Source organism: Novosphingobium sp. ST904 (genome assembly GCF_001298105.1).
Taxonomy (GTDB): Bacteria; Pseudomonadota; Alphaproteobacteria; order Sphingomonadales; family Sphingomonadaceae; genus Novosphingobium.
Window position 1 is genome coordinate 1 of the sequence record NZ_LGJH01000158.1, and the last position, 162,405, is coordinate 162,405.

Genomic DNA, 162,405 nt, shown 5'->3' on the forward strand with positions numbered 1-162,405 from the left:
TACGCTCGTGCTGAGCGATCCCCAGGCGCTGGCTGCTGTCGGCCGCCTGCTTCCCGAACGTCACCGCCCGCTCTGGGCCATTGGCGTCGGCCTGCTGACCTGGGCTGCCCCGGTCATCCTCACCCAAATCCGGCAGCCCAAGCTCGAAAGGAAGCGCAATGGCTCGTAAGACGCTGATCAGACGCGGCGGCACTGCCGCCAGCGCGCTCGCTCTCATTCTCGGCGGTGTCTATGCCGTTGAGGGTGGCTATGTGAACCACAAGGAAGATCGCGGCGGCCCAACGCATTCCGGCGTCACCCAGGTTGTGGCGCGGCAGAACGGCTACCTCGGAGACATGCGGAATTTCCCGCGGAACTGCAACGCGACGGCGACCGTCTGCGCGGACAAGATCTACACTGAGATGTACGTCAGCAGGCCGGGGTTCTACCCCTTGCTCACGTTGGACCCGGGCGTTGCGGCAGAGGTGATCGATACCGGCATCAACATGGGGCCCGCCATCGCCTCGCGGTACCTTCAGACCGCCATCAACGCGAACTGTGCCCCGGCCCGCCTCACGGTGGACGGGAAAGTGGGGCGCGCGACGATTGCCGCCTATTCAGCGTGCCAGCGCAGCATCGGCGCCGTGACGTTCTGCACCCGCGTCCTCGGCTCGCTCGATGCGCAGCAGGAGCAACGCTATCGCCGCATTGTCCAGAACCAACCTTCGCAGGCCGTATTCCTGAGGGGCTGGATCGCGCACCGGATCGGCAACGTCGACCGGGCGAGCTGCCAATGATTCCCGCTTCATGGCTTGCCGGCGGAGGGTTGATCCTTGCTGCCTGCGGTTTCGGCGCCGGGTGGACGGCTCAGGGCTGGAAGCGTGACAGCGGCGAGCTGACCGAACTTCAGAAGGTGACGAAAGATCTTCACGATCAGGGCGAGCGGCAAGCCGTGATCGCCAAGGCATACGAGGAGAGCAGCGATGCGTGAGCGCACCGAAGCCGACGATATCTGTCAGGGCGCATACAACCGCGCCTTACTCGACTTAATCCTACCCGCCATGCGTAGGGCCGCGAAGGAAGCTGGGTATGCGCTCACGGTTCACGGCTCGCTGAACCGCGATATCGATCTGGTGGCGGTCCCTTGGACCGAATTCAACGTATGGTCCAAGGAAGCGTTGCTGGATGCCCTCGTCGGAGCCGTACGCGCGGTAACCGGGCGTTGTGGATCTTCCGGCGGTTGGGCGTCCAAGCCACATGGCCGGTTCGCACACATTCTCATGGCCTGGTGTGGAGAATCGACCGCCAACCTCGACCTGAGTGTCGTGCCTGCCCAAGAGGAGGACCGGCCATGAAGTGGCTGAGTAATCTACTCACCCCCATCAAATCCGAACTGTTCGCGATGGTCGGCGTACTTGCCGTCTGCGGCGTCGGCGCCACCATCGCCGGCTATCTGCACATCCAGCGACAAGATGACCAGATCGAGACGAAGGACCGCCAGATCTCGGACTTGGCCACCGCGAACAAAAGTTGGGCAGCGCGTGCAGCAGAACAAGATCGGATTCGGGCGCTTGAGCAGAAAAACGTCCTACTGCTTCAGGAGAAGCTAGCCCTTATCGAACAGCAGAACACGGACGCTGCCGCGCAGCTCAAAAAACTGGAGGCCACCAATGCCGAGGTCAAAGAGTATCTTTCTCGCCCTATCCCTGCTGACCTGCGCAGGCTGCTCCAGAAGCAGTGACATCGCGTCCGTCCCAGCGGAGCCGGTCTATCGCGGCATTGACGCCGGCCTGATGGAGCGTTGCATGGTGAAGGACGTGCCGCTGGAGACGACGGCGGACGTCTTCACAAGTCGCGGGATCTACAAGGAAGGGTTCGAAAAATGCGCAGCGAAGATCGATGCCATTCGCGAGCACGACGCTAAAGCCCGTGCAAATTCGGCGCTTGAACCTTCGGTCAAATGACGATGTCGGGAGTTGCTACCACGCGTCTGAGCGGAGACAGTCTTCGCATTCAGCGTTGTTGCAACCGGGGTTATTGAAATGACAGGGTACTGGAGTTTTGAAGTCCAGGCACCAACGATAAAGACCGACCAAACTCGCAAGAACGAGGGCCGCGAGCACAAGATTTTGAAGCATCTTCGCCTCCTTCTCTCGTTAAGCCTTGAATCCAGATTTAGTCAGGACTCGCTAATACGCGCCCAAGCTATTGAGCGCAACATTATGAGTCGGCATCACACCTTCAAGTGGGCTCTGCGCGGAAGCCCGGCCAGCAGCGATAGCCATGATAGGTTGCAAATGGCCATTCTGGCGAACCACATTGTGGCGATCGTGAACACCAGTGCGAAGAGTCCAGCTATAGCTTCTGGCATTAAATGATATGTCGCTTTTTTCAGCACAATCAGAATGAAGGGGTGCCAAAGATAGAAATACAGGGACTCGCGCCCGATCTCGGTAACGATTGGCACTTTCCAATGCAGTCGGAAGAGCCATGGCATGCCAGCGATCATGCTAAAATTTAGGGCCAGATAAGGAAAGATCTCGGCCGCGTTTGCCGGATAGAAGTAACATGCTTCGTAAGCGGAGAAGGCAGCGGCAACGAGCAATGCAATCCATGCGTTAGGTGGAGACGCGCCTCGCTGGCGGAGCCAAAATCCGAAGAAGAAAAATGGCATCATGGTCAAATAGCGATAATCGATCGGGAAGCCATGCCGCCAAGGTCCGGTGTAATGCCCGACACCCAAGGCGAGCAGGCCAAAAACTCCCAGAAAGATACCTATCAATGAAGTCAGGACAAAGTGATAGCGCCCAGCCCAAGCGATCACAATGAAGAAAAAGAACACTGGAATATACCAAGTGTGATATGGTGGTTCACGAAGAGCTTCGATAAAATACGAAATGTTAATTTCGTGAGTTATGACGCTGTCGAGCGAAATCCAAAGCAAGAATGCAAATGCCCAAGGTAGTAGCATTCGAGTGTCGTACTTTTTCCACAACGAGCGAAAACTCAACCGACGCAGACTTTCTACTGTTAGGAGAAAGCCACCTAGGCCAAGAAACAAGGGCATGTGGAAGGCATAAATTCCCCATTTTACCGGGTTTCCATCGACTTTCGCCGTAAAGAGGTGCCCGACCATTACTAGCAGGATCAAGGCCCCTTTCAGGGTATCAATAGTCGGATTATAGGCCTTATCAGAATATACGGCGGGTCTTGTTGCCGTTGCGCTCATCCGCCCACCCTCACTCATTCAGCTTCGTCCTGGTTTGTGTTGGTCAACCAGTCTCGCTTCCAAACACCATGCTTCTGGCGCCGAATTTTCAGGCCGCAACTCACACAATGGCTGTGATAGTGGGTTCCATCCCATAGGACTTTATCACGTGCAACGGCATGCCTGTTAAACAGGCAGCGTATCGGCTGTGGTAGTAGCGACATGACGCGGCCCCCCGGCCATCTCTTAGGGAGAGGCCCGTATTAAAACACGTTAATCCATGAAGTTCAAATGAACGGGAACCAAGCATGCCCGGCTCTGTTCAAGGCGTATACGCACGGAGAGGCGTTCACAGGGCCTATTCACCCCACCCCCCGCAAAGGCCCTTCACTCCCGAAAGGCCGCCACCCTGGCATGGATGGCGGCCCTTTTTCGTGATGCTAATCGTTTTCAAACTTTTGCACTGCGGACCGGGCTCGATACCGGCTGGCAAGCCCCCCGGCTCAGCCCCGACTGCAATGGCATGAAATCGGACACGTCCTTCCGCGCTGCCGCAGCGAGAGCCTCGGTATCATGGGCAAAGGAATTGGCAATAAGGGTGAGGCATAATGTTTCCAAAAGTGGATTGATAGGCATCTGGTAATCGGATGCCTGCCATGGCGGCGTTTTCCAGTAGTTGGCTTGCGCACCTAAATTGGCTGAGATCGTGCCAGCGTCATGTTGCGTTCCTAGGCTCGCATGCCGCGCCCGCCCTTTTTCGTGCGAGCAGCGGGCGGAGTTCGCTCGCTCATACCTGCGGATTGTCGGAGGAGTTCAATGGCCAGTGATACATGACAGGCAGGTATAGCCTCCTGAGCTTTATCCAGGTTGGCTAGGACCGCTTCGAGCTCAGCTATGAGCTCTCTGGTTTTCTCGATCGAAATTGGCAAGACCATGGTGTCACCTCTCCGGTGCTTTTGAGCAAAATAACCGAAATCTGCGCAAAAGATTCATAGCATTCCAAAGGCCGGCATTGGTAACCAGAATGGCTATTGATTAAACTTACGCGTTAGCTAATATTTTGCTCATCCAAGGGGGGATGCTGAACGAATACGACCCACGTTCAGTGCTGGCATAGTTAAATTTCTGCTATGTGGGCCCGCAGTGCGGCGTTTGCCAAAAAGGGGCATATCGCATGATTACATGCGATAGAGGGGAACGGCTCATTTTTGCCAGACATCACACAATCGAACTTGGCCCCGTTTCGGCGGGGCCTTTTTCGTATAGCCATCAAGGAACTTAAGTGCCTGGGTACCGTTAATTTCCCAGACGACCCGCGAGGCAAGTCGCCAAGGCCGATTGTTCGTATCGACTAGGCCGAACGTTGGTCCAAAACTTTTAGGGCCGCCCTCTCGCCTGCGGGGCGGCCTTTTTATGTGCGTTCAGGCTGCGCGCCGATCTTCTTCAGCTTTACCGGTCGCCAGATCCACCGGCACTGCAAGGAACCATTCCTGGCGGCTTTCATCCCAAGACGCGAGCTTGAGCTTGATTGCATCCGCCATGGCCTCGTCGATGCTTGGGCGCCATGGCGAACGGGGCTGGCCGAAGACCGCGATACGATACCGCGCGGCCATCGTCAGAAACTCGCCCAGTCGAGTTCGGCGTCGTCCACGGCATCAAACATCTCAGGGTCGGCGCCGGTGTCCCCCAGCCGCTTGCGTACCGCATCCGGCCCGCCGTCTTTGGGGAAGCCGCGATCGGTCTTGGCGATCGTGGCAAGCTGGCCGAGGAAGCCGCTCCGGCCGGTCTGCTCCAGCACCCAGCGCCCGAAGGGGATCGGTTTCTCCGGGGCTTCGCTCACATTGATGCGGAAGCCGGCGGCGTCATGTCGTTCGAGACTGCCCATCGTCAAAATCCTCTATGCGAATCGATTTCGGTCTGATTATTTTGTTCCCGTTGCGTTCTCATGTGAAGGGACAAAATGGGCTGGAACGATTTCAGCTTGCCGGCGATCGGCGAGCGGCACGACAACGAAGACGGCACCAGCCGCCAAGCCGAGCTTGCGCTATGCCGCCCAGGCGAGGAGGTGCGGCTAGTCCGCGAGCCGGGGAACCCGCACGATCGGATGGCCGTCGCCGTGGTAAGCTGTCGCGGGGTCAAGGTGGGATACTTGAAGCGGGACCGTGCCGTCTGGGTCGGCAGCAAGATTGATCGCGGTTATGACGTGCGAGCGATCGTCCAGCGCGTGAAGGGCTCCCATCTACCCGACGCTACCCTCGGACTGGTCATGCGGGTGAACATGGATGGGGAGGAGCCAGAGCTTCCGGAGCATGGTATCAAACCGCAGGTTCGAATCCCTCTCACGACTTCGAACGGGGGCAAATTTTCAATTCATGGTATCAGGCATGGTATCGCATAAATAGCGGCCAAAAATATGCAGCTATATCAACTTACTAAACGATTGATGTAGCTGCCTCCCGCTCCGCCATTTCCCTCGAACAAATGTATTCCAGCCCGCAAGGGCCTGATCGCTGTGCTCGGGGCTCGGTGATTTCCGAGGTGCGCTTTGCGTGTGGCCTGGGTGATGCGATGAAGGGCGCTGCTGCTTCCGCCTGGAATTACTCGTTCAGAGTTTTCCGGTGGAATTTGCGTTTTACCCACCCGGCATTTTTCCGCGCTGCTTGGGATTTCCGAAGGCCATGAAGAGGTGGCTGCCAGCCCGGACGGGAGCGCTGGATAAATCCGAGGTGGGCTTCGGGGATATGCCGCGCAAAACTGGCGGAAACAGCCACTTTATCCGGCGCCATTAGACGCCTTTGGAAAGGCTGTAGATGGAGGCCCGAGCCGGAATCGAACCGGCGTGCAAGGATTTGCAGTCCTCTGCGTCACCACTCCGCCATCGGGCCATCCGTGTGGAGAGAGGCGCCCCTAACAACGGATCGTGCGATGTGCAACGCAGATTCTCGATCAAGGTGAAATTAGTCGACAGGTTCGAACGTGAGGCTCCCGTTTATCGTGTCGGCGTGAGTCAGGCGGATGCGAACCAGATCGCCGGGGAAGGCTCCCGGGACACGGGCGCTGGCCATAACGGGGAGGTCCTGGAGTTGGAGTTGGACCTTCTCTTCACGAACGTCCGTCACTCTTGCGGTGAAGCAGGTGCCTTCCATATGCGCGAGCATGGTGGCCTCGGCGAGGTCGACTACCGCTTTTTCGATTCGGGAATCGCGTGAGGCGGCGCGGGCCATGATCCGGGGAAGGGTAGTGAAAGCTTCCGACACTTCCTGAGGCACCGTCCGGCCTTGCGTGAGAGCGAGGACGGTGCGTAGGACGTAGCGGTCGGCGAGGCGCCGCAGCGGGGCTGTCGCGTGCGCATAGGGGGCAGCTATGGCGGCGTGCCATGGCAGTTCCTCGGGAACGAAAGGACGGTAACTGGCGCCTTGGCCGGAACGGCGGATCGCCAGCATGAACGCAGCCTCTGCGGGCCGCGAAGGGTTCAGGCGGCGTTGGAACTGGGCGAGGGGCATGGCGCGGGCCAGTCCAGGTGAAGTGCCAGTGCCGTTGTGCGCAGCTTTTCCTCGCCCTTGGTGTCCGGCATGGCCATGATGCGGAAGAGGCCGGTCTTCGCATCCAGCATCGTTTGGGCGACCGCGAGATTGGCGGCAAGTGACAGCGCGGCGTTACGGCGCTCCGAGGGTAACTGGGGCCGAAATGCCAGGGTGAAGGCGCCCGATCCGTCAACTTCGACGACCTGCTCCGGCGGGTCCACCCTTTCGGCGCCGCGCCTGTCCTCGGCGCGATCGATCCGTCTGGCGATGTCGAGGAAACCGTCCGGCAGTTCGTCGTCGCGGACGGTTTCATAGGCCAGCTTGGCGCGGCTGCGGATCATGGCCCGTTCGGCGCCGTCCAGCTTCGCTTCGCCCGTGGGATCGATCCGCACGGTCAGTATCACAGCAGGGCGGTCTACCTGCGGTAGAAGGCTGGCCGCTCCTTCGCTGAGAATCGGTGGATAGAGGCTGGCCTTTCCATCGGGAAGATAGGTCGTCGTGCCGCGATTCCAGGCTTCACGGTCGATCGGGTCACCATCGTTCACGAACCAGGCTACATCGGCGATGGCATAATGGAGCAGCCAGTCGGCGCCCGATGCCTCGATTGCGAATGCCTGGTCCAGATCCGTGGAGCTTGCCGGGTCGAGCGTGACGAAAGGGAGAGAAGTCCGGTCCGCATGATCTTGCGGCGTGCGAGCGGCTGCCGCTTGTGCGGCTTCCAGCGTTTCGGGTGGGAATATCTCCGGGACGGAGAACTGGGTCCGAATTCGCTCCAGCCCTGCACGAAGCAGGCAACCGGGATCGCGCAATGTCTTCATGGCGGTATTGGAGCGCAATATCGGGGGTGTGGCAAGCAGAGGCGGGCGCCTTGGGGGCGAGAGGATGCGGAACCAAACCGCCTGAGGGCACTTCCTGAACTGTTCACTCAGGCGCTAGGGTGCAGTCCCGGCATTCCCATTTCTTCACGGAGTTCGACCATGATCCTCGGTGCAGTCCTTGCGGGCGGCAAGTCCAGTCGCTTCGGTAGCGACAAGGCACTGGCCGAACTCGGCGGCCATACATTGATTGCCCTTGCCGTCGATGCGCTTTCGGGCTGGTGCGAGCATGTCGTGGTGGTCGGCCGCGAAACCGCGCCGGCGCCCACGCTTCCGGATTGGCCGAGGAGCGGCATGGGGCCGCTGGGCGGCCTGGCCGCGGCGCTCCACCATGCGCGCGACGAAGGCTACGAGGCGGTTTTGAGCTGCGGGGTGGATGCTGCCGTCCTGCCGGACAACCTGCTCGAGCTATTGGGAAGAGGTCCTGCCTGCCTCGCAGGGCAGCCGGTCATCGGCCTATGGCCTGCCGCTACCTTGGAAGTGCTGGAAGCCCTGCTCCATAGCGAGGAGCGTCATTCCATGCGGCGGTTTGCCGAACTGGTCGGTGCGCGGCCGATCGAAACGGCGGTTCCGGTATCGAATATCAACACACCGCAGGATCTTGCGAGGCTGGCTCAAAGGCCTGACGCATGTCCGGCGTCAGGCCTTTCGGCATCAGTGCGCGACTGCGCGAACCTTCACGGACTTCGGCGCCCCTTCGGTTTGCGCCGACGCTTCGTCGACGGGGCAACCATCTGGAACCCTCAGGCGGTAACCGCCGGAAGGCGAGGTTTCGATAACTCCGGCCAGCCCCACGAAAGCGAGCTTGCGGCGCAGGCGCGACATGTGGACAGCCACGCTGTTGGTTTCGGGCACGAAGCCCATGCGCCACACATCGTAGATGAGTTCCTGCTTGCTGACGAACTGGTCGAGCGAATCGGCCAGGCGCCAGATCAGAGCAAACTCACGTGGATTGAGATTGAGCGGCTTGCCGTCCCCGAATGCTTCGCGAGCGAGCAGGTCAAGGGTCAGTCGGCCGATCCGCCGGCTGCGGGGCAGCCATTGGGTGAACTGCACGAGTCGGTTGGCGCGGGCGCCAAGCTCTTCGATGCAGATGCGATCGGTCACCACATCGCCAAAGCCGATTTCGAGCAGTGACGTGCGTTCCCGCGCTTCCTGGACGCCCACGATCAGGACGCATCTGCGAACTTCCTGATGAAGCGACGATAGCAGGCGCATCCACTCGACACTGTCGAGTTCGGCGGCGTCTATCAGCCCGACGCAGTCGGACGATGGTTGCCCGTCTGGATCGAGTATCCAGCCGCAGCGTTGCAGGTCGAGTCTTTCAGGCATTGTCTCAGGCGCCAGCCATCGAAATCTTGGCGCGTGGCATTCGCTCTTTCCCAGATAGGTCATTCCCCCCCCAATCTGATCAGCCCCAGTGGTGTTAAAAGAAGTCTATATACTGGGCTATGTGCCCTAGGGAACAACACCTAAATTCTTACAGGCAGGCCATTGAACGTCTGTCATGGCCTGCCTGTAGTCCAAATCAGCCTGCCGGTGTGTTCACGCCCTTCGAGGCGAGGAAGCGCTTGATGTTGCGCGCGGCCTGACGGAGGCGCTGTTCGTTCTCGACCATGGCGATGCGGACGAAGCCTTCGCCGTCCTCGCCGTAACCGACGCCCGGCGCGACTGCGACCTCGGCCTCGGTGAGAAGCTGCTTCGAGAATTCCAGGCTCCCCATTTCCTTCAGCGCAGGCGGGAGGGGCGCCCAGGCGAACATCGAAGCCTTGGGGCTCGGGATGTCCCAGCCGGCACGGCCGAACGCCTCGACCATCACGTCGCGGCGCTTCTGGTAGAGCGCGCGGTTCTTTTCCACGATGTCCTGCGGGCCATTGAGCGCGGCGCAGGCGGCAGCCTGGATCGGCGTGAATGCGCCATAGTCGAGATAGGACTTCACCCGCTTGAGCGCGGCGATCAGCTTGGCGTTACCCACCGCGAATCCGACGCGCCAGCCTGCCATCGAGAACGTTTTCGACATCGAGGTGAATTCCACCGCGACGTCCTTGGCGCCGGGCACCTCGAGGATCGAGCGGGTCGGGTTGCCGTCGAAATAGAGTTCCGAATAGGCAAGGTCGGACAGGATCCAGACCTTGTTCTCCTTGGCCCAGGCGACCAGGCGTTCGTAGAAGGCGAGGTCCACCGTCTCGGCCGTCGGGTTCGACGGGTAGTTCACGATCAGGATCGAGGGACGCGGCACCGTAAAGGCCATCGCGCGGTCAAGCGATTCCCAGTAGCGTTCGTCCGGCGTGGTCGGCACCGAGCGGATCGTCGCCCCGGCGATGATGAAGCCGAACGTGTGAATCGGGTAGCTGGGGTTGGGCGCCAGCACGACGTCGCCCGGGGCGGTGATCGCCGTGGCGAGGCTGGCGAGGCCTTCCTTCGAACCCATCGTCATTACCACTTCGGTCTCGGGGTCGAGATCGACGTTGAAGCGGCGGCCGTAGTAGTTCGCCTGGGCGCGGCGAATGCCCGGAATGCCCGAGGATGCCGAATAGCCGTGCGCGTCTTCCTTGCGGGCGACTTCGCAGAGCTTGTCGATCACGTGGGCGGGCGGGGGCAGGTCGGGGTTGCCCATGCCGAGGTCGATGATGTCCTTACCCGCCTGGCGTGCCGCATGACGCATCGCGTTGACTTCGGCGATAACGTAGGGTGGCAGGCGCTTGATGCGGTAGAACTCGTCTTCCATGACCTCGGTGAATCCATAAAACACGCGGCGAGAAGTGCCGCGCGGGTTCCTGTAGGGGAATAAGGCCCCGGCGCAAATGGCCGATACGCAATTGTGCGACGTGCAAATGATGTCCCGCGCAACTTTTGTCCGGTTGGCGGCGGGCGGTGCAGTCGATAGGTATCGAAGCGAGGGGATTCGCCCGGGATCGCCCGCTGCAATTGGAGTTCGACCGCATATGGCGACCGACGCCACCGACCTGTTCACCGAGATGTTCCGGGGCCAGGCCCAGCAGGTCACGGGCCTGTTCGGGCAGCTTGTCCCGGCCGAAGGTACGCCCGAGGCCGAGACTGCCGTCCAGTGGGCCGAGATTGCCAGCCGCATGCATTCGATCTGGACCGAGTTCCAGGTGGAGCAACTCGGCAAGGCGAAGGGCACGCCGCATTATGCCGATCCCATGAAGTGGATTGCCACGGCCGAGGCGGTAGTGCGCCAGTTGCCGTTTTCCGATCCGCAGATCCAGCAGCGGCTGTGGGGCGAAGCCGTGGATCTCGTCAACGGGGTGCTTGGTCAGTACGGTCTCGGCCGCGGCGGGTTGAAGCAGGACAATGGAGAGGCGCAGCCCGAACTGCCTCGTAGCGATCGCCGTTTTGCCGATCCGGAATGGCGCCGCCAGCCGTTCTTCGCGGTGCTTCACCAACTCTATCTGCTGTTCGCGGACGAGGTGACGCGCATGGCCGGGGCGGTCGAGGGGCTGGAGCCGGCGAAGAAGGCGCAGCTCATGTTCGCGGCGCGTGCGGTCGTCGATGCGCTGAGCCCGGCAAACTTCCCCCTGACCAATCCGGTCGCTCTGGAAGCCGCGAGCCGCACCAAGGGTGAGAGCTTGGTGCGCGGCTTCGAGAACATGCTCGATGATATGCGCAAGGGACAACTCACCCACACGCGGCCCGGTGCCTTCGTGTTGGGGGAGAACATCGCGGTAACGCCGGGCAAGGTCGTGTTCGAGACTCCGCTCTACCAGCTGATCCAGTATACGCCGACAACGGACAAGGTACTCAAGACCCCGCTGCTGATCTTCCCGCCCTGGATCAACCGGTTTTACATCCTCGACCTCAATGCGAAGAAAAGCTTCGTGCGCTGGGCCGTTGGGCAGGGCGTGACCGTGTTCATGGTTTCGTGGAAGTCGGCGGATGCGGGCATGGCCGGTGTCGTGTGGGACGACTATATCGCCGCGCAGGTCGAAGCGATCGACCATGTGCGCGAAAGGCTCGGCGTACCTTCCGTCCATACCATCGGTTACTGCGTCGCCGGAACCACGCTTGCCGCAACCTTGGCCGTGCTGGCGCGCAAGGGCGAGGCTGACAAGGTGGCCAGTGCCACCTTCTTCACCGCACAAGTCGATTTCGAGGAAGCGGGAGACCTGAAGAACTTCGTGGACGACCAGCAGATCGAGACGCTCGGCAAGCTTTCGCCCGAAGGTTATCTCGATGGGCGCTACCTTGCCGCCACGTTCAACATCCTGCGCGGCAACGACCTGATCTGGAGCTACGTCGAGAAGAACTACCTCAAGGGCGAGGAATATCCGGCGTTCGACCTGCTCCACTGGAACGGCGATGTGACGAACCTGCCGGCGGGATGGCACCGGGACTATCTGCGGGACCTCTATCGCGATAACCGGCTGGTGGTCGCCGATTCGATGCAGGCTTGCGGTGTCCCGATCGACCTTCACCGGATCGCTACGCCGGTCTATATTCAGGCGGGAAGCGAAGATCACATCGCGCCCCCGCAGAGCGTGTGGAAGCTCACCCACTATCTGGCAGGTCCCTGGACCTTCCTGCTTGCAGGGTCAGGTCATATTGCCGGCGTGGTCAATCCGCCCAGTTCGAACAAGTACCAGTACTGGGTCAACGATGCGCGGCCGGACACTCTCGGTGCTTTCATCGAAGGGGCTCATGAGCATCCCGGAAGTTGGTGGCCGCACTGGGCCGAATGGCTACGGGAGCTGGATTCGGCTGAGATTCCCGCCCGTGGAAAGCGGCGCCCCGGCGGCCGGGGGGATAAGGTGATCGAGGATGCGCCGGGCCGTTACGTGGCCACGCGCTGATTTTGCCCCATTGCGGAGACGGTCCGGAACTTTCGCATCCGGACGGCGGTATCAATAGTGCCAGTCCGGCGCAGGAGTAGTCCCTTCGCCTCAGATTGGCGTGATAGAGCGCTTCGCAATTGCCGCGCGAAAATGGTGGCATCCAAGGATTTGTCCGTATTTTACTGAAACTTCGTTGCCGTTAAGCCGTTGCTTACGGGACGATGCGTCGCCCATCCGCCGTTCGAAAACCCCGCGGGAGCCACAGTTCGCCGCGGATGCTGCATTGCAACATTTGCGCTGCAGCGCAGCATAAGGGCATTGACTTCGCTCCTGCGAAATCATATTGTGCATTGCAACAAAGATATTTCCGAATCGCAATCTTTCAGCTTCGGGGCCCCATGGCGGAAAATTATCCGCCGCCTCATGATTGATCGCGATCCGCCCGAGACCCGTTTGCCAGCAGGAACGCAGGAACAGTCATATGGCCGGCCAGGAAGAGACAAAGGATGAGGTGCTTGCTGAAAAGGCCTATGAGGCTGCCGCTGCAAAAGCGCCGGTAGAGGTGCCCAAGCCAGTGCCTCCTGCTCCGAAGACGGAATCGGCAAAGCCCATCTCCGAGATCGCGGAAGCGGCCGTTGAGCCGAAATCGGTTGTTGCCGCTCCTGCTCCCAAGGCCGAGCCGGCTCCAGCTGTTTCCAAGGCCAGCCCGCCTGATGCTCCGAAAGCTGCCAAGGCGAAGGTTGTAAAGGCAAAGCCTGCGAAGGCGCCGAAACCGGCCGTGAAGGTCCTGGCTGCGGCGAAGCCGGCAAAGGCGCCCGTGGCCAAGGTCAAGGCTGCGCCTGCGGCAAAGATCGCTGCGGTGGCCAAGCCCGCCGCGCCGAAGAAAGTTGTTCCGGCCAAGCCCGTAGCGGCAAAGCCGGTCATCAAGGCCGCCAAGGCGAAGCCGGTCCTCGTGGCCGCGACGAAGCCTTTGGCGCCAAAAGCCAACGCGGCAAAAAAGACCGCTGAGACCAAGACAGTCAAGTTCGCAGGACTTTTCACACCATTCATGCTCGAGGAAAAAACGATGGACATGAGCGCTAACTTCGCCGGCTTCCAGGATGCCATTACCGAAGCTCAGACCAAGGCGAAGGCCGCATTCGAAAAGAGCGCTGTCGCGTTCGGCGAAGTGGGCGATTTCACCAAGGGCAATGTCGAAGCCGTGCTCGAATCGGGCAAGATCTTCGCTGAAGGCCTCCAGGGCTTCGGTTCCGAGTTCGTCGCTGAAGGTCGCAGTGCTTTCGAGACGCTGACCGGTGACATCAAGGAACTTGCCGCTGCCAAGTCTCCCAACGACTTCTTCAAGCTCCAGGGTGATCTGGCCCGCAAGAACTTCGACAGCGCCGTTGCCTACGGTTCGAAGAACAGCGAAGCCGTTCTCAAGCTGATGAGCGACGTGTTCGCGCCGCTTTCGGGCCGCGTTAGCCTCGCAGTGGAAAAGGCCCGCCAGACGGCTGCCTAAGCCGCTTCGGGTTATCTCGCAGTCATCATTTGACGGTCGGACGAGGCAACTCGTCGACGTTCTGCCGTCAATCGGCGCAATCTTGGCGGGACATCTTGTTTCCCGGCGCTCCGATACGATATTCTGCCATCATGCTTTCCCCTGTCGTCGATTCCCAGCTGCCCCTTTCCGTGCCTGCGCACATCATGCGCGCGCGCGCCGAACGTGTGCTTTCCGCACCAGTGGGAGCGGGAGACGATCAGGATCCCGATCGGGGGGGCGGTGACGACGATCAGCTCGGCGTCGCGACCAAGACGCGGGCCAAGCCGAAAAAACCGAGCCAGTTCAAAGTGCTGATGCTCAATGACGATTACACCCCGATGGAATTCGTGGTGCTGGTCCTCAAGCGTTTCTTTCACATGGACCTGGAGCAGGCGACGCGGGTCATGCTTCATGTCCATCAGAAGGGCGTCGGCGTCTGCGGGATTTTTCCTTACGAGATCGCCGAAACCAAGGTGAACCAGGTGATGGATTTCGCCAGGCAGAACCAGCATCCTCTCCAGTGCACGCTGGAAAAGGCCTGAACGGCTGATTCGCCTGATCCGGTCAGGGCGTGGTGGCCTTGCCGGGCGGGACCTCATACTTTTCGGCCAGAGCGCGGAAGAGAGCGGCGATGATCGCTGCTGCGGATGATTGTGCCGTGGCCTCTGCGGACGGTCCGCCATTCGGTAACGTCACTTCCGCCCAGTCGTGCAACGGGTTGAGCGATTCGATGCGCAAGAGCGCGCCGACAGGCAGCAACGCTATCGCAGCGCCGGCACAGTCGTTCCTGCCCAGAAGCCTCGCTGCTTCCCGTTCCTGAACATTCCAGCTTTCCGGGTTCGCAGGCCGCCGCCAGCGACCCAGGACCAGCATCGCTTCGCGGACGATTATCGGAGTGTCCGATCGTGTTGCGGCTTGCGCTCTGGCGGCAAAGTGCCGAAACCCGTCGGTAAGGCCTGGTATGGCGGCTTCAGGCGGGCTTTGGGGGATGGGAGGCTGGGGGATGGCTTCAGGATTGTCGGACGGCATGGCGGCTTTCGTCGGGGGGCGATGCGAGTGCAGGTGAGGCCGCTCGCGGGGATCGCCCCATTCGGCGGAAGGTTGACGCTGGCAACGTGAAACGGGCTGATTTAACCGTGAAATGGCGCAAGGTCGGGCGCGCCCGGGCGGCGAAGCTTTTGGGGGCTCCGTCCGCCGCATCCGAATGCCCGTTTGTCGCTCGACAACGGCCTGCGCGAATGTTCCCTCCGCTTGCAAAGACAATTCGCTTTGCCCACTCGCGCCAAGCCGTTAAGGGCTGGGAGCACGATTTTCTCACGACGCCCCGGTGAACCTCTCAGCGTGAAATTCTTCAGCGCCATCGATCGCTATATCTTCCGCCTCGTGCTGATGCCGATGCTCGGCATTTTTCTGCTCGCGGCATCCTTGCTCGTGCTCGACAAGATGCTGCGGCTGTTCGACTTCGTGGCGACCGAAGGCGGGCCGATCGGCGTCGTTTTCAAGATGCTGGCAAACCTGCTGCCGGAATATGCGAGCCTTGCAATTCCGCTGGGGCTCATGCTCGGTATCCTGCTTGCATTCCGCAAGCTCGCCACTTCGAGCGAACTCGACGTCATGCGTGCCGTGGGCCTCAGCTACACCCGCCTTCTGCGCGTGCCCTATATCATCGCTCTGGTTCTGGCAGCGTTGAACTTCGCGATCGTCGGATATCTGCAGCCGCTGGCGCGATATTACTACGAAGAGCTGAACTACGAGCTGAAATCGGGTGCGCTGGGAGCCTCGATCAAGGTCGGTGAATTCACTTCGCTCAAGGACCGGATCGCGCTGCGCATCGACGAAAGCCGTGACAACGGGCGTCGTCTCATCGGTATTTTCGCCCGCGTCGCGAACGAGAAGGGCCAGGTGCTTTCGATTTCTGCGCGGGAGGGGCAATTCCTGGCACTCAAGGGGGCACCTGATACGATCATCCTGCGGCTCGATCAGGGGCAGATCATTCAGGACATGCCCGGCAAGGAGCCGCGCGTCCTGTCGTTCACGCGTCATGACCTGCCGATCGAACTTCCCCAGATCGAGAAATTCCGCCAGCGCGGCGGGCAGGACCGTGAATATCTGCTGCCCGAACTTGCCAAGCTCGGCTGGAATGACAGCCTTCCCAAGGAGGAGCGGGTCTCGAGCCAGGCGAATTTCAACTATCGCATGGTTGAGGTCGTGATGATGTTGCTGCTTCCGCTTCTGGCGGTGGCTCTGGCGATTCCGCCGAAACGCTCTACGTCCGCGCTGGGCCTGTTCGTCTCTATCGTCATGGTCGTCGCCTATCACAAGGTGAACCAGTACGCGGCCGACGTTGCCTCCCTGGGCAAGATCAATCCGATTTTCGGGCTTTGGGGACCGTTCCTCATGCTCTCCGCGCTGATCCTCTGGATGTACTGGCGGGTTGCCTACGTCCCCGGCGGTCAGGCCATCGGTTGGCTGGAGAAGGGCGTCGAGATTGTCGTGAAACGCCTCAAGTCCCTATTGAAGCGCCGCCAGAGCGGACCGCTCCTGCCTGAACCCGCGGACCCTTCCTGAGATGCAGTTCGAATTCTTTCCCTCGCGCACCCTGACCTGGTATCTCGCGCGGCTGTTCATCACCCGCATCCTGGCGGTGCTGCTGATGCTGGTTCTCGTGCTTCAGGTCCTCGATCTGCTGGGCGAAAGCGGAGACATCCTGGCTTATCCCGGTAACGGCGAAGCCCAGCTGTTCTACTATGTGACCTTGCGGATACCGCAGCTTGTCGCGCGGTTCCTGCCGTACTCGGTGCTGCTGGCGACGATCATCACGCTCGCCACGCTGAACCAGAACAGCGAGGTCATCTCGATGAAGGCGGCGGGCCTTTCGGCGCATCAGGTGCTGGCACCCCTGATTCTCGCCGCGATGGTGATTTCCGTGGGTAGCCTTGCCTTCAACGAGCGCGTGGTCACACGTGCCTCGGCGGCGCTCGACGCCTGGCAGGCCGTGAAGTACGGGCCTGTTCCCAAGGACACCAAGGCGAAGGTGAATCTCTATCTGGCCGACGGGCAGGACTTGCTGATGGCGGCGAGTCTATCCGGGAACGGCAGCCAGATGACGCTCAACGGCGTGACGTTCTATCGCCGCGATGCGAACGACATGGTTGTCGAGCAGCTGCGTGCGGACCGCGCGACATACCAGAACCCGGGCTGGCGTTTCGAGAATCCCACCCGTTTCGAAGTGGCGACGACCACGACGACGAAGCTCGCCTCCGCCACTGTCGCCCCGGGCATTACGCCGGCGAAGATCATGATCACCAATGTCGATGCCGATTCGGAAAACCTGTTCGAACTCTCCGCTTCGATCGAAGCCATGAAGGTCGCCGGACGGCGGACGAGCGAGCTAGAAGCCGCGTGGTGGCACAAGCTTTCCGGGCCGTTCTCCTCGGTGCTGATGCCGCTGCTCGGCGCGGTTGCCGCGTTCGGCCTGGCGCGGTCGGGCCAGCTTCTGATCCGCGCGGTCATCGGCATGGCTCTGGGCTTTGCCTATTTCGTGCTCGACAATGCAGCGCTGGCGATGGGTAACTTCGGCGGCTATCCGCCGTTGATCGCGGCCTGGGCGCCGTTCGTGCTCTTCGCCCTGATCGGCGAGACGGTGCTGATCCGAACCGAGGAATAGCCCGTCTTCTTCCAACATCACCGGATATGAAAAAGGGGCCTCGCGCGGATTGCCGCGAGGCCCCTTTTTCTTTCTCGTCCCAACGGACGATCAGCGCGTTCGCATGGTGCTTTGGATCAGGCGTCCGACCAGCGGCATCAGGCCGGGGTAGTTCGCCTTAGCGTAAGTGGAATCGGTTCCCAGTTGCCGGGCAAGGCGGCGATGGGCTTCGGCCAGCGAGTGATACGGCATCGAGGGCAGGAGATGATGCAGCGCATGGTAGCGCAGGCCCACCGGCGCCCAAAGTTCGGAGAACTTCGCGGGGGGCGGAACGTTCACCGAATCGAGGTACTGCGCGGTCACTGTCATGGCGTCGCCGTCGTTCTCCCAGAGGTGAGCGACAAGGGTGCGGACCTGGTTGAGGAATGCGGTGAGCGAAACCACGCAGAGCGCGATCAGCAGCGGGCGCCAGCCATATGCGGCGCTTGCGGCAAGCACGGCGATGGCCCAGGCCGAACAGCCAACTTCCTGCCAGAAGACCATGCGAGCGAACTTGCCTTCGGCGGGCCGCCGGCGGAACTGCGGGTTGATGGCGAGCGCGGACGCACGCTCCCACACGAGCTTGCGCAGCGGCGGTATCACGGCGCCCAGCGGCACCAGCACAGCCGAGCGGATCAGCAGCGCCACCGGCAGCAGGATGGCGGTCAGCGCGAAGACCGGCAGGCTCCAGGGCTTCATCAGCGCCAGCGGCAGGTACTCAGGGTCCTCCACCGTGCCATAGCGCGTGCGGGTATGGTGGATGGTGTGCACGTTCTCGTACATCAGAGACGGCGTGAGCAGCGGTATGCCGACCAGCAGGTTCCAGCCGAAGCGGAAGCCGGGCAGGGCATCGCGGTGAATATGGCTCAGTTCGTGAATGAACAGCAGCGCCCGGTAGAGTCCCAGCGCCGCCAGCAGGCCACAGCCGAGCGCCGCCCAGGGGCTGTCCACCAGGATTGCACCGGCCAGCGCACCATAGCCGACCGCGGCCGAGGCCAGCATGTCGGGCCAGTAGATTTCGGGCCGCGCGGCCGAGATGTCGCGGGTCAGTTCGACTGCCGCGCGCAGCATCGCCTTGTCGTCGGGAATCTCCGACGAACGCGGGCGAGCAGCAGCTTCGCGCGGTGCGGTGGGTGACAGGTCGATGGCTTCCTGGGCAATCATACAATCGGGTCCAAAGTTCAGGGCGGGCCCGAAAGATCGGTGCAAGCCCAAAGTCTCGGGGCAAAATTGGCCCCGGTGCGTGTTTTGCAGCGGCACTGCCGTGCGGTCCTGCTTGACAAGGTGACGGGACCGACCGCAGGTCGCGATCCAAGCATTCCCCATATAGCGGAACAAAGGCAGGATCGTGGCCAACGCCGAACTAGTCATCACACCCGTTTCCAGCAAGGCCGACCGCATCGCCTTTGTCGATTACGCTTATCGGCACAATGCGGCAGATCAAAACTGGGTGCCCAACCTGCGCTCGGAAGAGATTTCCAAGTTCACGCCGGGCAAGAACCCCTTCTGGGACCATGCGCGCGGCCAGCTTTTCCTGGCAAAGCGCGGTGGTGCCGTCGTCGGGCGCATTTCGGCGCATATCGATGAACTGGCGCTGAAACAGCCGCCTGAGCAGGGCATGGGGCCGGGAACCGGCAACTGGGGCGCCATCGAGGCGGACGATGAGGCGGTTGCGAGACTGCTGATCGAAACGGCCGAGAACTGGCTGCGCGAGCAGGGCATGACCCGGGTTCTGGCGCCGATGAACCTTTCGGTCTGGGAAGAGCCCGGCCTTCAGGTGCGCGGGTTCGATCATCCGCCGATGGTGATGATGGCGCACCACGATTCGGCCTATCAGCCATGGATCGAGGGTGCGGGCTATGACCGGGTGAAGACCCTGTTCACCTACGATCTGGACGTGACGAAGAATTTCCCCCCGCTGATCCAGCGCATCGTCTCCTCGGGCGAGAAGAACGCCAAGATCCGCATCCGCGAAGTGGATCCCAGTCGATTCGACGAGGAAGCGGCGCTGATCTGCGACATCCTCAACGATGCCTGGTCGGACAACTGGGGCTTCGTGCCCTTCACTGACCGCGAGATCGCCTACACCGGAAAGGCGCTCAAGCCGCTGGTTCATCCCGAACTGATTCGGATCGCCGAATACGAAGGCGAGCCGTGGCGTTCATGATGACCTGGCCCGATCTCAACCAGGCACAGAAGCGGCTGAACGGCACCAAGGGCAAGCCGTCGATCCTCGGGCTCATCAAGTTGCTGCTCTGGCTGCGCAAGCCGAAGCCGGCCGACATGCGCGTGCCGCTGATGGGCGTGCGCAAGAAGCTGCAATCCTCGCGTCTGGCCAGCCAGCTCGCCTTTATGATGATCGAGTACATCCGTCGGTCGGCCACGGCGAAGTTCGGCGCCAGGCGCGGCGAGATCGGCTGGGTTCTAGAAGACAACCAGGGGATGGTCGCCATTGCAGGGGCCATCGACAGCAAGGTGAACCGCGAATACGCGATCTACGAAAAGGCGCTCTGAAACGGGCGGCGCGGTTGTCCCGCAGTGCGCCGGGCAACCGCCGCCGGGGCTTATTGCTGCGGCGCAGGCTCGGCGGCGGCGGCTTCCACTTCGGCGGCGGCAGCGGCTGCGGCATTGGCCGTATCGTCCTCGGGCAGGGCTGCTTCCGTGGCGCTGCTGCGCGGGGATACCGAGCCGGAGCTCGAGTAGGTCGGCGCCGCCAGCGGCGATTGCGAACGCACGGTATCGTAAGGCAGCATGTCGTCGCTGACGGAGCGGGGCAGGAGCTTCGCGCCGCTGGCGGCCTTTTCGCTTGGCGCGTCCTGCTGATTGCAGCCGCCCAGGGCGGTGCCAGCGGTCAGGGCGAGTGTCAGTGCGGCCTTGGGCAGCATCCGGAAAAGACGGGTCATGCTGGCTGCTCCGGTGGGCATGGGCGGTCTAGCGCGGCGAGGAAGGCGGGCGCGCGGGCGATCAGGGCTTCGTCCCAGGTCGCGAACTCCACCGTGCGTCCAAGGCGCGCAAGGCTGGTGACGCCGAACTCGTCGATCCCGCAAGGAACGATGCCGGTGAAGTGCGACAGGTCGGGCCGGATGTTCACCGCGAAGCCGTGCATCGTCACCCATTTGCGGATGCGCACGCCGATCGCGCCGATCTTGGCCTCGCGCCCGTCCACGTCCTGGGTCCAGATGCCGATCCGGCCTTCGCTGCGGAAGCTTTCGACTCCGAAATCCTTCAGCGTTGCGATCACCCAGCCTTCGAGCCCATGGACGAAGCCGCGTGCGTCGCGGGCGCGTTTGCGCAGGTCCAGCAGGACATAAGCCACGCGCTGGCCCGGCCCATGATAGGTATAGCGCCCGCCGCGACCGGCCTCCACGACCTCGAAGCGCGGATCGAGCAGTTCGGTCAGGTCGGCGCTGGTGCCGGCCGTGTAGACGGGAGGGTGTTCGAGCAGCCATACCAGTTCGCGCGCCTCGCCGGCGGCGATCCGGGCGTTGCGCTCGGTCATTTCGTCAAGCGCGGCGCGGTAGGGCACGGGTTCGGCGCTGATCCGCAGTTCGATATCACCGGGAAGCGTGTCGGGAAAAGTCATGCCGCGTTGCGTGGCGTCATTCCCTGCGGTTATCAAGTCACTTTGAGGCGCCGCGCTAACATGGCGCCCTCGAACGGCGTATCAGGAGCATCTATGAGGTTCGACAGCAACAAGGCCTGGAGCCAGGCGTCCCTGGCGGTTTCCGCCAATCGGGAGGTGGTTCTGGCACTGGCGGGCGTCTTCTTCCTGCTGCCGCAACTCGTTTTCGCGATCTTCTTCCCGCAGCCGGAAATGGGCTCGGGGCTGAGCGAGACGCAGGTCGTCGAGGCGGTGAGGGCCTATTGGAACTCGGTGCTGCCGGTGATGATCCCGGTCGCCCTGCTTCAGGCGCTGGGCACGCTTTCGCTGCTCTGCCTGCTTGACACCGATCGCCGCCCGACGGTGGGAGAGGCGATTCGCTCCGGGCTGAAGGGCCTGCTGCCCTACCTGCTGGCGCAGATCGTGGCCGGACTGGCACTGGCCATGGTCGCCATGGTTGTCGGCGGCGTTCTGGGCGTGGCGGGTGGGAAGGCCGGTGCGGCCATCGGCCTTGGCCTTGCGCTGATTCTCGCCATCGCGATCGGCGTGCGCCTGTCGGTGACGGCGCCGGTCGTCGCCGTCGAGAAGACGCTCAACCCGATCGCGGCGCTGGCCCGATCCTGGGCCCTGACCAAGGGGAACACGGGCAGGTTGCTGGGCTTCTACGCCCTGCTGATGCTGGCGATGATGGTGCTGATGATCTTCGCCAATGTGCTGACGCTGCCGATCGCCTTGCTGGCTCCGGCCGAAGTGGCGCGCGTTGCGGGAGCAGTGCTCGAATCGATCCTGGCAACGATCATGGCGCTCTATTTCGTTGCGGTGATCGGGCAGGTGCATCGCCAGCTTGCCGGCCCTTCGCCCGAGCGGATAGCGGGCACGTTCGAATAAGCCGAAAACGAAAAAGGCCGGCGCCATGGCGCCGGCCTTTTTGTGTGAGGAGGCAGGAAGCGCGCCGCAGGGCGCTGCCTCAATCCTCGTCCTTCCAGCCCCAGAACAGGAAGCAGGGGGGTACGTTGATCGGCTCCATGCCGTTGTCGATCCGCGTGAAGTGGCGAGCCATGAATTCGCGCGCCTTGGGCGTGAACTGATAGACCAGGAACGCGCCGCCCTTGCGGATGACGCGGTAGGTTGCCGAAGCGATCGCCGGACCGACACCGTCGGGCAGGGTCGAGAACGGCAGGCCTGACAGCACGTAGTCCGCCTTTTCGTGGCCATGGGCGCGCACGATATCTTCCACGTCGGCGGCCGATCCGAGCACCGCGATGAAGCGGCTGTCCGTGATCGTGCGGCGCAGATAGTCGATGAACAGCGGGTTCGTGTCGATCACGATCAGCTGCCCGTCGCGACCGAGGCGGTCCAGCACCGGGCGGCAGAACGTGCCGACGCCGGGGCCGTATTCGACGAAGAGCTTGCAGTTGGCCCAGTCGACTGGACCCAGCATGCGGTTGATCGTGAAACGCGAGGACGGGACGATCGAGCCGACCATCACGGGATTGCGCAGGAAGCCTTCAATGAACACGCCCCATGGTCCGAGGCTGTGTTTGATCTTCCGCTTGATCCGCTGGGGCAGCGCCTCTCGGGCAAGCTCGGTACTGGTCATGCTGGCGGAAGCTCTCGCTTAGTTGTCGTCCGGCGAAGGGCGATTCGGTGACAGATCGGGGCCGATATTGCAAGCAAGCGTCGGCCCAATGTTACGGGGGAGTTACAGAATCTCGTGGACCTTTTCCTGCGGACGGCACAGCCGCACGCCCTTGTCGGTCTCCACCAAAGGACGCTCGATCAGGACGGGCTCCGCAGCCATGGCGGCCAGAACGGTGCCGTCGTCGGCATCGGGGAGGCCGCGCTCCGCTGCATCGGTGCCGCGCATGCGCAGGCCCTGCTGCGGCGAAATCCCGGCGTCCCTGTAGAGCTGGCCAAGCTTTTCCGCCGAGGGCGGGTTCTTCAGATACTCGATCACTTCCACTTCGGCGCCGGGCGTTTCCTGAAGGATCGCCAGCGTCTTGCGCGAGGTGCCGCAATTGGGGTTGTGCCAGATGGTCGCCTTCACGGGCGTGTCTCCTGTTGTCCTTGGGAAGTCGTTTGCAGCGGCGCCATGGCCGGGACGGCGCGCGCGGCGTCCTGCGGCGAGATGCCGGGCGCGGGCGCAGCGCTCAGCGTTTCCTCGCGGCGCATGGCCCGGCCGGCGCGCTGGACGGCGGCAATCAGGCGCGGATAGACGCCGCAGCGGCAGAGGTTGGGGATCGCTTCGCGGATTTCGGCATCGCTGGGATCGGCATTGCGGGCGAGTAGCGCCGCACCGCCGATGACGATGCCGGGCGTGCAGAAGCCGCACTGGATCGCCTGTTCGGCGACCATCGCCTGCTGCATCGGGTGCGAGCGATCCGCGGACAGGCCTTCGATGGTGGTAACGAAGCGCCCTTCGCATTCGCCCAGCGAGACGAGGCAGGAACGCAGCGCCGCGCCATCGACCAGGACCGTGCAGGCGCCGCAATCTCCCACGCCGCAGCCGTACTTGGTGCCGGTGAGGTTCGCGCCGTCACGCAGGCCCCAAAGCAGGGGCGTCTGCGGGTCCATGGCGATTTCGACCGGGTGATCGTTGACGGTCAGGCGCGGCATCGGCCCTCCTTATGCGCGCACGCGGCAATGCGCCAGTGCGGCATGTGCGGCGGAACGGTGCTCATGCACGGCCTGTCGCCAGTGCCCGCGCCCAATCGCCGCGCCCGGCCGCCAGCGCATCCTCCGCTGCCGACTGCCAGTCGTAGGCCACGGCAACCAGCTCGGCGCGCCATTCCCCCTCCGCGCGCTCGATCACGGCATAGCGCGCATGGGGCGATCCGCTTTCCATCACGTGCGGATAGGGATGGTCATCGTCGTAGGCGGGCAGGCCCACGGAGCCGGGATTGACCACCTGACGTCCGTCGGCAAGGCGGACGCTGCGCGGCAGGTGCGTGTGCCCGCAAAGGATCATGGCGGCATCGAGGCCGGCAACGCGGGCTTCCACTTCCGCTATCGTGGCCTGACGGCAGCCGTCCGGCTCCACGGTTTCCAGCAGATATTGCAGGTCGCTGCCGGGCGATCCGTGGCAGGCGTAGAGGTCTTCCTCCAGCCAGAGCGTATCCGGCAGCGCAGCCAGCCATGCACGGTGGTGGTCTTCCAGCCTTGCATCGGCGTGCGCGTCCGACAGGCCCATGCGTTCGCGCGGCAGTTCGAGCAATTGCCGTTCGTGATTGCCGCGAATCGTCTCGAGGCCGAGCGCCATCAGGCGTTCGGCGGTCCGGGCGGGCTGGAGCGGGCCGCTCAGGATGTCGCCCAGATTGACGATGCGCGTGATGCCGCGTGCCGTCACGTCCTCCAGCACGGCATCGAGCGCGCGCAGGTTGCCGTGGATGTCCGAGAGGACCGCCAGGCGCATCAGCGCAGGGCCACCCGCACGCCTGCCCAGAATGTGCGCGGCGTGCCAAGGTCGATGGAGCCGTCCTGATTGCGGGTCACGATGTCCTCGTCGGTCAGGTTCTCGGCGCGCAGCACCAGCGAGACCGGGCCTGTGACAGGTACTTGCACATAACCGTCAAGCGTGGTCGCGGCGGGGAGGACATAGCTCTGGAGGTCGTCCTCGTATTGCGCGCCGACATGGCGCAGCGTGGCCGCGAAGCGCCAGCCATCGGCCGGCAGCCAGGCCAGCGTCGCGCTGGCGGCGAACCTGGGGACTTGCGCCGGGCGCTTTCCGTCAAGGTCGGGATCCTGCGCCCTGACCTTGGCGTCGGTCCATGCCAGCGAACCGTCGAACCGGACCTTGCCGAGATCGAGCGCGGCCGCCGCTTCCAGTCCGCGTGCATGGACGGAATCGACATTTTGCCGCTCGCGCTGGTTGGTGGCCACGGTGACGTTGGCGATGGCATCCTTCACCTTGTTGTCGAAGGCCGTGAGCGAAAGCGTCAGCGCTTCGAACGGATGGATGTCCACGCCCGCCTCGTAACCGCGCAGGCGTTCGGGCTTGAGGTCGGGATTGGCCTGGGTCGTTACCGGGAAGACCACGAAGGGGCGGTAGAGTTCGTTGAGCGTGGGCAGGCGCATGCCGGTATAGGCCGCGGCGCGAAGGCTGACGGCCTTGCCCGCGTTCCAGACGAGCCCGCCCCGCGCATTGCCCATCCAGCCGGAGCGATCGGCATAGGCGCTGTCCTGCGTCACCGCGCCTGCGGGGCTGACCGAACGGTAGAAGCCGTTCCGGATCGTCCAGCGGTCCGCCCGTCCCCCGGCGGTGATGACGAGGTCGCCCAGCGTCCAGTCATCCTCGATGTAGAACCCGAGGTCGGACTGGTTGCCGCCCGCACGGCGCACGGCCGTGAAGGCGCCGGTTGCGTTGTACGGCAGTTCGAGCAGGTGCCCCTCGGTCAGCCTCAGGTCGGTGCCGATGCGCAGGACGTGATCCTTGCCCACCGGCGGGCGCAGTTCGGCCTTGCCGCCTATCGCCGTGGTCGGCGTGCGGCGCTGGTCGAGCGTTTTCCTGAAGGTGCTGGAACTGATGACGACGTTCGAGAAATCCTGCGCCTGGACGTAGCCCAGCACATCGAACTGCCAGTCTCCCCGGCCGACCAGACGGAGCGAGGCCTGCTGCCCGTCGGAGGTGGAATCGGCGCCCTTGAAGCGCAGGCTGCGGGTATCGCCATAGGCGAGGGCGGATGCCTGAAGCTCGACGTCCGCGTTCAGCGGCGCCACGGCCCGCAGCGATGCCGACCAGCTGTCATAGGCGGCGCGCGACGATGCGGGCACGCGCTGGCTGGCGGGGGTCGTCCAGAAACCTTCGCCCCGGTCCCACTGCACGCTGGCCACGAGGTAGCCCGCGCCAAGTTTCGGTGCGGCACTGGCCGACGCCTGTGTCTCGCCCCGGTCGTTGACGAGCGCGATGCCCTGAAGCGCGCCGATCTGGTCCGGCCCGGCGCTGGTCATCTCGATGGTTCCGGCGACGCGCCGGCTCCGAACGCTCCGGAACCGCCGCCGCGCGTCACCCGGATCGAGGAAAGTCGTTCGGGGGCGATGGCGCTGAAGGGGATGTAGCCGAAGAACGGGTTCGCCACGGGCACGCCGTCGAGCAATACCAGCGTCCGGCTCGACGCATTGCCGCCGAGCGCGCGCAAGGTTGCGCCTTGCGACGAGGGGTTGGCCGAGCGGCTGTCCGAGCGGCGGAATTGCGCGAAGCCCGCCACCGAGTTGAGTACGTCCTCGATCCGTCCCGAGGCGCTGGCGATCACCGCGTCGCGCTCGATCGTTTCCACGTCGTAGGCAGGTGTCGCCGGGCCGGATTCCAGGCCGTGGCCGGTGACGATTATCGGCCCGGCAGGCTCCGCGTTTTCATCGGCAAGAGCAGGCGCGGCAAGCAGCAGCAGCGGACAGCCGGCAAGCAGGCCGCCCACGAGCCGGAAGGAGCGTTGATACGTCATCTATCGGTCAGGCCGGTTCGATCGCCAGAACGACGGGCTCCAGCCCTTCCACGCGGCCTTCGAGCCGATCTCCCGGCGCCACCGGACCGACGCCGGCGGGTGTGCCGGTGTAGATGAGGTCGCCGGGCGCGAGGTGATAGAGGCGTGAAAGGTCGGCGATGAGTTCCGGCAGGCTCCAGATCATTTCGGAGAGCGGCGCATTCTGCTTCGTCACGCCGTTCCGGGCGAGGGTGATGCGTTGTTCGCCGGGCGCGCCGAATGCGGCAGCCGGGGTGATCGGGGCAATCACCGCACCGTTTTCGAAGTCCTTGCCGGTGTCCCAGGGGTAGCCCTTGGCCTTGGCGGCGTTCTGAAGGTCGCGCCGGGTCATGTCGAGGCCGCAGGCATAGCCGTAGACGAGCGCCATGGCCTGTTCGGCGGGAATCTCGAAGCCGTGGCCGCCGATGGCGACGACGAGTTCCATCTCGTAGTGGCAGTCCTGCGTTCCCGGCGGATAGGCGATCGCGCTGCCCGAGGCGCAGATGGCGGCGGGCGCCTTGGTGAACCAGATCGGCGCCTCGCGGTCCACCGCGTTGCCCAGTTCGCGCGCATGGGCGGCGTAGTTGCGGCCGACGCAGAACACGCGGCGCACCGGATAACGCGCTTCCTCACCGACGACGGGGACGCTGGGCACTTCGGGCAGTTCGAACAGCAGGCTCACTCGCGATTTCCTCCCTGGTTGCGGCGGAGGCATAGAGCGCGATGGCGTGCGGGGAAAGCGCAACCGGCTTGCCGTCCCCTGCGAAGCGCTTACATTTGCCGGTGTGACAGAGAAACAATACTTATCCGGGCGACTCCTTCTCGCGATGCCGGGCATGTTCGACCCCCGCTTCGATCACACTGTAAGCGTGCTTTGCGTGCACGACGAAAGTGGCGCTCTGGGCATCGGCGTCGGCAGGCTGCGCGAAGGCGTGCGCTTCCATGAAATCCTGGAGGAACTGGGCATCGATCCCGGCGTCGCCCCCGATTGCGAGGTTCACGACGGCGGCCCTGTGGAGCCGGGCCGGGGCTTCGTGCTGCACTCGACCGATTGGGGCGGGAGCGACACCGTGGAAGTGCAGCCGCTTTGCGCGCTTTCGGCCTCGATGGACGTGCTGCGCGCGATTGCCGAAGGCCGTGGACCGAGCCGGTGGCTCATGGCGCTCGGCTATGCGGGGTGGGCGCCCGGTCAGCTTGAAGGCGAGATGCGGCAGCACGGATGGCATGCGGCCGATCCGCATCCGGAGATCCTGTTCGATACGCCGGTCGATTCCCGCTGGACCGCGACCTGGCGGGCGGAAGGGATCGATCCGGCGCTGCTGTCGAGTCAGACCGGCCGCGCCTGATCGCCTGTCTTGCGGCTGTCCCGGATCAGGTCCGGGCGGGCGAAGGGGGCGTGCTTTCCGAGAGGGCGGAGAGATCCTCCGGGCGATCGATGTCGAGATGGATGGAGGGATCGTCGCATTCCACGAAGATTACGTCGTCGCGGCCGCGCAGCAGCCGTCCGGCGCCTTCGTCTCCGGTCAGCCCGGCAAGCTCCGGCAGAAGCCGCGCGGACAGCAGGACCGGATGGCCTGGATGGCCCTGGCGGCAAGGCATCGCAGCGGCGCCACTTCCCAGCGCATCGGCAAGACGGGCGGCCTCGCCGTGAGGCAGGCGGGGCATGTCGCCCAGGAACACGAAGACATCGCAGGGTTCGCCGAGAGCCGCGATGCCGGCCTTGAGGGAATCGGAAAGGGCATCGCTCTCAACGCGCAGCACCTCTACCGCCGGCGCGCCGTCCCACGTTCCGCAATCGAGGTCGGGGCGGGCGACGATCAGAATGCGCGACACCGGCGCCGCGCGCGCGGCGTGGACCGCGTGAAACAGCAGCGGCTCGCCCTCGAAGGGGGCAGACAGCTTGTCGCCCCCGAAGCGGCGCGACGATCCGGCGGCAAGGACGATCGCCGCCCGGTTCATGCGCGTTCCCGCGCCGGGTTCAGGGCCTGCATGATCTCTGCCATGATCCCCGTCGCGACTTCCCAGGGCGATTTTCCCAGACCGGGTACACCCGGCGAGAGGTGAAGCCGGTCCAGTTCCTCCGGCGTGGCGCCCGCGGCGCGCAAGGCGCCGAGCCTTGTCTCCGCGCGCGATCTGGCGCCGATCATGGCGACGTAACCGGCGCGCCCCGCAGCGCGGCAAGGCAGCCGCCGAGGTCGTGGTGATCCTCATGCGTGGCGCCGAGGTAGGCTGTCCAGCGATCGATGCCGAGTTCATCGAGCGCGGTGGCGGGGTCGGCGCGCAAGTAGCGCGAAACCGGGAAGGGCGGCGGCTGGTGCGGCCCGTCCGGCCGGAGCAGGATCGTCTCGAACTGGGCGAGCGCGCCGAGTTGTGCTGCGGCCAGAGCGCCGGGATCGCCGCCGGAAACGACGAGGCGGCGGGGCGGATCGTAGCGGCGCGAAAGCAGGAAGGGCTCCTCCTCCACGGCCAGCAGGGGGCCTTCGTCCACCGTGACCCATTGCCGCGTGCCGTCGCTGTGCCAGCGGCAGCTCCGACGTTCGGCGGCATGGCGCAGCAATTCGGTGGCCGCCGGACTATCCGGGGCGATGCGTTCGACCATGACGTGGAGCGCGCCGCCGCAGCGCAGGCGGATGTCGATCCACGGGCTTCCGGCGCCGTAATGGAGGTGCCGGGGCTCACCATCGGCCAGGACCTGCGCGGCGTGACTGGCCACGTCGCCTTCGATGCAGTCTCCCGAAAAGTAGCCGCTCGCGGCAATGTCGCTCCCGCCGCCGGCATTCTCCGGCGCGACGAACAGCATTTGCGCACCGGGGCCGCGCGGGGCGCTGCCGCCGACCCGATAGAGCGTGGCAAGGGCGACGGGATGCCCCGCACCGAAAGCCTCCGCCAGTGGCCGCCGAATGTCGTCGATCCAGCCGAACAGCGGCCAGTCCGCACTGTCGATGCTACCGCTCACGTCATCCTGCCGCGGCGCGTGCCTCTACGCGGTCGCCGACCAGCGGTGCGATCACCAGCCGGTGGAGGATACGGGCCGTGGCTTCCGGGGTCTGGTCCTCTCCATGCGTGAGCCACCAGGCGAGGATGTCGATCGTCGAACCGGTGCCATGAACGACGCCCAGGTCCTGCGGCAGCCAGTCCGCCGGATTGGCGACGCCTTCGATGAGGCGGCGGGCTTGCCGGATGAACTCATCGCGCACGATGCCTGCGGCGCCGCCTGCCAGAAGCGCGGACCACAAGGCCTTGTGCTGGCCGACGTGGCTGCAGAGCGCCAGAGTGGATTCGTAGCTGTTCGAGGCGTGGAGGATCGGGATCGACAGCGCCAGCAGTCCGGCGATTTCCTCGGACGCGACATCGCCCAGCAGCGCTTCCTTGGTCGGGTAGTGACGGAAGAAGGTGGCATAGCCGGTGCCGGCACGGGCCGAGATTTCGCGGATGGTGATCTGGTCGAAGGCCTTTTCCTCAAGCAGCGAAAGCATGGCCGCGTTGAGCGCCTTGCGCGAGCGTACCTGCCGCGCGTCGGTAGGCGCGTCTTTCCTGAATCCCGCGAGATTTCCGTTCATGATCGATCCGTAACACCCTGCTGCAAGGGTGTCTAACCCGCCTGCGCAGACTTCGACATGGCGGATTTCGGCATGAAGCCATGAATGGGGTTCAATATTCCCCGATGCGATCCGCGAAGAGCAGGCGCCCGCCCGAGAGGTGCCACAACGCCTCGTTGAAGTCTGCATTGCTCATGGCGAAGCAGCCTTCGCTGCGGCCGAGCTTGCCCCATTTCTCGATCATCGCGGCATCGACGTACCACGCCGGATGCATCACGATGGCGCGTTCGAGCGCCATGGAGTTATCCGGGTCGAGCCCCTTGAGACGGATCGAGGTGCCGTATTTGCCGGTGTACCATTCGCAGGTGAGGAAGGCCCCGCGCGAAGTGGCTTCCGAGCCGGGCATGTTCGAGAAGCTCTGCAACCAGCCGCTGTGCGCCGGGTCCGATCCGCGCCCGTGGGCCAGCAGGAAAGAGCGCACCGTCCCGTTCTCGATATTGACGAAGTGCAGGCGCGGTTTCCACGAAGGCTGGGCGAAATCGGCGATGCCGACGAGATCGGTGCGCCAGATATGGCCCTGCGTCCGCTGGACCTGCTGCGTGGCGACATCGAGGACGCGGCGCTGATACGGCGTGAGGGCGCTCGGCACCGCGGCAACCGGGCCAATCTGTCCCGAAGCTGTTCCTGCCAAATTTTCCGCTGCCAGCACACGCGAAGGTATTGCCAGGCTTGCGCCCGCAACCAATCCGCCCATGAGGACAGCACGCCGACCCAACGTCTGTTCCATCGCAGTAAGTTAACTCAATTGGATCGGAAGCGCCAGTTACTCCGACAGGAAGAGTTCCCGGCGCGAAGGCGGGCCATCGTATCGTTCCCACGATTCGCCGATTGCGGCGAGTCGCCGGGTGGGCAGATGCCGTGCGAACCCGCCCGGCACCTGCCAGCGATTCGTCAGGCCACGACCTTGAGCGGCTTGCGGGAATGCTGGTGGATCCAGTCCTCCAGCACCGGCGCGATCCGGGTGCGCCACTTGCTGCCGTTGAAGATACCGTAATGTCCGACATTTTCGGCCAGCAGGTACTTCTTGCGGCTCTCGGAAAGATGCGTCGCCAGCGTGAGCGCTGCCCTGGTCTGGCCAATGCCCGAGATGTCGTCCCGCTCCCCCTCGACTGCCAGCAGCGCGGTATCGCGGATGGCCGAGGGATCGATTCGCTCACCGCGATGGACGAATTCGCCCTTGGGCAGCGAATGCTTCTGGAACACGTGCTCGATGGTCTGGAGATAATAGTCCGCGGTCATGTCGCAGACCGAGCGATACTCGTCGTAGAATGCCTTGGTCGACGCCGCACCCTCGCCGTCGCCTTCGACGAGGTGCTTGAACATGCCGTAGTGGCTCATCATGTGGCTGCCGAGATTCATCGCCATGAAGCCGGCCAGTTGCAGGAAGCCGGGATAGACCCTGCGGCCGGCACCCGGATAGGCCAGCGGCACGGTGGCGATGACGTTGTTCTCGAACCAGGAAAGCGGCTGGTCCATGGCGACGTCGTTGACGCTGGTGGGTGCCTCGCGGGTGTCGACCGGGCCGCCCATCATGGTGAGCGTTGCCGGGCGGCAGGGATGCTCCTGCTTGCCCATGATCGCCGCGGCGGCGAACGCCGGGACCGACGGCTGGCAAACTGCGAGCATGTGCGTGCCGGGGCCGATATGTTCGAGGAAACCGATCAGGTAATCGATATAATCGTCAAGGTCGAAGTGACCGGCGGCGGCGGGGACCATCTTCGCGTCGGCCCAGTCGGTGATGTAGACCTCGCAGCTTTCCACCATCCGCGCCACGGTGCCGCGCAGGAGAGTGGCGAAGTGGCCGCTCATCGGGGCGACGATCAGCAGCTTGGGCGCATCCTTGGGCAGGCCGGGATGATCGAAGCGCAGCAGGTTCCCGAATGGGCGGTGCAGCACGATCGATTCGGTGACGGGCCAGGTCTGGCCACCGGTGGTCACGTCCTCGATGTCGAAAGCGGGCTTGCCGCGCGGGGCGGCGGCATGGGCGAAGACGTCCAGTGCGGAGGCCATCACCGGGCCGAATCCGAAGTAACCCATCGGCAGGGCGGGGTTGGCAAGCAGTTCAGCGCCGACCGAGGCCCATGCGGCGGCGCCGCTCAGCATCGTGCGCTGCAATTCGTAGGCATTATAGAGCAAGGTGCGTCTCCCGGACGGTGAAGCGACCCTTCCGTCCTGCAAAGGTTATGAACGCCATTTGGGGCCGAATCGTTACCGGCGCAATGCGGCGCACCCGATTTCGGCATTCGAGCCGCCCGATCACTCTGATCGTAAAGGCGCTTTTCATATATCTTTTCCTGAAGCCATGGACAGGATAAGGCCGCGCGCATGGACGCCAACGCGGGGCAGGCAGGATTGCCTGAGAACGAGAACGCCACCACCGATGCCAAGGCTCCGCGCCGAAGGAGCCTTGGGGCGCTGCGCATGGTCTGGCGGGAACTGTTCCACTATCCCGGCCGCATGGCGATTGCGGGGCTCGCGCTGCTGACCACGGCAACTTCGACCCTCGCGATTCCCTATGGGTTCCGCCAGATCGTCGACCAGGGCTTTGCGCAGGGCGCCGACCCTTCGGCAATCCGCTGGTGGTTCATCATGCTGCTGGGCGTGGTGATCGTGCTTTCGGTGGCCACGGCGGTGCGTTTCTACAGCGTTTCCTGGCTTGGCGAGCGTGTGGTGGCGGACGTTCGCCTGCGTGTGCAGAGGCACCTGCTCACGCTGTCGCCCAGCTTCTTCGAGGAAAACAGTCCCAAGGAAATCGCGTCCCGGATGACGGCGGACACCGCGATCATCGAAACGGTCGTCGGCACCACGGTCTCTGTCGCGCTGCGCAATGCCATCATGGCGGTGGGCGGGGTGATCTACCTCTTCATGCTGGCGCCGCACCTGACGCTGGGGCTCGTCGTCGCCATCCCGGTGGTGATCCTGCCGATCGCCGCCTTCGGCCGCCGCCTGCGCACCGTGGCGCGGGCGAGCCAGGATCGCGTGGCCGATATCGGCGCTACCACCAGCGAAGTCTTCGGTGCACTGCGGGTCGTGCAGGCCTTCAACCAGGAAGGCCGCGAGATGGAACGCTTCGCCGGCGCAGTGGAGCGCACGTTCGAGACCGGAAAGCATCGCATCACCATTCGCGCCGCGATGACGGCGGTTATCATGTTCCTGATCTTCGGCTCCATCACCGTCATCATGTGGCGCGGTGCCATCGGCGTTGCCGAAGGTTCCATCACGGGCGGTACGATCGCCGCTTTCGTGGTGACGGCCGGCATCGTGGCGGGCGCCTTCGGCTCGCTCACCGAAGTCTACGGCGATCTCGTGCGCGGCGCCGGTGCGGCCAGCCGCCTTGCCGAACTGCTGGGCGAGATGCCTGCGATCACCGCTCCCGCCCGCCCGCAGGCGCTTCCTCTGCCGGCGCGCGGCAAGCTGGCCTTCGAGCGCGTGACCTTCCGCTACCCTTCGCGCCCGGAAATGGCGGCGCTGCACGATTTCAGCCTGTCGATCGAACCGGGCGAGACGGTGGCGATCGTCGGCCCTTCGGGGGCCGGCAAGTCCACGCTGTTCCAGCTCGCCGAGCGGTTCTACGATCCGCAGGGCGGGGCGATCAAGATCGACGGCGTCCCGCTGACTTCCGCCGATCCCGGAGAGATCCGCCAGCGCATCGCACTGGTGCCGCAGGAGGGTGTACTGTTCGCCGCCTCCGCGCGCGACAACTTGCGCTACGGCAACTGGAACGCGGACGACGAGGCCATCTGGGCCGCCGCGCGCGCCGCCAATGCCGAGCGTTTCCTGCGCGAATTGCCGCAGGGGCTCGATACTTTCCTTGGCGAGGACGGCGCCCGCCTGTCCGGCGGCCAGCGTCAGCGCGTGGCGATTGCCCGCGCGCTGCTGCGCGACGCGCCGATCCTGCTGCTGGACGAGGCCACGAGTGCGCTTGATGCCGAAAGCGAGCGGCTGGTGCAGGACGCTCTCGAACACCTGATGGAGAACCGCACGACTCTCGTCATTGCGCACCGCCTCGCCACCGTGCGCAAGGCGGATCGCATCGTCGTGATGGACGGAGGGCGGATCGTGGAACAGGGCACGCACGAAAGCCTTGGCCAGGCCGGCGGGCTCTATGCGCGGCTGGCTTCGCTGCAATTCGATATGGATACCGCATCGGCCTTCGCGCGTTCGACGAACGCCTGACCTGCGACGACGAACGACATTTCAGGGCTGGCGTTGCCGAATATGGCAATTATGTTGCGCCGCTATCGACGGGCCGTTCCGGTCCGTCGCCAGACCGTTCGTGTCATTGCAATTCAGAAAGGTGGGACCATGACCCGCATTCTCGGCCGGGTGCTCGCTTCGACAGCGCTCGTTTCCGCATTGAGCTTTTCCGCTGTTCCGGCTCTTGCCGACGCTCCGGCGCCGGCGTCGGCAGGCGCGTCCTCCGATGCGATGCAGTTCGATCCCGGCAAGATGGATTGGGGCAAGTCCGGCATCCAGACCCAGTGGCAGGAAAAGACCGCCAGGCCCGGCGCGGACTTCGACAAGTTCGTGAACGGCAAGTGGGAAGCCGCTGTCGTGCTCCCGGCCGACCGCACCAACTGGGGGTCGTTCACCGCCCTGCGTGACCTTTCGGAACAGCGCGTTCACGGAATCATGGATGGCCTGATCGCCTCGAAGCCCGCCGCCGGTACTGACGCTGCCCGCGTCGAGGCGGCCTATGCGGCCTTCATGGACGTTGATGCGATCAACAAGGCCGGGCTCGCTCCGGCGCAGCCTTACCTCGAACGCATCTTCGCGGCCAAGACGCCCGACGACCTGATGAAGATCTTCGCGGCCCCGGGCTTCGCCTCGCCGCTCGGCGCTTATGTGACGGCCGATGCCAAGCAGAGCGATGTGAATGCCTTCGAAGTCGGCGTCGGCGGTCTCGGCCTGCCTGACCGTGACTATTACCTGAAGATCGACAAGCGTTCGCAGGACATCCGCGCCAAGTATGTCGAGTATCTGACCTTCGTCCTCGGCAAGGCCGGTTATGCCGACCCGTCGAGTGCCGCCAAGGCCGTGCTCTCGCTGGAAACCCGGCTGGCGCAGGCAGACTGGGACCGCGCAGCCAGCCGCGATCCGGACCTGACCTACAACAAGCTTTCCGTCGCCGAGTTCGAGGGCCTTGCCGCACCCGGCCTGATGCGTACTTTCATCGAGACGATGGGCGCCGGGAAGGCCGCCTATATCCTCGTCGATCAGATGCCGCCCACGGCCGAGGAACTGAAGGTCGCCCGCATCGATCCCGCCAAGGCGCAGACGCTGTTCGGCGGTGGTGTGCCGGAAGTCGCCCGGCTGGTTTCCGAGGTTCCGGTCTCGACATGGCAGGCCTGGCTTGCCGCGCACTTCCTGCGCGGCCATGCCTCGGTTCTTCCCACCGACATCGATGACGCCACCTTCGCCTTCTACGGCAAGACCATGAGCGGCCAGCCGGAGCAGCGCGCCCGCTGGAAGCGCGGCGTCGCCGCAGTCGAAGGCATGGCCGGTGAACTGGTCGGCAAGATCTACGCCGAGAAGTACTATCCGCCCGAAGCGCAGGCGGCGATGACCGACCTCGTCTCGAACTTGCGCAAGGCCATGGCGGTGAACCTGCAGAGCCTCGCCTGGATGGGCCCGGAAACCCGCAAGGAAGCCGAAGCCAAGCTCAATGCCTTCACTCCCAAGATCGGCGCGCTGCGAAGTTCAAGGAATACGAGGGCCTGACCTTCTCGGCCACCGATCCGCTCGGCAATGCCATTGCCGCGGGTTCGTGGGAGAACGACGACCAGATGAAGCGCATCGGCCAGCCGGTCGACAAGACCGAATGGTTCATGCTGCCCGAGACGGTCAACGCCTACTACAACCCGCCCTACAACGAGATCGTGTTCCCCGCAGCCATCCTCCAGCCGCCGTTCTTCAACGTTTCGGCGGACCCCGCGGTCAATTATGGCGGCATCGGCGCGGTGATCGGCCACGAGATGGGCCATGGCTTCGACGACCAGGGCGCCAAGTCGGACGGCACCGGCAACCTGCGCGACTGGTGGACCCCGGCCGACAAGGCCAACTTCCAGAAGCTGCAGGACAAGCTGGAAGCCCAGTACAACAGCTTCTGCCCGTTCGACGACGGCAAGACCTGCGTCAACGGCAAGCTGACCATGGGCGAGAACATCGGCGATCTCGGCGTCTCAGCCTCGCCTACCGCGCCTACAAGCTCTCGCTGAACGGCAAGGAAGCCCCGGTGATCGACGGCCTGACCGGCGACCAGCGCTTCTTCATGGCCTGGGCGCAAGTGTGGCGCAGCAAGTACCGCGAGGAATCGGTGCGCCAGCAGCTCATCACCGACCCGCACTCGCCGGCGCATTACCGCATCAACGGCATCGTCCGTAACTTCGACGAATGGTACAAGGCGTTCGACGTGAAGCCGGGGGATGCTCTCTATCTTCCGCCTGCCGAGCGCGTGCGTATCTGGTGATTTTTATCGCCTAAATGCCTCATGCCGCACGCTTCGGGTTGACTTGCCCGGTGTGTGCGGCATGACCTCTCGCCGATGAGCTTGACCCTAACCGCGATCCTCCTCGGCATTGTCGAGGGCCTCACCGAGTTCCTGCCAGTCTCTTCGACCGGGCACCTCATTCTTGCCACGCAGCTGTTCGGGTACGACGCTTCGCAGTGGGCAACCTTCAACATCGTGATCCAGCTCGGCGCGATCCTGGCTGTCATCGTGCAGTTCTGGCGCACGTTCTGGGCGGTGGGCGTGGGTCTGCTGCGGCTTGACCCGGTATCGATCCGCTTCGTGCGCAACGTGTTGCTGGCCTTCATCCCCTCGGCGGTGCTGGGCCTGATCCTCAAGGACCATATCGAGGGCCTGCTGGGCGAGCCTTCGGTCGTCGCCTGGGCGCTGATCGTGGGCGGCATCGCCATCCTCGCCATCGAGAAGGTGGCAAAGCCCGGTCCGCTCACCGGCGTTGCCGAGCTGCCGATGGTGAAGTGCATCGGCGTGGGCATCGCGCAGTGCCTTGCCATGGTGCCGGGTGTCAGCCGTTCCGGCGCGACGATCATGGGCGCGCTGGCGATGGGCGTCGAACGCCGTACTGCGGCGGAATTCAGCTTCTTCCTTGCCGTTCCCACGATGATGGGTGCCTCCACGCTCGAACTGCTGGGCGCGCGCGAACAGCTCATGGCGGGCACGGGCCCGGTCGGCTGGGGCGAGATCGGCATCGGCTTCGCCGTTTCGTTCGTGGTGGCGCTGGTCGTCATCAAGGCCTTCATGGCCTTCGTCAGCCGCTCGGGCTTTGCACCGTTCGCCTGGTATCGTATCGTCGCCGGCGCACTCGCGCTCTTCCTGCTTTCGCGGGTCTGATCAGGGGTTTGAACCATGGCCGAGAACGATCACAGGAAGCTCGGCCGCAAGGAATACGAAAAGCTGCTGGAGCCGATGCAGGAGGAGCTTGTGGGGATGGCCCGCTGGGCTTCCTCCACCGGCGCCCGCATCGTGGTCCTGTTCGAGGGGCGCGATACGGCGGGCAAGGGCGGGGCGATCAAGGCCGTAGGCGGCCAGCTCAATCCGCGCCAGTGCCGCACCGTCGCCCTCACCGCACCGGGCGAGCGGGAGCAGGGCCAGTGGTACTTCCAGCGCTATGCCGAACATTTGCCGACGCGGGGCGAAATCGTCCTCTTCGACCGCAGCTGGTACAACCGTGCCGGCGTGGAGAAAGTCATGGGTTTCGCCACCGGCTCGGAAGTGAAGCGCTTTCTCCAGCAGGCCCCCGTGTTCGAGCGGATGCTCGTCGATGACGGTATCCTGCTGTTCAAGTACTGGCTCTCCTGCGATCAGGAGAAGCAGGAGGAGCGCCTTCACGAACGGCTCGACGATCCGCTCAAGCGCTGGAAGCTGTCGCCGATCGACGTGGCGGCGCGTGAGAAGTACGAAGAATATACCAAGGCGCGCGAGGTCATGCTCAAGGCCACGCACAAGAAGCACGCGCCGTGGACGGTGGTGGACTTCAACGACCAGCGAATCGGTCGACTCACGCTGGTACGCGACCTGCTGGACCGGCTGCCCGATACCAAGGTCGAGCCGCAGACGATCAAAATGCCGAAACTGAATCACTCGCCCTACAATGAGAAATTCGGCGTTCTGAAGCCGATCACGCCTTTCGACACGGAGTAAGTCGGGCCTCTTCCGCTTGACTTTGGGCTGTCACTATCGCATGGGCCGCAACCTTGAGGGGCGGCGCTCGATTGCCGCCCTGAAATTTTTCAACGGAACATGCCGGCCGGCCAGGGCGGCTGAAACGAGAGATACAGGAAACCGCCATGGCGAAGCCCGCAACCGTCAAGATCCGTCTTGTCTCGACCGCCGACACCGGCTTCTTCTACGTCACGAAGAAGAACCCGCGCAACACGACCGAGAAGATGAACTTCCGCAAGTACGATCCCGTCGTGCGCAAGCACGTCGAGTTCAAGGAAGCCAAGATCAAGTAAGGTTTTTCGGAACCTTACAATTCAGGGGCGGTTCAAGCCTGCAAACCCAATGGGAGCATCATGAACCGCACCTTCAAGATCTTTCGCTCTTGCGTAGGCGCGGCCAGTTTGGCCGCGCTTTCCGTTCCTGCCCTCCTTCCGGCGACGCCCGCACTGGCCGCGCCATCCGATGATTCGGCGCAGTTGAGCCAAGCCGTCGAGGCGCTGCGCGCGATCTCGACGATGAAGGCCGATTTCGTCCAGACTGACCGCAACGGCCAGAGCCTGACCGGCCAGTTGACGCTGATGCGTCCCGGCAAGATCCGCTTCCAATACGAGAAGAGCGCCCAGTTGCTGATCGTCAGCGACGGCAAGGCGCTGACCATGATCGACTACTCGGTGAAGCAGGTACAGCGCTGGCCGATCAGCAATACTCCGCTGGGACCGATCATCGACCCCCGGCGCGACATGACGAAATACGGCACGGTCAAGCAGACCGGCAATCCCAATGTCGTCAGCATCGAGGTCCGCGATCGTTCGCACCCGGAATACGGCGTCATCACCCTGATCTTCACCCGCAAGGCTTCGGCGCCGGGTGGGTTGGAGCTGAGCTACTGGGTCGCGCTCGATTCGCAGAACAAGCGCACCACGATCTCGCTTTCGAACCAGCGCTATGGCGTGCCGGTTGGCGATGCGGATTTCCGTTGGAACGACCCGCGCCCCCGCAACCGTCGATAGAGCGCAACGGTTTGTCGCGAGCTGAGTGCTCCGTGCGACGGAATGCGACACTTTTCTGAATTCCGTTCACTTGGCAGCAAGCCAACAGCGCCTAGATTGAAATGGTCAGAGCGGTTCGAGGCGGGTTTCCCCCCTGTTGCCCACGCCTCCCACAGGGCCCTCTGATTTAGCGTGACGAACGCTTACATGAACCCTCGGTCCTCTGCCCCCGGACCGAGGGTTTTTGTTTTTCTGGCTGCTTTTTCCGCCCAGCGGGGCTGCGAACGCTACCGCTCTGCGCTTCCGGTGCTCACGGCCATCAAGGCCGCTCCGCTCCGGTTCTCAATCGGCAGCATTCTCGCTCCCGCCGGACGAAAAAATCGGCCAGAAAAACGCGCTCGTGATTTGGGTCATATGTTGCCCGCGAAGGCAGGGGGCCCGCTTTCTTGCGGCGTGGCTCTGGAAATTCGCCAAGGGCATGCCTAAAGCCTGCGGCATGAAGATCGCCACCTGGAACATCAATTCTGTCCGCCTTCGCATCGACCAGGTCGAGCGTTTCCTGACCGAACAGTCGCCCGACGTTCTTTGCCTTCAGGAGATCAAGGTCGCCGAGCCGCTTTTTCCGCACGAGATGTTCGAGCGACTCGGCTACACGCACCGGGCGATCCACGGGCAGAAGGGCTACCATGGTGTCGCCACCGTCAGCCGCGTGCCTTTCACCGAGTTCAGCCGGCATGACTGGCAGGACAATGGTGAAGCCCGCCATGTCGGCGTGGAGCTTCAGGGCGCCGGGCAGGGGATGATCCTCGAAAACGTCTACATCCCCGCAGGCGGCGACGTGGCCGACCGTGAGGTGAATTTGAAGTTCGGTCAGAAGCTGGACTTCCTCGAACGGATGACGCGCTGGGCCGACAAGGTCGACCGGCCGACCCTGATCGTCGGCGATTTCAACATCGCCCCGCTGGAATCGGACGTCTACAATCACAAGGCGCTGCTCAAGGTCGTCAGTCACACGCCGGTCGAGGTTGAGACGCTGACCCGTTTCAAGGATGCGCACGGCTGGGTCGATCTCGGCCGGGAGTTCATTCCCGCGCCCGAACGCAACTATTCCTGGTGGTCCTACCGCAGCTATTGGCGCCAGAAGGACCAGGGGCGCCGGCTCGACCACATGTGGGCCTCTCCCGATCTCGCGAAGCAGGCGCGTGCACACAGCTTCGTGGAGGAAACCCGCCGCTGGGAGCAGCCCAGCGATCACATCCCGCTTATTACGGAGTTCGCGCTCTGAGCGCGGCGCAACCTTCGGCCGGGGCTCGCCGTGTCGCACTGGCGCTCGATGCGCTGCGTCACGGCTGGGCGATTCGAATCGGTGACGGCCAAGGCGGGGGCGCCATCCTGTTGCCGGCCGAAACCGGCTTCGCGCCGGGGGTAACCGCGCCGCGGATGCTGATCTCGGCCGCCCGCGCGGTGACGCTCAAGCTGGCCAACCAGCGCGAGGCCGCCGTGCCCGAGGCACCGGTGCTGATTCGTGCTGCCGAGCCTTTCGATCTGGAAACCGCCCGCGCGGTGGCCGATCCCGCGCTGGACCTCGCCCATCCGATGAAGGGGCCGTTCGCGGCCGAGCACATCGGCGACATGGACATGGCCCGCGCCGCAATGGAGCTGGCACGCCTTGCGGGCATCCTGCCCGCATTCCTGATCGCACCCGAACTGGGCGGTGAGGTGCAGCCCGTTTCGCCGGCCGATCTGGCCGAATGGAAGGATACCGACCGGCTTGCGATCGCTTCGCGTGCGCGCCTGCCGGTTGCCGCGTGCGAGGAGGCCGAGATCGTTGCCTTCCGCGCGCTCGATGATCTTCGCGAGCATGTGGCCCTTGTGATCGGCACGCAGGACGGCGATCGCGCCCCACTGGTGCGGCTTCATTCGGAATGCCTGACCGGCGATATCCTGGGCAGCCTCAAGTGCGATTGCGGGCCTCAGCTCGATGCCGCCCTGCGCGCCATGGCCGATGAGGCGAAGAACGGCGGCTGGGGCGTGCTGCTCTATTTGCGTCAGGAAGGGCGCGGGATCGGCCTCGTCAACAAACTGCGGGCCTATCGTCTGCAGGATCTCGGTTATGACACCGTAGATGCCAACAACCGGCTGGGCCTGCCGACCGAGGCGCGCGATTTTCCCGTGGCGGCGCGGATGCTGGACCTGCTCGGCGTATCGTCGATCCGGCTGATGACCAACAACCCCGCCAAGGTCTCCGCGCTAGAGGGTGTCGGCGTGGACGTGGTCGAGCGGGTTCCGCATCAATTGCCGGCCAACCCGCACAATGCGCGCTACCTGGAAACCAAGCGCGATCGCACGGGGCATATCCTCTGATTCGTCCGCCCGGGTGCGATCCGGGCGAACATACCGTCAATGCGGCGGTGCATCCGAAAAAAGGCCGGGGCGCGAACGAGGGGTGAGGGGGATGCCGCGCCCCGGCACCGTCGTCAGGGGATCATGAGTACGATCGATCCGACCACGGCTGCGACCGCGCCTATGAACAGGGCTGCCTTGCCGATGTCGCTCGGCTTGAAGCGGTCCTGATGCTGGGCGCGGTAGTCCTGGTATTGCTGTGAGATTTCCGGCGTTCCGGCGAGAATGCCGAGGTCCAGAGAACTGGCCCTGCGCTTGAACCAGATGTCGATTTCCTGAAGTTCCGCTTCGGTCAGCGCCGGATAGCGGGATAGCAGCGCGGAGATGCGCTCTCGATCTTCAACGCGCGCGGCGTCGCTGATTTCTGGTGACATGGTATGACCCTTGATCTGCATTCGTGTGCGGCGCGCGTCTGGGCGCGCCGGGCGAGGAGCGGATCAGGCCAGCGGCGGTGCGGTGCTGTCGGGAACCCGTGCGGGGTGGTGGCGCGGCGGGGGGCCGCGCACATCGGGTTGCAGGTGCCTGGGCGATGCCGGAACCAGCGTTGTCAGCCGGACGACGGCAATCTCGCGGATGGCTCTTGGCGGCGCGGGCGGCATCGGGACCGCCTGTACATGGCCTGCTTCGACACGGCGGCCGGAAGTCAGCGCAAGATCAAGCGTGGCCGCGCTGAACGCCGATCCTTGCGTGCGTTCCAGGGGTGCGCGAATCGGATCGCCGGCCTGAAGGCCGATCGCGGCCAGCAGGAGAAGCGCCCAGAAGTGAAAGCGCGGGAACGAGGCGAAGCCCAGGGGCATGTGATTTAGCTAGGGGTTCGCGGCGCGCGTGACAAGCCGGCGGCACGGCATCCATCGGCCCGGGCGATGCAGGGGCTCAGCGTTTCTCGTAACGGACCAGTCCGGTGCCGAGCGTGTTGGCACCCAGTTTCACCGCATCGCCCGACCAGTCGGCCACGAAGGCGCTCTTGCGGTCGATACCGGGTGCGAAGCGGGCGTTGTTGCCGTCCACGACCAGCCCTTGCGAGGTGTGGTTGCGGTGTTCGGCGGCGACGGCGATGAAGGCGGAGTAGTTCTCCTTGTCGCGCCCCTGGACGAACCAGTTGTCCACGACGCGCCCGGTTGCACCGTCTGCCAGGTCGATCATGTAGTTGGTGGAGCGACCGGCCGCATCGTCGAAGCTGGAATCGAGCACTTCGATGCGGGCGGCGCGGCTTTTGAGGTAATGGCCGCCGGTGCCTGCCTCGAACCGGCTGCGGGTGACGGACAGCGCGCCGTAGTTGCCGACATAGATCGAGTGCGCGCAGCCCGACCCCTCGCAAGTGCCGAGGCGCGAAAAGGTCGACTTGTCGATCGCGATGGAGCCTTGCGGATCGTCGCCGGTCAGCAGGCCCTGTTCGCTGTCGCGGAACCAGGCCTGCGTTATCGAGAGGTTGCCGTGTTCGAGGCGCACGCCGGCGCCATTCTTGTCCGAAACGCGAATATTGGCAAAGACCATGCCTTCTATCCGGGCGTTGCGCCCGCGCAGGACCAGTGCGGCCTTGTCCTCGCAGGCGACCCCATCAAGCACCGACTGGCCGGGAACCTGCGCCTGGTAAGTCACGTCGCCCTTACCCTGCACCGCGCAGTCGGCAAACCGCATGGAGGCGAACCGAATGGTTCCGCGGCCTTCGCCGATGGCGTCCACCGCATCCTGAAGGCGGGTGTAGCTGCGTCCGGTTTCGACCACGGTGTACGGCGCGCCTTGCCCGAAAGACAGGGTGGCGGGAAGGGTGGTCAGCAGCAGGGCGCCGGAGGCGAGAGCGAGTCGAACGAGGCGGTTCATGCCCCTGCCTAGCGCGGCGGAAGCGCCTCTGTGTTAACGGCTTTTGCTGCGTCCCGGAACAGGACGGTCAGTCGCGCTTGCCGGAGCGCCACTTCCATCCGCCGCGTGTGCGCTTTGCCGCGATGACGACGAACAGTCCCGTCACGAGCAGGAACAGAGCCAGGGCGGCCATGCGCGCGCCTGTGGTGCCGGCACGGTTGAGCAGCGCGATTCCGGCGACCGAGGCCACATAGAGCAGCATTAGCGCCCAGCCTTGCCATGCGATCGGCAGGCCCGCGCCGTAGCCGAAGCGCTTGGGCGCGAACCAGGCGCCGTCTTTCGTCGATTCGTGCATCATGCTTCGTCCTCCCGAGCCGGTGGCCGGCCGCGCCGGGCCGGCTCGCTGGCCTCGACCTTGATCCCGCGCCGGGCAAGCGCTTCGCGCAGCAGCACCTCGACCTGGGCGTTGACCGAACGGAAATCGGCTGCGGCGCAGCGCTCCAGCGCGGTGTGAAGCACCGGGTCAAGCCGCAGCGCGAACGCCTTCTTGCCGGGACTGGCCATTCGCCCGAAAGCCTTACTGGTAGAGCGTGCCGGTATTGACCACCGGCTGCGTGTCACGTTCGCCGCAGAGCACCACCATCAGGTTGGACACCATCGCTGCCCGGCGTTCGTCGTCGAGTTCGACCACGTTCTTTTCCGAGAGCTGTGCCAGCGCCATCTCCACCATCGAGACCGCGCCTTCCACCAGCTTGCGGCGCGCCCCGATCACCGCCTCGGCCTGCTGGCGGCGCAGCATGGCGCCGGCAATCTCGGGTGCGTAGGCCAAGTGGGTGAGGCCGCATTCGTCCACGGTGAGGCCGGCGACGTGCAGGCGCTCGATCAGTTCGGCCCGCAATTCGGCGTTCACTTCGGCATGGCTCCCGCGCAGGGTGATCTCGGCATCCTCGACATCGTCATAGGCATAGCGCGAACCGATCGAGCGGACCGCCGCCTCGATCTGCACGTTCACGAAAGCCTTGTAGTCGTCCACGTCGTAAAGTGCCTGAGCGGTGTCCGCGACGCGCCAGACGACATTGGTGGCGATTTCGATCGGATTGCCGCGCAAGTCGTTCACCTTGAGCTTCTCCGAAACCACATTGTTGGCGCGAACCGAAATCCGGCGCTTTGCCATCCACGGCCAGACCCAGCGCAGTCCGGCGGCGCGGTCGGTACCGCGGTATGAGCCGAACAGGGTGATCGCGGCCGCCATGTTGGGCTGGATCATGTAGAAGCCGGAGGCGATCAGAATTGCCACCACAACGAGCGGGACGATCAGGGCGAGGGTTGCGAACACCGTGCCCGCCGCGGGATCGTTGCTGCCCGCGAGCATGGCGATGCTTGCCACCGCCAGCACCAGAAGCGCGACGAGAACCGCCAGCATCAGATATCCGCTTATGCTCGAGGCCACCGATTCCCGGCTGGAATTGATGGGCAAATGCGACTCGGACATCGAAAACGCTCCCTTGAAAGTGATATCACTTTAATATCAAATGTGCACATTCGGTCAAGCGGGGTTGAAAAACAGACGATTCGCCGCTATCTGGGCGTTGCGGGCCGGGCCCCTCTGGCGCGGCGTCGGTCGTGGTTTCATCCACGCGGGCGCCTCGTGATGTCGGACCGCATCGGGTGAAACCGATGCAGGTTCCGGGGGTCTTCCAAGCCCAAAATAGCTCCGGCACAGGAACCTTGCTTCGGGTCATCCGATCGAACCAACTCAAGTTCGATAGGGTTTTGACAATGACCGATCATATGTTCCGACTGCTCGAGCGCCATCAGAAGCTCGATGCCCTGCTGCGTTTCGCGCAGGGCAGGCCCATCGCCGATCCTCTCGAGATCGCGAAGCTGAAGAGAAGGAAACAGGAGTTCAGGGGCAGGCTGGCACGGTTGCTACTCCCCCCCAGCGCCGTTGCGCACAGCCTGTAACCCTTGCGCCGGCGCGATCCCCCCCCCCTTTTCGCGCCGCGCTTCCTTCTTCTCCTGCTTCAGGTGATCGCCGTGGATTTTCTTTTCTATGACTGGCTGGGTACGCCCGCCTGGTTCTGGCTGGCGTTTGCCGGCCTCGTTTTCGTACTGACCGCGTTCGATCTCGGCTTCCTGCACAAGGAAGACCGGGAAATGGGCATTGCCGAATCGCTGCGGCTCTCGGTCTTCTACATTGCCATCGCCTCGGTTTTCGGGGCGTGGGTCTGGTGGGCCAAGGGCTCGGAAGACGGCATTGCCTATTTCACCGGCTACTTCATCGAGAAGGCGCTCTCGATCGACAACGTCTTCGTGATCTCGATGATCTTCGGCTTCTTCGCGATTGCGCCCAAGTACCAGTACCGCGCGCTTCTCTGGGGCATCATGGCGGTGATCGTGCTGCGCGGACTGATGATCGCGGGCGGCGTGGCGCTCGTGTCGCAGGCGCACTGGGTGATGTACATCTTCGCCGCGTTCCTCGTGTTTACCGGCGTGAAGATGCTGTTCGCGAAAGAGCAGGATCCCGATATCGGCAACAACCCCGTGATCCGCTGGATTTCACGCCACATGCGCGTGACCAAGGCGCATCACGAGGAGCACTTCTTCGTGCGCGAGAGGAATGAGGCAGGCAGGCTCGTCTGGGCGGCCACGCCGCTGTTCCTGGCGCTGGTCATCATCAACCTGGCCGACCTGGTGTTCGCAGTGGATTCGGTGCCGGCGATCTTCTCGATCACGACCGACACTTTCATCGTCTATACCTCGAACATCATGGCGATCCTCGGCCTGCGCGCGCTCTACTTCGCGCTGGCGGCGATGGTGCACCGTTTCCATTACCTGAAGTATGCCCTCGCACTCGTGCTGGTGTTCATCGGCGCCAAGATTCTCGTTGCGGACTTCGTGATGGGCGGAGCGAAGTTCCCGCCGTTGATCAGCCTGGGCGTCACGCTGGCGCTGATCGCGGGCGGCGTGGGCTGGTCCTTGTGGAAGACGCGCGGGGAGGAGCCCCGGATCGGACACTGACGCGTGGCTATGAACGGATGAGGCGCCCTGCTAGGGCATAGGCCATGGCGCGCCTCATCCTGTTCAACAAGCCCTACGATGTCCTCTCGCAGTTTACGGATGTGCGCTCGCCCACGCCGCGCGCAACGCTGTCGGACTATATCGACGTGCCCGGAGTCTACCCGGCAGGCCGGCTTGACCGTGACAGTGAGGGATTGCTGCTGCTGACCGATGATGGGCGGCTCCAGTCACGGATCGCCGATCCGAAATTCAAGATCGCCAAGACTTACTTCGCACAAGTGGAGGGAGAGCCCGACGAGCCGGCGCTGGAGGCGCTGCGCAAGGGGGTGATGCTCAACGATGGGCCGACCCGCCCGGCAAGGGCAGAGCGTCTGGACGATCCGCAGCTCTGGCCGCGCAATCCGCCGGTGCGTTTCCGCAAGACGGTGCCGGACTGCTGGATAGAGCTGTCCATCACGGAAGGTCGCAACCGGCAGGTGCGCCGCATGACTGCGGCGATCGGCCATCCCACCCTGCGCCTCGTGCGCCAGCGGGTGGGCGAGTGGGCGCTGGATGGCCTCGCGCCGGGTGAATGGCGCGAGGTTTCTGTCTGACGACCTGAGCGCGCGTGGACGCTCAGCGGGTGCCGAGATCGCCCTTGCCCACCGTGCCGCTGGCCATTTCCAGCATTCGGTCGAGGCTGCGCTTGGCATCGAGGCGGAGCTGTTCCTCGATCTCGATGCGCGGCTCCAGATCGCGCAGGGCGACGTAGAGCTTCTCCATCGTGTTGAGCGCCATGTAAGGGCAGATGTTGCAGTTGCAGTTGCCGTCCGCACCCGGCGCGCCGATGAAGGTCTTGTTCGGGATCGCGAGCTGCATCTGGTGAATGATGTGCGGCTCGGTGGCGACGATCAGCGTATCACCGGGAATCGTCTTCGCATACTGAAGGATGCCGCTGGTCGAGCCGACGTAATCGGCATGGTCGACGATGTGCGGCGGGCATTCCGGATGCGCGGCGATCGGCGCCGTGGGATGTTGCGCCTTGAGCTTGAGCAGTTCGGTTTCCGAAAATGCCTCATGCACGATGCAGACGCCGGGCCAGAGCAGCATTTCGCGGTCGAACTTGCGGCTGAGGTAGCCGCCGAGGTGGCGGTCCGGGCCGAAGATGATCTTCTGGTCGGCGGGAATCTGCTGGAGGATCGTCTCGGCGCTGGAACTGGTGACAATGATGTCGGACAGCGCCTTCACCTCGGTCGAGCAGTTGATGTAGGTGAGCGCGATGTGATCCGGATGCGCTTCGCGGAAGGCCTTGAACTTCTCCGGCGGGCAGGAATCCTCAAGGCTGCAACCGGCTTCGAGATCGGGCAGGACCACGATCTTGTTCGGCGAGAGGATCTTGGCGGTTTCGGCCATGAACTTCACGCCGCAGAAGGCGATCACTTCGGCGTCGGTTTCGGCGGCCTTGCGGCTGAGTTCGAGACTGTCGCCCACGAAGTCGGCAATGTCCTGAAGTTCGGGGCGCTGGTAGTAATGCGCGAGGATGACCGCGTTGCGTTCCTTGCGCAGCCGTTCGATTTCGGCGCGCACGTCGATACCGGAAAGGTCGGCGGGCATTACGGTCATGGTATCCCTCTGTCTGGTCGCTCCGGTCACCTGCCGGAATCCGGCTGCCGGGATTTGCGGCCTATCTAGGGATGCTTGCCGCAATGCCCAAGGGAAATATGCGCTTCCCCGGTCAATCGCGGGCGAGGGCTATCCGGCCGACGAAATCGACCCACCACGGCATGACCGCCAGCAGTTCCACCAGAACGTGCGTGAGGACTGCGCAGATCGCGACGGCCAGCGTTGCCGGATGTGTGCGGCCCGTCGTTTCGCGGTCATGGCGCGCGACGATCGCCACGACGCCAAGCTGGATCGCCAGCGAGAGCCATTCGCCCCAAGGCATGATGAAGGGCATCGGCAGTACCCGGCCCAATGCGGGGTCCAGCAGGATCACGGTAGATCCCAGCATGAGTCGCCGGTGCCAGTCCGGCTGGCCGCGCCGGGATACGGCCATCGTCACGAGCAATGCGAACATCGTCACGCTGACGATGCCGAGCGCGAGGAAGTAGGCCGGGCTGAAGAACGGCGGTTGGATGCCGAGCCTGATCGCCGTCACGTTGAGCGTTATGACCAGCACGAAGATCAGCGGCACCATCACCGCGCTGGCCCAGCCGAGTCGGCGGTGGAGGGCTATCCCGCCATGTCCGGCGAGTAGCGATTGGGTCACCAGCAGGCCGAGCCACGCCAGCATCGCCGCGCCGTGCAGGTGCATGACAAGTGGAGCATGACGATAATCGGCCATGCCTCTAAGTGCGAACTGCGCGAAAGCCAGGACGATGAAGGCCGACAGGCCGATCGCCATTTTCTGCCAGAACGACAAGGTGCCAAGGCGCACGCGATGCAAAGTTGCCATGAAGATTTCCCCGCCATCCCAAGAGTGGCGGAGTTTTAATGGATGTTCTCAAGTAAAATTACAGTAATTCTACAGATTACTGTAATTTATCCATCAGAGACCATGACTCTTCATGGCGCTTTACGAGGTTTCGTTTTTCCAGGTCAAGGAGATGCGCCAGTACTGAGCGCCCTGCGGCAGGCCAGAGCCTTTCGTCCACGCCCTTGTACATGAGCGGTACCATCTCGGCGATGGTCTCTCGGCCGGCCTCGATCTGCCTGAGTATCTGCCGTTCGCGCTGGCGGCGATGGCCGATCATGCCGCGCACGAGCTGGCGCGGCTTTTCCACGGCGGGTCCGTGGGCGGGGAAGTAGATCGCGTCCTGCTCCCGCTCGTAGAGCTTCTGGAGGCTGGCGAGATAAGCGGTCATGTCGCCATCCGGCGGGGATACGACGCTGGTGGACCAGCCCATGACGTGATCCCCGGTGAACATGGCCCCGGTTTCGGGCAGTGCGAAGCACAAGTGGTTCGAGGTGTGCCCGGGTGTCGCCACGGCTTCGAGCGTCCAGCCCTCTCCCGAAATCGTTTCGCCGTCCGCCAGAACACGGTCGGGGCGATAGTCGGGGTCGAAGGCGGCGTCGGCGCGGGGGCCGTCGTCATCGAGCGTCAGCGGTGCGCAGCCGACGATCGGGGCGCCGGTGAGTGCTTTCAACGGCACGGTGGCCGGCGAATGGTCGCGGTGCGTATGCGTGCAGCAGATCGCGGCGATCCGCGCCTTGCCCACGGCTTCGAGGATCGCTTCGATATGCTCGGGATCGGCGGGACCGGGATCGATCACCGCTACGTCCGCGCCGTCGCCGACGAGATAGGTCTGGGTGCCGGTATAAGTGAACGGCGAAGGGTTGCGCGCCAGCACGCGGCGCACCAGCGGGGCGATCCGCTCGGATACGGCATAGGGCTTGTCGATGTCTTTCAGCGCGTTCATGTGGCCGATATGGTCATTCGCCGGGCATGTGTCGAGACGCCCGGGTGGGGAGAGAAGCAGGCATGGCGTCCGAAGCCGAGTTGATTCTGGTCATCGATGCGGGGACGACCTCGAACCGGGCCATGGTCTTCGCGCCTGACGGAGCCTTGCGGGCGCTGACCCAGCGGCAATTGACGCAGCACTATCCGCGCGCGGGCTGGGTCGAACATGATGCCGAGGAAATCTGGCAGGGGGTGCTTGCCTGCGCCCGGCAGGCCGTGGCGCAAGTGGGCGGCGCGGCCCGGATCGCGGCGGTCGGCGTGACGAACCAGCGCGAAACGGTGGTTGCCTGGGACAAGAAGAGCGGCACCCCGCTCGCCCGCGCTCTCGTCTGGCAGGACCGGCGCACCGAACCGGCCTGTGCGCAGCTGCGCCGGGACGGGCACGAGGCGGTGGTCCAGGCCCGCACCGGCCTGCTGCTCGATCCTTATTTTTCCGCCACGAAGATGCGCTGGCTGCTGGATGAAGTGCCTGAAGTCCGTGACGCGGCAGATGCCGGAAGGCTGGCTTTCGGAACCGTCGATTCATGGCTGTTGTTCCGCCTTACCGGCGGCGCGCACCTGACTGATGCCACCAATGCCAGCCGTACCGCGCTTTTGCCGCTTGAGGGCGCTTGCTGGGACGAGGCGCTATGCGACTTGTTCGGGGTGCCGCGCGCGGCCCTTCCCGAAGTCTGCGACAGCGCGGGAGACTTGGCCATGGTTGAGGCGCAGTGGTTCGGCGCGGTGGTACCGGTCACCGGGATCGCGGGCGATCAGCAGGCGGCAACGCTGGGGCAGGGCTGCCTTGCCCCCGGCGCGACCAAGGCGACTTACGGCACCGGTGCTTTCGTGCTGGCGAACATGGGCGACAAAGTGCCTGCCTCGCGTCACCGCCTCCTGGCGACAGTGCTGTGCCAGCTTGGCGGCGTGCGGACTTATGCGCTCGAAGGTTCGGTCTTCGTGGCGGGTAGCCTTGTGCAATGGCTGCGCGACAGTCTCGGCCTGGTCGATGCTGCGGCCGAAACCGAAGTTCTCGCCCGCTCGGTGCCGGATTGTGGCGGCGTGGTCATCGTACCGGCGCTGTCGGGATTGGGGGCGCCGCACTGGCGGGCGGAGGCGCGGGCTTCTATCACCGGGCTTTCCTTCGCCAGTTCGCGCGCGCACCTGGCCCGTGCGGCGCTGGAGGCCATGGCGATGCAGACCCGCGACCTTGCCGAAGCGTTCGCCGCAGACGGTGCGCGCTGGACTTCGCTCAGGATCGATGGCGGCATGAGCGCAAACGACTGGATGGCGCAGGATATCGCCGATGTGCTGGACCTCACGGTGGAGCGTCCGGAATTCGTCGAAACCACTGCGCTTGGTGCTGCGGTGCTGGCTGCGCACGGCGCGGGGCTGTTCCCGTCGTTGGTGGCAGCGGTAGAGGCCATGGGCGGAAAGCGCCGGGCATTTTCGCCCGATATGGCGGGAGCGGTGCGCGACGAGCGCGTCAGGTTGTGGGAAAAGGCGCTGGCTTCGGTTTGAGCGTATCGGCGAGCCGGCGTTCGATCCGTTCGCGCAGGCGCTCGATCCCGCTGGGCTCGGCCTCTTCGGTGAGCCGCCAGCGCTGGTCCAGCCTCATGAGCCGGTCGTAGAACCGGCGGGTCGTTTCCACCAGTTCGGCAACCTGCGGTTCGAGCAGGGCGAGCTGGGCGGGTTCGGAGTTGCGCAGCATGGACGAAAGCCGGCCATGGCGGCGAAGCTGGAATTCGGTAAGTTCGCCCATGAAGTACGCCCGGTGGTTCAGCAGCCAGGCAATCGCGTGCATCATGCGGGTGGTGGTGCGCAGGCCCTCGCTCGAGAGCGCGACACGGGCGAGATCCTCTTCCGCCATCGAGCCTTCAAGGCGGCGCGCCAGCGTGAAGGCGTGGCGCACCTCGTCCGAAAGCACCAACGCCTCGCAATAGAGCGCCTCGACGATGCGCGGGTTTATGGTCGCGGAATTGGGCATCGGCATTCATATTTCGGAACAGCGAGTCCCGGGCAACTGGCCGAATGCCATTTTCCGAAGCAAATCGGGCGTTGTCCCCGTTCGGCACGCTTTTCCGAACCTAGCGTCCGGTTCGCCTTGTCGTGATTGTGCCAGTCAGGCGATGATGTCGGGGATCAGATAATCTTCGATCACCGAAATCTGGTCCTTGAGCCTGAGCTTGCGCTTCTTGAGGCGGGCGATTTGCATCTGGTCGCCGGCACCGGCGGCATTCAGCGCGTCGATCGCGGCATCGAGATCGCGGTGTTCAATCCTGAGAATTTCCAGGCGCTTGCGCATTTCCTCTTCGGTCACGCCGGAATTCCCTGTCATCGAATGGCTGTCATCATTGCGTCTTTCGCCGCCTCCCGCTTGACGCAGCAGGCGTGCGATTCACCGATATGTAGCATTAGCGGTCTTCGCAAGATGGGCAGGATGTGGTTCCATCCTTTTTGCGCCGCATCGATGATGCCGAGTCGCCAACAATGGTCGCCGGCAAGGATACGGCCCACCCCCCGGAAAAGAGGAGAACCGTCCATGGATAGTTCGCACGTCAGCGCCTTGCAGCTCAAACATGCCGGAATCGAAAGACAGATTCATGACGAGTTGAGCCGACCCATGCCTGACGCCGTCATGATCCAGGCCCTCAAGAAGCGAAAGCTGAAGCTGAAGGAAGAACTCTTGCGTCATTGAGCCGGCGCGTCCCCCACGGGTCTGCCTGAAGGGACCGGGCGCCGCTCCAGAGGTGCCCCCCGGTGCGTCGACGCATCGGGGGTGCGTGCGCAATGGGGGGTGAGGCTGCGCAAATGGGGGGATGCTGCGCAAATGATCGCCGGAGCGCGGGCTTGATCGCTGTGCGCGCCAAGGCGAACTAACTGATCTTTTAACCGCACGCTGCGTTCCCAAAGCGGACTCTTTGGGTTACTCGGGTTGCCATGACCAGCGGAGCCGTAGAAGCAGCACGAAACATCCTCACCCGCCTCCATGAGGTCATGGCGTCGCGCAACCACGCGCAAGCCAAGCTGAATACCGTGGTGGAAGTGATCGGCGAATGCCTCAACAGCGAGGTCTGTTCGATCTATCTCCTGCGCGAGGGGATGCTGGAACTTTTCGCCACGCGCGGCCTGGCCCAGGAAGCCGTCCACGTTACCCGCATGGCCATAGGCGAAGGCCTTGTTGGCATGATCGGGGAACGGATCGAGACGCTCAACCTCGCCGAAGCCGCCACTCATCCGGACTTTTCCTATCGCCCGGAAACCGGGGAAGACCGTTTCCACTCCTTCGCAGGCGTGCCGATCGTGCGGCGCGAACGCGCCGTGGGCGTGCTCTGCGTCCAGCACGTCGAGCCGCGCCGCTACGAGGAAGTGGAGATCGAGGCGCTTCAGACCGTCGCCATGGTCCTGTCCGAAGTCATCACCAATGCCGACCTCATCGACGAGGTGGATGTTCATGCCCTCGGCTCCGCGCAGACGGGGCCGGAGCAATTGCGCGGGCTTACGCTGGTGAAGGGTCTTGCCTCGGGACAGGCCGTCTATCATCAGCCGCGCGTCAATATCGAGCATGTCGTTGCCGAGGATACCGAGGCGGAGCGGCAGCGCGTTATCCATGCCTTCGACAAGATGCGCGAACAGATCGACCGGATGGCCAGCCAGGCCGAATTCGGCATGGGGGGCGAGCATGAGGAAGTGCTCGAAACCTACCGCATGTTCGCTTACGATGAAGGCTGGACCCGGCGGATCAACGAAGCCATCGATTCCGGCCTCACCGCAGAAGCCGCGATCGAGCGCGTGCAGCAGCGCACCCGCATGCGCATGCGCCAGATCGACGATCCGCTGCTGGCGGACCGCATGCACGATCTGGAGGATCTGGCAAACCGCCTGTTGCGGATCGTGTCCGGCCAGATGGGCACGGCAGCATCGATGGGCCTGCGGAACGACGCGATCCTGATCGCGCGCAATCTCGGCCCGGCCGAACTGCTCGAATACGACAAGCGCCGCCTCAAGGGCGTGATCCTGGAGGAAGGCTCGCTCACCAGCCATGTGGTGATCGTCGCGCGGGCCATGGGCATCCCGGTACTCGGCCGTGTACGGGGCCTGCGCGGCGTGGTCCGGGAGGGCGACCAGCTCCTGCTCGATGCCGACCAGGCCAGCGCCATGGTGCGCCCCCCGGCCGGCGTGGTCGAGGCGTTCGAGGCCCGCTTCGCCAAGAGCCGGCAGCGCCAGGCGGCCTATGCCGCCCTGCGCGAAGTCCAGCCCACCACGCTGGACGGCACGCGCATCCAGGTGATGATAAACGCGGGGCTGCGCGACGATATCGCCAATCTCGCCATGACCGGTGCCGACGGCATCGGCCTGTTCCGCACCGAGTTCCAGTTCCTGGTATCGGCCACGCTACCCTCTCGCGAACGCCAGACCCGCCTGTACCGCGATGTCATGGAAGCGGCGGGTGACAAGCCGGTGAAGTTCCGCACGGTCGACATCGGCGGTGACAAGACGCTGCCCTACCTGCGCCACGACGACGGCGAGGGGGAAGAGAACCCGGCGATGGGCTGGCGCGCGCTGCGCGTTGCCCTCGAACGCGAGGGATTGCTCAAGGTGCAGGCCCGCGCGCTGCTTGAGGCGGCTGCCGGTCGCACGCTTCATGTCATGTTCCCGCTGGTGGCCGAACCCTGGGAATTCGACCAGGCCAAGGCCGTATTCGAAAAGCAGCTCGCCTACTTGCGCGGCCAGAAGAAGCTGCTGCCCGAGGCGATCCACTACGGCATCATGCTGGAAGTGCCTGCGCTGGCCGAGCAACTCGATCTTTTGGCGCCGAAGATCTCGTTCCTGTCGATCGGGACCAACGATCTCACGCAGTTCCTCTTCGCGGCCGACCGGTCGAACCCCAAGCTGGCCGAGCGCTACGACTGGCTGAGCCCGGCGATCCTGCGCTTCCTGCGGCGCGTTGTGCGCAGCCTTGAAGGGCATGACGTGGAAATTGCGGTCTGCGGCGAAATGGGCGGGCGCCGGCTGGAAGCTCTCGCGCTGCTGGGGCTGGGAATCAGGCGCCTTTCGATCACGCCGGCCTCGGTCGGGCCCACCAAGGACCTCGTCGCAAAGGTCAATCTTGCGGAGATCAGCGCGGCGATGGAGCAATGGCTTGCCGCGCCGCCAGCGGACATGCGCGCGACGCTCACGGCCTGGGCTGTGGAGCGGGATATCCCGGTTGACTGAACGGAGCCGTGGATCGAACGGGGCAGCAGGCTGATCCCACGGGATTTTGCACCGTGGTACGATTGACACGAAGGAGTCTTGCGGGAATGCTACTCGCCGTACACGGGGTCGCATCCACCGCAAAAAATTCGAACAATCGCCCGCGTCGTGATTGACTTTGGATTCTCGCGCGGTTTGGTAGATTCCGTTCATCATCAGATTTACCAGTCCCTTCGGGAGCGGAATGGAACACGTTGAAAATCAGGGCCCGTCCGAAGGTTTGGCCAGTGTCTCGGCCGGCGGTTCGGCGTCCACCGTCGGTGCGACCTTGCGCAAGGCGCGCGAAGCCAAGGGCCTGAGCCTTCCTGACATCGCCGCGCAGACTCGCATCGCCGAGCGTCATCTTTCCGCGATCGAGGAAGATCGGCTGGGTGACCTTGCCGCACGGACTTATGCGGTGGGCTTCTCCCGCACATATGCCCGCGCGCTCGGGCTCGATGACAAAGCCATTGCGGAGCAGGTGCGCCGGCAGCTCGATGCTGAAGGACATAGCCGCGAACCGGTCATGGTTCCGCATTTCGAGCCGGGCGATCCCGCGCGTGTGCCTTCGGTGCGCCTCGCCTGGGTGGCCGCCGCCGGGGCGCTGGTGGTCATCGTGCTGCTGCTGGTGTTCTGGAGCAGCTATCTCGCGCCTGAGGGCAAGTTGCCCGACCTGATCTCCGATGCGCCCAAGCCTGCTCCGAGCGCAGTCGTGGCCGCGAAACCCGCTGCGCCTGCGGTGCAGCCCACCAACGGTCCGGTGGTGCTTGCTGCCACGGTCGAGGGCGTCTGGCTGCGTGTCACCGATGCCAAGGGCAAGCTGGTGGAGAAGGTTCTGAAGCAGGGTGAAACCTGGACCGTGCCCGAGGGCGCGCAGGCTCCGCAGCTTCGTACCGGCCGTCCCGATGGGCTGGCGATCACGGTCGGCGGAAAGGCCATTCCGGCGCTCGCGGCCAAGCCGATGACGATGTCGGGTGTTTCGCTGGTTCCTGCCGACCTGCTGGCGCGTGGACAGGCCGGGGCGCCGGCAGGCGCAACCGGAATCGCCGCTCCAACGGCTGCGGTTCCCACTGCTGGGCCTACTGTCGGGCCGAATGCGGGACAGACTGCCGCGCCGCTTTCCACGACTTCCCAATAGGCCCGCCTCGACAAGGGGGCGGGGCTTGCGGCACATCGGTCGCAAGACAATTCTGGTTAACGAGCGGTTCTGTCGCGCCCCTGCATGGCGTGACGGAACGCGATGGGCGCGGGGCGCCCCGATACGGAGTAGACCTGGCGATGAATCGTTCCCTTGTGGCAATCCGCTCGATGCGCCTGGCCGCGACGAGTGCCGTTGCTTTGGCGCTGGTCGGCATGAGCCTGCCTGCCCAGGCCCAGGAATCCACGGATTCCCGCCTCAAGAAGGTGGAGTCCGAGGTTCGCGCACTTCAGCGCAAGGTGTTCCCGGGCGGAGACGGCAAGTTCTTCCAGCCTGAAATCACGCCCGGCACGCCGGTGCCTGCCCCGGCACCGGGCCAGCCCGCGACCACGCCGGTCAGCGATATTCTCCTGCGCATGGATTCGATCGAGGCGCAGATCCGCGGTCTGACCTCGCAGGTCGAACAGAACACCAACCGCATCAACCAGATTGAGGCGCGCCTTGCCGCAGGTGTGCCGGCTCAGGCGCCTCTGTCGGGCGGCCCTGCCGCGCAGTCCAATCTCAACGCGATGAGCGGCGGGGCCAGCCCCGCGCCGACTTCGACGACTCCTGCCGCGCAGCCCTCCACGCCGCGCCCGGCTGCACCATCGAACTCGCGGATCGAGGCGGTGAAGGCTATCGTGAAGCCGCAGTCCGCCGATCCGGGCGATGACGAGTACAGCTACGGCTTCCGTCTCTGGGAAGCGAAGTTCTATCCCGAAGCACAGCAGCAGCTGAAGCTCTACCTTGAAAAGTACCCGCGTCATGCCCGCGCGAGCTGGGGCCGCAACCTGCTGGGCCGTGCCTATCTCGATGACGGCAACCCTCTGGAGGCCGCCAAGTGGTTCGTCCAGAACTACCAGACCGACAAGCGGGGCGATCGTGCGCCTGACAGCCTGCTCTATCTCGCCGTGTCCATGAAGCAGCTCAAGGACAACAAGCGCGCCTGCATCGCTCTCGCCGAGTTCAGCGAGACTTACGCCAGCGAGGCCGCCGGTCGCCTGAAGGGCACGTACGATTCCACGCGCAATGGACTTGGCTGCGCCTGACCCGATGCTGATGCCGACGCCCGAAGCCGTTGCACGGTTTCGGGCGGGGCTGGCTGCGATCTGGGGCGAAGCGATCGATGAGCCGGGGGCGCGGCTTGCGGTTGCGGTTTCCGGCGGGCCGGACAGTACGGCCTTGCTGCTGCTGGCGCAGGCCGCCTTGCCCGGCCGGATCGAGGCCGCAACCGTCGACCATCAGCTTCGCGCTGCGAGCGCGGCGGAAGCTGCGGCGGTCGCAGCGCTCTGCGCCCGGCTCGGCGTGGCTCATGCAACGTTGCAGGTTGAGGTATCGCCCGGCAACGTACAGGCCGAGGCCCGCGCCGCCCGCTATGCGGCCATGGCGGAATGGATCGCGGAGCGCGGTCTCGCCGCGCTCACGACCGCGCATCATGCCGACGATCAGGCCGAGACCCTGCTTATGCGCCTCAACCGGGCGAGCGGGGTCAGCGGCCTTGCCGGAACGCGCGGGCGGGGGCAGCTGCCGGGAACCGCCATTCCCCTGCTGCGCCCGGTACTGGGCTGGCGGCGGGAGGAACTGGCCGAGGTGGTAGCGGCCACGGGCGTCGTTCCGGCGGAAGATCCCAGCAATGCCAACGACCGGTTCGACCGCGTGCGCATCCGCAAGGCGCTTGCTTCGGCCGACTGGCTGGACGTTGCCGCCATTGCCCAGAGCGCGGAACATCTTGCCGAGGCCGATGCTGCGCTGGATTGGATGGCGGCACTGGAATGGCGGTCCTGCATCACCCGGGAGCCCATGGGACTGCGCTACCGCCCGCAGGCGCCGCGCGCGGTGGTCCTGCGCGTGCTGGCGCGCTGCGTGGTCGAACTTGGCGGTGAGGAGCCGCGCGGAAGCGCGGTGGCGCGCTTGCTGGCAAGCTTGCAGGAAGGGCGGCCCGCCTCGATCGGAGAACTGGTCGTGCGGCCCAATGCCGGCGGCTGGAGTTTTGCGAAGGCGCCCGTTCGGGCAGCGAAGAGAACCCGGCCGGTGAAGAGCGAGGGTTAGGTTTCCGGTCAGCGAGTGCCGGGGACGCGAAGGATGCCTTAGCCGCCGACCAGGTTGTCTCCAAGCCCGACCTGCTTTCCACGGGTGATGTAGACCTTGTCGCCGATCTTCGTCGTCGCGAAAAGCTTGGCGGCGAAATCCTCGGGCATTCCCACGCAGCCATGGCTGGCATAGCCCAGTTCGACCTTGGAGCCGTGAAGGGTGATGCCGTCGTCGGTCAGGCGCTGCATGTAAGGCATCGGCGCGCCGGTATAGATATTGGAGACGTGGTCCTTGTCCTTCTGGGTGATCGGGAACACGCCGAGCGGGGTGGGCTTGTCCTCCGTGCCGAGCAGGACCGCGGTTGTGCCGATCTCGTAGCCGCCTCGGAAAACCGAGAGGACGCGTGCTTCGAGATCGACGGTGACGACGATGGGCCCGGCGGGAACTTTCGCCTCGTCCCAGTGCCATTCGCCATACTTGATCGGCCCTTCGATCGGCAGGATGTGCTTTATGACGAAGGGTTCGTCTCTGGCGGCAGGCGATGGGGACGGTACCGGTGGCGGCGTTACCGGTGCGGGCCGGGCAACGACAGGGGCAGGCGTGTGGTCACGGGCTGTCTGGCGCGAGGTGATGATGAACACGCCCACGATCACGGCGATGGCCAGCAGGCCCGAGGTGAGCAAAAGGCGGGGTGTCACCTGGCGGGAAATCCTGTGGTTGAGGGGCTTTTTTTCACGCTGTTATCATCGCGCAGGAGGTGGGCGAGCGCCAGTGCGGCTTCAGCGGTGTCCCGCAAGGGGACTTGGCCGGGGTGAAAGTTAACGCGGGGAAGGCGTCATTCCCAGCCGGGCGCGGCGATCCCGGAGCGGAGGATCGAATTCGCCAGATCGGCCAGTTCCTCGGGCGTACCGTCGTTCGACCATACGGCATAGCGCAGACCGAGAAACACATTCATGCCCATGATCGCCCAGGCATGGGCTTCCCCCAGACCTTCGCGCAATTCCCCCTTGCTTGCACCGTCGGCGAGTCGTTCGCGGATGCGGCGGGCGGTCGATTCGTAGTGGATGCGGAAACTGGCGGGATCGACGAATTCGCTCTCGTCGATGATCCGGTAGATTTCCTTGTGTTCGCGGGCAAAGCGCAGGAACGCGGTCAGCGCCGCCTTTTCCGCTTCCAGCGCAGGCATCGGCTCGGCAAGCGCTTCGCGCGCGGCCTGCCGGACCTTGCTGCTGAGGTCGTCCACCAGCGCGCGGAAGATTTCATCCTTTGAATCGAAGTACGTATAGAAACTGCCGAGCGCCGTGCCCGCCCGTTTGGTGATCCCGGTTATCGAGGCTTCGTGAAAGCCGCGTTCGCCGAACTCCACGGCGGCTGCATCCAGCAGCTTGCGCAAGGTTCGCCGGCCCCGTTCGGTACGCGGCACTTTGGCCGAGATCGCCGGTTCGCGCCCCGCATCCTGCCGGCGGGATTCTTCCCTGGGTTCGGGCAGAGGGGGCTGGGTGTCATCTGTGATCACAAGAGCACAGCTAGACCCTGATCGGCAGCTTGGCAAACCTTCAATGTTGAAACTCGGTTCAACTTTCAATATCAGGGGCGGACAACAACAAGGTTTATTGGGAGTAACGGGGATGCAGCAGGTGCGATTCCGCAGCATGGGTTCGAGTTGTCTGGCGCTGGCCGCCGCGATCGGCGTTGCCGTTCCCGCCCTGGCTCAGGAGCAGGGGCGTCAGTCGGCCGAGGCATCCCGTTCCGGCGAGGAAGTGAGCGTGGGCGAGATCGTCGTCACCGCGCGCCGCCGTGAGGAGCGCCTCGTCGATGTGCCGATCGCCGTGACCAGCTTCAGCGGGGAGCAGCTTGCGAAGTCCGGCGCGATCGACATCACCGACATTGCCCAGTCCACCCCGAACGTGACACTGGAAGTTTCGCGCGGCACCAATTCCACGCTTTCCGCCTTCATTCGCGGCATCGGCCAGCAGGACCCCGTCTCGGGCTTCGAGCAGGGCGTGGGCATCTATCTCGACGATGTATACCTGAACCGTCCCCAGGCCGCCGTGCTCGACATCTACGACGTGGAACGGATCGAGGTGCTGCGCGGACCGCAGGGCACGCTTTACGGCCGCAACACCATCGGCGGCGCAGTGAAGTATGTGACGAAGTCGCTCCCGGACCGGTTCTCGCTCAAGCTTCGCGGCACTTACGGAACGTATGACCAGGCGGACGGCGTGCTGACCGTTTCCGCTCCGATCACGGATATCCTGCGGGTCGGTGGATCGGTGGCGCGCCTGTCGCGCGGCGGTTTCGGCAAGAACCTGACCACTGGCGAGGACAACTACAACAAGGATATCTGGGCCGGACGCGGCACTGTGGAGATCGGCGGCAACGGCCAGCCGGTCCTGATCCGTATTTCTGGCGACTACACGCGCGACAAGTCCAATTCACGGGGCGGTCACCGGTTGATCCCTGCCCTGGTCTCGGGCACGCCGGTGCTTGACGATGTGTTCGACAGCCAGGGCGGCCTCGACGATCCTCGGCAGGACGTGAAAGCCTATGGCCTTGCCGTCAACGCCAGTGCCGAACTGACCGATGCCCTGACGTTCCGCTCGATCAGCGCCTGGCGCAAGGACAAGAGCGCTTCGCCGATCGATTTCGATGCGCTGCCCGCCGTCGATGTCGATGTGCCTGCGTTCTACAACAACGAGCAGATCAGCCAGGAATTCCAGCTGCTTTACGATAACGGCGGCTGGCTCCAGGGCATGATCGGCGGCTATTATCTCGCGGCCAAGGCCGATACCGCCTTCGATGTGCGACTTTTCACCACGCTGAACGGGCTTACCGCCTATACCCAGGCCGATGTCGATACCGATACCTGGGCGGTCTTCGGTGACTTCACGTTCGACTTCACCGACCAGCTGAGCCTCGCGGTGGGTGGGCGCTACACCTGGGACCAGCGCAAGGCGCAGATACTGCGTCAGAACTATCTCGGCGGCGGATCGCCCGTGTTCGGCGGGCTTGGCGTGCCGTTCGGGGCGCCGAGCACGGACTTTTCGGGCAAGGCGACCTTCAAGAAGTTCACGCCGCGCGCCTCGCTCAGCTTCAAGCCGACGCCCGACCACAACCTCTACGCCAGCTTTTCGCAAGGCTTCAAGGGCGGCGGCTTCGATCCGCGCGGGGTCGGCGTGAACGCGCCGACCACCAACCCCAGCGGCATTCCGAGCGATGCTGAGATCGCCAGCTACCTCAGCTTCAAGCCGGAATCGGTCGATAGCTACGAGCTTGGCTACAAGGGCAACCTGTTCGGCGGCGGCCTCTATATTGCGCTGGCGGCGTTCCACATGGACTACAAGGACGTTCAGGTTCCCGGATCGGCGGGCTGCACGGTGGGCGGGATCGCAACGTTCTGCGGTGTCATCACCAATGCCGGCAAGGCCAAGATCGACGGTATCGAACTGGAGGCGAATGCCCGTCTCGGCGAAAATCTGGTAAGTTCGGGCGACAGGGTGAACCTGTCGGGCTCGCTGGGTTACATCAATGCGCGCTACAAGGAATATATCACGCAGGTTCCCGGTGTCGGCCCGGTGGACGTTGCCGATGCCCGCAAGGTGCAGAACACCCCCAAGTGGAACGGCAGCGCGACGCTGGCCTATACCTCCCCGGTGGGCGATGGCGACGTTTCGCTGAACACCACGCTGTCTTACCGCAGCAAGACCTACCAGTTCGAGATTCCCAATCCCTATATCGACCAGAAGGGCTATGTCCTGCTCGACGCCAGCCTCGTCTATACCGCTCCGGGCGGTCGCTGGAGCCTTGGCGTTCACGGCAAGAACATTCTGGACAAGGAATACAAGACCTCGGGCTATACTTTCGTCGGCACCGGCGCGGACGGCAGCCTGATCCCGACCCTGGGCAAGGAAGGAACCCTGACCGCGTTCTACGGCAACCCCCGGCAGGTCTTCGTGACCGGTACGCTGGAATTCTGATCGCACCCGGAGGCCCGGGATTTCCCCGGTCTTGCGGGGAGACCGAGGCCACCCGTTCGGCCCGGCAGCGGTGAAAGGACTAGCTTTCGATGGAATATCGCCTCCACCGCTACCGCAGCGCCTGCGGGAGGCTCGATCTTGCCGCGCGCGACTATCCGGCGGCGGAGGCCGGGGCGCCGGTTCTGCTGATGATGCACGGCCTGACCCGCAACAGCGCGGATTTCGAGCCCTTGGCGAGGCATCTCGCTGGGCGCTACCGGCTGGTCGTGCCGGACCAGCGGGGCCGCGGGCTTTCGCAGTGGGACCCCGATCCCGCGCAGTACCGGCCCGACGTCTATGCACAGGACATGCTGGCGCTGCTCGGCGGGCTCGGCATCGCGCGGGCCTGTCTTGTCGGCACTTCGATGGGCGGGCTCATGGCCATGGTGATGAACGCGCTGAGGCCCGGGCTCGCCAGCGGATTCGTGTTCAACGATATCGGTCCGGTCCTGGATCCTGCGGGACTTGCGCGGATACAGGGCTATGTCGGGCCGGGCGGGGCGATGGCTTCGTGGAAAGAGGCGGCGGCACGGTGCCGGGCGATCAATGCGGTTGCCTTCCCCGATTTCGGCGGCGGGGACTGGCTGGCCTTCGCCCGGCGCACTTGTCGGGAGAATCCCGAGGGGACCGTCTCGTTCGACTATGATCCCGCCATTTCCAGAAGCATGGACGGTGACGCCCTGCCAACCGTGCCGCCGGACCTCTGGCCCTTGTGGGACCTGCTGGGCGCCGCGCCGGTGCTGGTGGTGCGAGGGGCGCTGTCTGACCTGCTCGGAATGGAAACCGTCCGCGAGATGGCGCGCCGTCACTCCGGCCCTTATGCCCATGTCGAGGTGCCGCGCGTCGGCCATGCCCCGATCCTCGACGAGTTGCCCGCACTGGCGGCAATCTCGGCGTTTCTCAAGGAATACGTAAGCTGACATGAGCGGCACAGAACACGGCCAGAACGGCACCGAGACGCTACACAAGTCAACCTCGCCCCGGCTGGTGCTGGCGATGCTGCTTCTGGTCTACATCTTCAACTTCGTGGACCGCCAGATCCTCGCCATCCTTGCCGCGCCGATCCAGAAGGAGCTTGCGCTCGACGATGCGCAGATGGGCATGCTGGGAGGTCTCGCCTTCGCCATGCTCTATTCCACGCTGGGGGTTCCGCTTGCCTGGCTTGCCGATCGGACCAGCCGGTCGTGGGTCATCACCGGTTCGCTGGTGATCTGGAGCCTGTTCACTGCGCTGTGCGGCGCGGCCACCGGGTTCTGGCATATCTTCCTTGCCCGGCTGGGCGTGGGCGTGGGCGAGGCTGGCGGCGTTGCGCCGTCCTATGCGGTGATCGGCGATCATTTCCCGAGCGAGCGGCGGGCTTTCGCGCTTTCGGTCTATTCGCTGGGCATTCCGCTGGGATCGGCGGCGGGCGTGCTGGCGGGCGGCTATGTTGCCGCGCGTGTGGACTGGCGGGCCGCCTTCGTCGCCGTCGGGCTGGCCGGACTGCTGATCGCGCCGCTGTTCAGGCTGGTGGTCAGGGACAAGCCCCGTCCCGCCCGCGCCGCGCCCGCCGTTCGCTTCGGCGAAGTGGCCGCGCTGCTCGTGCGCAAGCGGGCGTTCTGGTTGCTGAGCTTCGGCGCCGCGTCCAGTTCGATGCTGGGCTACGGCCTAGCCTTCTGGCTGCCGAGCCTGCTCCAGCGCAGTTTCGGGCTCGATCTCGTGCAGACATCGTGGTTCATCGGCGCGGTCCTGCTGATCGGCGGGACGGTGGGCGTGCTTGCGGGCGGCCTGCTGGCGGATCGTCTCGGCAAGGCCGACCGCGCCTGGTACGGCCGGGTTCCGGCCCTGGCCTATGTCGTTGCGGTGCCGCTTTTCGCGGGCGGAATCTGGACATCCAGCGTGGCGCTTGCCTTCGCATTGTTCATCGTCCCGCAGGCGCTCGCTTATGTCTGGCTCGGCCCGGTGACGAGCGCGGTCCAGCATCTTGTCGAGCCGCCCGCCCGGGCGACTGCCTCGGCGCTGTTCCTGCTGATCAACAACCTGATCGGCCTTGGCGGCGGCATCTACGCGCTGGGTGCGCTGTCGAAGACGCTGGCACCGGTTTATGGAGCGGAATCGCTGCGTTATTCCATGCTGCTGGGGCTTGGCCTCTACCTGCTGGCGGCGGTGCTCATGAGCCTGGCCGGACCGGCGCTGCGGCGGGAATGGGTCGCCGAGAACTAGGGTGCCGGGCGGGATCGCCCGCAGGTTCCCGCGCAAGCCGGAGGCGGCGGTTTGCAGGCCGCTCTAATTTTTGCAACGATCCATCCCGATCATAGCGTTTGATCGAACACCGGCCAACGGGCAGAGCCTTGGTCATGTCGCGTGTCCTCCCGTTCCGAAACCCGGAAAACCTCCCGAACCCGCTTGTCCGTCCCAGGCCCGCCGGGCATGATCGCGCGGTGTCCGAGGTCCGTGCCCGTCGGCGCGGCGGGGCGCTGCTGAGGAGGCCGTTTTTCGTGTCCGACCGTCCCGCGATTCCCCTGACCCTCGAAGAAGTGGCGCGCGCTGCCGACCAGCGCGGGCTCGTCGTCGCGCCGGCCTGCATGGCGGGCGTCATGACCAATCTCGCGCTGCTGGCGCGCCATGCCGAGACCCTGCGCGGGACGACCAAGTGAAATCCGTCCGCGAGATTGCCGAGGCCGTTCGCAGCGGCCGGACAAGCGCCGTGCAGGTGGTGGAGCAGTGCCTTGCCGCGCTGCCCGCCCCCGGCGCCGATCCGCTGGTGGCGATCACGCGGCTGCTGCCCGCGCGTGCCCTTGCCGAGGCGGCGGCGGTCGACGCCGCGATCGCGGCGGGCAAGGACCCCGGACCGCTCGCCGGTGTGCCTTACGGGGTGAAGGACCTGTTCGACGTGGCCGGGCTGCCGACCACGGCGGGCTCCTCGATCTATGCCGAGGCGCCGGCCGCGCTTGCCGATGCCGAGGCTGTTGCGCGGCTGCGCTCTGCCGGCGCGGTGATGGTGGCCACGCTCAACATGGACGAGTTCGCCTACGGCTTCGCCACGATCAACGCGCGCCACGGCACCACCCGCAATCCTCACGATCCCTCCCGCCTTGCCGGCGGTTCCTCGGGCGGCTCGGCGGCGATGGTCGCGGCCGGGCTGCTCGCGTTTTCGCTGGGATCGGACACCAACGGCTCGGTGCGCGTGCCCGCCAGCCTCACCGGGATCTACGGGCTGAAGCCTTCGCATGGCGACCTTCCGCTGGCAGGCGTGTTTCCCTTCGCCGAGAGTTTCGACGACGTGGGGCCGTTCACCGCCACAGCGGCGGACATGGCGCTCGTGTGGGAAGTGCTATCGGGCCGCAGCGCGCAAGACGGGGATCGGCCGCTGCGCCTCGGCCGTCTGGGCGGCCGCTTCCGCGAGAATGCCGATGCCGGCCAGCTCGCCGCGATCGACGCCATCGCGCCCGATGCCCCGCAGGTCGAACTGCCGGACATCGCCCGCGCCCGTTCGGCGGCGTTCCTCATTACCGCCTTCGAAGGCGGCAACCTCCATCGCCATGCCCTGATCGAACAGGCCATGGCCTTCGATCCCGCAACGCGGGACCGTCTCCTCGCAGGTGCGTTGCTGCCCCGCGCGCTCTACGAGGAGGCGGTAGCTTTCCGCCATGCCTTCCGGGAACGGATCGCCTTGATGATGGCCGATTTCGATGTGCTGCTGGCGCCCGCGACACCTTGCGCGGCCCCGCTCATCGCAGATCCGCGCATCGAGATCGACGGCGCGCTTTCGCCCGCAAGGGCGGATCTGGGCATTCACACGCAGCCGATCAGCTTCACCAGCCTGCCCTCGCTTGCCGTGCCGCTGCACCGGCCGGGGCGATTGCCGCTGGGCCTGCAACTGATCGGCGCGCCGGACGGGGAACCGGCCCTGCTGCGCTTCGCCGCGCAGCTTGAACGACAGGGAATTATCGGGGTGAGCGAGCCCATCCGCTCGCTGCAAGGGGCAGACAGGTGACACAAGTGGACATGACGGCGGACGACGAACCGGGCACGCCGCCCGCAGGACCCGGCGCGGGCGCGCTGGAGCGCTGGTTTTCGCTGAAGGAGCGCGGCACCACCGCCCGTACCGAGGTTCTGGCGGGCGTGACCACGTTCCTGACCATGGCCTATATCGTGCTGGTCAATCCGGCGATCCTGGGCACGGCGGGAATGCCGGTGGCCTCGGTGGCGGCCGCAACCTGCTTTGCCGCCGCCTTCGCCTCGATCCTGATGGGCTTCGTTGCCAATACGCCGCTGGCGCTGGCGCCGGGCATGGGGCTCAACGCCTATTTCAGCTTCACCGTCGTCCAGCAGATGGGCGTGCCCTGGCCGGTGGCGCTGGGCTGCGTGTTCATATCGGGCGTGGCGTTCCTCGTCCTGACCGTTACCGGCGTCCGCCAGCTGATCGTCGCCTCGATCCCGCAATATCTCTTCGCGGCGGTGGCGGGCGGCATCGGCCTGTTCATCGGCTTCATCGGCTTCAAGGACGCCGGCATCGTCGTTGCCAATCCCGCCACTTTCGTGGCGCTCGGCGATCTCAAGGCGCCCGGCGCGGCGCTGGCGCTGATGGGGCTGGCGGTGATCGGCGCGCTCAGCGTGTGGAACGTGCGCGGGGCGATGCTGATCGGCATCCTGGCGACCAGCGTGGTCGGCTGGCTCTGCGGCATGGTCTCGGTCTCGCCGGAACCCTATTCGCTCGAAGCCCTGACCGGCACGGCCTTCAAGCTGGACCTTGCGGGCGTGTTCGGCCTTTCCGGCAGCCATGGCCTGGGTCTGCTGGAGATCCTTTTCGTGTTCCTCTTCGTCGACCTGTTCGACAATATCGGAACCCTCGTGGCGGTGACCAAGCGCGCCGGGCTGATGGACGAGAACGGCCGCATCCCGCGCCTCAACCGCATCCTCATCACCGATGCCACCGCCACCATCGTCGGCTCGATGGCGGGCACCAGCACGGTGACCTCCTATGTGGAAAGCGCGGCGGGCGTGCAGGAAGGCGGGCGCACCGGCCTGACCGCCGTGGTCACCGGGCTGCTGTTCCTGGCCACCATGTTCGTGGCGCCTTACGCCCAGCTCATTCCCCTGGCGGCAACCGCGCCCGCGCTCATCATCGTCGGCGGGCTGATGCTGCTGCCGTTGACCGAGGTGGAATGGGAAGATCCGCTGGCGGCGATCCCCGCCTTCCTCACGGTGGCGATGATCCCGCTCACCTTCTCGATCGCCAACGGCCTCGCCTTCGGCATCACCGCCCATGCCGGGCTCAAGATCGTGCGCGGCACCATCGAGAAGAAGGACTGGTTCCTGCTGGTGCTGGCCCTGCTGTTCATCGCCCGCTTCGTCTGGATGGGAGCCGCCTGATGCGCGCCATTGCAATGTTCCTCGCCCTTGCCGCCGTCTGCGGCGCGGTTCCCGCCGAAGCGAAGCGGCTCGACGATACGCCGCGCACCGTGGTGATGACCGCGTTTTCGCCCGAATGGGACGCACTCGCCCCGGCCATCAGCAAGCCGCGCGAATACAAGGTCAACGGGCTTACCTTCCTCACCGGCAAGCTGGAGGGCAAGCCGGTGGTGCTGATGGCCAGCGGCGTGTCGATGGTGAACGCGGCGATGAACACGCAGCTCGTGCTGGATCGCTTCAACGTGCGCCGGATCGTCTTTTCCGGGATCGCCGGCGGCGTCGATCCCGAACTGTCCATCGGCGACGTGGTGGTGGCGCAGGACTGGGCCCAGTATCTTGAGGTTTCCTTCGCGCGCCAGACCGAACAGGGCTGGTCGTGCCCGAGGAAGTCGATGCCAGGGGCGACCGAAGAACTGGAACATGATGTTCCGCGCGGCGTGCGGCTGGGCAATGCGGCGGAACCGATGCAGCGGCATTACACGATCGCGGTCGATCCCGGCCTCGTCGATCTTGCCCGCAAGGTCACGTCCGAAGTCACGCTGCGCCGCTGCGCCAAGGACGGTCCGCCCGAGCAGGCCGGGCCGTGCCTGCCGCAGACGCCGCGCATCGTCGTGGGCGGAACCGGGGTGAGCGCGGGCGTCTTTGCCGACAATGCCGAGTTTCGCGGCTATCTCCAGCAGGCCTGGCACGCCCGCGTGCTCGACATGGAAAGCGCGGCGGTGGCGCAGGTCGCTTATGCCAACCGGGTGCCGGCCATCGTGTTCCGCAGCCTTTCCGATCTCGCCGGGGGGGATGCCGGGGCGAACCAGATGAATGCCTTCATGGCGCTGGCCTCGGTCAATTCCGCCCATGTCGTGCGCGCCTTCGTCGCCGCGCTGCCGGACTGAGGCGATGGAACTGACGACGGTTACCGGAACGCGCGGCATCGTCACGGCGCCGCATCGCCTTGCGGCCGAAGCGGGGCTGGCGGTGCTGATGGACGGCGGCAATGCGGTGGAGGCTACCGTTGCGGTGGCCGCCACGCTGGCGGTGGTCTATCCGCACATGACCGCGATCGGCGGAGACGGTTTCTGGCTGATCCGCGAACCGGACGGCGCCGTGCATTCGGTACACGGCTGCGGCGGCGCGTCAGGCAGCGCCGACCTTGCGCTCTATGCCGGACTGGACGCGGTGCCCACGCGCGGGCCGCTGGCGGCCAACACGGTGGCGGGGACGATTTCAGGCTGGGCGGCGGCGCTGGAATCCTCGGGAGGGACACTGCCGCTCGAACGCCTGCTGCGCGATGCGATCCGGCATGCCGGGGAAGGTGTGACCGTGACCGCCGGGGGCGCTGTCATCGCCGCTGCCAAGGGCGCCGAACTGCGCGCCGCGCCGGGAGCCTATGCCGCGGTGTTCGAGCCGGAAGGCCGCCCGCTTGCCGAGGGTGACGTGCTGCGCAATCCCGCGCTTGCCGAAACCTTCCGCACGCTGGCGAGAGAGGGGCTGGACAGTTTCTACCGGGGCGAAGTGGCCGCCGCGATCGCCGAGGATCTTGCCGCGCTGGGCAGCCCCGTTTCGGCGGCGGACCTTGCCGCGCATCGCGCCACCCGGCTGCAGCCGCTTTCCGTCCCCATCCGCGGCGCGCGCCTCTACAACAGCGCCCCGCCGACGCAGGGCTTCGCCTCGCTGGTGATCCTTGCGCTGTTCGACCGGCTCGCCGCCGATGGGCCGGGCGGTTTCGCCCATGTCCACGGGCTGGTCGAGGCGACCAAGCAGGCCTTCCTGCTGCGCGACGCGCACGTGGGCGATCCGGCCTATTCCGATTACGATTTTCAGGCCCTGCTTGACGATCCGCAGGCGCTTGATGCCATGGCGGCGCGGATCAATCCGGCCCGCGCGCTGCCCTGGCCGCAGCCGCCGCAGTGGGGCGATACCTGCTGGTTCGGCGCGGCGGACGGGGAAGGCTGCGTGGTCTCCTCCATCCAGTCCACCTATTTCGAGTTCGGTTCCGGCCTGGTGCTGCCGCGCAGCGGGATCGTCTGGCAGAACCGGGGCAGCTCGTTCCGTCTGGCCGAAACGGGGTGGAATGCGCTCAAGCCCGGTCGCAAGCCGTTTCACACGCTCAACCCCGCGCTCGCCGTGTTCGAGGACGGGCGCGTCATGGCCTATGGCACCATGGGGGGCGAGGGGCAGCCACAGACGCAGGCGGCGCTGTTCAGCCGCTATGCCCGCTACGGCGCCGACCTCCAGGCCGCGATCAGCGCGCCGCGCTGGCTGCTGGGCCGGACATGGGGCGAGGCGACGACCTCGCTCAAGCTGGAGGACGGTTTCGACGAGGCGCTCTACGCCGCGCTGGCGCAGGCCGGGCACGACGTCGAGCGGGTCGGCCCGCTGACCGCGACGATGGGCCATGCGGGCGCCGTGGTGCGACTGCCCGGCGGCACGTTCGAAGGCGCCACCGACCCTCGCAGCGATGGCGGCGTGGCCGCATGGTAGAGACCGGCGGAGCCCGCGCCGTCGCCCGCTGCGATGCCCTTGGCGCGGCGCCTTACAGCGAGCTGGAGCAGGGCCTCTATCGCGGCTACCTGACCCCGGCCTACCATGCCACGGTGGACCTCGTAGGCGCGTGGATGGTCGATGCGGGGATGGATGTCGATCTCGATGCCGCCGCCAATCTCCATGGTCGCTACGAAGGCGAGGCGGCCGGCGCCCCGGCGCTGGTGATCGGCAGCCACCTCGATTCCGTGCGGGACGGCGGCTGCTACGATGGCCCGCTGGGGGTCATGCTCGGCATCGAATGCGTCGCCGCGCTCAACGAGCAGGGCCGCCGCCTGCCTTTCGCCATCGAGGTTTACGGTTTCGGGGACGAGGAAGGCTCGCGCTTTCCCGCCGCCATGCTGACGAGCCGCGCCGTGGCCGGAACGCTGGACGTCGATCTCGGCGCGATTGCCGATGCCGAGGGGGTGTCGATGGAAGTGGCGCTCGGCTCGTTCAAGACCGATTATGACGTGGTGACGGCCAAGACGCCGACGAACACCTTCTCGACACGGACCTACCGCGCCGCGCGCCGCGCGCCGGAAGACATCGTGGCCTATCTCGAAGCCCATATCGAACAGGGTCCGGCGCTGGAGGCGGAAGGGCTGGCGCTTGGCACCGTCACCGGGATCGCCGCGCAATTGCGCTATGCCGCCACCGTGCGTGGCATGGCGGGCCACGCGGGCACGAGTTCGATGCCGCTGCGCCGCGATGCGCTGGCAGGGGCGGCCGAAATGGTGCTCGCGATCGAGGAGATCGCCCGCGCGGATGGATCGGATCTCGTCGCCACCGTCGGCAGGCTGGAGGCCATGCCCGGCGCTGCCAACGTGATCCCCGGCGAAGTGCGCTTCACCATCGATGTGCGCTCGGGCGAGGCGGCCCGGCGGGACCGTGCGGCGCGGGAAATTCTCTCGCGGCTGGAGCAGATCGCCTCGAAGCGCGGCCTCGTGCTCGATCTGGCGCGGGTCCACGACCTGCCGGCCAGCCCTTGTGATCCCGTGCTGATGGACCTTCTGGACGCGGCCATGGTCGAGGCTGGCCAGCCGGTGCGCCGTCTCGTCTCGGGTGCGGGGCACGATGCCATGGTCATGGCATCGCTCTGCCCCACGGCGATGCTGTTCATCCGCTGCAAGGACGGCGTGAGCCACAATCCCGCCGAGCATGTCGAACCCGCCGACGCCGATGCGGCGCTGCGGGTCATGCGGGGCTTCATCGAGAAACTGGGCCAGAAACACTTGGGAGACAGCTTTGCCGACCGAACTTGATCCGCTGCTCTTCGGCGAGATCGACCCGCCCCAGCGCCTGCTCATGGGGCCGGGGCCGATCAACGCGCACCCCCGCGTGCTGCGGGCGATGAGCGCGGACCTGCTGGGCCAGTTCGACCCGGAAATGACCGGCTACATGAACCAGGTCATGGCGCTCTACCGTCCGATCTTCGGCACGCGGAACCAGTGGACCATGCTGGTGGACGGCACCGCGCGTGCGGGGATCGAGGCGGCGCTGGTCAGCCTCGTGGCGCCGGGCGACGTGGTGCTGGTGGTGAACTTCGGGCGCTTCGGCCTGCTGCTGGCCGAAATCCTCACCCGCATCGGCGCGGTGATCGAGACGGTGGACGCGCCCTGGGGCGAGGTCGTGCCGCTGGAACGCGTGGCCGAGGCCATCGCCCGCTGCCATCCCAAGGTCGTGGCCACCATTCACGGCGACACTTCGACGACGATGGCGCAGCCGCTCGACGGCTTCGGCGAACTCTGCCGCCAGGCGGGCGCGCTCAGTTATGTCGATGCCACGGCGACCATCGGCGGCATGGAACTGGCGGCGGAGCGCTGGGGCGTGGATGTCGTCACCGGCGGTTTGCAGAAGTGCATGGGCGGCCCCTCCGGCTCGGCGCCGATCACGATTTCGGACAAGGCGGCCGAGCACATCGGACGCCGCCGCCACGTGGAACAGGGCATCCGCCGCGACGACATCGTGGACGGGCAGGGGCCGCGCATCGGTTCCAACTATTTCGACCTTGCCATGGTGATGGACTACTGGTCGGACAAGCGGCTCAACCACCATACCGAGGCGACCTCGATGCTCTATGCCGCCCGCGAATGCGCGCGCATCGCATTGGGGGAAGGGCTGGAGGCCCGCTATGCCCGCCATGCGGCTGCGGGCCGGGCGATGGCGGCGGGGCTGCGCGCCATGGGGCTCACGCTGTTCGGCGACGATGCCCACCGGATGACCAACGTCACCGGCGTGTTCATTCCCGAAGGCGTGGACGGCGAAGCGGTGCGCATGGCGATGCGGCAGCAGTTCGAGATCGAGATCGGCACCGCCTTCGGCCCCCTGCAGGGCCGGATCTGGCGGATCGGCGCGATGGGGTACAATGCCATGAAGCACAAGGTGCTGCTGACCTTGGCGGCGCTGGAAGCGTGCCTCGGCATGGGAGGCTTCAGGCTGCGCCGGGCGAGGCGGTTCCGGCGGCCATGGCTGCATGGGACTTTCCGCAAGTTCGGGAGCAGCGGGCATGAGCAAGGGCGCGGACATGGCCCGCGATCTCGTCGGCTATGGCCGCACGCCTCCCGATCCGCAGTGGCCCGGCGGGGCGCGCGTGGCGGTGCAGTTCGTCATCAACTACGAGGAAGGCGCGGAGAATTCCGTCCTCAACGGCGACGAACGCTCCGAGGCCTTCCTCAGCGAGATGGTCGGCGCGGCCAGCCATGCCGACCGGGCGATGGCGATGGAGAGCCTTTACGAATATGGCAGCCGCGCCGGGTTCTGGCGGCTCCACCGGCTGTTCACCGGGCGCGGGTTGCCGGTGACGGTGTTCGGCGTGGCCAGGGCCATGGAGATGAACCCCGAAGCCGTCGCCGCGATGCTGGAGGCCGGCTGGGAAATCGCCAGCCATGGCCTGCGCTGGATCGATTACCAGAACGTGCCCGAAGCGGTGGAACGCGCTCACATCGCCGAAGCCATCGCGCTTCACGAAAGGCTCACCGGCAGCCGCCCGCTCGGCTGGTATCAGGGCCGCACCTCGCCCAACACCGCGCGGCTCGTCGCCGAGGAGGGTGGCTTCCTCTACGATGCGGACAGTTATGCCGACGACCTGCCCTATTGGGACAGGCGGCACGGCAAACCGCAGCTCGTGGTGCCCTATACGCTCGACGTGAACGACATGAAGATCGTGGCGCTCAACGGCTTTACCGAGGGGGAGCAGTTCTTCCGCCACATGCGCGACACTTACGATCAGCTTCGCGAGGAAGGCGGGCGGATGATGTCGGTGGGCCTGCACGGCCGCATCGCCGGCAAGCCCGGCCGCGCCCGCGCCGTTGCCCGGTTCCTCGATCATGTCGTCGCCAGCGGAGACGGATGGGTTGCCCGGCGCATCGATATCGCGCGCCACTGGCAGGAGCGTTTCCCGGCATGAAGATCGACGATCCCGTGCTTCACGCCGAAGTGGCCGCTGCCTTTCGCGCCTACGAGCGCGCGCTGATGGCGGACGATGTTCCGGCGATGGACGCCCTGTTCCATCAGGCGCCCACCACCAACCGCTACGGCGTGGGCGAAGTGCTTTACGGGATCGAGGAAATCCGCGCATTCCGCAAGGGACGCGGAGGCTCGCCGCAGCGCCGGCTCGGGCGTGTCGCCATCACCGTCTATGGTGACAGCTTCGCCACCGCCGATGCCGAATTCTTCCGCGAGGGTTCCGACCGTCGCGGCCGCCAGACGCAGAGCTGGGTGCGTTTCGATGACGGCTGGAAGGTCGTTTCCGCTCATGTCAGCCTCGAAGGGAGCACGTCGTGACCGCGCTTTTCGAACATAGCCCCTGGGTGGAGGAGCGTGCCGATGCGCGGCCTTCCTCGGGGGATCGCCATGCCGATCTCCTGGCGGTTATGCATGAGGCCAGCGTCGGGGAACAGCTCGCCCTGATCCGCGCGCATCCCGAACTGGCGGGCAAGGCGGCGATCGACCGGACCCTGACCGAGGCTTCGGCCGCCGAACAGGCCAGCGCCGGTCTCGACCGCCTGACGCCGGGGGAATACGAACGCTTCCACGCGCTGAACGCCGCCTACCGCGCCCGGTTCGGCTTCCCCTTCATCATCTGCGTGCGGTTGACCGACAAGGCGGGCATCCTTGCCGCGATGGAGCGCCGCCTCGGCAACGAACGCGACGCCGAAGTGGCGACGGCGCTGGAACAGATCGGCGAGATCGTGCGCCTGCGGCTGGAGGATGCGGCATGAGCGGGGTCGGACTGGCCGCGCTCGAAGAGCGGCTGGCGCGCGAGCTGGAGCTGATCGGTCATGACCGGCCCGAATGGGTGCGGCCGCGCACGTTCGAGGGTGCGGACGTGCTTGACGTCGCGGTGATCGGCGGCGGGCAGTGCGGGCTTTCGGCCGCCTTCGGGCTGCGTTCGCAAGGCGTGCGCAATGTCATGGTGTTCGACGAAAACGAGCCCGGGTTCGAAGGGCCGTGGGAAACCTATGCGCGCATGGTCACGCTGCGCACGCCCAAGCATCTCAACCCGATCGATTTCGGCATTCCCTCGCTCACTTATCGCGCATGGTGGGAAGCGCAGCACGGCGCCGAAGGCTGGGCGGCGGTGGACAAGATCGCCCGTGGCGACTGGATGGAATACTTGCGCTGGTATCGCCGCGCGCTCGCCCTGCCGGTGACGAACGGCGCGAAGCTGCTGCGGATCGAGCCTTTGCCCGAAGCCGGGCTGCACCGCCTGCACTTCGCGGACGGCAAAGTGGAACAGGCGCGCAAGGTCGTGCTCGCCACCGGCATCCAGGGCGGGGGGGAATGGCACACGCCCGCCATGGTGCGCGACAATCTGCCGGGATCGCTCTGGGCGCATACCAGTGAGCCTATCGATTTCGCCGCGCTGCACGGCAAGCGCATCGGCATCCTGGGCGGCGGGGCTTCGGCTTTCGACAATGCCAACTTCGCGCTTTCGCAAGGCGTGGCGGCGGCGGAAGTCTTCATTCGCCGCAAGGCGCTGCCGCGCGTCAATCCGATCCGCTTCATGGAACGGGTGGGATTCACCGCGCGCTATCCCGCGCTGGACGATGCCACCAAGTATGCGGCGATGGACTGCTTCCTGGGCCACAACCAGCCGCCGACCAACGACACTTTCGAACGTGCCGCCGCATGGCCCGGCTTTGCGCTGCACCTTGGCGCACCGTGGCTCGGCGTGGCGGAGCACGAGGGCCGCGTGCGGGTGACGACGCCGCTGGGCTTCCACGAATTCGACTTCGTGGTGGTTTCCACCGGGCTCGTCAGCGATCCGGGCCTGCGCCCCGAACTGGCGCAAGTGGCCGGGCTTATCCAGCGCTGGGGCGAGCGAGTGGTGCCGACCGGGCCGCGCAATGCCCTGATCGACGCACATCCCTACCTTGGCCCCGCATTCGAGTTCACCGCGCGGCAGGGCGTGGACCCCGCGCCGCTGCACGGGCTGTTCGCGTTCAACTATTCCGCGCTCGTCAGCCTCGGCCTTTCCGCATCGGCGCTTTCGGGCCTGCAGAACGCCCTGCCGCGCTTGTCAGGGGCGTGGCGGACCAGTTGTTCCTCGATGACCGGGAGGTGCTGGTGGCCGAGTTCCTGACTTATGACGAGCACGAGTTCCTGGGCGCATGGCCGGTGCTGCCGGAGTTTGCCGCATGAGCACGCTTTCCACGCACGTTCTCGACACGGCCCATGGCTGCCCGGCCGAGGGAATCGCGCTGGAACTCGCGGCGCCGGCGGGGCGGTGCTGTTCACCGGCACGACCAATGCCGATGGCCGCTGTCCGGGCATTCCCGCGCTCGATCCGGGGGCCTACCGCCTGACTTTCGCGGTGGCCGCCTATTTTCGCGGCAGGGGCATGACCCTGCCGGAACCGCCGTTCCTTGACCGTGTGTCCATCGACTTCGGCGTGGCGGACGGGCAGGGGCACTATCACGTTCCGCTGCTCGTCTCTCCCTTCGGCTATTCGACTTACCGGGGAAGCTGACATGGCGCCGCGTCCGATCCTGAAGAGGCCTGCTGCATGATCCGCGCCTTTCGCGGCGAATTCCTGTCCGTTTCCCGAGACCCGCGCAGCGATCCCCAGGCGTCCGCCACGAAGCGGACGGCCTGCTGGTGGTCGAGGACGGCGTGGTCGCGGCGCGCGGCCCCCATGCCGAACTGGCGGAGCGATATGCCGGTGTCCCGGTGGAAGCGTTGCCGGGCCTCGTCGTGCCGGGCTTCGTCGATTCCCATGTCCATTATCCGCAGACGGACCGCATCGCCTCTCATGGCGAACAATTGCTCGACTGGCTGGAGCGCCACATCTTTCCGGCGGAAAAGGCCTTCGCGGACAAGGCTCATGCCGATGCCGTCGCCGCCTTCTTCCTGGGCGAACTGCTGAGGAACGGCACCACCAGCGCGCTGGTCTTCCCGACCGTGCACGAGCAGTCCGTCGATGCCCTGTTCGAGGCCGCGCTTGACCGGGACATGCGGCTGATCTCGGGCAAGGTGCTGATGGACCTCGGGCCCGACCGCCTGAACGACACCGTGGCCTCGGGCCGGGCGGGCAGCGAGGCGCTGATCCGCCGCTGGCGCGGACGCGGGCGGCTGGGCTACGCGGTGACGCCGCGTTTCGCGCTGGCTTCGTCCGATGCCCAGCTTGCCGATGCGGGCGCCCTGCTGGCCGAGCATCCGGACGTGCTGATGCACACCCACCTTGCGGAGAACCGCCGCGAATGCGCCGAAGTGGCCGCGCGTTTCAGCGCGGCGGCGGACTATCTGGACGCTTACGACCGGTTCGGCCTCGTCACCGGCCGATCGGTGTTCGCGCATGGCATTCACCTGCCGGATCGCGCCTGCCGGCGGCTGCACGAAAGCGGCGCGGGGATCGCGGTCTGCCCCAGTTCCAACCTGTTCCTCGGTTCGGGCTTCTTCGATTTCGCACAGGCCGACCGGCACGGGATACGCCTCGGCCTCGGCTCGGACGTGGGGGCGGGGACGACCTTCTCGCTGCTGCACACCCAGGGGATCGCCTATCAGGCCGCGCTGATGAAGGGCACCGCGCTCGATCCGTTCAGGGCGCTGTGGCTGGCGACGGCGGGCAGTGCCGCCCTGCTTCATATCGCTGACCGGGTGGGCAGCCTCGAAGTGGGGCAGGAGGCCGATTTCGTGGTACTCGATACGCAGGCGACACCGCTGCTCGCCCGCCGCACCCGCCACGCCGACCTTGCCGAACGGCTCTTCGCGTTGCAGGTGCTGGGCGACGACCGCGCCGTCGCGCGCACTTATCTGCTGGGCCGCTGCGCCTGGGACAGGGATACCGAATGACCGACCTCGACACTTTCATCGCCGGCCTGCCGAAGGCCGAGCTTCACCTCCACATCGAAGGCAGCCTCGAACCCGAACAGATGTTCGCGCTGGCGACACGCAACGGCGTGTCGATCCCCTTCGCCACCGTGGAGGAAGTTCGCGCCGCCTATGAATTCTCCAACCTGCAGGACTTCCTCGACATCTATTACGCGGGCGCGAACGTGCTGCTGAACCGGCAGGATTTCCATGATCTGGCGATGGCCTACTTCGCGCGGGCGGCGGCGGACGGCGTGGTCCATGCCGAATTGATGTTTGATCCGCAGACCCATACCGACCGGGGCGTGCCCTTCGCCGAAGTGATCGAGGGGCTGCTTTCCGCCATGGCCGCCGCCGAAGCGGCGTTCGGCATGTCCAGCAGCCTGATCCTCTCGTTCCTGCGGCACCTTTCGGAAGAGGCGGCCTTCGCCACCCTGGCCCAGGCGGAGCCGTGGCTCGACCGGATCGGGGCGGTGGGGCTCGATTCCTCGGAAGTCGGCCATCCGCCCGAGAAGTTCGCCCGCGTCTTCGCCGCCGCGCGCGCGAAGGGCCTCAGGATCACCGCGCATGCGGGCGAGGAAGGTCCGCCCGAATATGTCCACCAGGCGCTGGACCTGCTGGGCGTCCACCGCATCGACCATGGCAATCGCGCGCTGGAAGACCCGGCCCTGATCGAGCGGCTGGTGCGCGAGGAGATGACGCTGACGGTCTGCCCGCTTTCCAACCACAAGCTCTGCGTGGTGGACGACCTGGCCGATCACCCGATCGACGCGATGCTGGCTCACGGGCTCAAGGCTACCATCAATTCCGACGATCCGGCCTACTTCGGCGGCTATGTCGCGGACAATTACCGCGCCGTCGCGGCGGCTCGCGGGCTTGGCAAGGAAGCGCTGGCCACGCTGGCGCGCAACAGCTTCACCGGCTCGTTCCTGCCCGAAAGCGCGGTAGCGGCGCATCTCGGCGCGCTTGACGCCTACATGGCGGATCATCGCCGATGAAGGCCCTGCTTCGCGCCGTACTGCTGGCGGTGCTTGCGGCTCTGCTGCCGGTTGCCGCCCATGCCGACGGCGCGAGGCGCAAGGTCATCATCGATGACGAGGGCTTCGCGCTCATGCACCTGATGTTGCTGGAAAGCGATCGGGTCGATGTGCTTGGCATCACCACCGTCTCCGGCAATACCTGGGCCAATCGGGCAACCGCGATGGCCTTGCGCGGGCTGGAGATCGCCCATCGCGGCGATGTGCCGGTGGTCCAGGGCGCGACTTATCCGCTGCTCAATTCCGAAGCGCTGACGGAGCGCTGGGAAGCGCTCTACGGCAAGCTGACGTGGAAGGGCGCGTGGATGAAGCAGTGGGTCGAGCCTACCCGGCAATCGACGCCTGCCTACCATGGACCGACCGATCCGGTGGACCTGCCCTGGGGCAATCCAGGACTGAAGGCTTCGCCCGAAATCGCGGCGAACTTCCTGATCCGCATGGTCCACAAGTATCCGGGGCAGATCACCATCGTCGCCTGCGGCCCGTTGACGAACCTTGCGCTGGCGCAGCGGCTCGATCCCGAGTTCGCCGCGCTGGCGGGAGAGCTGGTCTACATGGGCGGGAGCCTCAATCCGCAGCAGCAACTGGACAACGTTTCGGCCGCGCAGTTCGCGCGCGAATATGCCAATTCGCCGCGCCGCGAATTCAACGCCCGTTTCGATCCCGAGGCGGCGAGCATCGTTTCGCGCAGTCCCTGGCGCAAGATCACGGTGGTGCCCGCCGATCCCGCCACCGGCACGCAGCTGACCCCGGAACTGGTCAAGGCGATGAGCGCGGCGGCCGCGCCGGAACTGGGCCGGTTCATCGGCGGCATGGAGGCAGGCTTCCCGATGTGGGACGAGATCGCCGCCGGTGTCCTGCTCGACCCGGGCATGGTGACCGAGGCGGAAGAGCTTTACGTGGACTACAACGCGCAGTTCGGCGCCGGCTATGGCGACATGCTGAGCTGGCGCGAAGGATATCAGCCCGGCCTTGGCGAACGCAAGGCAACCGTGGTGCGCAAGATCGACGCGGCGCGGCTGGACGCGCTGATGGTGCAGGTGATGGCTGCCAGCCATCGGTAAGCTGGGCCACCGGCAAGCTGGGCGCTCGGCCCGGCTCACCGGTGCTTGAAGGAAGCGTTCAGGCCAGCCGTTCGGGGACCGAAAGCGCTTCTTCCACGATGCTGTCGCGGGTGCCCACAGATTCCCAGGGGAACACGAACCAGCGCTTGTCGTCGGCGCGGTCGATCACTTCGGACCAGAGGTCGACTTCGACCTTCGAGCTCTTGTTGTTGATGACGACGGCGAAGCGCAAGTTGTCATGATCGCCGCCGCCCTGCGTGAGCTGGCCGCGGATATATTCGATGGTGCCGCCGGTATCGTTGATATCGTCCACGAACAGCAGGCGGGTGCCCTGTGCGCTCATCGCCGCGACCTTGGCGATCAGTTCGTCGGCAAAGCCGGGGATCTTGGCCGAATGGTCGATCGAGAGCATCGGCAGGCCGAGCTGGTGCGAGATATAGACGGCCGGCACCAGCCCGCCGCGCCCGACGCCGATCACGAACTCGGGTTGCCACTCGTTCTGCTGGATCTGCCGCGAAAGCTGGCGGACCTTGGCGAGGAAATCTTCGTAGTATTCGAGGAAATGGAGCTGGGGCTCGGCGGCTTCACTCATGCGGGGCGAATCCTGAAACGATCATGTCGGGAAAGTAGCCCGGTTATCGATTTCATGCGGAATTCGCAATCACGGCAATTTTCCGCACGTCGCGTAATCGAATATGTCGCACCTAAGTCTTTGATGCGGCGTGTCCAAGCTGTGCAAAGCCGTTCTCGAATTCGCCCAGAACCATCGTCGCGGCATAGGACGGGGTGCGTGCCGTGGCGGTGCAGAGGGCCAGAGTCATGGGTCTGAGCAGCGAATCGGAGATGCGCGTGAAGTTCAGCAGTCCTCGCTGGACCTCGGTGCGCACGTCCAGCGAAGTGAGCACGCCGATGCCGGTGCCCTGGAGCACCAGCGAGGTGATCATCTGGATATTGTCCGAACTGGCCTTGCGGTCGAGGGTGATGCCGGTGGCGCCTTCGAGCACCGCGATCTGCTGGTAGACCGCAAGCGGGTCCGCCGGGACGATCATCGGTTCGCCCGCGCAGGCCGAGAAACGCGCTTCGGGAAGGGTGGCCAGCCGGTGCTCGGGCGGGGTGATGAACCCCAGCACGACTTCGGTGAAGGCGCGGACGGAAAGGTCGCGATAGGAATGCGGTTCGAACAGGATGCCGCAATCGACGGTGCCGTCGCTCACCGCGCGCCGCACCGCGTCGTTGCCCAGCACTTTCACGCCGATGGTGATGCCGGGATAGCGCTGCTGGATCGCGTGGATGGTGGCGGGAACGTGCCCCTTGGCCAGCGCGTCGATCACCGCGATCTCGACGTGGCCGCGCTTCAGCCCGCGCAAGTCCTCGATCCGCGTGCGCAGGCTGACCATGCCCTGCTGCCACTGCGATCCCGATGCCATCATCATCTCGCCCGCCGCCGTCAGCCGGAGGCCGGTGGGCAGGCGTTCGAACAGCGGCAGGCCCAGTTCGGCCTCGACGTTGAGGATCTGCCTGTCGATCGCCGAGGCGGAAACGTTCAGTTCGTCGGCGGCCTTGCGGATCGAGCCGAGGCGGCCCACCGCCATGAAGTACCGCAGGAAGCGCGAAAATGCCGGCATGGTGGTGTTTCTGGACCCGCTCTAATTTTTGCAATGATGTGTCGAATTCATTGCGTTTGCTCGCACCGTGTCAAGCCCTTACGCAATGGGCAACACCGAAACGTGCGACGGCACCGGCAGCGATTTCTCCTCTCCCAACAGAGGTGGCGGCCGGTGCACGAGCGCATGACGGTAGGGGGCGCATCTTCCGCGAAGGGTTGTAAAAGGGACACCCGACGCGGAGGCGCCCCCGCTTGCGGGGTTCAGGGCAATGATGAGGGTTTGCGAAAAACGTCCCCGGTGGGGGCGGCTTCTGGCTGCGCTGGCGATGGCCGGTTCGGTTCCATGCGCTGCTGCATCGGCTGCCGAGCCGCCGGTGCCGCAGCTTCCGAAAATCGCGCCGATTCCGGTGAAGGTCGTGGTCGTCGCCAATTTCGAACCGGGCGAGGACAAGGGCGATGCCCCCGGCGAATTCCAGCTCTGGGCCGAGCGCGAACATCTGGACGAGAAGATCGCCGTGCGCGGCGTGCTTCATCCACTGCTGCGTAACAAGGATGGGCTCTACGGCATCGTCTGGGGCAATGCCGGTTCGCTTCTAAGCGGCGTGGGCGAACAGCTTACCGCGCTGCTGCTCGACCCCCGTTTCGACTTTTCGAAGACCTACTGGCTGTTCACCGGCATCTCCGGGGTCGATCCGCAAGTGGCCTCGGTCGGCAGTGCGGCCTGGTCGCGCTGGGTGGTCTCGGGCGATACCCTGCGCGAGTTCGACGACCGCGAGGTGGCCAAGAACTGGCCTTACGGGCTCTTCGCCATCGGCGCCAAGGCTCCAAACCAGCTTCCCGACAATCCCGACAGTTTCGCCGGCATGACCGATGCGGGCGCGCTGTCGATGGCGGTCACGCTCGACCAGGGGCTTGCGCAGTGGGCCTTCGACATGACGAAAGCCGTGCCGATCCCCGACAACGCCGATCTCGCCAGGGCGCGCGCTGCGTGGACCGGATATCCCAATGCCCAGAAGCCGCCATTCGTGCTCATGGGGGAGACGCTGGGCTCGGTGCGCTACTGGCACGGCCCGGCCCGCACGCAATGGGCGCGCGACTGGGTCAGGCTGTGGACCGGCGGCAAGGGCCGCTTCGTCATGACCAACATGGAGAGCCAGTCGATGGCGGGCGCCATGCTGAACGGCGCGGCGCAGGGGCTCGTCGATCCCCGGCGCGTGCTGGTGCTGCGCACGGCCAGCAACCCTTCCATGCCGCCGCCGGGCGTCGATGCGCTGAACAGCGTGGGTGACGAAGGCCCCGGCCAGCTTGTCGCCTATGAGGCCAATTATCGCGTCGGCGCGCCGGTGGTGCATGAACTGCTGGCGGGCTGGGCGAAGTATCGCGATACCGTTCCCGGAGCGCCACGGCCGTGAAGCCGGGCCTGAGACGCGCGCTTGCCCGGGGGCTTGCCGCGGCGGCCGTGCTGGCGGCGATGCTGGCGTCGGTGTCGGTCGCTCATGCCGATGCGGCGGGCGAGGCGAAAGCCTCGGCGCTGTTCGACGAACTGTCCGGCAACGCGGCGATGCTGCGCCTGTTCCTTCAGGCGATGCCCAAGGGCGGCGACCTGCACAACCACCTTGGCGGCACCCCTTCGGCGGAGGACTGGCTGGACTGGGCGGGCAAGGCGGGCTTCTGCGCCGGAAGCGATCTCAAGCTGCTGCCGCCGCCCTGCGCCGATGCCGACAGGATCACCCGCATCGCCGCCGAACGGCCCTTCGACTATGCGCGGCTGGTCGATCACCTCGGCACGCGCGGCTGGCAGAAGGGGATCGGCCGGGACGAGGTTTCCGGGCACACCCAGTTCTTCATCAGTTTCGAGCGCTTCGGCCCAGTTGCGCCGGGGCATACGGTTCCGGCGATGGAAGTCGCGCTGCGCACGTCCGCGGGCGACAGCGCGACGTACCTCGAACTGATGCACAATCCGGATGCGATGATGGCCTATATCCTCGCCGCGCTGATGTGCCGCTGGACGAGACGGGGCTTGAGGCGCGCTATGCGCAGGAACTGGCCGGTCTTGCCCCGGCGATCGCCAAGGCCCGCGCCGAACTGGACCGGGACGAGAAGCAGGTACGGGCCGACATGGGCTGCGGCACGTCCTCGGCCGAGGCAGCCTGCGGCCTTGCGGTCCACTATCTTGCCAGCGCCTTCCGCGCGCTGCCGCCCGCGCAGGTGTTCCGCTCGCTGATCGCCTCGTTCGCGCTGGCCGATGCCGATCCGCGCTATGTCGGCGTCAACATCGTCCAGCCCGAAGACTGGCCGGTCTCGATGCGCGACTACGACCTGCACATGGCGATGTTCCGCTTCCTCGAAGGCAAGTATCCGCGCGTCCACCGCACGATGCATGCGGGCGAGCTTGCCTTCGGGCTGGTGCCGCCTGCCGGTATCCGCAATCACATGCGCAAGGCGCTCGATGCCGGGGCGGAGCGCATCGGCCACGGGGTGGCCATCGCTTACGAGGACGATGCCGCCGGCACGCTGCGCCGCATGGCGCGCGATCACGTCGCAGTGGAGATAAACCTCTCCAGCAACGACGTGATCCTGGGCGTTCGCGGGGGCGAGCATCCGATCCAGCTCTACCGCCGCTTCGGCGTGCCGGTGACGCTTTCCACCGATGACCAGGGCATCCTGCGCACCGATCTTACCCAGGAATACATGCGCGCCGCGCGCGAGCAGGGGCTGCATTATGCGGACCTCAAGCAGGTGACGCGCGCCAGCCTCGAATTCGCCTTCGTGCCCGGTGAGAGCCTCTGGCGCGGGCGCGTGCCCGGTGAGCCGGTCGCCGCCTGCACCGCCGGGTTCGATGCCGCGCCATGCCGCGCGCTGTTGGCGCGCAGCGAGAAGGCTCGGCTTCAGGTCACGCTGGAACAGCGGCTCGACGCGTTCGAGCAGGGCCTTGACCGGCTCATGCCCGCACCGGGCGGCAAGGGATAGTTTCGAGTACCCGGCGCGCCCGGTCACGGTGCGCCGCAACAATCACAACCTCACGGGAGACGGGGTTCAACAACAGGCCGGCGGAACCGCGAGGGGCGCGATTATCCGTACGGTTTCAGGGGGCTGGCACGATGGCCGCATCGATTGATACGCACATGGAATCCCGTACCGCGCCGCGGCGTCATGCCTTGCGCAGATCCGCCTTGAGTTTCGCCGCCACGCTGCTGTGCTGCACGGCGATCCAGGCTCCCGCCTTCGCGGCGGAAGCGGCAGCAGAAGAACCCGCGCCTGAAGAGGGCAAGGAAATCGTCGTCACCGGTTCGCTGGGCGCCTTGCCGGTTGCCGATGTCGGATCGGTCTTCGGCTTCGACAAGACGCTGACCGAGACGCCGCGCTCGGCATCGACGATCAGCAGCGAGCAGATCGAACGCTTCGGCATCAGCGACATCTACGATCTCGTCGCGCAGGCGCCGGGCACGTTCACCAACTCGTTCTTCGGTGTCGGCGGCGCGCTCGACATTCGCGGCACGCCGGGCGAAGTCTACTTCCGCGGCATGCGCCGTCTCGACAATCCGGGCAACTACCCGACCCCGATCGGCGCTTCCGACCGCATCGACATCGTGCGCGGCCCGGCCTCGCCGATCTATGGCCCGTCGAAGACCGGCGGCTACATGAACTTCGTTCCCAAGACCGCGCGCGTGAAGGGCGGTTCCTATCTCAGCCACCCGGAAGGCGAAGTGAGCTTTACCGGCGGTTCGTGGGACAAGGCCGACCTCAAGGCCGAAATGCGCGGCCCCGGCAAGATCGGCTCGCAGGAATTCGGCTACAGCCTGTTTGCCGAGGTGGAGGATTCGGGCAGCTACTACCGCAACATCTCCACCAAGAACACCGTGCTCCAGGCCGCGTTCGATACCGACTTCACGCCCAACCTGCGGCTTGAATTCGGCGGCATGTACCAGAACTTCAAGGGCGTGCAGAACGGCGGCTGGAACCGCCTGACGCAGGATCTCGTCGATAACGGCACCTACATCACCGGTTCCGCGCAATCGATCGACGACAACGGCGACGGCCAGATATCGGCGGGCGAATTCATCGCGCACGGCAACAACTTCGGGCCGTTCGGCGTCCCTGCCTCCTCCTTCACCGACAGTTCCTTCAACCCGCTCATGGCGCTTACCGATACCGGCACCGCCAAGCTCAGCCGCCGCGATGTGCTGGCAGGCAAGAACGACCGCCTCGATACTCGCGCCACCACGCTCTATGCCGACCTGATCTGGGAAGCGACGATGACTGGAGCGTCAAGAACCAGGCGTTCTACGACAGCTACGAGAACATCAACGAGAACAGCTACGGCTTCGCGCAGTTCCACGATTCCTGGGTGTTCGAGGACAAGATCGTCGTCGCCAAGAAGTTCGAGAACGACCTCGGCAAGTTCGCCTTCCAGCTCTCGCCGTCGATCCGCTACACCGATTTCAAGCACGGTGACGATTTCGACTACGAATACTTCCACCGCGTGGACCTGACCAAGGGCTACACCGCCGCCTCCGACCGCCTGCTGGCCACCGAATGCCCGCTCAGCGACGAGCCCGGCTATACGGCGGCGGACTGCGGCTACAACAATTACGTCAGCGGCCATTATACCGACTATGCGATGGCCGGCCTTGCCGACATCGACTTCGCGTTCGGCCTCGGGATTACCGTGGGCGCGCGCTACGATTACGTGAAGGCCAAGTCCACTTACGACATCACGAAGATGCTCCCGGCGGACGTCGCCGACCTTGGCGGGCTCTACAGCGCCAGCGGCAGCAAGGGTGCCTGGTCATGGTCGGCCAGCGCCAACTACAAGCTGCCCTTCGGCCTGATCCCCTATGCCACGATCGCCCGCCAGTCCACGGTGATCGCGGGGCAGGGTGCCGAGCTTTACGCCGGGGACATCGCGGGCAAGACCTTCATCTCGGCGTCGAAGCTCTATGAAGGCGGCATCAAGGGCAGCTTCCTCGACGACCGTCTCTACGCTGCGCTGTCGGTCTACAAGCAGAAGCGCACCGACTACAACATCCAGTCGATCACGGTGAACCAGTCGGTGGAGACCAAGGGCCTCGAAGCCGAGGCGCGCTGGTCGGTCAACGACCACCTGCTCATCACCGGCGGCTATACCCGCACCAAGGTCTACAACCTGACCGCGCTGGAGAACGGCACGCTGTTCAGCTTCTTCGGCATCGAGGATCTGGTCAACGTCACCGACCCCACGCTCTATCTCGGCGGGCAGCCGATCGGCCTGGTGCTGATCCCCGACAAGAACGCCTCGCGCCGCGCGGGCATTCCGACCAACCTCTACTCGCTGACGGCCACTTACGCCTTCGACAACGGCATCGCGCTCAGCGCCAGCGCCGTGAAGGTGGATTCGGTCTATTCGGGCCAGTCGCAGGTCGTGAAGCTGCCCGCCTATACCAAGGTGGACGTCTCGGCATCTTACGAGACCGGGCCGTGGCTGTTCCGCGTGGTGGTGAAGAACGCCACCAACGAACGCTACTTCCGCGCGAACTTCACCGAACTGTTCGGCTCGACCATCGTGCTGCCGGAAACCCCGCGCAGTTGGCAGGGCTCGATCGTCTACAAGTTCTGACCTCAAAGCGGCGGGGGCGCCTCCCTACCGGCGTCCCCGCCGCCATCGACGAAAAGATGAATCCTGCGATGACATTCCTGACCCGCGCCGTGCTGCTTGCCGGTGCTTCCGCTTCGCTGGCCTTCGGCGTCTCCGCCCAGGCCGCCGCGCCGGTTCCCGATATTTCCGCCTGCGAGCCCGGCAAGCCCTGCGCCGCGCCGCTGCCGGTCAAGGTCGTGGTCGTCTCCCTGTTCGAGATCGGCAAGGACGAGGGCGACACTGCCGGAGAGTTCCAGCTCTGGAAGGAACGGCGGGGGCTGACGATGCGGATTCCCTTCCCGCAATCGTTCCACGATCTCTACTACAACCCCGAGACGCAAGTGCTGGGGATCGTCACCGGCGTCGGCACCGCACGATCGACCGCGGCGACCATGGCGCTCGGCCTCGATCCGCGTTTCGACCTGTCGAAGTCCTATTGGCTTGTCGCGGGCATTGCCGGGATCGATCCCCAGGATGCCTCGATCGGTTCGGCCGCCTGGGCGCGCTGGGTGGTGGACGGCGACCTTGCGCATGAGATCGATGCGCGCGAAATCCCGAAGGACTGGAAGAGCGGTTTCTTCCCCAGACACCTCAAGGGGCCGAACGACAAGACCACCCCGATCGATACCACGGGCGGCGAAGTCTACCAGATCAACCCCCGGCTGGAGCGCTGGGCCTTCAACCTGACCAAGGATGTGAAGATCCCCGACAGCCCGGAAATCCGGGCCGAGCGCATGCGCTTCACCGGATATCCCAATGCACAGAAGCCGCCGTTCGTCCTGGAAGGGGAGCAGCTTTCCGCGATGACCTTCTGGCACGGCAAGCTGCTGACCGATTGGGCCAACGACTGGGTCCATTACTGGACACAGGGCAAGGGCGAGTTCGTGACTTCCGCGATGGAGGACACCGGCGTGCTTCAGGCGATGACGTATCTCGACCGGATTGGCCGGGCCGACAAGGACCGCGTGCTCGTGCTGCGTGCGGGCTCGAACTACACGATGCCGCCGCCCGGCGTGGATGCGGCCTCCTATCTGCTGCGGGAAAACGAAGGCTACGCCGGGCTCCAGGCCTCGGTCGAGAGCCTCTATCTCGTCGGCTCGAAGGTGGTCGATGCGTGGCTGGCGGACTGGGATCGCTACAAGGACGAACTGCCGGAATAAGCGGCGGGATCACGAGCCAGGGAGGGAAGACTGGCGGCGGCGATCTCCAGCGCTGCCGTCAGTCGTTCTCCCGCCTCGGCCGGGAGGCCGGGGCCGCGCAGGAAACCAAGCCGGCGGCGCAGCCCATAGCCTGTGATGGCGGCCGTGACGGTGCCTTGCCCCGCCAGCGAGCGCGGCGCCACCGTCACCCCGAGCCCCGCTGCGACCATCCTCATGCAGCGGTCCTCGTTCTCGCTGCGCAAGGCGAAGCGGGGGCGGACGCCGGCATCGGTGAAGAAGCGGCTGGTCCGCTGCAGCACCTCGCAGGAGCGGCGCGCGATCATGATATCGCCGGCAAGTTCCTGCGGAGCGACCTCCCCTCGCCCGGCAAAGCGGTGCGCGGCGGGCATGACCAGCAGGTAAGGCTCCTCCAGCACCTCGCCCGGCGCTCCCTCGTCTTCTGCCATGAGCGTGAGCGCGAGGTGGATCTTGCCGCTGGCAAGTTGCCCGCGCAGATCCCGGTCGTCCCCCTCGACCAGTTCGATCCCGAATTCGCGGGCCAGTTCGCGGGCGACCCGTTCCAGGATCGCGCCGGATACGGTGGGAATGACGCCCAGCTTCAGTCCCGGCCATTGTTCCTGGACCGGCCGGGCGAACTGGTCGGCGCGGCGGAAACCCGCTTCGAGGTCGCGGGCGATCGGCAGGAAGGCCCCGCCGGATTCCGTCAGCCGGACATGGCGCCGGTCGCGCACGAACAGCGGCGTGCCGACCAGTCGTTCCAGTTCGGCGATGCTGGTCGAGACGGTGGGCTGGGTGACATGCAGCCGCGCCGATGCCTGCTTGAAGCTGCCGGAATCGGCAACGGCAAGGAAATGGCGGATATGCGCGCGCTTTATCATTGGAAAAATCTATTCAAATGCCATGCAAGTTTCAATTTGTTTGCGTGAGGGGGTTTCGATAGCTTGCCGGCAACGATGGCCCGCATCTCCGGCGGGCCTTGAAAGTTTGGGAAGAGAGATGAAAGCCACCCCCGATTTCGATTTCGGCCTGAGCGAAAGCGCCGTGATGATCCGCGAAAGCGTTGCCCGCTTCGCCGACGAACAGATCGCCCCGCTTGCCGTCAGGGTCGACGCCGAGGACTGGTTCCCGCGTGAGCTCTGGCCTGCTATGGGCGAGCTTGGGCTGCACGGCATCACCGTGGAGGAGGAATGGGGCGGAACCGGCCTCGGCTATCTGGAACATGTGATCGCGGTGGAGGAAGTCAGCCGCGCTTCGGCTTCGGTGGGGCTGTCCTATGGGGCGCACTCCAACCTCTGCGTCAACCAGATCCGCCGCTGGGGCAACGATGCGCAGAAGGCGAAGTACCTGCCGGGTCTGATCTCGGGCGAGCACGTGGGAAGCTTGGCCATGTCCGAAGCGGGCGCCGGGTCCGATGTCGTAGGGATGAAGCTGCGGGCGGACGCGGTGGAAGGCGGCTACCGCCTCAACGGCACCAAGTTCTGGATCACCAACGGCACATATGCCGATGTGCTGGTCGTCTATGCCCGGACCGATGCCGAAGCGGGATCGAAGGGTATCACCGCCTTCCTGATCGAGAAGGACATGGCCGGATTCTCCATCGGCCAGAAGATCGACAAGATGGGCATGCGCGGTTCGCCGACCTGCGAACTGGTGTTCGACGATTGCTTCGTGCCCGCAGGGAACGTCATGGGCCCGCTGAACGGCGGCGTGAAGGTTCTCATGAGCGGCCTCGATTACGAGCGCGTGGTGCTTGCGGGCTTGCAGATCGGGATCATGCAGGCCTGCCTCGACACGGTGATTCCCTATGTGCGCGAACGCCGCCAGTTCGGCGCGGCCATCGGCACGTTCCAGCTCATGCAGGCCAAAGTGGCGGACATGTACGTCGCGCTGCAATCGGCGCGGGCCTATGTCTATGCGGTGGCGCGGGCCTGCGATGCCGGGCAGACCACCCGCTTCGACGCGGCCGGCGCGATCCTGCTGGCGAGCGAGAACGCCTTCCGCGTCTCGGGCGAGGCGGTGCAGGCGCTGGGCGGTGCAGGCTATACCAAGGACTGGCCGGTCGAACGCTATCTGCGCGATGCCAAGCTGCTGGATATCGGTGCGGGCACCAACGAGATCCGGCGGATGCTGATCGGGCGGGAACTGATCGGGGCTTGAGAACAACAGCGTTTCCGGGGGGCGATCCCCTGGAACTCGCGGAATCTCTGTCCCGCCTCTGAATTGCGCGCCGCCGAATCGCGGCGCGCTTTCGTGTTCGTCCTACCCTTGCTTCACCCGCAGCAATCCCTCCTGCGCCACGCTTGCCACCAGCATCCCGCCGCGCGAGTAGATCGCCCCGCGTGCGAAGCCACGCGCGTGGCCGGACCAGGGGCTGTCCATCGTATAGAGCAGCCAGTCGTCCATCGGCGGGGTCTGGTGGAACCACACCGCGTGGTCGAGGCTCGCGCCCGAGACGCCGGGCGAGAAGAAGCCGAGCCCGTGCGGCATAAGCGCGGTGGAGACCAGCGCGAAGTCGCTCGCATAGGCAAGGATCACGCGCTGCATCGCCGGCTCGGCATCCAGCGGGTGCGCCAGGCGGAACCACTGGTGGCGCTGCGGCAGCTCGCCGCCGCGAACCGGCGGGCAGGGCCGGATGTCGAAAGAGGCGAGGCGGTGCACCAGGAACGGCGGCAATTTCTGTCCGGCGGCGGCCAGCGCATCGCGGAAATCCGGGCACTGCTCGGGCTCGGGTACGTCCGGCATGGCCACGGCGTGGGAAAGCCCTTCCTCGTGCCGGTGGAACGAGGCGGCAAGGTTCAGGATCGGCTTGCCGCCCTGCATGGCGACGACGCGGCGGTTGGAGAAGCTGCCGCCATCGAAATCGGGCAGGACGCGGTAGATGATCGGGCGGCCGGAATCGCCCGCACGCAGAAAATAGGCGTGGAGCGAATGGGCCTGCCGCTCGGGATCGATCCCGCGCGCGGCGGCGTCCAGCGCCTGGGCCACGACCTGCCCGCCATAGACCCGGCCGGGCTGCTCGGCGGAAGCGGCGCCCCGGAAGATGCCGGTGTCGATTTCCTCGACGGAGAGCAGGCCGCGCAGTTCCGCCACGGCAAGGCGGGCGTCATCAGTCATCGGCATGGTTTTCCCTGAGCGCGGCCTCGATCGGTTCGACCGGCGTGCCTTTCAGCCAGGCGAGCGACTGGCGCTCGATCGAGAGCAATTCTTCCAGTGTCTGTTCGATCGCGGTTTTCTGCTGGCGCAGCTCGTTTACCCGATCCGTGACCTTGACCAGAAGCGCGCGCACTTGCTCGTGATGTTCGGGGTCGACGTCATAGAGGTCGAGGAATTCCTTGATCTCCCGGATGGAGAAGCCGAGCCGCTTGCCGCGCAGGATCAGCTGCATCCGGCCCATCTCGCGGCGGGAGTAGATCCGCGTGGTGCCGACGCGCTGCGGCGCGATCAGGCCCTTGTCCTCGTAGAAGCGCAAGGTGCGCATGGTAGCGCCCAGCTCGGTGGCCGCTTCCTGGATGCCGAGCATATCGGGGTTCACGCCGCCCGCCTCGGCGGCCGGCGTGTTCTCTTCAGGTGTCAAGGCTGCCCCGGTTCCGGTCACGCAGCGGACCCTTGGGCCGATCCTGCGGCCCGGCGCGCGGCTTCTTCCTCGACCAGTTCCTTCTTGGAAAGCTTGCCGACGAGCGTCTTGGGCAGGCTGTCGCGAAACTCGATGCTGCTGGGCATCTCGATCTTGTTGAGCCGCTCCTTGAGGAAGGCCATCAATGTATCCTGGTCCAAGACGTCCCCCGGGTGCAGCGCCACGAATGCCTTGGGGGCTTGCCCGCGATAGGCGTCAGGCACGCCGATCACGATCGCCTCGTGAACCATCGGATGCTCGTAAAGCGCATCCTCGATCGTTCGCGGATAAACGTTGTATCCCCCACACAGGATCATGTCCTTGATCCTGTCCACGAGGAAAAGATAGCCGTCTTCGTCGAGATAGCCAACGTCTCCGGTGCGCAAGGCGCCGAAGATGAAGGTCTTTTCCGATTCCTCGGGACGGTTCCAGTAGCCGGACATGACCTGCGGCCCGCGCGCGCAGACTTCGCCGCGCTCGCCCTGGGGCATGATCCGGTGCGGATTGTCGGGATCGCGGATCTCCAGCGCGGTGCCGGGGAAGGCCGGTCCGCAGGAGTTGTCCTTCACATCGCCTTCCAGCGGATTGCAGGCGATGATCGGCGAGGCTTCGGACAGGCCGTAGCCCTCCACCACGCGCACGCCGGTGCGCTGCTCGAACTTCTGGCGCACTTCCAGCGGCAGCGGCGCGCCGCCGGAGATGCAGACGCGCACCTGGTCGAATTCGCCGTGGAGCTGCTGGTTGTTGAGCGCGGTGTAGAGCGTGGGCACGCCGAAGAACTGCGTGGGCTTCGTGCGCTTGGCGGTCGCGAGGAACGACTTCATCTCGAAGCGCGGCAGGAGGATCATCTCCGCCGCGGTGTCCACCGAGTAGTTGAGCACGGTGGTCAGCGCAAAGACGTGGAACAGCGGCAGCACGCCGAGCGTGCGCTCCTGCTGTTCGGGCATGTGGCCGACGTGCGCGATCATCTGCGCCGAATTGGCGGCGAGATTGGCGTGGCTCAGCATCGCGCCCTTGGGCACGCCGGTAGTGCCGCCGGTGTACTGGAGCACGGCAAGGTCGGAAGGCGAACGCTCTACCGGATCGGGATCGGCATCGCGTGCGATGAGGTCCGCGAAGCGCAGGAAGCGCAGGTCATGCGGCTCATGCGCGATGTCCTTGCGCTTGAGCAGGCGATAGGCGCGGCCCTTGAGCCGGGGCAGGGCATCGGCGATCGGGCAGACCACGACCCGGCGCAGCGCGCCTTTCCCCACGAGCGGCTCGATCTTGGGAAGCGACAGCGCAAGGTCGGAGGCGACGATGAATTCCGCGCCCGAATCGTCCACCAGATGCGCCATCTCGCGCTCGGTGTAGAGCGGGTTGAAGTTCACCACGATCCCGCCGATGCGTAGGATCGCGAAGTAGCAGATCACGTAATAGGGCGTGTTGGGCAGGCACAGCCCCACCCGCGTCCCCCGCTTGACGCCGAGGTCCTGGAACCCCCGCGCCGCGCGGCGGGACAGGTCGCCGATCTCCCTGTAGGTCCACTTGCGGCCCATGAAGTCGATCGCCGGCCAGGCGCCGTGGGCTTCCACGGCATGGTCGAGCAGGTCGGTGAGCAACCGCGGCGCGATCGGCGGCATCTCTTCCGGGTGTTGGGAGGAGGTTTCCGGGACGGAGTGGCCGCCGATCGTCGCCGCGGCGCCCATCAGAAGGACACCCGCGCGCCGAGCGAGAACACCAGAGCGGAAGCGTTCTGGAGGCTGCCGTTGGTGATGACGGGCGTTTGCGCGGCGGTGCCGGGATAGGCCGCGGTGATGCGGTCGATCGGTGCATCCTTGAAGGTGATGTACGATGCGGCCGCGTCGATCGCGATCTTCTCGCTCATGTTGTAGGTGGTGCCGGCCGAGAAGTTCCAGCGGTTGCTGTCAGGCACGCGGGCATCGCGGTTGCCGTTCGAGGTCGGGGTCTCGCCGTACTGGACGCCGCTGCGAACCGTCCACTTCGGGTTCACGTCGTAGTCCACGCCGAAGGCGTAGGAGAAGCCGTCCTTGTAGTTCTCTGGGATCGACTGGTTGATCGGCGCGCCGAGGTCGATCGAATCGAACTTGCTCCAGCCATAGGCCACGACCTGCGCATTGAGCGTGAGCTGCTTCGTCGCCTTGATGCGGCCGGACATGATCGCCTGCCACGGCGTGGAGAATTCGGCGTTGGCGTCGAGCGAGGTGTTCTGCGGGGCGAGCGGGCCGAGCAGTCCGTCGATGGTCAGCGTGCCCTTGAGCTTGTGCTTGATCGCCGACTTGTAGGCGACGCCGATCGAGGCCGGGCCGTTGTGGTACTGCGCGCCGACCGACCAGCCCACATCCCAGCCATTGCCCTTGAGCTGCTGATGGCCGTCCGCGAGCAGGGGCGAGAGGTTGGGCAGGTAGTTGCCGAGGGTCGCGTCGACATATTCGACATTGGCGGCGGCGCCGACGTAGAAGCCTTCGAAGGGCTGGAAGGCCACGCTCGGCTGGATGTCGATGGTGCGCAGCTTGGTCTTGTCGGCCGAGTAGCGCGCCCAGCTGTCGGCGTCATAGTTGGTGGTGAACGAATAGGGCGAAGTCACCGTCAGGCCGAAGGCGAACTTGCCGGTGCCGTAAGCGATCGAGCCCGAAGGCAGCACGCCGTTGTTGATGGGGTTCTTGGCCACGCCGTTACCACCGACCGGGGCGGGAGCCTGGCCGGGGCGGACGATCACGGTGCCGTCGTCCACCACTTTGCCGCGCGGCAGGATGACGCTGGCGTGGACCGAGGCCTGGCCGCCATCGAGGCCGCCGATGGCCGCCGGGTTCCACCAGAGCGAGTCGACGCCGGTATCGGCGGCCTCGCCCGAGAAGGCGCGTCCCTGTGCGCGTACCGACTGTTCCTGAAGGTAGAAGGCCTGTGCATGGGCCGAGCCGGCGAAGCCGAGCACGATGGCCGATGCGGTACCTGCAAGAAGGATGCGGCCCGAAGTGCGTTTCATGTCCCTAATCTCCCAATTCATCTTCATTCCCTGAACCTCTGTCGTTTTCCCGGCGCGCCTCAGGGGATGCGCGTCCAGGTCTGGGTCTTGCACAGGGGCCAGACGATGCAGCCCTTGAGCTTGAGGGTGTCGGCGCCGACAGGCGTTATCGTCGCCTTGTAGGTGCCGCCGTCCTCAGGGTTGTAGATCTGTCCTTCGACCCATTCGTTCCCCTTGGCCTTGAACCCGCCGACGATCTGCAGGCCCTTCACCTTGCGGGTGCGCTTGGTGGTGTCCTTGTTGTTGATGTCTCGAAGGTCGGGGTTGGCCTTCAGCCCATCCGAATCGACGATTCGTCCGCAGACCGATTCGCCGCAGCGGCCCAGTTCGACAACGCCGTGCTTCGAAGGCGTGCGCCACTTGCCGACGACGGAGTCGTTTCCGGCCGCGAACGCCGGATTTATGCCGGGAGCGAGCAGCACCGCGCCGGCAACCAATGCCAGCCCCACGGGTTTCCAATTTCTCATGAGCGACCTCTCCATCGTCTCTCCAATCGGACATCTTCTCACCGGCGGGACGGGGCCCTTACGGTGGGATGCTGATTTGTCGTAACCCAAAATTTGCTTGACGTATAGGGAAAGAATTGCACCCTTAGGGAAGACGACGACGCAGCTTCGGGAAAAGCCCAAGGCGCGTCCGCCCACGGAGAGAGTGCATGCAAAGTGTCGTGATCGCGGGTTACGCCCGCTCGCCCTTCCACTTGGCCAACAAGGGCGCGCTGGCCCGCGTCCGCCCCGACGACCTTGCCGCCCAGGTGATTCGCGGCCTGATCGCGAAGACCGGCGTGGAAGCTGCTGATATCGAAGACGTAATTGTCGGCTGTGCATTCCCCGAAGGCGAGCAGGGCTTCAACGTCGCACGCCTCATCGGCCTGCTGGCGGACCTGCCGATCTCGGTCGGCGGTATGACCGTGAACCGGTTCTGCGGCTCCTCGATGAGCTCGATCCACTACGCCATGGGCCAGATCGCCATCGGCGCGGGCGAAGTGTTCGTCTGCGCGGGCGTCGAATCGATGAGCCGGGTGCCGATGATGGGCTTCAACCCGCTGCCCAACCCGGCGCTGGCGGCGAAGAGCGCGGCCTACATGTCGATGGGTGAGACGGCCGAGAACGTCGCCACCAAGTACCAGATTTCGCGCGCAGATCAGGAAGCGCTTGCGGTCTCCAGCCAGCAGAAGGCTTCGGCTGCACGTGACGCCGGCAAGCTGACCGACGAGATCGTGCCGATCCAGACCAAGGGCGGCGTGGTAAGCGAAGACGGCACCATTCGCGGCGAAACCACCGCAGAGGGCCTTGCCGGCCTGAAGCCCGCGTTCGACGCGGCTGGTTCGGTGACCGCGGGTACGTCCTCGCCGCTGACGGACGGCGCCAGCGCCGTGCTCGTCACCACCGAGGAATATGCCCGCGCCCACGGCTTGCCGATCCTCGCCCGCATCAAGTCGGTCGCGGTGTCGGGCTGTGCGCCGGAAACCATGGGCCTTGGCCCGATCCTTTCCAGCCAGAAGGCGCTTGAGCGCGCGGGCATCGCTGCCGGCGATCTCGACGTGGTGGAACTGAACGAAGCCTTCGCTTCGCAGGCGCTGGCGTGCATCAAGGACCTCGGCCTCGACACTGCCAAGGTGAACATCGACGGCGGCGCGATCGCCATCGGCCACCCGCTGGGCGCCACCGGCGCGCGCATCGTCGGCAAGGCGGCCTCGCTGCTGAAGCGCGAAGGCGGCAAGTATGCACTCGCCAGCCAGTGCATCGGCGGCGGTCAGGGCATCGCCACGATCCTGGAGTCGGTGGAATGAGCGACACCATCAAAAAAGTCTGCGTGATCGGCGCCGGTACCATGGGTGCCGGGATCGCCGCTCAGGTCGCCAATGCCGGCGTGCCGGTGCTGCTGCTCGACATCGTTCCCAAGGACGCTACCAACAGGAACGTGGTGGCCGAAGGTGCGGTGGCGAAGATGCTCAAGACCGAGCCTGCGCCGTTCATGAGCAAGTCCGCCGCCAAGCTGGTCGAGACCGGCAATATCGAAGATCATCTGGACAAGGTTGCCGAGTGTGACTGGGTAATCGAGGCGGTGATCGAGCGTCTCGACATCAAGCAGGGCCTCTACGCCAAGCTCGAAGCGGTAAAGCGCGACGGCACCGCCGTTTCGTCGAACACCTCGACGATCCCGCTTGCCAATCTGGTCGAAGGGCGTTCGGATGCGTTCAAGCGCGACTTCCTGATCACGCACTTCTTCAACCCGCCGCGCTACATGCGCCTGCTGGAGATCGTCACCGGCCCCGCCACCGACGCTGCCGTTGCCGCCAGGGTCGAGCAGTTCGCCGACATTTCGCTGGGCAAGACGGTGGTCACGGCCAAGGATACCCCGGGCTTCATCGCCAACCGTATCGGCACCTACTGGATCCAGCTTGGCCTTAACGCCGCGTTCGACATGGGGATCACTGTCGAACTGGCCGACGCCATTGCCGGAAAGCCGATGGGTGTGCCCAAGACCGGCATCTTCGGCCTTGTCGATCTGGTCGGCATCGACCTGATGCCGCACCTGCAGGCCAGCCTCACCTCGACGCTGCCCGCAGGCGACCTCTATCACGGCATTGCCCGCGACATCCCGCTGATCAACAAGATGATCGGCGAAGGCTATACCGGCCGCAAGGGCAAGGGTGGCTTCTATCGCCTCAACAAGGAGGCCGGTCGCCGCAAGGAGACCATCGACCTCCAGACCGGCGAATATCGCCCGACCATCACCGCGCAGGGCCCGCGCGGTGCTGCCGCCAAGGGCGACCTCAAGGCGCTGGTCGAAAGCAAGGGCGACATCGGCGCTTACGCCTGGGCCGTGCTCGGCGCCACGCTGGCCTATGCCGCCAGCCTCGTGCCCTCGGCTGCCGATGACGTGGTTGCCGTCGATGACGCGATGAAGCTGGGCTACAACTGGAAGGCCGGCCCGTTCGAGATGATCGACAAGCTGGGTGCCAAGTACCTTGCCGAACGCCTCGCCGCCGAAGGCAAGGCCGTGCCGGAGATTCTGACCGTGGCGGGAGACCGCGCGTTCTACCGGATCGAGAACGGCAAGCGCCAGTTCCTCGGCCTCGATGGCGAATACCGCGACATCGTCCGCCCCGAAGGCGTGATGCGCCTTGCCGACGTGAAGCTTTCGTCGAGGCCGATCCTCAGGAACGCCTCGGCGGCGCTCTGGGACATTGGCGACGGTGTCGTCTGTCTTGAATTCACCGGCAAGATGAACGCGCTCGACGGCGAAGTCATGAAGCTGATCGGGCAGGCCATTCCGCTGGTGGCGGCGCAGTATAAGGCGCTCGTCGTCTACAACGATGCCGATACCTTCTCGGCAGGCGCCAACCTCGGCCTCGCGCTCTTCGCGGTGAACATCGCGGCGTGGGGCGAGATCGAGAAGCTCGTTGCCGGCGGCCAGCTTGCCTACAAGGGCCTGAAGTACGCTCCGTTCCCCGTCGTCGGCGCGCCTGCCGGCATGGCACTAGGCGGTGGCTGCGAGATCCTGCTGCATTGCGACGCGATCCAGGCCTATGCCGAACTCTACTGCGGCCTTGTGGAATGCGGCGTCGGCCTCGTTCCGGGCTGGGGCGGCAATGGCGAGATGATCGACCGCTGGCGCAAGGCGCCCGGCATGCCCAAGGGCCCGATGCCGGCGGTGGCCAAGGTGTTCGAGATGGTCTCGACCGCGCAAGTCTCCAAGTCTGCCCAGCAGGCGCGCGAGATGATGATCCTGCGCAAGGATGACGGCATCTCGATGAACCGCGATCGCCTGCTTTACGACGCCAAGCAGAAGGCGCTGTCGCTGGTGGAAGGCTACACCCCGCCCGAAGCGCCCGAGTTCAAGCTGCCCGGCGCCGGTGGCCGCACGGCGCTTGGTCTGGCTGTCGAGGGCTTCCACAAGCGCGGCATGGCGACCGACTACGACGTGGTCGTCTCCGGCGTGCTGGCCGACGTGCTGACCGGCGGTGACGAGTTCGACCTCGTCGACACGGTGAGCGAGGGCGAACTGCTCAAGCTGGAACGCGATGCCTTCATGGGCCGCCTGCGCGATGGCCGTTCGGTCGCCCGCGTCGAGCACATGCTCGAAACCGGCAAGCCCCTGCGGAACTGATGCTGCGTAACTGATAAGGTATGAATGCGCGCCCGTCGGTGATCCGGCGGCGCGCGCGAGGAGAGTGACATGCAAGTCTACGAAGCGCCCCTGCGCGACATGAAGTTCGTGCTCCACGAACTCCACAACGATGACGGCTTCGGCAATCTCGAAGCCCTGGCCGAATTCACGCCTGATCTGGTGGACGCCGTGCTGGAAGAGGCCGCCAAGGTGGCGCAGGAAGTCCTGCTGCCGTTGAACCGCAGCGGCGACATCGAGGGCTGCACGCTGGAGAACGGCGTGGTCCGCACTCCCGCAGGCTTCAAGGAAGCCTACGACATGTTCCGCGAAGGCGGCTGGTGCGCGCTGGCGTCCGATCCCGAGTGGGGCGGGCAGGGCCTGCCTGAAGCGCTGAACAAGCTGACCGAGGAGATGATCTGCTCCTCCAACCTGTCGTTCAGCCTCTATCCCGGCCTCACTCACGGCGCGACCACCGCGATCGAGGGTTACGCCAGCGACGCGTTGAAGCAGGCCTACCTGCCCAAGATGGTCGAGGGCACATGGTCGGGCACGATGTGCCTTACAGAACCGCACTGCGGCACCGACCTCGGCATGCTGCGCACCAAGGCCGTTCCTCAGGGTGACGACAGCTACAAGATCTCCGGCGCGAAGATCTTCATCTCGGCGGGCGAGCACGACCTGACCGAGAACATCATCCACCTCGTCCTCGCGCGGCTTCCCGATGCACCGGAAGGCGTGAAGGGCATCTCGCTGTTCCTCGTGCCCAAGTATCTTCCCAAGGAAGACGGCACGCCCGGCCCGTCCAACGGCGTTTTCGGTCGCGGCGATCGAGCACAAGATGGGCCTCAAGGCCTCGGCCACGTGCCAGCTCAATTTCGACGATTCGATTGGCTGGCTGGTCGGCACCGCGAACAAGGGCATGGAAGCCATGTTCAAGATGATGAACACCGAGCGCGTCTCGGTGGGCATTCAGGGTCTTGGCGTGGGTGAAGCGGCCTATCAGTCCGCCGTGTGGTACGCCAAGGACCGCGTGCAGGGCCGCTCGCTGTCAGGCGTGAAGAACCCCAAGGGCCCGGCCGATCCGATCATCGTCCACCCCGACGTGCGCCGCATGCTGATGACCGCGCGCGCTTACAACGAAGGCTGCCGCGCGCTCGGCGCCTGGGTCAGCCGCGCGCTCGACGCCGAAAAGCACGCGACCGATCCGGCCGTGAAGGCCCGCGCGGAAGACTTCATCGCGCTGATGACCCCGGTGGTGAAGGCCCTGTTCACCGACTGCGGTTATGAAAGCGCGAACCTTGCCGTGCAGGTCTACGGCGGCCACGGCTACATCGCCGAAAGCGGCGTGGAGCAGTTCGTGCGCGATGCCCGCATCGCCATGATCTACGAAGGCACCAACGGCATTCAGGCGCTCGACCTCGTCGGCCGCAAGATGCCCGCGCACGCCGGTCGCTACCTGCGTTCGTTCTTCCACCCCGTTTCGGACTTCATCGAGGCGAACAAGGCGGACGAAACCTTCGGCAAGATGATCGAGGGGCTGGAAAAGGCCTTCGGCGCGCTGCAGCTCTCGACCGGCACGATTGCCCAGAAGGGCATGAAGGACCCTGAGGAAGCCGGTGCTGCCGCGACCGACTATCTGCGCCTGCTCGGTCTTGTCGCCATGGGTTACTGCTTCGCCAAGGCGGCGCTGATCGCCAAGGCGCGGCTGGACGAAGGCACGGGCGAGGCGGCGTTCTACACCGCCAAGATCGCGACTGCCCGGTTCTTCTTCGACCGTCTGCTGCCACAGGCCACTGCAGCGTTCCTCGCCATCAAGTCGGGCAAGGCTTCGATGATGGCGCTCGAAGCGGACATGTTCTGAGGTAGCGCGTTCAGGATCGCCGAAATGAAAAGGGGGGCGGGCATCATTTGCCCGCCCCCCTTTTTTATAGCGCAATCTCAGGCCGCGCCGACCCAGACCACCCAGCCTGTCAGCCAGGCCGCGACGATGCAGGCGATCAGCCGCCAGACCGGTGCCTTCACCATGCCGGTCGTCCCGGCGGGCATGGCGCGGGCGCCGGTAATCATCGGTGCGATCAGGTTGTCGCGCTTGATGACGCGGTAATAGACGATCGCCGCAAGGTGCAGCACGATCATCGCGAGGATCAGGTAGAACACCGTTTCGTGCAGGTCGGTCACGCGGCTCGCCGCCGTCGAGGAGACGAGGTGATTGAGCGGCCCCGTCGTGCCGTCGTCGGGATCGCCCGCAAAGAGGCCTAGCGCGATTTGCAGGGCCATCAGGCCGAGCAGGACGACGACGCTCCAGCCGCCTGCGGGGTTATGCCCGGCGGTCGGCGTGTCGTTCTGTGAACGCAAGTGCCTCAGCACCGCGCCCGGTCCGCGCACGAACGAGGAGAATCGCGCCGTCGAACTGCCCACGAAACCCCAGAGCACGCGTATCACCACCAACTGCATCAGGATCGTGCCGATGCTGGTGTGCCAGCCCATCTCGCCGTTTTCGGCCGTCCACCAGAGCGCCGGGATCAACAGGGCGAAGCTCCAGTGGATGATTCGGACCGGCCAGTCCCACAGCGGGGTGCGGACGGTCGCCGCACCCTTGTGTGAACTCACTGCTTCTTCTCGCGGAAGGTGTCGTGGCAGCCCTTGCAGGCTCCGCCGATCTCCCCCATCGCCAGTGTCGCGGCCTTGGCGTCCTTGGCGTCGGCCGCAACCTTGAGGTTGCCGGCTGCGGTTGCCAGCTTGTCGGCCGCAGCCTTGAATTCGGCAGGCTTCTGCCAGATCGTGGGCAGGGCCTCGGTCTTCTCGCCCGATTCCTTGCCGCTGCCGTCAGGGAACAGGCCGACGATCTTGCCCGCATCGGTCTGGATCGAGGTTGCCGAGGCGGCGACCGTGGCGAAGTCGGGGCTTGCGGCCTCCAGTGCGGACTTTGCGGCCTTGTTGGCCTTGCCGATCGCCTTGAAATTGGCTTCGCGCGCTCGATCGTCTCGGAAACGTCCACCGGCTCGCCCGAGGCGTTCGTCGTGGTCGCGGCGGGTTCGGAGCCCTTGCAGCCGGTCATGGCGGCTGCCAGCGCAAATGCGGCTAGGGTTGTCGTCAGGATGGTCTTCGATGCCATGTCGCTGCTCCTGGCAGTTATCTTCCAAAAAGCGGGGAGGCCGTACTTGTTTGCCCGTCGGCCCTGGTCCCAAGCGCTTGATAACCGTTGTTGTTGCCATGCAGCGAATGGTTTTTGATGCTTACCCGAAAACCACCCCGTCCATCAGCTTGCGCGCGGTACGAAGGAGGGCGGCGCTCTTGACGGCGCCGCCCTCGTCCGTGTCGAGGACACAAGACATCTCGCCGGTCGGATGTTCGACCGACAGCGTCTTGCGGCGACCCTCGGGGATCTGGGCGACTTCGGCGGCGGGCGAGCCTTCGATCAGGCAGGCCGTGGCCACCGAGACCGCGCCGAGCACGCCGATCGTGGCGTGGGCGCGGTGGGGAATGAAACTGCGCACGGTCACCGCGCCGCCGTGCTTCGGCGGGGCGACCAGCATCATCTTGGGAACCGACTTGTCCTTGACGTCGCCCAGGTTCATCCGTTCGCCCACGGCAAGGCGGATGGCCTCGATCCTGGCCTTCAATTCGGTATTGGCGTCCAGGCTCTCGCGGTCCTCGTAGCCGGTGACGCCCACGTCTTCGGCCTTCATGACGACGCAGGGCATGCCGTTGTCGATCAGGGTCACGCGCACGCCGTTCACTTCGTCGGCCGCGTTGCCGCTGGGCAGCAGCGAGCCGCAGGAAGAACCGGCGGTGTCGCGGAATTCCAGCGGGATCGGGGCATGGGTGCCGGGAACGCCGTCGATCGCGGCCTCGCCCTTGTAGGAGACCATACCGCCGGGCGTCTGCACAGTGGCGACGGCGACCTGTCCGGTATTCTCCATGAAGATGGCTACGGCGGTTTCGTCACCCCGGGCCTCGATCAGCCCGCGCTCGATGGCGAAAGGGCCGATCCCGGCGAGGATGTTGCCGCAGTTCTGCTGGTCGCTGACGAGCGCCTGATCGACGAAGACCTGAAGGAACAGGTAGTCGACGTCGATGCCCTCGCGCGTGGATTTGCTGACGACGGCCACCTTGCTGGTCAGCGGATCGGCGCCGCCCATGCCGTCTATCTGGCGCGGATCGGGGGAGCCCATGATGGAAAGCAGGAACGCGTCGCGGGCCGCGGTGTCTTCGGGAAGGTCGCTCTTGAGGAAATAGCCGCCCTTGGAAGTGCCGCCGCGCATCCACATGCAGCGAACGCCCTGCTCGACCGGCCCGGTTGCACTCATCACGCCATCTCCTTGTCCCGCAGTCGGCTTCCTGCCGGAGCGTGCGGGAAGGGGGAAAGAGAAACTTTGGACGCGCCATAGGATTTGGCTAAGAGTGGCCCCATGGACATCTGGAACTTCAACCTTCGGCATTTGCGTGCAGTCGCCAAGATCGCCGAATTGGGGACGGTCAATGCCGCCGCCCTGGCCGTAAACCTCAGTCAGCCTGCGATAACACAGGCGTTGGGGCGGCTTGAGGCAATGATCGGGCTGCCGCTGTTCGAGCGTCGTCACGATGGCATGATCCCGACCCGGGCCGGAGAAATCCTCGCCCCCCGCATCGGCGCGGCGCTTTCCCATATCCAGAGCCCGCACGTCACCATGTCGCGCCTGCGGGCGCTGCTCGCGCTGGCGGAAACGGGCAGCTATGCCGGGGCCGGACAGGAAACCGGGCTGTCGCTTCCTTCGATCCACCGCGCGGTCAACGATCTGGCGCTGGCGCTGCGGCGGCCGCTGGTGGCGCGGCAGGGCAAGTTCGTGATCACCACCGAGGCCGGCACCCAGCTCGCCCGCGAATTCCGCCTGGCGAAAGTCGAACTGGAGGCCGGTCTTTCCGAGGTCGAGGCGCTGCGCGGGCTGGAAACGCGGCGCATCGCCATTGGCGCCATGCCGCTTTCCCGTGCCCGCATCCTGCCCGCCGCCGTGGCCCGATTCCTGTCGCGGCGGCCCAGGGTGAAGCTCAACATCGTCGAGGGATCGCGCGCCGAGCTGGTCGAGCCGCTGCGCAACGGCACGCTCGATCTCATGGTCGGCGCCTTGCGCGATCCGCTGGTGGAGGGCGACCTGATCCAGCATCCGCTTTTCGAGGATCGTCCGGCGGTCTACGGCCGCAAGGGGCATCCGCTGGAAGGTACGAACCCCCGCGCTGCCGATGTCGCCCGCTTTCCCTTCACGCTGCCGCCGCGCGGCACGCCGCTGCGCGACAGTTTCGAGCGCTATTTCGAGGAGCACGGCGTGCCGCTGCCGGAAGTGCCGGTCGAATCGGGATCGGTGATGATGATCCGGCAAGTGATGATGGGCGGTGATTTCCTTACCGTGCTGTCGCCCGATCAGGTGACGGTGGAACTGGAAGCGGGCTGGCTCTGCGAGTTATCGCGGCTTCCGGCCGAATTCACCCGCCATATCGGCATGACGACCCGCGCTTCCCTGCGTCCGACCGAGGTTCAGAGCGAATTTTTCGCCGATCTGGAATGGGCGGCGCGAGAGGTTTCGCGCTGAGCTGCTTTTAGGCAGGGCTTATAGCTTCCGGGTGGTTCCAATTGGCCGCTTTCAGCCAATCAGGGCATGACAGGAGGCATGGACAGATCGATCGCCCTTATCGGGTTTGGAGAAGCCGGATCGACGTTCGCGGGAGCAGGAGATTGGTCGGCGCAGGCTCGTGCCTTCGACATTCTTCCCGCGTGCCGTGACGTCATGGCCGAACTCGGCATCACCGCCTGCGACAGCACGGCCGAGGCGCTTGCGGGCGCCTCGCTGGTGCTCTCGCTCGTCACCGCAGATGCTGCGCCGCTGGTGGCGGAACAGGTCGCACCGCTCCTGGGCGAGGGCGCCTTGTTCTGCGACATGAACTCGGTCGCGCCGGGCACCAAGCGGGCGGCCGCAAAGGTGATCGCTCAAGGCAAGGGCCGCTATGTCGACGTGGCCGTGCTCGCGCCGGTGAACCCCGCGCGGATGAAGGTGCCGCTGCTGGTGTCCGGCCCCGATGCCGCAGAGGCGGAAAGCGCGCTGAAGGCGGTGGGCTTCACCAATGTCCGCGTCGTCGGCGATGCGGTCGGCCGGGCTTCGGCGATCAAGCTGGTGCGCTCGGTCATGGTCAAGGGGCTTGAGGCGCTGACCGCCGAGATGATGATGGCCGCCCATGCCGAAGGCGTGGCGGACGAGGTGCTGTCCTCGCTCGATGCCAGCGAGAAGACCATTCCCTGGGCAAGCCGCGCGGACTACAATCTCGACCGTATGCTGGTCCACGGCCGCCGCCGCGCCGCCGAGATGGATGAGGCGGCGGAAATGCTGCGTTCGCTGGGCATCCCGCCGCTCATGACCGAAAACACCGTTGCCTGGCAGCAGGCGCTGGGCGCGCTGGGCTTGGTGCCGCCGCCCGAAGGATTCGAAGCCAAGCTCGCGGCGGCAGTCGCGGCAGGCGTACTCAAGGGAGAGAATTGAGCATGTCGCTCATCATCGACTGTCACGGACATTATACCGTCCTGCCCAAGGCGCATGACGCCTGGCGTGAAGCCCAGATCGCCGCGTTCAAGGCCGGTGAAGCCGCGCCGCCTTACCCGGAAATCTCGGACGCCGAGATCCGCCAGACCATCGAGGACAACCAGCTTCGCCTCATCAAGGAGCGCGGCGCCGACCTTACCGTGTTCAGCCCGCGCGCCAGCGCGATGGCGCACCATGTCGGCGATCAGGCCATGTCCGAGGCATGGGCGGTCCACTGCAACAATCTTATCGCCCGCGTGGTCCACATGTTCCCCGAGACGTTCGTGGGCGTGTGCATGCTGCCGCAGAGCCCCAAGGCGGACCTTTCCGCCTCGGTGAAGGAACTGCGCCGCTGCGTCGAGGAACTGGGCTTCATCGGCTGCAACCTCAATCCCGATCCGGGCGGCGGCCACTTCGAGCATCCGCCGCTGACCGACGAATACTGGTTCCCGATCTACGAGGCGATGAGCGAGCTGGACGTTCCGGCGATGATCCACGTCTCGGGTTCGTGCAACCCGGCGATGCACGCCACCGGCGGCTTCTACATCGCGGCGGACACCGTGGCCTTCATGCAGCTGATGCAGGGCGATCTTTTCGCGAAGTTCCCCAAGCTGCGCTTCATCATCCCGCACGGCGGCGGCGCGGTGCCGTACCACTGGGGCCGTTATCGCGGTCTGGCGGACATGCTGAAGAAGCCTTCGCTGGACGAATACATCATGAACAACGTGTTCTTCGACACCTGCGTCTACCACCAGCCGGGCGTGAACCTGCTGGCCGACGTGATCGACAACAAGAACATCCTGTTCGGCTCCGAAATGGTCGGCGCGGTGCGCGGGATCGACCCGCAGACCGGCTTCTACTTCGACGACACCAAGCGCTATGTCGATGCGCTCGACATCTCCGACGAGGAGCGCCACGCGATCTTCGAAGGCAACGTGCGCAAGGTCTTCCCGCGCCTTGACGCCAAGCTCAAGGAACGTGGCCTGTGAACGCCAAGAATCCGACCGACAAGAATCCTTGCGAGAACGCGGGTGGTCCCATCGACATCCACGCCTATCTCGGTGAGTTCGACGATATTCCGGGCACGCGCGTCTACACCGCGAAGCGCGCACGGCAGGGCTATCACCTGAACCAGTTCGCGATGAGCCTGATGAAGGCCGAGAATCGCGAGCGCTGGAAGGCGGACGAGCGCGCCTATCTTGACGAATGGCCGATGACCGAGGACCAGAAGCAGGGCGTTCTCGCCCGCGATTACAACCGCCTGCTCGATCTGGGCGGCAATATCTACTTCCTCGCCAAGGTCTTCTCGACCGATGGCCTGAGCTTCCTTCAGGCCGTCTCGACGATGACCGGCATGAAGCTGGAAGACTATCAGGCGATGATGATCGCCGGGGGCCGCTCGCCCGAGGGCCAGCGCTCCATTAAGGAGCACCGCTAAGATGGCCCGCATTACGCACGGCATCGCCTGCAGCCACATCCCGGCGCTCGGCGTCGCGTCGGACTTCGACAAGTGGGAAGATCCCTACTGGAAGCCGATCCAGCAAGGCTTCGCGCCCACCCAGAAGTGGGAAGCGGAGAACCTGCCGGACGTCGTGATCCTGGTCTACAACGACCACGCCTCGGCGTTCGACATGAAGATCATCCCCACTTTCGCGATCGGCTGCGGCGAAAGCTACAAGCCGGCGGACGAGGGCTGGGGCCCGCGCGCGTGCCGACGTGGAAGGCCATCCGGACCTTGCCTGGCATATCGCGCAGAGCCTGATCCTCGACGAATTCGACATGACCATCATCAATGAGATGGACGTCGATCACGGCCTTACCGTTCCGCTGTCGATGATGTTCGGCAAGCCGGAAAAGTGGCCGGTGAAGGTGATCCCGCTGGCGGTCAACGTCGTCACTTATCCGCCGCCCTCGGGCAACCGCTGCTGGGCGCTGGGCGAGGCGATCGCGCGCGCCGTCGAAAGCTTCGATGAGGACCTGAACGTGCAGGTCTGGGGCACCGGCGGCATGAGCCACCAGCTTCAGGGTCCGCGCGCGGGCCTGATCAATGCCGAGTGGGACAACATGTTCCTCGACAAGCTGTCGGGCGACACGCAGGAACTGCGGTGCATTCCGCATATCGAATACCTGCGCGAAACCGGCAGCGAAGGCATCGAGATGGTCATGTGGCTGATCATGCGCGGCGCGCTGGGCAAGGAAACCCGAGAACTGCGGCGTTTCTACCATGTGCCTGCCAGCAACACGGCGGTCGGCCACATCGTGCTGGAGCCGGTGAACGGCGACGTGCCGTCCTCGACGACCGTCGAAGGCGCGGCCTCGCAGCATCTCGCAGACTGATTCCGCGTGCCGGTGCTTGACGCCGGCACGCTCCTTCCCTTGATAGAGTTTCCAAGGAGATTTCCATGCGTATTGCCCTCGTAGGCGCGGGTGCTTTCGGTGAAAAGCATCTCGACGGCCTGAAGAACATCGATGGCGTAGAGATCGCCTCGGTCATCAGCCGCTCGGCCGAGCAGGCCGCCGAAGTCGCCGCCAAGTACGGCGCGCCGCACTCCGGCACCGATCTGGCCGAAGCGCTGGCGCTGCCCGATGTCGATGCCGTGATCCTCTGCACCCCCACGCAGATGCACGCGCAGCAGGCTATCGCCTGCATGAACGCGGGCAAGCACGTGCAGGTCGAGATTCCGCTGTCGGACAGCTGGGCCGATGCCGAAGCCGTGGTGGCGAAGCAGCAGGAAACGGGCCTCGTCTGCATGGTCGGCCACACCCGCCGCTTCAATCCTTCGCACCAGTACGTGCACAACAAGATCACCGCGGGCGAATTCAACGTCCAGCAGATGGACGTGCAGACCTACTTCTTCCGCCGCAAGAACATGAACGCCAAGGGCCAGCCGCGCTCGTGGACGGACCACCTGCTGTGGCACCACGCCGCGCACACGATCGACCTGTTCGCCTATCAGTCGGGCAAGATCGTTGCTGCCAACGTGCTGCAGGGGCCTAAGCACCCGGAACTGGGAATCGCCATGGACATGTCGATCCAGCTGAAGGCTGAGACCGGCGCGATCTGCACGCTCTCGCTCTCGTTCAACAACAACGGCCCGCTCGGCACCTTCTTCCGCTACATCGGCGACAGCGAGACCTACATCGCGCGTTACGACGATCTGGTGAACGGCCGTGAAGAGCCGATCGACCTCACCGGCGTCACCGTGTCGAACAACGGCATCGAGCTTCAGGACCGCGAATTCGTCGCCGCCATCCGCGAAGGGCGTGAGCCCAACTCGTCGGTCGGCAAGGTGCTCGATTGCTACCGCGTGATCGGCGAACTGGCGCAGAGCCTCGAAGCGCAGGACGGCTGGTCCTGATGACGAAACGCCTCCTCGCGGGCCGTCCGGTCCACTCTGTTGGTCTCGGCTGCATGAATGTGGCCTGGGCCTACGGCAACCCGCCGTCTCGCGAGGAGGCGGCCCGCCTGTTCCGCCACGCGCTGGACGCGGGCTGCGATCACTTCGACACCGCCAACATCTACGGCATGGAGCTGAGCGAGGAAATCCTCGGCGAAGCGATCATGGACCGGCGCGGCGAGTTCCTGCTGGCCTCCAAGACCGGCATCCTGATCGATGGCGCCCGCCGCGGCATCGACTGTGCGCCGGAGAGCATCACCGCCTCGCTCGACGCCAGCCTGAAGCGGCTGGGCACCGATCACATCGATCTGTTCTACATGCACCGCTTCGATCCCAAGGTGCCGATTGCCGACTCGGTGGGCGCCATGGTGCGCGCGATCGAGGCGGGCAAGATCGGCGCCTATGGCGTGTCCGAATGGTCCACCGCGCATATCCGTGAGGCACACGCGGTGCATCCGGTGGCGGCGGTGCAGACGGAGTATTCGCTCTGGACGCGCAATGTCGAACTGGGCGTGCTGGACGCCACGCGCGAACTCGGGATTGCGCTCGTCGCCTTCTCGCCGGTCGCGCGCGGGGCGCTGGGCGGCGAGCTGGCCGATGTGAACACGCTCACCGAGAAGGACCTGCGCCGCAATTTCCCGCGCTTTGTCGGCGAGAACTGGACGCACAACCTCGCGCTGATCGAGGAATTCAACGCTCTCGCCTCGTCGATCCGCGTCACCCCGGCGCAGTTAGCGCTGGCCTGGGTCCTCGCGCAGGCCGGGCATGTCCATGCCGTCCCCGGCACCCGCTCGATTCCCCACTTCGACCAGAATCACGCGGCCGCCGCGCTGGAAATCGATGCGGCCGTTCTGGAGAAGGCGGGCGCGCTGATGAACCAGCAGACCATTGCCGGCCATCGCTACCCGGACATGATCAAGCCGACCATCGATACCGAGGACTACGCCTGACCGGCCGATAGCCCTGACGGAACATAGGCTCTCCGGGACGGTTCTGACGGCATGGACAATGCCGCCCAGACCGACCCGGAAACCGACGACGCCAGCGATCTTTCGCATGACGATCCCGAGCGCCGGCAATCCGACCGCGAGATCGAGGCCGACGAATCCGGCCTGACCGGCCACGAACGCGGCCAGATCAAGGACAACCTGCGGCTTTCGGCGATTACCGTGTTCTCGGTGATCCGGCGCGAGGGCGAAGAGGAACTCCACCGCCCCGCCATGTCGCTCTGGTGGTCCGGCATCGCCGCGGGCATCGGCATTTCCACATCGGTCTTCGCGCAGGGCCTGCTCCACCAGTCTTTCGCGGATCACCCCCAGCGCGAACTCATTTCCGCGTTCGGCTATGCCATGGGCTTCGTGCTGGTGGTGCTCTCACGCCTGCAACTCTTCACGGAGAATACGCTCACGGCCGTGCTGCCGCTGCTGGCAGGGCCGAATGTGGAGCGGCTATGGCGCACGGCAAGGCTCTGGGCGATCGTGCTCGCCGCCAACCTCGTGGGCACTTTCCTGACAGCGCTGCTGATCGACATCTTCGCCGATCCCGCGCATCCCACGCTGGCGGGCATGCTCGATGTCTCTCGCAAGGCCGCGCAGGCCAGCGGCTTGACCGCGCTGCTGGACGGCATTCCCGCGGGCTTCTTCATCGCCGCATTCGTGTGGATGCTGCCCAGTTCCAAGGGCTTCGAGATTTTCGTGGTCGGTCTTTTCGCCTGGCTGATCGCGGCGGGCGGCTTCGCGCATGTCGTAGCGGGATCGACGGAGATGTTCCTCCTCGTCCTTCACGGCGAGATACCGATGCTCGATGCCTTCGCTCTCCATCTGGCGCCCACGCTGGTCGGCAATGTGATCGGCGGCACCGGTCTGTTCGCGCTTCTGGCCTTTGCGCAGATCAAGGCCGAAATCTGACGGATGACCTTGCCCGGCATGCAGGCTAGGACGGCGAGATGAATGGTGCAAAGACGATCACGGTCCGCCGCAATGCTTACGGGACGGACTTGCGCGCGGGAGAACGTTTCGCCATTCCGGTCGAGGCGCCCATCGCCATCGAGACCAACGGCATCGCCTATGCCGTGATGATGGCGACTCCGACCGCCATCGAGGATTTCGTGACCGGCTTCCTGATGGCCGAGGGGCTCGCCGAGGCGGACGAAGTCGGCGAAGTGGCCGTGCACCGGGTGGAGAACGGCGAATGGGGCACCGGCTACGTGGCCCGCGTGAACCTGCCGCCTGAGCGCATCGGCGCGATCGTGGCGCGGGCGCGGCGGCGCGTGGGTGACAGTTCCTGCGGCATCTGCGGTATCGAAGGCGTGGAAGCGGCGCTGCGTCCGCTGCCGGTGCTGAAGCGGCCGAGCAGGGCGACGGCAGCGGCGATCCGGCGCGGGCTTGACGGTTTGCAGGCCGGGCAGGCGCTGGGGCGCGAGACACATGCCACGCATGCCGCCGCCTTCTGCGACGAGTCCGGCCGCATGGTGCTGGTGCGCGAGGACGTGGGGCGGCACAATGCACTGGACAAGCTGGTCGGCGCGCTCGCCCGGGCCGGGATGGATCCGGGCGCGGGCTTCATGATCGTCACCTCGCGCTGTTCCTACGAACTGGTGGAGAAGGCCGCGCGCGCCGGTTGCCCGTTGCTCGTCGCGATTTCCGCACCCACCGACCTGGCCGTTCGCCGGGCGCGGGCGGCGGGGCTGAAGCTGTGCTTCGTGGCGCGGGACGATACGATGCTGCTGGTGCACGACTGCGACGAGACCGACGAACGTGCCATGCGGCTCGTCGAACAGTAAACCGGCGTCTTCCTGTTTTGCTTGCAGTATTCGCGCGCAATCCTAGATTCGCAGACGACGACTACACTTCTTGAAGGACGGGACTTTCTTCCATGGCCACTACGACCGATCAGGCGACCACAGGCGAGCTGAAGCTGACGCCTCCCGATCCGGTGCCGGTGGTCCAGCCCGAGAAGGCGGCCGGTCTCGTCCCCGTGGGCGACGAGCAGAAGTCCAAATTGCAGGTCCGCGTCGATGAATTCGTGAACGACCTGGTGTCCCAGGACGTGAACTCGCCCGAATTCGGCCGCCGTGTCGACCAGATCACCAACATGGGTCGCAAGGAGATTTCCGAGGCCGCCGGCCAGTCCAACCGCTTCCTCGATCGTCCGGTGCGGGCGATGGACAAGGACGCCGGCGTCGGCGCCGACCTTGCCGAGCTGCGCCGCACGGTGGAAGACCTCGACCCTTCGACCAAGGGCGACCTGCTCTCGCGCCGCAAGATCTTCGGGATCATCCCGATGGGCAACAAGCTGCGGAACTACTTCGACGGCTATCAGAGCGCGCAGGGCCACATCAGCGCGATCCTCGCCCGCCTGCAGGGGGGCAAGGACGAACTGCTGATGGACAATGCCGGTATCGACGTGGAGCGGCAGAACCTCTGGGCGGCGATGGGCAAGCTCGAACAGATGATCTTCATGTCGAAGGCGCTGGACGAGACCTTGGAGCAGAAGGCCAACGACCTCGACCATACCGACCCTGCCAAGGCCAAGGCGGTGCGCGAATCCGCGCTGTTCTACGTGCGCCAGCGGACGCAGGACCTGCTGACGCAGATGGCGGTTTCGGTGCAGGGCTACCTCGCGCTCGATCTGGTCAAGAAGAACAACGTCGAACTGATCAAGGGCGTGGACCGGGCCTCCACCACCACCGTCGGCGCGCTGCGCACCGCGGTTACGGTGGCGCAGGCGATGGCCAACCAGAAGCTGGTGCTGGACCAGATCACCGCGCTCAACACCACGACCGCGCGGATCATCGACGGCACCGGCCAGATGCTGAAGGACAACACCGCCCGCATCCACGAGCAGGCGGCGAATTCCACGATCCCGCTGGAAACCCTCAGCCGCGCCTTTCAGAACATCTACGACACGATGGATTCGATCGACACCTTCAAGATGCAGGCGCTCGATTCGATGAAGCAGACGGTGCAATCGCTCGAAGGTGAGGTCACGAAGTCCAAGGCCTATATCGCCCGCGCGCAGGGGCAGGCCGAAGGCACCGCGCTGGGTAGCGACAAGGCGGCGAAAGCCATGCTGGAGGCGCTCGACTGACCGCCATGGCCAATCCCGTCACTCCCCGCAATCGCAGTGCCGTGAACCAGGAAATCATCCGCGCCGCCCGCCGCCAGCGCGCGGCGCGGCTTTATAACGCGCGCAAGGAGCGCTGGAACTTCCGCTGGCGCCGCATTCGTCGGGCGTTCCTGGCGCTGTTCGGCATCTTCATCGTGGCGTTGACGGCGGGCCTCATCCTGGGCGGGCTGTCCTTCACGACGACGGTCCTCACCACGCTGCTTGCCTTTGCGGTGTTCATCGTTCTCTCGATCTATCCTTCTTCGCCCCGGCCCCGTGCCGAGCAACTCGGCAGCGCGACATTGCCGGAACTGGCGGGATCGACCGAACTCTGGCTGGAAAGCCGCCGCCGCGCCCTGCCCAATGCCGCGGTGGACGCGGTGGACATGATCGGTGTGCGCCTGGAGCAATTGGCGCCGCAACTCGCCACGCTGGAGGATAGCGGCCCCGCCGCGCGCGAGGTGCGGAAGCTGCTATCCGAACACCTGCCCTCGCTGGTGGACAGCTATACCCGGATTCCCGCAGAACTGCGGAACAAGCCCCATGCCGGGGGAACCACGCCTTCGCAGCAACTGGTCGAGGGCCTCGATGTCATCGCCGGGCAGATCGAGACGATGAGTCTGGATCTGTCGCGCAACGATCTCGACGCGCTGGCGACGCGCGGACGCTTTCTCGAAACCAAGTATATCGACGCCCGCGACGATGGTTGACCTGCTGACGCGGGCGGGGAGCCTGCCGTTCTCCGTCGCGCTGGCGCTGATGCTGATGTTTGCGCTGCTCCAGATCGTGGGCGCGGGCGACTTTCTGGGCGGTGACGCGGATGTCGATGCCCATGCCGGTGTCCATGCGCATGGCGGGATCGATGCAGGCCTGCTTTCGGTTCTCGGCATCGGCCGCGTGCCGTTCCTGATGTGGTTGATGCTGCTGCTCACCGTATTTGGGCTGGTGGGCATTTCGGCGCAGGAACTGCTGCTCTCGCTGACGGGCCACACCTGGAGTGCATGGCTGGTCGCCCCGGTCGTCGGCCTCGCTTCGCTGCCGGTCACCGGCATGCTGTCGCGCGGGCTGGGGCGGATCATCCCGCAGGACGAGACGACCGCGATCGACATTTCCGCCCTCGTCGGCCGGGAGGCGGAGATTCTCGTCGGCACGGCAACGCCGGGCAGTCCCGCGCGGGGCCGGGTGGTGGATTTCCATGGGCAGCCCCACAATGTCATGGTCGAGCCTGACGAGCACGGCCAACGCTTCGTACAGGGCGAAAAGGTCCTGCTGGTCCGCCGCGATGGCGACGTATTCAAGGGCATCGCCCGGGGCGACCACTATCTTCCGCGCCTTGACTGAATTGAGGATGGGAAACTCCGGATCGGTTCGATTAAAGCACTGAAAATCGAGCAAACCGGTCCGGTTTTTATGGAAGATTTTGCGAATTTCGGATAAGAACTTCCGTGAAATTCAATGCCTGCGCGCCATTTTTCTCGGGCGGGCATCAACGGGAGAATTCTTAACATGCAAGACCTCGTCGGCATCGCGATTCTGGCCGGCATCGCTCTGGTCCTGTTCCTGGCGCTCGGCCTCATGCTGGCGCGGCTCTACAAGCGTGCCTCGAAGGAAATCGGGTTCGTTCGCACGGGCTTCGGCGGTGAAAAGGTCGTGATGAACGGCGGCGCGCTGGTCCTGCCGGTATTCCACGAGACGATGCCGGTGAACATGAACACCGTGCGTCTCGCGGTGGAGCGCAAGAACCAGGATGCGCTCATCACCCTCGATCGACTGCGAATTGACGTGAAGGCGGAATTCTACGTCCGCGTCCGCCCGGATGCGGGCGCCATCGCCATGGCGGCGCAGACACTCGGCGCGCGGACCATGCATCCCGAGGCGCTGAAGGAACTCGTCGAAGGCAAGTTCGTCGATGCGCTGCGCTCGGTGGCGGCAGGCATGACGATGAACCAGCTTCACGAACAGCGCGCGGATTTCGTGCAGAAGGTGCAGCAGGTCTCCTCGTCCGATCTCGCGATGAACGGGCTGGAACTGGAATCGGTCTCCTTGACCGGCCTCGACCAGACCTCGATCGAACACTTCAATGCGAACAACGCTTTCGATGCCGAGGGTCTGACCAAGCTGACCGAGCAGATCGAACTGCGCAAGAAGGCCCGGAACGACATCGAGCAGGACACCCGCGTCCAGATCGAGACGAAGAACCTCGAAGCGGAGCGCGTTTCGCTTTCGATCCAGCGCGACAACGAGTTCGCAAAGCTGGAGCAGGAGCGCGAGATCGAGATGCGCCGCGCGGAACAGGCCGCGGAAGTGGCGCGCGAACAGGCGCTGCGCAGCCGTGAGGCGGAAGAAGCCCGGATCATCGCCAAGCAGCAGGTCGATTCCCAGCAGATCGAATCGGACCGCACCATCCAGCAGGCCAAGATCGCGCAGGCGCAGGCCGTCGAACTGGCGCGGCAGGGCCAGCAGATCGCGATCCAGAACAAGAGCCGCGAGGAAAGCCAGGCCAAGGCTGAGGCCGATGAGGCGCGCGCCAAGGCGGTCGCCGCCGAGGAACAGGTCGTCACCAGCCGTGAAACCGAGGTGGCGGAGCGCGTCAAGCGTATCGAACTGATCGAGGCCAGCAAGGAAGCCGAGCGGCAGGCGATCTCCATCAAGGTAGAGGCCGAGGCGGAGCGCGAGGCGGCTGCCAACCGGGCGGAAGCCTTCCGGCTGGCCGCCGAAGGTGAGGCCGAAGCGGAAAAGCTCCGCGCCGAAGCGTCGCGCGTTCGCTTCGAGGTCGAGGCGGCCGGTCAGCGTGCCGTCAACGAGGCGGCGAACCTCCTTTCGTCCGACCAGATCTCGCTCCAGATGAAGCTGGCGCTGCTCAAGGTACTGCCGGAAATCGTGCGCGAATCCGTGCGGCCGCTGGAGGCTATCGATTCGATCAAGATCGTGCAGGTCGACGGGCTGACCCAGAAGGGCGGCGCGGGAGCTTCCCCGGCTGCGGCAGGTGGTTCGGGCAATCTGGCCAACGACGCGGTCAGCGCGGCGCTGGCCTATCGGGCACAGGCGCCGGTGATCGACGGGCTGATGAAGGAACTGGGGCTCGACGGTGCTTCGCTTGCGAATCTGGTGCAGGGCGCGGTGCAGGCGCCCGCTTCGGTTCCGATCGTAGCCGCCGCAAATGATGCCAGGGGCGCGCCGCTCGGCGAAGCCGAATGAGGTGATCGGGCGGCTGGAATGGTTTGCCTGACAGAATAGAGGGACGCCGGACCGCCTGGCGTCCTTTATCGCCGTGGCGGCACGGCCCGCCCTGCCTTCCGCAGAGAGGCCATGTTAGGCCATCCCGCGAACGCCGGACGAACCGGTGGAACGGGAGATATGCGTCATGGCCGGGCCATTCCACAAGATCCTGCTGTTCATGAAGCGTCGGCCCGATCTGACGGTCGAGCAGTTCCGCGCTTATTACGAGACGCGTCATGCGCCGCTGGCGGAACGCTATTCGCGCGGGGTCAGTCGCTACATCCGGCGTTATGTCGATCCGCAAGTCCATCCCGAAACCGGCGCCTTCCTTGACGGGCCGGACGTCATTACCGAACTCTGGTTCGAGGACGAGGCGATCTATCGCGCCACGCTCGGCTATATCACCACCAGCCTGATGCCGGACGAGATCGTCGCCGACGAGCGCAATCTGTTCGACCGCGCCTCGTTTCGGATCGCGACGGTGGTGGAATGCGAAAGCGCATCGACGGGGTGAAAGCCGCGGGCAATCACCCCGGCGGGGGGATCAGATCCCCAGCCGCCCCATGATTCCGCCATCCACCTTGATGTCGCACCCGCTGACGTAGCTTGCCGCCGGAGAGCAGAGGAATTCCGCGACCGAGGCGATTTCGTCGCCCACGCCGAGGCGGCCGAGCGGGGTCATTCCCATCATCCGCACCATCTGTTCGCTGGCCTTGGCTTCGGCGCGGCTCATTTCGGTATCGATGAAGCCCGGCGCGATCGAGACGATCCGCACGCCGCGTTCACCGTAGGCTGCCGCTTCGCGCCCGACGAGGCCGATCACTGCGCGCTTGGAAAGCGTGTAGCCCATGCCGGGATTGGTTGCGTGCCCGTCCACCCCTTCGCGGCCCTTGCCGGCGACGAGGTCCTGCACAGCCGATACCATGGCGGGGTCGCCCAGCAGATAGGCCGACATCGACGAGATCAGCACCGCGCATCCGCCCGCTTCGAAGCGGGGCAGGAGGGCGGCGACAAGCCTTTCGGTGGCGAAATAGTTCACTTCGAGAATGCGCGGCGCTTCTGCCATGCTGGGCGAGAGCCCGGCGGTGTGAACGAGCGCGAACAGCGGGGCGTCGCCCAATGCGTCCAGTAGCTGCTGCGGGAACTCCGGTGCGGAAATGTCCCCGGCGAGGGTCGAGACTTCGGTGCCGCCCGCGCGGAGTTCCGATGCGAGCGCGGCAAGGCGTTCGGCGTTCACATCGCAGAGCAGCAGGGAATAGCCCTGCGCGGCGAAACGGGTTGCGGCCGGGCGGCCCATGCCTCCGGCGGCGCCAGTGATGATGACGGTTGCGCTCATGACCTCTCCTTTTCGCGCCGTTCCTTCGGCATCGGGCGAAGTGGTAACGGGCGCCGGGAGGTCTAGCCAGCGCCTGAGGCACTCATCGCCCCGGGGAATAAGATACAGTGTCGCTCATACTTCTTGCATTGAACCGCATCCCGTCGTTTCATCCGCGCCGATGGGCCGCGGGCAAGACGGCAGCGATCTGGGAGTGCGCGGATGCAGATGAATGGCGAGCAGAGGGTCGCAGCACCGCGCCGAAAGGTTTGGGAGGCGCTGAACGATCCGGCAGTGCTCGCACAGTGCATTCCCGGCTGCCAAAGCCTTGAACGCGATGGCGAAGACCGTTTCGTCGCGGCGGCCGAAGTGAAGATCGGGCCGATCGGTGCGCGGTTCAAAGGGCAGGTGCAGCTTTCCGATCTCGATGCGCCCAATGGCTACAGGATCACGGGAACGGGTAACGGCGGGATCGCCGGAAGTGCCAAAGGCGGCGCGAACGTCCGGCTGAGCGACACCGGCGATGGCGGTACGCTGGTTGTGTATGAGGTGGAGGCGGAAGTGGGCGGGCGCATGGCGCAGCTTGGCGGTCCGATCATCGACGCCACGGCAAGGAACCTTGCGGGGAAGTTCTTTTCGAAGTTCGGCGATGTGGTCACGGGGGGCGCTCCGGCGCGTGTGTGCGGGGGAGCAGGCAACCGGCGCCGGACAGGCAGAGCCTGAGGCAGCCGCAGCGGCAGCGGCACCTGCCGCCTTCAGGCCCGTCGTTACCGATGCGGCGGCTGGTCGCGGCACGATCTGGGGCTGGATCGCCGCACTGGTGCTGGCACTGCTCGCCGGCTTCACGCTGGGCGCGCGCGGCCTCCATGCGGAGATGCTGGTGGTGCTCATGCTGCTCGTGGTGACTGCGGCAGCGGCTTTCGAGGCCGGGCGACGCGGAAACGTTGGAGGTGCGCGCCGATGAAGCCTGCTCCCTTCGACTATGCCCGGCCATCCAGCGTGGCCGAGGCTTGCCGCATACTTTCCGAGGCCGGCGGCGGCGCAACCGTGATCGCGGGCGGGCAAACGCTGATGCCGCTGCTCAATCTCAGGATGAGCCAGCCCTTCATCCTGGTGGACATCAACCGCATTCCCGAACTCACCGGCGTGTCCCGCGTCACGGGCGGCATCCGCGTCGGGCCGATGACAAGGCAGGCCGATGCCCTGGTCGATGCCACGCTGGCGCGCCATCTGCCGGCGATGGTGACGGCGCTTGGCCATGTCGGGCATTACCAGACGCGGAACCGGGGAACGGTGGGCGGTTCGGTGGCGCTGGGCGAGCCTGCAGCCGAAATGCCGGCCACGGCGGTGGCGCTCGGCGCGACGCTGGAGATCGCCTCGGTGCGCGGCAGCCGCACGGTTGCCGCCACGGACTTCTACATAGGCCCTTACATGACTGTGCTGGAGAGTGACGAACTGCTGACCGGCATCGTCTATCCCGACTGGCCCGAAGGCCACCTCGTGCTGTTTCGCGAAGTGGCGCAGCGACCGGGCGATTTCGCGCTGGTCGGCATGGTAGGCTGCGTGGTTCTGGATGGCGGCGTCGTTTCCCGGGCCGGGCTGGCCTGGTTCGGCATGGGCCCGACCCCGATCCGAATGCGCCGGGCAGAAGCCGCGCTGATCGGCAGGAGCCTTTCCGAGATCGATCCCGGCGCCGTGGCGGAACTGGCCGTGGCCGACGCCGCGCCGTTCGACGATCACCACGCCAGCGCCGAATACCGCCGGACCGTGGGCCGCAGGATCTTCGCACGGACGCTTCGTGAAACACTCGACCTGAGGGATGCGGCATGAGCGAGCCTCAAAGCGGATGGCGGATCGAACTCGCCGTCAACGGCCAGCATCGCAGCGCCACCGTCGAGCCGCGCACGAGCCTTGGCGATTATCTGCGGCTGGAGGCGGGCTGCACCGGTGTCCACCTCGGCTGCGAGCACGGGGTTTGCGGTGCCTGCACGGTGCTGGTGGACGGCAGGGCGGTGCGATCCTGCCTCATGCTGGCGGTCCAGGCCGATGGGGCGGAGGTGACCACGGTGGAGGGCCTTGCCGCGCCTGACGGCACTTTCCACCCGGTCCAGCAGGCGATGCGCGATGCGCACGGGCTCCAGTGCGGCTTCTGCACGCCCGGCGTGCTGATGACCTTTGCCGCGCTGACGGCGGGAGAGGCCGCCGCGGGCGAGCAGGAGATGATCGAGGCGATGTCGGGCCATATCTGCCGCTGCACCGGATATCAGGGCATACGCCGCGCGGCCAAGGCACTGGCCCAATCCGTCTCCGGCGCGGGAGAGGCGGCATGAACGCAGAACCCTCGGGCATTGGCGCTGCGCGCTGGATCGGGAAGCGGGTTCCGCGCAAGGAAGACGCGCGCCTGCTGACGGGGCGCGGCCAGTTCACGGATGATGTGGTGCTGCCCGGCATGCTTCACGTTGCGTTCGTGCGCAGTCCGGTGGCGCGCGGCAGGCTGGTTTCGATCGATGGCGCCGCAGCGCTGCAGATGCCCGGCGTCCACGCGGTGCTGACCGCCGCCGACCTGGCGCTGCGGCCGATCACGATGATGAGCTTCTTCTTCACGCCCTCGGAAGTGCCGGTCGCTCCATTGGCGGATATGCTGGTGCAATACGTGGGCGAGCCGGTGGCGATGGTCATGGCCGAGACCCGCGCCCAGGCGGAAGATGCCGCTTCGCTCGTCGAGGTCGAGATCGAGGAACTCGAACCGGTTGTCACCCTTGCCCAGGCGAAGGCGGCAGCGCCGATCCATCCGGGCACCGAGAGCAATGTCGCGGCGGAGATCGGCGACGAGGAGCTTGACGAGGAACTGGAAGCGGCGCTTTCGGGCGCAGCGCTGCGGGTCAGCCAGAAGGTCGTCCACCAGCGCATCTCGCAGTCGCCGATGGAAAACCGCGCGATCCTGGCGAGCCGGGACGGACCCGAGGAGCTCAACCTCTGGATCACCTGCCAGAGCCCGCACAACATCGCGCGCTGGGTCAGCCTGGCGCTTGGCCTGCCGGATGCCGCGATCCGGGTGATCGCCAAGGACGTGGGCGGCTCCTTCGGGCTCAAGAACACACCGTGGAAGGAGGAATGCGCAGTCATCTGCGCGGCCATGCTGCTAGGGCGTCCGCTCAAGTGGACCGAGGATCGCTACGAGGCGCTCACCGCGTCGAGCCAGTGCCGGGAAGCGGAGATGAGCCTCCAGGCCGGGTTTGACGGCGAGGGGCGGCTGATCGCCAGCCACGGCATCTATGATTGCAACAACGGCGCTTATCCGCAGGGGGCGGACAGCAATATCGCCGTCCATATGTTCGTCTGGGCGGCCTACAGGATGCCCGCCTACGCTTTTGTCTCACGCGGGTGGTACAGCAATACCAACGGGCTGGCGGCTTATCGCGGGCCGTGGGCGATGGAATCGCTCATTCGCGAAACCTTGCTGGACAAGGCGGCGAGGAAGCTCGGCATCGATCCGATCGAACTGCGCCGCCGCAATCTCGTCTATCTTTCCGATCAGCCGACGGTGTCGAGCATGGGCATCCCGCTGGAGGATATCACGCCCGGCGAATGTCTGGAAAAGCTGGTTGCGCATTTCGACGTGGCCGCTTTCCGCCGCGAACAGGCGAAGGCGCGGGGGGAAGGGCGCTATCTCGGCCTCGGCGTTGCCGCCTATATCGAGCCGACCGGCTCGGCGGGCAGCATGGTGACGATGACCGGGGAACTGGCGCAAGTGCGGATCGAGCCGACCGGCAAGGTAACCGCCCTGATGTCCACCCATTCGCAGGGCCACGGCACCGCCACGACCATGGCGCAATGCATCGCCGACCGGCTCGGCGTGGCTTACGACGACGTGACCGTGTTCGAGGGGGACAGTTCGCGTGGTGGCTTCGGCCCCGGCGCGGCGGGTAGCCGGCAGGGGGTGATCGGTGGGGGCGCGGCGATCCGCGCATCGGAACTGCTGGCGGACAAGGTAAAGGTTCTGGCAGCCCACTTGTACAACGCCTCCATCGACACCGTGACCATCGAGGACGGCATGGTCCACATCGCCGGCGCCCCGGAAATGTCGCGATCGCTGGGTGAGATCGCGAACATCGCCTATGGCGAACCGCACCGTCTGCCACCCGGTTTCGAGGCCGGGCTGGAAGCGCAGTTCCGTTACCAGCCCCCGCCGATGACCTTCACCAGCGCGGCGCATGCCTGCGTGGTGGAAGTCGATGCGGAAACCGGCTTCGTGAAGATCCTGCGCTGGATATCGAGCGAGGATTGCGGGACCGTCATCAACCCCGGTGTCGTCGAGGGACAGATATCCGGAGGGCTGGCGCAGGCGATCGGCATGGTCCTGCTGGAAGAGATGCCATACGACGCGCGCGGCAACCCGCAGGCGGCGACGTTCAAGGACTATCTCCTCCCGTCGATCAGCGACGTGCCGGTGTTCGAGTTCGTCCATGCCAATACCCCGTCGCAGACGATCGGCGGGATGCGCGGCGTAGGTGAAGGCGGTGCCATCATCGGCCCGCCGACGCTGGTGAACGCTATCGCCGATGCGCTCAGCCCCTTTGGCGAGATCGAGGACCTGGTGCTTCCGCTCACGCCTGCCCGCATCCTCGACGTGATCGAGCAACGCGATGTTTCAGGCGTGCGCAAAGATGGAGGGCAGTCGGGTATGGCGGCGGGAGAAACCCCGGCGCCAGTGCCGGCGATGGAGCCCGTCATGCAGGCCGAGCCGGCCTCGGTTCCCGAATCCGAGGTGCCGCCCGCCGGGCTCGACGGTGACTGGAACATGGTGCTCAAGACCCCGATGGGGCCTCAAGCGATGGTCGTCACCTTCCGTACCGAGGGCGCAGCCGTTTCGGGACGCTTCACCAGCCCGGAAGGCACGCAGGACTTCGAGGGCGGCACCGTCGATGAAAACCGCGTTCGTTTCGACCTCAAGGTCGAGAAGCCGATGAAGATCACCCTGAAATACGACCTGACCGTGACCGGCAGCACCATTGCAGGCAAGTGCAAGATGGGCATGTTCGGCTCGGCCAAGGTGACGGGCGAGCGGGCAGGCTGAAGCAGGCTCTTTCCGAGCTGGTGGGATTAACAACCGCATTGCGCTCGTTTTCGCTATTCCGGGCGGGGAGCGCCGCGCTCTATAGCCGTCCGTCCGGTGCTCGCCGCTCGGGAAGAAATGCAGCCTGACCGGACAACGCCCTATTGCGGACGTTCGATCACGCGCTACGATATGACGATGGCGGTTTGGCAATTCGTTCTTGACCTCGTTCCAGCATCATCGGCCCGTATCGCTGGAGCCACTGCTGCACGGATGAGGCGCGAGCAACTCGATGAAATTCGTCTGGGTTTCTCAAGCACCGATGCCGATGTGCTGTTTGCCAGGCTTGGCACACTACTACCCGAGAAAAATTCTTGGTCCGCCAGCCTACGAATTTGGGGCGATGAGAAGACCGATGACATTCAGGTCTTCTTCGATGGGCAGGTCATTGAGGACATTCAGTTCCGCCTTAATGTGGCAGACCTCTCATTACATTTAGTCGGTGGTATCTGCGGACTCGCGCGCCATTTCGATTGCATCCTTGCCACGAGGGATGGGGCGATCCTTCTGCCGAACCGGGAAGCTGTCGTCAGAACGATCATGCAATCGCGGGCCATGAAGTTTGTTCGAGAACCGCAACGTTTTTTGGAAGAGGCAATCCGTTTGGACCGAGACGGCGCGTAGCGGCAGCTTACCACCCTTCATCGCCTTTCCGGGGCGCCGATCGCATCGTTTGGCGAGGTAAAGCCGCCCGACCGTTTTCAGGCAGTCCAAATCCGCGGCTTTAGCGGCGATGAGGGGGTGGGTAGCGGACGTCGGGCGTGATTGTCCTAAAGGACGTCACCCTGCCGGTAGGCAATCTTTGCATCGCCCTGAGGTTTTGCTCCGCTTTCCGTGACCGACACACTCGGAATGTGATTAATGCGCGTAACAAGAGCACCGATAAAATCGGCAACCACTAGGTTGTGGGCATCGGTTTCCACGTGGATTCGGAGAGCCTTAGGATCAATGCCATAATTGCGCACGACAACTTCGCTGCCGAAGATGCGTTGCGCAGTCTCACGAATGAATGATGCCAGCTCCGGGGTAAGTTCGCACGGCTTGCGCGGCGGCATCGGCGGGTTCGCAGGTGGCATAAAGACATCTTAGCCCATCACAGCAAGGTCGGCTATGGGGCGCCTGCCGACGGCCGGAATTCTCCTTGATCGGCGATGCGCCACTCCGAAGGCGACAGGCAGCTATCTGTCGATCTGAGCCGGTGAGCCGACATTCCGCAATCGGCCCCCTCATGACGCCAAGGTTATCTTGCGCATGGCCTGCTTTTCCTTGCCGCTAGCTGCTTGCATCCTTCACGGTTTCCATCGCCACATAAGTCGATGTGCTGGAAACGTGGGGCAGGTTCGACAGCTTTTCGCCCAGCACCTCGCGGTAGCGGCGGATGTCGGTGGTGCGGACTTTCAGCAGGTAGTCGAAATGGCTGGCGAGCATGTGGCACTCTTCCACTTCGGGAATGCGGCGGACGGCGGCGTTGAATTCCTTCAGCGCCTGTTCGCGCGTATCCGACAGTTTCACTTCGGTGAAGGCCACGTGGTCGAACCCGAGGGTGGCGGGATCGACGACCGCACGAAAGCCGCGGATCACGCCCGAATCGATCAGCCGCCGCATCCGCACCTGACAGGGCGTCTTTGACAGGCCCACCACCTGGGCGAGTTCGGTCACGCTCATGCGGCCATCTGCGCGCAGGGCGGCAATGATCTTGCGGTCAAGATCATCCAGATTGACCTGTTTCTGGCTATTTACCATTCATTTGGCCTGCATGATGCCGAAATATAAGTTCATATGGTCCGATCTGTGCCTGTGAAAAGGCGGATTGCCAAGCGGTCTTGGGATATTGGCGATTCATGACCCACACGCCCCGCTTCGCCGCATTCGCCCCCGCCGTCAGCGAACCCACCCCGCTGCGCCGTGCCATCACCGAGGCTTTCCGCCGTGACGAGGCCGCCTGCATGGCACCTCTGCTCGACGCGGCGACCTTGCCCGATGCTCAGCGCCGGGACGTGCGCGAGACCGCGAGCGCGCTCGTCACCACGCTGCGCGCCAATCACAAGGGCACAGGCGTCGAAGGGCTGGTTCAGGAATACTCCCTTTCCAGCCAGGAAGGCGTCGCGCTCATGTGCCTCGCCGAAGCGCTGCTGCGCATTCCCGACAATGCGACCCGCGATGCGCTGATCCGCGACAAGATTTCCGATGGCGACTGGAGCGCGCATCTCGGCGGCGGCAAGTCGATGTTCGTCAATGCCGCGACCTGGGGCCTGGTGGTGACCGGGAAGCTGGTGGGATCGGTCGACGACACGGGACTGGGCGCGGCGTTGACGCGCCTAGTCGCCCGGGCGGGCGAGCCGGTGATACGGCGCGGCGTCGATCTTGCGATGCGGCTGATGGGCGAGCAGTTCGTGACCGGCGAAACCATCGGCGAGGCCGTGAAGCGCGCCCGCGAACTGGAGGCCAAGGGCTTCCGCTACAGCTATGACATGCTGGGCGAAGCGGCCACCACCGCCGCCGATGCCGAACGCTACAACACCGATTACGTCAATGCGATCCACGCCATCGGCAAGGCCGGCGCGGGGCGGGGCATCTACGAAGGCCCGGGAATCTCGATCAAGCTCTCGGCCCTCCACCCGCGCTACAGCCGCGCGCAGGCCGGCAGGGTGATGGCCGAATTGCTGCCGCGCGTTAAGGCGCTGGCGGTGCTGGCCAAGGGCTACGACATCGGCCTCAACATCGATGCCGAGGAAGCCGACCGCCTCGAACTCTCGCTCGACCTGCTCGAAGCGCTGGCGCTCGATCCCGAACTCAAGGGCTGGGATGGCCTCGGTTTCGTGGTGCAGGCCTATGGCAAGCGCTGCCCCTTCGTGCTTGACTGGATCATCGATCTCGCCCGCCGCTCGGGCCGCCGCATGATGGTGCGGCTGGTCAAGGGCGCGTACTGGGATGCCGAGATCAAGCGCGCGCAAGTGGACGGGCTTGCCGACTTCCCGGTCTATACCCGCAAGGTCCATACCGACGTGTCGTATGTTGCCTGCGCGAAGAAGCTGTTGGCGGCGCCGGACGCCGTGTTCCCGCAGTTCGCCACGCACAATGCGCAGACGCTGGCGACGATCTACCATCTCGCCGGGCCGGACTTCGTGGTTGGCCGCTATGAGTTTCAGTGCCTCCACGGGATGGGCGAGCCGCTCTATTCGCAGGTCGTCGGCAAGGACAATCTCGACCGTCCCTGCCGTATCTACGCCCCGGTGGGAACGCACGAGACGCTGCTGGCCTATCTCGTGCGCCGCCTGCTGGAGAACGGTGCGAACTCCTCGTTCGTGAACCGCATCGCCGATCCTGCCGTGCCGGTGGCGGACATGGTGGCCGATCCGGTGGACGTGGTTCGCGCCATGCCCGATCCCGGTGCCCGTCACGACCTGATCCCGCTTGCCGCGGATCTCTACCCCGGCCGCCGCAATTCGGACGGGATCGACATGGCCGACGAGACTGCGCTTGCCGCGCTTTCGGAAGACTTGCGCCGGTCCGCCGCGCGCGAATGGTTCGCCATGCCCGCCAATGCACAGGGTGAGGCGCGTGCGGTTCTCAATCCGGCGGATCATGACGACGTGGTGGGCAAGGTGATCGAGGTCGCGCCGGAAGCGGCTGCGGTTGCGGTTGCGCGGGCCGCGATCAGCCGTTGGGGCGGTGTGCCCGTTGCCGAGCGTGCCGCCATGCTGGACGCTGCCGCCGATGCCATGCAGGAGCGGATTGGCCTGCTCATGGGCCTGGTCATCCGCGAGGCCGGAAAGTCCGCCGCCAATGCCATCGCCGAAGTGCGCGAGGCGATCGACTTCCTGCGTTATTACGCGAAGCAGGCGCGCGAGACTTTCGGCGCCGAACAGGCACCGCTGGGCCCGGTGGTCTGCATCAGCCCCTGGAATTTTCCGCTCGCGATCTTTGCGGGGCAAGTGGCCGCCGCGCTCGTGGCGGGCAACCCGGTCCTGGCAAAGCCCGCCGAGGAAACCCCGCTGATCGCTGCCGAGGCCGTTCGCCTGCTGCACGAGGCGGGCGTTCCCAGGGACGCGCTTCAGCTGGTTCCGGGCGATGGCCGGGTAGGGGCGGCTCTGGTCGCGGCACCGCAAGTGGCTGCGGTGATGTTCACCGGTTCCACCGAAGTGGCGCGCCTGATCCAGAAGCAGCTTTCGGGCCGGGTTTCGGCAGACGGGCGCGCGGTTCCGTTTATCGCGGAAACGGGCGGCCAGAACGCGATGATCGTCGATTCCTCCGCGCTTGCTGAGCAGGTCGTGGCCGACGTTATCGCCTCGGCCTTCGATTCCGCCGGGCAGCGCTGTTCGGCGCTGCGCGTCCTGTGCCTTCAGGAGGACGTGGCCGATCGCACGCTGACGATGCTCAAGGGCGCGCTTGCCGAACTGCGCGTGGGCAATACCCAGGAACTCGCGGTGGATATCGGGCCGGTCATCACCGCCGAGGCCAAGGGCGCGATTGACGGCCATGTCGCGCGGATGAAGTCGCGCGGCTGCAAGGTGGAACAGGTGGCGATCCCGGCGGCATGCGATGCCGGCACGTTCGTTGCGCCGACCATCGTGGAGATCGCGAGCATCGCCCAGCTCGAACGCGAAGTGTTCGGCCCCGTGCTCCATGTCGTGCGCTTCAAGCGCGATGAACTGCCCGAACTGATCGCGGCCATCAACGACACCGGCTACGGTCTTACCTTCGGCCTGCACACCCGCCTCGATGCAACGGTGGAGCAGGTCACTTCCGCGATCCGCGCCGGCAACCTCTACGTCAACCGCAACACGATCGGTGCCATCGTCGGCGTCCAGCCGTTCGGCGGGCGCGGGCTTTCGGGCACGGGGCCGAAGGCGGGCGGACCGCTCTATCTCGGCCGCCTCGCCAAACAGGCGCCGCAAGTGCTGGATGCCCCCGCCCGCGCCGCTCCGCTGGTCGAGGCTTTCGCGACCTGGCTGAGCGGGCAGGGCGTGCGGCCTCGGCGGCAGCCGCGCGCGCGCTTGCGAGCGGTTCGGCACTGGGCCTCGAAGTCAGCCTTCCGGGGCCCGTGGGCGAAACCAATCTCTACGCCCTTCACCCGCGCGGCCGCGTCCTGCTGCGCCCGGCAACGCAAGAGGGTCTCTACGCGCAGATGGCGGCGGTGCTGGCCAGCGGCAATACGGCGACGGTTGTGGGCATGGCGCTTCCGGGTGGGCTGCCCGAGGCGGTCGCCGCCCGTTTCGCGCCGGATGCGGCCGAGCATTTCTCCGCCTGTCTCGTGGAAGGCGATGCCGAGGCGGTTCGCGCGGCCTGCGAGGCGGTTGCGGCGATGCCGGGGCCGATCGTTCCGGTCCATACCTCGGCCGGGCCGAACCTCGTCTGGCTGCTGGAGGAGGTGTCTACCTCGATCAACACCACGGCAGCGGGCGGCAATGCCAGCCTGATGATGATCGGCTGAGGCTCAGCCCCGGTCAGGATACGAAAAGGCCCGCGAGTGACGAACTCGCGGGCCTTTTTCTTGCGGCGTAGGGCCGGTCAGCCGCAGGCGGGAACGGGCTGGCCGCCGACTTCGCCCTCGCGCTTGTGCAAGGCCAGCGTGACGAGGAAGATCGCGAGACCGCCCAGCGACAGGCACATGCCGATCCACCCGGTCGAGGTCAGGCCATAGCCCGCCGAGATCGCGAGGCCGCCGAGCCACGGGCCCAGCGCATTCGCCATGTTGAAGGCGCTGTGATGCGCTGCCGCTGCGAGCGCCTGCGCGTCTCCGGCAACGTCCATGAGGCGGGTCTGGAGGATCGTGCCGAGGCCGCCAGCGAAACCGATCATGACGACGACCACGCTGAGCGTCCAGACGTTGCCGGCGGCCATCGGGAACAGGGCGAGCGCGAATGCGCTGAACAGCAGGGCGCCGATGGCAGCCTTGTTCAGCGATCGGTCCGCGGCCCATGCCCAGAACAGGTTGCCCACCGTCATGCCCACGCCGAAGACCGCGAGCACCACCGGCACGAGGTGTTCGGACACCCTGGTCACTTCGATCATGGTCGAGGCGATGTAGGTGTAGACGGCGAAGAGGCCGCCGAAGCCGATGGCCCCGGTCAGCAGGGTCAGCAGGACTTGCGGGCGGCGCAGGGCGCCCAGTTCGCGCATCGGGCTGGCGCCTTCGGCCGCCTTCTGGTGCGGAGCATAGAGCGCGACGAGGGCCATGGTGATGATGGCCAGCACGGAGACGATGGCAAATCCGGTGCGCCAGCCGAACGCCTGTCCCAGCCAGTTCGCCAGCGGCACGCCGATGATCGTCGCCACGGTCAGGCCCGACATGACGAGCGCCACGGACTGCGCGCGCCTGTTCGCGGGCACCATCGAGGCGGCCACCAGCGCGGCGATGCCGAAGTAGGCGCCATGCGGCAGGCCGCTGATGAAGCGGAACAGCAGGAGCAGCGGGTATGTCGGCGCCATCGCGGAAAGCGCGTTGCCCACCGCGAAGAGGGCCATGAGCCCGATCAGCAGCGCCCGGCGCGGCAGCTTGGCCGCCAGTACGGCGATCACCGGCGCCCCGACGACGACGCCCAGCGCGTAAGTGCTGATGGCATGGCCCGCCTCCGGCTCCGTCAGGCCGAGATCGCGCGCGAAATAGGGCACGAGGCTCATGGCCGCGAATTCGGTGGTGCCGATGGCGAAGGCACCCATCGCCAGCGCCAGAATGACGAGCGCGGGGTGGGTGTGGCGGGGAGTATCGAGCTGATCGGTCATGTTGCACTGCAATATTGGGGGCATCTGCGATCTAGTCCAGCGCTTGGCAATGCCAACCCGCCGGGCCGTGCAATATTTGCACGCCTTGTCGCGTTCGTTGCAATGTGTTGCCCTGATCGTCGCCGAAACTCCGGCGTGCGCCTGGCCGTCCCCGTCTTGCCGGAAAGGAGAAAGGCCCGCCTGATTGGGGGCAGGCCTTCCGGTTCAGAGCCCGGGGTCGAACTCCGGTGCGTTCTTGGTGGTGTGTTCCGAGAGGGTGGCGACATGGATGCCGCACTCGGTCTTGTTCCATCCGCGCCAGCGACCCGAACGCGGGTCCTCGCCTTCGGCGACCTTGCTGGTGCAGGGCATGCAGCCGATAGACGGATAACCCTGCACCACCAGCGGGTGCGGAGGCAGATCATGCTCGGCGATATAGGCGGCGATGCGCTCGGGCGACCAGTCGATCAGCGGGTTGATCTTCAGGCGGCCCTGTGTGTCGGTCGTGTCCACCTCGAAACGCGGCAGGGTGGCGCGGGTGGAGGCCTGGAATGCCTTGCGGCCGGTGAAGGAGGCGTCATAGCCCAGCAGCGCCTTCTCCAGCGGCTTGACCTTGCGGATCTCGCAGCAGCCGTCGGGGTCGTAGGACCAGCGCAGGCCGTTCTCGTCCTTCTTCGCCAGTTCCTCGGCGTCGGGCAGCAGGTTGATGAGATTGGTCAGCCCCAGCCGCTCGACGAGGAGGTCGCGATAGGCGAGCGTTTCGGGGAAATGCTTGCCGGTTTCAAGGAACAGCACCGCCACGCCCGGATCGACGCGGCTGACGAGGTGCAGCAGCACCGCCGATTCCGCACCGAAGCTGGACACGATCGCGACATCGCCCGCCATGCCTTCCTTGAGCACCGTTTCGAGCATTTCGGTCGTTTCGGTGCGCGGAAGAGGCGGTTGAGGCGAACGGCATCGGCCTCGTCGAAACGAGGACCGGTGTCGATCAGGTCGCGGATACGTGCAACTTCGGTGTGGGGCATCGATTGTTCCCTTCCGGAAGGACGGTTACGCCGGGTGGCGCTTTGCCCAGATCGCCTGGCGACCGTCGACGACGGTGGCCTGGTAGACGTTTTCCCAGCGATCGAATGCGTTCTGCGCATCTTCCGCGTTGAGTGCCTTGTCGGGCGCGAAAGCGTCAAAACCGCAGCGCTTGAGGTGCGAGAGCATGTCGATCACCAGATCGCCCACGGCCCGCATCTCGCCCTGGTAGCCTGCTTCGCGCAGAAGCCGGGCGGAGGAGTATCCGCGCCCGTCGGTCCACGCCGGGAAGCTCACTTCCACAAGGGACAGCCGGTCGAGATGCGGCAGGAGATCGCGGGCATCGTCGCCCGGCTCGATGCGCACGGCCGTGGCGTTGGTCTGCTCCGAGAAGGCGTCGACCGTGATGGCCGGATCGTTGACCGCCTCGTCGTCACGGAAGCGGAATTGAACGTCAACCATAGATCGCCTCCTTGAACGGGGCCATGCCGATACGGCGATAGGTGTCGAGGAAGCGTTCCTCGCCCTGCTTGTTGGCGAGATAGACCTCGGTGGCCTTCTCGATGGCATCGACCACGCCGTCCTCGGTGAAGCCGGGGCCGGTGATCTGGCCGAGCGAAGTGTCCGCGCCCTCGCTGCCGCCAAGCAGGAGCTGGTAGTTTTCCAGGCCCTTCTTGTCGACGCCGAGGATGCCGATGTGGCCCGCGTGGTGGTGGCCGCAGGCATTGATGCAGCCCGAGATCTTCAGCTTCAGCTCGCCGATCTCGGCCTGGCGTTCGGCGCTGCCGAAACGTTCGGAGATCTTCTGCGCCACCGGGATCGAGCGGGCATTGGCCAGCGCGCAATAGTCGAGGCCGGGGCAGGCGATGATATCGCCCACGGTGTCGAGATTGGCGGTGGACAGGCCTGCTTCGTCCAGCGCCTGCCACAGGGTGTAGAGGTCTGCTTTCCGGACGTGCGGGAAGACGATGTTCTGCGCGTGAGTGACGCGCAGCTCGTCGAAGCTGTAGTCCTTGGCGAGCTGCGCCATCAGGCGGATCTGGTCGGCCGTGGCATCGCCCGGAATGCCGCCCACGGGCTTGAGGCTGACGGTGGCGATCACATAGCCGGCCTGCTTGTGGGCGTGCGTGTTGCGCTCCACCCAGAGGCGGAAGTCGGGATCGGACAGGTCCAGATCGTTCGAAGCGCCGGCTTCGAAGTCGGGTCCGGTGAAGTGCGCCTCGATGCGCTCCAGCTCGGCCAGTGGCGGCTCGATCGGCTGGGTCAGCAGGTGCGCGAATTCTTCCTCGACCTGGCGGACATATTCGTCGCGGCCCAGTTCATGGACGAGGATCTTGATGCGCGCCTTGTACTTGTTGTCGCGGCGGCCGTAGCGGTTGTAGACGCGCAGGCATGCCTCGGAATAGGTGATGAGCTGGTCCAGCGGCACGAATTCGCGGATCAGCGGCGCGATCATCGGGGTGCGGCCCATGCCGCCGCCCGCATAGAACTGTGCGCCGATCTCGCCGGAATCGTTGCGCACCATCTTGATGCCGATGTCGTGCAGGCGCATCGCCGCGCGGTCCGTTTCGGAGGCGATGACGCAGATCTTGAACTTGCGCGGCAGCACCAGGAATTCCGGGTGGAAGCTGGACCACTGGCGCAGCAGTTCGGCGTAAGGGCGCGGATCGATGATCTCGTCGGCGGCCGCTCCCGCGTACTGGTCCGAGGAAATGTTGCGGATGCAATTGCCGCTGGTCTGGATGGCATGCATCTCCACCTTGGCGAGTTCGGCCAGGATGTCGGGCGTGTCTTCCAGCTTGATCCAGTTGTACTGGATGTTCTGGCGGGTGGTGAAGTGGCCGTAGCCGCGATCGTACTTGTCCGCGATATCGCCGAGCAGCTTCATCTGCGCGGAGTTCAGCGTGCCGTAGGGCACGGCGACGCGCAGCATGTAGGCATGAAGCTGGAGGTAGAGGCCGTTCTGCAGGCGCAGCGGCTTGAACTGGTCCTCGGTAAGGTCACCGGCAAGGCGGCGGCGCACCTGGTCACGGAATTCCGCGACGCGCGTATCGACCATCTGCTGGTCGTATTCGTCGTACTTGTACATCAGATCACCCAGTTCACGGCTTCGGGGTCGGACGGCTTGAGCGTCAGGTCTAGGCGCACGGTCGGCCCGAGGGCGCGGATGCGCTCCTTGATATGGGCGGGACGAATGCCTTCCTCGGTCTTCGCACCATCGACGATATAGCCGCCGACGACATTCTGGGCGCCTTCCTCGCGCGCGAGGAGCGCGGCGCCATGTTCGCCCACGTCGGCGGATTCGTTGACGTCGAGCGACCAGCCCACGCCGGTCCACCAGATGACCGCTCCGGTCTTCAGGTCGTTGCCCGTCAGGATCTTCACTTTGTTGCCTCCAGCGCAAGGGCGCGAATGGTGTTGTCGGGTTCTGCGGTGACGTGCCCGATAACGATAAGCGCCGGACTTTGCACCTTCGCATCCGCGATCAGGTCGGCAAGGCCCGCAAGCGGACCGCGCAGCACACGCATCCGCGAACGGGTGGCGTTTTCGATCACCGCGACCGGCACATCGGGCGCGAGCCCGTCGGCCATGAGCTTTTCCGCGATCTGGGCCGAGGTGGCGATTCCCATGAAGATCACCAGCGTACGACCCTTGCCGGCAAGTCCCGACCAGTCCTGATCGGTGAGCCCCTTGCACTGGCCGGCGACGAACGTGACGATCGAGGCATGGTCCCGGTGCGTCAGCGGTATCTGTGCGGCAGCGGAAGCGCCCAGCGCCGAGGAGATTCCCGGCACCACTTCCACCGGCACGCCGGCGGCATGGCAGGCTTCGGCTTCCTCGCCGCCACGGCCGAAAACGAAGGGATCGCCGCCCTTGAGCCGCACGACGTCGTTGCCGGCGAGGGCTTCGCGCACGAGGAGGGCGTTGATCTCCTCCTGCTTCATGGTGTGCCGTGCGCGGCTCTTGGCAACAGAAATCAGCCGGGCAGACGGACGCGCCATGGCGAGGATCGCCGGATCGACGAGGCCGTCATGCACGATGATCGCGGCATTCATCAGCAACCGCGCGGCGCGCAGGGTCAGGAGGTCGGGATCGCCGGGACCGGCGCCAACCAGGAAGACTCGACCGACAGAGGCGGGATTCGCTTGCATGGTGGCGCAGATGATCCCCCTTGCTTCCGATTGCCAGCCAGAATGGCTTTGTGCGGGGCAAGAGGGGCTTTAGACTGCCGCTAGGTGCCGTTCAGGCGGCCGGTTCCGGCCTTTCCGAAAGGGTTTGCGGTGATGCCTCGGTGCCCGGACCGACCGGTGGGGTGGCTGGCAGCGAGGTTTGAACAGGCTCGGCGATCCTGTCCACATAGGCGGTGATCGTCTGGCCGCCCTTGAAGCGGGCGCTGTCGCCCGCAGTGAGCAGGCCGAGCAGCCCGAAACCGACAACGGCTAGCACGACTCCGGCTCCGTTTCCAGCGCCCCGCTCGTTCATGTCTCCGCGCAAGGGCAGTTTCATGCCATCCGCCAGCTCAAGCTCGACGAAACGGGCGGCAAGACGTCCGCCCTTGCCGACCGCGCCGTTTCCTTCGAGGCTGACGATCTCGCCCCAGGCCTTGGTGCCGACCGGAATGACCGGCCTCCCGTCGATGTAGACCGGTTCGTCGACCCTCAGGAGAAATCGGTCTCCCGCCTTGGCCGTGCGGCTGGAAATTTCCCGCATGACCATGAGCCGAACCGGGGTTCCCGGCGGCACCGACTGAGCGCTGGCTCCGCCTGTGACAGCGATCGTCGCGGTTGCAGGCGGAACGGACTCTGCCGATGTGCTCGGCGCCGGCTGGGCAGGAACCGGCTGGGCAGAAACCGGCGCGGCGACGAGCGCCGCTCCGGTCAGCAGTGCCAGAACCACGAAATTACTGGGCCGGCTTGTCGGTGAAGCGGACAGCCACTCCGGTGGCCGTCACGGATCCCCAGCTCATCGCGGTGACGTGAGCGTCGCCGTACTGGGCCTTGATCACGGCATCGGCGCCGAGCTTCTGCGCGCGTTCCCACAGTTCGCGGTAGATCTTGCCCTGATCGGGGGCCTTGCTGAAGATGGTGGCCTTGCGGACCCCGGCCTTCACTTCTCCGACGACCTCGTAAGGTCGGTCGGTCATGTCGTAGGGGAATACGGGAACGCCGAATTCCTCGTTGACCAAAGCGGGAGCCGAAGCAGGCTTGTCTGCCGCGAGTGCCGGAACCGCAGGCAGCAACAGTACGGCTGCGAAAGCAGCCTTGATGGTATTTACGGATTTCATGAATTTCCCCCTCGTGAAATGCGCAATGCGAGACATATGCCGAATATGCGTTCCGTCAATTGGGTAATTGAGAAGGTTTTCCTTTTTCAATCCAGCGATGCTGCCTAGCCGGCTTCGGCCGCTACTGGCTGCCATTTATCCGAAAGGGACATGCTGGGCGCGCGGTCGGGGCGGCCGAGGAAATAGCCCTGCGCTTCCTCGCAGCCTTCACGGATAAGGAGGTCGAACTGGCTCTCGGTCTCCACGCCTTCGGCCAGTACCGGGATGCGCAGCGATTGCCCGAGGGCGAGCACCGCGCGGATGATGGCGCGGGCCTGTTCGTTGTCGTCCGATTCGAGCAGGAACGACTTGTCGATCTTGATCTTGTCGAACGGAAACGAATGGAGCGTGTCGAGCGACGAATAGCCGGTGCCGAAATCGTCCATCGCGATGGCGACGCCGAGTTCCTTCAACTGGCGCAAGTTGTGAAGTGCGCGGGTCTTGTCGGAAATGATGGCGCTTTCAGTGATTTCCAGTTCGAGCCGGTGGGCAGGCAGGCCGGTCTCGATCAGGATGCGGGCGACGATCGGCGCCAGATCCTGTTGGACGAGCTGGATCGGAGATACGTTTACGGCGATCCGGTGTTCGGAATGCCAGCTCACCGCTTCCCGGCAGGCCTCTTCGAGCACCCATTCACCGATCTGGAGGATCGCGCCGGATTCCTCGGCGATGGGAATGAATTCGTCCGGCGAGACGAGCCCGCGCAGCGGGTGGTGCCAGCGGACGAGCGCCTCGTAGCCGGAAGTTTCGCCGCTGCGCAGTTGGCATTGCGGCTGGTAGAGGAGGACGAATTCCTGCTTCTCGACGGCCTGCCGCAGATCGTTGGCAAGCTGGCGGCGGGCACGGGCGGTTTCGTCCATGCCGGGCTCGTAATAGCAGATGCGTTCGCCGATCTGGAGCTTGGCGCGGTACATCGCGAGATCGGCGTTGTTGAGCAGGGTCTCGCGGTTCGCGCGTCATGCGGATAGGCGGCGATGCCGAGGCTGCCGCCGAAGACGAGTTCCTGCCCTTCATGCTCGACGGGAGAAGCGAAGCAAGGCTCGATCCTGCGGAGGAAGTCCGCGAGTTGTTCGTCGGTGTCGAAAAGCTTGGCGAGCCCGAATTCGTCGCCGCCGAGGCGCGCGGCGATCTCGTCCTCGCCGATCACCGACTGGAGCCGCCGGGCCAGTTCCGCGAGCACGACATCACCCCAGGCGTGGCCATAAGTGTCGTTGATTTCCTTGAAACGGTCGAGATCGATGGCGGTCACGCCCAGCCGCTTGCCGTAGCGCGATGCCTGTTCGAGCATCTCGTCGATCCACAAGTTGAAGCGTGTGCGATTGGGCAGGCCGGTGAGGCCGTCGTGCATGGCCATGTGCGCGATGCGCGCTTCCGATTCGTGCTGGCGCGTGATGTCGTCGAACGTCGAGACCCAGCCACCATCGGGCATGGGGCGGTTGGCGATAGAAACGACCTGACCGTCGGGATACTGGGCGAGGATCGGGGGATGCAACGGTGCGGCGAGATTGTCGCGGATCATCCGCCGGACATGCGCGACACGTTCGGTGACGGCCTGCGGCTCGAAGCGGTTCACGCTGCAACGGCCGATCACTTCCTCCAGCAGGAGGCCGGGGGGCAGTGCGCCGTCCGGCAATCCGTACATTTCGAGGAAACGGGGGTTGCACAGGACAAGGCGTTCTTTGGCGTCGAACAGGCAAAGTCCCTGGTGCATGTGGCCCAGGGCGGCGTCGCGCTGGCGGCTGGCCTCGGCAATGCGGTCCTGCGCTTCCTTGAAGCGGGTCATGTCGCGGGTGATCTTCGCAAAGCCGATCGATTCGCCATGCTCGCCAAGCATCGGCTCGATCGTGACATGGGCCCAGAAGCGGCTGCCGTCGCGGCGAACGCGCCAGCCCTCGCCATAGAAGCGACCTTCCGTTCGCGCGGTTTCCAGTGCCAGCCTGTCCAGCTCTGCGGCGCGGTCCTCAGGCGTGTAGAAAGTGGCGACGGGCAGGCCCAGAGCCTCGGATTCGGCATAGCCCTTGAGGCGCTGGGCACCGGCGTTCCAGTTCACGACCCGGCCTTCGCGGTCCAGCATGTAGATCGCGCAGTCGGAAATCCCGCGCACCAGGAATGAGAACTGGCGCTCGCTGGCCGCCACCGCGGCTGCGGTGCGACGGCTGATGGCAAGCGAGATCGCCGAGAGCGCGATGATGAGCAGGGTCACGGTGGTGACTGCGCCGATCATCTCGCGCGGGGAGATAGACTGTTCGGTGATGACGACGCGCGCCGGTGTAAGCGAAAGTGCCGTCATGCCGGTGAAGTGGAGGGCGACGACGGCGCCGGCGAGCAGGGCCGTTGCGCCGAGTAGGCTGCGCAAACGGCCGTCGCGCAGTGCCAGCTTCAGCGCGGGGTAGAGCGGCAGGATGGCAAGGGCAACAGAGGCTGCGACATAGCCGGTGTTCCAGTGCGGCGCTGCCGGAAGCTCCATCGCCAGCATGCCGGTGTAATGCATCGCGGCAATGCCCGAGCCGCAGATCGCGCTGGCGAAGGCCACCGTCCTGCGACCGGGCTTTCCGAGGGTCAGAGCGAAGGCGAGGCCGGTCGTCATGATCGGGATGACCAGTGACACGAGTGTCAGCGCCGGGGAATAGCCGACGATCATGCCGGGGACGTATCCGAGCATGGCCACGAAATGCGTGGCCCAGATGCCGAAGCCCGCGCTGGCGCCCGCCATGGTCCACCAGCGTCGGCGGACCGCTCCTTCGCAGCGCTTTGCCTGGCGTAGGAGAAGCAGCGCCGTCAGCGAAGAAAGCAGACAGATCAAGGCGGCGAGCAGGACCAGTCGCAGGTCATGCCCATCGCGGATGCAAAGATAGATATCGAACACTGCAACCCCGTTTAATTGCCCGGAAAGCTACGGATATCCCGGTTAGAAAGTCCTTAACGCCGGATTCTCGATTTCGTCGCACCTGTGGCCCCGAGGCCTCATATTTCCGTGCTTTTGCGTGCCGAAATTAGCTGTTCTGCTAACGGAATTTTAATCCCCTGCGCTCACGTTGCGATTCTCGTGGAGAATGCGCCATGCCCATAGCGGCACATTTTGAAGAAAATCTCGCCGAAAACGGTCCCAGGGGCGACCAGCAGGGTGTTAAGCCGCGCGCGCAGCGCCGCCGCCTGCTCCTGGAAACGCAGGGTGCGCTGGCATCCGGCGTGGAGATGCCGGTGGTGATCCACAATTTCTCGGAAAGCGGGATGTTGATGGAGAGCCGCATCGATCTGGAGATCGGCGAGACCATCGACATCGAGCTGCCGCAGGCCGGTATCACGCGGCCGCGTCGTATGGGCCAGTGGCAAGCTGTACGGCTGTGCCTTCGAAACTCCGATTTCCCCCTCCGTCCTCAGTGCGGCGCAGCTGCGCAGTGCAGTGCAGGAGGTCGATCTCGGCGCCTCTCCCATGACCAGTGCTCCGGCCGCAATCGGCGGGGAGAGCTTCGGAGAGCGTCTTCACCGGCTTCGCAAGCTGCGCGGTTTCACCCAGGGCGAACTGGCTGCGCGCCTCGGCGTCAGCAAACCTACGGTCTGGGCCTGGGAGCAGGGCCGGGCCCGGCCCATCGAAGAGCGTCTGGACGCCATTGCCGAGGAACTGGGCGTAACCGCGGCAGAGCTTCGTCCCGGACGCACCGTTGCCGGGTTGCCCGAACTCATCGCCCGTTGCCGTGAACAGATCGCCGCCGCCGTGGAGACCAGCCCGGACAAGGTCCGGATCATGATCGAACTCTGAAATCAGCACCGGATTGCTCGAGTTCCCATAGATGGGGACAAGCCTCTTTCCGACTCAATCCTCTGATGGTAAATGCATAAATAACAATACTTTGTATTAAAGTGAGTTAGATAACGGGGCTAATTCTTTTTTTGCGAAGTTATTGCCGGGTCGCTGGATTTCGGAAGTTGTATGGCTGGATTTTCTCATTTCAATGAGGGGTTTTGGCTAACAGGTTCGGCGATCCAAGCGTCGAATTTATTTGGCCGGGTTCCTTTCGGCTGAACCTTCTTTGGATCGAGTTGCGATCCCTCTGATCCGGGGCGTTACCAAGATGGGCATGAATTTCACCGTTCAGGAAAGTTCCGCTTTGTACGGGCTGCTGGCGGAAACCACGTCTGACATTATTCTGAAGACCAATCGCGAAGGCCTGATCCTTCATGCTTCGCCGGGCATCGGCAAGCTCGGCATTCGCCTGCTGCCGGAGCCGATGGGGCCGCATCTGCTGGACCTCGTGGCGGAGACCGGACGGGGTGTGGTCTCGCGCGCGCTGAAGGCGGCCATCGCGGGCGAGCAGCCCGACCGCTGGGTTGAATTCCCGGCCATCACCGCCGATGCGCGGGAAAGCTGGTTCGAGATGCAGATTCGTCCGCTGCGTAATGACGACGGCACCGTCTACGGGGCACTGGCGGTGATGCGCTCCATCGATGAGCGCCGCGAACTGCGCGACCAGCTTTTCGCCGCGACCTACACCGATCCGTTGACCCGCCTTACCAATCGCGCGGCGTTCATATCGATGCTGGAGCATATGATCGCTTCCGGCATGGAAGGGTGCCTGGCCATGTTCAGCATCGACTTCTTCCGCACCATCAACATGAAATACGGCCAGACCACCGGCGACGATGTGCTGCGTGTCTTTGCCGACCTGCTGCGCGAGATACTTCGCTCGGACGACATCATCTCGCGGATCGGTTCGGAGCGTTTCGCCGTGCTGTTGCCGCGTACCACGCCGGAACAGGCGCAGGCGATCTGCAGTCGCGTGGTTTCCACTCTGGCGGACCTGCGGCAGAAGATCGGCGAGAGCCGCTTCGCCATTACCACCAGCGGTAGCGTGGCCCGCATTGCGGACAGTCTCGACAGCACTATCGAGCGAGCCGAACTCGCGTTGTTCTGCGCAAAGGCCAAGGGGCGCAACCGGCTGGAAATGGAGAAGCCGAAGCGCATGGCTTCGTGATCCCGGTCAGCGGGACGGTTCCTCGTTGCGGTTCTTCATGGCATCCAGCAGGGCGCGGAATGCGTCGGTGTCGCGCAGGTTGATGTCTCGCTTGGCATAGGGGACTTCGATCCCGTGTTCCCGGAACAGTTCCCATAGCTTCTTGAGGACGTCGGATCGCACGTTGCCGACGCCTTCCTCCGGATCGGTAATCCAGCAATGGATCACGAAGCGGACGCCGTTCTCGGTGAAGGAATCCAGCCACACCGTGGGCGGCGGCGCGACCAGCACGCGCGGTACGCTGCGTGCCGCTTCGAGCATGAGCTGTTCGGCCTTCACGATATCCGCCGAAAACGCGACGCCCACCGGCACCTGGATGCGGACGTTCTTGCTGGAATAGGACCAGTTCTCGACCTGATTGATCATCAGGTTCTCGTTCGGGATCAGGTATTCCTTCTGATCGCGTGTCGTCAGAGAGACGGCCCGGATGCCGATCCGGCGGATCTGGCCGAATGTGGACATGCCGCCGGCATCGGTGATGGTGATGACGTCGCCCGGCTTGATGGACTTGTCCATCAGGAGGATGATGCCCGCGATCAGGTTGCCGAAGGTCTTCTGCAGGCCGAAGCCTATGGCAAGGCCGAACGCGCCCGAGAACACCGTGAGCGCCGTGAGGTCGATGCCCAGCACGTCGATGCCGACGAGGATCGCGATCGTCCAGATCAGCAGGCTGACGAGCTTTTCCGCCAGCAGGCGCTGCGTCTGGTCCAGCCCCGTGGCAGAGCGGAGCAGGCGGCTGGAGAGCCTGCTGGCGAACCATGCCGCGGAAACCACCAGCGCGAGCACCAGCAGCAGCACGACGAGATCCCAGACAGACACGCGGCTGTATCCGACCTGCACGGCCAGCCGGTCCAGCGTGTCCACGAAATCGCTGAGAAAGCCGCCGCGCGAGGTCACGGCGTGCTTCAGCCCGTCCGCCCCTGCCAGAGGCTGATCGACCGGCCGATGGGCGGCCGCCGAAGCCGTGGCCGAGGGAGTCGGGCTGGCCATGACCATGCGGGCGACCGGGTTGCTCATCCCTGCGCCATCACCGCGAGCGCCTGCTCGATGTCGGCAATGAGGTCGTCGGTATCTTCGAGGCCCACGGCGAGGCGCACGCCGAAGCGGTTGGCCTCGTCCTGCGCTTGGGGCGGCCAGGGCATGATGCTGCGGTGCCTGGTAGGCTCGATCGGCACCACGAGGCTTTCGAAGCCGCCCCAGGAATAGCCGATCGCGAAGAGGTTGAGAGCGTCGATGAAGCGGTTGCGGTCGGCCAGTGTGCCGCTCTTGAACACGAAGCTGAACAATCCGCAGCCGCCCGTGAAATCGCGCGTCCAAAGATCATGGCCAGGCGAGGAGGGGAGCATCGGGCAGAGCACTTGCGCCACTTCCGGCCGCGCATCGAGCCATTGGGCGATCCTGAGGGCGGATTCGGCCTCCTGTCGCAGACGCACGCCCAGTGTGCGCAGCCCGCGCAAGGCGAGGGCGGCATCGTCCGGAGACACCACGATGCCAAGCTGCTGCGCGCGTTCGCGCAGCTTGCCGTAGAGTTCCTCGCCCGCACTGGCGCTGCCCATCATCAGGTCGGAGTGGCCGCCGACATGCTTGGTCAGCGCCATCACGGTGATGTCCACGCCCTTTTTCAGTCCCGCGAAGCCGAGCGGGCTGGCCCAGGTGTTGTCAAGCACCGACACCGCGCCCTTGTTCCGCGCGATTCGGGCCATTTCCGGCACGTCGCAGACTTCCATCGACAGGCTGCCCGGGGCTTCGATCAGCACTGCGCGTGTGCGCTCGCAGAACATCGCTTCGTATGCGGCAAGGTCCAGCGGGTCGAAGAAGCGGGTCTCGATGCCGAAGTCGGCGAGCATTCCCGTGCCCATGGAGCGGGTGGGGTCATAGGCATTGTCGGTGATCATCACCACGTCGCCGGGCCGCAGCAGCGTGAGCATGACGCCCGCGATGGCCGCTACACCCGAAGGGTAGATCACCGTGCCGTGAGCGCCGGGTTCGATCTTGGTCAGCGCCTCGCAGAGTGCCCACTGCGTCGGCGCGCCGCGGCGGCCGTAGAAGAAGCGGCCGTCCTCGTTGCGGCGCGGGCCTTCGGCGAGCGCTGCGGTGTTTTCGTAAAGGTGCGTGCTGGCCCGCCAGATCGGCGGGTTGACGACGGCTCCGGTCCACTCCTTGCGGCGGCCACCGCCGACCAGCTTGGTGAAGGTGGCGAGGTCGTCGAAATTGTCCAAATCGCTCAAAGTGCTCTCCGCTAGGGGCTGGTCGAGAATGCCCCGGGAGGCATTTTTCGTGTGGCCGGCATCGTCAAGTTCCGCAAGGCGCGGGGCTATCGGAAACTGACTCTTGCGGGGAGGAGCCCGCTTGCGCGGAAAGGCTTAAACCGCCGCGCGGCGCGGGTCGAGAGGCAAGAGGCCGGTAGTATCGACGCCCATCGTGCGGGCTGCCTCGATTTCGCGCGAGGCAATCTGGGCATGATCGCGCGGGCCGGTATCGAGACGCAGCGGAGACACCCCCGGTCCCTCTCCGGGAAGGCCGAGCGTGAAGACGCGGCGTGCGGAAAGGCCATGTTCGCCAAAGAAGGACAGCCGCACCAGCGGCACGAAGAGGCTGGCCTGTCCCTGCCGCATCACGCGGATGGCGCTGAGCGGCAATTGCAGTTCGCCCTTGAATTCGCGCGTTTCTCCGGCTGCCAGGGCCTCGACGCTGTGCCGGAGCGGCTGGGCCGACGGATCGGGGGCGAGTTGTTCCGCCTGCGAGAGCGAGGCGTGAGCGGAGATCATGTCGGCCAAAATGCGAAGGCCTCCGGGCAGGCCCGCAGGCGGTGCGGTAACCGCGAGGCGGTATTGCAGCGTGGCGTAGACCAGCGACAGGCGCAGGGCGACCGGCTCGAAGACGATCTCGATGTCGTTGCCCTGAACTTCACCGGAGAAGGACTGGGTAACAGGAATGGGTTCGGGGCCAGCCGGAGCAGCGGTCGGCGGCGGTTCAAGGGCGGTCACGGCGGCAGGTGCGGCAGGCTTCGCCGGTTCGTCGAGAAGTTCGTCCTCGGGTTCCGCTTCAGGTTCGAGACCGGCTTCTTCCCATGCGGTCGCAGGTGTCCGGCGGCGGCGCAGCAGAACGAATACGCCCCCGGCAGCGGCAAGGAGGGCTGCGGGAATGGCTAGCCACCATTCGGGCCAGTGCGGCGAGGCGGCGGGTTCCGACGGAGCTTGGGAGGCCGTTGCCGGACTGCCTTCGGAAACCGGGGGGGCGCTTGCGCTGGGCGCCGGCACGGCAGCGGGTGAGGCCGGGACTTCCGGGGAAGGGCTTGCCGGTTCGGGACGCGCCGATGGCGGGGTTTCGGGCGCGATCGCCGGGCGTGCCGGGGTGGCCGAGGCGGCAGGGCGCGGCTGCGGGCGCTCGGTGGCGCGCGCGGCGGGTGGCGGCGGCGGCGTTACCGTGGGCACGGGGCCTGGCCGCGCCGATGGCGTGCTGGCTGGCGGGGTTGCCGCTGCGTCAGGCGCGGTTTCGCGCGGGGCGACGACCGGCACCTGCGGATCGACCGGTCCCTGCGCGCGGGGCGGGTTCTGGCTGTCCTGCGCGCCGGGCGGCAGGCTCCAGGTCGTCGATTGCGCATGAACTGCAACCGGTCCCGCCAAGAGACCCAGCGTCAGTGCCGCGCGTGAAAGAGTGGTCGCGATTTCAGTCACAGTGCCCCGCATCATCCTCCCAAGCCCCAAAAGGGCTCCGCGCTGAACCCCGAGTTAATGCCCTTGGGCCGCGCGGCGAGACGTTGGCGATCATAGCCGAAACAAGCCATGCGGGGCAATCGCGCCGCTGGCAGCTTTCCCCAAGGACCGGGCGGGTTGAAGCGCGGGCTCGCGGCTCCTATCAAGACGGGCATGACTGACATTTCCATGAACCCGCTGCACCTCGGCCAGAACAGCGCCTTGCCTGCCTCGCCCGAGGAGGCCGTGCTCGATTATGTGCCGAACCCGCGTCAGGGCAGCCTCTATCTCGTGCGTTTCGCGGCGCCGGAGTTCACCTCGCTTTGCCCGGTAACCGGACAGCCGGATTTCGCGCATCTCGTGATCGACTATGCGCCCGGCGAAACGATCGTCGAATCGAAGAGCCTCAAGCTGTTCCTCGGCGCGTTCCGCAACCATAACGGTTTCCATGAGGACGTGACTGTCGGCATCGGCCAGCGCCTGTTCGACGAAATGAAGCCTCGCTGGCTGCGTATCGGCGGCTACTGGTATCCGCGCGGCGGGATTCCCATCGACGTGTTCTGGCAGTCCGGCGCGGCCCCCGAAGGGCTTTGGGTGCCGGATCAGGGCGTGCAGAGCTACCGCGGACGGGGCTGACCCTTTCCAAGGCCCCGGCCAATTCCGGCCAAGAGCTCCGGCCAAAGCCGGGGCGGGCCAATTCGCCAAATAGCAGGGGCGCCGACATGTGCCGACGCCCCTGTGCCCCCGGACTTTCCCTCAGGTGACGGCAGGGCGTGGCTACCGATTTCCCAAGGTCCGTGCCGGGATACGTATTTCATCATCTTGCCGCGAACTGAACTCCGTTGACCTGCCGGAGATCGACCGTTCCCTTGCCGAGAGCGGCAAGCTGGCTGTTCGACAGGCACTGCGCATAAACGGTCGGAGCGTCCGCCTTCAGCGCGGCATCGGTGGCCAGGGCGCCTTCGATGCCAGCCGCACAGGCAGCGCGCGATTCATAGGTCTGCACGGGAGCAGGCAGTCTTTCGCAAGCCGCTCCGTCATCGCTGCAACCAAACAGGGCGAGGGCAATGAGTGTGACGCTCATATCTCTCTCCTTTCGAGAGGGATAACGAGCGACCTGGCAAAAATATCCCGCAAGCGACGGGAAAAGAGTCATTTTCAGGACTGGAACCCCGAGCCCCGCCGCGCGTAGTGTTGGGCCATGGACCAGACCAAAGCCAAACTCATCATCCGCGCCGCCACCGTCGCCGATGCTCCGGCCATCGCGAGGCTCTCGGTAAAAGTCTACGGCAAGGCGGACGCCTTCACCCGCGCCGAAGTTCGCGGGCAGATCATCAATTTTCCCGAGGGCCAGTTCGTGGCCGAATACGACGGCAGGGTGGTCGGCCATTGTGCGACGATGATCGTCACGGCGGAGCAGGCCTTTCGCCCGCATAGCTGGGAGGAGATCAGCAACGGCGGCTACGGTCGCCCCCCCGCTGACGACGGGGATGTGCTCTACGGCTTCGAGGTCTGCGTCGACCCCGACTATCGGCGCTTGCGCATCGGCCAGCGGCTCTACCGCAAGCGGAAGGAACTGTGCCAGTACTTCGAACTGAAGGGCATCGCCTTCGCTGGCCGCATGCCGGGCTATTCGCGCCGCAGGCGCCAGTATCCGAACCCGGCCGACTATGTGCAGGCGGTGAAGGACAAGAAGGTCCGCGATCAGGTCATCCAGTTCCAGATGAACGAGGGTTACGAGCCGCGCGGGATTCTGCCGGACTACATCCCCAACGACAAGGAAAGCGGCGGCAATGCCGTCATCATGTACTGGACCAACCCGCTTGCGCCGCGCGATACCGGCAAGGCTGTGCCGGGATTCAAGGAACGCGTGCCGTCCACCGTGCGCGTCGCGACCGTCCAGTTCATGATGCGCAAGATCGAGGCGATCGACCAGTTCGAGGAGCAGGTCGAATACTGGATCGACGTGGCCGCCGATTACGAGAGCGACTTCGTGGTGTTTCCGGAACTGTTCACGCTGGAGCTGCTTTCGATCGAGGAGACCAAGCTCGAACCCGCCGCCGCCATTGAAAAGATTGCGGATTACACCGAGCGCTTCGTCGAATTCATGCAGCGCATGGCGGTGAGCTACAACATCAACATCATCGGCGGATCGCACCCGACCAGGGTGAAGCTGGGGCAGGGCAAGAGCGAGATCCGCAACATCGCCTATACCTTCCTGCGGGACGGCGCCGTGCACGAAACGCAGAAGCTTCATCCCACCCCTTCGGAGCGCCGCTGGTGGAACATCAAGGGCGGGTACGGCGCCAATGTGATCCCCACCGACTGCGGACCCATCGGGGTGATGATCTGCTATGACAGCGAGTTCCCGGAGCTTTCCCGCCACCTCGTCAACCAGGGCGCGCTCATGCTTTTCGTCCCTTTCTGCACGGACGAACGGCGCGGCTTCCTGCGCGTTCGCTACTGCTGTCAGGCACGGGCGGTGGAGAACCAGTGCTACGTCGTTACTTCGGGCGTGGTGGGCAATCTGCCGAACGTCGAGAACATGGATGTCCACTACGCCGAGAGCGCGATCCTGACCCCTTCGGACTTCCCCTTCGCGCGTGACGGGGTGGCCGCGGATACAGCGCCGAACACGGAGACGATCGCCATCGCCGACCTCAGCCTCGACGCGCTGCTCACCGCGCGCCAGTCGGGCGCGGTGCAGAATCTCAAGGATCGCCGTTTCGATCTGTACCGCGTGGAATGGACCCAGCAGTAAAGGGCCGGGCTATTTCGCGGCCTTGAGGCTCGCGGCGGCGTGTGCCACGCGCTTGCGCGTCGCGGCGATCAACTCGTCCAGGCTTGCGACCTGCTCCACGCCGTAGCGCTCACCCGTGATGTCGACGTTGCCCTTGCGCCAGAAGCCGGGCGGGCAGAGCAGCACGACTTTGCCTGTCCGTGCGTGGAGGCCGAGTTCGAGCAGGCTCACCGGGCTCTGCGATCCCGGAGCGAGATAGAGGACGATCACGTCGGCACTTTCCAGCGCGGCGAGTTCCCATTCCACCTGTTTGCGGAACTCCGGTTCGTCCGCCTCGGGCTTCCAGGCCGGGTTCCAGTCTGGACGGCGCGGGTTGAGCAGGGTCACGTTCTCGTCCTGCAGAGCCGCGATCACTTGCTTCTGCCAGTCCGGGGCAGAACCCATGTCGATGCTTCCGCCCAGGAACACGCGCGGACGGTCATGAGCGGCGGGAAGCGCTTGCGGGGACGTGACTACGATCGCTTCAGCCATGGCAGGGGCCGGCGTCAGGATCGCACAGAGCGAGGCGGCGGCGGCGAGGAGGACTGGTCTCATGGCCCGCCTCTAGCCAGAGCAGCGTGCTGCGGGCCAGTGAAAACGTCATCTCATATCGTAAGCCAGAGCGCGGCATAGGCAGGAAGACCGGCCTTCGTTGCCCCGTTCACCGCGAGCAGCACCTCGCCCTCGGCGGGCAGGGCAAAGGCTATCGGATCGGCGGAGAGATTGAACAGGCATCGCACGCGCTCCCCACCTTCTGCGCGGTCGAACGAGAGCAGCGCGCCATCGGCCGTGCATTCGGCCAGCGTGCCATGGTGAAGCGCCCGGCTTGCATTCCGTAGGGCCAGCACCTTGCGGGTGAAGTGCAGGAGCGAGGCAGGATCGGCTTCCTGCACGGACACCGCGCGGGTGAGGTTCTCGGCCGAAAGCGGTAGCCACGGCTCGCCGCCTGTAAAGCCGCCCAGCGGGGCATCATCCCACGGCAGGGGCGTTCGGGCGCCGTCCCGCGAAAGGGTGAGGGGCCAGTTGGCAATGGCTTCCGGGTCCTGGAGCTGTTCGAACGGAATCTCATCCTGCACGAGGCCCAGTTCCTCTCCCTGGTAGAGGATAACATTGCCGCGCAGCGCCATGAGCAGTGCCATCTTCACGCGTTCGAACGGCGCTTGATCCTGCGGGGCGCTCCAGCGTGAAACGGCGCGGGGCGCATCGTGGTTCTCGAATGCCCAACTTGGCCAGCCGCCGGTTTCGCCCGGCGCGAGTTCCCAGCGCCGGAGCGTGTCGGCGACGAACTGCGCCGTGAGCGCGGGCGCATAGAGGAAGTCGAACCCGTAGGCGCTATTGAGGCGGCGTTCGCCTTCGGTATAGGCGCGCCGGTCCGCCTGCGGATGATCTCCGCCAATTTCGGCTACGGTGTGAACCGCGCCATGTTCGTCGCACACCGCGCGCAGGCGTTCGACGAAGCGCACCATATCGGGGTGGGACTGGCTGAAGGTCTTGAGCTGGAAGTCGAAGGGCCGGGTTCGCAGGCGGCCATCTGCGGGGGCGGGCGGATTGTCGCGCAGGAGCGGGTCGTGCATCGCGTGGTTGAGCGCATCGAGCCGGAACCCGTCGACCCCGCGCTCCAGCCAGTATCGCGCTACGCCGAGCACCGTGTCCTGCACGGCCGGGTTATGCATGTTGAGCTGGGGCTGTTCCTTGAGGAACGTGTGCATGTAGTACTGGCGGCGGCGCCCGTCCCAGGTCCATGCGGGACCGCCGAACACCGACTGCCAGTTGCAGGGCGGGGTACCGTCTTCCTTCGGATCGTTCCAGACGTACCAGTCCGCCTTCGGGTTGCCGCGGTCGGAGCGCTTTCCGCGAACCAGGGGTGCTGGTCCGAGGTATGGGCGTAGACCTGGTCGATGATTACCTTGAGCCCGAGGGCATGGGCGTGCGCCACCAGCGCGTCGAAATCGGCCATGGTGCCGAACACCGGGTCTATCCCGCAGTAATCGGCCACATCGTAGCCGAAGTCGCGCATCGGGGAGGTGAAGAAGGGCGATATCCAGATCGCATCTACACCCAGCCGGGCAACATGGTGCAGCCGCCGCGTGATCCCTGCGAGATCGCCCACGCCGTCTCCGTTGGTGTCCTGGAAGCTGCGCGGGTAGATCTGGTAGATCGATGCGCCCTTCCACCACGGCATGTCGGGGGCAGGGGCGGAGCAGGGCTCCGCGGACGCGCCGGGCGCAGGCAGGGCATCTTCGGTTTCGGTCAGGCTCATGCACACCTTCCGCGATGGGATTGCCCTTCGCCCATACCATCGAGCGGCCGCTTGCGCGAATTTTTTGCGGCGCTGCACAATGATGCTTGCCGCAAGGCAGCGCTGTGGTAGCCATTGGATGAAAGCATGGGAAAATGCGGAGGCGACCTCTTCGGATCCCGGCTCTAAACTATACTGATTGCAGGGCTTTTTCGAACGCGCCTGCGACGGCCAGATCAGGAGTGCGCCCGTGGCTACCGATCCTGTTGCCAGCAGCAAGGCTGCAATTCCCTCGGAAATGGACAAGCATATCGTCAGAGTGCTTCGCCAGCGCGTCGGAAAGGACGAGCGTGCCGCCAAGCAGCATGACTGGTACACCGCCTCGATCCTCGCCTTGCGTGACGAGATCATCGAGAAGTGGATAGATTCCACCCGGCGTACCTACGATTCCAGCGGGAAGCGGGTCTACTACCTCTCGATGGAGTTCCTGATCGGCCGCCTCCTGCGCGATGCCCTCTCGAACATGGGCATGACGCGCGAGTTCGAGGCGGCCCTTCGCGCCCATGGGCTCGATCTCGCCGCGCTGGAGGAGCTGGAGCCTGATGCGGCGCTCGGCAACGGCGGCCTTGGCCGTCTCGCCGCGTGTTTCATGGAGAGCCTCGCGACGCTCGACATCCCGGCTTACGGTTATGGTATCCGCTACGTGAACGGGATGTTCCGTCAGCGCATTGACGACGGCTGGCAGGTGGAGCTGCCGGAAACCTGGCTGGCCCACGGCAATCCCTGGGAGTTCGAGCGGCTCGAAAGCACATACCGCATAGGTTTCGGCGGCGAAGTCGTGGCCGAGGGGGACGGCGTTTTCTGGCATCCGGCCGAACATGTCGAGGCGACCGCGATCGATACCCCTGTGGTGGGCTGGCGCGGCAAGCGCGTGAACACCCTGCGCCTCTGGACGGCGAGCCCGCTCGACCCGATCAAGCTCGATGCCTTCAACGCAGGTGATCATTTCGGCGCCCTGTCGGAACAGGTGCGGGCGGACAGTCTCGTGCGCGTGCTTTATCCCGCCGATTCCAGCTCCGCCGGACAGGAACTGCGCCTGCGGCAGGAGTATTTCTTCACGGCCGCCTCGATCCAGGACATCGTGCGCCGCCATATCCAGTACGAAGGCGATATCCGCACCCTGCCGGACAAGGCGGCGATCCAGCTCAACGACACGCATCCGTCAGTGGCCGTGGCCGAACTGATGCGCCTGCTTGTCGACGAAACTGGACTGGAGTTCAACGAAGCCTGGGACATCTGCCGCCGCACGGTGTCCTATACCAACCACACGCTTCTGCCGGAGGCGCTGGAATCCTGGCCCCTGCCGCTGTTCGAACGGCTGCTGCCGCGCCACATGCAGATCATCTACGCGATCAACAGCCGCGTCCTTCGCGAAGCGCGCAAGGCGGGGTGCAGCGACGCGGAGATCGCCGCGATCTCGCTGATCGACGAGAACGGAGAGCGCCGCGTGCGCATGGCGAACCTTGCGTTCGTCGGCGCTCATTCAGTGAACGGCGTGGCGGCGCTTCACACGGAGCTGATGAAGGAGACGGTCTTCGCCGATCTCCACAAGCTCTACCCTGACCGGATCAACAACAAGACCAATGGCGTCACCCCCCGCCGCTGGCTGCAACAGTGCAATCCGGGGCTCACCAAAGTGATCCGCGAGGCGATCGGCGATGCCTTCCTCGACGATGCGGCCCGGCTCGCTGACCTCAACGCCTTCGCGGACGACAGGCAGTTCGGCGAGCGGGTGGCCGAAGTGAAGCGGGCCAACAAGGTCGTGCTGTCGGACTACATCAAGAAGACCATGGGGATCCGTCTCATCCGGACGCGCTGTTCGACGTCCAGATCAAGCGCATTCACGAATACAAGCGCAGCTTCTGAACCTGATTGAAACGGTTGCGCTCTACGACCAGATCCGCAGCCATCCCGAGCGCGACTGGGTGCCGCGCGTGAAGATCTTCGGCGGCAAGGCTGCGTCCAGCTATCACAATGCGAAGCTGGTGATCAAACTGGCCAACGACGTGGCGCGCCGCATCAATGCCGACCCCTCGGTGGGCGGGCTGCTCAAGGTCGTGTTCGTGCCGAACTACAATGTCAGCCTGGCGGAACGGATCATTCCCGCCGCCGACCTGTCGGAACAGATTTCGACCGCGGGCATGGAGGCTTCGGGCACGGGCAACATGAAGTTCGCGCTCAATGGTGCGCTCACCATCGGCACGCTTGACGGCGCGAATGTCGAGATCAAGGATCATGTCGGCGACGACAATATCGTGATCTTCGGCCTTACCGCCGAGGAAGTCGCCCACAAGCGCGCCAACGGATACAATCCGCGCGAAGTGATCGATGGTTCGCGCGAACTGAGCCAGGCGCTCACCGCCATCGCATCCGGCGTATTTTCGCCCGATGATCCGGACCGTTACAAGGATCTGATCCGCGGCATCCACGAGCATGACTGGTTCATGTGCGCCGCCGATTTCGACAGTTACGCCGCTGCCCAGCGCTCGATCGACGCCCGGTGGGAGGATGTCGCCGGGTGGCGCGCTGCCGCGATCAGGAACATTGCCAACGTCGGTTGGTTCTCTTCGGATCGGACGATTTCCGAATATGCCAGAGATATTTGGAAAGTCCTGTGAAACCACCAGAAAGCGCCATCGAATCCCTGCTGGAAGGCCTCAACGCCGACCCGTTCTCTCTTCTCGGCGCGCTTTCCGGTCCTGACGGGACGTATGCCCGCGCGATCCTGCCGGGCGCGGAGACGGTGGAGGCCTTCAGCCTCGACGGCCGCCGGCTGGGCATGCTGGGCAAGGTCGATGACCGGTTCCTGTTCGAAGGCAAGCTGGTGGGAAAGCCCCAGCCGATCCGCTATCGCTGCACGGCGCGGGACAGCGACTGGCTTGTCACCGATCCCTATACTTTCGGCCCGGTGCTGGGCCCTGTCGACGACCTGCTGATCGCGCAAGGCACGCATTTCCGGCTGTTCGACAAGCTCGGCGCTCATATCATCCGCCACGAAGGCGCGAACGGCGTCCACTTCGCGGTCTGGGCGCCCAATGCGCAACTGGTAAGCGTCGTGGGGGATTTCAATGACTGGGACCCTCGCCGCCATGTCATGCGCGATCGCAGCGACATCGGCGTCTGGGAAATCTTCATCCCGGATATCGCGGACTACCGCGCCTACAAGTACCATATCATCGGTGCCGACGGTATGGTCCAGCCGCTAAAGGCGGATCCCTTCGCCTTCATGTCGGAAATCCGGCCCGCCACCGCCTCGATGACCGCGCACCCCGCCAAGCTGGACTGGGGTGACGAAGCGCACCGCGCGCACTGGGCCTCGATCGATCCACGCAAGGTTCCCGTCTCGATCTATGAAGTCCACGCGGGTTCGTGGCAGCGGGATCGCTTCAACTGGTTCCTTAACTGGGACGACCTTGCCGACCGCCTGATCCCCTATGTCGTCGAGATGGGTTTCACCCATATCGAATTCCTGCCGATCAGCGAGCACCCCTACGATCCATCCTGGGGTTATCAGGCGACCGGACTCTATGCCCCCAGTTCCCGTTTCGGGGAACCGGCGGGCTTCGCGCGTTTCGTGGATGGCGCGCACCGGGCCGGAATCGGCGTGATCCTGGACTGGGTTCCCGCCCATTTCCCGACCGACGACCATGGGCTTGTCCGTTTCGACGGCACCGCGCTTTACGAACATCAGGACCCGCGACTTGGCTTCCAGCCGGACTGGAACACGCTGATCTACAATTTTGGTCGGCGCGAAGTGGCGAGCTTCCTCGTCAACAACGCGCTGTTCTGGGCAGAGCGCTATCACATAGACGGGCTGCGCGTGGATGCGGTGGCCTCGATGCTCTACCGGGATTACTCGCGCAAGGAAGGGGAGTGGATCCCCAACGCCCAGGGCGGACGCGAGAACTGGGAAGCGGTGGACTTCCTGCGCGCGACGAACCAAGCGATCTATGCCCAGCATCCCGGCGTCTTCACTATCGCCGAGGAATCGACGGCCTGGCCGGGCGTCACTCAGCCCGCCTACGACGTGCCCGAGGGAGAACGGGCTTCGGCGCTGGGCTTCGGCTTCAAGTGGAACATGGGCTTCATGCATGACACGCTGCGCTACATGGCGCGCGACCCCGTGCATCGGCGCTATCACCACGACGATCTGACGTTCGGGCTGATGTATGCCTTCTCGGAGAACTACGTCCTGCCGCTCAGCCATGATGAAGTGGTGCACGGCAAGGGCTCGCTGCTCAACAAGATGAGCGGAGACGACTGGCAGAAATTCGCCAATCTGCGCGCCTACTACGGCTTGATGTGGGGCTATCCGGGCAAGAAGCTGCTGTTCATGGGGCAGGAGTTCGCGCAGCGCCGCGAATGGAGCGAGGAACGCGCTCTGGATTGGGAACTCCGTGATGCGCCCGCGCACGAAGGCATCCGCAATCTCGTGAAGGACCTCAATCGCATCTATTGCCAGAAACCCGCGCTCCACGCCGGGGACTGCGAGGGCGACGGGTTCGAGTGGCTGGTGGTGGACGATGCGCAGAATTCCGTCTTCGCCTGGCTGCGCAAGGCGCCCGGTTCCAGGCCGATCGCGGTGATCTCCAACATGACCTCGGCCATGCATACGGGGTATGGACTGCCGCTGCCGCATGACGGCAAATGGAACGAAATCCTCAATAGCGATTCCCGTCATTATGGCGGGACCGGCAAAGGCAACTTGGGGCAAGTCAAGGCCGCGGACGGGCAAGCCATGGTAACACTGCCGCCATTGGCAACGATCATGCTCGAATACGCAGGCTGAAACGAGATACGAAGGAGAGTGAGTGCAATGAGGACGCCGACCGGATCGCCACTCGCGCGCGATGCCATGGCCTATGTCCTTGCCGGCGGACGCGGCAGCCGGCTTAGTGAACTGACGGACAACCGGGCCAAGCCGGCAGTCTATTTCGGGGGCATGAGCCGGATCATCGATTTCGCGCTGTCGAACGCGATCAATTCGGGCATCCGCCGCATCGGCGTCGCCACGCAGTACAAGGCGCATAGCCTGATCCGGCACATGAACCGTGCCTGGAACTTCATGCGGCCCGAGCGGAACGAGAGCTTCGACATCCTCCCCGCCAGCCAGCGCATATCCGAGTTGCTGTGGTACGAAGGCACTGCCGACGCGGTGTTCCAGAACATCGACATCATTGCCTCCTACAGTCCGAAGTACATGGTGATCCTTGCAGGCGATCACATCTACAAGATGGACTACGAATTGATGCTGCAACAGCACGTCAATTCGGGGGCGGACGTCACGGTCGGCTGCCTCGTCGTCCCGCGCAAGGAAGCGACCGCTTTCGGCGTCATGCATGTCGACGAGAACGACGTGATCACCTCGTTCCTCGAAAAGCCCGCCGATCCGCCCTCGATCCCGGGCGATCCGGGCAATTGCCTCGCCTCGATGGGCATTTACGTCTTCGACACCGAGTTTCTGTTCGAACAGCTTCGCAGGGATGCCGCAGATCCCGATTCCCGGCGCGATTTCGGCGGGGACATCATTCCCTACATCGTCAGGCACGGTAAGGCACAGGCCCACCGCTTCACCAATTCCTGCATCCGCGCCGCCGAGGAAATCGAGGAGTACTGGCGCGACGTCGGAACTGTCGACGCCTACTTCGACGCCAACCTGGACCTGACCGATACCGTTCCCAAGCTCGACATGTACGATCGGGACTGGCCGATCTGGACCGACACTGTCGTCGCCGCGCCCGCCAAGTTCGTGCATGACGAAGAGGGGCGGCGCGGGCAGGCGATCTCGTCGCTGATAAGCCAGGACTGCATCGTCTCCGGCGCGCTCGCGCGGCGCTCGCTGCTGTTCACCGGGGTCAAGATGGGCAGCTTTTCGTCCGTGAACGAGGCAGTGATCCTGCCCTATTGCAACATCGGCCGACATGCCCGCCTCTCGCGCGTGGTGATCGATTCCGGCGTCCGTATCCCCGAGGGCTCGTCGTTGGCGAGGATCCTGAACTGGACGGCCGGCGCTTCCGCCGAACCGACAACGGAGTATGTCTCATCACCAAGCCGATGATCGACCGGCTCGGCCTGTGATCGGGTTGGATAGCGAATGCCGTTGAAGGTTCTATCCGTCGCTTCCGAAGCGGTGCCGCTGGTCAAGACCGGTGGCCTTGCCGATGTCGCAGGGGCACTTCCCGCCGCTCTCGCCGAACACGACGTGGAGATGACGACGCTGCTTCCGGGCTATCCTTCAGTGATGAAGGCGATCGGCCGGGCCCGCCCCGTCCATTCGTGGGACTCGCTGGTAGGGTCGCCCGCGCGGCTACTTTCGGCAAGGATCGACGGTTATCCGCTGCTCGTGCTTGACGCGCCGGCGCTTTATGCGCGGGAGGGCGCGCCCTATGCCGACACGGCCGGACAGGACTGGGGCGACAACTGGCAGCGCTTTTCCGCGCTCGGGCGAGCGGCCGCCGATATCGCCGGCGGCGCCGTGGTCAGCCGGGGCAAGCCTAAGCGCTTCGATCTTGTCCATACGCACGACTGGCAGGGGGCGATGGCCAATGCCTACCTCCATTTTGCGCCTTATGGCGGTGAGGGCGGGCGTGTCCCCTCGGTCGTGACGATCCACAACATGGCCTTCCAGGGCTGGTTCGGTGCGGAAGTCTTTCCGCGCCTCGGCCTTCCGCCAGAGGCATGGACGCTGGACGGGGTGGAGTATCACGGCGGCATCGGCATGTTGAAGGCGGGGCTGGCCTGCGCAAACGCCGTGACGACCGTAAGCCCCACTTACGCGCGTGAAATCCGCTCGGCTGCTTTCGGCATGGGGCTCGAAGGCCTAATCGCCGCGCGTGGTCATGCGGTTTCAGGCATTCTCAACGGGATCGATACCGCGCTCTGGAACCCGGCGAACGACCCGGCGCTGGCCGTTTCCTACAATGCTCGCCAACTTGATAAGCGGATCGCGAACAAGCGGGCGCTCGAAGCCGAGTTCGGCCTGGAAATCGACGATGGCCCGCTGTTCATCGTCGTGACCCGCCTGACCTGGCAGAAGGGCATGGATGTCCTCCTGGAGGTGCTGGATCACCTCGTCGGCATCGGCGGGCGGCTGGCGCTGCTGGGCTCCGGCGATCTCGCGATCGAACGGGCCCTGCACGAAGCGGCGGCGCGCCACCCGGGGCGCATAGCCGTGCGGATCGGCTACGACGAGGATCTTTCCCATCGGATGCAAGGGGGCGGCGATGCGATTCTCGTCCCTTCGCGCTTCGAACCCTGCGGCCTGACCCAGCTTTATGGACTTGCTTATGGCTGCGTACCGGTGGTGACGCGGACCGGCGGACTTGCCGATACGGTGATAGATGCCAACCCGGCGGCCCTGGCGGCAGGCGTGGCCACCGGGGTCCAGTTCGATGGCGTGAACTACGATGCCTTCGCGGCTGCACTTACCCGCACGGTGGAGCTTTACGGACGTGGCGATCTCTGGCGGGCGATCCAGAAGAACGCGATGAAGAGCGATTTTTCCTGGAAGGCCAGCGGGGCCGCTTATGCCCGGCTCTATCGTTCCCTGATCGCATGACCGCACTGGGAGCGACGGTCGGGAAAGGCTGCACGCGATTTGCGGTGCGCGCGCCGCGCGCCGACATGGTCTGGCTCTGCCTCTTTGCGGGGGAGCATGAGGTCCGCCATCCGATGGAGCGAAGCGGGCCTGATTGGGTTTTGATGCTGCCGGAGGAAATGGCGGGCGCCCGTTACGGCTACCGCGCGGCAGGCGAGTGGGCGCCGCCGAAAGGGCTCTGGTTCGATCCCGCGAAGCTGCTGGTCGATCCCTATGCAGTCGAACTCGATCGGCGTTTCGTGCAGGATGGCACTTTGGCCGAATTCGGGTCGGATACCGCGAACATCGTTCCTCGCGCCATTGTCCCGGCTCCGGCCGAACCGCTCATGTCGGGGCCGCCGCACTTCGCGCCCGGCGGGCTGATCTACGAACTCAACGTGCGCGGTTTCACGCGCCTTCATCCCGACGTGCCGGTACATATGCGAGGCACAGTCGCCGCCCTCGCGCATCCCTCCGTGATCGCGCACCTCAGGAAACTGCATGTGAGTGCGGTGGAACTGATGCCGGTGGTCGCCTGGATCGACGAGCGGCACTTGCCGCCGCTGGGGCTCGTCAACGGCTGGGGTTACAATCCGGTGGCGATGATGGCGCTCGACCCCGGCCTGTGTCCGGGCGGCATCGCCGAACTGCGCGAAACAGTGGCCGCACTTCACGCCGAGGGCATCGGCGTTCTGCTCGATCTCGTGTTCAACCACAGCGGGGAGAGTGACGTGGCGGGCGGTGTTATTTCGCTGCGTGGGCTCGATAATGGCGCATATGCCCATGCCCCTGACGGTTCGCTGATAAACGACACCGGCTGCGGCAATACGCTGGACTTCGCCAATCCCGCAGTGCGGCGCTCGCGCTGGACGCCATGCGCCATTTCGTCACGCGCTGCGGTGTGGACGGCTTTCGGTTCGATCTTGCGCCGGTGCTGGCGCGCGGGCCCGGTTTTGATCCAGCCGCTCCGATCTTCGCGGAAATCGCGGCGGATCCGGTGCTTTCCACCCGCGTGATGATCGCAGAGCCGTGGGATATCGGGCCGGGCGGCTATCAGCTCGGCAATTTTCCAGCGTCATGGCTTGAATGGAACGATCGCTTTCGCGACGACGTGCGACGTTTCTGGAAGGGCGAGGAAGGTATCGGTAAGCTGGCCACGCGGCTGGCGGGCTCCAGCGATGTGTTCGGCCCGGTCACGCCCGATGAAGCGTGCCGCTCCATCAATTTCCTGGCCGCGCATGACGGTTTCACTCTGGCTGACACCGTATCTTACGAAAACCGTCACAACTGGGCCAATGGCGAACAGAACCGCGACGGTCATGGCGATAACTTCAGTTGGAACAACGGCGTAGAAGGTTCGAGCGACGATCCGCAGGTGCTTGCTGCCCGCCATGCCGACATCAAGGCCATGCTGGGCACGCTGTTCGTTTCCACCGGAACGATAATGATCACTGCAGGAGACGAGTTCGGGCGAACCCAGCACGGTAACAACAATGCCTATTGCCAGGATAACGCTATCGGTTGGATCGACTGGGAACGGCGCGATTGCGAACTGGAAGATCACGTCGCGGAATTGGCCGCATTCCGCGCGGCTAACCGGACCGAGTTCGCGCGCCAAGCCGAAGATCTGCGCTGGGTCACATCCAATGGCGAGGATATGACGGTGGCGGATTGGGAAAGTCCGCTCGCCGATACGCTTTGCTGGCAATTGGGCGGCGGCGCCCTGAAGGTCAGCGTCAGGCGCGAGGCTCGGGAAGTTCTGCTCGGCCAGGAGGTTACACCAGCCCGCTGATCAGGGAGTGAAGGCGCTCTCCTGCTGCGTCCCAGGTCAACGCTGCGGCTCGACGGGCGCCACGCGCACGGAAATCGTCAGCGAGCATGGGATCATCCAGAATGGCGCTGATTGCCTGCCGATATGCCGACGGATCTTCAGCATCGACCAGCACCGCAGCACCTTCGCAGACTTCCGGCATGGCTCCCGCGCGCGCGGCCACAACCGGGGTGCGGCAATGCATCGCTTCGACAGGTGGCAGGCCGAACCCTTCCGTCAAGGAGGGGAAGACGAATACCGAGGCGGCGGAATAGAGCGCCCGTAGTTCGGCATCGGATACGAAGCCCGTGAAAACCGTGCCCGGAGGCGGCGTCCAACCAGCCATGCTGTACCGATCGCCGGATGGTCCGCCAGCAACGACGAATCGATATCCTTCGGGCAATGGCTGGTGCATGGCGCGGAACAGGCTGCGCATGTTCTTGTAGCCCTTGATCGAACCCATTGTCAGGACGAAGCGCCCCGATTGTAGCCCGAGCCGCTGCAGTATCGTGCTATCGGCGGGCACGCCGAGCAGGTGATCCGTGCCGTTATGCACGACATCGATCTTGTCGTGGTGCCCGATGCCATGTGCGGCCAGCGCATCGCGAGCGAAAGCGGATACGGTCAATATGCGGCGGCGCGTCCGATCCACGGCAGCATGCGGCGATAGGCAGCCGCCTGGCGGCCGGAATAGTCTTGCGGATAGAGGAACGTCTGCGCGTCATGGATCATGACCACGCTGTTGCCATGAAGCAGCGGAGCGAGATTGCAGAAATTGACCAGCAGGTTGCTGCGCGCCAGTTTCGGCAGCGTCAGCATTTCCCAACCCTGCCCGCTGCCGCAACGCCCGCGAGCCTGCGTGGGGGTAAGATGTGCAAATTCGGCGGCCGATGCTGCGGCAAACGGCGAAAGCAGGCGAACATCATGTTCGCCTGCGGTTCGCTTGATGAGCTGTTCGCAGTAATGGGCGGCGGTACGATGAACCCCGTTTAGGCCGGCGCCCAGGAACTTGCCGTTGATATCGATGCTGGCCATTGCTTCACGCTACCTTGCGTTTGCAGAAGGCTTCGGCGTTGTCCTTCGCTTCCCGGTAAAGCGTTTCGTCGCGGGCGTAATATTCGGCGATAAACCGTTCCACTTCGTCGCCCAATGTGATTGAGCCGTAGCGGTTCGCGGCCTTGGCGAAGGCGCCGCTTTTCATCCAGAAAGGATAGATCGCCTGCTTCAGGGATGGGGGGAGCAGCTTGCGGCCAACGAAACGGGCCGCTGGCTGGATGGGACCCGCCCATTTTCGCGGCTCGTGCCGGGCATGATCGTGCGGGATGTCGATCGTGAGGCCGGTCTCTGTCTTCACCCAAAGCGCGGCGGCATCGATGCGGTCGATCGGGAAAATCTTGGTCACGATGCGTTCGCCGCCCAACTCGGCATAGTCACACTGGCGGGAGAAGTGGATATATTCCATGTCGCAGAAGTGCCCCCGGGCATCGAGCCAGTCACACACATGCCGTGCCTCCTCTTTCAATATGGGGTCGTCCGCGCGCAGTGCTGTCATCCCGCGATGTTCTCGAAGACGCTGCAAGAGCGCCGAAAAGAAGCGATCGCGTGGAGGGCGCGCCAGGATGAAGCTGCGAGAACCTACCAGGGTGGACCACGTCGCCGGAAAGTGCCTTTCGAGAAAGGCGAGCGGCACATGTTCTGGCTGGACCCGGCCCAGCCCCGGCATGCCGGTTACGCCGGCCTCCATGAGTCTCTCCGCTTCCGGTTCGTTGACGCCGAGGTCCGTGGCCATCGCGGCAAAACACAGCGCATCGCATTGGGCCAGAGCATTGCGAACGCTTTGGCCTGCGTTCTTGGGAATGTGGATGAATGCCAGGCGGGCAGCTTGGATATAGAGCACGGTTTCATCTCCTTCGTAGGGTCTGAATTTAACCGGAAAAGACCTCCAGGCTGAAAATGCGCAGCCGGTAGGCCATGGCGAGGAACACGAGTCCCAGCATCGCGGAAGCGAGGAGGCCGATGACAAGTGTGGTGATGGGGGGAGCGGACATTATGAGGAACCCACAGTGGCGCAGCGCGTAAAGCATCAGGAAATAGGCCAGACCGAGTGCGCCGGCGGCGATGAATTTCCTGACCGCGGGGCCGACGCGCACATGGCCTTTCCATCGAATGAGATGAAAGCCCCAGATCGTGGTGATAAGCACCACGAATGCTTGCGACCATGCGAGCGCCGCGATGCCGAAAGGTGTGGCGATGAGGATCGCCGCCACGGACAGGGCGGCAGCGATCAGATTGAACATCATGACCCAGTGCGTCCGGTCCAGCGCCGCGAAGGCGGGTTCAACCAGTAACTGGCCCGCACCTGCCACGCCGCGCAGGCTCATCGCATAAGTGACGACCAGCGCGGCAAGATAGGAAGGTTGGAAGAATGCGGAAACGATGTCTCGTCCGAAAACTATGATAACGGCACCCGCCATGCCCGTCAGCAAGGCGACGGTGCCCGAGAACCGGGCCAGCGGTCCGGCCAGATCCTGCTCCTGACGCGCGGAATTGCCGAATTGGGTTGCGGCGAAGTTGCTCATCGGCTGCGTCAGAATGTCAGTTGCTCCGGTAGCGATGCGATTGCCGAAACGGTACAGCCCTACATCGGCGGGCGAGTGGAACAGGCCGAGCATCACATCGCCGGCATATCGCGCTAGAAACGCCAGAAAGCGCGATCCATAGAGATTGCTGGAAAAGACCGTGGCCTTGCGCGCCAAAGCCATGCTGAACTGGAACATCGGCCAGGTTCGGCCCGCCACGACGAACAGCACTGCGCCGAACAGAATGCGCACATAGCGCGCGGCGACCAAGGCATAGAGCGAATGCCAGTACCACAGCAAGATTGCGCCGCTGATCAGCGCAACCAGGTTCTCTACGAAGACGAACTTGAAGTTAAGTGCTACCGCCTGCCGCCGCAGCAATGTCGCCGAAGACCAGGCAACGATCGAGGCGACGGGCTGTGCCATTGCGAGCAGCAGCAGAACAAGGCCGAGTTCTTTGGCGCCGAAAAGCCACTCCAGGGGAAATGCGATAGCGGCCAGGAACAGCGACGCTGCCCCGACCAGCGCAAGTATCAGCCAGAAGCACGTTGATACGACCAGCGAATCTTCGGCTTTCGCAACGAGGACGAACTGGAAAATTCCCGTATAAGTGAGCGTCTGAACGAGAATGACGAAGACGTTCGCGAGGCTGAACACCCCAAAATCGGCTGGCTCCAGAAATCGCGCGGCGAGGAGCGTTATGACCAGGGTCGAGACTTGTTCCAGCGCACGGGCTGAAAACGCGAACAAGGCGAACCCACCGCGATTGCGAACGATCCGAAGGTTGGCGCGTCTCAGAACCGCAACGCTCATGCCGCTGAGGTCCTATCGGGTGAACTTGCACCTTGCGCCCGCGTTTGCTGGCGGCTCTTCATGTGGGAACGTTCCCGATCCTGCCACTACTTGGCTCGCGTTGAACGGTCGAGGGCGGGAGGCTGTCATGAGGATGATTCAATTGACAATAGTCCTGCGTTATTTCGGGACGTGCAGCGATTTCGACTTGATTCTGAAAGCCATTCCGATCGCTGGTGAGGGTTAACCCTATCATCACGCGAAGTTTCCGTTCGTGAAACTCCCCCCAAGTTGGATGAAGATTGTTCGGAGTTACGATTGCGCACCACACGGTTTCGTGGGTCGCATTTTCGCTTATCAACGACGTATTTTGGTCGTTTCGGCGATTGATGTCGCCGGGTTTCAGGCAATCTGCAAGGCGGACGCACGTTGAATTCGACGAATTCGGCGCAGGTTGCTGACCACAGATCTTTCTCGGAGAGCGGAGCGCTTGTCGATCTACGCAGCGAGCAACGAATAATCCGTCGTTGACGAGAATCTGCTTTTACGTGCCTAATTCTCGGATTTTTACTACGTGATTTTGCGCAGAAATGACCATCATGTCGCTATTTTGGCGGGTTTTGTTTTACGCGTCCAAAGTGGAGCCAGATCATGTTGCGGATGCGAAGAGGGGGGTGGTAGCTCTGATTAACCAAGCAGTAAGGATGCTCGTCAGGCTTCCTGAGCGTTGTCAGAGGGAGTGATTGAGTGGCGGAAACGGCACTACGCACATTGTGTCTGCAGGAAGATGTGTACTTGGCTGACGGTCTTCGGCCAAGCAATGCACGCCCTTCTGTTGCACAACCCAGGTCGATCAACCTTGGGGAAGCGATGCTCTGGCGGCTTTTTGATGTACTGGTGGCCAGCGCAATCCTGATGTTCATGCTGCCCTTCCTGATTGTCCTGGCCATTGTCACTTACCTCGGTGATCCTGGCCCCATATTCTACCGGCATCGCCGCATCGGCTGCCGCGGACGCTACTTCGGCTGTCTTAGAGCCCGCCCCGAAAGTTGTTGAGCAATACCAGCCATTTATGATTCACGCCGTCCTGCGAGAGATGGAGTGATCAATGGCATGGACTGGTATTGCCCG

Annotated in this window: 146 protein-coding genes, 1 tRNA gene and 18 pseudogenes; 91 read left to right on the forward strand and 74 right to left on the reverse strand. The window is 64.9% G+C overall.

Annotated elements, in window-relative coordinates; genetic code table 11:
* Window positions 1-158: 158 nt before the first annotated feature.
* The 5 genes from ADT71_RS20765 (at window position 159) to ADT71_RS31595 (ending at window position 1,943) form a co-directional block, all read left to right on the forward strand.
* On the forward strand, window positions 159-776 hold the full coding sequence (locus ADT71_RS20765; RefSeq protein ID WP_054439898.1) for a glycoside hydrolase family 108 protein: 618 nt from the start codon (window positions 159-161) through the stop codon (window positions 774-776).
* A complete protein-coding gene (locus ADT71_RS20770) occupies window positions 773-970 on the forward strand; it encodes a hypothetical protein (protein WP_054439900.1) in 198 nt (65 codons plus the stop codon). Before ADT71_RS20765 ends, ADT71_RS20770 begins: the two co-directional genes overlap by 4 nt.
* Window positions 963-1,334, forward strand: coding sequence for a hypothetical protein (locus tag ADT71_RS20775; RefSeq protein WP_054439901.1), 372 nt, complete (start codon window positions 963-965; stop codon window positions 1,332-1,334). The genes ADT71_RS20770 and ADT71_RS20775 overlap by 8 nt, the downstream gene beginning before the upstream one ends.
* A complete protein-coding gene (locus tag ADT71_RS20780) occupies window positions 1,331-1,720 on the forward strand; it encodes a hypothetical protein (RefSeq protein WP_054439903.1) in 390 nt (129 codons plus the stop codon). The genes ADT71_RS20775 and ADT71_RS20780 overlap by 4 nt, the downstream gene beginning before the upstream one ends.
* A 64-nt stretch (window positions 1,721-1,784) precedes the next feature.
* The gene (locus ADT71_RS31595) at window positions 1,785-1,943 is read left to right on the forward strand and encodes a hypothetical protein (RefSeq protein ID WP_156336722.1); all 159 of its coding nucleotides are present in this window, start codon (window positions 1,785-1,787) and stop codon (window positions 1,941-1,943) included.
* Window positions 1,944-2,212: 269 nt separating this feature from the next.
* On the opposite strand, the gene ADT71_RS30595 is transcribed toward ADT71_RS31595, so the two are convergent.
* On the reverse strand, window positions 2,213-3,208 hold the full coding sequence (locus ADT71_RS30595) for an acyltransferase (protein WP_165913283.1): 996 nt from the start codon (window positions 3,206-3,208) through the stop codon (window positions 2,213-2,215).
* Window positions 3,209-4,802: 1,594 nt separating this feature from the next.
* Window positions 4,803-5,072: a hypothetical protein gene (locus ADT71_RS20795; RefSeq protein WP_054439908.1), complete on the reverse strand. Its 270-nt coding sequence runs from the start codon at window positions 5,070-5,072 to the stop codon at window positions 4,803-4,805.
* A 75-nt stretch (window positions 5,073-5,147) separates the two neighbouring features.
* Between ADT71_RS20795 and ADT71_RS20800 the strand changes: the two genes are divergently transcribed.
* Entirely contained in the window at window positions 5,148-5,585 is a 438-nt protein-coding gene (locus tag ADT71_RS20800; protein ID WP_231636070.1) for an HIRAN domain-containing protein, read from the forward strand.
* A gap of 413 nt (window positions 5,586-5,998) precedes the next feature.
* Here the strand turns inward: ADT71_RS20800 and ADT71_RS20805 are convergent.
* The 4 genes from ADT71_RS20805 to ADT71_RS34185 all read right to left on the reverse strand — a co-directional run bounded on the left by ADT71_RS20805 (window position 5,999) and on the right by ADT71_RS34185 (window position 7,817).
* Window positions 5,999-6,072: transfer RNA gene (locus tag ADT71_RS20805), tRNA-Cys, on the reverse strand.
* 72 nt (window positions 6,073-6,144) lie between these two features.
* Window positions 6,145-6,630: a hypothetical protein gene (locus ADT71_RS34175; protein WP_231636071.1), complete on the reverse strand. Its 486-nt coding sequence runs from the start codon at window positions 6,628-6,630 to the stop codon at window positions 6,145-6,147.
* A gap of 29 nt (window positions 6,631-6,659) precedes the next feature.
* Complete coding sequence (locus tag ADT71_RS34180) at window positions 6,660-7,529, reverse strand: RNB domain-containing ribonuclease (RefSeq protein ID WP_231636072.1); 870 nt, start codon at window positions 7,527-7,529, stop codon at window positions 6,660-6,662.
* Window positions 7,530-7,673: 144 nt separating this feature from the next.
* Window positions 7,674-7,817 carry a hypothetical protein gene (locus ADT71_RS34185; RefSeq protein WP_231636073.1) on the reverse strand — a complete coding sequence of 48 codons (144 nt, stop codon included), beginning with the start codon at window positions 7,815-7,817 and terminating at the stop codon, window positions 7,674-7,676.
* Between ADT71_RS34185 and ADT71_RS30600 the strand changes: the two are divergent.
* Window positions 7,749-8,207: pseudogene (locus ADT71_RS30600) on the forward strand (molybdenum cofactor guanylyltransferase); the annotation flags it as partial. The gene ADT71_RS34185 and the pseudogene ADT71_RS30600 overlap by 69 nt on opposite strands.
* Window positions 8,208-8,240: 33 nt before the next feature.
* Here ADT71_RS30600 and ADT71_RS20820 read toward each other — a convergent pair.
* Both ADT71_RS20820 and ADT71_RS20825 read right to left on the reverse strand, forming a co-directional pair.
* On the reverse strand, window positions 8,241-8,918 hold the full coding sequence (locus ADT71_RS20820; protein WP_054439912.1) for a response regulator transcription factor: 678 nt from the start codon (window positions 8,916-8,918) through the stop codon (window positions 8,241-8,243).
* 196 nt (window positions 8,919-9,114) lie between these two features.
* On the reverse strand, window positions 9,115-10,314 hold the full coding sequence (locus ADT71_RS20825; RefSeq protein ID WP_054440116.1) for an LL-diaminopimelate aminotransferase: 1,200 nt from the start codon (window positions 10,312-10,314) through the stop codon (window positions 9,115-9,117).
* A gap of 217 nt (window positions 10,315-10,531) precedes the next feature.
* On the opposite strand from ADT71_RS20825, the gene ADT71_RS20830 reads away from it, so the two are divergent.
* Entirely contained in the window at window positions 10,532-12,397 is a 1,866-nt protein-coding gene (locus ADT71_RS20830) for an alpha/beta hydrolase (protein ID WP_054439915.1), read from the forward strand.
* 510 nt (window positions 12,398-12,907) lie between these two features.
* On the opposite strand, the gene ADT71_RS34190 is transcribed toward ADT71_RS20830, so the two are convergent.
* Complete coding sequence (locus ADT71_RS34190; RefSeq protein ID WP_231636074.1) at window positions 12,908-13,453, reverse strand: hypothetical protein; 546 nt, start codon at window positions 13,451-13,453, stop codon at window positions 12,908-12,910.
* Here ADT71_RS34190 and ADT71_RS34195 point away from each other — a divergent pair.
* On the forward strand, window positions 13,446-13,880 hold the full coding sequence (locus ADT71_RS34195; RefSeq protein WP_231636075.1) for a phasin family protein: 435 nt from the start codon (window positions 13,446-13,448) through the stop codon (window positions 13,878-13,880). The two genes, ADT71_RS34190 and ADT71_RS34195, sit on opposite strands and share 8 nt — an antisense overlap.
* Window positions 13,881-14,065: 185 nt before the next feature.
* The gene (gene clpS, locus ADT71_RS20840) at window positions 14,066-14,443 is read left to right on the forward strand and encodes an ATP-dependent Clp protease adapter ClpS (protein WP_054440118.1); all 378 of its coding nucleotides are present in this window, start codon (window positions 14,066-14,068) and stop codon (window positions 14,441-14,443) included.
* A 22-nt stretch (window positions 14,444-14,465) separates the two neighbouring features.
* Here the strand turns inward: clpS and ADT71_RS20845 are convergent, their stop codons facing one another.
* A complete protein-coding gene (locus ADT71_RS20845) occupies window positions 14,466-14,774 on the reverse strand; it encodes a hypothetical protein (RefSeq protein ID WP_054439919.1) in 309 nt (102 codons plus the stop codon).
* A gap of 468 nt (window positions 14,775-15,242) precedes the next feature.
* On the opposite strand from ADT71_RS20845, the gene lptF reads away from it, so the two are divergent.
* Both lptF and lptG read left to right on the forward strand, forming a co-directional pair.
* Complete coding sequence (gene lptF, locus ADT71_RS20850) at window positions 15,243-16,469, forward strand: LPS export ABC transporter permease LptF (protein WP_054439920.1); 1,227 nt, start codon at window positions 15,243-15,245, stop codon at window positions 16,467-16,469.
* Window position 16,470: 1 nt separating this feature from the next.
* Window positions 16,471-17,568 (forward strand): LPS export ABC transporter permease LptG, encoded by a 1,098-nt coding sequence (gene lptG / locus ADT71_RS20855; protein WP_054439922.1) that lies wholly within the window; start codon window positions 16,471-16,473, stop codon window positions 17,566-17,568.
* Window positions 17,569-17,658: 90 nt separating this feature from the next.
* On the opposite strand, the gene ADT71_RS20860 is transcribed toward lptG, so the two are convergent.
* Window positions 17,659-18,750 (reverse strand): fatty acid desaturase, encoded by a 1,092-nt coding sequence (locus ADT71_RS20860; protein ID WP_054439925.1) that lies wholly within the window; start codon window positions 18,748-18,750, stop codon window positions 17,659-17,661.
* A gap of 184 nt (window positions 18,751-18,934) precedes the next feature.
* On the opposite strand from ADT71_RS20860, the pseudogene ADT71_RS20865 reads away from it, so the two are divergent.
* Window positions 18,935-20,100: pseudogene (locus tag ADT71_RS20865) on the forward strand (N-acetyltransferase).
* Window positions 20,101-20,150: 50 nt separating this feature from the next.
* Here the strand turns inward: ADT71_RS20865 and ADT71_RS20870 are convergent.
* Window positions 20,151-20,489, reverse strand: coding sequence for a hypothetical protein (locus tag ADT71_RS20870; RefSeq protein ID WP_231636076.1), 339 nt, complete (start codon window positions 20,487-20,489; stop codon window positions 20,151-20,153).
* Window positions 20,486-21,169: a lipoyl(octanoyl) transferase LipB gene (gene lipB, locus ADT71_RS20875; protein ID WP_054439927.1), complete on the reverse strand. Its 684-nt coding sequence runs from the start codon at window positions 21,167-21,169 to the stop codon at window positions 20,486-20,488. The genes ADT71_RS20870 and lipB overlap by 4 nt, the downstream gene beginning before the upstream one ends.
* Window positions 21,170-21,262: 93 nt before the next feature.
* Between lipB and ADT71_RS20880 the strand changes: the two genes are divergently transcribed.
* Window positions 21,263-22,075: a hypothetical protein gene (locus ADT71_RS20880; RefSeq protein ID WP_054439929.1), complete on the forward strand. Its 813-nt coding sequence runs from the start codon at window positions 21,263-21,265 to the stop codon at window positions 22,073-22,075.
* Between the two features lie 79 nt (window positions 22,076-22,154).
* Here ADT71_RS20880 and ADT71_RS20885 read toward each other — a convergent pair whose 3' ends face one another.
* From ADT71_RS20885 to ADT71_RS20910, 6 genes and pseudogenes are all read right to left on the reverse strand, one after another.
* Entirely contained in the window at window positions 22,155-22,787 is a 633-nt protein-coding gene (locus tag ADT71_RS20885; protein WP_054439932.1) for a class I SAM-dependent methyltransferase, read from the reverse strand.
* A 102-nt stretch (window positions 22,788-22,889) separates the two neighbouring features.
* Window positions 22,890-23,234: an arsenate reductase family protein gene (locus ADT71_RS20890; protein ID WP_054439934.1), complete on the reverse strand. Its 345-nt coding sequence runs from the start codon at window positions 23,232-23,234 to the stop codon at window positions 22,890-22,892.
* Window positions 23,231-23,803, reverse strand: a complete 573-nt coding sequence (locus ADT71_RS20895; RefSeq protein WP_054439936.1) for a (2Fe-2S)-binding protein — start codon at window positions 23,801-23,803, stop codon at window positions 23,231-23,233. The genes ADT71_RS20890 and ADT71_RS20895 overlap by 4 nt, the downstream gene beginning before the upstream one ends.
* 61 nt (window positions 23,804-23,864) lie before the next feature.
* Window positions 23,865-24,599, reverse strand: a complete 735-nt coding sequence (locus tag ADT71_RS20900) for a metallophosphoesterase (RefSeq protein ID WP_054439938.1) — start codon at window positions 24,597-24,599, stop codon at window positions 23,865-23,867.
* A pseudogene (locus tag ADT71_RS20905) lies at window positions 24,599-26,625 on the reverse strand (TonB-dependent receptor). The gene ADT71_RS20900 and the pseudogene ADT71_RS20905 overlap by 1 nt, the downstream one beginning before the upstream one ends.
* Window positions 26,626-26,632: 7 nt before the next feature.
* Window positions 26,633-27,325, reverse strand: a complete 693-nt coding sequence (locus ADT71_RS20910; protein WP_197283095.1) for a fumarylacetoacetate hydrolase family protein — start codon at window positions 27,323-27,325, stop codon at window positions 26,633-26,635.
* A gap of 154 nt (window positions 27,326-27,479) precedes the next feature.
* Here ADT71_RS20910 and ADT71_RS20915 point away from each other — a divergent pair, with 154 nt between their 5' ends.
* On the forward strand, window positions 27,480-27,989 hold the full coding sequence (locus ADT71_RS20915; RefSeq protein ID WP_185997973.1) for a YqgE/AlgH family protein: 510 nt from the start codon (window positions 27,480-27,482) through the stop codon (window positions 27,987-27,989).
* A 25-nt stretch (window positions 27,990-28,014) separates the two neighbouring features.
* Here ADT71_RS20915 and ADT71_RS20920 read toward each other — a convergent pair whose 3' ends face one another.
* From ADT71_RS20920 to ADT71_RS20940, 6 genes are all read right to left on the reverse strand, one after another.
* A complete protein-coding gene (locus ADT71_RS20920; protein ID WP_054439942.1) occupies window positions 28,015-28,602 on the reverse strand; it encodes an NTP transferase domain-containing protein in 588 nt (195 codons plus the stop codon).
* A complete protein-coding gene (locus ADT71_RS34200; protein ID WP_231636077.1) occupies window positions 28,599-28,790 on the reverse strand; it encodes an XdhC family protein in 192 nt (63 codons plus the stop codon). The genes ADT71_RS20920 and ADT71_RS34200 overlap by 4 nt, the downstream gene beginning before the upstream one ends.
* Window positions 28,787-29,599 carry an XdhC family protein gene (locus tag ADT71_RS20925; protein WP_231636078.1) on the reverse strand — a complete coding sequence of 271 codons (813 nt, stop codon included), beginning with the start codon at window positions 29,597-29,599 and terminating at the stop codon, window positions 28,787-28,789. The genes ADT71_RS34200 and ADT71_RS20925 overlap by 4 nt, the downstream gene beginning before the upstream one ends.
* Window position 29,600: 1 nt before the next feature.
* Window positions 29,601-30,203, reverse strand: a complete 603-nt coding sequence (locus tag ADT71_RS20930) for a TetR/AcrR family transcriptional regulator (protein ID WP_054439943.1) — start codon at window positions 30,201-30,203, stop codon at window positions 29,601-29,603.
* Between the two features lie 91 nt (window positions 30,204-30,294).
* Window positions 30,295-30,831, reverse strand: coding sequence for a murein L,D-transpeptidase catalytic domain-containing protein (locus tag ADT71_RS20935; RefSeq protein WP_231636079.1), 537 nt, complete (start codon window positions 30,829-30,831; stop codon window positions 30,295-30,297).
* A gap of 302 nt (window positions 30,832-31,133) precedes the next feature.
* Complete coding sequence (locus tag ADT71_RS20940) at window positions 31,134-32,378, reverse strand: polyhydroxyalkanoate depolymerase (protein ID WP_054439945.1); 1,245 nt, start codon at window positions 32,376-32,378, stop codon at window positions 31,134-31,136.
* Window positions 32,379-32,567: 189 nt separating this feature from the next.
* Here ADT71_RS20940 and ADT71_RS20945 point away from each other — a divergent pair, with 189 nt between their 5' ends.
* The 8 genes and pseudogenes from ADT71_RS20945 (at window position 32,568) to ribA (ending at window position 41,783) form a co-directional block, all read left to right on the forward strand.
* Window positions 32,568-34,418, forward strand: a complete 1,851-nt coding sequence (locus ADT71_RS20945) for an ABC transporter transmembrane domain-containing protein (protein ID WP_054439947.1) — start codon at window positions 32,568-32,570, stop codon at window positions 34,416-34,418.
* A gap of 129 nt (window positions 34,419-34,547) precedes the next feature.
* Window positions 34,548-36,711: pseudogene (locus ADT71_RS20950) on the forward strand (M13 family metallopeptidase).
* A gap of 75 nt (window positions 36,712-36,786) precedes the next feature.
* The gene (locus ADT71_RS20955; RefSeq protein ID WP_054439948.1) at window positions 36,787-37,599 is read left to right on the forward strand and encodes an undecaprenyl-diphosphate phosphatase; all 813 of its coding nucleotides are present in this window, start codon (window positions 36,787-36,789) and stop codon (window positions 37,597-37,599) included.
* A 15-nt stretch (window positions 37,600-37,614) separates the two neighbouring features.
* On the forward strand, window positions 37,615-38,409 hold the full coding sequence (gene ppk2, locus ADT71_RS20960) for a polyphosphate kinase 2 (RefSeq protein ID WP_054439951.1): 795 nt from the start codon (window positions 37,615-37,617) through the stop codon (window positions 38,407-38,409).
* Window positions 38,410-38,555: 146 nt separating this feature from the next.
* The gene (rpmG, locus tag ADT71_RS20965; RefSeq protein ID WP_039391223.1) at window positions 38,556-38,723 is read left to right on the forward strand and encodes a 50S ribosomal protein L33; all 168 of its coding nucleotides are present in this window, start codon (window positions 38,556-38,558) and stop codon (window positions 38,721-38,723) included.
* 60 nt (window positions 38,724-38,783) lie between these two features.
* Window positions 38,784-39,440, forward strand: coding sequence for an outer membrane lipoprotein carrier protein LolA (locus ADT71_RS20970; RefSeq protein ID WP_054439953.1), 657 nt, complete (start codon window positions 38,784-38,786; stop codon window positions 39,438-39,440).
* A gap of 475 nt (window positions 39,441-39,915) precedes the next feature.
* A complete protein-coding gene (xth, locus tag ADT71_RS20975; RefSeq protein ID WP_054439955.1) occupies window positions 39,916-40,704 on the forward strand; it encodes an exodeoxyribonuclease III in 789 nt (262 codons plus the stop codon).
* Entirely contained in the window at window positions 40,653-41,783 is a 1,131-nt protein-coding gene (gene ribA, locus ADT71_RS20980; RefSeq protein ID WP_082370482.1) for a GTP cyclohydrolase II, read from the forward strand. Before xth ends, ribA begins: the two co-directional genes overlap by 52 nt.
* 113 nt (window positions 41,784-41,896) lie before the next feature.
* On the opposite strand, the gene ADT71_RS20985 is transcribed toward ribA, so the two are convergent.
* The 6 genes from ADT71_RS20985 to ADT71_RS21010 all read right to left on the reverse strand — a co-directional run bounded on the left by ADT71_RS20985 (window position 41,897) and on the right by ADT71_RS21010 (window position 45,114).
* Window positions 41,897-42,196 (reverse strand): hypothetical protein, encoded by a 300-nt coding sequence (locus tag ADT71_RS20985; protein ID WP_054439957.1) that lies wholly within the window; start codon window positions 42,194-42,196, stop codon window positions 41,897-41,899.
* 63 nt (window positions 42,197-42,259) lie between these two features.
* Window positions 42,260-42,619: a hypothetical protein gene (locus ADT71_RS20990; protein WP_054439959.1), complete on the reverse strand. Its 360-nt coding sequence runs from the start codon at window positions 42,617-42,619 to the stop codon at window positions 42,260-42,262.
* Window positions 42,620-42,695: 76 nt separating this feature from the next.
* Complete coding sequence (locus ADT71_RS20995; protein ID WP_054439961.1) at window positions 42,696-43,643, reverse strand: hypothetical protein; 948 nt, start codon at window positions 43,641-43,643, stop codon at window positions 42,696-42,698.
* A gap of 67 nt (window positions 43,644-43,710) precedes the next feature.
* Window positions 43,711-43,980, reverse strand: coding sequence for a hypothetical protein (locus ADT71_RS21000; RefSeq protein WP_054439963.1), 270 nt, complete (start codon window positions 43,978-43,980; stop codon window positions 43,711-43,713).
* A complete protein-coding gene (locus ADT71_RS21005; protein ID WP_054439966.1) occupies window positions 43,977-44,186 on the reverse strand; it encodes a hypothetical protein in 210 nt (69 codons plus the stop codon). The genes ADT71_RS21000 and ADT71_RS21005 overlap by 4 nt, the downstream gene beginning before the upstream one ends.
* Before the next feature lie 13 nt (window positions 44,187-44,199).
* The gene (locus tag ADT71_RS21010) at window positions 44,200-45,114 is read right to left on the reverse strand and encodes an SPFH domain-containing protein (RefSeq protein ID WP_054439968.1); all 915 of its coding nucleotides are present in this window, start codon (window positions 45,112-45,114) and stop codon (window positions 44,200-44,202) included.
* Window positions 45,115-45,401: 287 nt separating this feature from the next.
* Here ADT71_RS21010 and ADT71_RS21015 point away from each other — a divergent pair, with 287 nt between their 5' ends.
* From ADT71_RS21015 to ADT71_RS21025, 3 genes are all read left to right on the forward strand, one after another.
* Window positions 45,402-45,587: a DUF465 domain-containing protein gene (locus ADT71_RS21015; protein ID WP_054440127.1), complete on the forward strand. Its 186-nt coding sequence runs from the start codon at window positions 45,402-45,404 to the stop codon at window positions 45,585-45,587.
* Window positions 45,588-45,659: 72 nt separating this feature from the next.
* On the forward strand, window positions 45,660-46,643 hold the full coding sequence (locus tag ADT71_RS21020) for a TerC family protein (RefSeq protein ID WP_054440130.1): 984 nt from the start codon (window positions 45,660-45,662) through the stop codon (window positions 46,641-46,643).
* Window positions 46,644-46,687: 44 nt separating this feature from the next.
* Window positions 46,688-47,236, forward strand: a complete 549-nt coding sequence (locus ADT71_RS21025; protein ID WP_054439970.1) for a pseudouridine synthase — start codon at window positions 46,688-46,690, stop codon at window positions 47,234-47,236.
* Window positions 47,237-47,258: 22 nt separating this feature from the next.
* Here ADT71_RS21025 and nadA read toward each other — a convergent pair whose 3' ends face one another.
* The 3 genes from nadA to ADT71_RS21040 form a co-directional block, all read right to left on the reverse strand.
* Window positions 47,259-48,245: a quinolinate synthase NadA gene (nadA, locus tag ADT71_RS21030; protein ID WP_054439973.1), complete on the reverse strand. Its 987-nt coding sequence runs from the start codon at window positions 48,243-48,245 to the stop codon at window positions 47,259-47,261.
* Between the two features lie 112 nt (window positions 48,246-48,357).
* Entirely contained in the window at window positions 48,358-49,077 is a 720-nt protein-coding gene (locus ADT71_RS21035) for a hypothetical protein (protein WP_054439975.1), read from the reverse strand.
* A 76-nt stretch (window positions 49,078-49,153) separates the two neighbouring features.
* A complete protein-coding gene (locus ADT71_RS21040; RefSeq protein ID WP_054439977.1) occupies window positions 49,154-50,041 on the reverse strand; it encodes an MBL fold metallo-hydrolase in 888 nt (295 codons plus the stop codon).
* A gap of 62 nt (window positions 50,042-50,103) precedes the next feature.
* On the opposite strand from ADT71_RS21040, the gene glpK reads away from it, so the two are divergent.
* Window positions 50,104-51,582 (forward strand): glycerol kinase GlpK, encoded by a 1,479-nt coding sequence (gene glpK, locus ADT71_RS21045; RefSeq protein ID WP_054439979.1) that lies wholly within the window; start codon window positions 50,104-50,106, stop codon window positions 51,580-51,582.
* On the opposite strand, the gene ADT71_RS21050 is transcribed toward glpK, so the two are convergent.
* Complete coding sequence (locus tag ADT71_RS21050) at window positions 51,548-52,048, reverse strand: DUF1465 family protein (RefSeq protein WP_054440131.1); 501 nt, start codon at window positions 52,046-52,048, stop codon at window positions 51,548-51,550. The two genes, glpK and ADT71_RS21050, sit on opposite strands and share 35 nt — an antisense overlap.
* A 135-nt stretch (window positions 52,049-52,183) precedes the next feature.
* Window positions 52,184-52,381 (reverse strand): YdcH family protein, encoded by a 198-nt coding sequence (locus ADT71_RS21055; protein WP_054440133.1) that lies wholly within the window; start codon window positions 52,379-52,381, stop codon window positions 52,184-52,186.
* 222 nt (window positions 52,382-52,603) lie between these two features.
* Here ADT71_RS21055 and ADT71_RS30605 point away from each other — a divergent pair, with 222 nt between their 5' ends.
* From ADT71_RS30605 to tilS, 5 genes are all read left to right on the forward strand, one after another.
* Entirely contained in the window at window positions 52,604-52,759 is a 156-nt protein-coding gene (locus tag ADT71_RS30605) for a DUF465 domain-containing protein (protein ID WP_082370483.1), read from the forward strand.
* Between the two features lie 242 nt (window positions 52,760-53,001).
* Window positions 53,002-55,278, forward strand: a complete 2,277-nt coding sequence (gene ptsP / locus ADT71_RS21065; protein WP_054439983.1) for a phosphoenolpyruvate--protein phosphotransferase — start codon at window positions 53,002-53,004, stop codon at window positions 55,276-55,278.
* A gap of 223 nt (window positions 55,279-55,501) precedes the next feature.
* On the forward strand, window positions 55,502-56,434 hold the full coding sequence (locus ADT71_RS21070) for a helix-turn-helix domain-containing protein (RefSeq protein ID WP_054439985.1): 933 nt from the start codon (window positions 55,502-55,504) through the stop codon (window positions 56,432-56,434).
* A 140-nt stretch (window positions 56,435-56,574) separates the two neighbouring features.
* Window positions 56,575-57,522: a hypothetical protein gene (locus tag ADT71_RS21075; RefSeq protein WP_054439987.1), complete on the forward strand. Its 948-nt coding sequence runs from the start codon at window positions 56,575-56,577 to the stop codon at window positions 57,520-57,522.
* The gene (gene tilS / locus ADT71_RS21080) at window positions 57,503-58,522 is read left to right on the forward strand and encodes a tRNA lysidine(34) synthetase TilS (protein ID WP_054439990.1); all 1,020 of its coding nucleotides are present in this window, start codon (window positions 57,503-57,505) and stop codon (window positions 58,520-58,522) included. The genes ADT71_RS21075 and tilS overlap by 20 nt, the downstream gene beginning before the upstream one ends.
* Window positions 58,523-58,560: 38 nt before the next feature.
* Here tilS and ADT71_RS21085 read toward each other — a convergent pair whose 3' ends face one another.
* Both ADT71_RS21085 and ADT71_RS21090 read right to left on the reverse strand, forming a co-directional pair.
* Entirely contained in the window at window positions 58,561-59,202 is a 642-nt protein-coding gene (locus ADT71_RS21085; protein WP_054439992.1) for a L,D-transpeptidase family protein, read from the reverse strand.
* Window positions 59,203-59,339: 137 nt separating this feature from the next.
* Complete coding sequence (locus ADT71_RS21090; RefSeq protein ID WP_054440135.1) at window positions 59,340-59,939, reverse strand: TetR/AcrR family transcriptional regulator; 600 nt, start codon at window positions 59,937-59,939, stop codon at window positions 59,340-59,342.
* A gap of 193 nt (window positions 59,940-60,132) precedes the next feature.
* Between ADT71_RS21090 and ADT71_RS21095 the strand changes: the two genes are divergently transcribed.
* From ADT71_RS21095 to ADT71_RS21185, 18 genes and pseudogenes are all read left to right on the forward strand, one after another.
* Window positions 60,133-62,481, forward strand: a complete 2,349-nt coding sequence (locus ADT71_RS21095; protein ID WP_054439994.1) for a TonB-dependent receptor — start codon at window positions 60,133-60,135, stop codon at window positions 62,479-62,481.
* A gap of 89 nt (window positions 62,482-62,570) precedes the next feature.
* Entirely contained in the window at window positions 62,571-63,440 is an 870-nt protein-coding gene (locus ADT71_RS21100) for an alpha/beta fold hydrolase (protein WP_054439996.1), read from the forward strand.
* Window position 63,441: 1 nt separating this feature from the next.
* Window positions 63,442-64,722, forward strand: coding sequence for an MFS transporter (locus tag ADT71_RS21105; protein ID WP_054439997.1), 1,281 nt, complete (start codon window positions 63,442-63,444; stop codon window positions 64,720-64,722).
* Between the two features lie 275 nt (window positions 64,723-64,997).
* Window positions 64,998-65,156, forward strand: coding sequence for a hypothetical protein (locus tag ADT71_RS31600; protein WP_156336725.1), 159 nt, complete (start codon window positions 64,998-65,000; stop codon window positions 65,154-65,156).
* Window positions 65,153-66,496: an AtzE family amidohydrolase gene (locus tag ADT71_RS21115; protein ID WP_054440001.1), complete on the forward strand. Its 1,344-nt coding sequence runs from the start codon at window positions 65,153-65,155 to the stop codon at window positions 66,494-66,496. Before ADT71_RS31600 ends, ADT71_RS21115 begins: the two co-directional genes overlap by 4 nt.
* 11 nt (window positions 66,497-66,507) lie before the next feature.
* Window positions 66,508-67,875, forward strand: coding sequence for an NCS2 family permease (locus tag ADT71_RS21120; RefSeq protein WP_054440136.1), 1,368 nt, complete (start codon window positions 66,508-66,510; stop codon window positions 67,873-67,875).
* The gene (locus ADT71_RS21125; protein WP_054440003.1) at window positions 67,875-68,801 is read left to right on the forward strand and encodes a 5'-methylthioadenosine/S-adenosylhomocysteine nucleosidase; all 927 of its coding nucleotides are present in this window, start codon (window positions 67,875-67,877) and stop codon (window positions 68,799-68,801) included. The genes ADT71_RS21120 and ADT71_RS21125 overlap by 1 nt, the downstream gene beginning before the upstream one ends.
* A gap of 4 nt (window positions 68,802-68,805) precedes the next feature.
* Entirely contained in the window at window positions 68,806-70,389 is a 1,584-nt protein-coding gene (locus ADT71_RS21130) for a gamma-glutamyltransferase family protein (RefSeq protein WP_054440006.1), read from the forward strand.
* Window positions 70,383-71,693 carry an allantoate amidohydrolase gene (locus ADT71_RS21135; RefSeq protein WP_054440008.1) on the forward strand — a complete coding sequence of 437 codons (1,311 nt, stop codon included), beginning with the start codon at window positions 70,383-70,385 and terminating at the stop codon, window positions 71,691-71,693. Before ADT71_RS21130 ends, ADT71_RS21135 begins: the two co-directional genes overlap by 7 nt.
* A gap of 43 nt (window positions 71,694-71,736) precedes the next feature.
* A pseudogene (locus ADT71_RS30610) lies at window positions 71,737-72,941 on the forward strand (alanine--glyoxylate aminotransferase family protein).
* 14 nt (window positions 72,942-72,955) lie between these two features.
* Window positions 72,956-73,837 carry an allantoinase PuuE gene (gene puuE, locus ADT71_RS21150; protein ID WP_054440137.1) on the forward strand — a complete coding sequence of 294 codons (882 nt, stop codon included), beginning with the start codon at window positions 72,956-72,958 and terminating at the stop codon, window positions 73,835-73,837.
* Entirely contained in the window at window positions 73,834-74,214 is a 381-nt protein-coding gene (gene hpxZ, locus ADT71_RS21155; protein ID WP_054440014.1) for an oxalurate catabolism protein HpxZ, read from the forward strand. The genes puuE and hpxZ overlap by 4 nt, the downstream gene beginning before the upstream one ends.
* Window positions 74,211-74,651, forward strand: a complete 441-nt coding sequence (gene uraD, locus ADT71_RS21160) for a 2-oxo-4-hydroxy-4-carboxy-5-ureidoimidazoline decarboxylase (protein ID WP_054440016.1) — start codon at window positions 74,211-74,213, stop codon at window positions 74,649-74,651. The genes hpxZ and uraD overlap by 4 nt, the downstream gene beginning before the upstream one ends.
* Window positions 74,648-76,074, forward strand: a pseudogene (locus ADT71_RS21165) (FAD-dependent oxidoreductase). The gene uraD and the pseudogene ADT71_RS21165 overlap by 4 nt, the downstream one beginning before the upstream one ends.
* Window positions 76,071-76,402, forward strand: a pseudogene (gene uraH / locus ADT71_RS21170) (hydroxyisourate hydrolase). Before ADT71_RS21165 ends, uraH begins: the two co-directional pseudogenes overlap by 4 nt.
* Before the next feature lie 36 nt (window positions 76,403-76,438).
* A pseudogene (gene guaD, locus ADT71_RS21175) lies at window positions 76,439-77,724 on the forward strand (guanine deaminase).
* Window positions 77,721-78,740, forward strand: coding sequence for an adenosine deaminase (locus ADT71_RS21180; protein WP_054440018.1), 1,020 nt, complete (start codon window positions 77,721-77,723; stop codon window positions 78,738-78,740). The pseudogene guaD and the gene ADT71_RS21180 overlap by 4 nt, the downstream one beginning before the upstream one ends.
* Window positions 78,737-79,843 carry a nucleoside hydrolase gene (locus ADT71_RS21185; protein ID WP_054440020.1) on the forward strand — a complete coding sequence of 369 codons (1,107 nt, stop codon included), beginning with the start codon at window positions 78,737-78,739 and terminating at the stop codon, window positions 79,841-79,843. Before ADT71_RS21180 ends, ADT71_RS21185 begins: the two co-directional genes overlap by 4 nt.
* A 58-nt stretch (window positions 79,844-79,901) precedes the next feature.
* Here the strand turns inward: ADT71_RS21185 and ADT71_RS21190 are convergent, their stop codons facing one another.
* Together ADT71_RS21190 and ADT71_RS21195 are read right to left on the reverse strand one after the other, a co-directional pair.
* A complete protein-coding gene (locus ADT71_RS21190; protein WP_054440022.1) occupies window positions 79,902-80,435 on the reverse strand; it encodes a phosphoribosyltransferase in 534 nt (177 codons plus the stop codon).
* Between the two features lie 112 nt (window positions 80,436-80,547).
* Window positions 80,548-81,468, reverse strand: a complete 921-nt coding sequence (locus ADT71_RS21195; RefSeq protein WP_054440025.1) for a LysR family transcriptional regulator — start codon at window positions 81,466-81,468, stop codon at window positions 80,548-80,550.
* A gap of 307 nt (window positions 81,469-81,775) precedes the next feature.
* Here ADT71_RS21195 and ADT71_RS21200 point away from each other — a divergent pair, with 307 nt between their 5' ends.
* From ADT71_RS21200 to ADT71_RS21215, 6 genes and pseudogenes are all read left to right on the forward strand, one after another.
* Window positions 81,776-82,861: a purine nucleoside permease gene (locus tag ADT71_RS21200; protein WP_197283096.1), complete on the forward strand. Its 1,086-nt coding sequence runs from the start codon at window positions 81,776-81,778 to the stop codon at window positions 82,859-82,861.
* Window positions 82,858-83,673 (forward strand): hypothetical protein, encoded by an 816-nt coding sequence (locus ADT71_RS34205; RefSeq protein ID WP_231636080.1) that lies wholly within the window; start codon window positions 82,858-82,860, stop codon window positions 83,671-83,673. Before ADT71_RS21200 ends, ADT71_RS34205 begins: the two co-directional genes overlap by 4 nt.
* Window positions 83,568-84,419: a hypothetical protein gene (locus tag ADT71_RS34210; protein WP_231636090.1), complete on the forward strand. Its 852-nt coding sequence runs from the start codon at window positions 83,568-83,570 to the stop codon at window positions 84,417-84,419. The genes ADT71_RS34205 and ADT71_RS34210 overlap by 106 nt, the downstream gene beginning before the upstream one ends.
* A 155-nt stretch (window positions 84,420-84,574) precedes the next feature.
* A pseudogene (locus tag ADT71_RS34215) lies at window positions 84,575-85,027 on the forward strand (TonB-dependent receptor plug domain-containing protein); the annotation flags it as partial.
* A 665-nt stretch (window positions 85,028-85,692) separates the two neighbouring features.
* On the forward strand, window positions 85,693-87,045 hold the full coding sequence (locus ADT71_RS34220; RefSeq protein WP_231636091.1) for a TonB-dependent receptor domain-containing protein: 1,353 nt from the start codon (window positions 85,693-85,695) through the stop codon (window positions 87,043-87,045).
* Between the two features lie 68 nt (window positions 87,046-87,113).
* Window positions 87,114-88,223: a purine nucleoside permease gene (locus tag ADT71_RS21215; RefSeq protein WP_054440141.1), complete on the forward strand. Its 1,110-nt coding sequence runs from the start codon at window positions 87,114-87,116 to the stop codon at window positions 88,221-88,223.
* Here the strand turns inward: ADT71_RS21215 and ADT71_RS21220 are convergent.
* Complete coding sequence (locus tag ADT71_RS21220; RefSeq protein ID WP_054440027.1) at window positions 88,199-89,101, reverse strand: LysR family transcriptional regulator; 903 nt, start codon at window positions 89,099-89,101, stop codon at window positions 88,199-88,201. The two genes, ADT71_RS21215 and ADT71_RS21220, sit on opposite strands and share 25 nt — an antisense overlap.
* A 118-nt stretch (window positions 89,102-89,219) precedes the next feature.
* Here ADT71_RS21220 and ADT71_RS21225 point away from each other — a divergent pair, with 118 nt between their 5' ends.
* A complete protein-coding gene (locus tag ADT71_RS21225) occupies window positions 89,220-90,380 on the forward strand; it encodes an isovaleryl-CoA dehydrogenase (RefSeq protein WP_054440029.1) in 1,161 nt (386 codons plus the stop codon).
* A gap of 102 nt (window positions 90,381-90,482) precedes the next feature.
* Here the strand turns inward: ADT71_RS21225 and ADT71_RS21230 are convergent, their stop codons facing one another.
* The 5 genes from ADT71_RS21230 to ADT71_RS21250 form a co-directional block, all read right to left on the reverse strand.
* A complete protein-coding gene (locus ADT71_RS21230; RefSeq protein WP_054440144.1) occupies window positions 90,483-91,337 on the reverse strand; it encodes an acyl-CoA thioesterase II in 855 nt (284 codons plus the stop codon).
* Window positions 91,330-91,743, reverse strand: a complete 414-nt coding sequence (locus ADT71_RS21235) for a MerR family DNA-binding transcriptional regulator (protein WP_054440146.1) — start codon at window positions 91,741-91,743, stop codon at window positions 91,330-91,332. The genes ADT71_RS21230 and ADT71_RS21235 overlap by 8 nt, the downstream gene beginning before the upstream one ends.
* 71 nt (window positions 91,744-91,814) lie before the next feature.
* Complete coding sequence (locus tag ADT71_RS21240; protein WP_054440032.1) at window positions 91,815-93,524, reverse strand: long-chain fatty acid--CoA ligase; 1,710 nt, start codon at window positions 93,522-93,524, stop codon at window positions 91,815-91,817.
* Window positions 93,524-94,822, reverse strand: coding sequence for an OmpP1/FadL family transporter (locus ADT71_RS21245; RefSeq protein WP_054440034.1), 1,299 nt, complete (start codon window positions 94,820-94,822; stop codon window positions 93,524-93,526). Before ADT71_RS21245 ends, ADT71_RS21240 begins: the two co-directional genes overlap by 1 nt.
* A gap of 59 nt (window positions 94,823-94,881) precedes the next feature.
* The gene (locus tag ADT71_RS21250; protein ID WP_054440036.1) at window positions 94,882-95,328 is read right to left on the reverse strand and encodes a DUF2147 domain-containing protein; all 447 of its coding nucleotides are present in this window, start codon (window positions 95,326-95,328) and stop codon (window positions 94,882-94,884) included.
* 188 nt (window positions 95,329-95,516) lie between these two features.
* On the opposite strand from ADT71_RS21250, the gene ADT71_RS21255 reads away from it, so the two are divergent.
* The 3 genes and pseudogenes from ADT71_RS21255 (at window position 95,517) to ADT71_RS21265 (ending at window position 100,838) form a co-directional block, all read left to right on the forward strand.
* Window positions 95,517-96,653, forward strand: a complete 1,137-nt coding sequence (locus tag ADT71_RS21255) for a thiolase family protein (protein WP_054440038.1) — start codon at window positions 95,517-95,519, stop codon at window positions 96,651-96,653.
* Entirely contained in the window at window positions 96,650-98,977 is a 2,328-nt protein-coding gene (locus ADT71_RS21260; protein ID WP_054440040.1) for a 3-hydroxyacyl-CoA dehydrogenase/enoyl-CoA hydratase family protein, read from the forward strand. Before ADT71_RS21255 ends, ADT71_RS21260 begins: the two co-directional genes overlap by 4 nt.
* 69 nt (window positions 98,978-99,046) lie before the next feature.
* Window positions 99,047-100,838: pseudogene (locus tag ADT71_RS21265) on the forward strand (acyl-CoA dehydrogenase C-terminal domain-containing protein).
* Between the two features lie 77 nt (window positions 100,839-100,915).
* Here ADT71_RS21265 and ADT71_RS21270 read toward each other — a convergent pair.
* From ADT71_RS21270 to ADT71_RS21280, 3 genes are all read right to left on the reverse strand, one after another.
* Window positions 100,916-101,587: a cytochrome b/b6 domain-containing protein gene (locus tag ADT71_RS21270; protein WP_054440042.1), complete on the reverse strand. Its 672-nt coding sequence runs from the start codon at window positions 101,585-101,587 to the stop codon at window positions 100,916-100,918.
* Window positions 101,584-102,120: a cytochrome c gene (locus ADT71_RS21275; RefSeq protein WP_054440043.1), complete on the reverse strand. Its 537-nt coding sequence runs from the start codon at window positions 102,118-102,120 to the stop codon at window positions 101,584-101,586. The genes ADT71_RS21270 and ADT71_RS21275 overlap by 4 nt, the downstream gene beginning before the upstream one ends.
* A 93-nt stretch (window positions 102,121-102,213) precedes the next feature.
* Entirely contained in the window at window positions 102,214-103,287 is a 1,074-nt protein-coding gene (locus ADT71_RS21280) for a 4-oxalomesaconate tautomerase (protein ID WP_054440045.1), read from the reverse strand.
* Window positions 103,288-103,389: 102 nt separating this feature from the next.
* Between ADT71_RS21280 and ADT71_RS21285 the strand changes: the two genes are divergently transcribed.
* From ADT71_RS21285 to ADT71_RS21350, 14 genes and pseudogenes are all read left to right on the forward strand, one after another.
* The gene (locus tag ADT71_RS21285; RefSeq protein WP_054440047.1) at window positions 103,390-104,544 is read left to right on the forward strand and encodes a LysR family transcriptional regulator; all 1,155 of its coding nucleotides are present in this window, start codon (window positions 103,390-103,392) and stop codon (window positions 104,542-104,544) included.
* 78 nt (window positions 104,545-104,622) lie between these two features.
* On the forward strand, window positions 104,623-105,486 hold the full coding sequence (locus ADT71_RS21290; RefSeq protein ID WP_054440049.1) for an NAD(P)-dependent oxidoreductase: 864 nt from the start codon (window positions 104,623-104,625) through the stop codon (window positions 105,484-105,486).
* A 2-nt stretch (window positions 105,487-105,488) separates the two neighbouring features.
* Window positions 105,489-106,514: an amidohydrolase family protein gene (locus ADT71_RS21295; protein ID WP_054440050.1), complete on the forward strand. Its 1,026-nt coding sequence runs from the start codon at window positions 105,489-105,491 to the stop codon at window positions 106,512-106,514.
* Window positions 106,511-106,963: a protocatechuate 4,5-dioxygenase subunit alpha gene (ligA, locus tag ADT71_RS21300; protein ID WP_231636081.1), complete on the forward strand. Its 453-nt coding sequence runs from the start codon at window positions 106,511-106,513 to the stop codon at window positions 106,961-106,963. Before ADT71_RS21295 ends, ligA begins: the two co-directional genes overlap by 4 nt.
* A 1-nt stretch (window position 106,964) precedes the next feature.
* Window positions 106,965-107,862, forward strand: a pseudogene (locus ADT71_RS21305) (class III extradiol dioxygenase subunit beta).
* Between the two features lie 65 nt (window positions 107,863-107,927).
* Window positions 107,928-108,884, forward strand: coding sequence for a Gfo/Idh/MocA family oxidoreductase (locus ADT71_RS21310; RefSeq protein ID WP_054440051.1), 957 nt, complete (start codon window positions 107,928-107,930; stop codon window positions 108,882-108,884).
* Complete coding sequence (locus ADT71_RS21315) at window positions 108,884-109,873, forward strand: aldo/keto reductase (protein WP_054440054.1); 990 nt, start codon at window positions 108,884-108,886, stop codon at window positions 109,871-109,873. Before ADT71_RS21310 ends, ADT71_RS21315 begins: the two co-directional genes overlap by 1 nt.
* Window positions 109,874-109,924: 51 nt before the next feature.
* A complete protein-coding gene (locus ADT71_RS21320) occupies window positions 109,925-110,830 on the forward strand; it encodes a formate/nitrite transporter family protein (RefSeq protein ID WP_054440056.1) in 906 nt (301 codons plus the stop codon).
* Window positions 110,831-110,868: 38 nt separating this feature from the next.
* Window positions 110,869-111,705, forward strand: coding sequence for a formate dehydrogenase accessory sulfurtransferase FdhD (gene fdhD, locus ADT71_RS21325; RefSeq protein WP_054440058.1), 837 nt, complete (start codon window positions 110,869-110,871; stop codon window positions 111,703-111,705).
* A gap of 92 nt (window positions 111,706-111,797) precedes the next feature.
* The gene (locus ADT71_RS21330; protein ID WP_054440060.1) at window positions 111,798-113,012 is read left to right on the forward strand and encodes a toxic anion resistance protein; all 1,215 of its coding nucleotides are present in this window, start codon (window positions 111,798-111,800) and stop codon (window positions 113,010-113,012) included.
* A gap of 5 nt (window positions 113,013-113,017) precedes the next feature.
* On the forward strand, window positions 113,018-113,740 hold the full coding sequence (locus ADT71_RS21335) for a hypothetical protein (protein ID WP_054440062.1): 723 nt from the start codon (window positions 113,018-113,020) through the stop codon (window positions 113,738-113,740).
* Window positions 113,733-114,371 carry a YqiJ family protein gene (locus tag ADT71_RS21340; RefSeq protein ID WP_054440064.1) on the forward strand — a complete coding sequence of 213 codons (639 nt, stop codon included), beginning with the start codon at window positions 113,733-113,735 and terminating at the stop codon, window positions 114,369-114,371. Before ADT71_RS21335 ends, ADT71_RS21340 begins: the two co-directional genes overlap by 8 nt.
* Window positions 114,372-114,536: 165 nt before the next feature.
* Entirely contained in the window at window positions 114,537-116,228 is a 1,692-nt protein-coding gene (locus tag ADT71_RS21345) for a flotillin family protein (protein WP_054440066.1), read from the forward strand.
* Between the two features lie 166 nt (window positions 116,229-116,394).
* Window positions 116,395-116,763, forward strand: a complete 369-nt coding sequence (locus ADT71_RS21350; protein WP_054440068.1) for an EthD domain-containing protein — start codon at window positions 116,395-116,397, stop codon at window positions 116,761-116,763.
* A gap of 30 nt (window positions 116,764-116,793) precedes the next feature.
* Here the strand turns inward: ADT71_RS21350 and ADT71_RS21355 are convergent, their stop codons facing one another.
* Entirely contained in the window at window positions 116,794-117,585 is a 792-nt protein-coding gene (locus ADT71_RS21355; protein ID WP_054440070.1) for an SDR family NAD(P)-dependent oxidoreductase, read from the reverse strand.
* 201 nt (window positions 117,586-117,786) lie between these two features.
* Here ADT71_RS21355 and ADT71_RS21360 point away from each other — a divergent pair, with 201 nt between their 5' ends.
* The 6 genes from ADT71_RS21360 to ADT71_RS21385 all read left to right on the forward strand — a co-directional run bounded on the left by ADT71_RS21360 (window position 117,787) and on the right by ADT71_RS21385 (window position 123,304).
* Entirely contained in the window at window positions 117,787-118,287 is a 501-nt protein-coding gene (locus tag ADT71_RS21360) for a CoxG family protein (RefSeq protein ID WP_054440072.1), read from the forward strand.
* Window positions 118,241-118,528 (forward strand): hypothetical protein, encoded by a 288-nt coding sequence (locus ADT71_RS34225; RefSeq protein WP_054440074.1) that lies wholly within the window; start codon window positions 118,241-118,243, stop codon window positions 118,526-118,528. Before ADT71_RS21360 ends, ADT71_RS34225 begins: the two co-directional genes overlap by 47 nt.
* A complete protein-coding gene (locus ADT71_RS21370) occupies window positions 118,525-119,394 on the forward strand; it encodes a xanthine dehydrogenase family protein subunit M (RefSeq protein ID WP_054440076.1) in 870 nt (289 codons plus the stop codon). The genes ADT71_RS34225 and ADT71_RS21370 overlap by 4 nt, the downstream gene beginning before the upstream one ends.
* On the forward strand, window positions 119,391-119,894 hold the full coding sequence (locus tag ADT71_RS21375) for a (2Fe-2S)-binding protein (RefSeq protein WP_054440078.1): 504 nt from the start codon (window positions 119,391-119,393) through the stop codon (window positions 119,892-119,894). The genes ADT71_RS21370 and ADT71_RS21375 overlap by 4 nt, the downstream gene beginning before the upstream one ends.
* Entirely contained in the window at window positions 119,891-122,641 is a 2,751-nt protein-coding gene (locus ADT71_RS21380; RefSeq protein WP_054440080.1) for a xanthine dehydrogenase family protein molybdopterin-binding subunit, read from the forward strand. The genes ADT71_RS21375 and ADT71_RS21380 overlap by 4 nt, the downstream gene beginning before the upstream one ends.
* A gap of 171 nt (window positions 122,642-122,812) precedes the next feature.
* Window positions 122,813-123,304 carry a hypothetical protein gene (locus tag ADT71_RS21385; protein ID WP_156336731.1) on the forward strand — a complete coding sequence of 164 codons (492 nt, stop codon included), beginning with the start codon at window positions 122,813-122,815 and terminating at the stop codon, window positions 123,302-123,304.
* Window positions 123,305-123,450: 146 nt separating this feature from the next.
* Here ADT71_RS21385 and ADT71_RS31605 read toward each other — a convergent pair whose 3' ends face one another.
* The gene (locus ADT71_RS31605; RefSeq protein ID WP_132469487.1) at window positions 123,451-123,735 is read right to left on the reverse strand and encodes a hypothetical protein; all 285 of its coding nucleotides are present in this window, start codon (window positions 123,733-123,735) and stop codon (window positions 123,451-123,453) included.
* Window positions 123,736-123,952: 217 nt separating this feature from the next.
* A complete protein-coding gene (locus ADT71_RS21390) occupies window positions 123,953-124,423 on the reverse strand; it encodes an Lrp/AsnC family transcriptional regulator (RefSeq protein ID WP_054440084.1) in 471 nt (156 codons plus the stop codon).
* Window positions 124,424-124,521: 98 nt separating this feature from the next.
* On the opposite strand from ADT71_RS21390, the pseudogene putA reads away from it, so the two are divergent.
* Window positions 124,522-128,114: pseudogene (gene putA / locus ADT71_RS21395) on the forward strand (trifunctional transcriptional regulator/proline dehydrogenase/L-glutamate gamma-semialdehyde dehydrogenase).
* A 77-nt stretch (window positions 128,115-128,191) separates the two neighbouring features.
* Here the strand turns inward: putA and ADT71_RS21400 are convergent.
* From ADT71_RS21400 to ADT71_RS34240, 11 genes and pseudogenes are all read right to left on the reverse strand, one after another.
* Window positions 128,192-129,406, reverse strand: coding sequence for an MFS transporter (locus ADT71_RS21400; RefSeq protein WP_054440085.1), 1,215 nt, complete (start codon window positions 129,404-129,406; stop codon window positions 128,192-128,194).
* A gap of 204 nt (window positions 129,407-129,610) precedes the next feature.
* Window positions 129,611-130,410, reverse strand: a pseudogene (locus tag ADT71_RS21405) (phosphoadenylyl-sulfate reductase).
* Between the two features lie 25 nt (window positions 130,411-130,435).
* Entirely contained in the window at window positions 130,436-130,870 is a 435-nt protein-coding gene (locus ADT71_RS21410; protein WP_054440087.1) for a DUF934 domain-containing protein, read from the reverse strand.
* Window positions 130,863-132,497, reverse strand: a complete 1,635-nt coding sequence (locus ADT71_RS21415) for a nitrite/sulfite reductase (RefSeq protein ID WP_054440089.1) — start codon at window positions 132,495-132,497, stop codon at window positions 130,863-130,865. The genes ADT71_RS21410 and ADT71_RS21415 overlap by 8 nt, the downstream gene beginning before the upstream one ends.
* Window positions 132,497-132,793: a DUF2849 domain-containing protein gene (locus ADT71_RS21420; RefSeq protein ID WP_054440091.1), complete on the reverse strand. Its 297-nt coding sequence runs from the start codon at window positions 132,791-132,793 to the stop codon at window positions 132,497-132,499. The genes ADT71_RS21415 and ADT71_RS21420 overlap by 1 nt, the downstream gene beginning before the upstream one ends.
* On the reverse strand, window positions 132,790-133,560 hold the full coding sequence (gene cobA / locus ADT71_RS21425) for a uroporphyrinogen-III C-methyltransferase (protein ID WP_054440094.1): 771 nt from the start codon (window positions 133,558-133,560) through the stop codon (window positions 132,790-132,792). The genes ADT71_RS21420 and cobA overlap by 4 nt, the downstream gene beginning before the upstream one ends.
* A 91-nt stretch (window positions 133,561-133,651) precedes the next feature.
* The gene (locus ADT71_RS21430; protein ID WP_054440096.1) at window positions 133,652-134,305 is read right to left on the reverse strand and encodes a hypothetical protein; all 654 of its coding nucleotides are present in this window, start codon (window positions 134,303-134,305) and stop codon (window positions 133,652-133,654) included.
* 4 nt (window positions 134,306-134,309) lie between these two features.
* Window positions 134,310-134,693: a heavy metal-binding domain-containing protein gene (locus ADT71_RS21435; protein WP_132469484.1), complete on the reverse strand. Its 384-nt coding sequence runs from the start codon at window positions 134,691-134,693 to the stop codon at window positions 134,310-134,312.
* A 104-nt stretch (window positions 134,694-134,797) separates the two neighbouring features.
* Window positions 134,798-135,646, reverse strand: coding sequence for a putative bifunctional diguanylate cyclase/phosphodiesterase (locus tag ADT71_RS34230; protein ID WP_369818318.1), 849 nt, complete (start codon window positions 135,644-135,646; stop codon window positions 134,798-134,800).
* An 89-nt stretch (window positions 135,647-135,735) separates the two neighbouring features.
* Window positions 135,736-137,445 (reverse strand): annotated as a pseudogene (locus ADT71_RS34235) (PAS-domain containing protein); the annotation flags it as partial.
* A 317-nt stretch (window positions 137,446-137,762) separates the two neighbouring features.
* The gene (locus ADT71_RS34240; protein WP_231636083.1) at window positions 137,763-138,167 is read right to left on the reverse strand and encodes a hypothetical protein; all 405 of its coding nucleotides are present in this window, start codon (window positions 138,165-138,167) and stop codon (window positions 137,763-137,765) included.
* Between ADT71_RS34240 and ADT71_RS34245 the strand changes: the two genes are divergently transcribed.
* Window positions 138,166-138,492 (forward strand): helix-turn-helix domain-containing protein, encoded by a 327-nt coding sequence (locus ADT71_RS34245; protein WP_231636084.1) that lies wholly within the window; start codon window positions 138,166-138,168, stop codon window positions 138,490-138,492. The two genes, ADT71_RS34240 and ADT71_RS34245, sit on opposite strands and share 2 nt — an antisense overlap.
* A gap of 319 nt (window positions 138,493-138,811) precedes the next feature.
* Window positions 138,812-139,705 carry a sensor domain-containing diguanylate cyclase gene (locus ADT71_RS21450; protein ID WP_231636085.1) on the forward strand — a complete coding sequence of 298 codons (894 nt, stop codon included), beginning with the start codon at window positions 138,812-138,814 and terminating at the stop codon, window positions 139,703-139,705.
* Window positions 139,706-139,711: 6 nt separating this feature from the next.
* On the opposite strand, the gene ADT71_RS21455 is transcribed toward ADT71_RS21450, so the two are convergent.
* The 3 genes from ADT71_RS21455 to ADT71_RS21465 form a co-directional block, all read right to left on the reverse strand.
* Window positions 139,712-140,761, reverse strand: coding sequence for a mechanosensitive ion channel family protein (locus tag ADT71_RS21455; RefSeq protein ID WP_082370479.1), 1,050 nt, complete (start codon window positions 140,759-140,761; stop codon window positions 139,712-139,714).
* A complete protein-coding gene (metC, locus tag ADT71_RS21460) occupies window positions 140,758-141,972 on the reverse strand; it encodes a cystathionine beta-lyase (RefSeq protein WP_054440099.1) in 1,215 nt (404 codons plus the stop codon). Before metC ends, ADT71_RS21455 begins: the two co-directional genes overlap by 4 nt.
* A gap of 135 nt (window positions 141,973-142,107) precedes the next feature.
* Window positions 142,108-143,421 carry a hypothetical protein gene (locus ADT71_RS21465; protein WP_132469481.1) on the reverse strand — a complete coding sequence of 438 codons (1,314 nt, stop codon included), beginning with the start codon at window positions 143,419-143,421 and terminating at the stop codon, window positions 142,108-142,110.
* Between the two features lie 192 nt (window positions 143,422-143,613).
* Between ADT71_RS21465 and queF the strand changes: the two genes are divergently transcribed.
* Window positions 143,614-144,075, forward strand: a complete 462-nt coding sequence (queF, locus tag ADT71_RS21470; RefSeq protein WP_197283097.1) for a preQ(1) synthase — start codon at window positions 143,614-143,616, stop codon at window positions 144,073-144,075.
* A 181-nt stretch (window positions 144,076-144,256) separates the two neighbouring features.
* On the opposite strand, the gene ADT71_RS21475 is transcribed toward queF, so the two are convergent.
* The gene (locus ADT71_RS21475) at window positions 144,257-144,523 is read right to left on the reverse strand and encodes a hypothetical protein (protein WP_054440102.1); all 267 of its coding nucleotides are present in this window, start codon (window positions 144,521-144,523) and stop codon (window positions 144,257-144,259) included.
* A gap of 117 nt (window positions 144,524-144,640) precedes the next feature.
* Here ADT71_RS21475 and ADT71_RS21480 point away from each other — a divergent pair, with 117 nt between their 5' ends.
* A complete protein-coding gene (locus ADT71_RS21480; protein ID WP_054440105.1) occupies window positions 144,641-146,200 on the forward strand; it encodes a bifunctional GNAT family N-acetyltransferase/carbon-nitrogen hydrolase family protein in 1,560 nt (519 codons plus the stop codon).
* 9 nt (window positions 146,201-146,209) lie between these two features.
* Here ADT71_RS21480 and ADT71_RS21485 read toward each other — a convergent pair whose 3' ends face one another.
* The 3 genes and pseudogenes from ADT71_RS21485 to ADT71_RS35930 all read right to left on the reverse strand — a co-directional run.
* Complete coding sequence (locus tag ADT71_RS21485; protein WP_054440106.1) at window positions 146,210-146,773, reverse strand: nucleoside 2-deoxyribosyltransferase domain-containing protein; 564 nt, start codon at window positions 146,771-146,773, stop codon at window positions 146,210-146,212.
* 50 nt (window positions 146,774-146,823) lie between these two features.
* Window positions 146,824-147,357: a DUF3459 domain-containing protein gene (locus ADT71_RS35925; RefSeq protein WP_369818319.1), complete on the reverse strand. Its 534-nt coding sequence runs from the start codon at window positions 147,355-147,357 to the stop codon at window positions 146,824-146,826.
* Window positions 147,349-148,868, reverse strand: a pseudogene (locus ADT71_RS35930) (alpha-amylase family glycosyl hydrolase); the annotation flags it as partial. The pseudogene ADT71_RS35930 and the gene ADT71_RS35925, both read right to left, overlap by 9 nt.
* On the opposite strand from ADT71_RS35930, the pseudogene ADT71_RS21495 reads away from it, so the two are divergent.
* The 5 genes and pseudogenes from ADT71_RS21495 to glgX all read left to right on the forward strand — a co-directional run bounded on the left by ADT71_RS21495 (window position 148,756) and on the right by glgX (window position 157,885).
* Window positions 148,756-151,135: pseudogene (locus tag ADT71_RS21495) on the forward strand (glycogen/starch/alpha-glucan phosphorylase). The pseudogenes ADT71_RS35930 and ADT71_RS21495 sit on opposite strands and share 113 nt — an antisense overlap.
* Window positions 151,132-153,306 (forward strand): 1,4-alpha-glucan branching protein GlgB, encoded by a 2,175-nt coding sequence (gene glgB / locus ADT71_RS21500; RefSeq protein ID WP_054440108.1) that lies wholly within the window; start codon window positions 151,132-151,134, stop codon window positions 153,304-153,306. The pseudogene ADT71_RS21495 and the gene glgB overlap by 4 nt, the downstream one beginning before the upstream one ends.
* Before the next feature lie 27 nt (window positions 153,307-153,333).
* A pseudogene (glgC, locus tag ADT71_RS21505) lies at window positions 153,334-154,595 on the forward strand (glucose-1-phosphate adenylyltransferase).
* 16 nt (window positions 154,596-154,611) lie between these two features.
* Window positions 154,612-156,075 (forward strand): glycogen synthase GlgA, encoded by a 1,464-nt coding sequence (glgA, locus tag ADT71_RS21510; protein ID WP_054440110.1) that lies wholly within the window; start codon window positions 154,612-154,614, stop codon window positions 156,073-156,075.
* Window positions 156,072-157,885, forward strand: a pseudogene (glgX, locus tag ADT71_RS21515) (glycogen debranching protein GlgX). Before glgA ends, glgX begins: the two are co-directional and overlap by 4 nt.
* Here glgX and ADT71_RS34250 read toward each other — a convergent pair.
* Genes ADT71_RS34250 through ADT71_RS21530 form a run of 4 tightly spaced genes read right to left on the reverse strand, consistent with a single transcriptional unit; the run spans window position 157,869 to window position 161,295 of the window.
* Window positions 157,869-158,555, reverse strand: a complete 687-nt coding sequence (locus ADT71_RS34250; protein ID WP_231636086.1) for a glycosyltransferase family 1 protein — start codon at window positions 158,553-158,555, stop codon at window positions 157,869-157,871. The pseudogene glgX and the gene ADT71_RS34250 overlap by 17 nt on opposite strands.
* Window positions 158,528-158,938 carry a hypothetical protein gene (locus ADT71_RS34255; protein WP_231636087.1) on the reverse strand — a complete coding sequence of 137 codons (411 nt, stop codon included), beginning with the start codon at window positions 158,936-158,938 and terminating at the stop codon, window positions 158,528-158,530. Before ADT71_RS34255 ends, ADT71_RS34250 begins: the two co-directional genes overlap by 28 nt.
* 4 nt (window positions 158,939-158,942) lie before the next feature.
* Window positions 158,943-159,800 (reverse strand): hypothetical protein, encoded by an 858-nt coding sequence (locus tag ADT71_RS21525; protein ID WP_054440112.1) that lies wholly within the window; start codon window positions 159,798-159,800, stop codon window positions 158,943-158,945.
* A 28-nt stretch (window positions 159,801-159,828) separates the two neighbouring features.
* Window positions 159,829-161,295: an oligosaccharide flippase family protein gene (locus ADT71_RS21530; protein ID WP_054440114.1), complete on the reverse strand. Its 1,467-nt coding sequence runs from the start codon at window positions 161,293-161,295 to the stop codon at window positions 159,829-159,831.
* 726 nt (window positions 161,296-162,021) lie between these two features.
* Here ADT71_RS21530 and ADT71_RS34260 point away from each other — a divergent pair.
* Complete coding sequence (locus tag ADT71_RS34260; protein WP_231636088.1) at window positions 162,022-162,330, forward strand: sugar transferase; 309 nt, start codon at window positions 162,022-162,024, stop codon at window positions 162,328-162,330.
* The last annotated feature ends 75 nt before the right edge of the window (window positions 162,331-162,405 follow it).

Coding starts and splice junctions, on each gene's coding strand:
- ADT71_RS21255 (WP_054440038.1), top strand. CDS start 95,517: ATGCAAAGTGTCGTGATCGCGGGTTACGCCCGCTCGCCCTTCCACTTG.
- ADT71_RS20775 (WP_054439901.1), top strand. CDS start 963: ATGCGTGAGCGCACCGAAGCCGACGATATCTGTCAGGGCGCATACAAC.
- ADT71_RS21475 (WP_054440102.1), bottom strand. CDS start 144,523: ATGAGCGTCACACTCATTGCCCTCGCCCTGTTTGGTTGCAGCGATGAC.
- ADT71_RS21345 (WP_054440066.1), top strand. CDS start 114,537: ATGCAAGACCTCGTCGGCATCGCGATTCTGGCCGGCATCGCTCTGGTC.
- ADT71_RS21385 (WP_156336731.1), top strand. CDS start 122,813: ATGACGATGGCGGTTTGGCAATTCGTTCTTGACCTCGTTCCAGCATCA.
- ADT71_RS21050 (WP_054440131.1), bottom strand. CDS start 52,048: ATGCCCAATTCCGCGACCATAAACCCGCGCATCGTCGAGGCGCTCTAT.
- ADT71_RS20990 (WP_054439959.1), bottom strand. CDS start 42,619: ATGCCCCTGGGCTTCGCCTCGTTCCCGCGCTTTCACTTCTGGGCGCTT.
- ADT71_RS20820 (WP_054439912.1), bottom strand. CDS start 8,918: ATGCCTGAAAGACTCGACCTGCAACGCTGCGGCTGGATACTCGATCCA.
- tilS (WP_054439990.1), top strand. CDS start 57,503: ATGGACTTGGCTGCGCCTGACCCGATGCTGATGCCGACGCCCGAAGCC.
- ADT71_RS34255 (WP_231636087.1), bottom strand. CDS start 158,938: ATGGCCAGCATCGATATCAACGGCAAGTTCCTGGGCGCCGGCCTAAAC.
- ADT71_RS30595 (WP_165913283.1), bottom strand. CDS start 3,208: ATGAGCGCAACGGCAACAAGACCCGCCGTATATTCTGATAAGGCCTAT.
- ADT71_RS21415 (WP_054440089.1), bottom strand. CDS start 132,497: ATGTACAAGTACGACGAATACGACCAGCAGATGGTCGATACGCGCGTC.
- nadA (WP_054439973.1), bottom strand. CDS start 48,245: ATGACCGTAATGCCCGCCGACCTTTCCGGTATCGACGTGCGCGCCGAA.
- ADT71_RS20765 (WP_054439898.1), top strand. CDS start 159: ATGGCTCGTAAGACGCTGATCAGACGCGGCGGCACTGCCGCCAGCGCG.
- ADT71_RS21530 (WP_054440114.1), bottom strand. CDS start 161,295: ATGAGCGTTGCGGTTCTGAGACGCGCCAACCTTCGGATCGTTCGCAAT.
- ADT71_RS21035 (WP_054439975.1), bottom strand. CDS start 49,077: ATGGCAACTTTGCATCGCGTGCGCCTTGGCACCTTGTCGTTCTGGCAG.
- ADT71_RS20870 (WP_231636076.1), bottom strand. CDS start 20,489: ATGACCCGTCTTTTCCGGATGCTGCCCAAGGCCGCACTGACACTCGCC.
- ADT71_RS34175 (WP_231636071.1), bottom strand. CDS start 6,630: ATGCTGGCGATCCGCCGTTCCGGCCAAGGCGCCAGTTACCGTCCTTTC.
- ADT71_RS20955 (WP_054439948.1), top strand. CDS start 36,787: ATGAGCTTGACCCTAACCGCGATCCTCCTCGGCATTGTCGAGGGCCTC.
- lptG (WP_054439922.1), top strand. CDS start 16,471: ATGCAGTTCGAATTCTTTCCCTCGCGCACCCTGACCTGGTATCTCGCG.
- ADT71_RS21295 (WP_054440050.1), top strand. CDS start 105,489: ATGTCGCTCATCATCGACTGTCACGGACATTATACCGTCCTGCCCAAG.
- ADT71_RS20985 (WP_054439957.1), bottom strand. CDS start 42,196: ATGTCACCAGAAATCAGCGACGCCGCGCGCGTTGAAGATCGAGAGCGC.
- ADT71_RS34200 (WP_231636077.1), bottom strand. CDS start 28,790: ATGATCGGCGCCAGATCGCGCGCGGAGACAAGGCTCGGCGCCTTGCGC.
- ADT71_RS21410 (WP_054440087.1), bottom strand. CDS start 130,870: ATGGTTGACGTTCAATTCCGCTTCCGTGACGACGAGGCGGTCAACGAT.
- ADT71_RS21390 (WP_054440084.1), bottom strand. CDS start 124,423: ATGGTAAATAGCCAGAAACAGGTCAATCTGGATGATCTTGACCGCAAG.
- ADT71_RS20930 (WP_054439943.1), bottom strand. CDS start 30,203: ATGAACGGAAATCTCGCGGGATTCAGGAAAGACGCGCCTACCGACGCG.
- ADT71_RS21480 (WP_054440105.1), top strand. CDS start 144,641: ATGGACCAGACCAAAGCCAAACTCATCATCCGCGCCGCCACCGTCGCC.
- ADT71_RS20800 (WP_231636070.1), top strand. CDS start 5,148: ATGGGCTGGAACGATTTCAGCTTGCCGGCGATCGGCGAGCGGCACGAC.
- ADT71_RS21130 (WP_054440006.1), top strand. CDS start 68,806: ATGGAACTGACGACGGTTACCGGAACGCGCGGCATCGTCACGGCGCCG.
- ADT71_RS21355 (WP_054440070.1), bottom strand. CDS start 117,585: ATGAGCGCAACCGTCATCATCACTGGCGCCGCCGGAGGCATGGGCCGC.
- ADT71_RS34185 (WP_231636073.1), bottom strand. CDS start 7,817: ATGCTCGCACCAGCCCGAAAGCGCATCGACGGCAAGGGCAATCAATGT.
- ADT71_RS31605 (WP_132469487.1), bottom strand. CDS start 123,735: ATGCCGCCGCGCAAGCCGTGCGAACTTACCCCGGAGCTGGCATCATTC.
- ptsP (WP_054439983.1), top strand. CDS start 53,002: ATGACCAGCGGAGCCGTAGAAGCAGCACGAAACATCCTCACCCGCCTC.
- ADT71_RS21260 (WP_054440040.1), top strand. CDS start 96,650: ATGAGCGACACCATCAAAAAAGTCTGCGTGATCGGCGCCGGTACCATG.
- queF (WP_197283097.1), top strand. CDS start 143,614: ATGACTGACATTTCCATGAACCCGCTGCACCTCGGCCAGAACAGCGCC.
- ADT71_RS21245 (WP_054440034.1), bottom strand. CDS start 94,822: ATGAAACGCACTTCGGGCCGCATCCTTCTTGCAGGTACCGCATCGGCC.
- xth (WP_054439955.1), top strand. CDS start 39,916: ATGAAGATCGCCACCTGGAACATCAATTCTGTCCGCCTTCGCATCGAC.
- ADT71_RS21120 (WP_054440136.1), top strand. CDS start 66,508: ATGACGGCGGACGACGAACCGGGCACGCCGCCCGCAGGACCCGGCGCG.
- ADT71_RS21485 (WP_054440106.1), bottom strand. CDS start 146,773: ATGAGACCAGTCCTCCTCGCCGCCGCCGCCTCGCTCTGTGCGATCCTG.
- ADT71_RS20885 (WP_054439932.1), bottom strand. CDS start 22,787: ATGACCAGTACCGAGCTTGCCCGAGAGGCGCTGCCCCAGCGGATCAAG.
- ADT71_RS21240 (WP_054440032.1), bottom strand. CDS start 93,524: ATGGGCGCCGCGGCGACGATCGGCGGCCACTCCGTCCCGGAAACCTCC.
- ADT71_RS35925 (WP_369818319.1), bottom strand. CDS start 147,357: ATGGCACTGCTCATGGCGCTGCGCGGCAATGTTATCCTCTACCAGGGA.
- ADT71_RS21010 (WP_054439968.1), bottom strand. CDS start 45,114: ATGTCCGAGTCGCATTTGCCCATCAATTCCAGCCGGGAATCGGTGGCC.
- ADT71_RS20830 (WP_054439915.1), top strand. CDS start 10,532: ATGGCGACCGACGCCACCGACCTGTTCACCGAGATGTTCCGGGGCCAG.
- ADT71_RS34240 (WP_231636083.1), bottom strand. CDS start 138,167: ATGGGAGAGGCGCCGAGATCGACCTCCTGCACTGCACTGCGCAGCTGC.
- ADT71_RS21015 (WP_054440127.1), top strand. CDS start 45,402: ATGACCGATCATATGTTCCGACTGCTCGAGCGCCATCAGAAGCTCGAT.
- ADT71_RS34230 (WP_369818318.1), bottom strand. CDS start 135,646: ATGTACCGCGCCAAGCTCCAGATCGGCGAACGCATCTGCTATTACGAG.
- puuE (WP_054440137.1), top strand. CDS start 72,956: ATGGCCCGCGATCTCGTCGGCTATGGCCGCACGCCTCCCGATCCGCAG.
- ADT71_RS21190 (WP_054440022.1), bottom strand. CDS start 80,435: ATGAGTGAAGCCGCCGAGCCCCAGCTCCATTTCCTCGAATACTACGAA.
- glpK (WP_054439979.1), top strand. CDS start 50,104: ATGGCGTCCGAAGCCGAGTTGATTCTGGTCATCGATGCGGGGACGACC.
- rpmG (WP_039391223.1), top strand. CDS start 38,556: ATGGCGAAGCCCGCAACCGTCAAGATCCGTCTTGTCTCGACCGCCGAC.
- ADT71_RS31595 (WP_156336722.1), top strand. CDS start 1,785: ATGGTGAAGGACGTGCCGCTGGAGACGACGGCGGACGTCTTCACAAGT.
- ADT71_RS21070 (WP_054439985.1), top strand. CDS start 55,502: ATGGAACACGTTGAAAATCAGGGCCCGTCCGAAGGTTTGGCCAGTGTC.
- ADT71_RS21360 (WP_054440072.1), top strand. CDS start 117,787: ATGCAGATGAATGGCGAGCAGAGGGTCGCAGCACCGCGCCGAAAGGTT.
- ADT71_RS20860 (WP_054439925.1), bottom strand. CDS start 18,750: ATGATTGCCCAGGAAGCCATCGACCTGTCACCCACCGCACCGCGCGAA.
- ADT71_RS21435 (WP_132469484.1), bottom strand. CDS start 134,693: ATGAAATCCGTAAATACCATCAAGGCTGCTTTCGCAGCCGTACTGTTG.
- ADT71_RS21185 (WP_054440020.1), top strand. CDS start 78,737: ATGAAGGCCCTGCTTCGCGCCGTACTGCTGGCGGTGCTTGCGGCTCTG.
- ADT71_RS34180 (WP_231636072.1), bottom strand. CDS start 7,529: ATGAAGACATTGCGCGATCCCGGTTGCCTGCTTCGTGCAGGGCTGGAG.
- ADT71_RS21135 (WP_054440008.1), top strand. CDS start 70,383: ATGGTAGAGACCGGCGGAGCCCGCGCCGTCGCCCGCTGCGATGCCCTT.
- ADT71_RS21005 (WP_054439966.1), bottom strand. CDS start 44,186: ATGGCCAGTCCCGGCAAGAAGGCGTTCGCGCTGCGGCTTGACCCGGTG.
- fdhD (WP_054440058.1), top strand. CDS start 110,869: ATGAATGGTGCAAAGACGATCACGGTCCGCCGCAATGCTTACGGGACG.
- ADT71_RS21335 (WP_054440062.1), top strand. CDS start 113,018: ATGGCCAATCCCGTCACTCCCCGCAATCGCAGTGCCGTGAACCAGGAA.
- ADT71_RS20825 (WP_054440116.1), bottom strand. CDS start 10,314: ATGGAAGACGAGTTCTACCGCATCAAGCGCCTGCCACCCTACGTTATC.
- ADT71_RS20770 (WP_054439900.1), top strand. CDS start 773: ATGATTCCCGCTTCATGGCTTGCCGGCGGAGGGTTGATCCTTGCTGCC.
- ADT71_RS21000 (WP_054439963.1), bottom strand. CDS start 43,980: ATGATGCACGAATCGACGAAAGACGGCGCCTGGTTCGCGCCCAAGCGC.
- ADT71_RS21040 (WP_054439977.1), bottom strand. CDS start 50,041: ATGAACGCGCTGAAAGACATCGACAAGCCCTATGCCGTATCCGAGCGG.
- ADT71_RS20970 (WP_054439953.1), top strand. CDS start 38,784: ATGAACCGCACCTTCAAGATCTTTCGCTCTTGCGTAGGCGCGGCCAGT.
- ADT71_RS21290 (WP_054440049.1), top strand. CDS start 104,623: ATGGACAGATCGATCGCCCTTATCGGGTTTGGAGAAGCCGGATCGACG.
- ADT71_RS21350 (WP_054440068.1), top strand. CDS start 116,395: ATGGCCGGGCCATTCCACAAGATCCTGCTGTTCATGAAGCGTCGGCCC.
- ADT71_RS21285 (WP_054440047.1), top strand. CDS start 103,390: ATGGACATCTGGAACTTCAACCTTCGGCATTTGCGTGCAGTCGCCAAG.
- ADT71_RS21375 (WP_054440078.1), top strand. CDS start 119,391: ATGAGCGAGCCTCAAAGCGGATGGCGGATCGAACTCGCCGTCAACGGC.
- ADT71_RS34190 (WP_231636074.1), bottom strand. CDS start 13,453: ATGTCCATCGTTTTTTCCTCGAGCATGAATGGTGTGAAAAGTCCTGCG.
- ADT71_RS20945 (WP_054439947.1), top strand. CDS start 32,568: ATGGACGCCAACGCGGGGCAGGCAGGATTGCCTGAGAACGAGAACGCC.
- glgA (WP_054440110.1), top strand. CDS start 154,612: ATGCCGTTGAAGGTTCTATCCGTCGCTTCCGAAGCGGTGCCGCTGGTC.
- ADT71_RS20920 (WP_054439942.1), bottom strand. CDS start 28,602: ATGAACCGGGCGGCGATCGTCCTTGCCGCCGGATCGTCGCGCCGCTTC.
- ADT71_RS21125 (WP_054440003.1), top strand. CDS start 67,875: ATGCGCGCCATTGCAATGTTCCTCGCCCTTGCCGCCGTCTGCGGCGCG.
- ADT71_RS20900 (WP_054439938.1), bottom strand. CDS start 24,599: ATGCGCCTGGCGGTCCTCTCGGACATCCACGGCAACCTGCGCGCGCTC.
- lipB (WP_054439927.1), bottom strand. CDS start 21,169: ATGACTTTTCCCGACACGCTTCCCGGTGATATCGAACTGCGGATCAGC.
- ADT71_RS21025 (WP_054439970.1), top strand. CDS start 46,688: ATGGCGCGCCTCATCCTGTTCAACAAGCCCTACGATGTCCTCTCGCAG.
- ADT71_RS21455 (WP_082370479.1), bottom strand. CDS start 140,761: ATGAGCAACCCGGTCGCCCGCATGGTCATGGCCAGCCCGACTCCCTCG.
- ADT71_RS20880 (WP_054439929.1), top strand. CDS start 21,263: ATGAGGTTCGACAGCAACAAGGCCTGGAGCCAGGCGTCCCTGGCGGTT.
- ADT71_RS21200 (WP_197283096.1), top strand. CDS start 81,776: ATGGCCGGTTCGGTTCCATGCGCTGCTGCATCGGCTGCCGAGCCGCCG.
- clpS (WP_054440118.1), top strand. CDS start 14,066: ATGCGCGCGCGCGCCGAACGTGTGCTTTCCGCACCAGTGGGAGCGGGA.
- ADT71_RS20780 (WP_054439903.1), top strand. CDS start 1,331: ATGAAGTGGCTGAGTAATCTACTCACCCCCATCAAATCCGAACTGTTC.
- ADT71_RS21230 (WP_054440144.1), bottom strand. CDS start 91,337: ATGACTGATGACGCCCGCCTTGCCGTGGCGGAACTGCGCGGCCTGCTC.
- hpxZ (WP_054440014.1), top strand. CDS start 73,834: ATGAAGATCGACGATCCCGTGCTTCACGCCGAAGTGGCCGCTGCCTTT.
- ADT71_RS21235 (WP_054440146.1), bottom strand. CDS start 91,743: ATGCTCGGCATCCAGGAAGCGGCCACCGAGCTGGGCGCTACCATGCGC.
- ADT71_RS21280 (WP_054440045.1), bottom strand. CDS start 103,287: ATGAGTGCAACCGGGCCGGTCGAGCAGGGCGTTCGCTGCATGTGGATG.
- ADT71_RS21380 (WP_054440080.1), top strand. CDS start 119,891: ATGAACGCAGAACCCTCGGGCATTGGCGCTGCGCGCTGGATCGGGAAG.
- ADT71_RS21315 (WP_054440054.1), top strand. CDS start 108,884: ATGACGAAACGCCTCCTCGCGGGCCGTCCGGTCCACTCTGTTGGTCTC.
- ADT71_RS21105 (WP_054439997.1), top strand. CDS start 63,442: ATGAGCGGCACAGAACACGGCCAGAACGGCACCGAGACGCTACACAAG.
- ADT71_RS21180 (WP_054440018.1), top strand. CDS start 77,721: ATGACCGACCTCGACACTTTCATCGCCGGCCTGCCGAAGGCCGAGCTT.
- ADT71_RS21250 (WP_054440036.1), bottom strand. CDS start 95,328: ATGAGAAATTGGAAACCCGTGGGGCTGGCATTGGTTGCCGGCGCGGTG.
- ADT71_RS21370 (WP_054440076.1), top strand. CDS start 118,525: ATGAAGCCTGCTCCCTTCGACTATGCCCGGCCATCCAGCGTGGCCGAG.
- ADT71_RS21095 (WP_054439994.1), top strand. CDS start 60,133: ATGCAGCAGGTGCGATTCCGCAGCATGGGTTCGAGTTGTCTGGCGCTG.
- ADT71_RS34245 (WP_231636084.1), top strand. CDS start 138,166: ATGACCAGTGCTCCGGCCGCAATCGGCGGGGAGAGCTTCGGAGAGCGT.
- ADT71_RS21215 (WP_054440141.1), top strand. CDS start 87,114: ATGACATTCCTGACCCGCGCCGTGCTGCTTGCCGGTGCTTCCGCTTCG.
- ADT71_RS21320 (WP_054440056.1), top strand. CDS start 109,925: ATGGACAATGCCGCCCAGACCGACCCGGAAACCGACGACGCCAGCGAT.
- ADT71_RS21220 (WP_054440027.1), bottom strand. CDS start 89,101: ATGATAAAGCGCGCGCATATCCGCCATTTCCTTGCCGTTGCCGATTCC.
- ppk2 (WP_054439951.1), top strand. CDS start 37,615: ATGGCCGAGAACGATCACAGGAAGCTCGGCCGCAAGGAATACGAAAAG.
- ADT71_RS21330 (WP_054440060.1), top strand. CDS start 111,798: ATGGCCACTACGACCGATCAGGCGACCACAGGCGAGCTGAAGCTGACG.
- ADT71_RS20795 (WP_054439908.1), bottom strand. CDS start 5,072: ATGGGCAGTCTCGAACGACATGACGCCGCCGGCTTCCGCATCAATGTG.
- ADT71_RS21195 (WP_054440025.1), bottom strand. CDS start 81,468: ATGCCGGCATTTTCGCGCTTCCTGCGGTACTTCATGGCGGTGGGCCGC.
- ADT71_RS21075 (WP_054439987.1), top strand. CDS start 56,575: ATGAATCGTTCCCTTGTGGCAATCCGCTCGATGCGCCTGGCCGCGACG.
- cobA (WP_054440094.1), bottom strand. CDS start 133,560: ATGCAAGCGAATCCCGCCTCTGTCGGTCGAGTCTTCCTGGTTGGCGCC.
- ADT71_RS21340 (WP_054440064.1), top strand. CDS start 113,733: ATGGTTGACCTGCTGACGCGGGCGGGGAGCCTGCCGTTCTCCGTCGCG.
- ADT71_RS34210 (WP_231636090.1), top strand. CDS start 83,568: ATGGGCTGCGGCACGTCCTCGGCCGAGGCAGCCTGCGGCCTTGCGGTC.
- ADT71_RS21225 (WP_054440029.1), top strand. CDS start 89,220: ATGAAAGCCACCCCCGATTTCGATTTCGGCCTGAGCGAAAGCGCCGTG.
- ADT71_RS30605 (WP_082370483.1), top strand. CDS start 52,604: ATGGATAGTTCGCACGTCAGCGCCTTGCAGCTCAAACATGCCGGAATC.
- ADT71_RS21450 (WP_231636085.1), top strand. CDS start 138,812: ATGAATTTCACCGTTCAGGAAAGTTCCGCTTTGTACGGGCTGCTGGCG.
- ADT71_RS34195 (WP_231636075.1), top strand. CDS start 13,446: ATGGACATGAGCGCTAACTTCGCCGGCTTCCAGGATGCCATTACCGAA.
- ADT71_RS20995 (WP_054439961.1), bottom strand. CDS start 43,643: ATGAACCGCCTCGTTCGACTCGCTCTCGCCTCCGGCGCCCTGCTGCTG.
- ADT71_RS20915 (WP_185997973.1), top strand. CDS start 27,480: ATGTTCGACCCCCGCTTCGATCACACTGTAAGCGTGCTTTGCGTGCAC.
- ADT71_RS21310 (WP_054440051.1), top strand. CDS start 107,928: ATGCGTATTGCCCTCGTAGGCGCGGGTGCTTTCGGTGAAAAGCATCTC.
- ADT71_RS21100 (WP_054439996.1), top strand. CDS start 62,571: ATGGAATATCGCCTCCACCGCTACCGCAGCGCCTGCGGGAGGCTCGAT.
- ADT71_RS21400 (WP_054440085.1), bottom strand. CDS start 129,406: ATGACCGATCAGCTCGATACTCCCCGCCACACCCACCCCGCGCTCGTC.
- ADT71_RS20895 (WP_054439936.1), bottom strand. CDS start 23,803: ATGCCGCGCCTGACCGTCAACGATCACCCGGTCGAAATCGCCATGGAC.
- ADT71_RS20845 (WP_054439919.1), bottom strand. CDS start 14,774: ATGCTGGTCCTGGGTCGCTGGCGGCGGCCTGCGAACCCGGAAAGCTGG.